The organism is Hyphomonadaceae bacterium BL14 (assembly GCA_027627705.1).
GTDB lineage: Bacteria > Pseudomonadota > Alphaproteobacteria > Caulobacterales > Maricaulaceae > Oceanicaulis.
On record CP091242.1, the window covers coordinates 1,926,437 to 2,148,796 of the forward strand.

Genomic DNA, 222,360 nt, shown 5'->3' on the forward strand with positions numbered 1-222,360 from the left:
ATGACCTCCTGGCCTGGCGCAGCCTCACCGGCGGGGCGGAGGCTTTGGGTGCGTACCAGTCGCTGGTGCGCGGCCAGGTGCCCGCCAGCGAGGCGCTGGTGGTCGAGGTGGAAGAGCGCTGACAGGACGGGGGGCGCTGGCGTAGAACAGGGCCCATGATCCGGCCCACCTCCCTTCCTGCCTCGCTTGACGGCCTGCGCCTGCGCGCAGAGCTTGCCGCGTGCACGCGCAATGGCTGGGATCAGCCGGCGGAGCGTCAGGCGGCTTTGGCCAAGCTGAAAGCCTATCTCACCCGCGGGCGCGCCCTTGCCGAGTCCCGGCTCCAGGGCGCCAGTGGCGGGCTGGAGGCAGCACGGACCCTGTCGGGCGTGATGAATGCCGTGCTGCGCGCGCTGTATGATTCCATCGCCAGCGATCTGACTGATCAGGGCGCGCGCACGCCGGGGCTGGCCCTGTGCGCCGTGGGTGGATATGGCGCGGGCGAACTGGCCCCGCACAGTGATATCGATCTGTTATTCCTGGTCGATGATCCCGCCCCCGAACACGCCACGCTGATCGTCGAGCGCACGCTCTATGCCCTGTGGGATAGCGGACTGCCGGTGGGTGGCGGTGCCATCCGCACGGTGAAGGAGGCGATTGCGCTGGCGCGCGACGATGTCTCTGAACGCACAGCGCTTCTGGATATCCGCAGCCTGACCGGCGATGTGCGGCTGGTGCGCAAGCTGCTGAGCGCGTTCGAGGAGGAATTGCTGGGCGAGCGCGCCGGTGCCTTCGCTGCCGCCAAGCTGACCGAGCGCGATGCCCGCGTCGACCGCCAGGGCGACAGCCGCTATGCGGTCGAACCTCATATCAAGGACGGCAAGGGTGCCCTGCGCGATCTGCAGACCGTGCGCTGGCTGGCCCAGGTGCTCTACGGCGCTGACGCCATGGAGCGCTGGGTGGCGGTCGGGCTTTTGTCCGTCACTGATGTGGAGCGCTATCTCAATGCCGCCGACTTCTTCTGGACTGTGCGCTTTCACCTGCATGCGCTGGTCGGGCGCAAGGACGACCGGCTGAGCTTTGACATGCAGCCCGGCGTGGCCGTGCGCATGGGCTATGACGACCGCGCCGATGCGCTGGGGGTGGAAGCCTTCATGCGCGACTATTTTCTCAAAGCCATCGATGTGGGCGCACTGACCCGCCTGGTCTGCGCCAAGCTGGAGGCCGATGAGCTGAAAGACGCGCCGGGCGCCGCCGGGCGCTTCCTGCCGTCCGACGGCATGGCGGACGCCGAAGGCCTGGCCGAGGAAGGCTTCACCCTGCGCGCAGGGCGGCTGTGCTTTGCCGACCCGGCGGCGATTGAATCCGATCCGGTGATGATGCTGCGCCTGTTCGAAGCAGCGGCGGCGCGCCATTACGATCTGCACCCCGACGCGGTGGCGCGCATCGGCCAGTCCCTGCGCCTGATCGACGACGCCTTGCGCAGCGATCCGCGCGCCGCGCGCAGCTTCTTTGCGGTGCTGCTGGACGCCGAGGATCCGCGCATGACCCTGCGCGCCATGACCGAGGCGGGTCTGCTGGGTGCCTATATCCCGGAGTTCGGCGATATTGTCGCGCGCACCCAGTTCAACATGTATCACCGCTTCACCGTGGACGAGCATACGCTCAACGCGCTGGGCCTGTTGCGTCTGATCGAGCAAGGCAAGCTGGCAGGCGATCACCCGCTGGCCACCAGCCTGGCGCAGAAAATCTCGTCGCGCCGGGCGCTGCATCTGGCCGTGTTGCTGCACGATACCGGCAAGGGCAAGGGCGACCAGTGCGTGGAGGGCGCCGCCAATGCGCGGGTTGCCGGCCCGCGCCTGGGGCTGGACGAGAACGAGGTGGAGCTCACCGCCTGGCTGATCGCCAACCACCTTGAAATGAGCGACGCGGCCCAGCGGCGCGATATTTCCGATCCACGCACCGTGCTGGATTTCGCGCGCCTGTGCGGCACGCTGGAGCGCTTGCGGCTACTGACCATATTGACCGTGGTGGACATCCGCGCCGTGGGTCCGGGTGTGTGGAATGGCTGGAAAGCCCAGCTTCTGCGCGATCTCTATCAGGCCACCGCCGCCGTACTGGCCGAGGGCGGGGAGCGCGGCGAGGACGCGGCCCGCGCGCGCCTGGCCGCCCGCGCGGATGCCGCCCGCGCAGCCTTCCGGTCTGTGGTGGGCCGGTTCGACGCGGACTTTGCGCAGCGCTGGATCGGCGAGATGGATGACCCCTACTGGCTGGCCTTCGCCGAGAGCGACCGGCTGCGTCACGCGGCGTTTGTCCGCGCCAGCGCCGCCATGGGCCGCGATATCGCCGCGGGCGTGCGCATCGACAAGCGCCGCTCGGCCTGTGAGGTGATGGTGCTGGCACCCGACCGCGACGGCCTGTTCGCCGACATCGCCGGCGCGCTGGCGCGCGAAGGCGCCAATGTGGTCGGCGCCCAGGTCGCCACCACCCATGGCGGGCAGGCGTTCGACGTGTTCTTCGTCCAGGAGGGCGGCGGACGCCCCTTCGGCTGGTCCGATCCCCGCGCACGCTCGCGCCTCAAGGACGCGGTGGAAACCGCCGCGCGCGACGGGCTGGCCGCCGACTGGCGCCTGCCCGTCCAGCCCCTGCGCCGGCGCGAGGCAGCGTTTGCGGTAAGCCCCTACGTGAAGCTGGACCTTGAAGCCGCTGACAATGCGCTGGTCATTGAAGCCTCGGGCCGCGACCGTCCGGGTCTTCTGCACGCGCTGGCGCACACGCTGACGGGGCTGGGCCTGTCACTGCAGGCCGCGCGCATTGACGGCTACGGCCAGCGCGCCGTGGACACATTCTACGTCACCTGCAAGGGCGCAAAGCCCGATGATCCGGCTCTGCTCGAAACCATCACCCAGGCACTGGAAGCGGTGCTCGCTGAAGCGGAAGCGGCGCTGGGGACCCCATCCGGCGCAGGCCCCGCGCCCATTCCGGCGAGCGCCGGGCGATGAGGCTGTTTCGCAATCTGGGCGTCGTGAGCGCCTTTACGTTGGCCAGCCGCATTCTGGGCCTCGCCCGCGAAAGCCTGATGGCCGGGCGTCTCGGTGCCGGGCCGGTGGCCGACGTGTTCTTCCAGGCGCTGGTCATCCCCAACACCTTCCGCCGGGTGCTGGCCGAGGGCGCGTTCAACGCCGCCTTCGTGCCGCTTTATGCGCGCGAGCTGGAGGGCAAGGGCAGGGAAGAAGCCGATGCCTTCGCCAGCGAAGCGCTGAGCGTTCTGGCCACCGTCACGCTTCTGGTGGTGGTCGCCATTCAGCTGCTGGCACCGTGGATCGGCTACGTCTTCTTCCCCGGCCAGATCAATGATCCCGGCCTGTTCGCGCTGGGCATCCTGCTGTTGCAGATCATGATGCCCTATCTGCTGTGCATGACGGTGACGGCGCTGATCGGTGGTGGCCTCAATTCCCATGGCCGCTTCGCCACCGCGGCGGGCGCGCCCATGCTGTTCAATCTCGCCCTCATCGTGGTCTTGATGTTCGAATTCGCCGACCGCGAAGCGCTGGCGCTGTGGCTGGCCATCGGTGTCACGGTGTCCGGCGTGATGCAGGTGGCGCTGCTGGCGCTGGCTGCGCGGCGGGCGCGGCTGAAACTCACCCTGCGCGCGCCGCGCGTGACGCCCCGGGTCAAGCGCCTGATCGTGCTGGGTGTGCCCGGCGCGGTGGCGGCGGGTGCCACCCAGATCAATGTGCTGGTCACCTCCTCCATCTCCATGCTGGAGGAGAGCGCGCGGTCCTATTTGTATTATTCCGAGCGGCTCTTCCAGCTGCCTCTGGGCGTGATCGGCATCGCCATGGGCCTGGCGCTGCTGCCCAATCTCGCCCGCCGTCTGCGTGCCGGGGACGAGGCGGGCGGCCAGTACACGCTGAACCGCTCCATCGAAATCTCGCTGGCCCTGACCCTGCCGGCCGTGGCCGCCATTCTGGTGATCCCGCAATTCCTGGTCGGCGGATTGTTTGAATGGGGCGAGTTCACATCCGAAGACACCGCCAATACCGCGCTGGCCCTGATCGCCTACGGGGCCGGCCTGCCCGCCTTCATCCTGATCAAGGTGCTCGCGCCCGGCTTCTTTGCCCGCGAGGACACGGCCACGCCCATGCGCTACGCGCTGGTGTCGGTGGCGGTCAATTTTCTGCTGGCCGTGACTCTGTTCTTCGGTGGCATGGGCTTTTTGGGTCTGGCCATCGCCACCAGCGTGGCGGGCTGGATCAATGTGGCGCTGCTGGCGCGCACCCTGCTGGCGCGCGGGCTGTGGCAATTGGATGCGCGCCTTGTTGCACGCCTGCCGCGCCAGCTGCTCGCCGCGGCTGTCATGGGCGCGGCGGTCTGGGCCATGGCGGGACCCGGCGCGGACTGGCTCACCGGCCTCGTCCCGGCGCTGAGCGCCTATCCTGCCAAGCTGATCGTGCTGGGCGCCGTGGTGGCGCTCGGCGCCGCCGTCTATGGCCTCGCCGCGCTGGCTGTCGGGGCGCTCCAACCCTCAGACCTGCGCGATCTGGTGCGGCGCAAGCCGGACCCGGCCTGACCCGGCAAGCCGTTCACGCTTGAGCCTTGCGAGGCGCAAGGCTATCACCGCGCCCTATTCCTTCGCGACTGACCAGACATCGGATCCCCCATGAGCGACGCCCTGCCCGTCTATTCCGGCCCTGAACGCATCCTGTCGGGCATGCAGCCCACAGGCGGGCTGCATATCGGCAATTATCTGGGCGCGCTGAAACACTGGGTACGCCTGCAGGAGGGTCAGGCCGACTGTTTCTATTGCGTGGTGGACATGCACGCGATCACCGTGGCCCATGACCCGGCCGATCTGCCGGGCCGCGTGCGCAGCGCGGCCGCCGCCTATATCGCCGCCGGGGTGGACCCGAACCGCAGCGCCGTGTTCGCCCAGTCGGCAGTCCCTGCCCATGCCGAGCTCGCCTGGATTTTCCAGTGCGTGGCGCGCCTGGGCTGGCTGGAGCGCATGACCCAGTTCAAGGACAAGGCGGGCAAGGACGCCGAGCGCGCCAGCGTCGGCCTGTTCACCTATCCGGTGCTGCAGGCCGCCGACATATTGATCTACAAGGCCACCCACGTGCCTGTGGGCGAGGATCAGAAACAGCATCTGGAGCTGTCGCGCGACATCGCCGCCCGCTTCAACCGCGACTTTGGCGCTGGCGAAGCCGTGCTGCCCCTGCCCGAGCCGGTGATCCCGCCGTCCGGCGCGGGCGCGCGCATCATGTCGCTCAAGGACGGCACGGCGAAAATGTCCAAATCCGATCCCAGCGACAATTCGCGCATCAATCTGCACGACGACGCCGACACCATCGCGCGCAAGATCAAGAAGGCCAAGACCGACGCCGAACCCCTGCCCGCCAGCACCACCGAACTGGATGCCCGGCCCGAGGCGCGCAACCTGGTCGGTCTCTACGCGGCGCTGACCGGGATCAGTGCGCAGGCCGTCCTCGACGAGCATGCTGGCCAGGGTTTCGGTGCGTTCAAGCCGAAGCTCGCCGAGATCGCGGTACAGTTCATCGCGCCTATCGCGGACGAATACGCCCGCCTGATCGCGGACCCGGCAGAGATTGACCGTATCCTGGCAAGCGGAGCCGAGCGCGCCCGCGCCGCCGCCGAACCGGTGATCGCTGAAGTGCGTGACCGGGTCGGCTACTGGAAAGCCTGATACACGCCGCGCGCTTGCATTACATGTTTGTCATCCCCACCTAACATCTCCGTCCGGCGCGGGTCTGTCTGCGCCGGTTGGCAAGACAAGGACCCCTCCCCATGCGTCACACAATCTGGCTCGCCGCCGCCTCTGCGCTCGCGCTCGCAGCCTGCAACGACCCCGCCGCCCCCGCCTCCTATGACGACGCCGACGCAACAAGCCCGTCCACTCAGGACGTCGCCTCTGATGCCAGTGTCCAGGAATCCATGGACCAGACCCCGGCCGCGCAGGAGCCCGCCGCGGCGTCCGAACCGACCGCCTACACGGTTGTCGGTGCCTGGATCCGCAATCCCCCGCCGGGCCGTGACGTGACCGCCGCCTTCATGACGGTGACCGCTGGCAATGCCGAAGGCCGTCTGGTTGATGCGCGCACCAATGCCGCCGGACGCGTGGAACTGCACACCATGGCGATGGAAGAGGACGTCATGCGCATGCGCCGCGTCGAGGGCCTCGACGTGCCGTCGGGTGGCTCGATTTCGCTGGCACCGGGCGGCGATCATCTGATGCTGTTCGAGATTGACCGCGACGTGCTCGCCACGGGCGAGGTGCTGATCGAACTGGTGTTTGAAAACGGCCAGACCGTGAATCAGGTGTTCGAAGTGCGTGACACCGCGCCGGACGCCGAAGCGAACTGACCGGTTTCCTGAACGCTTGACGCAAGACAGCGGGCCGGGCGCAACGCGTCCGGCCCGTTGGCTGTCTGGCCGGCATTGCGCAGGCCGTCAGGCAGACGCCTTTTTCGCCGCCTCCATATAGGCGCGCAGCACCGCATTCATGCGGGTCTGATACCCGCGCCCGCCCTGCTTGAAGAAGTGCAGAACGTCCCGGTCCAGCCGCACCGTCACCTGCTGCTTGCCATAGCCGGGATGCCAGACAGCTTGCGCGAAGTCTTCTTCGGTCCATTCAGGAATGTCGGAAGTGTCGATATCTTCGTCGGGGATCTCGGCGAGCCGGCGCAATTCCTCACGGTCCGCCTCGGTGAGCGGGGGAAGGTCTTCAAGTCTGACCCTTACGGTTTTGCCCATCGTAGAATTTCCTCTCCTTCCGCTTCGCCGGCCGCGCCGAGATAATCCGCGTGACTCCGTGGCGGTCCGTGTGGATCACGCTGACAATCAGGACCTCATCCAGCACGCCAATCGTGTTGTAGCGCACCTCGCCGTCAGGCCCCGGGCGCGCCAGAGCGGTGACGTAATCGCCCTCGAACACCCGCACCGCCCGGTCAAACCCGATCCCGTGCTTGGCCCGGTTGGCGCGGTCCTTGGCCTCGTCCCATTCAAACTGCATTGTAGCTACAAATGTCGTTACGGACAAGCGCGTGAGAAGCGTATTCGGCTAAACTGCGCCCGTTTTGGGGGGAGTTACAGCTCCACCGCCAGCGCGCCCGCCACACTGAACACGTCCTTGTCGCCGCGGCCGCACATATTCATCAGGATGACGGCGTCCTTGCCGAGCTCACGGGCGAGGTCGCGGGTGCGGGCGAGCGCATGGGCGGGTTCCAGGGCCGGGATGATGCCTTCAAGCTGGGCGCACATCTGGAACATTTCCAGCGCCTCGGCGTCAGTAGCGGAGCGGTATTCGGCCCGTCCCATATCGTGCAGGAAGGCGTGCTCCGGCCCGATGCCGGGATAGTCCAGACCCGCGGAAATGGAGTGACCTTCCGTGATCTGACCATCGGCGTCCTGCAGGAGATAAGTCCGGTTGCCGTGCAGAATGCCCGGCTTGCCGCCATTCAGGCTGGCGGCGTGGTCGGGCGTGTCGAGGCCTTTGCCCGCGGCCTCCACGCCGATCAGGCGCACGCTTTCATCTTCGAGGAAGGGATAGAACAGGCCCATGGCATTGGACCCGCCGCCAATGCACGCCACGGCGGCGTCGGGCAGGCGGCCGATGCGTTCGAGCATCTGCTCGCGCGCTTCGCGTCCGATCACGGACTGAAAATCACGCACCATCATCGGGTAGGGGTGGGGACCGGCCACCGTGCCGATCACGTAGAAGGTCTCGTCGGGATGGGTGACCCAGTCCCTCAAGGCTTCGTTCATGGCGTCTTTCAGCGTGCCGCGCCCGGAGGTCACGGCGTGGACCTTGGCGCCCAGCAGCTTCATCCGGAACACGTTGGGCTTCTGGCGCTCCACATCGGTGGCGCCCATGAACACCTCGCACGGAATGCCGAACCGCGCCGCCACCGTGGCCGTGGCCACGCCGTGCTGGCCCGCGCCGGTTTCGGCGATGATGCGCGTCTTGCCCATGCGCTTGGCCAGCAAAACCTGGCCCAGGCAGTTATTGATCTTGTGCGCGCCGGTATGATTGAGCTCGTCGCGCTTGAACCAGATCTGCGCGCCGCCAAAGGCCTCGGTCAGGCGCTCGGCGAAATAGAGCGGGCTCGGCCGGCCCACGAAATCGCGGCTGAACAGGTCGAACTCGGCGACGAAGTCCGGGTCGTCCTTGTACTGAGCATAGGCCGCCTCCAGCGCCAGAATATTGGGCATCAGCGTCTCGGCCACATAGCGCCCGCCATAGGCGCCAAAGCGCCCGGCCGCATCGGGATACTGGGAGAAGGCGTTGGGCTTGGTCATGGGACGGTCCTGACAATTGAGGCGGGGTGAGAGACAAGCCGCTCGGCGCTCACGGCGCAAGCGCGCCTTGCGCCCGGGCTGCAGCGATAAAGGCGTCGATCTTCGCAATATCCTTGACGCCGGGCGACGATTCCACGCCGGAGACCACGTCCACGCCGCGCGCGCCGCTTTGGCCAATGGCGTCTGCGACGCTGTCCACGGTCAGCCCCCCGGCCAGCAGCCAGGGCGCGCCGGCGTCAAACCCGTTCAGGAGCGCGTAATCCCAGCCGACCCCCAGCCCGCCGGGCCGGTCAGCGTCTGCGGGCGGTTTGGCGTCGAACACAAACCCGTCCACTGCCCCGCGCCAGCGCGCCGCCCGGTCCAGATCTTCGCGCGCCGACACGCCCAGCGCCTTCCATACGCCCTCGCCCACATAAGAGCGCACATCGAAGCAGCGCGCCGGGCTTTCATCGCCGTGCAGCTGGATGATGTCAGGCTTCATGCGCACCAGCACCTCGCCCAGCAGCGCATCATCGGGGTCCACCAGCACCGCTACCGATTTTGCCGCGCCCTTGCGCACCGCCAGCGCCCCGGCGGCGGCCGGCGTCAGCGCGCGGGGCGATCGCGGGAAGATGATGAAGCCCAGATACGCCGCGCCCGCCGCCACGGCGGCGTCCACGGCGGCGGCGTCATTGAGGCCGCAGATTTTGACGGTCATGCTCATGGGTGCGGATATAGGCCGGGTCTGGGGGATGAGGAAGCGGATGGCGCCTCACCCCGCCGCACACCCCGCCGTATTATACCCGGCGATCTTCGGGGTCTTGGGCAGATAGCCGCTCTCGATCCGGGTGATGGTGAACCCGGCGCGGGTGATCATCGCCGCCGGGTCCCGGGTCAGGTGACAGCCACCGGCGAGCGGCTTCCAGACCGGTTCGATGCGCCGCTGCCAGCGGGCGATGCCGGCGTCAGGGGCCAGGCCATGCTCGCTGAACAAGAGCTGGCCACCGGGTTTCAGCGCCCGGCGCAGCGCAGCCAGCGCGCGGTCCGGATCGGGAATGGTGCAGGCGGTATAGGTCAGCACGATGGTGTCGAAGCTCGCCGGTTCCAGCACGGCGGTCTCGGCACCCTCGGCCAGCCAGGTCACCGGGACCGGAAAGCCGGCAATGGCCGGCGCAGCCTTGCGGCGCATGCCGTCTGACGGCTCCAGCGCGACGAGTTCGGTGATGGCCGCCGGATCATAGAAGGCCAGATTGGTCCCGGTCCCGAACCCCACCTCCAGCACCCGGCCCTTGGCTTGCGGGATCAGGCGCGAGCGCTGTTTCATGATCTGCGGCGCGCCGCAGGCGCAACCGATCAGATGGGGCAGGACGTGGGATTCATAGAGCTGGCCAATCATGCTGACATCGCCTCCACAACGCGAATGAGCTCGGCCAGATCGTCAGCTTCAGCCAGCCGGTGATCGCCGCTGCGCGTCATCGTCAGGGTGACCGGCGCGTCTGGCAACTGCTCCATCAGGCGCACCGAATGGCTCCACGGCATGTCGCGGTCCTGCCAGCCCTGAAGGATATGCACCGGACAGGTCAGAGGGATCGGCGCGTCCAGCAACAGCCAGCGCCGCCCGTCCTCGATCAGGCGCGCGGTGATCACCTGCTGGCCGCCCGGTCCGCCGGGACGCGTCCATTGGCCCTCGCGCATGATGTCCTCGCGCGCATGCAAGGGCAGGCGCTCCCAGATCAGGGTTTCGGTGAAATCCACCGCCGGGGCGATCAGCACCAGCGCCTTGACCCGCTGAGGCCGCGCCAGCGCCGCCAGGATCGCCAGCCAGCCACCCATGGATGAACCGACCAGCACCTGCGGCCCCTCGGTGAACTGATCGAGCACCGCCAGCGCATCGCCACGCCAGCGCGTGATATCGGCCTCGTCCCAGTTCCCGTCCGAGGCACCGTGGGCGAAATAATCAAAGCGCAGAAGCGCACGCCCGTTCGCCTGCGCCCAGGCGTCCAGCGCCATCGCCTTGGTCCCGCCCATGTCGGAGTCAAACCCGCCCAGAAACATCACGCCCGGACCCTGCCCGCGCCGCCGCGCACAGGCCAGCCGGGCACCGTCCCGGTCGATATAGTCCAGCGGCGTGGCAGCAGGGTCAGTCATGGCGGGCCTTGATCTGTATCGTGCGGCGGGCGCGGCGCGCAGTTGGCGCGCGCATCCGATACGGTTACATGACGCGGGCCGCGCCATGCGGCAAGGCGGACGCATGTGATGGTGATACTCCAGCTCATCCCCGAACTCGACGCCGGCGGTGCCGAGCGCACCACGGTCGAGATCGCCGAGGCGGTGACGCGCGCCGGCGGGCGCTGCCTTGTGGCCAGCCGCGGCGGACGGCTGGAAGGCGCGCTGGCGCAGGCTGGCGGCGAGTTGGTGCGCCTCGACATGAAATCGAAAAATCCGGTCACGCTCTGGCGCAATGCCGGGCGGCTGGCCCGCCTGATCAAGGCCGAGCACGTCGGCATCGTTCATGCCCGGTCGCGCGCCCCGGCCTGGAGCGGGCGCTGGGCCGCGCGGCGCGCGGGGGCCCATTTCGTCACCACCTATCACGGGACCTATTCGTCCGGGTCCGCACTGAAGCGCGCCTACAACGCCGTGATGGCGTCGGGCGAGCGGGTCATCGCCAACTCGCACTTCATCGCCGGCCATGTCCGCGCCGAGCATGGTGTGGGCGAGGACCGGCTGCGCATCATCCCGCGCGGTGTGGATCTCGATGTCTTCGACCCCGGGACTGTCAGCGCCGAACGGATCGCACAGATGCGCGCGCGCTGGGGCGCACAGCCGGAGGAGGCGGTGATCCTGCTGCCCGGCCGGCTGACGCGCTGGAAGGGTCAGGCCTTCATGATCGGGGCGCTGGCGGGATGGGACAGGGCGGAGCGGGGCGTGCGCCTGGTCTGCGTCGGCGATGCGCAGGGGCGCGACGCCTATCAGGACGCGCTGGCCACCGCAGCGCAGGCCGCAGGGGTCACGCTGGCCCTGCCGGGTCATGAAAGCGATATGGCAACGGCCTATCTGGCCGCGGATGTGGTGGTGTGCCCGTCTTTGCAGCCTGAAGCCTTCGGGCGCACGGCCGCAGAGGCCCAGGCCATGGGCGCGCCGGTGATCGCCGCCGATCATGGCGGTGCCCGCGAGGTGGTGGCTGACGGGCAGACCGGCTGGCGCGCCGCGCCGGGCGATCTTGAGGCCTGGCGCGCTGCACTGCACACTGCGCTGTCGCTGAGCCTCGAGGCCCGTGCAGCCCTGGCCGGGCGGGCCCGGGCGCGGGCGGCTGAGCTGTTTTCGAAACAGGCGCTGCAAGAGACTACCTTGCAGGTCTACCGTGAACTTCTAGAGTAGCGCCATGAATCCGGGCGAGGCTGACAAACAACAGATTCTCGTGCTCCACGACGGTGACCTCACCAGCGTGGTGCGCATGCTGGCGGCTGCGCGCCTGATCCGCAGCCATCACCGCACGGCGCGCATCACTCTGCTGACCGGTCCCGACTTTGAAGGCCTTCTGAAATACTGCCCGTATTTCAACGCGGTAGAGACGACCCTGGCCGATGCCGCCAAGAAGAATTTCTTCGAGCGCATGAAGGCCGCGCGCAATTCGGGCTTCAATATCGTCTATGATCTGGGCTCCAATGATGCCTCGGCGAAAATCCGCCGGGCCATGCGCTTTGCGCGCGTGCGCTGGATTGAGGCGATCGCTGATTCCAAAAAAACCGGCCATCCGCTGGACCAGGTCGCCGACAGGCTGGGCGCTGCCGGATTGTGCCGCGTCGGGCACGCGCTGGGCGAAGCCGCCGGGCCGGAGCTTGACTGGGTGGACTTCGTGGCCAAGCGCTCGCGCACGCTGGACCCGGCCTATTTCGGCCTGCAGCCGCGCTACGCCCTGTTCTGCCCGGCCGGGGATGAAAGCCTGCCAGCCCAGCGCTGGCCCAAGGAACGCTGGGCCTCCCTGGCCCATGAGCTGCGCCAGAAAGGGGTCGAGCCGGTCATCGTGGGCGGCCCGTCGACGCGTGAGCTGGGGCGCTATATCGCCCATATCACGCCCGGCACCCGCGATCTGACGGGCCGCGCCAATCTGATCCAGCTGGCCGGGCTGGGCCGCCAGGCCCAGTGCGCCTTTGGCGAGGATGTGGCGCTTCTGCACCTCATCGTGGCCGCCGGCTCGCCCGCCGTCCTGTTTCATCCGGGCGAAACCGCCCCGATTTATTCGGCGCCGCGCGGCGCGTCGCCGACACTTTTGATGCACGCGCCCACACTTGCGCAGATCAACGCCGCCGAAGCGGTGCAGGCGATGCGGTGTGCCGGCGGCTTCGCCGATGCGGGCGTGGCGGCGTGAGCGCCTTGCATTTGCGGCCATCCTCGCGATATTCCCTACCCGAACAGCCTCAGAATCTGTATTCTGGTATTTCCGTAGTCAGCTTCCATGGAGAAGACGCATAGCTCGACGCCCGCATGCCGCGCCGCCGCCCAAAAAAGAGGGCCCGCGCATCAACCGGGAGATCCGCGTACCGCGGGTGCTCCTGATCGATGAACATGGCGAGAAACAAGGGATCGTGCCCTTCGATTCGGCTCTCGCAGCCGCCGAAGAGGCAGGTCTGGATCTTGTCGAGGTTTCGCCCAACGCTGATCCGCCCGTGTGCAAGATCATCGATTACGGCAAGCTGAAATTCCAGGAACAGAAAAAGAAGGCGGAAGCCCGAAAGAACCAGAAGACGCAGGACGTCAAGGAAATCAAGCTGCGTCCGGGCATCGATGTGCACGACTATCAGGTCAAGGCGCGCGCGATGGCCAGGTTCTTTGAAGAAGGCGACAAGGTGAAAGTCACCCTGCGCTTCCGGGGCCGCGAAATGGCGCACCAGGACCGGGGCATGGACGTGATGAACCGGGTCAAGGCCGATTTCGCCGAGACCGCCAAGGTGGAGTTCGAGCCCAAGCTCGAAGGCCGCCAGATGACCATGATCCTGTCGCCGCGCTGAACCGCAGCGCCAGACACACACGCAACGGCCCGGCGCATCACGCCGGGCCGTTTTGCGTCGGGGCGTGGGTGATTACCGGGACCCGCCCTGCCCCAGACCGCGCACGGCCGCCGCCTGCCCGGCGGAGACCGGGCCGCCATAGGTCGCGCCGCCATGGACTGGGCCGAACGGCGCGCCACCGGTCACATAGACCTGGCGCACCGCGTAGACCTGCACCGGCGGGCGCGCGACGCCGCCCGTCAGGGGTCCATGGAAGAAGTGCGGTGACAGCTGGACGGTGCGCGGGGCCCGGTACCGCCCGCCTTGCTCTGCTGACGGCGCAGGGCCTGCGTACGGCGCAGGGCGCGGATCGGCATGAGGCGCATCATGGAGCGGGCGCACGGGCGTGTAAGCGCCCGCCCCGCCATGAGGCGCGTCCGGGCCTCCGGCCAGGGCCGGGCCGGCGTTCAGGGCAGCAGCAAGGGCAGCGATGATCCAGCTCATGTGTGCCAGTTTAACACAAGCCTCAGAGCCTGCGAGCGTTAAGCTTGGTTAACGCTCAGAAATCATACGCGATGCCTTTTTTCTCCCAGTCGCCATAGCGCGTGGGTTCGGGGCCTTTGGGCCCGCCGAGCTCGGTTTGCCGCTCCGCCTCGGCCCTCGCCGCTGCGCGGCGCACCTCGGCCTCGGCCAGCGCACGCTGGGCCGCCGGGCTTACCGGTTTATCTTCCGTGTCGGACGGGACGGTCATCGCTTGCAGTTCCGCTGATGCTTGCCCAGATAGATAGAGCTCACGGCCCGGACGGCCAAGTCAGAATGGACACAGCGCACATGACTGCGAACGGTTTGAGGACCTTCATGCTGCTGGCGGCGATGACCGCCCTGTTCATGGGGGTCGGGTTCATGATCGGCGGCGCCGCGGGCGCGATTCTGGCGCTGGGCGTGGCCGCAGCGATGAACCTGTTTGCGTTCTGGAACGCCGACAAGATTGTGCTGCGCATGCATGGCGCACGCGAGATCTTGCCCGAGGAGCGCGACCCGCGCCTGTATCAGTACGCATCCGACACCGCGCGCCTGGCCGAGAGCGCCGGCATGCCCGTCCCGCGCATTTTCGTCATCGACAACCCCCAGCCCAACGCGTTTGCCACGGGCCGCAATCCCAACAACGCCGCCGTGGCCGCGACCACAGGCCTGCTCGCCCAGCTCAGCCGCGAAGAGGTGATGGGTGTGATGGCCCATGAGCTCGCTCACGTGAAAATGCGCGACACCCTGACCATGACGGTCACCGCCACCATTGCGGGTGCCATCGGTTTTCTGGCCAATTTCGCCCTGTTCTTCGGCGGCGGGCGCGAGCGCGGCGGGATTATCGCGGCGCTGGCGCTGGCGATCCTGGCACCGATTGCCGCCAGCCTGGTCCAGATGGCGATCTCGCGCGCGCGCGAATACGAGGCCGACCGCGTCGGGGCGGAGATTTGCGGCCAGCCGCAATGGCTCGCCAGCGCGCTGGAGAAGATCGAGCGCGGCGCGCGGCGCACCATCAATGAAAGCGCCGAGCGCAACCCGGCCACCGCGCACATGTTCATCATCAACCCGCTCAACGGTCAGGGCGCGGATAATCTCTTCTCTACCCACCCGGCCACCGCCAACCGGATCGCGCGCCTGCGCGAGCTTGGCGGGTCGGCACCCACCCCGCCCGCCGGACCCTGGGGCCATCGCGGTCCCTGGGGCGGCACGATCGAGGGCGATGACGCCCCGCGCGGAGGCTTCGGGGGGCCCTGGGGTTGATCCGGCCGCTCACACGCCAAACGCGCTGTTAACCCTGACCGCGCTAACCCTGTCGCCTGGTGTTCAATGCGACGGATGCGATGGCCGGTTCCAGTATTCCAGGTGTGTGTCTCGGGCTTTGCCTGACTCTGTGCGCGACCCTGCCGGTGGCCGGCGCAGTGCTGGGCGCGCCTGAAACCGGTCAGGCGGCTGTCTTGTTCCACCCGTCCTCAACGCCGTCTCAGATCGCGCTGGCTGCGGCGGGCGCCGGTGTCGACATCGTGCGGTTCGGCCGCGCACCCGGCACGGTGATCGTGAATATCGAAACACCCGCCGGACAGGCTGCCCTGCGCCAGGCCGGCGCCTGGCTTATCGCCGATCCTGTTATCCTGGGCGGCTGTACCGCCGCCCAGTCTCCAGAGGAGCTTCGCTCATGAGCCGTCTCGATACTGTCCGTGCCAATGCCATGAAGGTGTTGTTCTTCACGCTGTGTGGCCTGACCGTGCTCTATCTCGGCGCAGGGCTGATCATCGATATGGGCCGGGCGATCACCGGAACGGTCTTCATGGGCGCGGCCGTCCTGCTGACCGGCCTGTCATGGCGCACCGCACCGAATGTATGGACCACGCGGGCTGTGTTCGGGGCCTCGATGATGGCCTTCCCCGCCGCGCTGACCTATCTGATGAGTGGTCATCCGTGGCAGATCGACATGCACATGACCTTCTTCGCCGCACTGGCAGCCGTCACGGTGCTGGTCGACTGGCGCGCCCTGATCGCGGCCGCCGCCGCGGCCGCCTTGCACCATCTCAGTCTCAACTTCCTGCTGCCCGCTGCGATCTTCCCCGACGGGGCGGATTTTGGCCGGGTCATCTTTCACGCGGTCATCGTGATCGCCCAGACCGGTCTTCTGATCTGGCTGGCCCATGGCGTTGCCCGGGCGCTGAGCGAGGCGGACACGGCGCTGGGCCTGTCCGAAACGGCGCGCGGCGAAGCCGACCAGCTGATGGCCGCCGACCGGTCGCGCCAGGCCGAAATCGCCCGCTCGCGCGAGACCATCGCCGCGGTGTCGAGCGCCTTCGAGCAAAGCGTCACCACCGTTCTCACAGATCTCCAGGCCGCCTCCGGCGAGCTGGGTCAACTCGCGGGGCAGCTACGCACTGACGCCGGCGCAACACGCGCCAGCGCCGAGGGTGCCGCCGGTCAGGCGCGCGACACCAGCGCCCATGTCGAGGCGGTCGCATCCGCGGCCCAGGAATTGTCCGCCTCCATCATGGAGGTGACCCGCACGCTGGGTACAGCGGACGAGATTTCCATGCGCGCCGAGACCGAAGCGGGCCGCGCAGGCGGCTCCATGGAGGAGCTGCACAGCGCCGCGCGCGAGATCGAGGACATCGCTGAACTGGTCAGCGCCATTGCCGAGCAGACCAATCTTCTGGCGCTGAACGCCACCATCGAGGCAGCCCGCGCCGGCGAGGCGGGCAAGGGCTTTGCGGTGGTCGCCAGCGAGGTCAAGCAGCTGGCGGTCCAGACCGCCCGCGCCACCGGTGATATCCGCAGCAAGATCGAGGCGATGCGCACGGCCGCCGATTCAGCCAACAATGCGCTCACCGGCATCGCACGCACCATTTCGGAAATCCGCGATGCATCGTCCAGCGCGCGCAACGCCTTTGCCGAACAGTCCAGCGCAACGGACGAGATCGCACGCCTGGCCTCTGACGCTGCCGGCTCCACGGCCCGGGTCGGCGAAGAAGCCAGCGCCGTCACCGGTGCCGCCGCGCGCGCCGATAACGCCGCCATCCGCTTTGAGGAGGCCGCCCGCGGGCTGGCGTCCGCTGCGAACCGCCTGGGCGCGGAACTGGCGCACTTCCGCAATCAGCTCGAGGACGCCGCCTGAGCCCAGGCTCAGACGGCGGCCGCGTGAATCACCGCGCGCCTGAGGGCGTCGCGCGCGGCACTGTCGGGCGCGCCGGCGCGGGTGATCACGCCCGGATGCACCACCAGCCTGTCGAATGGCGCGCTGGCCAGGCATAGCGTCCCCTGCGCGACCAGCCGGGCGAGCACAGGCTCGGGGGCGACCAGAACATGGTCCGACACCGCGCACACCTGGGCCAGCAAGGCGTAATCATCACTGACCAGGTTGGCGTCTGTGGACGGCCAGGGCCAGGACGCCCGGCGCATGCGGGCGGGCGGCGTGGCGGAGGCGACGGGAAAATCCGCGAGCGGCGCGCCCGCCAGGGCAGGATGGCCCGGCCGGACCGCCGATGCGATGGCGACGCCCGGCAAACCCGTTATCTCCAGCGCGCGGTCGCCCTCGGCCGGCTCGCTGTCGCACACTGCCATATCCAGCAGGCCGCTGCGCACCGCATCAATGAGCTGGTCGGAAGCACCCGCCTGCACGCGCAGCCGGACCTGGCGTCCGGCGCCATAGTAAGCGGCCAGCGCCGCGGGCAGCAGATAGAAGGCCACTGCGGGACCCGCCCCCACGGTCAGCGCGCCATCCTCGCCCGAACGCCAGGCCCGCGCCTGGGCGATCAGATCGGCGCTTTGCTGCACTAGAGCCTGCGCCCGGGGCAGAATCGCCGCGCCCAGTGCGGTCAGGACGAGACGGCGCCCGGTGCGGTCAAACACGGCACCCCCGAGGCGCGCCTCGATCTGGGCCAGCGTCCGCGACGCCGCCGGCTGGGAGACATTCAGCGCTTGCGCCGCGGCGGTGATGGTCCCGGCACCGGCGCAGGCGGTCAGCAATCGCGCTTCGCGAACGTCCATATGCCATACCTTTCATGCATGACAGAATGTTTTTTTGATATTGGATGTTATGCGTGGGGCGGTCCAGTCTGGCGTGCGATACGCACCGGAGAGCGCCCATGTCGTCCTACCAGATCCTCATTCCGGCGATTTTCATCGGCTTCGCCCTGCTGGAAATCATTCTGGGCCGGTTCAATCCGAAGGACCGCGCAGGCGCGCGCGATGCCGTCATCGAGGCGGTTTCCACCCTCACCATCATCCTGTTGACCGTGCCGGCGATCTTCGCGGTGGCGCCGCTGCTGGTGGAGATGATCCGTCCGGGCTCGGCGGGCGCACTGGCCTTTCTCCCGGTCTGGGCGATGGTTCTGATCCTGCTCGTGGGCGACGACATGACCCAGTACTGGTGGCACCGGCTGAACCATCAGATCCCGTGGCTCTACAATCTGCACCGGGCCCATCATTCGGGCGCCTATATGAGCGTGCGGATCGTCTACCGGAATAATCTTTTCTATTACCTGCTCATGCCGGGCATCTGGATCTCGGCGGTGCTGGTCCATCTGGGATTCGGACCGGTCTATGTGGTCTATCTGATCATCAAGATGACGGTCATCTTCGCCGCCCATTCCAGCTGGCGCTGGGACGAGCCGCTCTACCGGATCAGGGCGCTGTCGCCGGTGATGTGGCTCATCGAGCGCACCATCTCCACCCCCGCCACCCACGCCGCCCATCACGGGCTGGACGCCACAGACGGCGTCACCCGTTACAAGGGCAATTACGGGAATCTCCTGTTCTTCTGGGACGTGCTGTTCGGCACCGCGCTGATCACGCGGCGCTATCCGAACACGTACGGCATCGAGAACATGACGCCGGTCAGCGCGCGCCGGGAGCTGCTCTGGCCCCTGGCACGCAAATAACCTGGAGCGCAATCTGAGAAGTGGGAACCGGTTTTCGGAAAAATTGCGCTCCAGATCAAAAGCTGGAGTGTGCGGCCTGACGCAGTCAGGTCGGATAACGCTCTAGCCCTTGAAGAAGGCCTCCACGTCGCGCACCAGCGAGTCCCGGGCCGCCGCGACGATCTGGGCACCCTTCTCCGGCGTCGCCTGGGAGGGGTCCGACCCGATGCGCCCGTCCGGGAAATTGCGCCGGTAGTCAGCGGCGTCCGTAAACGAGCCTTCCGGCGCGATGGTCGGCGTCATGACCACATCCTTCCGGGCGTCCGGATACGCGTAATACGTCACCGCCACTTCCGACGCCGTGGCGTGGCTGCCATCGCCCACCGGGAAGATCGACTTGCACACCGGCATGACGCCCGGCAGCTCCCACCAGTTCATCTGGCGCAGCTTGTAGGGGCAGGCATCGCCATCCATGGACCAGGCCGCATAGCTCTCGGCGAACGCCGCCGAGATGGTGGCGATATTGCCGCCATGACCGTTGAGGAAATAGATCCGGCGGAAGCCGTGGCGCACCAGTGAATCGATCCAGTCATTGATCGCGGCAATCATGGTGGAGGGGCGCAGCGTCATCGAGCCGGGAAAGCCCAGATGGTGCTGGGCCACGCCCACATTGAAGGTCGGCCCCACCAGGAACCCGCCCGCATCACCCGCCTCGCGCGCAATGACTTCAGGGCAGATGGCGTCGGTGCCGATCAGCCCGTTGGGCCCATGCTGCTCGAACGAGCCGATGGGTATGACGATGCCTTTGGAGGTCTTGAGATGGGCCTCGATCTCGGGCCAGGACGCCTGTTGTAGCTGCATGGCGCTCCCCTTCACGCTGGGACGGACAATGCGCGCGACAGGACAACACGTCGGCGCGAAGCGCAAGCGGAGTGTTCAGGAAGGGGGGCTTCACCCCACCTCGATCACATCACCCGCCTTCAGCACTTTCAGCAGCGCCACCAGATCATCGCGCGCAATCGCGATACAGCCTTCCGTGGGCCGGTAGTCCGGACTGGCGCAGTGCAGGAAGATCGCCGAGCCCAGACCGGGGACCGGCGGGTCGTCATTATGGCCGAGCACCACCACGATGTCGTAGAGCCCGTCCTCGCGGGTCATCACCTCATGGCGGCCCGGCCAGGGCAGTCTGACAGGCCGGTTATAGGCGGGGTCCGCCGGGTCATCGCACCAGCCATCGTGGGGCCCGATGGGGTCCAGGACCAGCGCGGTGTCCGGACGGTCCAGCCGGTCCTCGCGCCACAGCGCGCGGCGCACCGTCCAGGCGCCGGTCGGGGTGGCACCGTCGCCCTCTCGCTTCAGGTCCGCCGCGATTCTACCCGAACGGCCGATGACGGCCTGCACAGGACCAAAACCGCCGCCCGCCAGAAACCCGGACGTGACGGCTGCGCCGCCTTCCGGGCCGGGTGTGACAGATGGTGGGTGATCTTGACCCCTAAACGCCTCTTCATGACCCCGAAACGCGTCCTCATGACCCCGTGCCGGGCGGTTTTGGCACCATAAAAACCGGGCCTGGTCCATATCTGTCCCCCTAATGCGGCGCTGCTATCCCCGCCGCTATCACGCAAAGTTTGACACCGCTCACCCATGCGTCAATCGCCCCGCGCCGCGCCTTGCGGTAGTGAGCCGCCGACCGCCCGCGCTTGCGCCGGGCGGCGGAACAGGCAAGGCTGGCGGCTCCATCGTCCGGCCAGGGGAGCGCCCGCCATGACGACCCACACCATTCTTCTGGTTGATGATGACGATCTCCTGCGCGAGGCGCTGGCCGAGCAGTTCGGCTTCGAGGACGGGTTCGCCGTCCTGACCGCCGACGCGGCCAAACCCGGCATGGAGCTGGCCAAATCCGAGCCGGTGGACCTGATCATCCTCGATGTCGGCCTGCCGGATATGGACGGTCGGGAGGCCTGCCGCCATTTGCGCAAGGCCGGGATAAGCACGCCGATCATTTTGTTGACCGCCCAGTCTGGCGACGCCGATCACGTGCTGGGATTGCGGTCGGGTGCCGATGATTTTCTGGCCAAACCGATCTCCTTCGTGGTGCTGCTCGAACGGGTGAACACCCAGCTCAAGCGCCATCAGGCCAGCGAGGATGCGGTGCTGCCGCTGGGCCCCTACCGGTTCAAGCCGGCGATGAAGCTGCTGCTCACCACCGAGGACAAAAAGATCCGCCTGACCGAGAAAGAGACCAGCATTCTCAGATATTTGTACCGCGCCAGCGGCAAGCCGGTCGCGCGTGAGGAGCTGCTGGACCAGGTCTGGGGCTATCACCGCGAGGCCAATACCCACACGCTGGAAACCCATGTCTACCGGCTGCGCCAGAAGATCGAGCCCGACCCCCAGAACGCCCGCCTGCTGATCACCGAAACCGGCGGCTACCGCCTGCAAATCTAGGGACTTAGGGCGCTCAGTCCCTTTTCCCTTGCCGGATCAATATGGCCATCTGGCTGGCGCCGCCAATATCTGGATCGACGCCCCCCATGTCCTGAAAGCCGGCGCCATAACCGGCCCGGCGCGCCACGCGCCGCGCCCAGTCGCGAAACTGCGCCCGGCTCCATTCAAACCGGTGTTCGGGATGGCGGAAGCGGTGGTCCGGCACGCCCAGACGCGCATTGTATTCGGCGTTGGGGGTGGTCAGGATCAATGCGGGCGGGCGCGCCTCGTGCAGGATGCGCCGCTCCAGCCGGCCGAGCTCGGCGGGCGCCAGATGCTCGATGACCTCCACCATGACCACACAATCTGCCTCGCCGATCCAGCGCCCGGCTTCGATCAGCGTATCATGGCGCAAGGTGACGCGCGCCTGCGCGTCCGGTCCCGCCTGCGCCAGGCGCGCCGCCAGCGCGTCCAGCCGCGCACGGCTGATCTCCACACCGGTGATGTGCTCGATGGCCTCATCCTGCGCCAGACGGATCAGGAAATCGCCATCCCCGCAGCCCAGATCGGCGATGCGCCGCGCGCCCAACGCCCGCAGGGCATCGTGCACGGCGTCAAGGCGCTCTGTGTGCAGGGGTGTGGGCATGGGCGGCTTCCGTTCAGTGCGGCGGGGTCTATAACACGCGCCATGTCCACGCCCGCACCCCCGGAGGCAGCCCTCGGGGCAGCCGCGCCCGCCCGCTGCCCGGTCTGCCGCGCGCGGGCAACAATCCCCTTTGCCAGCGTGGACGGGACGGATTACGGGCGCTGCCATGCGTGTGCAGCGATTTTCATGAATGCGCGCCATCACCTCCCGCGCGAGGCCGAGCACGCCCAATACCGCCTGCACCGGAACCACCCTTATGATCCGGGCTATCGCCAATTTCTGTCGAAGCTGGCGGACCCGCTCATGGCGCGGCTCAAGCCGGGATCAAGCGGGCTCGACTATGGCTGCGGGCCGGGTCCGGCGCTGGCGGCCATGCTCAGCGAAGCCGGACACGCCATGGCGCTGTACGATCCGCTCTTCGCGCCGGACCGCACCGTGCTGAACGCGCACTATGACTTTGTCACCTGCAGCGAAACCGCCGAGCATTTCCACGATCCCTGGACCGAGTTCGAGTCACTCGCCGGCCTCCTGAAACCCGGTGGCTGGCTGGGCGTGATGACGGGCTTTCTGACCGATGACATCGCCTTCGCCCGCTGGCACTACCGCCTCGACCCCACCCATGTCGTATTCTATGGGGAAGCCACCCTGCGCCATGTGGCGGCGCGGCTGGGCCTGGAGATAGACGTTCCGGTCAAGGACGTGGCCTTGATGCGCAAGCGCGGGTAGTTTTGGGTCTCTGAGTGCGAGGGCAGATGAGCAGCGTCGAAGCAATACGGTTTCGCAAAGTCCTGGATCTGGATGACCTGGCCCGGCCTGTCTGGCCGGATGGCCTGCGTCCGGAGCCCTTCACTCCAACCCGCCACGCCATCAAGGCGTGCCGCCTGCTCAACGACGCCTACCGCACAGGAGGCGGTGCGGTGCGGCCCTATGATGAATGGTGGCCCCAGCTGCGCGATGACAGCGAGTATGACCCGGCACTCTGTTTTGTCGTCATGGACGCGGACGGCGATGAAATCGCCGGTTTCGCTCAGTGCTGGACGTCCGCCTTCGTCAAGGACATCGCCGTCGCTGAACGCTGGCGGCGAACAGGACTCGGGACCGCCATCATGCAGGCCGTGTTCTGCGCGTTCGCAGAACGTAAAGCGCCCTTCGTTGATCTGAAGGTCGAAAGCACCAACCCGCACGGCGCGGTGCAACTTTACCAGTCTCTCGGCATGGAACGCCTGGGCGACTAGGGTTCGACCGCCAGCCTACCACCCGGCATGCACCCCTACCCCATCGTCGGGATCACGAAGGCCTGATCCGTCACTTCGCCGGTGGGCCAGCGCTGGGTGACGGTCTTGATCTTGGTGAAGAAGCGCACGCCTTCCATGCCATGCTGGTTGGTATCGCCGAAGGCCGAGCGCTTCCAGCCGCCAAACGTGTGGTAGGCCACCGGCACCGGGATCGGCACGTTCACGCCGACCATGCCGACATTGACCTTGGAGGCGAACTCACGCGCCGCCAGGCCGTTGCGTGTGAAGATCGCCACGCCATTGCCATAGGGATGCTCGCTGGGCAGGCGCGCGGCTTCTTCAAGGTCGTTGGCACGCACGATCTGAAGAACGGGGCCGAAAATCTCTTCCTGATAGGAGCGCATGTCCGCGCGCACCTTGTCGAACAGGCTCGGCCCGATGAAGAAGCCGTTCTCATAGCCCTGCAGGGAGAAGCCACGCCCGTCCACGACCAGCTCGGCACCCTCATCCACGCCCATCTGGATATAGCTTTCCACCCGCGCCTTGTGAGCGGCGGAGACCACCGGGCCGTAGGCCGCATCGGGATCGGTGGAGGCACCCGGGACCAGTTTCTCGATCTCCGGCAGGAGTTTCCCGATCAGCGCGTCGGCGGTCTTGTCGCCCACCGGGACCGCCACGGGCAGGGCCATACAGCGCTCGCCGGCCGAGCCGAAGGCCGCGCCAATGAGATCGCGCACCACCTGGTCGAGATCGGCGTCGGGCAGGATGATGGCGTGGTTCTTGGCACCGCCCATGGCCTGCACGCGTTTGCCGTTCTGCGCGCCGGTGACATAGACGTACTGGGCGATATCCGACGAGCCGACAAAGCTGACCGCCTTGATGTCAGGGTGGTGCAGGATGGCGTCAACCGCTTCCTTGTCACCGTGGACGACGTTCAGAATGCCGTCGGGCAGGCCGGCCTCCTGCATCAGCTCGGCCAGACGCAGCGGCACGCTGGGGTCTTTTTCCGACGGCTTGAGGATGAAGGCGTTGCCGCACGCGATGGCCACACCGAACATCCACATCGGGATCATGGCGGGAAAGTTGAACGGGGTGATGCCTGCCGCCACGCCCAGCGGCTGGCGCATGGAATAGACATCGATGCCGGGACCGGCGCCTTCGGTGTACTCGCCCTTCATCAGGTGCGGTACGCCGCAGGCGAACTCGATCACTTCCAGTCCGCGCTGGATATCGCCCTTGGCGTCGGCGACCACCTTGCCGTGCTCGGTGGCCAGGAGCCAGGCCAGATCATCGATCTCGCGCTCCATCAGCTCCTTGAAACGGAACAGGACCCGCGCGCGCTTCTGGGGATTGGTGGCAGCCCAGGCCGGCTGGGCGGCTTTGGCGGCGGCCACGGCCTGGCCGAGCTCTGCAGCGCTGGCCAGCCCCACGCGCGCCTGCACCACGCCGGTATTGGGATCAAACACATCGCCATAGCGGCCCGACGTCCCGTCAACGCGCTGGCCATTGATGAAGTGGGGAATCTCGCGGGGGCCGGACATGGGGCTTCCTCCTTGCGCCGCCTCTGGCGGGCGGCGTCTTTGGGTCTGTGAGATGGTTATCCGGGCCGGTTTAGCCGCTGGCAGCGCGTCTTGTCGAGGCTGCGGGCAGGCCTGCGCTCAGCGGCGCGACAGCCGGGCCCTGACCCCGCCTGCAGTCTCACCAGTCCAGCCACGGCGATCGTCCGGGGCCGCTGTCAGCAGGACGCCGCCCATGCCATCAAACAGGGTCAGAACGCTGTCTGCTGTGTTGAGACGCCAGAACGCCGCCTCATCCAGCCCCGCCGGGCAATCGGGGAAGGCCAGCACCAGGCCGGCCGCGCCATCCAGGGCGACCAGCGATCCTTCCGGCGCGGCGCTCGGCGCATCCAGCACGACGCGGCACACCCGCCCCTCAAGGCTCAACTCATAGGATCCGGGCGCCTCGGCAGTGGACAGAAGGGCGGCAGAGGCGATGGCGGCGAGGATCATGGGCTGCTCCAAGGGCTGGCGCATGATGCTACGGCGCGACCGTGCCCGGTGTCGAGGCGCGTGGGACGCCACGCCTCACAAAGCCTGCTGATTGACCCGCGCCATCAAGGCCTCAGCGGTTTCCTTGCGCTCGGAATACCGGTCCACGAGATAATCAGCACACTCGCGCGTCAGCAGGGTGAACTTGACCAGCTCCTCCATCACATCAACGATCCGGTCATAATAGGGCGACGGCCGCATGCGGCCGTCCGGGCCGAATTCCTGCCAGGCCTTGGCGATGGAAGACTGGTTGGGGATAGTGATCAGGCGCATCCAGCGGCCCAGCACGCGCAGCTGATTGACCGCATTGAAGCTCTGTGAGCCCCCACAGACCTGCATCACCGCCAACGTCTTGCCCTGGGTGGGCCGCACGGCACCCAGCGAGAGCGGGATCCAGTCGATCTGGCTCTTCATGACACCTGTCATCGCACCATGGCGTTCGGGACTGGACCACACCATGCCCTCGCACCAGGTCACCAGCGCGCGCAGCTCGGCCACCTTGGGGTGGCTGGCCTCCGTGTCGTCGGGCAAGGGCAGGCCGGACGGATTGAAGAAGCGCGTCTCCGCGCCGAGCCGCTCCAGAATGCGCGCGCCCTCCTCGGCGGCCAAACGGCTATAGGATACGTCCCTCAGCGATCCGTAGAGCAGCAGGATGCGCGGCCGGTGGCTAGCGCGCACGGGCGGGGACAGACGGTCCATCTCCGGCGCGCGGAAGGCGTCTTCGTCCATTTGCGGTGTGTCGTTCAGATCAGCCGCCATGACCTCACCCCTCCGGGAAAAAACGCCGCGTGCGGTTGGCCAGCGCGACCAGCGAGAGCATCACCGGCACCTCCACCAGCACGCCCACCACGGTGGCGAGCGCGGCGCCGGAATTGACCCCGAACATGACGATGGCCACCGCCACGGCGAGCTCGAAGAAGTTCGATGTACCGATCAGCGCGCAGGGCGCGGCGATGCGGTGGGGCGTCTTCCACGCCCAGGCCGCCACATAGGCGATGGCGAAAATGCCATAGGCCTGGATGAGCAGCGGCACCGCAATCATGGCGATGACCAGCGGACGTTCCAGGATTACATCGCCCTGAAAGCCGAACAGCAAAACCACCGTGGCGATCAGCCCGATGACCGAGGCCGGTTTGACCCGTCCGGTGAAGGCGGCCACCCGCGCCTCGCCATCCGGCCTGGCCAGCCCGCGCGTCAGCCACAGCCGCGTCGCAATACCGGCGGCCAGCGGGATCACTACATACAGCACCGTCGACAGGATCAGCGTGTCCCAGGGCACGGCGATATCGGTGACCCCCAGCAGGATCGCCACCAGCGGCGCGAAGGCGAACACCATGATGACGTCATTGGCCGCCACCTGCACCAGCGTGTAATTCGGGTCGCCTTTGGTGAGCTGGGACCACACGAACACCATGGCGGTGCATGGCGCGGCGCCCAAAAGGATCAGTCCGGCAATGTATTGTGTGGCGTCTTCGGGCTCGATGAAGGGTGCAAAGACAAACTCGAAGAACACCACTGCCAGAGCCGCCATGGAAAAAGGCTTGATCAACCAGTTTACGACGAGGGTGATGACCAACCCTTTGGGCTTGTCACTCACCCGGGCGAGGCTGGTGAAGTCCACGCTGATCATCATCGGGTAGACCATGGCCCAGATTAGCACCGCCACAGGCAGGTTCACCGAGGCGTATTCCAGCCCCGCCAGCCCATTGAACGCGCCAGGAAACACATAGCCCAGCCCGACCCCGGCCAGGATCGCCAGCGCCACCCAGACCGAGAGCCATTTTTCAAACAGGCCGATCCCGGCGGCGGGCTTGTCCTGGGCGATATCGGTCATGAACAGGCCTCATGGGCGGCTTTGAGGGCGGCGCTCAGCGCCTTGGGATCGTGCGGGCCGGCACCCGAGGCCAGCACATGCCGGACGCGCGCGTCCAGCGCCGCATACGTCGCCTCAAAGGCCGCGCGGCAGGTGTCCGGATCATCGATATGGGCCGGATCTGGCAGGCCCCAGTGGGCGCGGGACGGCGCGCCGGGCCAGACCGGGCAGGGCTCGCTGGCCGCTGAATCGCATACCGTGATCACAGCATCCATGACCGGCGCGCCCGGCACCTCGAACTCATCCCAGCGCTTGGAGCGGAAGCCGGAGATGTCATGACCATGGCGCGCCAGCGTGGCGAGCGCCTCGGGGTGCGGCTGCCCCTTGGGATTGGACCCGGCGGAGAAGGCGGTGACGCGCCCCTCCCCCAGCGCGGCGAACAGCGCCTCGCCCAGGATCGATCGCGCCGAATTGCCCGTGCACAGGATCAGAACATTCATCGCACGCCCCGCCATCAAACCGGTTTTGCCGCTCATGAGAGACCGTGATACGATCCTCATTTCAATATTTCAAGAGATATTGAAATGGGCACTGAAACGAGAGAAGGCGCATGACCGCAGATACGCTCGCAACAGGCCCTGAGGCCCTCACCGGCCAGGCCTCCGCCCGCCTGGGCGCACTGGCGCACGAGACGCGGCTGACTGTATTTCGCGCCTTGATGCGCGCCGGTCCCGGAGGGCTGGCGGCGGGGGCGCTGGCCGATGCGGCGCAGGTCAGCGCGTCCAATCTGTCATCCCATCTGAACGTCCTGCTGGGTGCCGGGCTGGTCACGGTGCGCCGGGACGGGCGCCAGCGCATCTATGCGCCGGACCTTGACGCCGTGCGCGAGCTTCTGGGCTTTCTGGTCAATGAATGCTGCCAGGGCGCGCCGGAAGTGTGTGGCGGTCTGGTACGCTGCTGACCAGGCGGGACGGGGCCAGTCCGGGCGCCGGCCTGATTGACCCTGTCGCCGGGCTGTCATAGGGGCAGGGTAGACAGTCTGCCCCGCCGCGGATCCAGCCAGGATATCATCATGCTCCTTCACCTGCGCCCCCTCGCCCTGATCGCCACCCTCTGGCTGGCCGGCTGCGCCACGGCCCAGACCGGTGCGCCAGCCCCTGAAGCGCGCGCGAGCGGCGATGAAGAGACGCTCGTCGTCCTGTTCGCGGTGGACGGGCTGCGCTGGGATTCTCTGGAGCTCTATGACGTGCCCAACATGCGTGCACTGGCCGCGCGGGGTATGCAGGCCGAGCACCTGATCCCGGTCACGCCCACCTCCACCTTCGTGCAGTTCACCTCGCTGGCCACAGGCCTGTGGCCGGAAAGTCACGGCATCCTCAACAACAATACCTGGGACCGCGAACTGAACGAGCGTTTCACCAATCCCCAGAGCATGCGCGACCCGCGCTGGTGGCAGGGCGAACCGTTCTGGATCACCGCCGAGCGCCAGGGTGTGCGCACGGCGATTCAGTTCTGGCTCGGATCGGAGAACGCGTTCGACGGTGACCGCGCCACGCGCTGGTTCCCCTATCATCATGTCATGCCCTATGAGGACCGCCCGGCGGCGGCCATGACCTGGCTGGACGGGCCGGAAGCCCTGCGCCCGCGCCTGATCGCGCTGTATTTCGACCAGCCTGACGGCGCCGGGCACGGCTTCGGTCCGGACTCAGACGGCTATGGCGCCGAAATCGAGCGCGTAGACGGCATTCTCGGCCAGATGATCCGCGAACTTGAGGCCCGTGGCCTGCTGGAGCGCACCGACTTCATCTTCCTGTCCGACCATGGCATGGCGCAGATCAGCGCCGAGCGCGTCATCACCATTGATGATCATTTCGATATCGGCTCGGTGTTCATCCCCGAAGTGCACGGGCGCTGGGGCAATTCCTATCAGCCCTACATGAATCTCTACGCCGATGATCCGGACGCTGCCGAAGCGGCCTATCAGGCGATGGTGGACCTGCACCCGAACCTGCGCGTCTGGCGGCGCGGCGAGATGCCGGACCATATCCGCATCGACCATCCCACGCGCGGGCCGGACGTGTTCATCATGGCGGACGCCGGCTGGATGCTGACCTCGGGACAATTGCCTGCACCCGAGCGGCCGCTGACCATGCGCGGCACCCATGGCTATGACGCGAACGATGCGTCCATGCACACTGTGCTGATCGGTGCCGGCCCGTCCTTCCCACAAGGCCGGACCACCGGCCCGGTGCGCCATCTCGATCTCTACCTGCTGGTCACCTGCCTTCTGGGCGTGACGCCGGCGCAGACGGAAAGCGATCCGGACGCCGTGGCGCGCCTGACCGGCGGGCGCTGCCCGCCGAACTAGTTCGCCACGACAATCACGGCATGGAGCGGCGCGCGGGCGAAGCGGATCGTCTGTGCGCCGCGCAGCTCGCGCGCGCCGGGATCAAGCTGGATCACGTTTTCAAACACGCTGGTCAGCTCCACCTCACGGCCGTCGGGAAACACGGCGAAGGCGTCGGGCGCGGACCCGTCGAATGTGAAATCGATGCGGCGCGGGCGCGGCGCGATCAGCGCGCGCAGGCCCAGCGAGCGGCGCATGGCGGCGCGGGTCTGGGCCAAGGCCGCCTGCAGCTCAGCCAGATCGTAAGTCTCTGACGGCGCAGCCGAGAGCGTGAAGCTGACATGCGCCTGCACCGCTCCTTGAGGGGCATCGGTGGCCAGCTGAAGGCCCGCTGACAGGCGTGCCGGATCGGGCGGCGCGACAGCACCGTCAGGGGCGCGCTCCAGCACACGCCACTCTTCCCCGTCCAGCCGGGTCCAGAAGCTCCATTCCCGTCCGGCAGGGTCCGGGTCCGCCTCCAGTGTGTATCGCAAGGTAAAGGCGCTGCGCTCGTCTGCGGGAAGCGCATGGTAATCGCGCAAGAAAGCAAACACGCGCACGGCCGGCACGGTGCGGGCCTCGGGCACCGGAAGCGCCGGCCCCGCCAGCGCCACCGCAGCCAGAAGGGCGGCGAGCATCATTGCGCCGCCGGCTTGCGGAACAGCAGTGTCATACGGTCCGATTCCCCGATCTCTTCAAAAGGCGCACGGTCAAAGGACGGGTCATGCGGCTCGCCCAGCGGCGAGGTGCGGCTCACCGGCGGCAGGGTCCAGACCCCGAACGGATGGTCTGCTGTGTCCGCCGGATTGGCGTTGATCTCGCTGGCGCTGACGAGCTCAAACCCCGCCTCCACGGCGAGTGCGATGACGTAGTCTTCCTGCACATAGCCCGACGCCGCGCGCGGATCCTGGACCCGGTTGGCGGGCAGGCGGTGCTCCACCACGCCCAGAAGCCCGCCGGGCCTGAGCGCCTCGAACATGGCCTCATAGGCCGTCTCGACAAAGCCGCCGGCCATCCAGTTATGGGTGTTTCGGAAGGTCACGATGGCATCGGCAGTGCCGGGCTCAAGACCGGTGAAACCTTCAGGGCCGAAAGCAGACAGGTTCAGGCTCCCGAACGCGGGCTGCTCAAAGCGCGCCGCGAACCGCTCGCGCAGGGCCAGTGCGCCCGCATCGTCCGGCTCAACCGCCGTCCAGGCCGCCACATAGGTTCCGCCATGGGCTGCAATCCAGGGCGCGAGAATATCGCTGTACCAGCCCCCGCCCGGCCAGATCTCAACGATGGTGGATGCCGGATCGAGGGTAAAAAATTCCAGCGTGTCCAGAGGGTTGCGCGCTGCATCGCGCGCCCGCGCCGCCGCATCGCGCCAAGGCGCTGCTGTGACATCGCCCAGCCGGGTGAAGTCCAGCGCTTCGGCGGTCTCCGATCCGCCGCCATCCTCCGGCGCGGCGTCGCCGGCAGCCGGTACGGGCTCTTGCACTGCCGGCGCGTCGGGATCGGGTGCCTCACCGCCGCATGCGGCGAGCCAGAGGCTGAAACCGGCGCAAAGCGCCAGCGCGGAAACAGGGCGGGCAGACCGGATCATCAGGCAACTCCGTTTGGGTCAGGCCCATAAGTCATGGCCAACACCCGGGGATACGGCAAGTCGGCGGGGCGCCTCTTGCAGAGCGCAAAATCGATTCCCACATCGGTTTCGTCGGGCCGCCAGACGGGGCCTGACATTCGCACGGCCCTTTGTGTGCGGCGCTGCCGAGGCGGGCCGGACAGGGGGGCGAACAGCCACTGCAAAGGGCGTTCTCCCCTGCCGGGAGCACGCCGGATCGCTTCGAAGGAGGATCACGATGCGTACTGTAGACTTCACCCCGCTTTACCGGACCATTGTCGGCTTTGACCGGCTGGCTGACATGATCGACACCGCTGCCAAGCAGGAGACCGGTGTCGCTTACCCGCCCTACAATATCGAGCAGGTCAGCGAGCACGAATACCTGATCGAGCTGGCCGTGGCCGGATTTTCGGAAAACGATATTGATGTCGAGGTTCAGGAAAACGTCCTGTCCGTGGCCGGCAAGCGCGCCGTCAGCGACACACAGGAGGCGCGCAATTTCCTGCATCGCGGCATCGCGGAACGCTCGTTCGAGCGGCGCTTCCACTTGGCTGACCATATCCAGGTCCGAGATGCGCGCCTTGAGAACGGGCTTCTGACGATCCGCCTCGAGCGTGAAGTACCCGAGGCCATGAAGCCGCGCCGGATCGAGGTCAATGGCCGCACCGATGGCCGGACCGGCGCCAAGCTGCTCTCCGGTGCCAAAAAGGCGTCTGCCGCCTGATTGCACAGATGAGCGACGGACCGGCCGGGCGCGATCCCCTCCCCCCAAGCCCGTGCCCGGCCGGGTCCGATATCTGCACACTTGTTCCCCTGACTGACCCGGCGCGCCGCTTCCCACGGCGCGCCGGTTGCCGTGCAGGGCTGACGCGTCAGCTCTTGGGGTGGGTGTCTCGCCATTGCTCCATGGACTGGGAGATGGCGAAGGTCTCGCGGTATTTCGGGCTGCCTGCGGGGCGCGGTGCGCGGTCGCGGGTCAGCTCCATAATCTCCGCCAGCTTGTTGTGCGCCGCCCCCGACTGCCCCGCGCCGATATAGGCGTGCAGTTCGACCAGCGCGCTGGACAGGGCGTCATGGGCGCGGATGACGAAATAGGGCTCGTCCTCGGCCAGATCGGGATAGCAGTCATACTGGGACGGATTGGCTTTCGAGCCGAGAGGGGCGGCCATGGCGAGAATCTCCCTGATGTGCGTGCAACACGTCGCGGGACTACACTAGCGGGCTTCGCGCGCTCACGGGACCCGGTTTCGCACTGCGATTTGACTAGGACGCGCCTAGCGCTGCGTCGAGATCGGCCCACAAATCCTCCACATCCTCCAGCCCCACCGACAGGCGTACCAGACCATCGCCGACGCCGGCGTCGGCGCGTGCCTGCGGGCTCATCGCAGCATGGGTCATCAGGGCCGGGATGGAGACCAGCGATTCCACCCCGCCCAGCGACTGGGCGAGGGTGAACAGGGCAAGTCTCTGGGTGAGTGCGCGTGCCGCGTGCGCGCCCGCCGTCAGCTCAAAGCTCAAAAGCGGCCCGAACCCGTCCTGCTGGCGCGCCGCGATGGCGTGGCCGGGATGGCCGGCGAGCCCGGGATAGTCCACCCGCGCCACGGACCGATGGACTTCGAGGCGCGCCGCAATCAGATGAGCGCTTTGCGACTGCACCCGCGCACGCACCGGCAGGGTGCGCAGGCCCCGCAGGGCGAGAAACGCATCGAACGCGGCCCCGCCGGTCCCGGCGGCATTGGCCCACCAGGCCAGGCGTTCTGCAAGCGTGCCATCGCGCGTGCAGACCACACCGCCCACCATGTCGGAATGTCCGTTGATCAGTTTGGTGATCGAGGCCAGCGATACATCCGCGCCGTGTTCCAGTGGCCGCTGCAGCACCGGCGACAACACGGTATTGTCCACCACGCTCAGGGCACCGGCTTCACGCGCCAGCGCGCACGCTGCCGCCAGATCGGTCAGGCGCAGGCGTGGATTTGACGGGGTCTCGAAAAAGGCGAGCGCCGCGCCGGGTGCCAGGGCGCGGGCCAGCGCCTCCAGATCGGTGCAATCGGCATAGACCAGGTCAAACCCGCGCTGCGCCGCCCGCGCGTCGAACAGGCGGCGCGTGCCGCCATAGCAGTCATGGGCACAGACGATGCGCGCGCCGTTGGGCAGGTCATTGAGCACCAGATCAATGGCGGCCATGCCCGATGCGGTGACCACCGCGCCCGCTGCGCCCTCCAGATCGGCGATGGCGCGTCCCAGCATGTCCCGGCCCGGATGGGCGGTGCGGGCATAGTCGAACGCTCCGGGCACAGCCGGATCATTGCGGCGATAGGCAGCTGACAGGCTGACCGGCGCCACCACCGCGCCCTGCACCGGATCGGCATTGATGCCTGCGCGCGCCGCGCGGGTGTTGATGCGGCTCATGACCGCCCCGCCAGAAAGGCGTTGACCGCCTCGACCTCTTTGAGGAAGCCGTCGTGGCCATACAGGCTGTCAATGCAGGTGACGCTGGCGCGGGGCGCGCGGGCGGCACTGGCCTCCACATCCTGCGCCGGGACAAGCCGATCAGAATTGACCGCCAGAAAGCGCAGCGGCACGGCAATTGTCTCCATCGCAATATCCACCGCGTCCATGGACTGGGACAGGACCAGAAACCGTTCCGGGTCTGTCACCGCCGCATAGCGCGCACCGCAGGCGGCGAGATAGGATTGCGTGTCTGCGGGACTGGCGAACCGGCCGGCAAACTCTTCCGGTGTGCGGTAAGTTGTCATCGCCAGGCGCCGGGCCAGGTCCAGCGCCTGGGCGCCGCGGCCTGTCTCCAGACCCAGATGAACGATCTCGCGCTGGATGGAGCGCCAGGCCGCCGCCATGGGGTGGGGACGCGCTGCTGCGCACAGAATGTCCGCCCGCAGGACCCGGGCGGGATCCGCCGCACAAATGGCCAGCGCGATCATCCCGCCATAGCTCGCCCCGGCCAGCGCGAAGCGCTCGATCCCGGCAGCATCGGCGAGCGCCAGCACCGCATCGGCCTGATCCTCGACGCTGGGGAAGGGCCGCGCCTCGCTGCCGAGACAATCGAGGCTGAGGAACCGGCCCCGGCGCGGGTCCAGCGCCCCGCCCGGTCCTGCCACGCCGGGCCACCAGCCTTCACCGTCGGCGTCTGTCAAAAGCCTGCGCCCGGCGGAAATCCCGCCGAGCACCACAGTCACCGGCCCATCCGGCGCGCCCGCCAGGCGCCCGGTGACCTCATACCAGGCACCGCTGCGTGCTGCGAAGCCGCAGACGATATCCTCCACCGGCCAGGGCGCCGGTTCAGCCTGTCTTGCCAGCGCGGTCATGAGCACACCGCCGCAATCAGCCGGTGCACATCACCCAGCACGCTGGCCGTGGTGGGCGCGCGGCCGGCACCCTTGCCCGCGACGATCACCTGCGCGCCGCGCTCCGGGGTCAGCACCACGCAATTACCCTCATCGCGGGTGCGCGCCAGTGCATCGGTTTCGTCCAGCGCTTCAATCCGGACGCGGCCGCGCACGCGGCTCCCCACCCGCTCCAGCAGCGCCACCTGACGCAGGCGGCGCGACTGCCGGCGGGCGCTGAGTGCAGCACTGGCGGGGAGGCAGGAGATGGAGTCACGCGTCACCGATGCCGGATCAAGGCTGACGCCCCAGGCCTCGCGGGCGATCAGCACCAGCTTGTTGGCGGCGTCCAGCCCGTCAAGATCGGCGCCGGGATCGGCTTCAGCAAAGCCTGCTGCCTGAGCTGCCGCCACGGCGCTTTCAAGGCTTACACCGTCCTGCAGCCGGTCCAGCACGAAATTGGACGTGCCATTGAGCACGCCACGCACCCGCGCAATCCCGGCACCGGACGCGGCCAGCCGCTGCACGGTTTCGAGCACCGGTGCACCGCCACCGACCGCGGCGGAGTGGACGAACACCCGGCCCGCCGCCCGCGCGGCCCGGATCAGGTCGGGACGGCGCGCGGCCACATCCTTGTTGGCGCTGATCACATGGCAGCCCTCTGCCACGGCGCGGGCGACAAGCGCTTCCGCCTCACCGCCGCCCGGAAGCGCCTCGATGACCAGATCGGGCCGGGTCGCAAACACACTATCCGGGTCGGTTAAAACCGGGGCCGGAAAACCGCCCCCGGGGCGCGGGCGGCGCGCCAGAATGCCGGTAAGAACCAGCGGGTCCGGCAAATGCTCGATGACACCGCCGCCGACGACCCCGCACCCCAGAATCACAGTGCGCAGGGGCAGCATGGCCCGGCGCGCCGCCAGACGCGCTTCCAGTGTCACAGGGACGGCCATCGCGGAACGGTCAGCATTGGTCTGGACAGGTTTCGGGGCGGTCAGAAAGGCGGTCATATCAGTCTCCGGTCACAACTGGCGCTTGAGCGCACGGGCGGGAACAGGAGACAGCGTCCGGACGGCGCGTACGCCCCGGTCAGGGCGCATCAAACACTCGGTCGCTTCGCTTTAGCTGCACTTGTTCCGCGCCCGCAAGCTGAAGCTCAAATCGGCGCATGATCAGATATAAAGATATGCTTATGTCGTGTCCAGAGCTAAAATGACCGGCTTACAGAAACAGCGCGGCCCCGGCGAAAATGGTCCCCAGAAGGATCAGGGACGCCAGCGCGCACAGCACCAGCGGACGCCAACCGGCCTGCGTGATCCGGCGTGGATCAATGGCCAGCCCCAGCGCCGCCAGGGCCACACAGAACAATAGGGAGGCAAGCCATGCGCTGGCCGCGATAAACGCGGCCGGCAGGGGGGCCTGCCAGGCCAGCAGCGCCGCTGCGGCGAAGCCCGTGACGAACCAGGGCGGCAAGAGCCGGCCGAGCCCGGTTGAACCCGGAGCCCCGCCCGGTGCCAGCAGCATCAGCACCGGGGCCAGCATGGCCACCCGGATCAGCTTGGCGCTGACGCCGGCTGCTCCAGCCTCCTCGCCCATGGCCGAGGCCGCGCCGGTGGCGTGGGCCAGTTCGTGCAACGACGCCCCGGCCCAGACCCCGCCCGCCAATGCGCTGAGACCAGCAGCGTGAGCGATCACCGGAATGGCGACCATGGCGAGCCCGCCCATAAGGGTGATAGCGGCCAGCGTGGTGGTCACGGTTTCCTGCCGCGCCTTGAGCGCCGCGCCCGCGGCCAGCGCCGCCGACGCACCGCAAATGGAGACCCCTGCAGCCATGACCCGCGCCATGTCGCGGTCGACGCCCATCAGGCGCGCCAGACCCAGTGTTGCGGCAAAGCCGATAGCGACCGCAGCCACCGCCAGCGCGGCACCCGGCCAGCCAATGGCCGCGATGTCATGGCTGCCCAGGCGCAGGCCCAACAGCACGACGGCGGCTTTCAGCACCGGGCCATAGGCGGTGGCCAGCCCCGGCTCGATGATGGCGGGCGCACCGCCCAGTCCGGCGCGCAAGGCCATGCCCGCCAACAGCGCCAGCGCCGGCGCGCCAAGCCAGGCCGGGGTCACACCCGATGCCATCAGCGCAGCGCCCGCCAGCACCAGCGCGATCACCAGGCCGGGTAGCAGAGGGAGCGCGGCGCGCGGCCGCCAGAGAAAGATCACGATGGAACTCGATTCACGCAGGGCGGGACGGCCGCCGACGGATCTACGCTTCGCCTTCGCGCCGGACCGATCCGTGCACGCCGGCACCCGGAACCGCGTTGCGCAGGTCGCGATGGGTGACCATGCGCCGGTGAAGGTCCTCGATACAGCGCGATCCCGATTTCACGAACAGAAACGGCAGGAGGCCGTGGATCAGACAGGCGAACCCGGCGCCGATCATGGCAAAACCGAAGGACGAGGCCTGGACCAGATGCGTACCATAGCTCTCTCCGACAGACGCGGGATGGTCGGTGAAGGCGCGCTTGATCATGGCGGTCAGGTCCTTTCCAGAACGATGAGACTTGGAAGGATGGCGCAGTTCGCGTAGAAAACGCGTCCAAAATCATGCGCTCGTGACTAAATTTATAGGAGATAGTTCCAATGAAGGCGGTCAAACTGGATTCAATTGATCGCAAGATCCTCCACTGGCTGCAGCAGGATGCCGATTTGCCCATCGCCGAACTGGCCGAACGGGTCGGCCTGTCCCAGACGCCTTGCTGGCGCCGCGTCAAGCGGCTCACGGAAAGTGGCGTGATCCTGCGCAAGGTGGCGCTGGCCGATCCGCGGGCCCTGGGATTGAAGCTGATCGCGTTCATCGCGGTGAAGACCAATCAGCATAATGACCGCTGGCTGGAGCGCTTTGCGCGCGGTGTCTCAGGGCTCGACCATGTGCTGGAGTTTCACCGCATGAGCGGCGAGACCGACTACCTCATCAAGGTGGCGGCGCGCGACATGGAGCATTTCGACGCCATCTACAAAGAGCTCATCCAGATCGCCGACCTCAATGACGTCTCCAGCCATTTCTCCATGGAGACGATCAAGATGAGCACCGCCTATCCGGTGTTGGACGGCGCGTGAGCGTGTCTCGCGCTCAGTCCAGCGACTTGACGATGGATTCGGTCATTTTCTTCGCGTCGCCCAGCAGCATGAGCGTGTTGTCGCGGAAGAAGAGCGGGTTCTCGATGCCGGCATAGCCCGAGCCCATGGACCGCTTGACGAACATCACCGTGCGTGCCTTCCAAACCTGCAGTACCGGCATGCCATAGATCGGGCTTGTGGGATCGTCTTCCGCGGCCGGGTTGGTGACGTCATTGGCGCCGATCACGAAGGCGACGTCCGCCGTGGCGAACTCGGCATTGATGTCTTCCAGCTCAAACACCTCGTCATACGGCGCCTGCGCTTCGGCCAGCAGCACGTTCATATGGCCCGGCATGCGCCCGGCCACCGGGTGAATGGCATAGGCGATATCCACGCCTTCGGCTTTGAGCGTATCGGCCATTTCCTTCAGCGCATGCTGGGCCTGCGCCACCGCCATGCCATAGCCCGGCACGATGATGACCTTGCCGGCATTTTTCATGATGAAGGCCGCGTCTTCGGCAGACCCCATCTTCACGGCGCGATCCACCTGGCCGTGAGCGCCGGCCGAGGCCGCGTCAGCGCCGAACCCGCCCAGGATCACCGAGATGAAGGACCGGTTCATGCCCTTGCACATGATGTAGGACAGGATGGCACCTGACGAGCCCACCAGCGCGCCAGTGATCAGCAGCGCGGTGTTTTCCAGCGTGAAGCCGAGCGCAGCCGCGGCCCAGCCGGAATAGGAATTCAGCATGGACACGACCACCGGCATGTCGGCACCGCCGATGGGGATGATCAAAAGCACGCCCAGCACCAGCGCCAGGACCGTGATGATCCAGAACGCCGTCTTGGCCTGACCACCCGAGGCGGTGAGGAAGACGACAAACACCGCCGCGGCGATGCCCAGCCCCAGATTGAGCCAGTGCTGGCCCTTGAAGACGATGGGCGCGCCGCTCATCAGGCCTTGCAGCTTCATGAAGGCGATAATGGAACCGGAGAAGGTGATGGCCCCGATCGCCGCGCCGATCGCCAGCTCCACCAGCGACAACGCCTTGAGCCCGCCGCCCGGTGCCGAAATCCCGAACGCCTGCGGCTCATACAGCGCAGCCGCGGCGACCAGCACGGCGGTGAGGCCTACCAGCGAGTGAAAGCCTGCCACCAGCTGCGGCATGTCCGTCATGGCGATGCGCCGCGCGATCACCGCACCGATCCCGCCGCCGATGATGACAGCGCCCAGGATGAGCATGATGCCAAGCGCGGTCAGGTCCACCACGACCAGCGTTGTGCCCACCGCGACGGCCATGCCGGCCATGCCGAGATAATTGCCCTGGCGCGAGGTTTCCGGGCTCGACAGGCCTCGCAGGGCCATGATGAACAGGATCCCGGAAACGAGATACAGAAGGGCGGCGAAATCAGCGGACATGAACGTCTCCGAAGGAGCGGGCGGGAAGTCAGCCGGCGGTAAAGGCGCTAAATGCGACCACACGGCCACAAGGGGCTGCAGGCTCAGGCTGAACGGTCGCGCAGATCGGGTTCTCCGGATCCGGCACGTAAATCACTCGAATGCTCCCGCCTCGACCGGCGGCGTGGGTGAGCAGGTTCATGGCCGCCGCGATGCCGCCCGGCGCTGAACCGCCATCATAGGCCATATAGGTTTGGGCGCAGTCGATCAGCAGACCGTTATGGGCCGCCCAAACCCGGTTCACACTGCAGTTTCGCGTCTGGCGTTCAGTCACATCCTGAGTCTGCACCCCCAGCTGGACGGGCGGGGCGTCCGGGCGTTGACTTTGAACGCGCTGCTGGGCCTCGGCCACTGACGAGAGACCCAGGGCGATGAGGAAGGCTGAAACGCACAGGCGGACCATGGCTGGACTCCTTACTGCGGACGAAACAAGCCGCCGCCCTCAGGCAGCGTCCCCAGAGGCCGGCTTGGCCGGCCTTTCCTTCTTCTTGTACATCGCCAGCATGCGCTGGGTGACTAGGAAACCGCCAAAGATATTGATGCTGGCCAGCAACACGCCCAGAACGCCGAGCCCCTTGGCGAACTGCGCGCCTTCGCTGGCCGCGGCCGCGGCAGCCGCAATCAGGGCGCCGACGATGATCACAGAGGAGATGGCGTTGGTCACGCTCATGAGCGGGGTGTGCAGGGCCGGAGTCACCGACCAGACCACATAATAGCCCACGAATACGGCGAGCACGAAAATCGCCAGGCGGAAAACATTCGGATCGACTGCGTCCATGTCAGGCTCCGTGAGGCGGCGTGCGGGGCTTAGCCCGCGATGATGGCGGCGGCGGCAAAGGCACTCAGCGTGACGATGGCCGTAACGGCGATGGCGATCTGGATGATGCGGCGTTTCATGAGCCGTCTCCTTTGAGGGTGGGATGGACAATCTCGCCATCCCGGGTCAGGGCCATGCCCTTTATGATGTCATCATCCCAGTGAGGGCTGAGCGCGCCGTCTTCGGCGCGCAGAAGCGGGAAGAGATTGACCAGATTGCGCGCCAGCAATTGCGAGGAATCCGCGGCCAGGCGCGCGGGCAGATCGCCATAGCCGGCGATCTTCACGCCGTTATGGACCACCAGTTCACCCGATTTCGTCAGCTCACAATTGCCGCCATTGGCCGCGGCAATGTCGATGATCACCGAGCCCGGCTTCATCGTGTCAACCATGGCCCGGGTCAGCAGGCGCGGTGCCGGTCGTCCGGGGATCAGCGCGGTCGTGATGATCACGTCCTGCTTGAGAATGTGCGAAGCGACCAGCTCGGCCTGCTTGGCCTTGTAGTCGTCGCTCATTTCCTTGGCGTAGCCGCCGGCAGTCTCGGCAGCCTTGAACTCTTCATCCTCGACGGCGACGAATTTGGCACCTAGCGAGGCCACCTGCTCCTTGGCGGCGGGGCGCACGTCCGTGGCAGTCACGATGGCACCCAGGCGGCGCGCCGTGGCGATGGCCTGTAGGCCGGCAACGCCGACGCCCATCACAAACACGCGTGCCGCGGCAATGGTGCCGGCCGCCGTCATCATCATCGGGAAGGCGCGGCCATAGAGCGTGGCAGCTTCCACCACGGCGCGGTAGCCGGCCAGGTTGGACTGGGACGACAGCGCATCCATCGACTGGGCCCGCGTGATGCGCGGCGTGAATTCCATGGCCAGTGCGTTGACGCCCGCCTGGGCGCAGGACCCGGCAAAGTCGACCGCGCCATGGGGCTCGAACAGCCCGACCATCACGGCCCCTTTTTTGAGGCCTTTGATCACGCCGGCATCAGGCCGGCGCACGCAGAACAGGGCGTCCGCCGCCTTGACCACATCATCGCGCGTGCCCACGCCGGCACCGGCCGCCTCATAGGCGGCATCGGCAAAATCGGCACGGGCACCTGCACCGGATTCCACCAGAACTTCAGCGCCGGTCTTGACCAGCGCTTTCACGCTGTCAGGCGTGGCGGCAACCCGGGTCTCGCCCGGATGAGTTTCGGCAAGGATGGCGATTCGCATGCAAATCCCTTGAGCGGCGCGGCTTTAACCAATGCGCCCAGCATGCGCGACTCGGCTGGAAAGGCAATTGGTTTTTGGCCCTTGCGCAGACGCGTCAGGAATTGGCGAGCAACAGGGTGATCCCACCGGCCATGATGGCGATGACCGCAAGCACGCCAAGAGACGCCCAGTAACGCGGGCCCTGCTTGAGGACAAATCCTGCCACGCCGCCTGCGATCAGCGAGATGATCAGGGCACTGATCCAGTTCGTGCCCGCACCAAACACCAGGGTCAGGTACAGCACGATCAGGCCCAGCAGGACCGAGATGAACACCGACACCTTCATGACGGCGCCGTAGGTCGATTGGTGATGGGAAATGTCCATCTGACCGCGGGTGTAGTCTTCAGCCATCGTCACATTCCTTGTCCGGGAAGGCTCTGGAGCCGCAGCCCCTGCATGGCGCGCCTCTAGCATGACCCGCCGCCCCCGCCAAGGCAGCAAGCGCTGCACGGACGGGCGCGGCCATGCGCCTGATCACCCGGGCGGGGCCCAGCCCTCCACCAGCGCATCCAGCGCCGAAACCACAGCCATCGGATCATCCAGAATGAGGTGATGGCGCGCACGCGGCACGGTGACGAAGGGCGAGCGGGTGAAGACCGAGCGCATGTAGGCCCAGGTCTCCGTGTTCATGAGATCGGAGCGTTCGCCCCGGATGAAGGCCAGCGGGCAGCCCAGCGCCGCGGCCGCAGCTTCAGGATCGCGGCGCTGATAGGTGAGCTTGGCCCACAGATCGGGATCGAACCACCAGGTCCAGCCGCCCTCGGCTTCGCGCAGCGAACCGCGCGCCACATGATCCACCAGCCACACATTGTCGCAGGGCTGGGCGGGCAGCAGGCGGAAGCGCGCCAGCGCGGTCGCCAGATCAGGATAGATCTTGCCGCCGCGGCGTGGCGGCGATCCTTCGCGCTGCTTCTCCGGTTTGCGCATCGGGCTGTCGAGGATCACCGCAGCGCGCAGGTCTGCGCCGAACTCCGTGGCGGCCTGCAGCGTCACGAACCCGCCAAAGGAATGGCCGACAAAGACCGGCTTGCCGTTCACGAACGCGCCGGCGTCTTCAGCCGCCGCGCGCATGTCGGCGGCGTGATCGGTCATGGTATAGACCTCGCGCCAGCCGCTCTGCCCCATGCCGGCCAGATCCGGCGCAATCACCCGGCGCCCCGCCTGGACCAGGAACGGCCCCAGCGCATCCCACCAGCCCTTGTGCGCGGTACCGCCATGGATCAGCACCAGCGCCGGATCGCCGCGCCTGCCCCAGGCCTTCCAGACCAGGCGCACGCCGTCCCGCACGGTCTCGCCCGTCTCGAAAGGGGCCGCCAGCGCGTCGGCGAACCAGTCCGGCGCGGGCACAGGCGCGCCGGCGAATTGCGCCAGCGGCGGAGGCAGGGGGGCGGGGTCGGTCATGAAGGGCGCATCCAAAAGCAATGACTGGAAACAGATAAAAGGGTTAGCCCTCGTGCTGCGGCGCGTCAAACCGCGAGCGGACGGCTGCGGCGCCTCCTGCCTAACCCTTTCTTTACCCTAACCAATTCTGACCATGCCTTACACGTGATCTTTACCGGCCATGTCCCATAACGGTGCGCATGAAGACGGGAGGCGGCCGCGGGGCCGGGACGGGGAACACCCCGGCCGGCGCCGCTCAGAAGCCGCCCCCGGTGGATGGGACCGAAAGGGCGTGGGTGCAATGGCGAAGACCGTACTGGTCGTCGATGACGATCCGACCCAGCGCCGCCTGATGCAGGCGGTGCTGGAAAAGCAGGGGCATAGCTTCCAGGGTGCCGAGGACGGCGATTCCGGCCTGGCCGCGGTGAAGCGCGGCGGGATCGACGTGGTCATGCTCGACATGATCATGCCCGGCATGGACGGGGTGGAGACCCTGGAGGCGATCAAGGCGCGCGAGCCCGATCTGCCCGTGATCATGCTCACCGCCCATGGTGGCATCGAGACGGTTGTCCGGGCCATGCGCGCCGGCGCGGTGGATTTCTTTGTCAAGCCCGCCAGCCCCGAACGCATCGCCGTGTCGCTGCGCAATGCGCTCAAGGTGAAAGACCTCTCCAGTGAAGTCACGCGCCTGAAGAAGACCCGGTCGGGTCAGCTGGGCTTTGGCGACATGATCGCCGGGGCTCCGGCCATGCGCCAGGTGGTGCGGCTGGGCGAACGGGCGGCGAAATCCAACATCCCGATCCTGATCACCGGCGAAAGCGGCGTGGGCAAGGAACTGGTGGCGCGCTCCATTGCGGCGGCGTCGGACCGGGCGGGGCGTCCCTTTGTGGCGGTCAATTGCGGGGCGATCCCGGAAAACCTGGTGGAATCCACCCTGTTCGGTCACGAGAAGGGCTCGTTCACCGGCGCTGTGGCCAAGCATCTGGGCAAGTTCCAGGAGGCCGATGGCGGCACGCTCTTCCTTGATGAAATCGGCGAGTTGCCGCTGGACATGCAGGTCAAGCTCCTGCGCGCCCTGCAGGAAGGCGAGGTCGATCCGGTCGGCTCGCGCCGTCCGGTGAAGGTGGATGTGCGCATTGTCTCGGCGACCAATCGCGACCTGACCGAACAGGTCAAGACCGGCGCCTTCCGCGAAGATCTGTTCTACCGGCTCAACGTGTTCCCCATCGAGGTGCCGTCGCTGGCGAAACGCCGCGATGATATCCCGGCGCTGGTGCGCCACTTCATCGCCCGCTTCAACGCCCAGGAAGGCAAGGCTGTGCTCGACGCCACCGGCGAGACCATGGATTTGCTCGCCCGGCACGAATGGAAGGGCAATGTGCGCCAGCTGGAGAATGCGGTGTTCCGCGCCGTGGTGCTCAGCGACAGCGACTATCTGACCCCGGAAGACTTCCCGCAAATCTCCGGCCTGACGCCGACCTTGCGTGACGCCGAACCGGCACCGGCACCGGCACCGACTCCGGCCAGCGCCCCGGCGGTGCCGTCCAGCGCCGATGTGTTTGACGCCGCCGCGCTGGATGACGAGGACGACGCCCTGCGGGTGGATATTCTGGACGCAGGTGGTCATCTGCGCTCGCTGGAGGCCATCGAACGCGACCTGATCGCGTTTGCCATCGAGACCTATTCAGGCCGCATGGCCGAGGTCGCCCGCCGCCTCGGCGTGGGCCGCTCGACGCTTTATCGCAAAGTCCGCGAATACGATCTCGAAGTGGATAATTTCCGCGAAGCGGGGTGAAATCTGAGTCCGGCCGCCCCTAAACCGGGGCGGCCGGCTCGGCTTTTTCCGGCAGCGGGAACAGCATCGCGAAACGCCGGGCCAGCGCGCGGTCGCCCTGAACGTTCAGCCCGGCGTCCTCCCCCGCGTCCAATGTCATCCCGCCATAGACCAGTCCGGCGACCAGGTTGGGATCGCCCGATAGCGTGAAGGCCGGCGCCTGCGCCTCTCCAATGCCGATCTCCAGCTGCGCGTCCTTGATGCGCACCCGGTGCGGGACGCCGTCGAGCACCAGCGCGGCTTCCACATCGAGGCCGGCAGCGCGCTCTGTGTTAAACATCGTGCGGAACGAGAGCATCACGGACGCCGCGCTCATCGGCTTTCCCGGTGCCAGGGTCGGCGAGCGCGCCGCCCAGCGCCCGATATCCTTGATCAGCGGCTCAAGTTCGGCACCCCAGGGCGTGAGCGCGTAGACATGCGAGGCGGCTGGCGGCGGCAATTTGCGGCGCACCACGAGATGCCCGGCTTCCAGCTCGGCCAGCCGCGTGGTCAGGATATTCGTACTGATGCCGCACAGCGCGGCCTTGAGATCACTGAACCGCTTGGGTCCGGGGATCAGCTCGCGCACGATCAGCAACGCCCAGCGCTCACCGACCAGATCGAGCGCATGGGCAGTCGCACAACCATCATCATAGGGCTTCTTGCGGGCCATGGATGAGATTTAAGTTGATTCTGGCAATTATCCAGTTGCTTTTTTGAACCAAGTGTCGGACCTTCACTTTCGTTCAACACCGGAGGAGATGTGTCCATGGCCTATATCGACGGCGTTCTGCTGCCTGTACCGACCGACAAAAAGGAAGAGTACCGCGCCCACGCCGAGCGCGCGGCGCAGGTGTTCAAGCGTTACGGCCTTGTATCCAGCACCGAGTGTTGGGGTGACGATCTACCCGAAGGCAAGATCAATTCCATGCACACAGCCGTACTGCGTGAACCGCATGAGAGCGTGGTGCTCAACTGGATGGTCTGGCCCTCCAAAGCGGTGCGCGACGCCGGCTGGGCGAAGATCATGGACGATCCCGACATGGGTGGCATGGAGATGCCCTTTGACGGCAGGCGCATGATTTTCGGTGGCTTTGAGATTCTGCTTGAAGTCTGACCTCAACGGGTTTCGGCGCCCCGGCTCTTGAGCCGGGGGCCGGGCTCGGGTCTGATGACGGCGCACAGACCGGGCCTGCTTTCGGCCCGCACGCTTCGGAGACGCCGCCATGATCCGCATTGCCGCCCTCGCGCTTGCACTCGCCTTCGCGCCCGCTTCCGCCGTCCATGCACAGGGCAGTGAAGCAGACGCCTTCACCACCCTGATCGCCGACTACGAAGCCTTCCTGGAAGAGCGGGATATCATGACCCGCGGCCGGCGCGGCGATCTGGACGCGGCCTCGCGCTGGCCCGATGCCAGCTTTGAAGCGGTGGAAGCCTGGGATGAGGCCATGGCTGGCTTCCATGCCCGGCTGGAAGACATTGATCCTGCCACGCTGACCGGAACCGATGTGGCAAGCCATGCCGTGCTCGCCTACACGCTGCGCACGGCCACCGAGCTGCCGCGTGCCCAGAGCGCCATGACCCCCTTCACCAATGATAGCGGATTTCATACCTCCCCCGATTTCGCCGCCATGAGCGCGCGGGCCCGCACCGTGGAAGAGGCGGAAGCCTGGATCGCGCGCATCCGCGCCCTGCCCGGCTATTTCGCCCAGCACCGGGGCTGGCTGGAGCGGGGGCTGGAGACCGGCTTCACCCAGCCGCGCGCCATTCTGGACGGCGTGGCCGACCAGATCGAGGCGCAGATCGTGGCTGCCGCCGACAGCACGCTTCTGATGCCCATCGACGCCCTGCCCGAAAGCCTGCCCGAGGCCGAGCGCACGCGCCTGCGCGCCGAGGCGCTGGACGCCATCGAGACCGCTGCCCTGCCCGCCCTGCGCCGGCTGCACGAGTTTTTCGTGGCCACCTACATCCCCAACGCCCGCGAGACCCTGGGGGCGCGCGACCTGCCGGGCGGCGAAGACTTCTATCCGGCCCTGGTGCGCCAGCACACGACGCTGGATCTGACCCCGGAAGAGATTCACCAGACGGGCCTACAGGAAGTCGCGCGCATCCGCGCCGAGATGGAAGAGGTCATCGCGCAAACCGGGTTTGCGGGCTCCTTCGCCGAATTCCTCGATTTCCTGCGTACCGACCCGCAATTTTACGCTGACAGCGAGATGGCGCTGATGATGCGCGCGGCCTGGCTGTCCAAGCTGGCCGACGACCAGATGCCCGCCTTCTTCAATCGCCTGCCGCGCCTGTCCTATGGCGTGCGGCCCGTGCCCGCCGCCCTGGCACCCAACTACACCACGGGCCGGTACTGGGCGGGCGACGCGGAAACCGGACGCGCCGGCGGCTATATGGTCAACACCTACCGCCTCGATCAGAGGCCGCTTTACGAGCTGCCCTCCCTGACCCTGCACGAGGCCGTGCCCGGCCATCACCACCAGATCGCCCTGGCCCAGGAAATCGAAGGCCTGCCCGAGTTTCGCCGCCGCAGCTATATCACAGCGTTTGGCGAGGGCTGGGGTCTCTACGCCGAATATCTCGGCCTCGACATGGGCTTCTATCAGGACCCGTATGAGAATTTCGGGCGCCTGACGTTCGAGATGTGGCGCGCCTGCCGGCTGGTGGTCGACACCGGGATTCACTGGTTCGGCTGGACCCGCGAGCAGGCCGAGGCGTGCTTCCTCGACAACTCGGCGCTGGCGCCGCTGAACATCACCAATGAGGTGTCGCGCTATATCTCCTGGCCCGGTCAGGCGCTGGCCTACAAGACCGGCGAGATCCTGATCCGCCGGCTGCGGGCGCAGGGAGAAACCGAGCTGGGCGAGGATTTTGATCTCGCCGCCTTCCATGACGCCCTGCTGGAAGAGGGCGCGGTGCCGCTGGATTATCTGGAAGCGCGGATGGAGGCGTGGCTCGAAGAGCAGGCTCAGTAGCCCCCAAAGCGCTCTCCTACTCCGCCGCGCTCTCCTGCGCCGCTTCCCGGTCGCGGTTCCAGTAGGACACGCATTTGACCTTGGAGCGGTCGCACCGGCCGGCGTATTTGCGGGCGATATCCGTGACCTCCTCCAGGAGGCCATCGGCCAGCGTGATGGGATTGAGGCCCAGCGCCAGGAAGGCCGCGTTCTCCACATGGAGGTCGTTGGCGTCCGCCTCATTACGCGGATTGGGCAGGAAGGCGACGTCCGCGCCGGTGAGCTTGGCGATCAGGCCGGCCAGATCGCTGACCCGGTGGGTCTCGGTCATCTGGTTCATGATGCGCACGCGCTCGCCGGTCTGGGGCGGGTTCTCCACCGCCAGCTGGATGCAGCGCACCGTGTCCTGGATATGGATGAAGGCGCGCGTCTGCCCGCCCGTGCCGTGCACGGTGAGCGGAAAGCCGATGGCGGCCTGCATCAGGAAGCGGTTGAGCACCGTGCCGTAATCGCCGTCATAGTCGAACCGGTTGATCAGGCGCTCGTCCTTGCGGGTGTCTTCAGTCTGGGTGCCCCAGACAATGCCCTGGTGCAGATCGGTGATCTTGAGCTTGTCGTTCTTGTTATAGAACTGGAAGAACAGCGCATCCTGGGTCTTGGTCATGTGATAGATCGAACCCGGATTGGCCGGATACAGGATTTCTGTGTCCACCAGGCCCTGGGGCGTATCCACCTTCACCTTGAGATAGCCTTCGGGGATTTTCATCCCCGCCGTGCCATAGCCATAGACGCCCATCGTGCCCAGATGCACCAGATGGATGTCCAGCCCCGTTTCCACAATGGCGGCCAGTACGTCATTGGTGGCGTTGAGATTATTATCGACCGTGTAGCGCTTGTGACGCGCCGATTTCATGGAGTAGGGCGCAGCGCGCTGCTCGGCGAAATGCACGACCGCATCGGGGCGCTCGGCCAGCAGGAGATTGACCAGCTCCTGATAATCCTTGCCCACGGTGAAGTCGTGGAAACCGATGGTGCGGCCCGACACCTCTTTCCAGGCGGCCAGGCGCACGCTCATGGGCGCGATGGGGGTAAGGGAGTCCACCTCCAGCTCCACATCGATCTTGCGGCGCGACAGGTTGTCGACAATCACCACATCATGGCCGCGCGCCGACAGGTGCAGCGCTGAAGGCCAGCCACAAAACCCGTCTCCACCCAGAACCAGAACCTTCATCACGCCCCTCATTCACAAACGTAGCTGTTTACATGTCCTTAGTATTCGCAGGCGGCGCGCACAGAGGCAAGCCACTGCGTCCAGCGGTGCCCGGTGCGTATGGACGCACGCGCATGAAGCGTCTAAACCCCCGCGCGACAGTCACCGGCGTCGAAGGCCCGGACCGGGTCGACGCCGATCACCGCATCTCAGGAGCGAGCATCATGGCCCTTCGCGTGGCGATCACCGGGTTTGGACGCATTGGACGCCTGGCGCTGCGCGCCGTGCTGGAACAGCAGCGCCACAATGAGGTTCAGGTGGTGGCGATCAACGATTCCTCCACGCCGCAGACCAATGCCCACCTCCTCAAATATGACAGCGTCCACGGCCGCTATCCCGGCGAGATCACGGTGGGCGAGGACTGGATCGATGCCGGTTTCGGACGCATCGCCAAGGTGTCCAGCCGCGATCCGTCCAAACTGCCCTGGGCTGATCTGGGGATCGACATCGTTCTGGAATGCACCGGCGCGTTCAATTCCAAAGAGGGCTCGATGGCGCACATTCATTCCGGTGCCAAACGCGTGCTGTGCTCGGCCCCGGCCAAGAATGCCGACAAGACCATCGTCTATGGCGTCAATCACGACGCGCTGACCGCGGACGACATCATCGTGTCCAACGCTTCGTGCACCACCAATGGCCTGGCACCGGTGGCCAAGACGCTCAATGACGCCATCGGCATTGCGCGCGGCCACATGACGACGATCCATGCCTATACCGGCGACCAGCCGACGCTGGACCGGAACCACAAGGATCTGCACCGCGCCCGCGCGGCCGCCCTGTCCATGGTGCCCACCACCACCGGCGCCGCCAAAGCCGTCGGCGAGGTGCTGCCGGAGCTGAAAGGCAAGCTCGACGGTTCGGCGATCCGGGTGCCCACGCCGAACGTGTCGGTGATCGATCTGGTGTTCACCCCGGGACGCGCCACCTCCATCGACGAGGTCAACGCCGCGATCCGCGCCGCCGCTGACGGGCCGATGAAGGGCGTGTTGGGCTATGATGACCTGCCGCTGGTCTCCATCGACTACAACCATGACCCGCGCTCCTCGGTGGTGGCGCTGGACAAGACCAATGTCATCGACGGCCAGTTGGTGCGGGTGATGACCTGGTATGACAATGAATGGGGCTTTGCCTGCCGCATGATCGACACGACGGTGGCGATGGGGCGGCTGCTATAGGCTGCGTCCGGGCCGGGCCAAACAAGGAGCCGTCATGATCCGCCGCATTGAAGATGCCGATATCGCCGGAAAGCGCGTGCTTGTGCGCGTGGATTTCAATGTGCCCATGGAGGGCATGCGCGTCGCCGACGATACCCGCCTGCGCGCCGCCCTGGCGACCATCCATCATCTGCGTGATGGCGGGGCGAAGGTGATCCTGGCCGCCCATTTCGACCGTCCGCGCGGCCGGCGCGTACCCTCCATGTCGCTGGCACCGGTGGCCTCGGCGCTGGAAGATCTGCTCGGCACGCCGGTGAAATTCGTCTCTGATTGCATCGGCCCCGACGCCGAAGGCGCTGCGGGCCTGCTGAAACCCGGCGGCGTGCTGCTGCTGGAGAACACGCGCTTCCATGCGGGCGAAGAGGCGAACGATCCCGACTTCGCCGCAGATCTGGCCCGTCTGGCGGACATTTATGTCAACGACGCCTTCTCCGCCGCGCACCGCGCCCATGCCTCCACCGTGGGCGTGGCGCGCCTGTTGCCCAGCTATGCCGGCCTCGCCTTGCAGCGGGAAATCAACCATGTGACGGCGGCTCTGGACGCGCCCCAGCGTCCGCTGCTGGCGATCGTGGGCGGCGCGAAAGTCTCCACCAAAATTGATCTTCTCAAGAACCTCACAGCGAAGGTGGACCGGCTGTTCATCGGCGGGGCCATGGCCAATACGTTTCTGGCCGCACGCGGCCACTCGGTCGGGTCGAGCCTGTATGAGCGCGAGCTGCTTGAAACCGCGCGGGCCATCGAAGAGGCCGCAGGACAGGCGGGCTGCACGCTGATGCTGCCGGTCGACGTGGTGGTGGCGCGCGAGTTCAAAGCCCATGCCGACCGGCGTGTGGCGGGGCTGGAGGATGTCCAGGGCCCGGAAATGATCCTCGATTGCGGGCCGGAGACCATTGACCGTCTGGCCGACGCCATCGAGACGGCGCGCACCCTGGTGTGGAACGGCCCGCTGGGCGCGTTCGAAACGCCGCCCTTTGACACCGGCACGGTCGAGGCGGCGCAATTTGCTGCGCTGCGTTGCCGCGAGCACGGGCTGACGGCGGTGGCGGGCGGCGGCGATACAGTGTCAGCGCTCAACCGGGCCGGCGCGGCGGATGATTTCACCTTCGTCTCGACGGCGGGCGGGGCCTTCCTGGAATGGCTGGAGGGCAAGACCTTGCCCGGAATCGCGGTTCTTGAAGGCTGACATCTTGACCCTGCGCGCGGGCGGGGACACACAGGCGGCGGGCAGTGCTCACCACAATCGCAAAGGGACAGGCGCCATGGATCTCGACCAGCTCAACGAAACCGCCATCGCCTTGACGGCGCCGGGCAAGGGCATTCTGGCGGCGGACGAGTCCACCTCCACCATCAAGAAGCGCTTTGACACGATCGGGCTGACCTCGACAGCCGACAGCCGCCGCGACTGGCGCGAGATGCTGTTCCGTACGCGGCCCGCCATGACCGAGTATGTGTCGGGTGTGATCCTGTTTGACGAGACCCTGCGCCAGTTCGCCGCCGACGGCACACCGCTTGCCAAGCTCATCACCGATGCCGGCTCGATCCCGGGCATCAAGGTGGATGCCGGCGCCAAGCCGCTGGCCGGCTCGCCGGGTGAGACCGTGACTGAAGGCCTCGACGGTCTGCGCGGGCGGCTGGAGGAGTATTACCAGCTCGGCGCCCGCTTTGCGAAATGGCGCGCGGTGATCGATCTGGGCCGCGGCGGGGATGAGTCCATCCCCTCGCAATACTGCATCAACGTCAACATGCACGCGCTCGCGCGCTATGCCGCCCTGTGCCAGGAAGCCAATATCGTCCCCATCGTGGAGCCCGAGGTTCTGATGGACGGTGATCACACAATCGAGCGCTGCTACGAGGTGACCGAGTTCGCCCTGCGCCGGCTCTATTCGGAGCTTTTTGACCAGGGCGTGGTGCTGGAAGGCACCGTCCTCAAGCCAAACATGGTCATTGCCGGTGCCAAATGCCCAGATCAGGCGAGCCGCGAGGAAGTCGCGGAAATGACGGTGCAGTGCCTGATCAACACCGTCCCGGCCGCCGTTCCGGGCATCGCCTTCCTGTCGGGCGGCCAGTCGGACGAGGACGCCACTGCGCATCTGTCGATGATGAATGAAGGCTTCGACCTGCCCTGGCCGCTGACATTCTCGTATGGCCGCGCCCTGCAGGCCGCGCCGCTGAAAGCCTGGGGCGGCTCAAATGTCGAAGCCGGCCAGCGCGCCTTCAACCACCGCGCCCGCATGAACTCCCTGGCGGCGCTGGGCGAGTGGTCCGAAGACCTCGAGCGCGACGCGGCGTAAGGGGACGGGACGCGCTGACTCACCCGATGCTGCTTTCCCGGACGGCGTAGCCGATCCGGGACCCAGCCCGTGCACTGTCCGCCTGCCAGCCGCTCACAGGCTTTTGTGGATGGATCCCGGCTCTCCCTGCGGTCGGCCGGGAAAGCAGTTTCGGTTGGTTCGGACCACGCCCCAGCCTCCGCTCAACGGCAGGGACTCGCCGGGCCCAGGATTACCCGCCGTCATCCTCTTCCGGCGCGTCCAGACCCGCAGGCACTGTTGCCACGATCTGCGGCAGGATGGTCAGGCGGAAGGCGCGGGCCGGGTCCAGGCTTTCGCGCGCGAGCGTGACAATCTCCTCAACGCTGACGTCGCGATAGTCCGCCTCGGCGGTACGCAGATTGTCCAGCCTGCGGGGATCTGTCTGGGAGCGGGCCAACGCGTTGATCCAGAACGGATTGCGCTCGCGCTGTTCGCGCAGACGCTCAAGCACGGGCTGGCGGGCGCGCTGCAGCTCGTCCTCGCTGATCTCGCCGGACGTCATCACGCCCGCGATTTCGTCGACAATCTCGTACATGCGCTCGATATCGGCTACCGCCACATCCAGACCCACCCAGAGAAAGCCGAAATCGGGATAGACCGTGGAGGGCTGACCCTGAACGATGGGCGAATAGGTTGCGCCCTCGCGCTCGCGGAAGCGCTCGGTGGCCTTGAGCGAGAACACCTCTGCCATCAGATCCAGCGCCCGGCCCCTGCGGCGGTCGAACCCGTCGCCGATGGGGAAATAGACATTGGCCATGCCCTGATAGTCCTGGCCGTCGAAATACAGCACCTCGGGCTCCGGTGCCGGATCAGGGAAGCGCAGCTGCCGGTTAGCGTCATAATCCGGCCAGTCCGCCGAGCGCTCCGGCAGGGCACCGAAAGTCGCGGCGGCCACCTCGACGGCCCGGTCCACCGTGATGTCGCCCACAATGGTGATTTCTATGGGTGCCTCGGCCAGCGCCGGCGCCAGCAATTCACGGGCGTGATCCATGGTGAAGTTGGCGATCTCTTCAGCGGTGGGGAAACCCCAGCGCGCGTCACCGCTGCGCAGAAGCCGCCCGCCCCGATTAACCGCCACCTGAACCGCTTGCGCGTTCTGGCCGCGGCGCACTTCCTCGGCAATGGTGCGGAACTGACTGAGCCCGTCCTCACGCCAGCCCGGGGCCGTCATGAAGGCTGCCAGCACCTGCATTTGCAGCTCGAAATCGGACGGTGTGGTGGCGTTGGAGAAGAAAAAGCTCTCCGACCCCACGCCCAGCCCGTACCCCACTGAACGCCCGGCCAGCAGGCGCTGGAGATCGTCGCGGTCATGGGCTTCCAGACCGCCGCCGCCGAAAGCCGCGCCCAGGATGGAGCCGGCCGCCGGTACCGGCTGGTCGGTCATGTCCCCGGCGCCAAAGTCGGCGCGCACGCGGACCACGCGCGATTCAAAGTCGGTGGGCTTCACATTGAGGCGCACACCGTTGGCGAAGGTGATCCGGGTCACGCCGAACTCGTCGAGCGTTTCGCTTGATATCACCTCGCCGGCCGGCCCGAACTCGGTGTAGGCGAAGGCGTCCGAGCCGCTCTCGGCAGGCGGATCGACCCGCTCGGCTGTGGAGGCAAGCCAGGCCTCGCGCACGGCAGCCTCGCCCTCGGCCAGATCTTGATTGAGCGCCACCATCACATGAGGCGGGGCGGCCTGCCACGCCTCGCGGAACGCCGCCTCGACGCGTGCCAGCGTGATCTCGCTTTCGAGCGCGTCAAACCAGTCGCGGGCAAATTCGGGATGATTGAACACCGATCCGCGCAGCCAGCTGGACCAGATGGAATCGGCCAGGCTGGTGGTCTGGCGCGTCGTGGCCTGATCGGCTGCGTTGCGCACACCGGTGCGCATATTCGCCAGTTGCTCGTCCAGCTCGCTGCGGGTGAAGCCATGCTCCAGCGCCCGGCGCAGCTCCTGCTCGACCATGGCCACGCCTTCGCGCCAGCGGTCCGGCGAGGACACGGCGAACACGCCCGCGCGCGTCGCGATATCAAATTCGCTGACATAGGACAGGCTGGCCTGAACCAGCGGGGAATCGCCGCGGTTGATGCGCGCCTGGAGGCGGCGCTGCACAATGGACTGACCCAGCTGGCGCAGGACGGCCTGCTCGCGTCCCGCCCGGGTATCCAGTGGGCCCGGGCCGGGCTCGATCACGTCCGCGGTGATCAGGGTAAACACGCCGGGATCATGGAAGAACGCAAAGCGCGGCGCGCCAGCGCGCGTGACGGTTCCGGCCACCGGATCGGGGCCGGCTTCGCCCGGCTGGGTCCAGCTGGCGAAGCTCTCCACCCGCTCCACCTCCAGACCCGGCACACTGATGTCGAACCCGTCGCGGATCATGGCCGCCACGTCATCGGCATCGAAATCACCCGTAACCACGAGCAGCGCGCGCTCGGGCCGGTAATAGGACTCGTAATAGCGCACGAAAGCATCGCGTGTGGCGGTCTCGATAACTTCGGTGGTCCCGATAGGATCGCGCTGCGGGATCATCGAGCCGGGGTAGAGGAAGTCGTAATACTGGCTCAGAAAACGGCTGACGGGCGTGTTGCGGAAACGCTCCTCGCCCAGGATGACGCCGCGCTCGGACTCAATCTCGGCGTCAACCATGGTCAGTTCCGAGGCGGTTTCGCGCATCAGAAACAGGGCGATCTTGATCAGTTCCTCGCTCGCCTGCGGCAGGTTCAGCTGATAGCCGACCACTTCATGGCCGGTGAAGGCGTTGGTGTCCGGCCCGAAGGCGAGGCCATAGCGTTCAAGCAGGCGCACCATTTCGTTGCGCGGCACATGGGTCGAACCCTTGAAGGCCATATGTTCGATGAAATGGGCCAGTCCGCGCTGATCGTCCGCCTCGGCCAGCGAACCGACATTGAGCACCAGACGGACCGCCGCCGTGTTCGAGGGCGTGGCGTTGGGCATGATCGCGTAGCGCATCCCGTTTTCGAGCACGCCGTAGCGCACGCCGGGATCTGCCGGAATATCGCTGACTTCATGGGCGAAATCAGCCGCCTCGAACGCAGTGCGCAAGTCGGGTTCCGGATCGCCCGGCCGGTCGCAGCCTGCAAGAGCCAATACACCCAGCGCGGCAGCCAGTGCCAGCGCATTGCGCCATGTCATCATCATCTGCAGCCTCTCACAGCCCGCCCCGTCCCGGTACAAAGGATAGGCGTCCGCCCGCGGACAGCAAATGAAATTGCTGACACACGCCGGTCAGGCCGGTTCAATCTCGGCGAGTGTCTCGATGGGATCGTGCTCGGCGACCCAATGACCGGGTGCCACTTCGATCAGCCGGGGCCGGTATTGCTCGGCGTCCGGATCGTCGATCAGCTTTGATTTCAGGAAGCGCAGCTGGGCGCGGCTGTCGAGCGGGCTGGGCAGATCGCCGGACAGTTTCAGACGCTTGCGGGACTTTTCGATCGCCGGATCGGGGATGGGTGCGGCGCTGATCAGGGCGCGCGTATAGGGGTGGCGCGCATCGGAATAGATCGTATCGCGGTCGGCCAGTTCCACCACCCGGCCCAGATACAGCACCATGACCCGGTGGGAGACTTCGCGCACCACCGACAGGTCGTGTGAAATGAACAGCATGGACAGTCCGAAATCGGCCTGCAGACCGACCAGAAGCTCGATGATCTGGGCCTGGATCGAGACGTCCAGCGCGCTGACCGCCTCGTCACAGATCACCAGCTTGGGCTCCAGGATCATCGCCCGGGCAATGCCCACGCGCTGGTTCTGGCCGCCGGACAATTCATGGGGATAGCGGTTGATCATATCGGGATCGAGCCCGACCCGCTCCATCATGGCGCGCACTTCGGTTTCGCGCTCGCGCGCGCTCATGAAGCGGCGATAGGTCAGCATGGGCTCAGCGATGGAAGCGCCAATGGTCATGCGCGGGTTGAGCGAGGCCATCGGGTCCTGGAAGACGATCTGCAAATCCTCGCGCGCGGCGCGCATATCCTTGCGGTTCAGCGCCAGCAGATCCTTGCCGATCCAGCTCACCGCGCCGGCCTTTGACGGTACCAGGCGCAGCACGGCGCGGGCCAGCGTGGACTTGCCACACCCCGACTCGCCCACAATCCCGAGCGTCTCGCCGGGCAGCAGCGCAAAGCTCAGCCCGTCCACCGCCTTCAGCGGCTTGGTCTTGGGAAACAGGCCGCCGCCGACCTTGACCGGGAATTGAACTTTCAGATCCACCGCCTCGAGCATGGGCGTATCGGTGGCTTCGCCCTTGCGCGGGGCCGCCCCGGTCAGCTTGCCCGGCTGATCCAGGCGGGGCATCGCGTCCAGCAGCATGCGGGTATAGGCGTGGCGCGGCGCGCTGAAGATGTCGTGCACATCGCCGGTTTCGACATAGGCGCCATCCTTCATCACCTGGACCCGGTCGGCCATGCGCGCCACCACACCCATGTCGTGGGTGATCAGCGCAATGGCGGCGCCGGTCTCCGCCTTCAGGTCATCCATGATGTCGAGCACCTGGGCCTGGACGGTCACGTCCAGCGCCGTGGTCGGTTCGTCGGCGATCAGCAGGTCCGGCTCGCACAGCATGGCCATGGCGATCATGACACGCTGGCGCATGCCGCCTGACAGCTCGTGGGGAAACTGGCGCAGCCGCCGGCGCGCTTCGGGGATGCGCACGCGCTCCAGCCAGTCCACGCAGCGCTTTTCGGCCTCTTCGCCACGCAGTTTCAGATGGACGTCGAGAACCTCTTTCAGCTGGTCGCCGACGCGCATGTGCGGGGTCAGCGATGTCAGCGGGTCCTGGAAGATCATGGTCATCTTCCGTCCGCGTACCCGGTTCAGCTTGTGGGGCGCGAGATTGAGGATTTCCTCGCCGGCGTAGCGGATCGAGCCCGACGCCTTGCCATTCGACGCCAACAGCCCCATCGCCGCCAGAAAGGTCTGGCTCTTGCCCGACCCGGACTCGCCCACAACGGCGAGGCATTCGCCCCGGGCTATCTCCAGGCTCACGCCGCGCACGGCGTTCACGGCACCGTCGGGCGTATCAAAGGTCACATGAAGGTCGGACACCTGGAAGATGGGCGCAGTCGTCTGGGTCAAGGCAAAAAATCCTGGAAAGGCCAGCGGGACACTCTGTGCGCAGCATACCGTCTCGCAGGATCATGGCCAGCGCGCGCGGCACCGATGATCCAGGCAGGAGACAGCACCGCGCACACTGACAGTATACTCGCCGCCTGTCCGATTCGCTGACCCCGTTGATGCCCCATGCCCGATACAGCCGCTGACCCCCATTTTTCCGGCTTGACCTGGCGGGCAGTGCTTGACGCCCTGCCTGATCCGGCTGCCGTGCTCGATGTTGGCGGGTCGATTGCCGCCGTCAATCCCGCCTTCATCGCCGCCTATGGGCCCGGCCCGTGGCCGGGGCGGGGGCTTGGTGACGCGCCTTCAGCCTTCACCCTGTATGCAGGGCCGGATGGTCTGCAGATCGCCCTGGCCGCCTCGCGCGCCGTTGAGCAATACGCCGCCGCGCTGGAGCGCTCCAACCGCGAGCTGGACCGCTTCGCCACGGTTGCCTCCCACGATCTCCAGGAGCCTCTGCGCAAGATTTCCGCTTTCGCCAGCCTGCTGGCGCGGCGCTATGAGGACCAGCTCGACGCAGACGGCCGCCAGAGCCTGGCCTATCTGGTGGACGCCGCCCAGCGCATGCGCCGGCTGATTGATGATTTGCTGGCCTACTCGCGCACATCCAACCGGGACCTCGAATTCGAGCCCGTGGACCTGGGTGCCCTTCTGAAGGCCACGCTGGACGAGCTCAGCCTGATGGTCAGCGAAGCGCAGGCGGAGATCGAGTGCGGCCCGCTGCCCGACGTGCACGCCGATCTCACCCTGATGCGGCTCCTGTTTCAGAATCTCCTGACCAATGCGCTCAAATACCGCAAAGGGACTCACGTGCGCATTGTTGTGCGCGCCGAGCGCGAGGGCGAGGCGTGGCGCATCACCGTGGCCGATGACGGGATCGGCTTTGACCCGCGCTTTTCCGAGAAAGTGTTCGCGCCGTTTCAGCGCCTGCATAATCGCGAAGCCTTCGCCGGTACCGGTATCGGACTGGCCATCTGCCAGCAGGCGGTCGAGCGCCATGGCGGGCGCATATGGGTGGACACAGAGCCCGGCTTCGGCGCGCGCTTTCACTTCACCCTGCCCGACCGGGCGGCCGGCACCGTCTAGGGATCAATCCGCTCGCCGGCCCAATCAAACACCTGTCCGGTGTCTGCCGGGCCGATGGTGTCGATCACGCCCAGCAGTTTTCCGGCAGAGTATTCCGCTGTGAACAGCTTGCCGTCAGGCACATTGCGCTGAAACGGTTTGGACAGGCCGGTATCCACCGTGCCGGGATGCAAGCCGATGCAGGCGGCACCCGGCGCCTTGCGTGCCAGCTCCACTGACAGGGTGCGGATCATCTGGTTCAGTGCGGCCTTGGAGGCCCGGTAGCCGTGCCAGCCGCCCAGCCGATTATCGGTGATCGATCCCACCCGCGCCGAGAGCGCCGCCCAGACGGCCTTGTCCGGCGTGTCACGCGAGCCTCGCGCCAGGCGGTCCAGCGTGTGGCGCGCGACAAGCGAGGGGCCGATCACATTGATGCGCAGCACGTGCGCCAGCCGGTCCGCGTCCAGATCACGCCAGGATTTCTCCGGCTGCAGCTCAGCACCGTCGTGCAAAATGCCCGTGGCTGTAATCACCAGATGCAGCGGACCATCCGCGCTGGCCGCCTCCGCCGCCGCGGCGATGCTGGCCGGCTCATCGAAATCGGCCTGCAGTGCTGTCGCGCCCGTAAGCGCGAGCGGGCGGCGCGACACCGCGAACACGGCCGAACAACGCGGATCAACGGCCAGCGCCCGCACGAATGCTGCGCCCAGCCCGCCGCCAGCACCGAACACCAGTGCGCGGTAGTTCTCAGGAAAAGAAGTCAGGGAAACACTCATGAACCGGTAGCTAGGCTGGCGCGCGCCAAGGTCCAGGCGTCAGATCATCACCGCATCACGGTCGCGCGAGGCGGCTTCCAGCACACGGCTGAGCAATTCGACACTGCGTTTCGAGGCGCGTCCGTCGAAATAGAGGTTCTTGTCCAGCAGGGGGATGTCCGTACCGATCCTCTCGGCGTCAATGCCGACGGACCCGCTGAGCACCAGGATCGGTGCCTCGCCGGCATGCTTTTGCAACAGGCCCACGGTCTCGTTGGGGTCGGTGGAATCAGGCAGGCGAAGATCGGCGATGATCAGATCGTAACCGCGCCGGCGCAGCTTGAAGCTGGCGTCGTGCAATGTACGCACCACCTCGAATTTGAACGCATAGGCCCCGGCATCACGCAGCGCCTGCTGCAGCAACATGGCGTCCGCGAAGTCGTCCTCGACATGCAATACGTTCAGGTCCGGGGACAAGGGTCGCCTCCTTCAACGGTTGCATAGCGATATGCGCACAGGCTTAAGGTTTGGTTAAGGTGCCAGAACCCGGGCTGCCGGCCCGGGCAGGTCCAGGCCTGCGCGGCGGGCGGCAGCGGCTACCGTATTGATCAGCAGCATGGCGATGGTCATCGGCCCGACACCGCCGGGCACGGGCGTGATGAAGCCCGCAACATCCAACGCCGCCTCATAGTCCACATCGCCCGCCAGGCGGCTGGTCCCGTCCGGGCCGTCGACCCGGTTGATGCCGACATCAATCACCGCCGCGCCTGGCTGGATCCAGTCCGCCCCCACCATGCCCGCACGCCCCGCAGCCGCGACCAGAATATCGGCCTGGCGCGCCAGGCCTGGCAGGTCGCGCGTGCGCGAATGAGCCAGCGTCACCGTGCAGTCCGCCTGCAGGAACAACAGCGCGGCCGGTTTGCCCACCAGGATGGAGCGCCCGATCACCACCACATGGCGCCCGGACAGATCACCCAGCGCCCGGCGCGCCAGATAGACGCAGCCTGACGGCGTGCATGGGCGCAGACCCGGCGCTCCCAGCACCAGCGCGCCTGCACTGGCCGCGGTGAGCCCGTCCACATCCTTGGCCGGGTCAATGGCCTGCACCACAGCCGTGGCGTCGAGCCCGTCCGGCAATGGCAGCTGGACCAGAATGCCATCCACCCCTGCATCTGCATTGAGGCGTGCAACCAGCGCCAGCACTTCGTCCTGGCTCACCGACGCGGGGAGGCGATGCTCCAGAGAGGTCATCCCGGCAGCCTCGGTGCGCCTGATCTTGTTGCGCACATAAACCTGGCTGGCCGGGTCCTCGCCCACAAGCACCACAGCCAGGCACGGCTTGCGGCCCAGCCGCTCCGCCAGGGCCAGCGCGCCCTCCCGGGCGGCCGCGTCGACTTCGGCGGCGGTGGCCTTGCCATCGATCAGAACGGCGCGGCGGCCCGACGGGCGCAGGATCGGATCAGCTTCGGTCATGGCGCGCGCTCATGGACCCGCACCACGGCGCACGTCAAGCGCGCCGTCAGCCGAGCAGCGGCCACAACTGACCCATAACCAGCCAGTCGCGGACGAAGAAAATGATCAGCAACAGCACCAACGGAGCGAAATCCATCCCGCCCAGCGTCGGCAGGACACGCCGGATCGGACTAAGCAGCGGGGCAGTGATCGCCTCGGTGACCCGCCCGATTGTGTTGACCAGCGGGTTGCGCGGATTCACGACATTGAACCCGACCAGCCAGGTCAGGATCACGTTCACGAAAATCACAATCACCAGAAGCGTCAGCACCGGGTGGATGAAATAGTAGATCAGCGCCTGTCCGAACGTCATGAAACCTCCTTGCCGGGCGAAACGGCGGCATAATCTCTGCCTTACCCGGCGCGCGCGCGGCCTGCAAGGCGCGCACGGCGCTGGCGGGCGCGCTTGACAACACAGGGGCGTCTCCGTATCCGATCGCGCCTCTGGATACGGGGCCGTAGCTCAGTTGGTAGAGCGCGTCGTTCGCAATGACGAGGTCAGGGGTTCGATTCCCCTCGGCTCCACCAGACCTTCCGTGCAAGATGCGAAGCCATGGATAGCCGGTTGCGCCTGCGCAACGGGATGCGGCGGCCCGCAAGTCACGATCCCGCAATCGGCGCAAGGCGCGCAGCCCGGTCCGGGGTAATGCGTCACGCCCTTTCAGGCCAGCTGCACACGATGTCCGGATGCCGGAGCCGGCCCCGCGTCCCGGGCCCCAGACGCCTGGCGGCAAACCCGCATAAAAAAGCCGCACGCCCCCGCCCGCATACCAATCCTTTACGGGCGTGGCGCCATGATGGCCTCATGATTCCTATTGTCTCATCCCGGTCCGTCATGGCGGCGGCCCTGTGCGCGGCGGCAGCCCTCGCCACTGCGCCCGCTGGCGCGAGCGGGCTGGAAACGCCGTCAGGGCGTCACATCACCACAGCTGCAAGCTATACAGCTCAGGCTCCGGTGCATGTGCCGGTGCGCGACCGCGCACGCACGGTCGGCCAGCTGCAGGTGGCGTTCGGGCTAGACATTCAAGAGCCCGAGGACCGCTCGCTGGTGCAGGCGCGCCAACCCTGGCTGCGCGATGCCTATACCCGCGCCGTGCTCAATTATACAGCGCGCCAGTACGCCTGGCCCGACGTGCCGGACGCCGAGGCGATCGCGGCGTTGCTGCAAAGCGAGACCGACCGTCTCATCGGTCCTGGCCGCGCACGCGTCCTGCTCGACACGGTGATGATCCATTCGGGCTGACCGGCGGCATCCCTGAAGGCTGTCAGCGCGCCGCCGTCTCGATGTATTCGGCCAGTTCCCTGTCCAGCGCCGTGACGCCATCGGCATCGTGGGTCGAAAGGGTAATGTCCACCGTGTTGTAGACATTGAACCATTCAGGATGGTGGTTCATCTGTTCAGCCTTCAGGGCGACGCGCGCCATGAAGCCGAAGGCGGTCTTGAAATCGTCAAAGCGGAACACCTTGCGCACCGCGTCGCGCCCCTCCACCGCCTGCCAGCCGTCGAGCGCCTTTGCCAGCGCCGCCGCTCCGATCCGTTCCGCCATATTGCGCACTCCTCTTGATTGATGAATCGCGGGCAAACTGAACCGCCCGGCCTGCACGGGCAAGTCGCGCCATCTGCGTTTACAGAAAAATGACGCGCCTGTGCCATGGTCCTGCTTCAGATCCCGCAACCAAGGAGGCGGACATGACGCGTTACCTGGTCTCCGACGACAATCCGGCCGGCCTGAAGCTGGAAGACATTCTTCAAGCGCTGCGTGCCGAAGTGCTTGTCCGGTGTACGAAGATTTCTGCCGACACACGCCCCGAGGCACTGCATGTGCTGGCCAATAATGTGAAAGTGCTCGATCACCTCACCGCCGCCATCGAGCTGGCGAGCGATTCCACCGTCACGCTCAATCGCGCCTTCGGACCATCAGAAGCCGCCCATGGCGGCCCGCCACGCATCGGCGTCGCCTGAGCGCACGTCAGCCGAACGCCCGGTAATAATGGCTGATCGCCACGGTGATCTGGCCGATCATCGGATGAAGCTCGGCCAGTGGCTGGACGATCCGCGCCTGGATTTCCGGGTAGCCGCGCCGCGCCGGCTCGTCCGCGCCGGTTTGCTCCTCCACCGCGTCCAGCAATTCCAGACCGGGGCGCGCGGCGGGAAAAATTTCCTCCAGCGCAGTCACAGCCTCGGGAATGCGCAGGGCAAACACCAGATCAATCAGGTCTTCACGCGTCAGATCATGGCGGCGTGAAAACGCCGGCAGACGCGAAATGGTCAGGAAAGCCTGCATGATCAGCGCCTGACGGATGGCGTGCAGCGCCTCCACCGCACGCCGGTCAGGATCGTCACGCCAGGCATGGTCCGACCCGTCGGCGACGCGGTCAAACCGCATCAGATCCGCTGACAGATGATTGCCGAGCCGCGTCAGCGCCGTCTGGCGCGACTGGTCGGACAGGCGGCTGGCCAGCGCCAGGAAGGCGCGCTCGGCGGCTTCCGACCGCGCCGCCGCTGCCCGCCCGGTCCACTCGCTGGCGTCGAACAGGCGCGCATAACCGCGCAGCGCATTAAGACTGGTCAGGGTGCGCGCGCGCGAAATCATGCCGCGCAGTGCCGCCATGCGCGGCGAGCGCTCCAGAAACGCCGCCATGCGCTCAGGCTCCGACCCGATCGCCGCGCCCAGCCCGCCGGACACATTGACCGGTATGCCCAGCTGCTGCAGCGCGGCGTTATGGGGGATGGCGCGCAGCATGGAGAGATCGAGGCTCTGGCCCGGCGCGCCCGGCCGCTTGGCCCGGCGCGAGCCGCTGCGCACCAGCATGTTGGGCGCGAACGCCGTCACGGCCAGGCGGTAGTCAGCATTGTCGAACAGCGATTCCTGCCAGGCTTTCAGCGCCCGGTAGACGTCCCAGGTATAGTCAATCTCGGCATAGAACGGATCACCGCCCAACGCGTCCGGCGCGGCGAGCAGATGGCGGGCAGTCGACATCATCACCGAGCGTGCCAGTTCGGGCCGGGCAAAGTGCAAAAACCCGTCCCCGCCCTGATAGCTGGTCTCGTGAATCACCGGCGCGCCGGCGGCGGCGAACTTGCCGCGCGCCCAGGGCGTCAGCAAATGGTCCAGCCGCTCGTTGAAGCCGCCGGGATGGGCGCCGCGCCCCATGGATTCGCCATGGGTGTTGAACACCACCACCGCCACGCCCTTCACGCCATAGCGCGCCAGAGCGCGGGCGGTAAGGATATGCAGGCGTTCAATGGCCAGCTGGGCACCGCCCTGACCCATGAAACGCCCGGAATCGGAATAGCCCAGCTGAATGGCCAGCCGTCCCCGCCCGGCGATGTAATCGCGATAGACCGGCTCGGCCAGCAGCCGCTCGATCAGCCGTCCGCCGCGCTCCAGCGCGTCAGGCGTCTCGAACAGGGGCGAAATGTCGACATGGTCGGTCACGCCATAGAGGCGCGCCAGATAGAGTGCGCCCATCACCGTGGCCGCGGTCTCGCATTCGGCGATCAGAAAGCGGATCGGCGCATCACAATCCACATGCTTGAGAAGCTGGGCGCACAGCATGAACTGGCGCCGGGCCGTCATCTGTTCGAGAAACACGGACGCAAAACTGACCGTGCGCACCTGCGCTTCGGCCGCCCGCTCGGCAGAGCGGGTCAGGGCCAGACGCCCGAAATCGTCTGAATCATCCTCCAGCCCCAGATCGGCGCGCACGGCGCCACGCAGCTGGGCTGCGTTGATGCGCAGATGGATGTGCGCCGCGCCCAGGCCCGCCGCTTTCATCTCCGCACGCAGAAGGACCAGCCGGGCCGCCACATCATCGTCCGCGTCACCGATGGCACGATCGAGTTCGGCGACGGGCCCGGACAGGCTGGTCAGGCGCTCCGGATAGTTCCCCGTAAGCGCATTGGCGGCGCGCACCACAGCCGAGGGGTCATCCAGATCGGCTTCAAACAGCGCCGCGTGCCCCGCACTCGCCTCGGCGGCTGTGCGCAAGCGCGCGGCGAGCGGTTCAAGCGCCCGCGCCCCTGACGCCTCGATCAGCGCTGCATAGCGCATGAGCTGGCGGGATTTTTCCTGCAGGCGGAAGGCGATGGAGCGGCCCCAGTGAATATCGGTACGGCCATCGAGATCATATCCCACCCAGCTTGCCAGCGAGATGAGGTCGGGATCGAGCGAGCGCCAGCGATCCGGGAAAGCGGCGCGCGCCACGTCCAGCACCAGGGCGTTCAGCGCGGTCAGCGCCTCGCGGGCGGCCGCCACGGCGGCCATCGCCTCGTCATGCTCGTTGATGAGGGTGACGTCCTCATCCGGCCCGTGGACGTGGCCGGTGCCCACCAGCGCCCCGGTCTCGCCGTTGACGGCGGCACCGGCAAGTGCATCGCGCACCGCCCGCGACAGGGCAAACGTCGGGTGAGCCGTGAAGACAACGCCGCCGCGCTTGCGCGTCACCGCAGCGGCGAAGGCGTCAAACCCTTCCCCCGCCAGCGCCTCAAGCTGGCTGCGCACATCCGCTTCGGCAGCACCTGACAACCCGTCGCCATGTAGCACCGACAGGGCACGCGCCCGTGCCGCCAGGCCGTTATCGGCGAAATGCTGGATCAGGGCTTTGAGCCCCTCCACCGACACTGCGCCCCGGCGCAGGCCGGAGAAGAGCTGGGCGGCCAGATCGCCCACCGGATTGACCAGTGGCGCATCCCAGTCCTCGCCCCATCCGCCGGCCAGCGCCTCAAGACAGAAGGCCGCCAGCTGATCCGGTGTGCCGGGCAGGCGGGCGCTCATGGCGCTCTCGGGCTCATTGAGGGGCATGGGTGAACTCCGGCGGGGGCAGGTCCGGACAGTATGCGCGTCAGGCAGGCCCTGTCATCGCCCGCCGCTGCTGCGAGTGCGAAAAAGCCCGGCGCGCCGCCCTAACCCGGTGTCGTCTGGACGCTGTCTCCCGACCCCATGGCCAGCACCTCGCCCGCCAGATAAAGCGAGCCGCAGATGACGATGCGCGGCTGGTCATAGTCCTCCAGCGCGTCATGCACGGCTTCGACGAGGCCGGCGGCGGTCTGGGCGGGCAGGTCTGCCTTCCGGGCAGCCTGCGCGATCGACTGGGCGCTATGGGCCCCCTCGCGCCCGCCGGAGAAGCTCACGGCGATCACCCGGGCGGCCAGGGTGGAAAACCAGCTGAGGAAGCCTTGCGCATCCTTGTTGCGCGACATGGCGCAGATCAGCACCAGCGGGCGTTCGCGCGCCGCCTCCATCTCGCCCAGCGCCGCAGCCAGCGCCTGCGCCGCCGCCGGATTGTGCCCGCCATCAAGCCATAGTTCGGCATGTCCGCCCCGGGCGATGTCAGCCAGCGGTCCGGCCGTCAGGCGTTGCAGGCGGGCCGGCCAGCGGGCATTGGCCACACCCGCGCGCACAGCATCCAGCGCGTAACCGCATACCCGCGCCGCCGCGATGGCGAGCGCCGCATTGGCCATCTGGTGAGCGCCCTTGAGACCCGGCGCGGGCAAATCCCAGAGCAGGTTTTCTTCCTCATAGACCAGACCGCCATGCTCGGGCCGGATAGAGAAATCACGATCCCAGACCTGCAATGGCGCGCCCCGCCGCCGAGCGGCTGCCTCAATGACTTTCAGCGCCGCCTCGCCCTGCGGACCGCATATCACCGGCGCGCCCGGCTTGATGATGCCGGCTTTCTCGCCCGCGATCTGCACAATCGTGTCGCCCAGAAACGCCTGGTGATCGAGGCTCACCGGCGTGATCACCGTGCATTGGGGGTTGGGAACCGTATTGGTTGCATCCAGCCGCCCGCCCAGCCCCGTCTCCAGGATCAGCCGGTCGGCTGGTGTTTCAGAAAACAGCAGGAAGGCGGCGGCGGTGGTGATTTCAAAAAACGTGATGTCCGCCCCGTCATTGGCCGCCTCGCAGCGCGCGAAGGCGTCGCGCAAAGTGTCGTCGCTGACGATCTCTCCGGCCAGCACGATACGCTCATTGAAGCGCACCAGATGAGGCGAGGTGTAGACATGGACCCGCTCGCCCGCCGCTTCCGCGATGGCTTTGAGGAAAGCGGCGGTGGAGCCCTTGCCGTTGGTGCCGGCGATATGGATCACTGGCGGCAGGCGGTGCTGCGGATCGCCCAGCGCCGCCAGCAGGCGTTCTATGCGCCCCAGCGACAGATCGATGGATTTGGGGTGCAGGCGCGCCAGGCGCGCCAGCCCCGCCTCGATGGTTTCGGCGCCCTGGATCATGACGGCTTTCTGTTTACGCTCGCGGGCACCCGCGATGTCAGTCCGCGCTGGCCCTGCGCCAGGCGGGGCGCACCTTGATGCGGTCGAAATAGGCTTTCACCGGCTCGGGCGCATTGTCGAACTGCTTCACGATTTTCAGCAGATAGAACATATAGCCCATCGAGATGTCGGCGGCAGTGAAGCGCCCGGCGGCGAGCCATTCGCGCCCGTCGCCGAGGCCCCGCTCGGCCACCTGAACCAGCTGGCGGTTCACATTGGCCAGCGCCCATTGGGCCAGCGCCGGATTGCGCTGCTCTTCAGGCAGCAGCATCGTGTGGGCCAGGGTGAGATTCACCGACATGGACATGGTCCCTTCGGCGAAATGCAGCCATTCGAGATAGCGGCCATAGTCCGGCTCGTCCGGCGTCACCGCCAGCGGGCTGGGGCCATGCTTCGTGACCAGGTACTCCAGGATCGCGGTGGATTCCAGGATCACCTGATCGCCGTCTTTCAGCGCGGGCACCTTCTGCATGGGATTGACGGCGCGGTAGGCGTCCCCGCCCACATTGCCCCGGTCGAACGCCACGCGCTCCAGCGTGTAGGGCAATCCCATCTCTTCCAGTGCCCAGCGCGGGCGGATGGAGCGGGTCATGGGCGCGTGAAACAGCGTCAGGGCGGGCTGGGCGGTCATGCGGGAGGTCTCCTCGGCCAGAACAGGCGCGCACTTCACTGCAAACCGCCCCGCCCGGCAAGGCGGCAGGTCAGAACGGGCGCGCGCCCAACGCCAGGGTGACGATGATCCCGACGATCGCGAGGACAACGAGACCGAACACCAGCGTGGCGCGCACGCCGTCGCTGGACGCGACCGTCTTGCGAACCGCACGTTCACTGGCGGATTCATCGTCCAACGCCTGCGCGAGCAGGCGCAGCTGGGTGTGCGGGTGCGCCAGCGGGTCAAGACCTTCGGCTAGCGTTCGCAGCTTTCGCAGTTGCGGGTTAGTCTCCGCTTTCGGATTTCGCTGCGCGATCACCGCCATGATCGCCAGCGTGCGCGCGGCGAAGCGGGGCGGCGCGGTGTCTTTCAGGCTCCAGGCCTCCAGATGCGGCGTATATTGCACAAAAGACAGCAGCGATCCTGCCACCGCGATCAACCAGGCGATATCCTCGACCTGCCACGACACGATGAAGATGGCGATCCCGATCACGATAGCGGCCGCCACAGCCCACAATCCCGATACACCGCGCCGCAAAAACAGCCAGCGCATGGTCAGCGCCTCGCGCGCCACGGCGCTGGCAAGCGCAGGGGTGAAGCCCGCCGCTGTGAGCTGGGCGATCTCCTCGTCTGTCAGGCCGCGTTTGATCATGCCCCTCTCCGGCGCGCAGTTTGCAACCGGGGCGGCGCTTTGCCAAGTTGGCCGCGGCAGGCTAATCGGGTGGGCATGCGCCGCATTGAACGCCCCGCCCTGCTGATCCTCGCCGCCGCGCTGGCCGCTGCGCTGATGGGCGGTGCCATTGCCGTCTGGCTGGCCGCATGACACCGCTGGAGGCGCTGGACGCCGCCGTGGCGGACGGGCGGCTGCAGGCCGACCCTGAGCAGCGCGCCGCGGCGCAGCGCCTGACCGCTCTGGCGGGTGAAATAGCACACTGGAAGGGCGGCAGGACGGGCCTGTTCGGCCGCGCACGCCCGGCCCCGTGCGGGGTTTATTTATGGGGCGGGGTGGGCACCGGCAAATCCCTGATGATGGATCTGTTCTTCGACGCCGCGCCCATTGCGGCCAAACGACGTGTCCATTTCCACCAATTCCTGCAGGAGCTGCAGGCGCGCATCACGGCCGAGCGCACGCGTCAGGAATCCGATCCCTTGCCGCGCGTGGCGGCGGCGCTGGCGCGCGAGACGCGGCTGTTATGCTTTGACGAGCTGCAGGTCACCGATGTGGGCGACGCCATGGTGCTGGGCCGGCTGATCGACCATCTGTTCGCCGCCGGGGTGGTGCTGGTGGCCACGTCGAACCGGGCGCCGGACGATCTCTACAAGGACGGGATCAACCGCCAGCTCTTCCTGCCCTTCATCGCCGCCATCAAGGCGCGGCTCGATGTGGTGCGGCTCGATTCCGGGCGCGATTACCGGCTGGAGCGGCTGGAAGCGGCGCCGGTCTATTATGCGCCCCTGGGCGAGGCGGCCGACGCGGCCATGGATGCGGCGTTCGAGCGGCTGACACTGGGCGCCCAGGCGCGCCCCTGCGAGCTGACCGTGAAGGGGCGCACGCTGGCGGTGCCGCGCGCGGCAGCGGGCGTTGCACGCTTCAGCTTTGAGCAATTGTGTGACCGCGCGCTGGGCCCGGCCGATTATCTGATGCTGGCCGAGCGTTTTCACACCGTGATGATCGATCATGCGCCCCAGCTGGGCCCGCGCCGGCGCGATCAGGCCAAGCGCTTCGCCACTCTTGTGGACGCGCTCTACGAGGCGCGCACCAAGCTGGTGATGAGTGCGCAGGCGCAGGCCGATGCGCTGTATGTCGAGGGCGATTACGCCTTCGAGTTCCAGCGCACCGTGTCACGCCTGATGGAGATGCGCAGTCACGACTATCTCGCCGCAGAGCGGCGGGCGGGCGAGGCGCCCTTGTCCCAAACCTAGTCTTCGTCGTCGTCATCGTGGCGGGCATTGCGCTTGGGCTTGCCGAAAAGCTCGTCGAGCGTGGTCGGCGCGGTGCTCGGCGCGTCGTATTCCTCGGCGGGTTTCAGCACGTCTTCCTCGATCTTGACCGTGCCGTCCTTCTCCATCTGGGCGCGGCGCGCGGATGCCTTGGTCACCTGGGCGTCCAGATCGATCTGTGTGCACAGGCCCAGCGAAACCGGGTCCGTCGGCTTGATGTTGGAGGAGTTCCAGTGTTCGCGGCTGCGCACCGATTCGATCGTGGATTTGGTGGTGCCGATCAGCTTGGAGATCTGTCCGTCGGTCAGCTCGGGGTGATTGCGCACCAGCCACGCAATGGCGTCCGGCCGGTTCTGGCGGCGCGACAGCGGAGTGTAGCGCGGACCCTTGCGGCCGGTCTCCTGGTATTCGGAATATTTCGGCTTGCTGGACGCCATGCGGTAGGACGGGTCGGCTTCGGCTTTCGCCAGCTCGTCGCGCTCCAGCTGACCGGCGGCGACCGGATCGGCACCGCGCACGCCCGCGGCCACATCGCCATCGGCGATGCCCTTGATCTCCAGATGGTGCAGGCCGGTGAAATCGGCAATCTGCTCGAAGGTCAGCGCGGTGTTGTCCACCAGCCAGACCGCTGTCGCCTTCGGCATGAGAATGTCAGCCATGTCGTCCAACCTCGTTTGCAATAAAAAAACCCGGCGCGGACCGCCGGGCTTTCCGTCGACCGACCTTTCAGCACCGGCGCATACGCATCCAGATGATGAAAGGATTTATTCGCCGTGCTTATAGCCTGCGCGCGCGGCTATGAAAACATCAGTTTGCAACCGCCCGGTCACGGCGTCAGCAATATCTTGCCCGCGTGGGCCATGGCGTCCATGCGGGCATGGGCCTTGGCCACGTCCGGCAGCGCAAAGACCGAATCGATCACGGGCCGCACCTGGCCCGCTGCAATCCACGGCCAGACCTGAGCGTGAACGCCTTCGGCGATCGCCGCCTTGTCTGCAGCGGGACGGCTGCGCACGGTCGACCCGGTGAGCGTCAGGCGCTTGAGCATGACCCGCATCAGGTCCAGCTCCACCCGCGCCCCTTTCAGGAAGGCGATCATGACCAGCCGCCCGTCGAGGTTCAACACAGACAGGTTTCGCGCAGCATAGTCGCCGCCCACCATATCCAGAATCACGTCCGCCCCGCCAAAGTCCTTCACCGCCTGCACCCAGTCATCCGCGCGGTAGTTGAGCGCCAGATCGGCCCCCAACTGGCGGCACAGATCACACTTCTCCGGCGAGCCCGCCGTGGTGATGACCGTCGCGCCATGCGCCTTGGCCATCTGGATCGCCATTGTGCCGATTCCGCTGGCGCCACCATGGACCAGCAAGCACTCGCCCGGCTGCAGACGGGCGCGTTCGAACACATTGCTCCACACCGTGAAGACGGTTTCGGGCAGGCCCGCCGCATGGATCAGGTCCACGCCCCCGGGCGCAGGCAGTACACAGCCCGCGTCAGCGCGCGCGATGTCGGCATACCCCCCGCCCGCGGTGAGCGCCACCACCGGATCTCCGGGCCGCACATGCGTGACGCCCTCACCGGTCTCGCGCACATGGCCGGACACCTCCAGGCCCAGGCCCTCGGGTGCGCCCGGTGGCGGGGGATAGAGCCCCATGCGCTCGAACACATCGGGCCGGTTCACGCCCGCAGCGGCGACTTCGACCAGCACCTCGCCGGGGCCCGCCGGGGCCAGGTCGCGCGTTTCAATGCGCAAGGCGTCGGGCCCGCCGGGAGACGGCGCGGTGACAATGCGGATGGAATGGGACATGGAAAACGGGACTCCGCTGCGCTTAGGCGTTAGATTGCCAGACTTGGGACGTAAACGGAAAGCGGGTGCACCATGTTTCAGGATGAACCGCATACCCAGCCTGCGGGCACGATCCGGCCCGGCGAAGACCTGTCGTTGATGGCGGTGGCAGAGCTGGAGCTGCGCATCGAGACCTTGCGCAGCGAGATTGCCCGGGCAGAAGCCATGATTGACCACAAGCGCGACAAGATGAGTGCGGCCGAGGCGGTGTTCAGGCGCGGCTGACAGGCGCTGATGGCGGCTCTGGCCCCCGGCTTGCTTGGGTCGCGATGAGCGGATGACCGCATGAGGCATGAGAATGAGGAAAAGGCGCAATTGATGAGCCCGGTTGATACAGAGCGCGGGCCCGGTGTCGAAAGCCGGGTCTCGGAATTTGCAGCGTCCGAGCTGTTCCGTCGCCTGTTCCGGGACGGGATGGAGCTGGTGGAGGAAACCGCCAGCTATCTGGACGGTGCCGGGCGCGAGGACGCCAAGCGGCTCGGCCGGTCCGGCGCGCTCGCCTATGCGTCCGAATCCATGAGCCTGACCACCCAGCTGATGCAGTGCGCCTCCTGGCTGCTCACCCAGCGGGCCGTGGCCGAAGGCGACATGAACCCTGTGGAAGCCGCCGAGCAGCGCTACCGGCTGACGCCATCACGCCAGAAAGACGCGCTGTGGCCGGCCGGCGACGATCCCTGCCCGCCGCGTCTGGGCGACCTGGCACTGCGCGCTGCAACCCTGCACGAACGCCTGTCCCGGCTGGACCGGTCCTTGTTTGACGGAGACGCCGCGCCCGCAGCACCCAATCCGGTGGCAGGCCAGATGTCGCGCCTCAACGCGGCGTTCGGGCACAGCACGGGCTGAACCGGGCACCGGGCCGCCACGAAGGCAGCCCGGGCTCACGCCTTCAGTGTCTTTGCAGACCTAGATCAGCTCGATCGCCATGGCGGTGGCTTCGCCGCCGCCAATGCATAGCGAGGCCACGCCCTTTTTCAGACCGCGCGTCTCCAGCGCCGCGATCAGAGTCACCAGAATGCGCGCGCCCGACGCGCCGATCGGGTGCCCCAGCGCACAGGCACCGCCATGCACGTTCACCACGTCATGGCTCAGGCCCAGCTCTTTCATGGCGATCATCGGCACCACCGCGAATGCCTCGTTGATCTCCCACAGATCCACGTCCGCGTTGGTCCAGCCGGCGCGTTCGACCACTTTGCGCATGGCGGGCACGGGAGCGGTCGTGAAATAGGCCGGCTCCTGAGCGTGGGCGGCTGTTGCGACGATCTTGGCCAGCGGCTTCAGGCCCCGGCGGTCGGCCTCCGAGCGGCGCATCATGACCAGAGCCGCCGCGCCGTCGGAAATCGCCGACGCGTTGGCCGCGGTCACCGTGCCATCCTTGGAGAAGGCGGGCTTCAGCTGCGGAATCTTGTCGGGACGCGCGCGCTTGGGCAGCTCGTCCGTGTCCACCACCGTGTCCCCGCCGCGGCCTGAAATGGTCGCCGGAGTGATCTCGCGCTTGAAGGCCCCGGTCTCTGTGGCCTTCAGGGCCCGCGAGAGGGTTTCCAGCGCATAGGCGTCCTGGTCCTCGCGGGTGAACTGGTGCTCGCGCGCGATCATGTCGGCATAGATGCCCATGGCCTTGTGCTCATAGGCGTCTTCCAGCCCGTCCAGCGCCATATGGTCCTTGATCACGTCATGGCCGTATTTGAAGCCGGTGCGGTGGGTGGGCAGGAGGTGAGGCGCGTTGGTCATGGATTCCATGCCGCCGGCCACGATCACCGAGGCTTCGCCCGATGCGATCGCCGCGCGCGCCATGATGGCCGCCTGCATGCCCGAGCCGCACATCTTGTTCAGCGTGGTCGCCTCGACCGATTTGGGCAGGCCGCCCTTGATGGCCGCCTGGCGGGCCGGGGCCTGGCCCTGACCGGCACCGAGCACATTGCCCATATAGATCTGGTCCACATCATCCCCGGCGATGCCGGCCTCAGCCAGCGCGGCCTTCACCGCCAGCGCGCCCAGCTCATTGGCGGACAGCGCGGACAATTCACCCAGCAGGCCGCCCATTGCAGTGCGTGCCATGCCAACGATGACAATCGGATCTTCGGAACTCATCGGTCCGTCTCCTCAAAACAGGTCTGGCCGGTCACGTGCCCGTCGGGGCCCCGGCGAATGGCGCGCAGATGACCCCTTCCCACGGCGCCGCGTCAAGCCTCTTCGCAGATGCAGCAGGGTGGCGGCGGTCCGGGCGGGCTCAGGCGGATGGCAGCCCCGGGACGCGAATGGCGGCGAACTTCTACTTAAAGCTTTACTTCTTGCGCAATCCTGCAAAAATACAATTTCAAATAGTTTGGCAGGATCATGATCTCCCTTGAGTCCTTCGTCACGGCGGTGAAGTCGGCGGTCCATCAGGCCGCGCACATTGCACGTGAGCAGAACCTTCAGATGGTCTACCGCTTCTTCGAGGTGCGCGAACCGCGCCCGCCCGAACCGCCGCCTGCGCCGCCGCCCTCAGGACGTGACCGGCCGCAGGACGGTGTCCCGCTTGCGGCGCGCAAGGCCCGCCTTGCTGGCGATGATGGTGATCGCGGCGGCGGCGACCCGCCCGGAGCACCGCCCGGCGACCCGGAGGGTCCGCCGCTTCTGACTCCGCGCATGGTGGCGTTCGAATACCCGATCGACACCCCGGACGGTCCGGCCCTGCACACCGCCTATGCGCCGCTGGTCAGCCTCACCGGCATGCAGGCGATGGAGATCGCCGAGTTCCGCATGGTGCTGAAAATTCATGTCACCGAGGATGGCGAGACCCTGTCGATCGCCTTTCCCGGCGCGCCCAAGACCGGCGGCGCAGGGCGCGGACGCGGGCCCGGCAGGGGGTCTGAGGCGGACGCGCCGCCGGCTCCCGACACCGAGAGCGGGACCATCGAGATCGTTCTGAAAAGCGTCGATCCGCCCAGCGGGTTCTACGAAATCATCCGCGGCTATGACCGCGCCCTTCGCGCCAACATCCCGGGGTGAATTGAAGCCGGGGCCGGGATCCCAGCGATGCCAACCAACAGGAGATGACAATGGCGGATAATGACGAACTGGTTTCGATGGCCCAGGCCTTCACAGGCCTGCCCATGCGCGACCTCATCGGCGGCCCGCTCATGGCCGCCACCGAAGCCAACAACCAGATGGTCATGACGCAGACCAAATACATTCTGGATACCGGCTTCAACCGGGTGGCGCTCGACGACAAGGACCCCAAGAAGGGCTACCGGTACGAGCCGATCATGGTCAACATGGTGCTCAAACGCCCGGTGATCATCGAGCCGGGCCCGGACGCGCAAGGCAAGCCACAGCCGCCGGTCATCGAGACCGTCACCAGCGAAGTGGACGTGCCGATCATCTCCCTGATGCCGATCCCGACGCTGGGCGTGGACGAGGTCGACATCACCTTCGATATGGAGGTCAAATCCAGCTACGGCTCCACCCAGTCGAGCTCAAAGTCGGACACGCTCGCCGAGCAGGGCAGTTTCGAGGCGAAGTTCGGCTACGGACCCTTCTCTGTGTCGGTCAAAGGCTCGGTATCCCACAACCAGTCCAGCCAGTCCTCCAGCGAGACGACCCACACCGCCTCCAACTCCGCGCATTACCATGTGGAGGTTCACGCCTCGCAGCAACCGGTGCCCAAGGGCCTGTCGCTGATCCTGGAGGCCTATGCCAAGAATATCGGGCCGTTCACCCTGCCCACCGATTCAGGAGGCCAGAAGACCCAGCCCCAACTGGAACGCGCCTGATGACTTGCGGGCGGGCGCGCGCCAGGTGCGCGCCCGCGCCGTGTTCAAGCGGCCGATACCGGTGACGACAGTGCCATGCCACGCAGTTCCGGGATCGACCCGCGGTCCGTCCCTGCGATCCAGCCGCCGCCCAGCACGCGGTCATGATCGTCTGGGCTGTAGAATACGCAGGCCTGTCCCGGTGCCACGCCGTCCTCGCCCGCCTCCAGCAGCACATGCACGCCGCCGCCCGCATCCAGCTCCAGCACGGCGGGAACCGGCGGGCGGGTGGAGCGCACTTTCACGCCTACGCGCGCGCCGTCCACGCCCGCAAGATCGCCCCCGCCCAGCCAGTTGACGTCTTTCAGGGCGATGCGGCGCACGGTCAGCGCCTCGCGCGGGCCGACCAGAACGCGGGCCGCTTCCGCATCCAGCGCGATCACATACAGCGGCTCGCCCGCCGCGATGCCGAGGCCGCGGCGCTGGCCCACTGTGTAATGGATCACGCCGTCATGGCGGCCCAGAACCCGGCCGTCGAGATGCACGATCTCGCCCGGACGCGCCGCGCCGGGGCGCAGCTTTTCCACCACCCGCGCATAATCGCCATCGGGCACGAAGCAGATATCCTGGCTGTCGGGCTTGGCCGCCACGATCAGGCCGAAGGCCTCGGCCAGCGCGCGCGTCTGGTCCTTGCTCAAATGGCCCAGCGGGAAGCGCAGGAAATCCAGCTGCTGCGCCGTGGTGGCGAACAGAAAATAGGACTGGTCCTTGCCCGCATCTGCGGCGCGGCGCAGTTGGGGCACGCCGTCGCGCACCTCGCGGCGGATGTAGTGGCCGGTGACCAGCGCAGCGGCACCCAGCTGCTGCGCGGTGGCGAGCAGATCGGCGAACTTGACCGACTGATTGCAGCGCACGCAGGGGATCGGCGTGGCGCCGGCCAGATAGGTGTCGGCGAAATCCTCCATCACCGCTTCGCGAAAGCGGGTCTCGTAATCGAGCACGTAATGGGCGAACCCCATGGCCTCGGCGACGCGCCTGGCGTCGTGAATGTCCTGGCCGGCGCAGCACGCGCCCTTGCGCTGGATCGCCGCGCCATGATCGTAGAGCTGCAGCGTCATGCCCACGACCTGATAGCCCGCGCGATGCGCAACGGCCGCCACCACAGAGGAATCCACGCCACCGGACATGGCCGCGACGACACGGTGGCTGGCGGGGTCGCCGCCCAGATCAAGGAAATCGCCGGTCAGTCCGAACGCTGTCAGCAGCGCGTCCACGCGCGCCGCGTCCATCACCGGGGCACCGGGCGCACGGCGCGGCGCATCCGCACGCGGCGGATTGGAAATCAGGGTCGTCATCATCACCTCTCCCCCGCCGGGTCAAGGCCGGCGGCGAATAGCATCAAGGCCGGTGCATATAGGGGAAAGGAGAGGGATGCGCCAGACGGGGGGCGGCGAAGGGACCAGGTCTGTTCGCTTGAAGCTTGACAGACGCCACAATCGATTGGCTTATATTTTTACCTTAACTTGTACGATAGGCGCCTCTTGAGCGATAGGCAAATCAAATTACGGGCATTCAATGCACCCGTCAGAGACACAGATACTCAGGAATTTATCGACCAACTGGTCGTATTTAAAAACGGAATCAGCAATGCGTCGATTGCAGAGCTTGAAGCGGTGTTGGATGTCGTCCGGCGCCCAACAGTCAAGCGCTTCGTCAACGACTTGATTGCTCAGACGCACAATCAGCCGGAGCTGCAAGATCAGGTAAGGGACTTGCTGGCAAATCTGGCCAGCGACTGCCGTCTGCAGAGCCGTGGCCGCAGTCATGACCAGCAATGGGTGACCGGCAGCGCGGTCAGCCTGGCTGCCGGACTCGGGCTAGCCAGTATTGCAGCGGTAACGGGCGGCGTCGCGCTACTTGCCTTGCCCCCGCTGGCCGGGGGGCTCGGAATCGGCGCAATTGGATATTTCGGCTCTAATCGCCTTGAGCAGCAATCTGCGCTATACTCTGAGCTGGCTGGCCAGTTTGAAGCCCTTTTGGAGCCTGCATCTCATGCCTGACGGAAGCCCTGTTGCAATGGACCTGATATGGCTTGTCTTGGCCGTCAGCACCCTTGTGCCGTTGGCATTCGGATTGTGGGTATTCTTTATCCTGCGCTCACGCCGCGCAGTTGGTCTGCCTGCAACATCAAGACGCGAATGGCTCAAGCCAGATGCGCGCAGGTTGGATCGTCCAGCGTCTGAGTACACAGACAAAGCACGTTAATGGCGCCCTGCCCCTCACGCTGAACAGCTGGCACCGCCGAGCACGCAGAACTGGGCGCAGAATTTGTGCTGAAGTTTCACCGGCCTCAGGGACTGCGCCAGGGTGACCCCCATCTCGAACGCATCGTCGTAGGGCAGGAGCGTGCAGGCAATGACGCTGGCGCGCGCGGCACCCTTGCGCTTCACCACCATGCGGCTGGACGCGCACATGATGGTTTTGGGGTCGAGATCCAGAATGCCCCAGCAGGCCGTGGTGATCTCAGGCGGGGTGCCCGCCGGGTCCATTTCGGGAAACAGCACCAGACGGGCCGGATCGTGCGCAGGGATATCGGCGCCAATCCGCGCGAACAGGTCCGCAAAGCCGCCGCGCGCTTCATCCTCGCTTTCGGCCATGGCGATGCGCCCGGCGCAAGACAGGCGGAAGCCGTGGCGCGCCAGCCAGGCCAGGCCTTCCAACGTAGCGTCGAACGCCCCCGCACCGCGCTCGGCGTCGTGCACCGCCGCGCTGTGATGATCGAGGCTGATGCGCAGGGTCAGCCGGTCCCCGTGGCGCTCTTTCAGCGCCAGCAGGCCCGCCTGCACAGCCGGGCGCATCATCGGCCGCATGGCGTTGGTCAGCACCAGCGCCGAATGCCCACGCTCCAGCGCCATGCCGGTCAGCGCGTTCATATGCGGGTTGAGATAGGGCTCGCCGCCGGTAAAGCCGATCTCCACCGGGCCGGTGCCCAGTGCATCAATCTCGTCGAGAAAAGGGGCCGCGTCGTCCGGAGTCAGATAGACCAGCCGGTCATTGGACGGCGAGCTTTCGATATAGCAATTGACGCATTCGATATTGCACAGCGTGCCGGTGTTGAACCACAGCGTCCTGAGCGTGTCGAACGCCACATGAGCGCGCGGCTCGCCCTTGGCGGTAACGTCCGGATCGGTAAAGGGGGCAGGCCGGACGGGATGGGCGGTGTCGGGCATCGCAGCGCTTTCTTGCCATTTCGTGACATGCAACGCTAAGCCGGTCCCGGCGGGGCCTCAACCCGGTCTCACGCAAGCGTGCGCAGCGCGAACACGCGCGTGAAGCTGACACGGCGCTTTTGCCGCGCGACGGGATCGGCTAAACCTTGCGCGACGCGCCCCATTGCGGGCTCACTGCGCCTGCTGCGCGCCGCCGGACAAAAGGTCTCGTGATGAAGCATGCCCTGCGCCTGATTGCGCTCGCCGCCACCGCCCTTGTGCTCGCCTCCTGCGCCGGGAGCGACCGCAATCAGCTGGCCTATGTGGAGCGCCCGGTAGAGCAGCTTTACAATGAAGGCTTCCAGCAGATGGAGCGGCGCAATTTCGATCGCGCCGCCGCGTTCTTCGACGAGGTGGAGCGCCAGCACCCCTTCTCTGAATGGGCCCGCCGCTCGATCCTGATGGGGGCCTACGCCCACTATCGCGCCAACCGGTATGAACAGGCGATCGCCAGCGCCCAGCGCTTCATCGCCCTTCACCCGGGCAGCTCCAGCGCGCCCTATGCCTACTACCTCATTGCCGTGAGCCATTACGAGCGCATCATGGATGTGGGCCGCGACCAGTCCACGACCCAGACCGCACTGGATGCTCTGCAGCAGGTGGTGCGCCGCTATCCTGAAAGCCCCTATGCGCGCGATGCGCGGGTGAAGATCGACATGACGCGCGATCACCTGGCCGGCCGGGAGATGAGCGTGGGCCGCTGGTATCTGCGCAATGGGTTCTATCTGGCCGCCGCCAACCGCTTCCAGAATGTTGTCCGCGATTATCAGACCACCAACCACACGCCCGAAGCGCTGCACCGCCTGGTCGAGGTTTATGTGGCGCTGGGCGTGGACGACGAGGCGCGCATGGTGGCCGCCGTACTCGGTCACAACTTTCCCGGCTCGGCCTGGTACGGCGACAGCTACCGGCTGATGACCTCGCGCGGGATCGACATGGAAGGTCTTGACCGCGCCGACGAAGATCCCGGCCTGATGCGCCGCGCGCTCGGCCGCATCTTCGGTTAGGCGGGGAAGCGGATATCGGCGCACCCATGCTGGTTTCGCTTTCCATCCGGGACATCGTACTGATCGACCGGCTTGAGCTGGCCTTCGGGTCAGGCCTGTCGGCCCTGACCGGTGAGACCGGAGCGGGCAAATCCATTCTTCTGGGCGCGCTGGGTCTGGCCTGTGGCGACCGCGCCGAGCGCGGGCTGCTGCGCGCCGGGGCCGATCAGGCGAGCGCCAGCGCCGTATTCGAACCCGCGCACGATCACCCGGTCTGGGCCGTGCTCGACGAAGCGGGAATTGCCGCTGGTCCAGGCGAGCCGGTGATCCTGCGCCGGACGCTGGGTGCCGACGGCCGCTCGCGCGCCCATGTCAACGACCAGCCCGCGAGCGTCAGCCTCCTGTCCCGGCTCGGCGATCTTCTGGTGGAGATTCACGGCCAGCATGATGGCCGCGGACTGCTGGACCCCAAAACCCATCGCAGCCTTCTGGATGCCTATGCCGGTGCTGCCGATGCGCGCGCCGAGGTCTCCAGGGCCTGGGAAGCACTCAGCGCTGCGCGCACGCGGCTCGAGCGCCTGACTGCGGACCGCGCCCGCGCCACAGACGAGGAAACCTTCCTGCGCACCAGTCTGGAGGCGCTGGATGCGCTCGACCCGCGCGCAGGCGAGGACGCGGCCTTGAGCGATGAACGCAAATTCCTGCAGCAGGCCGAAACCGCCCTGAGCGAGCTCCAGACCGCCTCCGAAGCGCTGGCCGGTGGTCAGGGCCTGAGCGCGCGCCTCACGACGGCCCTGCGCGGTCTGGAGCGCGTGCGCGGCGCGCTCGGCACCGGCGGCGATGAGCCGGAACTGGGCGGCGGCGCAGCGTCAGCCCGCACCGCCGTCGACCGCGCGGCGGGCGCACTGGACCGTGCCCTCATTGAGTTCAACGAGGCTGAGGATGCCCTGAGCGACGCGGCGTCCGCCTTCGAGGTGGAGCCCGGACGGCTCAACGCGGTGGAGGAGCGCCTGTTCGCCCTGCGTGCGGCGGCGCGGCGCCACCATGTGGAGCCCGACGCCTTGCCCGCCCTGCGCGCCGACCTCGCCGCGCGGCTCGACCTCATCGATCATGCCGGCGACCGGGTTCAGGAGGCCGAGGCTGCGCTGACAGCCGCCCAGTCCGATTACGCGCGCGCCGCCAATACAGTGTCGGACCTGCGCCAGGAAGCCGCCACGCGCCTGTCCTCCGCGGTGGAGACCGAGCTGGCCCCTCTGAAAATGGACAAGGCACGCTTTCGCGCTTCGGTAATCCCCGATACGGACCGGCCCGGCCCCTCGGGGTGGGACCGGGTGGCGTTCGAAGTGTCCACCAATCCCGGCGCGCCCTTCGGCCCCCTCGACAAGATCGCCTCGGGGGGCGAGCTGTCGCGCTTTGCCCTGGCGCTGAAAGTCTGCCTGACGGGTGGGACGGACAAGGTGATGGTGTTTGACGAGGTGGATCAGGGTGTTGGCGGCGCCGTCGCGGACGCGGTCGGCCACCGGCTGGCCCGCCTGGCCGCCTCGGGTCAGGCGCTGGTGGTCACCCACGCGCCGCAGGTCGCCGCCCGGGCCCAGGCCCATTTCCGGATTGAGAAAACCGCCAGCGAAGACGGCGTGCGCACCGGCGTGCGCGCCTTGTCACCGGACGAGCGCCGTGAGGAAATCGCCCGCATGCTGTCGGGCGCGGAAATCACCGACGCCGCCCGCGCGGCGGCGGATGAGCTGATGGCGCGGTGAGGGGTTAGACTGACATGTCCCCAGCCCTGAAAGACGTCTCCGCGCTGACCGCCGACGAGGCCGCTTCCGAGCTGGCGCGGCTGGCGCGCGAGATCGCGCAGCATGACCGGCTTTACTACGAGAAGGACGCGCCGAAGATTTCCGACGCCGCCTATGACGCCCTGCGCGCACGCAATACCGCCATCGAGGCGCGCTTTCCCGATCTGGTCCGTCCCGACAGCCCGTCCGCGCGAGTCGGCGCGCGCCCCTCTGACCAGTTCGCCGAAGTCGTCCATGCCCTGCCCATGCTTTCGCTGGGCAATGCGTTCAGCGATGAGGATGTGGCGGACTTTGCGGCGCGGGTGGTCAAATTCCTGAACCTCAAGGAAGAGCCCGCCTTCACCGCCGAGCCCAAGATTGACGGCCTGGCCATCTCGCTGCGCTATGAGCACGGGGTGCTGGTGCAGGCCGCCACGCGCGGGGATGGCCGCGCGGGCGAGAATGTCACCGCCAACATCCGCACGCTCGATGACATCCCCGAACGCCTCACCGGCGCTGCGCCGGGCGTGCTGGAGGTGCGCGGCGAGGTGTATATGAGCCATGCCGATTTTGCCGCGCTCAATGAGCGCCAGGAGGCGGCGGGCAAGAAGACCTATATGAACCCGCGCAATGCCGCCGCCGGCTCGCTGCGCCAGATCGATCCGTCCGTGACCGCCCAGCGGCCCTTGCGCTTCTTCGCCTATGGCTGGGGCGAGCTGACCGAGCCGCTGGCCGACACTCAGTTTGAGGCCTTGAAGCGTCTGAAATCCCTGGGCTTTCCGGTGAACGCCGATCTGGTGCTGTGCGCGGACGTGGCGGCCATGCTGAGCCATTACCGGTCGCTGGAGGCAAGGCGCGCCGGGCTCGGCTATGATATTGACGGTGTGGTCTACAAGGTGGACCGGCTCGACTGGCAGGCGCGCCTGGGCTTTGTGGCGCGGGCCCCGCGCTGGGCCATCGCCCACAAATTCTCCGCCGAGCAGGCCATGACCGTGCTCAACGCCATCGAGATCCAGGTCGGACGCACCGGCGCCCTCACCCCCGTGGCCAAGCTGGAGCCGGTGACGGTGGGCGGGGTGGTGGTGTCCAACGCCACCCTGCACAATGAAGACGAGATCGCCCGCAAGGACATCCGCATCGGCGACACCGTGGTGATCCAGCGCGCCGGCGACGTGATCCCGCAAGTGGTCGAAGTGGTTCTGGAGCGGCGGCCTGACGGGAGCGAGCCGTTTGCGTTTCCCAAGGAATGCCCCTGCCCACTGGCCACCCCCGCGGAGCGAGAAGTCAATCCGCGCACGGGCGAGCGCACGGTGGTGCGCCGCTGCAGCGGCGAGTTCGCATGCCCCTATCAGCGCAAGGAACACCTCAAGCACTTCGTGTCGCGCAAGGCGTTCGATATCGAAGGGCTGGGCGAGAAGCAGATGATCGCCTTTCACGAGGCGGGCGAGGTGAAAGAGCCCGCCGATATCTTCACGCTGGAAGCGCGCAATGGCGCGGGTGCGCTGGTCCCGCCGCTGCAGGACCGTGAAGGCTGGGGCGAGAAATCGGCCGCCAATCTGTTCGCCGCGATTGAGGCGCGCCGCACCCTCGCCCTGTCGCGCTTCATCAACGCCATGGGCGTGCGCCATGTGGGCGAAGAGACGGCCCGCCTCCTGGCGCGCACCTATGGCGACTGGTCTGCTTTCCGCGCCGCCGCAACAGCCGCTGGCGTACCCGGCTCGGACGCGCGCGAGGCCATGCTGTCGGTGGACGGGCTGGGCGATACCGCCGTGGACGCGCTGGGGCGGTTTTTCAGTGAGGCCCACAACGCCGCGGCGCTGGATCGCCTGCTGGAGCAAGTCACAGTCGAACCTGAAAAAATCGAGACCGAGGAGTCTCCCGTCACCGGCAAGACCGTCGTCTTCACCGGCTCCCTCGAGCGCTTCACCCGCGACGAGGCGAAGGCGCGCGCCCAGAGCCTCGGCGCGAAAGTCGCCGGCGCCGTGTCAAAGAACACCGACTATCTGGTCGCCGGGCCCGGCGCGGGCTCCAAGCTGAAAAAAGCCGAAGAGCTGGGCGTTCAGGTGCTGACCGAGGATGACTGGCTGGCGCTGATCAAGGGGGCGTGAGCCTTTCCTCAAAACAGGAAGGCGATTCACTCGCGGCCTTGCCGTGCGCTTGCATCAGGGTCACTCTACCGGCCGCATCACTCAGGTTCGTATAGCGGCACGAGTTTTTGGTGCCCGCGCGCCCGCACGCCAATCCAAGGAGACCGATATGAAGCTTCTCACCACGGCAGGGCTCGCCGCCCTTATGGCCCTGAGCGCGCCAGCGCTGGCGCTGGCCCAGGTGCCTGAACGCGTCACGCGCGGCAATCTGGTGATGGAGAACATCCCGGAGATCCCGGGCAGCGTGCGTGAGCGCCTGCGTCAGTACCAGAATGTGCGCAGCGCCGGGTTTTCGGACTTTGCGCCCGATGGCGGCGTGTACATCGTCACGCGCTTTGGCGAGACCAACCAGATCCACCACGTGGCGTCGCCCATGGGCATGCGCCGCCAGGTGACCTTCTATGACGAGCGCACCAGCGGCGCGAGCGTCCGCCCCGACGGCTCGGGCCAGTTCGTGTTCTCACGCGATGTGGGCGGCGACGAGTTTTTCCAGGGCTTCCTGTTTGATCCCGAAACCGCACGCTCGGTCCAGTTCACCCGCGACGAGACCCGCAATCAGGGCTTCACCTGGGCACCGGACGGCACCTTCATGGCGTTCGCCTCGACCACCTGGGACAATCCCGACTACACGATCTTCACCGGCAACCCGGCGGACCCCGCCTCGGTGCGTGAAGTATATACGGGCGAAGGCGCGATCTCGCCGCGCGACATCTCGCCTGACGGCGCGCGCATGGTGATCGGGCGCTATATCTCCATCAACGAGACGCGGCTGCAGCTGCTGGACATCGCCAGCGGCGAGGTCACGCCCATCAATCCCGATGTGACCGCATCCTATGGCGCGATCAGCTTCTCGGCCGATGGCGGGAGCCTGTTCGTGGTCAGCGATGAGGGCTCTGAGTTCCGGCGCATCCTCGAAATCAATCTCGCCGACAATTCGCAGCGCGTGGTCGCCGAGCATGACTGGGACGTCCAGGCCATGGATCTGTCCCCGGACGGATCCCTGATCGCCTATACGATCAATGCCGGCGGGATTTCCGAGCTGCACATCATCGAGGCGGCCACGGGCAATGCGCGCCCGGCGCCCGACCTGCCTGTGGGCATTATCGGCGGCGTCAGCTTCAGCCCGGATGGATCGCGCATCGGCTTCAGCCACAGCTCGGCCGGGTCGCCGGGCGATGCCTGGACCTATGAACTGGCCAGCGGTGATCTGACCCGCTGGACCCAGTCGGAAGTCGGCGGGCTCGACACCTCGCGCTTTGAGGCGCCGGAACTGGTCCATTATGACAGCTTTGACGGGCTGGAGATTCCGGTCTTCGTCCACCGCCCCGCAGGCGACGGCCCGCACCCGGTGATCATCTCCATCCATGGCGGACCGGAAAGCCAGTCGCGCCCCGGCTTCAACGCCAACTTCCAGTACTGGATCCATGAGCTAGGCGCCGCTGTCCTGGTGCCCAACGTGCGCGGCTCGTCGGGCTATGGCAATGAGTTCGTCAATCTGGACAATGTGCTCAATCGCGAGGACTCGGTGCGCGATATCGGCGCGCTGATCGACTGGGCTGCAGCCCAGCCGGAATTCGACGCCGACCGGATCGTGGTCTATGGCGGCTCCTATGGCGGCTACATGGTGCTGGCCAGCCTGATGCATTATTCCGACCGGCTCGCGGGCGGCATCAATATCGTGGGCATCTCCAATTTCGTGACCTTCCTGGAGAACACGGCCGGATATCGTCAGGATCTGCGCCGCGCCGAATATGGCGATGAACGCGACCCCGAAGTGCGCGCCTTCCTGGAGAGCATCTCGCCGGCCAATCACGCCAGCCGCATCACCGCGCCGCTCTTCATCATCCAGGGTGCCAATGATCCGCGCGTGCCGCTGTCGGAGGCCGAACAGATCCTGGCCGCCGTGCGCGAGGCCGGGGGCGATCCCTGGTATCTGGTGGCGCTGGATGAAGGCCACGGTTTTGCCAAACAGTCCAATCGCGATTTCCAGCGCGAAGCCGAGACGATGTTCCTGACCGAAATTCTCGGTCTGGAGTAATCTTCGGACCCTGAAACGGACGATCAGGCCCCGGCGCACCTGCGCCGGGGCCTTTTCAGTCGCCCGATCTGCCAAACCGGGTGCCGGTGCGGCCCGAAACACACTAGATTGGCCTGATCGGCCACGGTTTTACGAGGATCTGACCCATGATGCGCGCCCTTGCCCCTGCTCTCGCCACCCTGTTCGTGCTTGCCGCCTGCGGTGAGCCGACTGCCTCCGGCCCCGCGTCCGACCCTGCTCCGGCAGAGCCCGCGCAGGGTGAACCGGGCGATCTCACCGGTGACGAGCAGGACGTGGCCGACATCCTGGCCGCCTTCGTGGATAATCAGGACGCCGCCGGGATCGACCCCGGGATCGCGGCCATTGTCGGCGAGGCGCGCGCGTGTGATCGCGCGGGGCGTGACGATGCGCTGTTCGCGGTACCGGAGCGGACGTCTGACCAGAACACCAGCCAGTACAACACGGCCGTGTCGACCGCCTTCCTCGAGGCCAATAGCGCCAACCCGTGCGTCTTCACCCTGCCCTCGGGCCTCCAGTTCCGCATTGATCAGGCTGTGGACCAGGCCCCGTCTCTCGCCCGTCCCGGCGAGCGGGTACAGGTGCACTATGAGGGCCAGCTGATTGACGGCACGGTGTTTGATTCGTCCTTTCAGCGCGGCGCCCCGGCGGTGTTTCCTTCCGACCGCCTGATTGCCGGCTGGGTCGAAGCCTTGCCCTTGATGAATCTGGGTGAACAATGGACGCTGTTCATCCCGGCGAACCTCGCCTATGGGGCAGACGGGACGCGCGGCGGGCCGATCGGCCCCAACCAGGCGCTGGTCTTCCGCCTCGCCTTGCTCGGCCTGCCCGATCAGGGCGTGTCGGCCGGAACGCCCTGATCGCAGCAGGACCGATGTGATGACGGCACCCAGAAGCGCGCGCGACTGGCTCACAGAGCTGGTGGCATTCGACACCACATCGCGCCATTCCAACCTGGCGCTGATTGACCATGTGGAGGCGTATCTGTCCGGGCTGGGCGCGCGCTGCGACCGCGTCCCAAGCGCTGACGGCAGCAAAGCCAATCTCCACGCCGTGATCGGGCCGGACCTGGATGGCGGTGTCGTGTTGTCAGGTCACACGGACGTGGTGCCGGTGGACGGGCAGGCCTGGTCCAGCGATCCCTGGGCCCTGATCGAGCGCGAAGGCCGGCTCTACGGGCGCGGGTCCTGTGACATGAAGGGCTTCATCGCCTGTGCCCTGGCCGCTGCGCCTGACTTTGCGCGCGCGAACCTGAAGCGGCCCATCCATTTTGCGCTGTCCCATGACGAAGAGGTGGGGTGCCTGGGTGCCCCGGCCATGATCGCGCGCATCGCCGCCAGCCATCCGCGCCCGTCCTGCGTGATCGTGGGCGAACCCACCGAGATGCAGGTGGTGAGCGGGCACAAGGGCCTCTACTCGGTGCGTGTGGAGCTGACCGGCAAGGAAGCCCATTCCAGCCTGGTGGAGAGCGGCGCCTGCGCGGTGACCCATGCTGCCGGGCTGATGCACTGGCTGACGCAGGAAGCCGCGCGCCTCAAGGCCGCGGCGCCCGCCGACAGCCCGTTTGATCCGCCCTATGGCACACTGACCATCGGACGCATGGGCGGCGGCTCTGCCGTGAATATCCTGGCGCGCGACGCCTGGTTTGAAGCGCTGATGCGTCCGGCCCCCTGGGATGACGGACCGGGCCTGGGCCGGCGGCTGATGGAGCAGGCGCGCATCGTGGAAGCCGAGATGCGCCGCACCGCGCCCGAAGCGCGCGTCACTGTCACCGTGATGTCAGACGTGCCGCCGCTGCGTCCTGAAGAGATGGGCGAGGCCGAAGCGCTGGCGCGCGCCATCACCGGCGATAACGCGCCGCGCGTGGTCGCCTATGGCACTGAGGGCGGGCAGTTTCAGGAGGCGGGCTTCTCCACCGTCATCTGCGGGCCTGGCTCCATCGCCCAGGCCCACCAGCCCGACGAGTTCATCTTGGCCAGCGAACTGGACGCGTGCATGGCGTTTCTGAAAAAGCTCGAGCAGCGCCTGTCGGCTTGAGGCGCGTCCGGTCTGCGCTCAGGCCGCCTTGGGCGGATTGACCACATCATTGCGCTCGTCCAGCAGCACCACAGTAGGCTGATAGACGCGCGCGGCCTCGGCATCCATGCCAGCATAGGCCACCACGATGATGCGGTCACCGGGCTGGGCGAGACGCGCAGCCGCGCCATTGATCCCGAAGGTCTTGGACCCGCGCGGCGCGGTGATGGCGTAGGTGGTGAAACGCAGGCCGTTATTGATGTTGAGCACATCCACCTGCTCGTGCGGCAGGATGCCGGCGGCCTCGAGCAGATCGGCGTCGATGGAGATCGAGCCTTCGTAATGCAGATCGGCCTGGGTCACCACGGCGCGGTGAAGCTTGGCTTTCATCATGGTGAGCTGCATGGCGTTTGCTCCTTGCACACGGCCCGCCCCGCTCGGCTGCCGCACTCATTTTGTGCAGCGCATATAGCGCGTCCGGCGCGCCAGTGCATCCCCCTGCATGTGGAAAGCGTCACATGAATCGCGCGCCACCGCTTGGCCTGCGCCCCCGGCGCTGGCTAGGCTGACAGCCCGTTTCGGCAGGAGCGCCGCCCATGACCCAGCCCGTCACCACCCACCAGGCCGAAGAGGATGCGCGCAATGAGCAGATCCTGATCTGGCTCAATGGCGCACTCAAACCAAAGGCCGAGGCGCTGGTCAGCGTCTATGACAGCGGCTTCATGCTCGGCGACGGAGTGTGGGAAGGCTTGCGCCTCTATAACGGGCGCTGGGCATTCCTGGACGAGCATCTGGACCGCCTGTTCGAGGCGGCGCGCGCCATCGATCTCGACATCGGCCGCACGAAGGCGGACCTCGCCGCGGCGCTGGAGCAGACCCGCGCAGCCAACGAAATGGTCCATGACGCACACGCACGCCTTATGGTGACACGCGGGGTCAAGACACGACCCTTCCAGCACCCGTCCTTGTCCCGTCAGGGGCCCACTCTTGTCATCATCATGGAACATTCGCGACCGGCCATTCCGCGCCCTGTGCGCCTCGCCACCGTCCCGCATATGCGCGGCCTGCCCATGACCCAGGACCCCAAGCTCAACTCCCACTCCAAGCTGAACTGCATTCTGGCCTGCATTGCTGCAGAAAAGGCGGGGGCAGACGAAGCGCTGATGCTGGATGTACACGGGTTCGTAAATACAACTAACGCCTGCAATTTCTTCATTGTGCGCATGGGTGAAGTCTGGACCTCCACCGGGGACTACTGCATGAACGGGATTACACGGCGCAAAGTAATCGAGTTGTGCCGCGCCAACGCCATTCCTGTATTTGAGCGCAATTTCTCTCTGGTGGACTGCTACGGTGCGGACGAAGCTTTCCTGACCGGCACGTTCGGCGCCCAGACCCCGGTGGGCGTGATTGACGGGCGGGTGATCGGAGCCGGCGATGCTGGCCCGGTCACAACCCGAATCCGCGAGCTGTACAAACAACTTGTCGGAGTTTGACCATGCGCCTCGCCATGTGGTCCGGACCGCGCAATCTCTCCACCGCGCTGATGTATGCATTCGCCTCGCGGGCCGATTGCGCGGTCGTCGACGAACCGTTCTACGCCGCCTATCTCGCCCGCACCGGGCTGGACCACCCGATGCAGGATGCTGTGATCGCGGCGGGCGAGACCGAGCCTGAGGCCGTCATCGCGCGCCTCACGGGCCCCGTCCCCGGCGGCAAACCGATTTATTATCAAAAGCATATGTGCCACCACATGCTGGACGGGTTTGACCGGGACTGGATAAGCGCCTGCGCCAATGTCTTCCTGATCCGCCACCCCGCACGCGTGGCCGCCAGCTTTGATGCGCGCCATGAAAATCCCACTCTCAATGATCTGGGCGTGCCCCAGCAGAACGCGCTCTTTGACGAGGTGACCGCGCGCGGTCTTCCCGCCCTTGTCATCGACAGCGCCGACATCAGGACAAATCCGAGGGCGGCCCTGTCGGCGCTGTGCGCAGCCCTGGGCCTTGAGTTCGACCCGGCCATGCTGAGCTGGCCCAAAGGCGGGCGCCCCGAGGACGGCGTCTGGGCGGCGCACTGGTATGCGGCGGTGCACGCCAGTACCGGGTTCGCAGGCCCGGAAGGCGAATTGCCTGTCCTGCCGTCGCGTCTGCAGGCTGTCGCGGACGCGGCGATGGACGCCTATCAGCGTCTGCACGCCCTGCGCCTTATGCCCGGTTGACGTGGATGTGCAGGAGGCAGTGACCCTGCCACCGCGCCCGCCACGACGCAAACCAGCCCGAAGGGACCGCTGCGACATCCTGCCGCAGGCAACCGCCAGCCAGGACTACTTCCACACCCGCCAGACAGAGCGCATCTGTAGTGAGGCCGGACCATTACCGGTCTTTCTTGAGGTGTTCTTTCAATGACTGAAATCCCTGTGCGCGCCCAAGGTCGCGCGAGCCTTGCCGACGCGATCGCCGCAGCGGCTGGTGCCCTGTTCGTCGGCATATGCCTCTTCTGCGCTGCCGGTGCTTTGGTCTGGGCCGTATGCTTCATGGCCGGCCTGCCCATGATCGTGATCGGCGCCGCCGAAGTGATCACCGCTGTCCTGTGTCTGGCCGTTGTGTGGCTGCTGTTCCGCGCCGGGCTCAGATACGCGGCCAGCGGGTTCGCAAGCGGCTGACGCCGCCCCGTTCCGAAGGGGCGCAAATTGGGCTAGTCAAAGCACTTCTCTGCCGCCCAGCCCCCGGACGCGATCATGAAAAAGGACCCTGTCGACGTCACGCCGCCCGATCCGGCCTGGGTCGACGAAGGGTATGAGTGGGCCGAACGGGTGGCCGGTGCCCTGCGCGCGCTGGCGCTGCGGGTCGATCATGTCGGCTCCACCGCCGTGCCGGGCCTGCCCGCCAAGAACGTGATCGATATCCAGGCGCTGGTGTTCCGGCTGGATGAGCCCGAAGCGATCGTCGCGGCGATGACCGGGGCGGGCTTCCGTCATGCGCCGGACAATACCGGCGACACGCCCCATGCCGACGCCGCACCGGTGCTGGGCGAGGATGACTGGCGCAAGCTCTATTTCCGCGAGCCCAAGGGATCGCGCCGGGTGCATGTGCATGTGCGCCGCAATGGCGCAGCTGCGGCGCGGCGCACCTTTCTGATGCGCGATTATCTGCGGGCAGACGCCGCCGCCCGGCGCGACTATGGCGCGTTCAAGCTGGCGCTGGCGGAGAAAACCAGGAAGGACAGGGCCGCCTATCAGGCGATCAAAAGCCCGTTTATCGAGACCGTCATGCGCGCGGCGGAAGGCTGGGCCGAGCTCAGCCGTTGGCAGACCAGCGCGCCCGACGCCTATTGGAGGAGCGAGTGATGGCGGAGCGCTATGTGCTGGGCGTGATCGGCGGGTCGGGGCTGTACGCGCTCGACGGCCTGACCGAAATGCGCACGACGCGGGTGGAAACGCCCTGGGGGGCGCCGTCCGGGGCTCTGGTACGTGCACGCCTGGAAGGCCTCGACATTGTTTTCATGCCCCGCCATGGCGAGGGTCACGCCGTGCCGCCCAGCGCCATCAATTACCGCGCCAATATCGATGCGCTCAAGCGTGCGGGCGTCACCGACCTCCTGTCCCTGTCCGCCTGCGGCTCGCTGCAGGAACACCTCGAGCCGGGGCATTTCGTGGTGGTGGACCAGTATGTCGACCGGACGTTTGCGCGCCAGAAGAGCTTTTTCGGCGCCGGCTGCGTGGCCCATGTCGCCATGGCCGACCCGGTGTGCGCGCGCCTGTCAGGCCTGGCCGCCGACGCGGCGCAAGCTGCTGGCGTAGCGCATGTGCAGCGCCGCGGAACCTATCTCGCCATGGAGGGTCCGCAGTTTTCCACCCGGGCCGAAAGCGCGCTTTACCGGTCCTGGGGCCTCGATGTGATCGGCATGACCAACATGCCCGAAGCCAAGCTCGCCCGCGAGGCCGAGCTGCCTTATGCCAGCGTGTGCATGGTCACCGATTATGATTGCTGGCGCGCGCCGGACGCCGATGTCGCGATTAGCGAAATCCTCAAAGTCATGGCCGCCAATACCCACCATGCCCACGCCATGCTGCGCGCGCTGGCGGCCAATCTGGCCGGTCAGACACGCACGCCGTCACCGCAAGGCATTGAGCGCACGCTGGACCACGCCATCATCACCCCGCCCTCGCACCGCGATCCCGTGCTGGTCGCCAAGCTCGACGCCGTCGCCGGCCGTGTGCTCAGGCCCTGACGGCCTATCCCCGGGCGCTGAGCGCAGGCGATCCTGATGCTGCCCGGCGGGCCGGCGGGAGGCTTGCAGCGAGGCCGGTCAGCGTGCCTGCTGCGAAAGTAAGCGCGATCACGCCCGGATTGAGATCGAAGGGGAAGCGCGCGAATGTGCGTGCCAGCGTGGCACCTGCCACCACCAGTGCGGCTCCCGCCGCCGAAGCGGCGAGGCCAATGATCAACCCCTCGATCAGCACCTGGGCGGTGATCAGGCGACCGGTCGCGCCGCTCATCATCTGCAACGCAATCTCGCGCCGGCGCATGTCGACCGCCGCATTGGCCGCCGCGGCATAGCCGGTCAGCGCGACAGCGACGGTCACGACGGCGATCGTGATCAATAGCCGCGCGATCAGATCGCGCTGACGTTCCAGCGCCCGGGTGGGGGCGGCCGGGTCAGCGAATTCGAACGGGGAGACATGGGCCTGGGGCACGCCATGGGTTCGCCTGAGCGTCTGGTCGGCGGTCATCAGCGCCGCCCTGCGGCGGGTCTCAGGGGTCAGGACGATGGTCAGCTGGCTGACTTCATTAGGCCCGGCCGCGCCAAAAGCATCGGCGGTTTCAAAATAGCGCGCGGCGGCCGTAAACGGTGCGAACACGCTCTGGCGATAGCGCTCGGCAAGCTGGTTCTCCGCCTCCGCGAACACGCCGACGACCTCACAAGATATGCCATTGATGCGGATCGCCTCGCCGACAGCCGCGTCGTTGCGGAACAGCTGGCGCGCGGCGCCGGCGCCCAGGACGCACAGCCGGTCAGCACCTTGCGTTTCAGCCAGGGTCAGGGCGCGCCCCGCCTCCAGAGGCATGTCGGCCTCGCGCCGGTAATCGCCCAGCACGCCGCGCACCGGAAGATTCGCCTGTTCACGCCCGTAGCGCACATCGCCCGTGGCGGATCGCCAGGCGGCCCAGGCCTCGATGGAGGCACCCAGCGCCTCCTGCAGGCGGGGAATGTCGGCCAGGCGCGGCGGGCCGAAGCGGTCGTCCAGAAAGGCATTCTCGGTGATCACCAGCGAGCGCGCATAGGCACCGAAAGTCATCCTCTCCATCTCCCGGGCATAGCCGGACATCACCCCTGCCGCCACGGCGACGCCCGCCGCCCCGCCACCCAGCGTGGCGATGAGCAGCGCCGCCCGCGAGGGCTTGCTGAACGCCGCCCACATGGCGAGGCGCAACACCGCCAGCAAACGGTTCACGAGACCGGCTCCGGGGCAACGACCCGGCCATGAGCGAGCGCCACCGTGCGGGTGGCGCGTTCGAGCACGATTGGGTCATGGCTGGCCGCAATAACACAGGCTCCGACCGCTGCCGCCCGTGCGAGCCGGTCGATAACGGCATTGGCGGTTTCAGCGTCGAGCGATGCGGTCGGTTCATCGGCGATGATCAGGCGCGGCTCCAGCGACAAAGCGCGGGCAAGTCCGACGCGCATGCGCTCGCCGCCTGACAGGGCGCCCACCCGGCGCTCGGCCTTGTCCGCAAGGCCGACATCGCCAAGCGCCCGCAGGGCGATCTCCCGCGCGCGCCGGGCGGACAAGCCCGCATAAAAGGCCGGGAGACAGACATTGCTGATCGCCGTCATGTTCTCGATCAGGCCGGCATCCTGCAGCACATAGCCAAGCGCACCGCGCCGGGTCAGCGCCAGCTTGCGGTCGGAATACCCGCTGGTGTCCTTGCCCAAAAACACGATACGTCCGCTCGTCGGGCGATCCAGCAGGCCCAGCAGGTTCAACAGCGTCGTCTTGCCCGAACCCGAGCGGCCGCGCAGGGCGCAGACCTCACCGCGATGAAAGGCAAGATCCGCGTCGAGCAGGGCGGGTACAGCCGCGTTCGCGCGCCCGTAGACGCGCCCGGCTCCGATCGCCTGCAAAACCGGCTCGCCTGAGCCGTGAGCGCGGATCATGTCCCGAGCTCATCGACGATCACTTCGTCGCCGGGCTGAAGCCCGCCCTCTTCCTCAATCACCTCGATATAGTCATCGTCCTGCGCGCCCACGCGGATCAACACGGCCTCGGGGCCGTCCGGTGCGGCGCGGAAAACCCGCCTTTTCCTCTCGCGCAGCAAATAGCCGAAATCCATTCCCATCAGGGAGGCGCGCCGAAGGCTTGGGTCCTCCGGCAGGGGGCCCAGGGCCGCCTCCCGTCTGTCAATTGCTTCTTGCGGCAGTTCAGGCATGAAATTCTCGGGCGTGTAATACAGGGCGGCCACCGGGAGGCGCATGACCGTACTGGCTTCGCCCCTGACAAATTCGACGCTGGCTGTCATGCCCGGCAGAAGGGTGATCGGTTCGCGATTGGCGCGCACAAGCACGGTGTAGCTGACGAAACGTCCCACGCGTACCGGCGCGCGCCGGATGTCCTCGATCACACCGCCCAGCGTCCAGGTGGGAAAGGCGTCGACCTTGAACCGGACCTCCATGTCGCGATCAATCCGTCCGATATCGGCTTCAGACACCTGGGCCTCGATCATGATGTCAGACAGATCGGTCGCCACGATAAACAGGGTCGGCGCGCTCTGGACCGCGTTGACGGCCTGTCCCACCTCTATTCGGCGGTCGAGCACAAAGCCTGTCACCGGCGAGCGGATTTCAGTGCGGGCCAGATCAATGCCGGCCTGTTCGACCCGCCGCTCGGCCAGGTCCACATTGGCGTTTGCGCGCTGAAAGGCCGCTTCCAGGCGCTCCACCACGAAAATCTGATCGCGCCGGGGCGCCTGCGCGCCAGTTCCGCGTTCGGCCAGTTGCGTTAAACGGTTGAGGTCTTCGCGCGCGGAGGCGAGGTCCGCCGCCGCCGCGCGCGCGTCCGCCCGGGCGATCTCCAGCTGGGCCCCCGCCTGCTGCAGGGCCGACTGGAAGGGCGACGGGTCAATGCGCGCGAGAAGATCGCCTTCGGCCACAGGATCGTTGAAGTCGGCGTGGATTTCGAGGATGCGTCCGCTGATTTCCGCCCCGACTTCGACTTCCGAGGCCGCGCGCAGTGTTCCGACAGCCGGCACGATGGCGCGAATATCGCCGATGTCGACGGTGGCGGTTTCGTATCGCGACATCGACACGGTCTGAGGCGGTCTATCCCCGCTCAGCTCCCCGCAGGCCGTGGTAATCGACCCCACCACGAACACCAGGAGAATCCGGCAGCACCTCATGATCCACCCAGCAGCATTCAGGTTGAAACGTCCGCCGCTCAGCACGCTACAGGAGACGAAATGCTGCCGCTAGTCCCGAACATTGACCAGAACCAATTCTCCTGCGCCGGGCCTGAATTCGCGGACCCACCAGCCATATTGGGGTGCGTAATCCTTGAACGTCTCGCTACGCCGAACCTGCGCCTCTCCAGATGTGCCAATATGCTCGGAGAACCGGTCAATGCGCACCCTGTGCACGAGGACGCTCTCCCCACGGATTTCCAGGCTTGTGCAGCCCTCATGGGAAATCGTGTAGGCGTCAGACAGCAAGGTTTCTTCTCCCTCGCGCCGAAGACGCAGGGTTACCGGCAGTTCGACGGTTTCACCGGCCTCCAGAACCATGACAGCGGCGAGCGCGGCGGTGCCGTATTCGTAGGAAATGTTGTAGCCAGCCGATGCTCGCGGAAGCTGTTCCGGAAGGATCGCATAGCGAAAATTCGTATGCCATGTCCCAGAGCCGGCCCCGGGACGCGTGCTTGAGAAGCGTTCTGAAACGCGCCAGCTTCCCGGACCCGCCTGCGCGACCTGATAGCGTGTCTGAGACCCCACAGGCTGACCGTCGGGCCGACGGTACTCATATACATACTCACGATGGGCGGGATTCAGCCGCGCAAGATCCAAACTTTCGCAGTTCAACCACAGATCAAGCATGGGCGCAATCTCTCTCCCTACCGCCTCATGGGAGTGAGCCTAGCAGTACCGGCACCTGAGGCTGCCAGGCCACCCCGGTCAAAGTGTACGCTCTGATTGCTGTCCCAGATCAGTCACGACGATCCGGATCAGCAATTATAGCGTGCCGAAAATCAGCCCTTCGTCCAGCAAAAATGCGTTATGCACGAATAAAATTTCATCAAAGCGATCAGGCTGAAGGCCATCAGGTTGCGCACACGGGATGGTCCGACCCTCAATCCTCATAATCTTCCGGTCGCGTCACGTAGTTGAGCGCCAGGCGGCCGCCGTCGGGGTAGAGGCACTGGCCGGTCATGTAGCTGGAATCGCGTGAGGCGAGAAACCAGGCGACGCCGGCGATCTCGTCGGGGTCGCCGATGCGGTTGAGGGGCGTGCGCGAGAGGATGCGCTTCATGGCGGTGCGGTCTTCCATCACCGATTTGAGGATGTCGGTGTTCACCGAGCCCGGCCCGATGGCGTTGACCCGCACGCCCCAGGGTGCCAGCGCCAGCGCCATGGATTTCGTCAGCTGGTTGAGCGCGCCCTTGGCGGTGCAATAGGCAAGCTGGGTGGGAATGGCCACCACGGCGTTGACCGAGGACATGTTGATGATGGCGTAGCGCCGGCGGCACTCGTCGGCGCGGGTCTGCTCCTCCTCGATCTGCTCGACCATCTGACGCGCGGCGGCGCGCGCCACCAGGAAGGCGCCGCGCAGATTGACGCCCATCACCCGGTCGAAATCCTCCAGCTCCAGATCCAGGATGTCGCCGGCGGATATGATCGCAGCGTTGTTGACCAGCACGTCCACCCGGCCGAAGGCCGAGCGCGTCTCGGCCATGAGGTTATTGACCGCCAGCGTGTCGGACACGTCGCACTGGACGAAGATCGCGCGCTCCTTGCCGGCGCCCAGCTCGTCGGCCAGCACCTCGCCGGCCAGATCATCCACATCGGCGATGACGACCCGCAGGCCCTCTTCGGCAAAGCGGCGGGCGCAAGCGGCGCCAATGCCATTGGCGGCTCCGGTGACGATGGCGACGCGGTCAGACGCGGGCATGGCGATACCTCATTGTGGGCGGATGGGGGACGGGCGGCGCTCAGGGCTCGCGGGTGCGCTCAAAGTCGGCGGTGATCTCGCGGCTCACCGGGTCCAGCTCATGGGCGCGGGCATAGAGATCACGCGCCTCGTCCAGGCGGCCCAGCTGCTCCAGCGCCGCGGCGCGCGAATGGGTGATGGCACCGCTGTCGGGGCGCGCCTCCAGCGCGGCGTCACAGGTGGGCAGTGCGTCGCCCGCGCGCCCGGCCTTGACCAGCGCCCAGCACAACGCGTTGAGCGCGCTGGCGTCCTGCGGGGCGATACTGACCGCGTCCAGTGCATCCGCGAGGGCCTCCTCGTGCCGGCCAAGCTCGGCGAACGCCGCCGAACGCCCCGCCAGCGCGCCGATATCCTCCGGCACCAGCGCCAGCGCTGCATCAAACGAGGCTGCCGCCGCCTCGGCCTGTCCGGTCTCCAGCTGCGCCGAACCGGCAAGCATGCGGGTCAGCGGGTCGCGTGGCCAGCCCGCCAGGGCAATCTCCAGATCGTCCAGCGCCGCCTCGGGCCGCCCCAGCTGCAGATAGGCCATCGCCCGGTTACGGCGCACGACCGGGTGGCTGGAATCACTTGTATGGGTCTCCAGCAGCGCCAGGATCTGGGCGTAGCTCACCAGCGCCGCCTCGGGCCGCTCCAGCGCCATCTGCGCGGCGGCCAGACCCATGCGCAGCTCGCCCTCGTATTCCCAGTCATGTGTGCGCGCCGCGAGGCAGGCCTCAAAGGCACGCTCGGCCTCGGCATAGCGGGCACCATCCAGATGGGCCGGGCCGGTGCCGCACGGGTCATCGCTAACGGCGGGAGCGCAGGCGGCGAGGCCGGTCAAGAGACTAAGGAGAAGGCTGATGCGCGGCATCGGGATCCTGGCGCTGAACGGGCGGTCGCAAGGTCGTGCAGCATGGGGCGCACGCCCGGGCGGGGCAATGGGCGAATGCGGCGCACTACATGAAAAACGGGGCGGACGCTGATGCGTCCGCCCCGTCATGCCCGGCTTGAAACCGGGTGCGTCATTGCGTCTCGCGCCGTCTCATTGGCGTCGCCGGAGTCGCGCTATCTCTTCTTTGAGCTTGAGTTTCTGTTTCTTGAGGGTGGCGAGTTGAAGCGTGTCGGCAGAAGGATGTTTGAGGGTTTCCTCGATCCGGGTGTCCAATTGGGTATGACGGGCATCCAGTTCCTTGATACGCGCTTCAGTGGCCATAGGTGCCTCCTTGGCTGGTTGGGAGTAGAGTGAACCATCAAAACGGGGGCGATGGCAATTCACGAATTGCTCCGCATCCCTGACAAACTGACGCAAGGTGAAGCATGAGTAACCAGCCGCGCCTGGTGGTGGGCATATCGGGCGCCTCGGGCGTCGTTTACGCGCTGCGGGCGCTTGAAGCCCTGCGTGAGCTGGGCGTGGAGAGTCATGTGGTGGCCAGCAAGGCCGCTGAAATGACCCTGTCCTACGAGACCGGGCTGGCCCCGTCAGTCCTGCGCGAGCGGGCCGACCATCTCTATAAAATGCCTGATGTGGGGGCGCCGATCGCATCGGGATCGTTCCGCACGCTGGGTATGCTGGTTGCGCCGTGCTCGGTGCGCACCATGAGCGAGATCGCCACCGGCGTGACGTCCAGCCTGCTGACCCGCGCTGCGGATGTGGCGCTCAAAGAGCGCCGCCGCCTGGTGCTGATGGTGCGCGAAACGCCGTTTCATCTGGGCCATCTGCGCACCATGGTGCAGCTGACCGAGATGGGCGCGATCATCATGCCGCCTCTCCCCGCCTTCTACGCCAAGCCCGAAACGCTCGATGACATGGTGGACCAGTCAGTGGGCCGCGCGCTGGATCTGTTCGGGCTGGACTGGACGCCGACACGGCGCTGGGGCGAGGACATCAAGGAAGGTGCCCGCCCCGCCGCGCGCACCCGCAAGCCATGAGCCCTGCCCCGGCAAGATTCTGGGATTTCTCACTCGCGGTCTATCCCGCCGCAGGGGTCAAGCCCGCCTGCCTTGCGCTTCAGGCGGCAGGGCTGGACGTGAATCTGGCGCTCTGGATCGCCTGGCACGGGGCTCATGACCGCGATGCGCGCCCGGCGCTGGACGCCGCCCTCGCCCTGTCAGCAGACTGGAGCACGCGGGTGGTCAAGCCGCTGCGCGCCGCGCGCGACGCCCTGAAAACCGCACCGGATTATGTGAGCCGCGATGCCGCCGGTGCCCTGCGCAATGCGATCCTCAGCGCGGAGCTCGAGGCCGAACGGCTTGAGCAGCTGGCGCTGGAAGCCGTCGGAGGCACGGTGCGCGGCGAAGGAAGCCGGCGTGCGCTCACTGTGGCAAGCCTGGAGCGATACACCGCCCGGCTTGGTGCGCAGACACCGGTCGAGCCCTTCGTCGAATCCGTTTTCGGCGCGCTCGAAAAGGTGTAATATCGGCTCACCTTGAATGGATCGTCCCTTGCGTGGGAGCTTGGCGAGCGGCCGGTCCTGACCATCTTGACCCACTTGATCTGGCGCGCCTGCAGCCTGTGGCGCGGCGCACAACCAACATTCTGGAGGCAGCGATCAGCGCCATGGACGGGGAAGTTGACGAGCTGGTTCTGAGCCAGCGCCTGGAAGCCCTGCGCAGCGAGCACCGCGCACTGGATGATGAAGTGCGCGCCCTGACCATGTGCGGGGTGGTCGATCAGCTGAAAATCATGCGCCTGAAACGGCGCAAGCTATCGCTCAAAGACGAGATTTTCCGGCTCGAGGACATCCTCAATCCGGACATCATCGCCTGAATCTGTAGCAGGGAACGCTGACAGCGGCCTCAGGTCACGCTCTAAATAAAGTCCAGACACTGCGGCGAAACGCACGCTGGCGCGAAAAGCCAATCACCAAGCAGGAGAGCAATCATGGGCCCCCTGAACATAGGACTCTTGGTTATCACTGTCTATTTCATTATCTTGTTCAGCACTGCTTTTTTCCAAACAAACAGCATCAGAGTCAACGCAGCGCAGGCGCTCGGCGATTGCGGGCAAGGCAAGGTGCAACGCGTTGATCAAGATGGCTATCGCTGCTTTGAAACGCCGGCCGGGGCGCGCCGTTGATCTCTCGGCACTGAGGCTCTGTGCATTGCGAGCGATATTATGCCGGGCAGCTCCTGCCTTTGCACGCCCTCGCCTTTAAAGGCTGATTTGAATTATAAACTATTTTAATTGAAATATAAGTTAAGTATTTCGATCAATTTTGCAGCACGCCAGAAATCCGCTATAAGCATTCACTCAATTTATGCCGAACAAGGAGCGCTCCCGATGGCTGCCACATCCCGAAATCCCATCCTAGACCGGATTTATAATCTTCAGGGCGGGCCGGACGAATGCCGCGATGCCTATAAAGACTGGGCTCAATCCTATGATGAGGACACGGTTGAGGGCATGGGTTATGTGGCACCCAGGGTGACGGCGGATAAGATCGCCAGCCTGTTGCAGCCCGATGCGGTGATTCTGGATGCGGGCTGCGGGACGGGTCTGGCCGGCGAGGCGCTGGCCGAACGCGGCTTCACGACCATTGACGGCATGGATATCTCGCCGGACATGCTGGCGGTGGCCCGCGGAAAGGGTGTCTACCGCACGCTTCAGACCGAAGACATGACCCGGCCCCTATCCTACGAAACAAACACTTATGACGCCGTCGTCTGCGTGGGCACGTTCACGCACGCCCATGTCGGGCCCAAGGGGTTTGACGAGCTGGTGCGGATAACCCGGCCCGGCGGACCCATCGTCGCGACGGTCCATGAGGAGGTCTGGGGCGATGGCTATGAAGCCCATTTCGCCAGGCTGGAGGCGGACGGCGCGGCCAGGCTGGCGGGGATAGAGGACGCGCCCTACCACCTCAACAAGTGCAAGCTGGTGACTCTGGGCGTGACGTAAACGCGTCCTCATGTGACGTTGACGGGCCTCTAGAGGTCGCCGGCGCGCCTCCATGTGTCATACGGCTAGCGATTGCGTCCGAGCTTTTCGTGGCTCTCCACCCAGTCGCCGGCCACCACAGCGCCGGCCAGCGAGACCTCCCCGGCCAGAACCGTGGCGGCGCAGATTTCGATGAAGCGCCCGACCTTGCCCTGGCCCCGGCAGCCGAGAATGTCGAGGCACTCGGACTGGGTCGGCAGGCCGGTGCCGCCGCCGAAAGTGGCGACGATCAGGGCCGGCAGGGTGATGGACCAGTAATAGGTCTGACCGTCATCTTCCAGGCGCACATAGGTCATGGCGGCGTGGCTCTCGGCCACATTGGCGGCGTCCTGGCCGGTAGCGATGAACAGGGCGGCCAGGGCATTGGCCGCATGCATGCCGTTATTGGCCGATCCTGCCATCACGGACCCGGCAAAGGAGTTGAGGCGGGCGCGGAACAGGTCCGCGGCACCGGTCCCGACCCGCTCGCGCAGCAGGGCATCGGGGATGCGCGCCTCGGCGACCACCCGGGCGCCGCGCGAGTGCAGCACATTGAGCTGGGAGTGCTTCTTGTCGGTATCCATGGCACCCGACAGGGTATAGCGCGCGCCGCCGGGATGGTGCGCCGCGATCCAGCGGCAGGCAGCATCGGCCGCCTTGCCGGACATGTTCTGGCCGGCTGCGTCGCCCGTTTCGAAATTGAAGCGCAGATGCAGCATGGGCCCCACGGCATAGCGTTCGATGTGGGACAGCGTCGCCACCGAGCTCGTGGCTTCCGCCGCGGCTCGGATCTCGTCCATATGGGCCTGGACCCAGGCGGCGAAATCGCGGGCGCTGCGGGCGTCGTCGAAATGGAACACCGGGGCGCGCTGCATGTAGCGCTCCACAAGGGTGGTTTTCACCCCGCCAGCCTCGGACAGAATGCGCATGCCGCGATTATAGCTTGCCACCAGAGTGCCCTCGGACGTGGCCAGAGGCACGTAGACATGTTCGTCGGCGACGTGTTCACCGCGTATCAGCAAGGGCCCGGCAAGGCCGATGGGAATTTGCGCGGTGCCGATGAAGTTCTCGATATTGCCGCGCGTCACCGCCGGATCGAAGCTGTAGGCGCCCACATGGGTGAGAGCTGCGCCGGTGCGCGCCTCGATGAAGGCGCGGCGCTCATCCGCCGCCTCGCGCGTATGGTCATCGTCCTTGCGCCGGGGCACCGGCATGCGCGTGTCATTGGGTATCATCAGCCTGCCTCCAGCCCGCCCAGCCAGGCGGGCACGACTTGTGTTGCCGGTCCATAGTGATGCTCGTCAAACATCGCGCTGACCTCACCCGGTTCCAGGGAGAGCTCCACAGTCCAGGCCCCGGCGGCCCTGGCCTCCTGCACGAAGCCGGCGGCGGGCCAGACCGTGCCGGACGTGCCGATGGCGACGAACAGGTCCACGGTCTCCAGCGCCGCGTAGATCCGGTCCATGGCCAGCGGCATTTCGCCGAACCAGACCACGTGCGGGCGCAGGGTCCCGGCCGCGCCGCAGGACGGGCAGGCGCGCGCCACCGTCAGCGGCGCGCGATCGGTAAACAGATGGCCGCACGCCGTGCACCGGGTTTTCAATAGCTCGCCATGCATATGCAGGAGGGTCGCCGAGCCGGCCTGTTCGTGCAGATCATCGATATTCTGGGTGACCAGCAGAAACGCGCCCCGTCCGTCCATCATCCAAGCCTGTTCCAGCCCGGCCAGAGCGAGATGGGCGCCGTTGGGCCTGGCCGCCAGCAAATTGGCGCGCCGGGCCGAGTAGAAGTCCAGCACCGCGTCCGGATCGGCGGCGTAACCTTCGGGCGTGGCGAGTTTCATGGGATCAAACTTCGCCCAGATGCCGCCGGTGTCGCGAAACGTGCCGAGCCCGCTTTCCGCGCTGATTCCGGCACCGGTGAGGATGACAATGTTGCGCGCAGGCCTGATCATGCGGTCAAGGGTGGCCGGGCCGGGCGCGCCCTGTCCAGCGCTTTTGCAGGGGCGGGTTCGGGCGGCCGGGTTTGGTGAACCCTTTCTTTACCGCACGCGCGCGACAGTGCGCCTCAAACGCCCTCGATACAGGGGAAGGCCTCATGCGTATCCGTCCAGGCGACCCGCCCGGGACAGCCGCAGTTCGGCGCGAGCCGTCGTCAGCGGCGCGCGGCCCGGGCACGCCGGCCGCGTCCGCCACTCCCGCCCGCGTGCCGGACAGCGCCTCCATCATGGGCGTGCCGGAAGCGGAACTGACCCCCAATGTCCAGCGCGCACTCCTGTCCCTGATGGGCGAGGTGGACCAGCTGCGCCGCGAGACCGAGGCTCTGCGCGTCAAGGTGCGCGATCTGGAGAATCTGGCCGACCGTGACGTCTTCCTGCCCGTGCTGAACCGGCGCGCCTTTCTGCGTGAGGTGTCCCGGGCGCTGGCCCTGGCCGAGCGTCACGATGCGCCGTCCTCTTTGATCTATCTGGATCTCAATGGCTTCAAGGCGATCAACGACACCCACGGCCACGCCGCCGGCGATGCGGCCCTGCGGGCCGTGGCCGACCTGATCGCGGCGCATGTGCGCGAGACCGATGCGGTGGGGCGCCTGGGCGGTGACGAGTTCGGCATCGTGCTCACCCTCACCCCGGCCGCTGCCGCGGAGCGCAAGGCCCGTGAGCTGGTCGAGACACTGGAAACCACGCCCATCGTGCATGACGGTCAGCAGTTTCAGGTCGGTGCCGCCTGGGGCGTGCGGGCGCTGGAGGCTGGCGTGGACGTCAATACCGCCATGGCCGAGGCCGACGCGGCCATGTATGCCCGCAAGATGGGGACAGCCTAGCAGGCGGCCTGTCTCAGCCCGCCATCCATGGCTTGCTCAACGGGCGAACGGCGCCTCAGCGAGCCGCATCAAGCAGCTCCTGGAGAATGACACGCGCTTGCGCGCCATACTCAGGGTCAGCCAGCGCCATCGCCGCGCTGGCGCGCAGATAGCCGGTCTTGGAGCCGGTATCAAACACCTCGCCAGTAAAGGGCAAAGCGTGGAACGGGCTGGTCACCATCAGGGTCTGCATGGCGTCGGTGAGCTGGATTTCCCCACCGGCACCCGGGGTCTGGCGCGACAAGAGGGCGAAAATCTCCGGCTGGAGGATATAGCGTCCGGAAATCATCAGATTGGAGGGGGCCGCGTCCACGGCGGGCTTCTCGACCATGCCGCGCATCTCGATCAATGTGCCCTTGCGGGCACCCGGATCAATGATCCCGTAGCTCGACACCTCGTCGCGCGGAACCTCCTGCACCGAAATGAGATTGCCGCCGACCTGGCCGTAGGCCTGCGTCATTTCCGCCAGGCACGCCGGCTCGGAGCGCATGATCATGTCGGGCAGAAGCACCGCAAACGGTTCGTCGCCGACCAGCTCGCGCGCGCACCACACCGCATGGCCCAGCCCCAGCGGCGCCTGCTGGCGCACGAAGCTGCACGCGCCGGCGGCTGGCAGATCGGCGCGCAGGGCCTGGAGCAGTCCGGTCTTGCCCTTGGCCTCCAGCGTGGCCTCAAGCTCGTAGGCGATGTCGAAATAGTCCTCGATGGCCCCTTTATTGCGCCCGGTGACAAAGATGAAATGTTCAATCCCCGCCGCGCGCGCCTCTTCGACCACATAGTGCAGCGCCGGGCGGTCAAACACCGGCAGCATTTCCTTCGGGATGACCTTTGTGGCCGGCAGAACGCGCGTGCCCAGACCCGCCACCGGCAGCACAGCCTTTCGTACAGGTTTGATCGTCATGAGCTGCCAGCCTTTCCCGATTGCGTCCCTCGCGCCGGTCTAGCCCGCGATCCGGGCGCACGCAACATCGATCCCGGCTGTGCTTTCCTTCATATCGCCCCTTTCAAGAATGGCCGGGCTCAAACTAGAACGCCGGTAGCATCAGACGGCGCAGACCGTGGGGTTGATCAAGCATGACGACGGTGCGTCCGTTCATTCTCTGCGGCGGGTCCGGGACACGGCTGTGGCCGGTGTCCACGCCGGAACGTCCCAAGCAGTTTCACGCCCTGTCCGGCGCGCGCAGCATGATCGCTGAAACTGCCGCCCGCATGCCTGCCCGCATCGGCACCATCGCCGTTGCCCCGGCGGCCGCTGTGGCCGGCGCCCGCTGGCGGGCCGAGCTGGGCACCCATTTGCCGGGCAGCGCCATGGTGCTGGAGCCCGTTGCGCGCAATTCCGGTCCGGCGGTGGCGGCGGCAGCCCTGTGCGCGGACGCTGACGACCTGGTGCTGATCCTGCCCGCTGATCATCACATCGCCGATGTGCCTGCGTTCCACGAAGCGCTGGAGCGCGGCGTCGAAGCCGCCGGTGACGGCGCGCTGGTGACGTTCGGCATTCGCCCCGATCATGCCGCGACCGGCTATGGATATATCGAGCTGGCCTCAGCCGAAGCGGCCAGGGCGCGCTTCACCCCGGCGCAGGCCTTTGTCGAGAAACCCGTCCGCGCCGTCGCGCAGGCCTATCTCGAGGGCGGGCGTCATGTCTGGAATGCCGGCATTTTCATGTTCCGCGCCAGCGCCATGATCGCCGCGCTGGAGGGCCACGCGCCCGGCATCCTGTCCGCCGTGCGCGCTGCCATGCCCGCCACCGGACCGCTGACGGCGATGGAAGCCCGGGCGCTGACCCATGACGCGTTTGCCGCTGCGCCCTCCATCTCCATCGACTACGCCATCATGGAGAAAGCCGAGCATATGCATGTGGTCCCTGTGTCCATGGGCTGGAGTGATCTGGGCGATTTCCGCGCGCTCAAGGCGCTGCACAGCACAGGCCCGGGCAGCGTCCTGATCGGCCCGGCCGCCGAAGACAACGGATCAGGCAATTTCATCTTGTCCACCGGCCCGCGCGTGGCCGTCCGGGGCCTGTCGGGCATTGCGGTGGCCGCGAGCCCGGACGGCGTGCTGGTGACGGCGCTCGATCAGGCCGCCGAGATGCACAGCGCGGTGGAAACGGCCAGCCGGAGCTATGCCCCCAATCTCAACCCGGCCCTGGCGGCGCGGGCGCGCCACTGGGTGTATGAGCACATGCTGCCCGGCTGGGCACAATCGGGCTGGGATCCGGTCCATGGCGGGTTTGTCGAGAGCCTGACGCGGGCGGGCGCACCCAATCTGGCCCAGCCGCGCCGGGGCCGGGTGGCACCGCGCCAGGTGTTCACCTTTGCCACAGCTTTGATGATGGGCTGGGACCGCGACGGGGCGGCCAGCCGCCGGGTCGATCAGGGGCTGGATTATCTTGATGGCCCGGCGCGGTCGCCGCACGGGGGCTGGGCGCATGGGCTGGACGGATCGGGTGGTGTGTGCGACCCGCGCCGCGATCTGTATGACCATGCTTTCGTGGCACTGGGGGCCGCACGCGCCTTCCAGGCGACGGGCGACGCCCGCGCCGAACGCATTGTGCGCGAGGCCTTCACGGTTATTGATACGGCGCTGCACGCAGGCGGACCCGGCTGGGCCAGTCCGGAAACCGCGCCGGGTGTGAAACAATCCAATCCCCACATGCATCTGCTGGAAGCCAGCCTGGTCTGGTTCGAGGCCAGCGGCGATCCCGATGCCCGCGCCCGTATCGACACGCTCGCCTGGCTGTTCGAAGCGTTCATGTTCGATCCCGCCACCGGTGCCGTGGGCGAGGACTATGACGCGGACTGGACACCGCTGGAGGATGCCGCCCGCGCGCGCATCGTGCCGGGTCATTGCTATGAGTGGGCCTGGCTGTTGGCAGAGGTGCAGCGCCTGACGGCCCGTGACACCGCCAGCTGGTCGCGGCGGCTGATCCGGTTTGCCGACACGCACGGGCGCGGCCCGGACGGGTTCTCGCTGGACGCCATCACGGCCGATGGCGCGCCCCTTCTGGCGACGTGCCGGACCTGGCCGCAGCTCGAGCGCATCCGTGCCCACCTGCGCTTTCCCGAGACAGCGGCACCGGGCGAGGCTGAACACGAGCTCGGCGTGTTCATGGACACCTATATCGATGAGACCAGTTTTGCCTGGTGCGACCGGCGCGAAGCGGACGGGCGCATGCCCATGGACTGCCTGCCCGCGTCCATGCCCTATCACTTCATGACCGGGCTGGCCCGATTCTAGGGCTCAGGGCCGCCCCACGCTGACATAGCGCAAGCCGCGCGCGGCGGTTTCGGCCGGATCGTAGATATTGCGCAGGTCCACGATCAGCGGTTCTTTCAGGGCGGATTTGAGCCGGCCGAAATCCAGCGCGCGGAACTCGTTCCATTCGGTGAGAATGACCAGCAGGTCCGCCCCGTCTGCGCATTGATAGGGCCCGGTGACGAAGTCCACGTTTTCAAGCAGCTTTTCGGCTTCCTCGATACCGGCCGGATCAAAGGCGCGCACGCGCGCGCCGGCCGCCTGCAGGGCCGGGATGATGTCCAGGCTGGGTGCCTCGCGCATGTCATCGGTGTTCGGCTTGAAGGTCAGGCCGAGCACGGCAATGGTCTTGCCCGCCACCGAGCCGCCCGCTGCGGCGATGATTTTGCCGGCCATGGCCTGTTTGCGGCGGTCATTGATCTCCACCACGGTCTCGATCAGGCGCACCGGCGCACCGGCTTCCTGGGCGGTACGCACCAGAGCCAGGGTGTCCTTGGGAAAGCACGAACCGCCATAGCCCGGTCCGGCATGGAGGAATTTCGAACCGATCCGGTTGTCCAGACCGATGCCGCGCGCAACCTCCTGAACATTGGCGCCGACCTGTTCGCACAGATCCGCCATCTCGTTGATGAAGGTGATCTTCATGGCCAGGAAGGCGTTGGCGGCGTATTTGATCAGCTCCGAGGTGCGCCGCGTGGTGAACACGATGGGCGTCTCGTTGAGAAAAAGCGGCCGGTACAGCTCGCGCATGCGGGCTGTGGCGCGCTCGTCTTCGGTGCCCACCACCACGCGGTCGGGCCGCTTGAAATCATCGATCGCCGCGCCTTCGCGCAGGAATTCGGGGTTCGACACCACAGCGAAATCGCCGTCGGGACGCGCCTTGCGGATCACCGCCTCCACTTCATCGCCGGTCCCCACCGGCACGGTGGATTTGTTCACCACCACCGTGAATCCGTCCATGACGCCCGCGACTTCCTCGGCGGCGGCATAGACATAGGAGAGATCGGCATGGCCGTCGCCGCGCCGCGAGGGCGTGCCCACGGCGATGAAGACCACATCGGCCTGGCGCACGGCCTCGGTCAGGTCGGTGGCGAAATCCAGCCGGCCTTCGCGCACATTGCGCTCCACCAGCATGTCGAGTCCCGGCTCATAGATCGGCACCCCGCCCTTGCGCAGAAGGGCGATCTTCTCCTCATTCTTGTCGATACAGGTCACATGGTGGCCGAAATCGGCGAAACAGGCCCCCGACACCAGGCCGACATACCCGGTTCCGATCATCGCGACACGCATGGGCGCTCCTCTCCCTGCACAGACAACTGGGGCCGGTTTGTAACCGGGCTGGCAGGCATACCAGCGGGCCGGAGCAAGTCCAAGCATACCGGCCAGCCGGGCGGGGCTGCACTCGTTGAAACTGTTACATCCCTTGCGTAAGGTTTTGGCCTGTCTGAACGGATGGGATCAACGGAGGGGGGATATGGCCAAGGTCGCAAACAAGGTGAGCGCGGACACGTGCGGACCGCTGGCGCAGGCTCTTCTGGCCGTGCGTGAGCGCGCCATGATCTCGGAACGCTGGATCGAGACGGCGCTGACCGCGGAGCTGGAAAGCCACAACTGGGCCGCTGAGCGGCCGGCGGGCCTGCCGAAAGTGGGCAAAACAGTGGCCAGGCTGGTCTATGGCAAGACCGACAAGGACGCCCTGGCCAAAGCGCTCGCCCGGGCGACACGGCAGACGCGCGTGCGTGATGCGGTCCTGAGGTTTTTCAGAGTCTACGGACTGGCCGAAACCGGCGTGCCCGTCGATCACGATGATATCGGGCGCGACCCGCTCCTGGCCGCCATGCTGGGGCGGTTCGTTTACGGTGCCGCGCCTGAATTTCATGAGGAGCTTGGCAGACAGGGCGTTTACACGCTCCTGCACAGCGCGGGGGCGTCCCACGTCAACCGGTCGCTGCTTCTGGTGGACTCGCTTCAATCCGCGTCTGTGATCTGGGCGGTGCACCTTTACCGCTCGGCCGGTGCGCAGGCGGAGCTGAAAGCGCGCATGGGCGTGTTCCTGCCAGGCCAGACGGACGCAGCCCTGTTATCGGCGGCGCGCTGGACCGAGCCGGCGCCGGTCATTGATCGCTGGCTGACTGAGGCCGATGCCCGCGCCGTGCGCACCACGGTCCAGTCCCAGAGAAAGCAATCCATTCAGGGCCACTCGCTGGCCGTCCTGAACTTCAAGCCCGGCAACCGCGCCGAGTTGTTGGACGAGCAGGGGCTGAAAGTGATCGGCGTGATCGCGCCGGAGGATCAGGCAGGGCCGGTGACGCTGGACGCGGTCGGGCTGGTCGCGCGTTCGGAGTTGAGCGATCTGGAATCCGCCCGGGCGCCACAGCCCAATGCCTCCCACGCCCAGGCCTATGCCGAGGCGCAGGATGCGCTGGCGCGGTTTGCTGCGATCGCAAGCGCGTCAGGCCCCGGCGAGCCGCTCGCCGCGCGCGCCGACACGGGCGCGGCGGACCTGGCCGCAGAGCCGGCAGACGCGCCGGCCACGCAGCCGTCTGAAATCACGGGCGATCCGCCTGCGGATCACACGCCTGCGGCTGAACCGCCCGGCGACGCCGGGGATCGTCCCGATCAGATCTCCTGATCGAACGCGCCGATCTCGGGATGGCGGGCCAGCTCGTCGCGGATGGCGGCAAAGATGGCGCGCATGTCGTCCTTGCTGGTCAGGCTCTCGACCACGATGACCAGGTTGGGCGTGTTGGAGCTGGCCCGCACCAGCCCCCAGGCACCGTCTTCGAGCGTGAAGCGCACACCATTGACCGTGTTGATATTGGCGATGGCGCGGCCGGCGACCTTGTCGCCCGCGGTCTGTTTGGCTTCAAACGCGGCGATGATGCGGTCGACCACCTCGTATTTCTGCTCGTCCGTGCAGGCCGGCGACAGGGTGGGCGAGCCATAGCTGACCGGCAGGGCGCGCTTGAGATCGGCCATGGTGCGGCCCGGATTGCGGTCGAGCATTTCCAGGATGCAGCGTGCGGACACCAGGGCGCAGTCATAGCCGCGCCCGATCGGCGGCTGCAGGAAATAGTGGCCGGATTTTTCGAACCCGGCGAGCGCGCCCAGCGCGTTCGAGCGGCGCTTGATGTAGGAATGGCCGGTCTTGTAGTAGTCCGTCGTGGCACCATTGGCCTTGAGCACCGGATCGGTGGCGAACAGGCCGGTGGATTTCACATCCACCACGAACACCGCGCCGGGGTGCGAGGCTGACAGATCACGCGCCAGCATCAGCCCGACCTTGTCGGCGAAAATCTCCTCGCCCTCATTATCCACCACGCCGCAGCGGTCCCCGTCACCGTCAAACGCCAGGCCCACATCGGCACCGGTCTCGCGCACGCGGCCGGCGAGCGCGTGCAGCATCTTCATGTCTTCCGGGTTCGGATTATAGTTGGGGAAGCTGTGATCGAGCGTGCAGTCCATCTCGATCACCTCGGCACCCAGCGCGCGCAACAGGTCCGGCGCGAACGCCCCGGCCGTGCCATTGCCGCAGGCCGCCACCACCTTGACCGGGCGGGTCAGGCGCACGCCCGCCGCCGCGTCGGCCTTGTAGGCTTCGGCCACCCCTTCACGGCGCACATAGCCGCCGCCGGGCCGGGCCTTGCCCTCGCCGCCCAGCACGATCGCCTTGAGCCGGCTCATCTCGTCAGGCCCAAAGGTCAGCGGGCGCTCCACGCCCATCTTCACACCGGTCCAGCCGTTGGCATTGTGGCTGGCGGTGACCATGGCGACGCTTTCGATATCCAGATGAAACTGGGCGAAATAGGCCATGGGCGACAGCGCCAGGCCAATATCGTGCACCTCTATCCCGGCCTGCATCAGCCCGACGGTGAGCGCTTGTTTCACACCGAGCGAATAGCCGCGAAAGTCATGGCCGGTGACGATTTTGGGCGGCTTGCCCAGCTCGTGGATGAGGGTGCCGAGCCCAAGGCCCAGCGCCTGCACGCCATAGAGATTGATGTCCGGGGTTTTGTCAGAACCGGGATGACCAAACCACCAGCGCGCATCATATTCGCGAAACCCGGTCGGCTTGACCAGCGGCAGGGTCTCGAATTCCCACGTGTTCGGCTTGATGTCGGCGTTCATGGCGTCCCCCTCCATTGCAACATGCCTGCGGCCTAGCGGCGCCGGCGGGCCGCGTCAATGATTACCCGGCGGCGTCCCCGGCGAGAATGCGCACCTCGATGCGGCGCACCAGAAGCGGGCGCCCGGCCCCCTCCTCGTCGGGCCAGATTCCCACCCAGTCCAGCCCGCCCAACGGGGTTCCGGCCGGGATGTGATGGCGCAGGGTCAGGGTGCGGAACACGGTATCCACCTCAACCTGGCGCCAGCCCGTATCGGCGTCGCCGACCACAAAATACCCGATATGGGCATGGGTCAGGTCCGGATCGGGTGCGCTCATCTCTATTCGCACCTCGATATCGCGGCCCACCACTGCGGCCTCGAACTCGGGCGGCACCACCGCGCCCACCCCCGCCGACAAATGGCCCGCCGCCTCGCGCGAGGCGGTGGCGGTGAGGCGCGCCACAGGGCCGCCCGGCGCAGCCGGGTCGAACAGGGTGCGCGTGCCCGGGCCCGGAATGAGCTGGTCGAGCGCGGCCCCTTCCATGAGGAATGTGTCAGCGGTCACCACCGCGTCCTGGCCAGAAGGGCGATACTGCATCGCACCCCAGATCAGGGCCGCAAACACCGCTGACGCCAGCGGCCAGAACGCGCGATCCGGAAGGGAAAAGCGCTCCAGCGAGTCCATCAGCTCACCCCGGCGCGCAACAGGTCATGGATATGAAGCAGCCCCTCCGGCCGGCCGTCCTCGGCGCAGACAAAGAGCTGGGTGATCTTGCGCGATCCCGCGGTCATGTGGCGCAACGCTTCGGATGCCAGCATGTGCGCGCTGACCGTCACCGGGGCGGGCGTCATCACAGCGTCGACTGTCTCCGACACCAGGTCCGGGCTCATTTTGCGCCTGAGATCGCCATCCGTGATGATGCCCAGAAGCCGGCCCTCATCATCGATGACGCCGACACAGCCCAGACCCTTTGCGCTCATCTCGATCAGCGCCTCGCCCATGCCCGAACCCGACGCGGCCAGCGGCAGGGCGTCGCCGGCATGCATCAGGGCGCCGACATGGGTCAGCGCCGAGCCCAGCGCACCGCCCGGGTGAAACAGGGCGAAATCGCGCGCGGTAAACCCCCGCGCCTCGATCAGGGCGACCGCCAGCGCGTCACCATACGCCATCATCATCGTGGTGGACGTGGTTGGCGCACGCGTCTCGCCGCATGCCTCTTCAGCGCCCGGCAGCAGAAGCAGAAGGTCACAGCCGCGCGCCAGGCTGGACGCCTCGCCGGCGGTCAGGGCGATCAACGGCACTGCAAAGCGGCGGCAATAGGCGATCATGTCGCCCAGCTCGCGCGTTTCGCCGGATTTGGACAGGGCGAGGAGCGCGTCGTCCGGCGTGATCATGCCCAGATCGCCGTGACTGGCTTCGGACGGGTGAACATATTGCGCCGGCGTACCGGTGGAGGCGAGCGTCGCAGCGATCTTGCGCGCAACATGGCCCGACTTGCCGACCCCGGCGCAAATCAGACGGCCTTTGAGGCCGGCGATCAGGCGCACAGCCTCCACGGCCTGCGGCCCCAAAGCGCCGGACAGGGCGGTCAGTCCGTCAACCTCCAGCGCCAGAGTGCGGCGCATGGCGGCGATCAGGGCGGTTTCATCAAGCCGTGAAGCGTCGGGGCGTGTCATGGCCACTGGTTCTAGACCAAGCCCGCGTGTGCTCCAATGACCGTTTCACGGTGGCGGGGGCCGCCTGGCAGAGCGCCCATGGTCCTGAGGCGGCGCGCTGTGCATATCCAGATGCCGGCCTGCGGCGGTCTGCGCCTCAACCGGCCGGGTCGCACCGCGAGGCCCGCAACTGGTTTGAGGCGGTCTGGTCAGGACCGGGACACTGCGGACGCTGCCTTGTCAGGTGCCGCCCGCCGTCCAGGGCAAGCCGATCAGCACAGGGTCAGATTGGCGTTCTGGCTCACGAACTCGACAAAGCGCCGCAGCGTGTCCGCTGTCTCGGTCTCGACGATGCGCTGGCTTTCGCCCGGAGCCGAGCCGCTGAGATAGAAAACGCATTCGCTGGACCGTTCAGACAAGTCCCGCGTGAATTGTTCCACCAGCCGGTCCAGCGCCTGCGCTTCGCTCTCTGTCGCGACCGATACCGTCACCCTCTCCATGCGAATCCCCCTGAGATATCGCCCCCCCGACCCGACGACTGATGCTTTGCCAGCCGTTCTGACCGGCGTTAATGGTGCGATAACGACCGTGAGAGTGCAAGTCCCATTCCAGATTTGACGCGTCCGGTTCGCCGCCTGCTCATCCTTGGCCAACCCGGCCGGCTGGTCCGCGCGCGGGCAAGGCCCGGTCTTGGTTCCCATCACGCCGTATGGCCCGCACGCCATCCTCAACGCCACGTCCGGCACGGCGATGGACGCAGCCAATGCGCCGTACGCCCGTATGCTGCCGGTCAGGACGCAAACGGGCCTGTGTCGATTTGGAGCGTGACGCGGGACGGCCCGGAGGGGCCGGACGGGCGCCCCGGCCTTGCCAAAGCCCTCGACGCGTGGCGGCCCAGCCGGTAAATCCCGCCTGTCCTCCTTCGCCCCGACCGGAAAGTGCGCCATGACCCGCCTCGTCCTCACCCGCCACGGCCAGAGCATCTGGAACAAGGAAAACCGGTTCACCGGCTGGGTCGATGTTGACCTGACCGAGGCAGGCGAAGCGGAAGCCCGGCGCGGCGGCGACTTGTTGAAGGCTGAAGGATTTGCGCCGTCACTGGCTTTCACCAGCGTGCTGAAACGCGCCATCCGGACGTTGAATTTCACGCTGGAGGGCCTCGACCGGCTCTGGATTCCGGTGGAGAAATCCTGGCGGCTCAATGAGCGCCATTACGGCGCGCTGACCGGCATGAACAAGGCCGAGGTGACCCAGGAGCATGGTGCAGACCAGGTGAAAATCTGGCGGCGTTCCTACGATACCCCGCCCCCGCCGCTGGCGCTGGACGATCCGCGCCATCCGCGCTTTGACCCGCGCTATGGCGCGCTGGACCCCGACGCCCTGCCCGCCGGTGAAAGCCTGAAGCTGACCCTTGATCGTGTGGCCCCCTATTTCAAGGATGCGATCGCGCCGCGCCTGGCGGCCGGAGACGATGTCATCATATCAGCCCACGGCAACTCTTTGCGCGCACTGGTCAAGCTGTTGTTCCAGGTGCCTGATGAGGCCATTGTCGGGATCGAAATTCCGACCGGCAATCCGCTGCTGATCGAGCTGGAGGGCTTGCGTCCCGTGGCGCGGCGCTATCTGGACGAGGCCCGCGCGCAAGACCTGCCGCCCTGCCCGTGAGCGCCACGCAGACCCTGACCGGCCGCGCCGTGACGCCAGATGATCTGCGCTTCATGGATGCGGCGCTGGCGCTGGCCTTTGCCCGGCTGGGCCAGACCGCTCCCAATCCGTCCGTGGGCTGTGTGATCGTGCGTGAGCGGCGCGTAATCGGGGCTGCAGCGACCGCAGCCGGCGGGCGGCCCCATGCCGAGACACAGGCGCTGGCTCAGGCCGGCGAGGCTGCACGCGGGGCCCGCGCCTATGTCAGCCTGGAGCCCTGCGCGCATCACGGGCGCACACCACCCTGCGCGCAGGCGCTGATTGATGCCGGCATTGGCGAGGTGATCATCGCCTGCCGGGACCCGGACCCGCGCGTGGCCGGGCGCGGCATCGGGATGCTGAGCAAAGCCGGGATCGCCGTGGTCGACCGCGTCCGCCAGGCCGAGGCCGAGGCGCTCAATGCCGGCTTTTTCAGCCGGATCGCCACCGGGCGCCCGCTGGTGCTGCAGGACGGGCGGCCGGGCCTGTTTGATGCCGATCTGGCAATCGGGCCGCATGAGAGCTTCGAGCAGGCGCTGGACCGGCTGGGCCGCGCGGGCATGACGCGGGTGCGTGTGCCTGCAGGGCGCGCAACGGCGCGTTAACGCTAAACAGGCTAGGTTTCCCGGTGGCCGCGCTGGAAGCGTGGTGCCCCGGAACCCGATAATGACCCGCTCGCCGATCCAGTACCGGACCATGTCGCAGGCCCAGGCAGACGAGGTCTGCCGCCGCCACGATTTCCTGATGACCGGCCGGATGGGGGGGGCGCGCGCGAGCTTCAATTACGCGATCCTGTCCGGTCTGGATCTGTCCGGGCGGCATCTGGCTGACGCGGACCTGACAGGTGCCATCCTTGAGGGGACGAACCTGGCGGGCACCAATCTCACCCGCGCTGTGCTGTACGCGGCCGATTTGCGGCGCGCCAATCTGGCCGGTGCGGTGCTGCACAGGGCCGATATGCGCGGGGCCATCCTGCGCGGGGCGGACCTGACCGGTGCGGACCTCAGCCAGGCCGACCTCAGAGAAGGTGCCATCGCCCAGGCCGACAAGGAAAAGGGCCTGGCGATGATTACCCATGACATGCGCCCCGGAGAGGCGAGCTCGGCCAATTTCGCGCGCGCCAACATGGCCCAGATCCGCATGAGCGGGGTGGTCGCCCAGTCCTCCGACTTCTCTGACGCCGTGCTGATCGGTGCCCGTCTGACCCGGGCGAACCTGCGCAATTGCCGCTTTCCCGGGGCCAATCTGGAAGGCGCGGACATGAGCGGGGCCGATCTCACCGATGCCGACCTGCGCGATACGGTGCTGATCGGCACAAAGATGGATCTGGCCCGCCTCAATGGCGCGGACATGACGGGCGCCTTGCGCGACGCACCGCCCGGTGCGGTCGCCGACCCGGGCGGAGAAACGGCAAAAGCCCTCGATCGTCATGCGCGCTGGTGTGAAACCGGCGGCCAGGAGGGGGCACCGTCGACCTTTGACGGCAAGGATTTGCGCGGGCTGAACACGCTGGCGCGGCGCAATCTGACCGCGCTCCAGGCACGCGGGGCGATCCTCTACGGGCTCGACATGGAAGGGGCAGAGCTGCAAGGTGCCAAGCTGGCCAATGCCGACTTGCGCATGACCTCGCTGCGCGGTGCCGACTTGCGGGGCGCAGACCTGGCGGGCGCCAAGCTCAGCAACGCCGATTTGCGTGAAGCGCGCATCGGCCCGCTGCTCCTGCCCAATGACCGCTTGCTGGCCGCGTCTCTGGCCGCAGCGGTACTGCGCTATGCCGACCTGTCTGGTGCCGATTTGCGCCATGTCGACGCCAGCGGTGCCGATTTCTCCTTTGCGCGCATGCACGGGGCCGATGTCCGCCGGAGCCGCTTTGCCGGCGCCTGCTTCACCGGTGCCCGCGCGCCGGCCGATATCGGCCAGGCGGCGGACCTGACCGGCGCGGTGGACCTGCCGGCGGCCTGAGTTGCTCCCGGGTGCCAATCCGGATAAATACTCACTTTGAGCAAAAGCGCGTGCGCACAGGCTGCACGGGCACGGAAGGGTGATCATGGCGGCGTTCGACAATCTCTACCGGCACCGCATGGTCCGGGTCGCTGCCTTCGCGCCGCGCGTGGCGCTGGCTGATCCGCAAGCCAATCGCGATGCCCTTCTGACCCTGGCGCGCGAGGCGCATGACCGGCAGGCGGCGCTGGCCCTGTTTCCCGAACTCGCCCTGACCGGATACTCGGTGGAGGATCTGCACCATCAAAGCGCCTTGCTGGATGCCAGCGAGGCGGCAGCGGGTGATGTGATTGCCGCCAGTGCCGGACTGTTCCCGGTGATCGTGTTCGGCTGCGCCCTGCGTCAGCACGGCCAGATCTTCAACTGTGCGCTGTTCGTCCATCGCGGAAAACTGCTGGGCGTCGTGCCCAAAAGCTATCTGCCCACCTATCGCGAATTCTATGAGAAGCGCTGGTTCTCCGACGCGACTGGCGTCTTGGCACCGACCATCGCCGTGGCGGGTCACGACGCGCCGTTCGGGACCGATCTGCTGTTCGAAGCTGCAGACCTGCCCGGCTTCGTGGCGGCGGCAGATATTTGCGAGGATTTCTGGGCACCGGTCCCGCCGAGCACCGACGCGGCCCTGGCCGGGGCCAGCGTGATGGTAAACCTGTCCGCCTCCAACGCCACCATCGGCAAGGCGCGCGAACGGGCCGTGCTGATCGACGCCCATTCGCGGCGCACGTGCGGCGCTTATGTGTTCTGCGCGGCGGGCGCAGGGGAATCCACCAATGATCTGGCCTGGGACGGCCAGCTTCTGATCTATGAGCAGGGCGTCTGCCTGGCCCAGGGCGAGCGCTTCCTGAACGACCACGCCCGCATCTATGCCGATATCGACCTGGAACGCATCGAGCAGGACCGGCTGCGCCTGTCGACCTTCCGCGATGCCGCTGCGCGCGCGGCCCCCCGCCTGAAGACGATGCGCCGCATACGCTTTGAGCTGCGAGCCGAGCTGGACAGGGCGGTTCGGCTGGAACGCACCGTCGACCGCTTTCCCTTTGTGCCCAATGATCCGTCAAGGCTGGACGAGGATTGCTATGAGGCCTGGAATATCCAGGTCCAGAGCCTGGCCCAGCGCCTGCGCGCCAGCGGCGTGCGCCGGGCGGTGATCGGTGTATCGGGGGGGCTGGATTCCACCCAGGCCCTGATTATCACGGCGCGCGCTTTTGACCGGCTGGAGCGTGACCGCGCCGATATTCTGGCGGTGACCCTGCCGGGCTTTGCCACATCGGATGAAAGCCATGCCCGCGCGCTGGCGCTGATTGAAGGCCTGGGCGTCACCCATCGCGAGATTGACATCCGCCCGGCGGCGGACCGCATGCTGGCCGATCTGGGCCATCCCCATGCGCGCGGCGAGCCGGTCTATGACATCACATTCGAGAATGTGCAGGCCGGCCTGCGCACCGATTATCTGTTCCGCCTGGCCAATCACGAGCAGGGCCTGGTCATCGGCACCGGCGATCTGTCGGAGCTGGCGCTGGGCTGGTGCACCTATGGCGTGGGCGACCAGATGAGCCATTACAATGTCAATGCAGGCGTGGCCAAAACCCTGATCCAGCATTTGATCGCCTGGGCGGCGCGGCGTGGGGAATTTGGCGGTGATGTCTCGTGCACACTGGACGGTATCCTGTCCGCCGAGATCACGCCGGAGCTGGTTCCCGCCGGCGCGGACGGTGCCGTGCAGTCCACCGAGGCCGCCATCGGCCCCTACGCCCTGCATGATTTTTTCCTGCACTACGCCCTGCGGTTCGGCTTCGGGCCTCAGAAGATCGCCTTCCTGGCCGAAGCGGCCTGGGGCGATGCGGCGCGCGGCCCCTGGCCGCCGCACGTGGACGGCACCAAGCGCCGCGCCTACGGGATGGCAGAGACGCTGCACTGGCTTGAGGTGTTCTCGAAGCGCTTCTACCAGACCGCCCAGTTCAAACGCACCGCCATGCCCAACGGACCCAAGCTGACATCAGCAGGCGCGCTAAGCCCGCGCGGTGACTGGCGCGCACCGTCGGATGCCTCGGCGCGGGTCTGGCTGGACGCGATCTCGGCTCTGCGCGCCGAGCTTGGCCTGGCAGACAAGACACACTGACCTGCACGCATCGCGGCCATGAAAAAGGCCCGGAGGGGAGCCTCCGGGCCTTGTGTCGTGTTCGTCTGACCGGAACGGATCAGTGCTTCACCTTGCTCCACACCTTGCGGTAGGAGGCGTACAGCAGCACAGCCAGGCCAAACAGGTAGATCATGACCATCAGGCCCATGCGCTTGCGCGCTTCCATGTGCGGGTCCGCGGTCCAGGCCAGGAAATAGGTAACGTCGGTAGCCATCTGCTCGACCGTCGCCTCGGTGCCGTCGGCATACTCGATCATGCCATCCATCAGCTGGGGCGGCATGGCGATGATCATGCCGGGCATGTACGGATTGTAGTAGCTGCCCGGACGGATATCGAGATCGGCAGGCGGCTCCTCGTCATAACCCATCAGCAGCGAGCGCACATAGTCGGCACCATAGTGGCGCGCGCGCACCATGATCGAGAGATCGGGCGGATAGGCACCGCCATTGGCCGCACGGCCCTGAGCCTCGTTGGCAAACGGATAGGGAAACATGTCGGCCGGACGGCCGGCACGTTCGATGGTGTCGCCGATATCATCGAGATCAGAGATGAAATACTCCGCCGCAATCGCCGCCACGACCGGGTTGTCGTTGGGATTGTCGAAGCGCTGCGGCTCGCCGTCGATCATCACTTCCTCGAACGGCCCGCCGGGCTGACCGAGGTGGCGGAAGGCAACATGCTTCAGGCCGTGACAGGCCGAGCAGACCTGCTGGTAGACCTGGAAGCCGCGCTGCACGGCCTGCCGATCATACTCGCCGAACGGACCGTCGAAGGACCATGCGTGCTGCTCGGGCGTGCGGTAATAGCCCGCGGCCAGAACAGGCGCGGCAATCATGACGGCCAGGGTGGCGGCGGCAAGGAGCCTGGTGGTGGTTTTCATTGTCGTGCTCCTATTCAGCCGGTTGCGCCACCGGGGCTGCACCGGCGGACCCGGCTTTCGCCGGCTTGTCGCCGTGCAGCACCGCATCCTCGATGGAGGCCGGCCGGGCGGTCGGCTTTTCAACAAAGCCCAGCACCGGCAGGATCACGAGGAAGTAGGCGAAGTAGTACAGGGTCAGCACCCGGCCCAGCAGCAGGAAGTCGACGCCGATCGCACCCAGCACCGGCACCTTGGTGTCGGGCAGCTCGGCACCGGCCCAGCCCAGACCCAGGCAGGCGACCACGAAGAAGCCGAAGAACCAGCGCGCCATCGGACGGTAGCGCATGGAGCGCACCTTCGAGGTGTCGAGCCAGGGCAGCACAAACAGCACGCCGATGGCCGCGAACATCAGGATGACCCCGCCCAGCTTGTCCGGCACGGCACGCAGGATGGCGTAGAAGGGCAGGAGATACCATTCGGGCACAATCATTGCCGGGGTCACCAGCGCGTTGGCCTCGATATAGTTGTCGGCATGGCCCAGCACGTCGGGGGCGTAGAACACGAAACCGGCGAAGATCAGCAGGAACACCACGATCGCGAAGCCGTCCTTCACCGTGTAGTACGGGTGGAACGGCAGGGTATCGGCGGAGGTCTTCACGCTGATGCCGGTGGGGTTGTTATTGCCCGGCACGTGCAGTGCCCAGACGTGCAGGCCCACGACACCCGCGATCAGGAACGGGATGAGATAGTGCAGCGAGAAGAAGCGGTTCAGCGTCTCGTTGCCGACGGTAAACCCGCCCCACAGCCACTGGGTCACCGGCTCGCCGACCAGCGGCAATGCACCGAACAGATTGGTGATCACCATCGCGCCCCAGAAGGACATCTGGCCCCAGGGCAGCACATAGCCGAGGAAGGCCGCAGCCATCATCAGCAGGTAGATCACCACGCCGAGAATCCACAGGATCTCGCGCGGTGCCTTGTATGATCCGTAATACAGGCCGCGGAAAATGTGCATGTACACGGCCAGGAAGAACATCGACGCGCCCACGGCGTGGATCGACCGGATCAGCCAGCCGAAATTCACGTCGCGGTCAATGCGCTGAACGCTGGCAAAGGCGTAGTCGATGTTGGGCACATAGTGCATGGCCAGCACGATGCCGGTGATGATCTGCACCATCAGGCAGACGGTGAGAATGCCGCCGAACGTGTACCAGTAGTTCAGGTTCCGCGGGGTGGGGAAATCGATGAAGGAGTCCGAGGCCAGGCGCACGATCGGAAGGCGCGTATCGAGCCAGCGCGTGAAGGCCGTTTTCGGTTCGTAAGTGCTGTTGCCGCTCATCGTCTACACTCCTAGCCTAGCCGAAGGGTGGTGGCCGAGATGAAGGTCATCGGCGGGACGGGCAGGTTTTCCGGGGCCGGGCCGCGGCGGATGCGGCCGGACGAGTCGTAGTGCGAGCCATGGCACGGGCAGAACCAGGCGTCGTAATCGCCTGCGCCCACGGTCGGCACGCAGCCCAGGTGCGTGCAGTTGGCACTGGTCACCAGCAAGGCCGCGCGCAGGCCGGCGTCGATGGACTCGCCTTCGGCAATCGCAGCGCTCATGGCCGACCGGTTCTCGTCGGTCGCCGGTGCGCTGTCTTCCAGATTGGCGTTGCGCGCCATGCGGTCAGGCAGGCTCGCCACATTCACGTCGCGCGCCGCGGCCACTTCGGTCTCCGTGCGCAACCGCACGAAATGCGGCCGGCTGCGGAACATCACGGTGATCTCGTCACCGGGGCTCAGCTGAGCGAGTTCCACGTCCGTGGTGCCGAGCGCCAGCGTGTCCGCAGCCGGGTTCATCTGGTCGATGAAGGGCCACAGCACCGCAGCGCCACCGACAGCGGCCATGCCAGCTGCGGCGATATGGATGAAATCCCGGCGGGTTTCGCCGCCCTCGTCGGGATTGGAATTATTGTCCGTCACGTGCCGACCTCATAATCCTTGCCGCCAGCCCGGCCATGCCCGATCTGGGCGTGGAGGCAGCGGCAGCCTGACAAGACTTAGCGCGGAATGTCCGAGCGCCCGTGCGTCCTGCTGACGCATACGGAATCGCTATGACACACCCCGTCAGCAGGCGGGAGTAATCCGCCCCCCTTCATTTTTCAACCGGATTATCCGCTTTGCGACGTGATAGCGCAGGCAGGACTGCGATTTATGCGTAGAGCGGGTAGTCCGCCTCGGCCTGATAGATGTTCGGCCGGCCATGCTTCGTCTGAAGGCTGGAATAAAGATGGAACCGGTCAACCAGCATGGGCTGGGACCGGTAGAGATTGAAGCGCTGCTCAAACCGGGCCAGGCGCAGCGGATCGGTCCAGGGCTTGAGATAGGCCAGCGTCAGGTGCGGCGTGTACACGCGGCGCTCGGTCTCCACGCCGATACGCCGCGCCGCCTGGACGCAGGCCCTGGCCAGGGCGGACAAGGCCGGATTGTCCTCGACCCCCAGCCAGAGAGAGGTGGGCTCGGCCTTGCCAAAATGATTGACGCCCTTGAACACCAGATCAAACGGCGCGCAGCGTATGCGGGCCAGCTCAGCGTCCAGCTCGGCGATGACCGCCTCGTCCAGCTCGCCGTAGAAGGCCAGGGTGACGTGAAAATTCTCCACCGGACGCCAGGCCGCGCCTGGCACGCCCTTCATCAAGGGTTCAATGCGCTCGGCGATGGCCGGGTCAACAGGCAGGGCGGCGAACACGCGCAGGGTCATGGGGCCAGCATGTCCGCATGCCGCCCCGCCCCGTCAAGAGGCTGCGCCCGGCACCTGAGCTGCGCATCCGCACCGGTTTTGCTTGAACGCGCCGCCCTGAATCCTCATATATGGTTGCGAAATCCGGCACGGTCATACCGTCCGGGCGAAGTGACCTGCCGGCTCGATACAGGGCCGCAGGGTTGCAGAACTCAGGAAGGAAGACATGAACCAGCTTAATCGCACCGCCTATGGCGCGCGCACGCTCGACACCTCGGTGGATGCGGGCCTGCGCAGCTTCATGCTTGGCGTCTACAACAAGATGGGCCTCGGCCTCGTGCTGTCGGCCGCGCTCGCCTACATCGTGGGCACGGTCGCCCCTGTCAGCGCCGTCGTGCTGACCGCGCCGGTCATCTATATCGTGCAGTTCGGACCGCTGGTCCTGCTGTTCGGCTCCATGTTCTTCATGCGCAACCCCTCGCCCATGGGCGCGGCGGTTCTGTACTGGTCCGTGGTCACGCTGATCGGCTCCGGCCTCGGCGTCTGGGTGTTCATCGCCGCCAACGCGGCGACCGTGAGCGCATTGACCGGCGATATCAGCCTGACCTTCGGCACGATCGCCCAGGCGTTTGCAATCACGGCGGCGGCCTTTTTCGGCCTGTCAATCTGGGGCTATACCACGAAGACCAATCTGCAGCCGATCGGCTCCTTCCTCGTCATGGCCGTCATCGGCGTCGTGGCGATCAGCCTGATCAACGTCTTCTTCGTGGAATCCTCGGGCCTGCAGTGGCTCATCCAGTTTGCCATTCTCGGCCTGATGGCCGGCATCGTGGCCTGGCAGACCCAGGGCCTGAAGCTGATGTACGCCGATATCGCGGGCGATGAGCGCTCGATGGCGGTGATGACCTATTACGGCGCGCTCAACCTCTACATCGCGTTCGTGAACATGTTCCAGGTCATCCTGATGATGCTGGGCAATCGCGAGTAATCACTCGCCTGATCGCCGGACCACAAACCCCCGGAGCCCTTGGCTCCGGGGGTTTTTTCTAGTCTGCGGTGCCGGCCGATGACCGGCGCAGGAAGCGGCGGAACAGGGCGTGCGCCTCGGCGGCCTGGCCTGCGTCGTAGCGCATGCGCGGGTCCCAGGGCTGGTCCTGTGCGTCGAAGGCGTGGGTCGCCTCGCTCAGCAGAACCGACGGGCGGATCACCGCGCCCGAGGCCCGCTGGCGCTCGAACAGGCGCTCGCAGGCGCGATGATCGGCGATGGCGTCGCGGCCTGCCAGAAGGCTCTCCACTGGAAAATGTGCGCCGACCGGATCGCGCCGGGCGCGGACGATGGCCCCGCAATAGGGATAGATCACAAACGCCCCGCGCACGCCCGCGAACGGGGCGCTGCCCTGCTCGCCCGCCTGCGCCGACGCCATGGCGTCCAGCACGGTCCAGCCGCCATGGCTCCACCCGGTGAGCGCCAGGCGGCCGGCGTCAATGCGCGGGTCGGCGCGCAAGAGTTCCAGCGCCGCGAACACATCGGCAGCGCGGTCCTGGCCACGCATGGACAGGCCGGTGCACACCAGCAGGCGCGCGCCCGCCGGACCGATCCCGCGTGCTGCATGGGAATCGACAATCAGCGCGGCCCAGCCTTCAGCATTGGCCTCACGCGCATACACGTCCTGAACCTCGCGCACGCCGCCGCAGCCGGACAGAAAGACGACCGCCGGGACGGGCCCGTCAGCGCCTTCGGGCAGGCGCAGCGTGCTGTGGGCGGCAATGCCGGTTTGAGCCTGCGCGCAGGCAGCCAGCGTTAGCGCGGCCAGCGCGGACAACAGCCCCGACACCCGCCCGGACAGCCGCGCCCGCATGGTCAGTGCCGGAAATGGCGCATGCCGGTGAACACCATGGCGAGCCCGGCCTCGTCGGCGGCGGCGATCACCTCTTCATCGCGCACAGACCCGCCGGGCTGGATGATGCAGCGCGCGCCGGCCTTGGCCGCTTCGCGCACGCCGTCAGGGAAGGGGAAGAAGGCATCCGACGCACAGGCCGAGCCCTCTGTGCGCGGTGCGTCCCAGCCGTTTTCCTTCGCGGCGTCAGCGGCCTTGCGCACGGCCAGGCGTACCGCTTCGACCCGGCTGGTCTGGCCCATGCCAATTCCGGCCGAGCGGCCGTCGCGGGCAAACACGATGGCATTGGACTTCACATGCTTGACCAGACGCCAGGCGAACAGGAGATCGGCCATCTCGGCCTCGTCGGGCGCGCGGGCGGTGACGACCTTGAGCTGGGATTCGGTAATCCGCCCGGTATCGCGCGCCTGCACCAGCAGCCCGCCTGCCACCGATTTGAGCGTCCAGCCCGGCGCGGACGGGTCCGCCAGCGCGCCGGTGAGGAGGACGCGCACGTTTTTCTTCGCCGACAAAATGTCCAGCGCGGCGTCTTCGGCGTCCGGCGCGATGACCACTTCGGTGAAATTGCGGCTGATGGCGTCGGCGGTGGCGGCATCCAGGGGGCGGTTGAACGCGGCGATCCCGCCGAATGCCGACAGGGGGTCGGCCGCGAAGGCCCGTTCATACGCCGCCGCCAGAGAGTCGCCTTGCGCCGCGCCGCACGGATTGGCGTGCTTGATGATCACGGCGGCAGCGCAGTCTTCGGGATCGAACTCGCTGACCAGCTCGAACGCGGCGTCCGCGTCAGCGATATTGTTGTAGGACAATTCCTTGCCCTGGACCTGCCGGGCCGAGGCAACGCCGGCGCGCGCTTCAGGCGTGGCGTAGAGCGCGGCGTCCTGATGCGGGTTCTCGCCATAGCGCAGCTTTTGCAGGCGCGGCCCGCCCAGCGTGAACCAGCTGCGCGCAGGCTTCTCGGTGTCTGCTTCCAGCCGTCCCGCAATGGCGCTGTCATAGGCCGCGGTGCGCGCGAACGCCTTGGCTGCCAGGTGGCGGCGCACCGACAGCGGCGTGGCACCGTCATGGCGCCCCATCGCCTCGAGCACCTTGTCGAGATCGCGCATATCCACACACACCGCCACAAAGCGATGGTTCTTGGCGGCGGCGCGGATCATGGCGGGGCCGCCCACATCGATTTTTTCAATACAGGCGTCGATCCCCGCCCCCGAGCGCGCGGTCTCCTCGAACGGGTAGAGATTGACCACCAGAAGATCGATGCCGGGAATGCCATGAGCCTCCATGGCCGCCAGATCATCCTCACGGTCACGCCGGGCGAGCAGCCCGCCATGGACACGCGGATGCAAGGTCTTGACCCGACCGTCCATCATTTCGGGATAGCCGGTGATGTCGGCCACGTCGCGTGCCTCCAGGCCCGCATCGCGCAGCGCCTGCAGCGTGCCGCCGGTGGACACCAGCTCCACGCCGGCACCGGTCAGCGCCCTGGCGCGCTCGGCGAGGCCCGCCTTATCGGACACCGAGATCAGCGCGCGCCGGATCGGCACAAGGTCTGTGTCGGCCATGAGGGGAAGCTCCTGCAGGAAAAATGGACCAAGGCGCCGCGCGCCGGGTTGAAACAGGTCTCGGTCAGCCGCTGGCGGCACCGACACGGCCCAGGCGCTGGAACGCCCAGCGCACGCGATTGGGCGGACGGTCACCGCCACCGAAGGGTTCCGCCTCGCCCGCCACGACCAGCTGGGTCGAGCGGCGCGGCGGCGCCCCGGCAGCCAGATACACCGACCGGTCCAATCTTACAGGTCCGCCATCGGTTCGGAAACGCCAACCATCGCCGCTGGGCAGCACGAGAAGCGCGCTCAGCGAATCGCGCGACAGCGAGGCACGCACGTCGGGATGCAGATGAAAGCGAATGGAGAAGCTCAGGCGCGCTTCAGGATTGGCCGGCGGGCCGTCCTCCACCGGGCGGAACAGGCCGTCTTCGCCGCGCAAATCCGCCCCGTCCATGGCCAGGAATATCCGGCGGCGCAGGCTGAGGCCAAACGGCTTGCGGTAGCCGTCATGGGTCGCTTCCAGCCAGACGCCGAGTTCTTCTTCATTGCGCCGCACGCGCACCGGATCCGGCCCGTGCGCCATGCGCGGCCCCACCAGATTGCGCCGCCAGCCCGGCTCGAGAAGCCGCGCCGAGGAGGTCTCCTCCAGCGTCAGCGCCGAATGGGCCGCCGTCGCCCGCACCGCTTCACGCCAGCGCGCGCCCTGATCGGACGACCAGCCGCAGCTGACAACGATGCGCGCGCCGGAGGCTGCAAACTCGAAGGCCAGCGCGCTGGCGTGGCTCTCGGCACCATGCAGGCCCGCCGGTGGCTCGGCGGCATCCATGATGATCACGCTGCCGCCCGCTTCGGCCCGGTGGTATCCGGTGTGGGGCGCGACATTGAATACCTTGCCTGTGGGTGCCTTGCCGCCCCCGGCATGGGCAAGGGCCGCATCCAGCGCCCGGCCATCGCCTTCGCCGCCACCATGAAATCCGGGCAAAGCGCCGCCGGGCAGGCGGGAGAAGCGGACAAAGCCGGTCAGCCGGTCCATGGCCCGGCGCACTTCGCCCGGCAGGACAGCGCCGCCCGCGGCCGCGGCCGCGTCCAGCTCGCACAGGGCGATGAGACAGTCCGCTGCGGCTTGCGGATTGCGGCTGACATGGCCGCCATCAGGCAGGATCTGGGATTTGAGGGCCGTCTCCAGCGCTGCGCCAGCGCGGGTCTTGAGTGAACCGGGCAGGTCCAGGCATACAGCCGCCAGCGCCAGGCTGATCGCGGCATCAAGCCGGGTGCGGTCGGCAGGCGTCACGCTCAGCGCGCGCGCCAGGCGCCGGGCCTGGCGTCCCAGTGAGGCGATGCGCGGCGGCGCATCATCACCTGTCAGCAGGGCCGGGCCTGCCAGCGTCCAGGCGCGCATGCGCGTAGCGAGCACGCCCGGTCCCCAACTGAAGAAATTCCACGCCCCGAAACGCGCGATCCAGTCATCTACCAGGGTGCAGGCGGCGGCGCGGGCATCGGGCTCATCAACGGCCAGGAGATCGGCCAGCCAGTCAAACCCGTGCAGCGCCTCGGCGAAGCGCCGCGACGGCGCGGTGAGGTCCCAGGGCGAATCGCCCAGTGGCACGGCGAGGGTTTCACCTGCCAGGGCAAAGCGGCCCGCCAGCATGGCCGCGCCGCGCGCCTTGTCCCCGCGGCGCAGCGGGCGCGGGGTCACCACGACACTCTGCGGCGGCTGTCCGCCAAGCGTCAGCGCCCGGTAGGGACCAAAGGCGTTGGCAAAGTCGGAGATTTCGCGCCGCGTGCGCCGCGCCAAGGCGGTGGCGATATCTGCCGGTGTCACATGCCGCGCCATGACGCCCCGCACATCGGCTACTGGCCCCGCAGAGCAGCGATATTGGCAGCGTAATGGTCGGGTCCGCCCTTGAACACGGCCGAGCCGGCGACCAGCGCATGCGCGCCCGCATTCACGCAGGCGCGCGCGGTGACCGGGTTCACCCCGCCATCCACCTCGATCAGCGTGGACAGACCGCGCGCATCGACCCTGGCGCGCAGCGCTTCGATCTTCTTCAGCTGGCTGTCGATGAAGCTCTGCCCGCCAAAGCCGGGATTGACGCTCATCACCAGGACCAGATCCAGCTCATCCAGGACATAGTCCAGCACCGTCTCCGGTGTGGACGGATTGAGCGCAGCGCCGGCCTTCTTGCCAAGAGCGCGGATCGCCTGAACGGTGCGGTGAAAATGCGGTCCGGCTTCGGGATGCGCCGTGATCATGTCCGCCCCCGCCTCGGCATAGGCGGCAAGGAAGGGATCAACGGGGCTGATCATCAGGTGCACATCGAACGGCTTGTCCGACCAGGACCGGATTGCGGCGATCACGCCGGGGCCAATGGTCAGGTTGGGCACAAAGTGCCCGTCCATGACATCCACATGGATCCAGTCTGCGCCGGCCGCGTCGACCGCACGGACCTCTTCACCCAGGCGGGCGAAATCTGCAGACAGAATCGATGGCGAAATGAGGGGGGCGCTGGCCATGGCTTCTGCGATACCAGCGCAGGCAAAACGGAGCAAGCGCGCCGGCTCAGGCCGTGCGCACCAGCCGGGCGATAAAGAACCCGTCCAGCCCGCCCTCTTCCGCCCACATGTCCGGCCGGGTGCGCACCCAGCCCTGCGGTGCCAGCGCCCCGGAGAGCCCCGGCAATTCCTCGGCCCGCACCGGATCCAGCGCCGCGGACGGGTTGCGCGCCAGGAAGGCAGGGATCTGGTCTTCGCCCTCTTCACGCTCCAGCGAGCAGGTGCAGAACACCAGCCGTCCGCCCGGCTTCAGCATGGCGAAGGCGGCGTCCAGCAGACGCGCCTGAATGCGCGCCAGCGCCGTGACATCCTCTTCGCGCTTGGCCCAGGCCGCGTCCGGACGCCGGCGCAGCGTGCCTGTGGCCGTGCAGGGCGCGTCCAGCAGCACGCCGTCCAGCAATGTCTCGGGCTGCCAGTCCGCAGCATCGGCCGCCACCAGGCGTGCGGTAAGCCGGGCGCGTGACAGATTGGCCTCAACGCGCTTGAGACGCCGGGCATTGAGCTCCACAGCGATGACGTCAGCGCCCGTGGCCGCCAGCTGCAGCGTCTTGCCGCCCGGCGCGGCGCACAGATCGGCCACGGCCTCGCCCCGGCGCGCGCCCAGCAGCCGGGCCGGCAAGGCAGCCGCCGCGTCCTGGACCCACCAGTCGCCGCTGTCATAGCCCTTGATGTCCTCCACAAGGCCGATCCCGGTGCGCCGGATCGTACCGGTGGGCAGCACAACCCCGCCAATTTCGGCCGCGATGCGGGCCGGATCGGCTTCATGACGGGCGGTCAGATCGAGCGGCGGCGGCCCCGACCGGGCCGCGGCCATGGCCCGCGCCGCAGGGGCACCCCAGGCATTCGACCAGCGCGCCGCCAGCCAGTCGGGCAGATCGCCCAGCGGATCGGCGCGGCCAAAAATGGACGCGCCCTTCTCGGACACGCGGCGCAATACGGCGTTGGACAGCTTGCGGAAGCCCGCGCTTTCCGGGCTCGCCCCCATCAGCTCCACCCAGGCGTCCACGGCGGCGTGGGGCGGTGTGGACAGGATGAGCAACTCTGCGGCCCCGCAGCGCAGCGCCAGGCGCGCGCGCAAGGCGGTATCGGGCAGCGGCCGGTCCAGCATGGCACCGACTGCAGCATCCAGTGCGCCGGGCTGGCGGATCACCGCGGCGGCCAGGGCCCGGGCAAAGGCCCGGTCACGCACATCCATGGCGGCCCATTCGGGCCGGCCGGCCAGACCTGCGTCCAGAGGCGTTCCGGTGTCGAAGACGCCGCGCACGGCGGCCAGCGCCGCCGCGCGGGCGTGCAGATGCGCCGGCAACGCGGCGGGACGGACTGGGCGGGCGGGGCGGCGGGACGGGGCATCGGTCATGCAGCGCCCCGTATCACACGCACACCGGTCCGGCGAGCGCGGACGCCAGCGCGGTGCGGCCTCAGCTGCGCAAGTGCCGGCGGATCGCCTCCACATCTTCAGCCAGAGCCGCGTCGGCCACGAGGGCCGCCGCAATCTTGCTGACCGCGTGGATCACCGTGGAATGGTCACGCCCGCCGAAGCGGCGCCCGATATCGGGCAGGGAGCGCGTGGTCATGGTCTTGGCCAGATACATGGCGATATGACGCGGACGCACGAGTGCCTTGGTGCGGCTCTTGGACACCAGATCGTCCGTGGTGATGGAAAAGTGCGCGGCAGCCGCCCTCTGGATATCGTCCACCGTGATCCGCTTGTCGGCCTTCACCGGCAACTCGCCGAGGGCCTCCTCCACCGTCTCCATAGTCACGGCACGGTTCATGTAGGCGGTGCGCACGATGATGTTGTTGAGCACGCCTTCCAGCTCACGCGCCGAGCTGGTCACCCGGGCGGCCAGGAAGTCGCGCACAGCTTCGGGGACGTCCAGCTCCGGGCAATGCCGGCGCGCCTGGGCGATCTTGCAATCGAGGATCTTGCGGCGCAGATCGAGATCGGGCCCTGCCATCGGGCAGGCAAAGCCGCCCGCCAGAATGTCGCGCAGGCGCGGATCGGTCACGCCCAGCTGCGAGGGCGGGCAGTGAGAGGCAAGCACCACCTGCTTGTCGGCAGCCATGAGGGCGGCCACGGTCTGCAGAAACTCCAGCTCGGTCGCCGTCTTGCCGGCGATGAAGTGGATGTCGTCGATCAGCAGCACGTCGCAATCGCGCACCTGGTCCTTGAAGGGCTGGACATCGCGGGCGCGCAGGGCGGACTGGAAACCGTTGAGGAATTCTTCCGCCGTCAGGTAAAGCGCCTTGCGTCCGGACTCGCCCAGACCGACCGCATGCGCAATGGCGGCCAGAAGATGGGTTTTGCCCACGCCGTAATCGCCATGGAAATAGACCGGGTTGAACGGCGGCGCATCGGCATTGGCCACGGCCCGGGCTGCCGTCGCGGCCATCATGTTGGCCGACCCCACCATGAAGGTGTCGAAGGTGAAGCGCGGCTCGCGGATTTCCGCCTGCACCACGCTGGAGGATGCCCCCAGCGCGGCGCGCGAGGCACCTGAACGCAGGACCGACGGGCTCATGGACGTTTTCGCGTCCGCCATGACCGGCTCGCCGCCCTGACGGGCCAGCGCCGCCTCTGTGGTGATGACGATGTCGCGCGGTGCCGTATCGACCGACGCCCAGATGGCGCGCAAGCGCTTGCCCAGATTGTCCTCCGCCCAGGCCCGCCCGAACGCATTGGGGCAAATTACAAACACGTGCCCTGCCGGGTCCTCTTCCACGCGCAAACGCGCAATCTCGGCAGCGTACAAAATATCACCGTACTCGACACGCAGGCGCGCCCGCACGGCGCGCCAGATATCCAGCACACAATCGGATCCGTTCATGTCCATCCCCGTGGCACGGACCGCCGCATTTGCTGTTGTCTGAAATCCCATCGCCCCGGTCCTTACTCGCCCGCCACGGTATGAGCCGTGGTCAAACCCTTGATTTTGAACGCAGTTCTCCTGCACGGAGCTTCCCCCACTTCAGGGTCCGTCAGCTCTGGATGGTCCGTATGGAGAGGACTGTCGTCGAGGTCCCCAGAGTACTCAGGGACCGGCACGAATCAACCGCATTAACCTTATTCTGGCGCCGATTTGAGGTCTTGACAGACCGATTCACTAACCAGCTTGGAGGCTTGCGAACTGAAAAAAAATTTTGCGCGTTTCGCATCTTGCCAGCCGCCTCAAAATCGGTATGGCCACTGGCCCGGACCGATCCGGCACTGTGAACGGGTTCACCTTGTTTACAAGGCTTTCACGTTGCCCGTCCCCGAACATAAAACGCACGAAAAACGCCTGCAGAATGCACTGCAGGCGTTCGCATTTTTTGTCCGTTCAGGGAGGTATTTCTACTTAGACGCCATCGCCTTGACGCGGGCGGTCATGCGCGAAACCTTGCGCGAGCCCGTGTTCTTGTGAATGACGCCCTTGGACACGGCTTTCATCACCTCGGACTCAGCCGTGTGAAGCGCTGTTTTCGCCGCCGCTTCGTCGCCCGCGGCAACCGCCAGCTCCAGCTTCTTCACGAATGTACGCATGCGCGACCGGCGCGCCTTGTTGAGAGCCGTGCGGCGCTCGAGCTTGCGCACCATCTTCTTCGCGGAGGCTGTATTCGCCATGGATCGTTCCAAACCTTGTCTTGAGCACGCCAGACGCCATGCGGCGGCTCGAAATTCCGTGAGGCGCGGCGTATAGCCCCGGCGCGCGCGGGCGTCAATCCTTGGCCGGGGCCAGAGTCAGCGCCCGGCGTGTCTAGCGGTGCTTGAAATGGGCTGCCCGCTTGTCAGCAAACGCGGCCATGCCCTCGCGCCGGTCTTCCGTTGCAAACTGGGACTGGAACACCCGGCGCTCGAAGCGCACCCCTTCACTCAGGCCCATTTCAAACGCCATGTTGATGGCTTCCTTGGTCATCATGGCGATGGGCAGCGATTTCGAGGCGATGGTCTGGGCGGCCTCCATGGCCACGTCCAGGAGGTCGTCAGCGGGCACCACGCGGGCCACCAGGCCAGCACGTTCTGCCTCTTCTGCGCCCATCATGCGCCCGGTTAGGCACAGATCCATGGCCTTGGCCTTGCCCACGGCGCGCGGCAGGCGCTGGGTGCCGCCCGCGCCCGGCATGACGCCGAGATTGATTTCCGGCTGGCCGAACTTGGCGGTATTGGAGGCAATGATGAAATCACACATCATGGCGATCTCGCACCCCCCGCCCAGCGCATAGCCCGACACCGCCGCGATGATCGGCTTGCGGAAGCGCGCCACGGATTCCCAGGTTTTCTCAAACGGGTCGTGGCGGAACAGGGAGACGAAGTCTTTCTCCTGCAGTTCCTTGATGTCGGCCCCGGCGGCGAACGCCTTGGCGGAGCCCGTGAGCACCACGCATCCGATGGCATCATCGGCCTCGAAACCGGCCAGCGCCTCGGTGAGCTCGGCCGTGAGCGCGTCGCACAGCGCATTGAGCGCGCCAGGCCGGTCCAGCGTGATGACGCCGACGCGGCCTTCGGTCTTGGTCTGGATGGTGGAGTAGGCCATGAGGGCCTCCGCAGAACTGGGTGGAGCGCGCCAGAGCTCGTCTCTGGCGGCGCAGACGTCAGGCGAACGGCGCGCTACATACAGGAAGCCCGCGCCGGGGTCGACACCCCGGCGCGGGCCAGAACACTCCCGCTATAGGCCTGCTCAGCGATTAATGCGCTCAACCGTGTGGCCGCGCGCCTGCAGGAGACCCACCACGCCCTGCGGTCCGGTGACATGACCGGCACCGACAGCGATGAAGGCCGACTCGCCGCTGTCCAGAACGTCCTCGATCAGCGGGATCCAGTTGCGGTTACGCTGCACGATCAGCACGTCATAGAGGTTGGCGGACGCATCGCGCATGGACTCGTTCATGATCGTGTCCAGCTGATCGGTGTCGCCCACCGCCCAGGCCTGCACCATCCGGTTCAGCAGGCCCGGATCGTCCAGCGCCTGCGCCAGACCGATTTCAAAATCGGTGATCTGGGTTTCCAGCGGCATGTCAGCGAAGAACCGCAATTGCTGTTCGACCGTTTCGAAATACCCGAAGGACACCCCTGCCTCTTGTCCGGCCGCTTGCAGCGCGTATTCCGCTCCTGAGGTCGGATCATAGCCCGCGGACTGGACTTGCAGGACCATGACCGTGAGCCCGGCGAGCCAGGGCTGCAGCGGATCGAGCGATACTTCCAGCGCACCCGCAGGCGCGCCAAGCCGCTCGGCCATACGCGCCAGATTGGCCTGCGCCTCTTCGCTGATAAGTGAGCTGAGGGTGACGCCCTGCGCATTCATACCCAGCTGCGGGATCAGAGCGGTCATTTCCGCCTGCGATTCCGGGCTCAGGACGTCGGCTTCGAAATAGATGCGGTCCGCCCGCGCCAGAGCCTCATTGATCGTGTCGGTGCGCCAGTCGAGCTGGGGCGGCAGAACGTGAACCGTACCGAACAGGTAGACATCGCCGCCGTCAGACGCGATGCGCCAGATCGCGGGGTTGGCCTCGAGAGCCGCGAAATCAGTATCGGCCAGTGCCGGGGCGGTCAGCGCACCGAGCCAGGCCAGACCGGCCGCAAAAGCGCCGGCGAGCCGTGAAATGCGTCGTTTCATCTGTGTCTCCATTCGTGTCAGTCGCCTCTGGCGCCATCTGGCACCTGTCCGGGGAGGACTTGCTGCAATCGGCGGGTCTGCCAGCGCAGTCCGTCCTCGTTATCGTATCATTTGTTGTGTGTACACAACATTTCACCCAACATGTACAAAATTTCATGCGCGTGCCGCTGGTCCCGATCTCATCTCTGGCACGCCGGGCAATAAAAACTCGACCGGTTCGACTGAAGGATGCGACGAATACGCGCCTTTGCGCAAGCGCAGGGCTCGCCTTCGCGGCCATAGACATCAAAGCTGTGTTGAAAATATCCCATCGCCCCGTCTGCGCCGGCATAGTCACGCAAGGTCGATCCGCCTGCTGCTATCGCCTCGGCGATCACCGCGCGCACGGCCACAGCCAGCCGCTCGGCGCGCACACCTGCAATACTGGCGCACAGGCGCTTCGGGCTGATGCGTGCCCGCCACAGCGCCTCGCAGACATAGATATTGCCCAGCCCCGCGACGACGCTCTGATCGAGCAGCCCCGACTTGACCGGCGATCGCCGCCCGGCGAAGGCCTCGCTGAGATAGGCACCGGAAAACCGGTTGGAGTCGGGCTCGGGGCCCAGTGACTTCAAGAAGGGCTGATCGTCTTCGCCCGCCGTAGCGAACAGCGTCATGAAGCCGAAGCGGCGCGGATCATTGTAGGTAACGGTGAGCCCGCCCTCGATCCCGAACACGACATGGTCATGGCGCGGGTCGGCCGCCGGCGCGTAGACGAAGGCACCCGGCCGGGCTGCCGCTTCAGGACCCGCGCTGATCGAAAACCGGCCCGACATGCCCAGATGCATGAGCAGCGTCTCATCGGTGTCGAGGCGCACCAGCAGATATTTCGCGCGCCGGTCGATCCGCGTCACCCGGGTGCCGCTCAGGCGTTCGGCGAAGCCATCGGGAAAGGGGAAGCGCAGGTCGGGACGGGCCAGGCGCACTGCCTCTATCCGCCGCCCCTCCATCGCCGGGACGAGCCCCCGGCGCACCGTCTCAACCTCGGGCAATTCGGGCATGGGCGCACTCCTGGCTTGCGGGATAACCAGAGTATCGCGGTGCCGCGTCAGGGCACGCCCCTTTTCAGCAGAGCCTGCGCGGTCCAGTGTGTCCCGGCGCTTCGAAATCGACCGTTCGCATTGAGGAGATGAAATTCATGCGCACCGCTCTCGCCATGGCCGGCCTCGCCAGTCTGACACTCGCCGCTTGTTCGGAGCGCGAAGGCACAGGCGAATTGCCGCCGGCCGCACCGGTCAATCCGTTCGCCGACGCCGAAATGGTGAACTTCCAGTGCGGTGATCTGGACGTCACCGCCCGTTTCATTGAGGGGCGTGCCCGGCTCACTGCGGACAGCCAGACCATCGATCTGGTGCAGGTTGAGGCCGATACCGGAACCCGATACGAGGCCGCCGGCGATCCGCGCACCGCGTTTACCCGTGATGGCGGCCGAGCCAGCTTCACCCTGTCGGGCGAGGACTACCCGTCCTGCCGGACGGCCAGCGGCGAATAGGCGCGGCACAGCGTGCTGGCGCGTGCCCGGGCTCCGGTCTAACTTGCAGGCCATGACTGACCGCCAGACAGATACTGCCTCTTTCGGCTTCCGTGAGGTGCCCCGTACGGCCAAGGTCGGCCTCGTGCGCGAGGTGTTTGACCGGTCCGCGCGCCGCTATGACCTGATGAATGATCTGATGAGCCTTGGCATTCATCGGGTCTGGAAGGACATCACCATCACGCGCGCGGCACCGCGCCCGGGAGCGCGGCTGATCGACGTGGCCGGCGGCACCGGTGATCTGGCGCGCGCATTTCTTGATCGCGCCGAGACGCTGCAATCGCGCCGCGGCGGTGCGCCGGCAGAGGCTGTGGTCGCCGATATCAACGCCGAAATGCTCGGCGCCGGTCTCAAGCGCGGCGCGCGCGCCCATCTTGACTGGGTATGCGCCAACGCCGAAAGCCTGCCGTTCAAGGACGCCCACGCTGACGCGGTAACCATCGGCTTCGGCATCCGCAATGTCACCGACCGCATGACGGCGCTCAGGGAAATGCGCCGTGTGCTGCGTCCGGGCGGGCGCTTTGTGTGTCTGGAGTTCTCCCGGCCCACCACGCGCGCGCTGGAGCGCGTCTATGACGCCTGGTCCTTCAACGTCATTCCGTGGCTGGGCGAACGGGTCGCGCGCGACCGAGACAGCTATCAGTATCTGGTGGAATCCATCCGCAAATTCCCCCATCAGAGCGCGTTCGCCGCAGAGATGGAGGCGGCCGGATTCTCCCGCGTCTCCGTCACCAATCTGTCCGGCGGGATTGCAGCGATCCATGTGGGCTGGAAGCTGTAGACGGGCGGCACGCCCCGAGGCTTCAGCGGCTGTCGGCATCCGCCCCTGCTGATTAATTCAATCCGCTTTGAAGTTGCGCCATTGCGCCGTAATCTCTCCGGGCAGCAGACCGGGAGATGACCTTGGCGGGAGATTTGTTTCGCAAGCAGGCGGTGGATCATGTCACGCGCGGCCGTCTGGATGGCTCGGTCGTGCTGGCGGTTCCGCTGTCGGTGCGCCTGCTCGGGCTTCTGGCAGCCCTGATCGTAGCCGGGGTCACCCTTTTCGCCGCCACGGCGAGCTATGCCCGCCGCGAAACAGCACCCGGCTGGCTGACCCCGGATCAGGGCGTCTTGCGCGCAGCCGCCGTCCAGGGCGGCCGGATCGAGGCTCTGCTGGTGCAGGAGGGTGATCTGGTTGCCGCCGGCCAGCCGCTGGCGCGCCTGGCGATTGACGCCGAGCTGGAGGACGGGGACGCGGGATCGCGCATTCTTGCGGCCCTGGAATCCCAGGCCGCCGCCGCCCGGCAGGCCGCAGAGGCGGAAATCGCCCGGATCGAACGCGAGGCCGAACGCCGGCGCACCTCGCTGGACGGTCTGCAGCGCGAGCGCCGCGGGGTGACGGAGCAGATCAGCCTTCAGCGCGAGGAGATCGCGCTGGCTCAGGGCCAGATCGATCGGGCCGAGACGCTGGCCGCCCGCGGCTTCCTGTCAGAGCGCGAGCTGGACGACCGCCGCCAGCGCCTTCTGGCGGCGCGTCAGTCCATGGCGCTGCTGGAGCGGACCCGCGCGGGTCTGGATCGGCAGATATCCGACGCTGAAGCCGCGATCCAGAGCGCGCCGCTGGAGATCCAGGAGGCGCGCGCGCGCGCCAGCGCAGCCGCCGCATCCCTGGATGAACGCCTGACCCAGCAAAGCCTGCGCACCGCCTATGTTGTGGCCGCCCCGGGGCCAGCGCGCGTCGCCGCGCTGCCGGGCCGGCCGGGCCAGACCCTGGCCCCCGGTGCGCCGGTGGCGGTGCTGGTGCCTGAGGGCGGACATCTGGTCGCCGAGCTGTATCTGCCGACGCGCGCGGTGGGGTTTATCGAACCCGGCCAGGAGGTGCGCCTGCGCGTGGAGGCGTTTCCGCATCAACGTTTTGGCACGGTCAGTGCACGGGTGACCGCCGTATCGCGCACTGTTCTGGCACCGTCCGAAGCCGCCATTCCCGGCCTGGCGATCCAGGAACCGGTCTTCCGCGTCGAGGCGGCGCTGGACCGTGAACTCATCGAAGCCTACGGCCAGGCCCTGCTGCTCCAGCCCGGACTGATGGTTTCTGCAGACATTGTCATCGACCGGCGCAATCTGATCGAATGGCTGTTCGATCCGCTGTTTGCGGCCGGGCGGCGGGGGTAGCGGCCGCAACCGGCACCCTGTGCCGGCACCCGTGCCCGCAAGACCGATTACTCAGTCCGGCCGGTGGGCCGCATGGCCGCCTTACTGGCCTTCATGCGCCGGTGGGTGGCGACGCCTGCCGCGCCGGCCCCGGCCCCGGCCAGCAGAGCGGCCACGGACAAGGGCCAGCCAAACGCGGCGACCACCACAGCGGCGAGCATGCCGCAAAACAAACCGGCGGTCACCATGACGAGGATGATCCTGACAGTGTCGCTCAATTTCACGCCCTTTCCTGACAAATGGTCCGGGCGAAGCTAGGGTGCATCTCCGGCCCGGCAATCAGGCGGGGCGCTCATACACAGCGGGCCGGGTCCGGCGGCGCGCGATCAAGGCCGTGCGACGGTGCGAGGCGGGCTTTGCCGGCAAGGCGCTGACCCGTGGCGCGCGGCGTGAGTGAGGCGGATTGCTGCGCTGACGCTCGGGCCGGGGCTGTCGCGCGTGACGGCGCTGTCAAATTCAGGCATCAAGCGGCGCGGGCAAGCACCCGCGCCGCCCGGATCAGAAGAGTGAAAACCCCTCAAGCCCGATTACTTGCAAGTCCAGGTCCGGTACACCTCAACGCCCTCCTCAATCATGGTCGTGATGACACAATCATCCGACGAGAGATGCGACACGGCGATACCGGCGCGCCAACCGACGACGCTCAACGTGATCACAGCGGCCATCACGATCAGTCCGCCGCCTGTTTGAAGCTGAACATTGCGGGGCATATCGGCGTCCTTCAGGTGCCAACCGTGGTTTCGGTCACGGCCGTCGTGTTGCCTTCAGTCGTTGTCGTGCGTGTGCCGTCGCCTCAACTGAGTTGCTGCACGCCTCTCTGCAAAGGCGAAAGCCCGGGTTTTAAATGATGCAATGCAATAAAACGGGCTCAAACCCAATAACTATACATCTTTCATGATCCGGAAATAGGCATCAGACAAGGCGAAATGCGTACGCATTCGTACAGCGATTTATTACATATATTCTTTATATATAATATAAGCGGTTTGTAGAATAGCCACTATTGCTAGCGCCAGACTCAGGGGTCTTATTGTACGCATGGATCGCTTCATCACGTAAGCGAACAACAACGCACCCGACGCCAATAAAAGAGACGACGTCAACACGATCTGGACGATTGTCATTCCATCTTCCCCGGTTTGCATTCTTCAAAAAGTCCGGCAAGGCCGCGCAGTCAAACTCCATGGTCATCGCAGACATGACTTCATCTCCTTAATTGTAACATGATCGGGATGCGTGGCCACGCGGGGAAAATGCTCTAAGATGCGAAAGAACAGTCAGCTCCTACACGAATGTGGCTTTCATGAAGGTTTTGTTGGCGCGCTCAATCAATAATCAAATACTGTGTCGCTCTTCACAGGCCGTGAACTCCACTTCAAGCCCCCGTCAGAGTCCACGCGAGATCACGAATAGTCATTCATCGCCCCCGCCATGGTCTTCTGCCCAACGCTGACGGAGCTGCGACACATAGTAGAACACGCTGATGAAAATGAACGGATAAACTACGATCACCCCCGGCAGTCCCGACAGACCCTCGCGCCCCGCCAGAAATCCCAAAATCGCTGCGCCCAGCACGGTGACCACAAGCGCTTCAAGGATCACGAGGCTCACGCTTGCCCTCGAACCCAGGACCAGATCCAGCAAGATCATTCTGTTCTCCTGCAGAAATACGGGCCTCAGCCCTCGCCGAGACCCGTAGAATGGCTCGTTGCTGGCGCTATCGATCGCAGCCGACGTTCCGGTCGTGATGGCACCACCGACGGCGGCAAGACGGCTTTCTGCGCACGCGGTCGCGCTAGGCGGTCACAGCAATGATCGCGAAAACGGCCATGAGCCACACAAACATTACGGCCAATTCCAGCACCTGGTTCAAGACCGTCGCCGTATCGCCAAACAGGCTCCAGAAGGCGCGATTGATGGCGATGAAGCCTGCAAACATAAGCGCCAGGATATTGATGACGAACATCCAATCGAGGGCTTGGGCCAGTGTTAGGAGCGGCGTTTCCAGTGAGGACAAGGCGATCAGGGCAATATTGATCAGGGCCAGAACCGGGACATAAACATGTGCTGGATAGTCTTTTGGCTTGTCCCGCGTCTTCAGCTTTAGAAGCAGAGCCTGCCGGGAGCTGGTCGCATCATTGTTTGACATTATTTGCTCCACAAAGAGGGGGCTTGCGCCATGCTTGTTGCTTGTACGCATGACGCAAGCCCGGAAAGGCTTTTAAGCTCTAGCTGCTGCAAACCGCGCCTTCTATTGCGACCGTGGCGGCGGTGCCTCCAATCGCTACGATGGCGGCGCCGATGATTGCTCCAGCAACCGCACCTTTCGGCCCAAGAACAGCGCCAGCTGCTGCGCCGGCCTTCGCGCCTTTCGCGATGCCCCCGGCGGTTGCCGCAGCGCCTGCAGCTCCTACAGCTCCCGAGCAGCCTATTTCGCCACCCGCCACCGCATCCACTTCTTCCATCGACAGCTCACGGACGCCGTCAAACGCCATGGTCATCGCAGACATGACTTCATCTCCTTGATTGTAACATGATCGGGATGCGTGGCCACGCCCGGAAAAAATTCCAAAAGGCGAGTTTCTAGTCAGCCCGTGAACGACCCTGAGATCATAAATTTTCGTTATGCGTGTGCAATGAAATATCCTAGATTGTGCCGCTGCGCCCAACCCGCTATCTCCGTTAAGGGTCTGATCGCGCGCCCAGGTAAGGGGCGATAGATAAAGAGCAATCTGGCGTAGGCTGGCCAGCCCAAGCTGCAAACAGCTTACTTTATCAGCCCCATCACCTTCACGAGCGGCATTAATCCGATCAGGCCTGTATCGCCTGAAGCTCGCTCCCAAGCAGATAACCCGACGCCAACCAGGCCGAAGACGATAAGACCCGTCCCGACCATAATGCGCGGGTCAACAGTATCGGGAAACAAACTAACCATCAAAACGCCCCAAACGAGCCCGATTATGCCGTACACGACAAACAATAAGAGCGTCCGCATCAGAACACCTCTGAGAAAAAGGGAGGAGTATGACACCCCTCCACCAAGTTGAAGCCACTAATAACTCGCTATGTCGAGGGCGCGTTACAACCAGCCTGATATCCCACGACAGCCGCAAAGCCCCCGGTCGCTGCGCCTACAGCAGCTCCACCAACAGCACCAGCAACAGCGCCCTTAGGTCCGCCTACTAAAAATCCGCCTACCATGCCGGCAAAGCCGATTGTGGCGGCACCTACCGCTGCTCCTGCTGCGGCTTTGGCGCCAGTCTCCATGAGACCGCAACCCCCACTCACCGCATCCACTTCCTCCATCGACAGCTCACGGACGCCATCAAACTCCATGGTCATCGCAGACATGACTTCATCTCCTGGATGGTCACAGGATCGGGATGCGTGGCCACGCGCGAAAAAGTTTCCAAAAGTCGAAATCGGAGTCAACTCCTGAATGAGCGCGCATTTATGAGTTTTTCGTCATGCGTGTGCGATCAGGCATCAAAGCTTGTGCCGGCCCGCCCAAGGCGTTAAGTCCGCCCGGTGTTTGATCGCGTACCGGGGGAAGGCCATGAAGCGTCAGGACGCGCTGGAGCTGTTCCGTGGCCGCCGCCTGCCGGTGGTGATCGGGGCCGAGGCCGCCGAGTGCGGGCTGGCGTGCATGACCATGATCGCGCGCTGGCACGGCCATGATGTGGATCTCAATGGGCTGCGCCAGCGCACCAGCCTGTCCCTGTCGGGGGCCAGCTTGCGCACGCTGATGCAGATGGCCGACCGGTTGGGCCTGGCCACCCGGGCCTTGAAAGTCGAGCTGGAGGCGCTCAACAAGGTGCGCACGCCGGCGATCCTTCACTGGGACCTCAATCATTTCGTGGTGCTGGCCCGCGCAGGCGCGAAATCCATCACCATTCATGACCCCGCCGCCGGCAAGCGCACGCTGAGCCTGGCCGAAGCCTCGCGCCATTTCACCGGCGTGGTGCTGGAGCTGAGCCCGGCCGACGAGTTCGAACCGGTCCAGGCGCGCCAGCGCGTGCGCCTGACCAGTCTGTGGTCGCGCATGGAGGGGTTCTGGACTTCGTTCGGCCAGATCATCGCCCTGTCGCTGGCGCTGCAGGTGGCGGTGTTCGCCGCGCCCTTCTTCAACCAGCTGGTGATTGACGAGGCCATTGGGCGCGGCGATCTCGACTTGCTGTACGTGCTGGCCCTCGGGTTTGGCGCGCTGGGCCTGATCCAGGTCGGCGTCACGGCGCTGCGCGCCTATGCGCTGCAGGTGCTGGGCCAGCTGATGAGCTTCCAGATGATCGGCAATCTGGTGCGCCATCTGTTGCGGCTGACCGTGGGGTATTTCGAAAAGCGCCATGTGGGGGACATTCTCTCGCGCATCCAGTCGACGCGGCCGATCCAGGACGCGCTGACACGGGGGGCGGCGACGGTCGTCATCGACGGGCTGATGGCGGTGATCGCGCTGGTGATCCTGTTTTTCTATTCCAGTGTTCTGACACTGGTAGTGCTGGCGTCGCTGGCGCTCAGCCTGATTGTCACCTTCGCCTTCTATCCGGTGATGCGCCGCCGGTCGGAAGAGGCGATTGTCGCCCAGGCGCGCGAGAACACTCACATGATCGAGAGCGTGCGCGCCTCGCGCACGCTGAGGCTGATGGGCCGGGAGACCGAGCGCGAGGCGGCCTGGCGCAATCTGTTCGCTGACGCGGTCAACGCCAATTTCTCGGTCGCGCGCTACGAGATCATCCGCGCCGCGCTACAGGGCGCCATTATGACGGTGCAGACCATTCTGGTGATCTTTCTGGCCGCGCGCATGATCCTGGAGGGGGCCGGGTTTTCGGTCGGCATGCTGTTCGCCTATCTCAGCTTCCGCCAGACCTTCACAGACCGCGTGCTGGCGCTGATCAACGAGGCGTTCAATTTCCGGCTCCTCACCCTGCACCTCGACCGGATCGGGGACATCGTCCAGGCCGACCGCGAGGCGGCCCCGGATGGAGCGGCCCCCGATGGCGGCGACTAGACGCCCGCAGGCGGGCTGGAGCTCAGCGATGTCCGGTTCCGCTATGGCGAAGGGGATCGCTGGGTGCTCGATGGCGCCAGCCTGCGCGTGGCGCCGGGCGAGTTCCTCGCCATCACCGGCGCCTCGGGCGGCGGCAAGTCGACCCTGCTCAAGCTCATGCTCGGCCTGTATCCGCCCGCCAGCGGAGAAATCCGGCTCGATGACCGGCCGGCGGGCGAGTTGGGCTGGCGCGCCTGGCGCCGGCATGTGGGCGTGGTGTCGCAGGACGATCAGCTTCTGTCAGGCACGCTGGCGGACAATATCGCCTTTTTCGATCCGGATTTCGACATGGCGCGCGTCCACGCGGCGGCGAAATCCGCCCGCATCCACGACGAGATCCTGGCCATGCCCATGCAGTATCTCTCCCTGATCGGGGATATGGGATCGGCCCTGTCGGGCGGGCAGCGCCAGCGCCTGTTGCTGGCGCGCGCGCTCTACCGCGATCCCAAAGTGCTGATTCTGGATGAAGGCACCGCCAATCTGGATCCGGCCACCGAGACACTGATCGCCGACACGATCGCCGCCATGACCATCACCCGCATCGTGGTCGCGCACCGCCCTGCGCTGGTGGAGCGGGCGGATCGGGTGGTGGAGGTGACGGGGGGACAGGTGCTGGCGGTCCGCTAACCCGCGCGCCCGGGCCTCATGCCGCAGCCCCTTGCTCTCGCCAAATGCGCGCGCGCGCCCTAAACACCATTCCCGTGTTTGCAACCATTTCCCATCTCGCCCGGCTGGCCCGGGTCGCCTGGACGCTGGCGCGTCATGACGCGATCTTTCCGGCGGAGTATCAGGCTGTGTTTCCCGCGCCCGCGCGCTGGATAGGCCGGTTTGCGCGCCTGATCGCCATCCGCGACCGCGCCGCCAATCCGGGCGTGCGTCTGGCCAATGCGCTCGAAGCCCTCGGCCCCGCCTATGTGAAATTCGGTCAGGTGCTGGCCACCCGCGCCGACGTGATCGGCGCCGATTTCGCGCGCGGCCTGGCGCGGCTTCAGGACCGCATGGCGCCCTTCCCCGATGCGCAGGCGCGCGCGATCATCGCGGCCGAGCTCGGCGCGCCTGTGGATCAGATTTTCGCCGAGTTCGGGCCGTCCGTGGCTGCGGCCTCCATCGCCCAGGTGCACAAGGCGACGACGCCCGACGGCCGAACTGTGGCGGTGAAAATCCTTCGCCCCGGCATTGGTCTGCGCATCGCCCGCGATATCGCCGCGTTGCGCCTGGGGGCGAGGCTCGCCGAGGGCCTGTTCCCGCAATCGCGGCGCATGGAGCCGCGCGCCTTTGTGGAGACGGTGTCGCGCTCGCTGGTGCTGGAACTGGATCTGCGCCTGGAGGCGGCGTCGGCCAGCGAGCTCGCCGAAGCCTCGCTGGCGGCGGAGAATTTCTCGGTTCCCGAAGTCGACTGGGCGCGCACCGCCAAGCAGGTCCTGACCCTGCAATGGGTGGACGCCATCCCGCTCACCGATTTCGACGCCATCGAGGCGGCCGGGATCGACCGGGACAAGCTGGCGCGCGATCTGACCGACGCCTTCCTGTCCACTGCGCTGGAGCGCGGCGTGTTCCACGCCGACATGCATGCGGGCAATCTGTTCGTCGGCCGCGACGGCCGGCTGTGGGCGGTGGATTTCGGGATCATGGGCCGGCTGGGCCGCGAGGAGCGGCGCTATCTCGCCCTCATCCTCAACGGCTTTCTCACACGCGATTATGACGGCGCGGCGGAGGCCCATTTCCAGGCCGGCTATGTGCCCGGGCGCCATTCGCGCGCCGACTTCGCCAGCGCGCTTCGCGCCGTGGCCGAGCCGATCTTCGGCAAGAACGCCAATGAAGTGGCCATGAGCCGGGTGCTGCTGCAGCTGTTCGAGATCACCGATCTGTTCGACATGCATCTCCAGCCCCAGCTGGTGCTGTTGCAAAAGACCATGGTTCAGGCCGAGGGCGTGTGCCGCATGCTCAGCCCGCAGCACAATATGTGGGAAGCCTCCGCCCCGGCGGTGACGCGCTTCATGCGCCACGAGCTGGGACCCGAGGGCAAGGTCCGCGATCTGGTGCGCGATCTGGAAGCCCTGCGCACATCGGTGATGGCCCTGCCCGCCACGCTGGAGCGCCTGACCGAAGCCGCTGAACGTCTGCGCGCCGACCCGCCCGAGATGGCGAAGCAGCGTGACTGGGTGCTGGTGCTGGCCATCGCGTCCACCACGCTGCTGGGCGCGGCCATCGGCGCCTTGGCGTATGCGAGCCTTGTCTCGTAAGCACGCCCGTGCTTATATCTCCGCCATGGAGATGATGACATGCGCGAAACTGGCAATCCTGCGTTCGAACACGAGCCCCGGGCTGGCGGCGCCGAGCCTTCGGTGACCGAGACCCGCAAGCTGCGCAAGACCGGCAATAGCTATGGCGTGACCCTGTCGCGCCGGGCACTGGACGCGGCCGGCTTCTCACCGGACGAACCCGTCTCGATCAGCGTGACAGCGGGCTGCGTGACGATTCGCGCCGTGGGCGGCGATTATGACGCGACGGTCGAGGCCGGGCGCGAGGCGCTGGCGCAATACCGCTTCGCACTGGAACGCCTGGGCCGATGAGCGGGCCGGTTCTGCCGGACTATGCGGGGTTTCTGGCCGTGCTGTCGGATATCCTGATGGAGACCGCCGGCACGCCGCTGCAGCTGCAGCTGCGCGATGAAGGCCTCTTACGCTCGGCTTTCGCCCGGCCCCGGCATCTGGCGGCCTATGGACCAGAGCCGCATCCGTGCGAGGCGGCAGCGGCGCTGGCGTTCGGGATCTCCCGCAACCATCCGCTGGTGGACGGGAACAAGCGCGCGGCCGCGGCGGCGTTCCTGATCACGCTGCTGCTGAACGGCCTGAGGCTCGATGTCACCCAGACAGCGCTGGCTGAGACGTTTGAATCCCTTGCCGATGGCGCGCTGGACGAAGCTGGCCTGGCGCAATGGGCGCGGGACAACACGGTGAGCGACCGCCGGTTCTCCAAACCATCCGGGGCGTGACGCCTGAACCGGTCCGTATTATGGAGTGACGCTAGGAGGCCCGCATGAAAACCCCGCGCATACTCTTGATCATTGGCGGCGGCATCGCGGCCTATAAATCGCTCGAGCTGATCCGGGCGCTGGCGCGCGCGGGGGTGGCCTCGCGCTGCATCCTGACGCGCGCGGGCCATCACTTCGTGACGCCCATGAGCGTGGCGGCGCTGTCGGGCGAGAAGGTCTATGACGATCTGTTCTCCCTGACCGACGAGGCGGAGATGGGCCATATCGAGCTGTCGCGCTCAGCCGATCTCATTGTGGTGTGCCCCGCCACCGCCGATCTGATGGCCAAGGCCGCCCACGGCCTGGCCGATGATCTCGCCACCACGACCTTGCTGGCCACCGACAAGCCGGTGCTGATGGCGCCGGCGATGAATGTGCGCATGTGGCAGCATCCGGCGACCCAGGCCAATCTGGCCACATTGCGGTCGCGCGGCGTGACGGTGCTGGACCCCGATGAGGGCGAGATGGCCTGCGGCGAGTTCGGCCCGGGCCGCCTGCCCGAGCCGGATCGCATCACGCAGGCCGTGCTTGAGGCGCTGAAGGCCTGATGCGCGCCGTCCTCACCGCCGGGCCGACGCTGGAGCCAATCGATCCGGTGCGCTTTCTGTCCAACCGCTCTTCGGGCCGGCAGGGCTATGCCCTGGCCGAGGCGCTGGCGGCGCTGGGGTTTGAGGTCACGCTGGTGTCCGGACCCACGGCGCTGAACGATCCACCCGGCATCGAGACCGTGCGCGTGGAGACAGCGCGCGACATGCTGGCGGCGGTGGAAAGCGCCCTGCCCGCCGATGTGTTCATTGCGGTGGCTGCCGTCGCCGACTGGCGCCCCGCCGAGCCGTCCGCCATCAAGCTGAAACTCGACAAATCCGGCCATGGCGCGCTGAAGCTCGCCGAGAACCCGGATATCCTCCAGACCGTTGCGGCCCTGAGCCCGGAAGCGCGTCCGCGCCTGGTGATCGGTTTTGCCGCCGAGACCCATGATGTGCTGGCCCATGCCCGCGCCAAGCGCGCGCGCAAGGGCTGTGACTGGATCATCGCCAATGATGTCTCGGGATCCGCCATGGGCGGCGCGGACAATGCCGTCACGCTGATCACGCCCAACGGCGAGGACAGTCTGGCTGAGGCACCCAAGGCCGAGATCGCGCGCCAGATCGCCCAGCGCATCGAGGCGGCTCTGACCGGCTGATTTGCACCGTGCACGTCCGGCTTGTTAGGCTGACAGGGCCTGAACTCAGCCATCGGAGCCTTGCGACCCATGAAAACGCTTTTGTCTTGCGCCGCCCTGTCCCTTGCCGCCGCCAGCGCCGCTTCCGCCCAGTGCTATAGCCTTAATGGTGCCGGCGAAACCGAGCTGCTGGAGGGCTATTCCGTCACCGACGCCGCCGCCGGCCCCGAACTTATGGCGCGTCCGCCCGTGGGCGAGGACGCGATCGCCGTGCTGTGCCAGCGGCCTGCGCCGGAGTTCCGTGAAAAGGATTTCGAGCTCCTTCATCACGGCCTGTCGCTGTATGTGCGCTCGGGCGAAGGCGATGGCACGACGATGATCTCGCTGAGCCTGCGGGAGGGAAACCAGTACGCCGTGCAGCTTCATGAGGGCGAGCTCAGCGAGGCCGACGTCACGGCGATCACCGCCGTGCTGGAGGGGTTTGACGCCGGCGAGGCGGCACTGGCCCGCCATTATCAGGACCAGCAGGACGGCTGACGGGCGGAATCAGCAAGAGTGCCTGAAATGCCTCGATTCGAAGGTTGTGATTTATTCCCCATAGCGGCAAATTTATATCCCGTGCCAAGCATGGGAGCACCGCTATAGAGGGCAGGAAACGAGAAGCAATGGTATCGTTGAACTCTCACTCGACGAGATCGAACTCGTTCATGGTGGCAGGATCGGCACGGTCGTACGCGCTATTGGCCGAGCCATTCGTGATCGTCTTATCTATCAGGGCGTGGCAACCGTAATGGGTTCTGAAGGTTCAGACTTCGACTGGAACGAAGACGTTAAGGATCTTCAAGAGTCAGGCGGGTACCCCCGTTGTGGCATTGGGTGCCCCTACTGAGAATCATTTGGAGGCATCGCAGCCAGATAGCGCCTTCGGAAGTTGGTTGATGAGCTCAATGATTTGGCTTCCGGTATCGCTGGTTTTTGCTTCAGGTGTGGGGCTGGCGATTATACTACCAAGCGCCAGCCCCACACGGCGTCCGTTAGTGCTGCGGTTTCTATTGGCGATCATTATCTTCCTGCACATTGCCCTGGGCGTTCATGCCATTGGTTTGCCCCCGATTGTCATGTCCGTCGCTTTCACGCCGCTGGCTGAAGAGCTTGTGCGCCTCTACGTGTTGCGCGGCCGCAAGCCGGGCCTTGCGCCAAACTGGCGCGCGGCTGTCTATACCGGGCTGTTGTTCGCCCTGTTCGAGATGAACCGGCTGGTGCGGATGATCAATACGGACACCCTGCCCGATCACTCCGATATTGGCCTTGGTCCTGAAACCTATGTGATCATCGCTGCGCCCGTGCACTTTTTAATACATTGGGCAGGCCACAGCGTGTTTGGACTGGTCATGATTGCACTGTGGCGGCGTCCTTTGTTGCGCTATCTCGCGCCGGTGCTGCTGCATGGCATGATCAACTGGACCTATTACCTCTGAGCGGAAACCCTTTTCGATCCGCGCCAAACCGGATTAACGGTTAGGCACGCATCACAATCAGGATTTCCGCCCATGCAGCTGCGCGTCCGGACACTGGATCATTTCAAAGGGCTGGACCTGCCCGCCTATCAGACGCCGGGTTCGGCGGGGCTGGACCTGCCCGCCGCCGTGGCCGAAGAGGCGCCGGTGACCATACCGCCGCGCGAATGGCGCCTGATCCCCACAGGTATCTGCATCGCCCTGCCCGACGGCTATGAGGCGCAGGTGCGGCCGCGTTCCGGGCTGGCGGCGAAATTTGCCGTCACCTGCCTCAACACGCCGGGCACGGTGGACGCGGACTATCGCGGCGAGATCCGGGTCAATCTGATCAATCACGGGCCTGAGCCCTTCATCGTGCGGCGCGGCGAGCGCATTGCGCAGATGATCATCGCGCCGGTCACACAAATCGTCTGGTCGCCGGTGGATGAACTGGACGAGACCCAGCGCGGCGCGGGCGGGTTCGGCTCCACAGGGGTTTAGCCAGCATCTTAACGCTTCCCTAAGCGCCGCGGGTTTCAGGTGTCGCGCACGGCGCGCCGGACAGGCCGCGCGATTCGCCTATCAGGAGCCTTTCATGCATCAGGCCGGGATCGACGATATGGATGCCGGGCCGGACGAGGCAGGCTTCCTCTTGCAGCTGCGCCCGCCGCAGGCCGCTGATCCGGCCGCTCTGGCAAACCAGATCGATCTGTTCACAGCCCGTTTTCTGGCGCAGCGCGGGCCTGAAGCAGGACGCTACGCCCGGCTGGGACCGCTGACCTGGGCGCTGGCGGCGCCAGAAGCCGAGTGCGACGCGGTGCATGACGCCGCCCAAGCGCTGGGCGTCACGCTGTTCGGGACCGATGATGACACGGTCTGGCTGATCGAGCGCGGTCCGCACGCGCAGCCGGCCGGAGTGTATGACGCCGATACAGGCGATGTCTGGGATGTGGACGCAGGCCCCGGCCTTGAGGCTGGCGCGCCGCTCATCAATCTGGACAGCCTTGTTGAGCTGCCTGCGCGCCCCAGCGGGCCGGACATCGCCGGCGAACTGACCGCCTTCCGCTCTGAAATGCGCGCGATTGCCCGGGCGATCCCCGATGCGGCTGACCGCGAACGGGCGGCGCTGGGCGCGTTCCGCGAAGAGCTGGAGCAGATCACCCGCGCGGCGGGCGACCGCTTCGAGACTGCGGCCGGGCGGATCGAGACGGCCACCGCATCGCTGCCCGACGCCGCCGCGCGCGTGGAGGCCAGCGCTGCCATCATGGAAACCAGCGTGCGCGAGGCGCTGGAGGCCCTGACGCGCGCCTGCGCCGCCATGAGCGCGAGCCGTGATGGTGCCAGCCGGACGGGCTGACCTGCCCCGATTTCGCCTTGTTTGTTACATCGCGTTAATGTTAGGATTCCCCGGTAACAGCCTGGGGAGGCGGTCATGAAACTGGTGCTTGGCATAGGCGCGGCGGGCCTGCTCGCGGCGGGCGCTTGGCAGATCGGGCCCGAATACGCCGTCACCATCGCTGTTGAGGCCCTAACCCCCGCCCCTGAAATCGTTCAGGAGGTGCGCCTGGCGATCGATGCGCTGATCGAGCAGTTCAAAGGGCCTGGCGACGTTTCACCCGACGCCTGACGCATCACACACGATCTGATCTGGTCTGCAGCGGCAGGCGGGTGCCTTGCTTTCGCGCGGCCGCCCCTGTACATCCCGCCCCCTTACGCGAAGAGGGTCCGCCCGGTTCAAGTCCGGCGGATCTGGCCGCAGAGAGGTTTTTTCTATGAAAGCGCAATCCCAACGCCAGCTGCGTGCGGGCGAGCTTGTGCGCCGCGCGGTTGCCGACATCCTGCTGGAAGGCCATGTGCGCGAGCCGGCCCTGACAGGCGTGCCCGTGACCATCAGCGAAGCGCGCGTCAGCCCCGATCTGCGGCACGCAACGGTCTATGTCTCCGGCCTGACCGTGGCCGACCCCGAGGCTGTGGCCGCGGCCCTGAACAAGGCGGCGGGCTTCCTGCAGAAGGAGCTGGGCCGGCGGGTAGAGATGCGGTTCACCCCCAAGCTTCGGTTCGAGGCCGACAGCCGCTTTGATGACGCGGTGGAGGTCAACGAGATGCTGTCGCGGCCCGGCGTCAAGCGCGACCTGTCCGGCCCGGAGAGTGATTGATGGGACGGCGCAAGAAGGGCGACGCGGTTCATGGCTGGGTGGTGCTCGACAAGCCGCTGGACATGACCTCCACCCAGGCCGTGTCCGTGGTGCGCCGCCTGTTCAATGCCCAGAAAGCCGGCCATGCCGGGACGCTGGACCCGCTGGCCTCGGGCGTGCTGCCGATTGCTCTGGGTGAGGCCACCAAGACCGTGCCGTTCGCCCAGGAGGCAGGCAAGACCTATCGCTTCACCCTGCGCTGGGGTCAGTCGACCACCACCCAGGACGCCGAGGGCGATGTCATGGCCGAGAGCGATGTGCGCCCGCCGCCCGAGGCCGTGCGTGCCGCCCTTGAGGCCTTTGTCGGCGATATCGAACAGGTGCCACCGCAGTTTTCAGCCGTGAAGGTGGATGGCGAACGCGCCTATGATCTGGCGCGGGCCGGCGAGACCGTTGAGCTCAAGGCCCGTCCGATCCGGATTGATGGCCTGACCCTGGTGGACGCACCATCCGAGGATCTGTGCGTGATCGAAATGCGCTGCGGCAAGGGCGCCTATGTGCGCGGCCTGGCGCGTGATCTGGCTGCAGCGCTGGGGGCCGAGGGCCATGTCGCCGCGCTGCGGCGTATGCAGGTCGGTGCATTCACGGCGGCGGAGGCCGTCACACTGGACGCGCTGAAGGATTTGGTGCATAGACACGCCGCGCTGGAAGCCCTCAAACCGGTCGAGACCGCGCTGGACGACATCCCGGCCCTGGCCGTGACCGAGGACGAGGCATTTCAGTTGAGGCAAGGACGGCCGATCGTGCTGCCTCCCCGGCGAGCTTCAGAGCTGCGCGACCTTCGACGCCCCCGCGATATCGGGGGAAAGGACTATTCGAAGGCCGTTGTGGCAATGGGGCGTGACCGGGCAGTTGCGATCGGCGAGGCGCGCGCGGGGAAGCTTTCCCCGGTGCGCGTGTTTCAATGGGAACAGGAGCCCAGATAGACGATGTCGATTACGATTGAACGCAAGGCCGAGCTGATCAAAGAGCATGGCCGGACTGAAAACGACACCGGGTCTGCCGAAGTCCAGATCGCCGTGCTCACCGAGCGGATCGCGAACCTGACCGGCCACTTCAAGACCCACAAGAAAGACAATCACTCACGCCGCGGCCTCCTGAAAATGGTGTCGCAGCGCCGCCGTCTTCTCGATTACCTCGCGAATACGGAGCGCGATCGCTACACGGCGATCGTCCAGAAGCTGGGCCTTCGCCGCTAGGCGGGCCAGACGAAACGCCGGCCGCCAGGAGGCGAGCCGGCGTTTCCATATCCAAGGCCTGCGCAATCCGGTGCAGGTCTCACGTACGTACGAATGGAAAATCATGTTCGATATACAGACTGAAACGATCGAATGGGCGGGCCGCACACTCACCCTGGAAACGGGCCGCATGGCACGTCAGGCCACGGGTGCCGTGCTCGCCACCTATGGCGAGACCACCGTTCTGGCCACAGCCGTGGCCATGAAAGAGGTGAAGCCGGGGATGGATTTCTTCCCGCTCACCGTGAATTACCAGGAAAAATACTTCGCCGCCGGCAAGATCCCGGGCGGCTTCTTCAAGCGCGAAGGCCGCCCCACCGATAAAGAGACGCTGACCTCGCGCCTCATCGACCGGCCGATCCGCCCGCTTTTCCCCAAAGGCTTCAAGAACGACACCCAGGTGATGATCACCGTGCTGTCGCACGATCTGGAAAATGATCCCGATGTGCTGGGCATGGTGGCCGCCTCGGCCGCGCTTTGCCTGTCCGGTCTGCCCTTCCTGGGCCCGATCGGCGCGGCACGCGTGGGCTATATCGACGGCGAATACGTCATCAACCCGAGCGTTGTGGAGCTGGAAGACAGCGCCCTCGATCTGGTGGTCGCCGGCACGGCCGACGCCGTGATGATGGTGGAATCCGAAGCCAAAGAGCTGTCCGAAGAGATCATGCTCGGCGCCGTGATGGCCGGCCATGAGAGCTTCCAGCCGGTGATCGAGGCGATCATCCGTCTGGCCGAGCGCGCCGCGAAAGACCCGTGGGACTTCACCCCGGAAGATCATTCCGGCATCGAGGCCCAGGTCCGCAAGCTGATCGCCAAGGATATCGAGAAAGCCTACACGATCACCAACAAGACCGAGCGCGTTGCGGCGCTTTCCGGTGCCAAGGCCAAAGTGCTCGACATGCTGGCCGCCAGCGACGAGCGTCCCGATGGCGTGCCGGGCAGCGTCCTCAAGGACGTGCTGAAAAGCGTGGAAGCCTCGGTAGTGCGCGGGTCGATCATCAAGACCGGCAAGCGTATCGATGGCCGCAAGCTCGATCAGGTCCGCCCGATTGTGTCGGAAGCCGGCATTCTGCCGCGCACCCACGGATCGGCCCTGTTCACCCGCGGCGAAACGCAAGCGCTGTGTGTGACCACGCTGGGAACGGGCGAGGATGAGCAGTTCATTGACGCGCTCACAGGTACCTACAAAGAGCGCTTCATGCTGCACTACAACTTCCCGCCCTATTCTGTGGGCGAGACCAGCTTCCGCCTGGCCCCGGGCCGGCGCGAGATCGGTCACGGCAAGCTGGCCTGGCGCGCGCTCCACGCCGTCATGCCGACCGCCGAGCAATTCCCCTACACCATCCGCCTGGTTTCGGAGATCACCGAGTCCAACGGCTCGTCCTCCATGGCGACGGTGTGCGGCGGATCGCTGGCGCTGATGGATGCGGGCGTGCCGATCAGCCGTCCGGTCTCCGGTATCGCCATGGGCCTGATCAAGGACCCTGAAGGCGTGGCCGTCCTGTCCGACATCCTGGGTGACGAAGATCACCTGGGCGACATGGACTTCAAGGTGGCCGGCACCGAGATGGGCATCACCTCGCTGCAGATGGACATCAAGATCGCCGGCATCACCCAGGACATCATGCACACCGCGCTGGAACAGGCCAAAGCGGGACGTGCGCATATCCTGGATGAAATGACCAAGGCGCTGGGCTCCAGCCGCTCGGGTCTGGCGGCGCACGCGCCCAAGATCGAGACCATGCAGATCCCGACCGACAAGATCCGTGACGTGATCGGCACGGGCGGCAAGGTGATCCGCCAGATCGTTGAAGAAACCGGCGCCAAGCTGGACGTCAACGATGATGGCCTGATCAAGATTTCCGCCGTGGACCAGGGTGCCATCGATGCAGCGCGCGACTGGGTGTACTCCCTGACGGCCGAGCCGGAAGTGGGCAAGGTCTACAAGGGCAAGGTGGTCAAGGTGGTCGATTTCGGCGCCTTCGTGAACTTCTTCGGGGCCAAGGACGGGCTGGTGCACGTCTCCCAGATGAAGTCCGAGCGCGTGAACCATCCGTCCGACGTGGTGTCGGAAGGCCAGCAGGTCTGGGTCAAGCTGATGGGCATGGATGATCGCGGCAAGTTCAAGCTGGCGATGAAAGTGCTCGATCAGGAGACCGGTGCCGAACTGGCTGCCGACGAAGACTAGGGCGCGCCCACCCGCGCCGACTGACCGGAAAGCCCCGGCTGCAACTGCAGCCGGGGCTTTTTGCATCCTGTCATGCGCAACAGGCCCCTTCTTGCTGTGGTTTTTTTTGGTTTAAGGTGGCTTCTCATATTCAGGCGATTCTGATCCGGTCGATTCGCCCTGCGCAATTGAGGCGAGACATGAAGCTGATCATCGAACGGGCTGCCCTGCTCAAATCGCTCGGACACGTCCAGGCGGTGGTGGAGCGCCGCAATACCATTCCGATCCTGTCCAATGTGCTGGTCAAGGCCGAGGAGGGGTTTGTGCGCTTCACCGCGACCGATCTCGACATGGAGATCGTGGAGGAGGCCGAGGCGCGCACCGAACGGCCCGGCGTGGTCACAGCGCCGGCCCATACGCTGTATGAGATCGCGCGCAAGCTGCCGGAAGGCTCGCAGGTGACGCTGGAACTGGGCGGGGAAGACCCGCGCATGACGCTCTCGGCCGGGCGCTCACGCTTCAACCTGCCGGTTCTGCCGCCGGGTGATTTCCCGGTGATGCCCAGCGAGGATCTTGCGGTGACGTTCGCCTGCCCGGCGCGCGAAATGGCGCGGCTGATCGACAAGACCCGCTTTGCCATCTCCACTGAAGAAACACGTTACTATCTCAACGGCATCCACATGCATGCCGCCGAGCGCAACGGTCGCAAGACCCTGCGCGCCGTGGCCACCGACGGTCACCGCCTCGCCCTGGCCGAAACCGATCTGCCCGACGGCGCGGCGGGCATGCCTGCCGTGATCGTCCCGCGCAAGCCGATCCAGGAATTGCGCCGCCTTCTGGAAGACCTGGACGGCGACGTCAATGTCTCGGTGTCCGACGGGAAGATCCGCTTCCAGCTGGGCGCAGCGGTGCTGACGTCCAAGCTCATTGACGGGTCCTTCCCCGATTATGAGCGGGTCATTCCGCGCGGCAATGACAAGATCCTGCGCGTCGACCGCGCCCCGTTCGCCCAGGCCGTGGACCGCGTGGCCACCATCAGCCAGGAGAAGTCCCGCTCGGTGAAGCTCGCCTTGTCTGACGGCCAGCTGGTGCTGACGGTCAATAACCCTGAAAGCGGCGCGGCCAGCGAGGAGTTGTCGGCGGACTACAGCGCCGAGGCTATCTCCATCGGCTTCAATGCGCGCTATCTGCTGGACGTGGCCGGGCAGATCGAGGGCGATGAAGCCGTATTCGAGTTTGCTGATTCCGGTTCGCCCACCCGGGTGACCGACTCCGGCGATCCCGACGCCGAATATGTTCTGATGCCGCTGCGGGTGTGATCGGCGCGCCCCGCCCTCATCCTGCAGACGGCAGCCCGGCGGTCACGCGGCTGAAACTGACCGGGTTTCGCAACTACGCCCAGCTCGATCTGACGCTGGATGCGCGCCCTGTTGCCCTGTTCGGCCCCAACGGCGCAGGCAAGACCAATCTGGTCGAGGCGGTGAGCTTTCTGGGTCCGGGGCGCGGCGTGCGCGCCGCCGGAGCCGATGCCGTGCGCATGAAGACGGGGGGCGTCCCGTCCCCCGTCTGGGCTGTGTATGCCGAGGCCATGACGCGTGATGGCGCGGTCAGCCTTGCGACCGGCTCCGACCCGGCCGAACCCTCAAGGCGGCGCACGCGGCTCGATGGCGCGGCGGCCACGCAGAGCGATCTGGCCCGGCTGTTTCCCATGGTGTGGCTGACCCCGCGCGAGGACCGGCTGTGGGCCGGACCACGGGCTGACCGGCTGAAATTCCTCGACCGGCTTGTGCTGGCCGGCGCGCCCGACCATGCGGCGGCGGCCACGGCCTATGACAAGGCCCAGCGCGAGCGCCAGCGCCTGCTGGACCGGCTGCAGCACGGTGGCCGCGTCGATCCGGCCTGGCTGGATGCGCTGGAAGCGGAGATGGCCCAGCACGGCGTCGCCCTGGCCGCTGCCCGGCTGGACGCACTGGCGCGTCTGCAGGCCGAAATTGACGCCCGCCCAGACAACGCGTTTCCCAAGGCCGATCTTGCGCTGGATGGCGTGCTGGAGGCGCGTCTGGCCGAGGGAATGAAAGCCGGTGAGGCCGAAGACTGGTTTGCCGTCACCCTGAAAGCCGCACGGCGCCGGGACGGCGCGGCGGGACGCGCGCTGACCGGCCCCCATCGCACGGAACTGGCGGCGCGCCACCGTGGCAAGAACCAGCCGGCCGCAGACTGCTCCACGGGTGAGCAAAAAGCGCTGGTTCTGGGACTGGCGCTGGCCCAGGCCGGCGCGGTCCGCAGGAGCCTGGGGGCAGCGCCCGTGCTGATTCTCGACGAAGCCTGCGCCCATCTCGACGCCGCCCGGCGCGAAGGTCTCGCCGAAGCGATCCTGACGCTGGAGGCCCAGGCCTGGCTGACGGGTGTGGAGGCGTCGCTGTTCGCTGCCTTTGGCGCGGGCGCACAGCATTTCCGCATCGAGGCGGGCACAGCGCAAGGAGCCGGATAGACCGGCCCGGACCTAGCTGGCGGCGCGGGTTTCGGTCGCGGAGGGCGCGACCAGCCGGGCGCAGGCGGATAGCAGCACGTCCTTGCTCACCGGCTTCGCGACATAGCCGTCCATGCCCATGGCGCGGTAGCGGGCTTCATCGCCCTGCATCGCATCGGCCGTCAGCGCGATCACCGGCACATCGCCGCCGGGCAGTTCGCGCAGGCGTTGCAAGGTCTCTTGGCCGCCCATCACCGGCATGTGGGCATCGAGGAGGACAAGATCGAAATGGCCCGCCGTGAACAGGTCCAGCGCGGCACCCCCGCTGTCCGCCTCGGTCACCAAGGCCCCTGCGGATTCCAGGAAAGCCCGCGCGACGAGGCGGTTGGTCGCATTGTCATCGACCAGCAGGACTGACGTCCCGTACAGCACGCGATGGTCGGACTGGGCTTGGCTGGCGGTCAGCAGGCCGCTGCCGGCGGCGGCAAGGAAGGAGAAGACGAAGCGCGATCCGGTGCCGGGCGTACTGTCGATGATCACGTCCCCGCCCATCCGCCGGGCCAGTTCACGTGCAATAACAAGGCCCAGGCCGGCACCGCCATGGCGGCGGGCGGAGGAGCCGTCGGCTTGGCTGAAGCGCTGGAACAGGCGCGCCTGCACCTCTGGAGAGATGCCCGGGCCGGTATCGGTGACAGCCATCTCGAGGCGCCAGCCCTCTGTGCCAGCCGGCACGGCGCGCGCGGCCACATGGACCGATCCGGCGCTGGTGAATTTCACGGCATTGGCGATGAGGTTCGACAGGCATTGGCGCACGCGCACCGGATCGAGCTGCACGCTGGCCGGCAGGGTTTCCAGATCACAGTCCAGCCGCAGCCCCTTGGCCAGCGCCCCGGCGCGGAACAGATCGCACGTGGCGCTGACCAGCGCGCCCGGATCGACGGGTTCAGGGATGATGTCCACGCGCCCGGCCTCGATCTTGGACAGATCCAGCACATCATTGAGCACGCCGAGCAATTGCTGGCCGGATTCGATGATCGTCCCGACCTTCTCCTGGTCAGCATAGCCCAGATGCGGCCCGGCGAGCGCCTGGGCCATGCCCAGCACGCCATTGAGCGGCGTGCGCAGCTCATGGGACATATTGGCCAGGAAGGCCGATTTGGCGGCACTGGCGCTGCGCGCCTCCACCAGCGCGGTTTTCAGCTCCTGGGCCAAGGTCTCGGCATTGTCAGCCAGTTCCGACACCGCGATGTATTGCGCCACCGAGGCTGCCAGCGAGACTTCCTCCGGGGTCCAGGCCCGGGTCTCGCCCACATGTTCGCAGCACAACACGCCGCGCACGCCGCGCCCGGTGCGGATCGGTGCATCCAGCAAGGCGCGCACACCCAGCGGGGTCAGATAGTCCTGGCCGAAGGCGGCGGTCACGGGGTCCGACCAGGCATCCTCCACACACACGGTGCGGCCGGTCTGGATCGCATCGAAATAGGCCGGGTTGAGGTCCCGCTCGACGCGCTGGCCGGCAGCCATGGCACCGGTGCGGGCATCGAACATGTGCAGGCAGGTCAGGCCCTGACCGTCTTCGTCCAGACGCCAGACGCCGACGCGGCACACATCCAGCAGCCGGCTCAGCCGCTCGGCCGCTTCGGCCATCAGACGCTCGGCAGACCAGCGCTCGACCATGTGGGCGCGGCCCAGCGATTCCAGCCCGGTATTGAACTGGCGCGAGCGCTCCAGCGCGCTCTGCAGCCCGGCTTCGGCAATGCTGCGGGCGGTCACTTCCTGGTCGAGCCGGTTGATGAGCGGGATCCAGCGCAGAAAACCGTAAATCAGCAACACGATGCTGAGCGTGTAGCCCGAATAGACCATTAGATCGAGCGCGCTGACGGTGAGGCCGATCCGGTCATAAACGGCACCGGCGAAATGCTTGCTGGCGTCCATCGAGGCCGACAGGGCCACGCCCAGCTGGCCGATCAGGAACAGGCGCGCCCGGTCCTGAAGCCGCTTGAGCCGCCAGGTCACCAGCCAGAACAGGCCGGCCATGGCGATAGCGGCCACCATCAGCGTGACGTCACCGATGACTTCCATGGGCGGGCGCTCCTCGATTGGCCGGAGTATGGCCCGGCGGCAGTAAAGACGGCGTTGACGGGCCGGGGCCCGGGCGCAGCCGGTTTGTGGCCCACGGCACGCACGGGTCGCGCGCCGAGTGGGCAAGGCTTTTAAACTCAGTCGCTTGCCGTGTCCTCAATAGCGTGCATGGCCGCATCGGACAGGCCGAAATGATGGCCGATCTCGTGCACCAGGACATGGGCGATCAGCTCGCGCAGGGTGACATCGCCGCGCTCGCACCACTCCATCAGGATGGGCAGGCGGTAGAGGAAGACATGGTCCGGCCCGCCCTGGGGGTCGGCAATGGATTTATGGGTCAGATCGACGCCGTGATAGAGGCCCGTCAGCTCGTACGGGCTCTCCATCTCAAAATGGCGAAGCGTCTCTTCGTCTGCAAAATCAGTGATTTGAATGACAACATTCCGGCACATGGCCCGGAACGCCTCCGGCAGGCCGGCAAACGCGTCTTCGGCGATGGCCAGGAAATCCTGGCCCGAGGGCGCGCAGGCCGGGGCGAAGGCGGCGGCCGGGCCGGCCAAGGCCGTCATGGGGGCAGGCGGGGCGTCATCAGCGTGCGTCATGGTATGGCAGGTAAGAGCGTGACGAGGCCGGTGTCGAGCCCGAAATTCGCCCTTGCGCTGCGAATAAAAGGTGAACATGATGGCGGCTATGGCCGTATCCGAAACCCATGGCAGCGCCCCGGACAGCGCCCCTGACAGTGCGGAGGCGCGCGCCCGCAAGGCTTTGGCGCGGGCCGGAAACCCGGCGATTGACGATGCCCGCGCCCTGGCCCGCGGGGCGGCGCGCCTGCTGGCCGATCTGGGCGTGTCGGCGATTCCTGAGTTTACCCTGCCCTGCGGGCGAAGGGCCGATCTGGCGGGGCTGGGCCGCAAGGGCGAGATTGTGATCGTGGAGATCAAATCGGGCCTGGCGGACTTTCGCGCCGACGCCAAATATCCCGATTATTTCGCCTGGTGCGACCGGTTCTATTTTGCTGTTTCGCAACGCTTTCCAGCCTCGATCCTGCCGCAGGCCTGCGGGCTTATCATCGCCGATCCGTTCGGCGGCGCGGTGGTGCGCGACAGCCCGGTCCAGCCGCTCGCCCCCGCCCGGCGCAAGGCGCTGACCCTGCGGTTTGCCCGCTGCGCCGCCGAGCGCGCCCTGCGCGCGCTCTAGGCAAAGGCCCGGCGGGCCTCGGGGACGCGTCTGACGGGCGGGGACAGAGGCGGGGATAGCGCGGGTCCGACAGCCCGTATTGCGTGACATGACCGCGCCGTGAGGGGACATGAGCGGCCGCCGTGGGGACATGACCGGCCGTGACCGGGACATGGCCGCGCCCCGGGCGGCCCGGGGCCGCGCAACGGGCGCTGCACCCGCTTCAGGCGGGACGCCGGCGCGCACGCCGGCCCGCCCCACCCGATCTATCCCCCATGCGAGCACAAGGCCCGGCGTGGATAGCGCGCACCCCCACCCCGGGGACACGGGACGCACGGGGCGCCAGGGGCGCGGGGGATTATCGCTGTTTTCAGGGGTCAAACGCCCCGGTTTCGGAGTCACAACAGACGCGCACGGAGGTCATGGCGGCCCGGCAAGGAGTCAAAAGCGCGCTTTTCAGGTCCGGCCGCGCCAGCGGCGCGCCGAAACGCCCCGCCGGGACTCATTTGAGGGACCGGTCAGGCCGCCCCCGGCAGCGGCAATTCAATCTCGCCCATGATGCGGTCTGTCTCGCTGAGCACCTTGATGATGCGCTGGTAATCCTGGATGTCGGCGAAGCTCAAAGCCCGGCCCTTGCGGTCCTTGAGCCATGTGAAGGCTAGCCGCAGTCGCGAGTTTGCGCCAACCGGGCCGCGCATGCGCCCCTGGTCCGGCACCGGGCGTGCCGGGGTCAGCGGGCCTGATGGAGGGCGGCGATCTCGGTCGAGATCCATTGGAAGAAGCCGCGGTCTTCGCGGAACACCGAGGCGATATTGGTATCGCCCGGTTCGAAATGGAAAACGTCGCGCAAGGTGCGCGAAAAGGGCAGCGCCGGAGCGATCTGGATGGAGCGGCCGCGGAAAATATCGCGCAGGCGCCGGGTGTCGTCATCGCCGAACACCTGGTTGGGCACGATCACGATGCGGGGCCGCACGCCGGTCAGCTCGGCCAGCTGGGACGCTGCGCTGTCCAGCTCGGGCAGATAGGCCTGGGTGGCCATGATGTCGGCATCCGACAGCGAGACCGGAACAAAGATCATGTCAGGCGCAATGGCCGGAACCATGGTGCCGGCGGGAAAACCGGCCGGCGTGTCGACGAACAGGGTGTCGGTGCCGGCCCGGCAGGTGTCGATCGCGGCGCGCACGGCATCGGGCGCAACCTTGTGCCCCTCGCCATACTCGTCTGCGAGATAGAAGGACTGGACACCCGATCCGGCGAATCGGCGCACGGCGTTGTAGGTGGTGCGCAGACGGTCGAAATCGACCACGCACACGCGCCGGTGATGGGTTGCGGCAAAGTGCAGGGCGCTGAGGAAGGCAATCGTGCTTTTCCCGGCACCACCCTTTGCGTTTGCAAACATCACGGTGGTGCAGGTCACGACGGGTTCCCGGGCTCGCCTGGTGTCAACAGATCGGTAAAACGGCCCCACCTAGCTGTTGGGCCCGTCGCTCTTGTCGGTCTTCGGGTCTTCGTGCTCGGCTTCCCGGTCGGATTCGGGTTCGGGTTGGGACGCCGCCTGGGCGATGGCGACCTGCAGATTGCTCAGCGAGGATACGCCTTCGGTGCGCTTGGCGCGGCCCTGGGTGTTGATCTGGCCGATCAGCTGGGCGCCCTCGTGGGCTTCCAGCGATCCGTAGGTGATCGTGCCTTCAATGCGGCCCGCCTCACGGATGATCAGCTTGCCCGACAGGATCAACGTATCTTCCACGCTGCCCATGATGTCGGCGGTCTCGCTGGAGATGTCGCCGGCGACACGCCCCTGCTCACCCACGATCAGGTGCAGCGCGCGCAGCTTGCCGCTGAACTGGCCGTCGATGCGCGCGGCACCGTCCACGTCAAGCGTGGCACCCTCTACAGAGCATTTCTCGCCCATGAAGAACGACAACTCCACATCGCTCTCGGGAATGCCGGACTTGCCAGGCTTGGAAGATGACGCATTGCTCATAAACGACCCCGCACTCTAATGACTTGGTGATTCACCCTACTCGTCTCCGGGCGATGACTTCAAGCCGGAACGGACGGCAAAACAGCATTCGCGCACGCCGGCACGGGCCGCGCGGGATGCAGGCCTGTCAGATGGTTTGGCCGGGCCCGTCCTTTGGCCGTGTCTGCAAGCCCAGCAAGACAGGGCGCAGCGGCGGCACATCCGGCCCGGTGCGCCCTGTGCGCAGCTGGCCGCCGCTGCCGGAGCCAGGCGTGTCCAGCGCCGCCGGATCAAATCCGCGCCGGCACACACCGTCCATGACAGCCCCGCCCTGGATGGTCAGCGTATCGTATGAAATCTCGCCCTGGACCGAGGCCGGCGGCACCAGCACGACGCTGCGCGCCTGCACCACGCCCTCGATACGGCCATGAACGGCCAGGGTGTCAGCGATGATATCGCCTTTCACCACAGCGTTCTGACCGATCATCAGGGACCCGGCCCTGACATCGCCTTCCACCCGGCCGTCGATCTGAACTTCGCCCGCAGACGCGATGGACCCGATGATCACAATGTCCTGGGCGAGAATGGAGGGGGCCTTGTTCGATTTCATCTCGGATCCAATCCGCTGCGCACGCAGCCGCCGCGCCGGCAGCCCTGTCTCCAGCCTGCTGTGACCGCTTTTTCGTACCCGATCAGACCGGGATAGCCCAGCCTCAAGTTCGAGCCGTGCAGATGATTCGTCCGGACCCGGCCGGCCCCAGGCGCGCGGGGCGGCGGCGCTAGCGCGGTGCCCGCTTGGCCAGGATGCGCTGCAGGGTGCGGCGATGCATGTTCAGGCGGCGGGCGGTTTCGGAGACATTGTGGTCGCACAGCTCGAACACGCGCTGAATATGCTCCCAGCGCACGCGGTCGGCGCTCATCGGGTTTTCCGGCGGTTCGGGCTTGGTGTCGGGCAGGGCCAGCAGCGCCTTGACCACATCGTCGGCGTCGGCGGGTTTGGACAGATAATCAATGGCGCCCGATTTCACCGCCGCCACAGCGGTGGCGATATTGCCGTAGCCGGTGAGCATCACCACGCGGCAATCGGGCCGCTCGGCGTAAAGCGTGCGCACCACGTCCAGCCCGTCGCCGTCGTCCAGGCGCAGGTCCACCACTGCGAAGGCGGGCGGGGCGCTGCGCGCGCGGGCCTTGGCCTCGGCCACGCTGCCCACGGCGGTGACGTCAAAGCCGCGCGCGGTCATGGCGCGGCTGAGCCGGTTGAGGAAGGGCGCGTCATCATCGACGAGGAGCAAGGTGGCGTCGTCCGGCAAAACCAGATCAGACATGGGGCGTGGGTCTCCAGCCAGAACAAAACAGTCTGGGGACTTAACTAGACGATATGCACCCGATTTCGAAGGCTTTGTGGTGAAAACGCCGCACAAGGCTTGCGCCTGCGCCTCAATCCTCGATTTCCAGGCCGCTGCGCGGCAGGGTGATCTCCACCCGCGCGCCGCCGCCCGGCGCGTTGGACAGGGTCACCTTGCCCTGGACCCGCTGGGCCAGGGTCATGGCGATGAACACGCCCAGACCCAGCCCCCCATGACCCGGTTCGGCCTGGCGGGTGGTGACATAGGGCTCGCCCAGCTTGGCCAGAATGTCGGGCGGGAAGCCCGGCCCGTCATCTTCCACGGTGAAGCTGACATGGCGCGCCGTCCAGGCGCCGGTGACGATGACGCGCGTATCGGCGAAGTCCACGGCGTTTTCGATGAAATTGCCCAGCGCATAGATCAGCTCCACCCGGCGGCGCAGCACCGGGGCGCGCGCCTCCCCCAGCGGGGCCGACAGGCGCACGGAAATGGGCGCGCCCACGCCCTGCAGCGGCGCGGCGGCCTCCTCCATGGCTTCGCTCAGGCCCAGCCGGTCATGCATGCGGTCGCCCGCATCGCGCATCTGGGACAGGCGCTGGAGGATTTCGCGGCAGCGCTGGGCCTGGGAGACCAGCAGTTCGGCATCCTCTTTCAGTTCGGGATCGGTGGCCGCGCGCAGCATTTCCTTGGCGGTGAGCTGGATGGTGGCCAGCGGTGTGCCCAGCTCGTGGGCGGCGGCGGCCGCCAGGGCACCCAGCGCCGACAGGCGCTGCTCGCGCGCCAGCACGCCTTGGGTCGCCGCCAGCGCCGCGCCCATGCGGCGCGCCTCGCCCGCCACGCGCCAAGCATAGATGGCGGTAAAGGCGATGGCGATGACCAGCGCCAGCCCCGTGGCGGCCAGGTAGAGCGGCGGCAAGGCGAAGACCTCGCCGGGCAACCAGGGCAGGGGCAGATGCCAGACCGCCAGCCCGCTGGTGCCCGCCAGCGCCAGCGCCCCCAGCGACAGCCACCAGCGGGCCGGCAGGGCGGCCACAGAGATCACCACCGGGCCGACAATCATCACGGCAAACGGATTGGCCAGACCCCCGGTGAGGGCCAGCAGCGCCATCAGCTGAATGAGGTCAAAGGCCAGCTGGGCGAAAGCCTCGCCGTCACGCGCCAGGCGCTGGGTGGAAACGAAGACCGGCAAGAACGCATTGAGCGCGGCGCTGGCACCGATCAGCACAAAGCAGCCGGCCAGCGGCAACTGGAACCCCAGACCGAAATGCACGCCCAGGACCGTCGCGGTCTGGCCCGCCACTGCCAGCCAGCGCAGGAAGATCAGCGTGCGCAGGCGGACCCGGCCAAATACCGGCGCCAGATCACCGCCATCCACCGGATCGTCGGGCGCGCCGATGGCGGCGCGGGCAGGGCTGAAGCTGTCAGTCATGGGCGGCGCGCTCCTGTTGGACGGCATGGGCAAGACCCGGGCAGCGGGATGAGGCCGGTGCCCCGCCGCCTCGACACCGCCACACGGGCGGGCCATGCAAGGCCTGAACAGCGCCCAGCAAGCGGGAGCGCAGGGCCTGCGTCAAGCGGACCCTTGGCCGCACGGGCCACCCGTGCGTTAGGATGGCAAACACCCGCCCGCCCTCGCGGCGTGCCGGCAGATGCACGCGTACCAGAGACGCACAACAAGACGAATGAGGACAAGATGAGTTTCAAGACACGCCCGGTCTGGTTCATTCCGGTGGTGGCCTTTGCGGCAGCCCTGCTGGCTGCCGCAGTGATGGTGGGGGCAGCGCTGCTGCGCGGTCCGGCACCCGCCGATCCCGACGCGCCGCCAGCGCCGGCGCCCGTGCGCTCCAGCGGCGAGGCGCAGGTGGGCGGGCCCTTCACCCTGGTCAATCATCGCGGCGAGACGGTCACCGACGCCGATTTCGCCGGCCGGCCCATGCTGATCTATTTCGGTTTCACCTATTGTCCCGACGTGTGCCCGGCCTCGCTGCAGGTGATGGGCGCGGCACTGGAGCAGCTGAGCGAGGACGAGCGGGCGCAGTTCCAGCCGATCCTGATCAGCGTGGATCCCGAGCGCGATACGCCCGAATTGCTGGCGCAATACATCACCGCGCCCGCCTTTCCGGAAAACCTCACGGGCTTGACGGGAACGCTGGATCAGGTACGCAATGCTGCACGTGCTTACAGGGTGTTTTTTGCCCGGGTGGAGGATGACGGCGTGTCGTCGGACTACACGGTGGATCACAGTTCGATCATCTATCTCATGGACCGTGAGGGGCGGTTCGTGGAGATTTTCCCCCACGGCTCGGCACCGTCCGTTGTTGCGGCGCGTCTGAAAGCCTTCCTTGAGACCTCTCCGGCATAATCGAGACCAGACTATTTAAGGCCGCGGCCCGCGGCGCAATGGAGCCCGTTCGCGTCCATGTTCTATTCCTTCCTTGAAATGTCGCGTGCGGCCATGCTGCCCTGGCGCGCCGCCGCCAACATGACGCGGCGGTCCTTGCGCAATCCGCTCAATCCGGCTGGCGAGACGCTGGCCGGACGCGCCATGGCGGCGTCGGCGGATCTGTTTGAAAGCCTGACGCGCCAGTACGGCAAGCCTGAATGGGCGCTGGAGCCGCTGGTGGTGGAGGGGCAGACGATCCCCGTCGAGATCGAGACGGTGTGGTCCAAACCGTTCTGCCGGCTTTTGCATTTCAAGCGCGACGCGGGCGCGCTGGCCAAGGCGCGCGGCGTGAAGCCCGGCGCGCTGAACGATCCCAAAGTCCTGCTGGTCGCGCCCATGTCGGGCCATTTCGCCACCTTGCTGCGCGGCACGGTGCAGGCCTTCCTGCCCGATGCCGAGGTCTACATCACCGACTGGTCGGACGCGCGCATGGTCGCGCTCAATGAGGGCCGGTTCGATCTGGAAGACTACACGCTCTATGTGCGCGAGATGATCAGCACCATCGGCGCGGGCGTGCATGTCGTGGCGGTGTGCCAGCCCGGCCCGCCGACGCTGGCCGCCATCGCCCTGATGGCCGAGGACCAGGACGCGATGCGTCCGGCGTCCATGACCTTCATGGGTTCGCCCATCGATGCGCGCAAATCGCCCACCGTGCCCAACAAGCTGGCCGAAGAGCGCCCGTATTCCTGGTTCCGGGACAATCTGATCCAGACCGTACCGGTGTTCTATCCCGGCGGGCTGCGCCGGGTGTATCCGGGCTTTCTGCAGCTCACCGGCTTCATCAACATGAACTATGAGCGGCACGTGGACGCGCACTACCGCTATTTCAACCAGATGATTGACGGCGATGGCGACAGCGCCGAGCGCCACCGCGCCTTCTATGACGAGTATCTCTCGGTGATGGATCTGACCGAGGAGTTCTACCTCCAGACCATCCATGACGTGTTCCAGGAGCACAAGCTGGCGCGCGGCCTGTTCACCGTGGGCGGGCGCCCCGTGCGCCCCGAAGCCATCACCGACATCGCCCTGATGACGGTGGAAGGCGAGAACGACGATATCTCCGGCATCGGCCAGACCCAGGCCGCCCACACGCTGTGCACCGGCATTCCCGACACGATGCGCCTCGACCATGTCCAGCCAGACGTTGGCCATTACGGCGTGTTCAATGGCCGCCGCTTCCGCGAAGAGATCGCGCCCAAGATGAAGGCGTTCATGGCGCAGCATGCGCGGGCGGGCGTGAAACCGGCGCGCAAGGGGCAGGCGGCCTAGGGGCCAGCCGCCCTGCGGCGGGGCGCGCGCATTAATTCTCGTGTCAGGCGCCTTTTGATGCTATGGTTGCACCGCGTGTGATGTGACGCGATACCATAGCGGGGGGTCAAGTCATGAAAACCCAAACCTGTTTTACCGGTGCGGTGCTGGGTGCCGGTCTGTTGCTGGCCGGCCTGCCGGGGCCGGCGGAGGCAGCCGGGGATGCACGCAGCCGCGCGGCGCTGGACCGTCTGGGTTGCGAGCGCCACGATGTGTCTTGCGTCGGTGCCAGCGTGTTCCGCAGCCGGCATGCCGGGCGCAATCGCGCCGTCACGGTCGCGCGCTATGAACAGGCCTGCGAGCAGGGCACGGCGGAGGCCTGCAACGAGCTTGGCTTCCTGTACGAGATCGGACGGTATGTCCGCCAGGATCCATCCCAGGCCGCCGCGCTCTACCGTCAGGCGTGCGAAGGCGGCAGCGCTACAGGCTGCAGCAATTACGGCGTGATGCACGCCAACGGGGACGGGGTCGCCCAGGACGATGTGCGCGCCCTGGCCTGGTTTAGCCTGGCGGCCTTCGCCGGCGACGAGACCGGCCAGGAATACGGCGACCTCATCGCCGGCCGGATGACCGAAAACCAGATCGCCAGCGCCCAGTCCCTGGCCCAGCGTTGTGAAACGAGCCGCTACGCCGATTGCGGCTGAGGCGGAGGCGGGCGGACGCCGGAGCGCCGCCCGCGCTTATCAGGACAGCCGGACACGCTCTCACGTGCAAGGCGCAACGCAAAACGCCCGCCCGGCGCGAAGCCGGACGGGCGCTGTATCAGTCTTGCGTCTCGCAGCAGGCGGGCCTAACCGCCCCCTCCCCTACTCCGCCGGGATGTGCCGGACGGTGAGGCCGAGCTCTCTGAGCACGCTCATGTCTTCGGCGACATTCATCAGCCGGTCCATGCCCACGGGGGCGGCGGGGTTGAGGTTGATTTCCACCGCGCCGCCCTGGTTGATGAAGGCGCTGAGCGCGGCGCCGAGCTCGATGGCCAGGCCCTCGGGCAGCATGCCGCCGCCCATGGCGATGCCCAGACCCATCATGGTGGCGGCCTGCATGCGCGCCTGTTCGGGGGTGACGCCCTGGGTTTGCGCGTTCAGCGTCATGACGCGTTCGAGCAGGTTCAGGTCGTCGATGCGCAGGGTCATGGAGTGAATCTGCAGCGCGCCATAGGCCTCCATCAGGCGCTCGTTCATGATCGTGTCAGGCGCGTCCGGATTGTCTTCCATGGCGGCCATCATCTCGGTCATGACCGCGGCCGTGGCGTCGGCATAGGCCTGCAGGCCGGTCACGTCCTGGGCCATGGAGAGGCGCAGCCCGTCCTTCAGCTCGAACCGGTAATCCTCCAGCGCGACGGTGGCGCGGTCGGTGGCCGGGTCGTAGCGCGAGCGGCTGTAGAGCGAGAACTCCAGCGCCTCATAGCCCATGGAGGCGAGCATCTGGGCGGCCTGGGCGGTCTCGGGCGTATCGGATGACAGCGCCACGGTCAGCTGCGGCATCTCGGCGATGATGTCGACGCTGTCATCGCGCCTTGTCTCGTAGCGCATGTCCAGCGTGGGCATGCCGATGCGGGCGCCGGCGGCGCGCACCTCCATGCCGCGCACGGCGATGCTTTCAAACGCGCCGGTAGGACGCATCATGCTGGCCATGGCATCGCCGAACGGGCCGTCAAACCCGGTACGGACCTGCCCGTCCCCGTCCAGATTCAGGAGCACGTCAACGAACAGGGCGTCCAGACCCGTGAGCGCGAACTCATCGAGACGCAGCACCAGCGCCCCGGCATCCGCGTCGTCTCCGGTGATGGACAGGCCCTCGATCACGGCGCGGCCCAGCCGCTCGCCATCGAACGCTTCGAGCGCCGCGCGCGCCAGGGTGCCGCCGACGGGGTCTTCATTCTCTTCATTGGCCGTGAAGGACAGGCCCGACAGGGACAGCTCGTCGAACGTGTAGTCGGCGCCATTGCGCGAGGGCAGCGTGTAGCCGTCCGCGTCTGTGCGGCCATTGATCAGGTCGGCGATGGCTTGCGACAGGGCCGCGCCCGGGCGGTCGGCGCGCAGGCGGGCCACACGGGCAATGCCGTCACCATCCTCGCCACCGGCCAGCAGGTCTTCGGCCTCCAGCCAGTCAAAGCGCGTGACGCCATCCTCGACCCGGGGCGCGCCGATGGAGACACGGCCGATGCGGCCGGCCGCCTCACCGTCAGCGCTGGTGAGACCGGTATAGACGGCGACCCCGTTCTCGATCCCGGCCTCGCTGGCGGCGAACAGGTCGGAGCGCGCAAAGCCCAGTGCGTCGAGACCTTCCTCGATCTGGGCTTCGGTCACCTCGGTGCGTGGCCCCTCGCCGGTCTCTTCTGCGCCACAGGCGGCGAGCGCCAGGGCCAGAGCCGCGGCGGAGGCAAAGGCTGACATGCGGGCAAGTTTGGTCACGTGCGGCGTCACGGTGGCGTCCCCTCTTGTTGGCAAGCGAGCCGCAAGTCTAACGGGCGCAGCGCGCGCGCGCACCCCCAAAAACCGCCACGCCTCACCCCCCGTCCATGCGTCCCAGCAGGGCGGCGATGGGGTCAGAGGCCGGATCAGCGTCGCGCACGGGCGCGGGCACCGGGGCGGGATCGGCGGGGGCCAGCAGCGCGGCAATGGGGTCATCGGGGCGGGCGGGCTGGACCAGCAAGGCGTCCAGCGGGGCGGGCCAGGCCGGGGCGGCATTGATGAAACGGGCGAAAATGCGCGCCGGCCCGGCGCCGCCCAGCGCGTCGTCGGTCGGGGTGAAATCGTCATTGCCCATCCACACCACGGCGGCCAGGCCTTCAGACCAGCCGGCGAACCAGGCATCGCGATGGCCATTGGTGGTGCCGGTCTTGCCGCGCACCGCCCGGCCCGGCACCCGCGCGCCGCGCCCGGTGCCGGTCTCCACGGCGGCCTCGAACACGCGGTCCATGTCGATGACCACGCGGCCGGCGAGCACCAGCGGGCCTGGCGTCTCCTCGCGCCTCCAGAGCACTGTGCCGTCCGGCGCCGTGATGGACCGGATGGCGTAGGGCGGCGCCGCGCGCCCGCCATTCATGAAGGGCAGATAGGCCCCAATGAGCTCCAGCGGCGTCACTTCATAGGCACCCAGGGCGGCCGATGGCGTATTGGCGATGGGGCTGGTCAGGCCCATGCGCGCCGCGGTGCGCAGCACCCAGCCCCGCCCGGTGGCTTCGGATACCTGCACAGCCACCGAGTTGGACGAGCGCGCAAACGCTGTCTCCAGCGTCAGGGCACCCTCATAGCGGCCGTTGAAATTCTCCGGCGACCAGCTGCCATAGCTCACCGGCTGGTCGAGGAACACATCGTCCGGGGTCAGCCCGCCTTCAAAGGCGGCGGCATACACGAAGGGCTTGAAGGCCGAGCCGGGCTGGCGGCGCGCGCTGACGGCGCGGTTGAAGGGCGAGCGCACATAGTCCGCGCCTCCGGCCATGGCCGCCACACCGCCGGTATGATCGAGCGCCACCAGCGCGCCCGCACCTGCGCCCAGCGCCAGCGCCGGATCGGTCAGACCCTCGCTGAGGGCGGTTTCAGCGGCGCGCTGGGCGGCGATGTCCAGCGTGGTGTGGACGATGAGGTCCCCGGTTTGGCCCGGCAGGCGCTCGCGCACCTGGGGCAGGACCCAGTCGGCGAACCAGCCCGCGCCGGGACTGGCATTGCCGCGCGACACGCGGATGGGTGCCTCGGCCGCCGCAATGCGCTCGGCCTGCGTGATGCGGCCGGTGGCCAGCATCAGATCCAGCACCACAGTGGCGCGCACGGACGCGCGCAGAGCGTCGGAGGTGGGGGCATAGCGCGACGGCGCTTTGAGCAGGCCGGCCAGCAGGGCCGCTTCACCCAGGCTCAGCTCGTGCGCGCTCTTGGAGAAATAGCGCCGGGCAGCGGCTTCGGCCCCCCAGGCACCGGCCCCGAAATAGACCCGGTTGAGATAGAGGGCGAGGATCTCGTCCTTGGTGAAGCGCTGCTCCAGCCACAAAGCCAGCATCATCTCCTGCGCCTTGCGGCGCAGGGTGCGGTCAGGCGTGAGGAACAAATTCTTGGCCAGCTGCTGGGTGATGGTGGAGCCGCCCTGCACCACCCGGCCGGCCCGGACATTGGCCAGTGCGGCCCGCGCGGTGCCGATCAGGTCAATGCCGAAATGGCTGTAGAAACGCCGGTCCTCCACCGCGAGGACTGCCAGGGTGAGGGTTTCGGGCAGGGCTGCGGCGCGGATCGCGCCATGGCTGACCTCGCCGCGCCGGGCGATGGTGCGCCCGCTGCGGTCCAGCAGCATGATCTCGCCGGTGCGCGGTGCGGGCTCGAGCGCCGAGAGATCGGGCAGGCTGCGGGCCAGTCCCGTCAGCCACGCCCCGCCCGCCAGCGTGACCAGCACCATGGCCGCGGCGAACAGCCGGAACACTCCCCGCCACGCCCCGCCCTTGCGCGGCGGACGCGCGCGCGAATACGGGCGCGGGCTCTGATGTTGAGGCATGGATGGACGCTCGTCCTGTCACCGTGATGCAGACCCTCCACAAAGCGCGGGCGTGGTTAAGGGCGCGTGAACCGGGGGCGGACAAATCCCGCCTTGCCCGCGCGGGCCGGGCGGGTGATCATGGCGATCAAGCAGATTGAGGGGTCTGATCAGATGGGTGGATACCGGAATGCGCGGCGCGCCGCGCGTGTCATCGCGGCGGCGGGGCTTGGCGCGATGGCGCTGGGGGCCTGTGCGCTGATGCCCGAGGGCGAGAGCGTGTGTCCCGATCGCGGGCCCAATACCGGCAGCTGGCCTTATTGCGGCTCGGCACAGCCGGGCGGGCCGGGCCCGGCCGATGAACCGATCAATCCGCGCGGCGGGCGCTGAACGGTTGAACCGGACCTGAACGGCGCCTTCAGCTTTCATTCGCCCGGCACCGGGCGTGATGAGCGCGTGGGGCCTGGAGGGCCCAGCAGTTTGGGGAGGGCGTGATGCTGGCAGCTTATCCTGCAGAGCTTGTAATGGTGGCTTTGGCCCTGACGGCCAGCCTGGCGATCGGCGTTCCGGTGCGCATTGTGGGCTGGCGTGCCACGCTGGCAGGGTTCAATTTGATGCGGCGCGGGATACGCGCCCACCGGTGGAAAATCCTTCTGGTGCTGGTGCTGGGTGCCATGGCGGGCCTGTGGAGCTTTGATACCATCCGCGATCTGGCCTTCTCGCTGTTCTAGCGGGGGGCCGGACGGCGGCCGTGCTGCGTCACGAAAACATCACGCGCAGACGGGCTCCGGTGCGTCTAATCTGCGCGGCAGATTCGTGTGACCGGAGGCATATCCCGTGATGATCCGTATACTGATGCTGGCCGCCTGTACCCTGTTGGCCGCCTGCACCGGGCCGGCACCTGCGCCCGGTACAACCGCCCCTGACGCCGCGCCCGATCCCGCGCCGCGCTGGGCGACATTGACCGGGGACGCGCCGCGGGTGATCGCCCATCGCGGGGCCTCGGGCTACCGGCCCGAACACAGCGAGAGCGCCTACCGTCTGGCGTTTGAACAGGGCGCGGACATTCTCGAGCCCGATCTGATGATGTCGGCGGATGGCCAGCTGATCGTGCGCCATGATCCCTATCTGTCCACCTCCACCGATATCGCGGACCGGCCGGAATTCGCCGACCGGCGCCGGTCCCTGATGGGCCGCGAGGACTGGTGGGTGATGGACTTTACCGCCGACGAGCTGCGCGCCTTGCGGGTGCGTCAGGTGTTCGAGGACCGCTCCACACAATACAATGATCAGGACCCGGTCCTGACGCTGGATGATTTCCTCGATCTGGTGGCAGAGCTGGAAGCCGAATGCGGCTGCACCATCCCCACCGAGCCGGAAGTGAAACTGCCCGCCGAACACGCCGCCATGGGGCTCGATCCCCTGCCCGTGCTGCTGGAGGTCCTGGAGCGGCGCGGGCTGAACCGCGCGGACGCGCCCATCATCATCCAGTGCTTTGATCCGGGCTTCCTTCAGCGCCTGCGCCCGCTGACGCCGGTGACGCTGGCCATGCTCTATGGCGGGCCGGATGAGGCAGGGTACAATGCCGGCGGCCTGTCGCTGGAGGAAATTGCCCAGTTCGCCAACGCGGTGGGGCCGCATAAATCGGTGCTTGTGAACCCGGACGGGTCAAGCACGGGGTATCTGGAGCGCGCCCACGAACTGGGTCTGGCGGTGCACACCTGGACAGTACGCGACGACCGGGCACCCCATACCGGTGCCAGCGTCACGGACGAGCTGATGGCGCTCTATGCACTCGGCGTGGATGGCGTGTTCACCGACCAGCCCGATACGGCGGTGGCGGTCCGCGCGGCGATGGCGGCGGGCGACTGATCCGTCACAACGCGATCAGCGGCACAGCTCATTGACCTGGCGCAGGGCAGCGGTGACGCCCGACAGTGAAAACTCATACACCGTCGCGGTGCCACGATCGCTGGTGGCTTCCACGCGCATGGATGATCCCTGACGCATGGCATTCACCAGCCGCGTGGAATCGCGCTCCAGCTCGACAAAGCCTTCATTGCGCGAGACATACAGGGTGAAGCGGTCAGAGCCAACGCGGGCGCGCGGCGGGCTGTCGGGACGCAGCGGATAACCGGCCATGAAGCTGGGTTGTTCGCGCGCAGCACCGGACGCCCAGCTGGCCACGAAGAAGAACACATCCCCGTGAGTGACATTGGCGGGCAGGGACTCGCTGGGCCGGCTCACCGCGTAGCAATAGCGGTCTGCGCCCTCGCCCCGGGTGAAGACGCGCCAGGCATTGTGGGCGGCGCGAAATACCGGCTCGGCGCCGGCAGACGCCTGTGCCGGCGCGGACACCGCCGCGAAAGCCGTGAGGCTGAACAGGCTGGCGCAAATTATGGCGGACAAACGCATGGGCGGGCTCTCTTTGTGGATCAGGCTGCGGTGCCGGTGACACTGGCGCGAGGTCTTGTCCGGCTTTAGACCGGGGCTTGAGGGCGGATTCAAGGCCATGCGGGTTGATAAATCCTCTCCGAACCTGTGTGATGACGGTCACACGGAACAATCAGGTGCTGCTTGCCCGATGCGCCCGCCACGACAGAGCCGGTTCTTGACCGGGATGCGCTTGACCGTCTGGTCGAAGCGGTGGCGGCGCGTGACCGCAGCGCGTTTGCGTCCCTGTTCAATTTCTACGCACCCCGGGTCAAAGCCTATCTGATCCGCCTGAACGCCAATGATTCCCTGGCTGAGGAGCTGACCCAGGAGGTGATGCTGACCGTCTGGCGCAAGGCCGGCCAGTTTGACAGCCGCCAGGCCTCGGCCTCCACCTGGATTTTCCGCATCGCGCGCAACCGGCGCATTGATGCGGCCCGGCGCGCGGCCAAGCCCGCGCTGGACGAGGCCGATCCCTCCTTGCATCCCACCAGCTTTGAAGCCCCGGACGAGGCGGCCCATGCCGGGGCGCGAGACGCCCGTGTGCGCGAGGCGCTGGCGGATCTGCCTGAAGACCAGGTGGCGCTGTTGCGGCTGGCCTTCTTTGACGGCCTGTCCCACCGCGACATCGCCCAGCGTATCGGCGCGCCGCTGGGAACGGTGAAATCGCGCCTGCGGCTGGCCTTCGACAAGTTGCGCCGGGTGCTCGATGCGGACGCGTTGTGACCCGTGATGGCAGAATTGGGACCAACTGGGGACCGCCCCTTGAAGCCGCGCGCGCGCGGTCAATATGCACAGCCTGATCCGCGGCATGCCGGCGCGGCAATTGAGTGATCATGCCCATGACCAATCATCCTCTCGGTGACGAGCTTTATGCGGCGTACGCATCCGGTGTCCTGTCGGGACCCATGAGCCTTTTGCTGGATGCGCAGGCGTGCGTGAATGATGACGTGGCGCGCCAGCGCGCGGCCGCCGAAGCGGTGTCCGGCGTGATGCTGGAGACGATTGCCCCCGCACCGGTGCGCGACACGGCCCTGACCCAGGTCTTGGCGGCCATCGATGCGGAAGAAGCCGGCCTGGGCGAAGCATCGCTGAAACCCGGCATGGGCGATCTGGCAGCGCAGCGCGCGGCCCAGGCGGCGGGCAAGGCCCTGAGCGAGCTTCTCGACCTGCCTGGCCCGGTTCGCGATCTGGCACTGGAGCGCGGGGCGGCCTGGCAGTTTGCCGGACCCGGCGTGCGCACCATGATGCTGATGGACGATGGCCGCGCCAAGGCCGAGCTGATCCGTCTGGAACCGGGCCGCGGCGTGCCGCGCCACGGCCATGACGGGCGCGAGTTCACCCTGGTGCTGACCGGTGCCTTCCATGACGGGATTGACCGCTATGGCACGGGGGAGCTGTGCGCGGCGGACCCCGACACCGAGCACAAGCCGGTGGCCGAAGCCGGAGCGGTGTGCATCGCGCTGGCGGTGAGCGATGGCCCGCTGGCCTTCACCGGCCCGCTGGGCTGGGTGCAACGCGCGCTGGGCGCCTAGACCACCCGCTTAGTCCCGGGAACCGGACGCGCCGGCCTGGACCCGCACGGCGCCAATCAGGCGCCCGCCAGGGCCGGTCTGCACCAGCACGGCGCTGGACTGGCCACTCTGCGGCGCAGGCGTGCTGAGCGTGGCGCTCCCGCCCGGCCAGTGACCGGCATGGGCGATGGCACGCACCATGTTGTAATGGGTCATCTCCAGCCCGGCATTGCCGCCGCTCCCGATCAGGCGGGTCTCGGCACCGGGCGTATAATGCATCACCCAGACATCCGCCGGTGCGTCGAGACGCGGCCCGTCAAGACGGATGGTGATGACATTGTTCTCAACCCGGGCCTCCGGCACCGCCAGAAAAGACGCCGCCGCCAGCGCCTCTTCGGCGCGTTCGGGCGAGAAGCGCATGCGCTCCGGCCCGCCATTGATCACCAGGTGCGGGGTGAACACCCGGCGCGCCTCGCCGGCGTCCACATAGGCTTTCTGCCGCTCGACGAACTCGGGGCGGGCATACTCGTCCGGCCAGTTATACATCGCGTCCCAATAGTCCACGCCATAGGCCAGCGCCAGCACGTGCTCGCGCTCTCCGGCGAGCGCCAGCCAGTCATTGGCAGCCGGGCAGAAGCGGCAGGCCTGGCTGGTAAACAGCTCGGCCACCACCAGCGCGCCAGCGGGCGCAGGGGTGGCTTCGGACTCAGCCGGACGCGGCTGGCCGCTGGACTGGACCAGCGCCAGGGCGATCAGAAAAGGGGCAAGCGCGTTGATCATGACCCCTGTGCTAGCTCAAAGCGCACACACATTGAAGTCACAGCGCCGTGACGGGGCGCAAGCGCGGGCTGCGGACAGCCCCTCACCCTGCGGACGCGGCACCCTTGGCCTCGGGTTCCTTGGCGTGTTTGAGCGTGATGGGCACGTTGAGCAGCACGAAGACAAAGAAAATCGGATAGGTGCCCCAGAAGCGGAAATTCACCCAGAAGCTTTCCGTGATCTCGAAGCCCGCAAACCAGCGTGCCGCCTCCATGAAGGCCGGGTCCGCCGCTGAATCGGTGATGTGGCGCCACAACACCTCGTTCAGCAAAGCCAGGCAGGCGAAGAACAGCGCCCAGCGGATGGCCAGGATCGTCCAGATGCGCTCGGGCATCGAATAGATCGAGCCGAACAGCGCCTGCCAGACATTGAAGCCGAACGCGATGGAGAACAGGATCGACAGCGAGAAGATCAGATTGATGATGGTCGGCTTGATGAAGACGAACACCGGATCCTGCAGATACAGCGTCATCGCCCCGAAGCCCGTGACGATCACGAAAGTGACCACCAGCATGGGCGGGAAGCGCTTCTGGAAAATCAGGGCCGCGACCAGCGCAATGGCCGTGGCAGCCATGAACAGGCCGGTGGCCCAGTAGATCGCCCCGTCCTCCACAATGCGCCCGGCGACATTGTAGCTGATCATGAATACGGCCGCCGGGCCGATATCCACCAGCAGTTTCGAGCCTTGACCCAGGGTCTGGCCGTTGGACCGGGCTGCAGGCTCGCCGGACGGGTCCGGGCTGGCCGGGGTATTGGTCATGATTGATTGCTCCGCTGTCTGGCCGCCCCGTCTTGCCTCAATACGCACGCCAAGGCCAGCCGGATTGGCGGGCAACCCACATCGCGCGCTGGCCCTGCCTGACGAAGCGGGGCAGGGTGGCGGCCCATCCCCCTAGAGCCGAGCGGCCATGACCCCTGCAGCGCCCCAGCCAGACTTGTCACCGGAACAGCAGGCGGCGTTTGCGCTGGCGGTGCGCGGCGGCGCGCACCTGTTCCTGACCGGCCGGGCGGGCACGGGCAAGACCACGGTGACGCGCGCGATCCTGCGCGCCATGGGCACGCGGGCTGCCGTGCTGGCGCCCACCGGCGTGGCGGCCATGGCCGCGGGCGGGCAGACGCTGCATTCCTTTTTCCAGCTGCCGCCGCGCCTGATCCTGCCCCATGATGTGCGCCGCGGGCGCAATGGTGCAGCCATGCGGGCGCTGACCACGCTGGTGATCGACGAGATCTCCATGGTGCGCGCCGATGTGATGCAGGCGGTGGATACCAGCCTGCGCCTCAACCGGGGAACCAACGCGCCCTTTGGCGGGGTGCGCATGGTGCTGGTGGGCGATCTGGCCCAGCTGCCGCCGGTCATCCAGGGCGAGGAGGCGGCTCATCTGGAAGACATGTATGGCGGGCCGTTCTTCTTTCACGCCCCGGCCTTCCGCGAGGCCGGGTTCTCCATTCTGGAGCTGAGCCAGGTGCACCGCCAGGCTGACAGCGATTTCATCGACATCCTGAACGCCGTGCGCGAAGGCGCGCTGGACAATGATCAGGCCGCCCAGCTCAATGAACGCGTCAGCGCGCGCTCAGGGCTTCAGGCCAGCGAGACCCATGTCGTGCTCACCGCCACCAATCAGGCCGCGTCCGCGATCAATCAGGCGCGCCTGGACGCGCTGGTGGGCGAACCGCGCGGGTTTTCCGGCAAGGTGGAGGGCGAGTTCGATCCGCGCCTGTTTCCCACCGAAGACCCGCTGATCCTGAAAACCGGCGCGCGCGTCATGCTGATCCGCAATGATCCGGGCGGGCGCTATGTCAACGGCTCGATCGGCGAGGTCACGGGCTTTGGCGACGGCGCGGTGATGGTGCGGGTCAATGGCGAGAGCGTGCGCGTGGAGCCGGTCAGCTGGGAGCGCACGCGCTATGCCGTGGCGCCGGGCGCCGAAGGCGGGCTGAAACGCGAGCGCGTGGGCTCCTACGCGCAATATCCGCTGCGGCTCGCCTGGGCGATGACCATTCACAAGGCGCAGGGCCTGACCCTGGAGCGCGTGTATCTCGATGTCTCGCGCCGCCTGTTTGCCCACGGCCAGGCCTATGTGGCGCTGTCGCGGGCGCGCTCGCTGGCGGGGCTGGAATTGTCGGCGCCGCTGCGCCCCAGCGACATCATCACCGATCCGCGCCTGTTCGACGTGCGCAGCTTCTGCGATCCGGTGACGTTTCAGCTGAGGGGCTGAGCCCTACATCGGGCGTCCGTGATTGCTGGCCATCACCTGACGGCGCAGCTTGCGCATGCCGGCCACCCAGCGGTCGCGGTCTGCGCCTTTGTGCGCGGCGTACTGCACCGTGTTGGCATGGGTGGTGATCAGGAAGCGCTTTTCGGCCATGGCAGCCAGTACGGCGTCAGCCACCTCATCCGCCTCGATATAGCCCGACAGGCCCTGGGCCCCGCCCTCCACGCCCGCCACCAGCGGCGTGCGCACGCCTTCGGGGCACAGGCAGTGGACGATCAGCCCGTCATCGCCATGGGTGATGGCGAGACTCTCTGCAAACGCCACCGCCGCCGCCTTGGTGGCCGAATAGGGCGCGTCGCCGATCTGGGACAACAGCCCGGCGGCCGAGGCGGTGATCAGGAAATGCCCGCCGCGCGTGGCCATGGACCGGGCCAGATGGCGCGCGGCATAGACGCTGGCCATGACATTCACGTCCCAGCAAGCCTGCCAGGAGGCGTTGGCCGCATCGCCCGCGCCCCAGCCGGGCCCGTCGGTGACGCCGATCCCGGCATTGGAGATATAGATGTCCACCGGCCCCAGCGTGCGCTCTGTTCTGTTGATGAAGCGCGTGAGCGCCGCCTCGTCGGTGACATCGACGCGCGCGCCGAACCCGCCCAGCGCCGCGCCCGTGGCGTCCGCGCCCGGCCCGTCGAGATCAATGGCCGCGATCTTCGCGCCCCTGGCATGCAGGGCGGTGGCAATCGCCTTGCCGATGCCGCTGGCCGCGCCGGTGACAATGGCGGTTTTGCCGGTGAGGTCCATGGAGCATCCTTCCCCGTGTGGGCGCGCCATGGGTGGCGGCGCGCAAGTGTGAACGGCCTGACCCTCCCCCCAAGCGCGCAGAAAGACAAGTCTTTGAACCCGCCCGGTTTCAGCGGCGGAAGGCGCGCCAGACCAGTACGCCTGCAATGATCGCGATGAGGGCGGCCACGCCCAGCTCCAGAAGGCTGGCACCCAGCCACACCGGCCGGGCCAGTGGCTCGAGGCCGGAGAGCGCACCCGCGGCAGCACTGGCCAGGCGCTCGCCCTGAAAGCCCGCCGCAACGGCCAGCGCAATCAGCACCATGGCCACCATGACGGCCAGGCGCATGGCCGCGCCGGCGTCAGGTCCGCTTTCGCGGAGCCGGCGCGCCTCGCGGATCGCCTGCCGGCGCTGGCGGTGTCGGGACATGGGGCTCCTTGAACGCAAGGGTTTGCAATCGCGCCGGTTTTTCACACGCTTGTGACGCGAACCGGTTTGAGGCATAGTTTGGATCGCACGAGCGGCCTGAACAAGGCCCGGTGAAGCCTAGCGAGACGACCGGACACCCTTGCGCCAGAGACTTGTTCCTTCCCCGACCCCCCAGGCCGCATGCCGCACGCGGGACGCCGCGGGCGTAGCCTTATTGCGCGGGACGCCGCGCAGCGACGGGAAAAGGGCTCCTCCTCATGACGACTGGTATTGTGAAGTTCTTCAACGCTGACAAGGGCTTCGGTTTCATCACCCCGGACGATGGCGGCAAGGACGTGTTCGTCCACATCACCGCGGTCAAGGATGCCGGCATGGCCGATCTGCGCGACGGCCAGCGCGTGTCCTTCGACACCGAGCCCGACAATCGGGGCAAGGGGCCCAAGGCGGTCAATCTCAAGGACGCAGGCTGACTCAGGCCCGCAGACCTGATCTAAAGGACGCCGCGCGGAGACGCAGTCCGCGCGGCGTCTGATTCTGATCCCGTCTGCAGGACATCCCCATGCGCCCCGCCCTCATTGCCGGTCTGATCTATGCTGCCTGCCTGCTGGCGCTGGGCATTGTGCTGGGCGGTTTTCGCACACTTCTGTTCGAGCCCTGGCTCGGGCCCTGGCCGGCGCTTCTGATCGAGCTGCCGGTGATCCTTTACGCCGCCTGGCACCTGACCGGCATGGCGATGGAGGGCCGCGAGCTGACCCGCGCCGGGGCCGGCGCCATGGGCGCGGTGGCGGTCGTCCTGTTGCTGATCGGCGAAATTGTCCTGTCCCAGATGCTGGCCGGGCGCACGGTGATGGCCCATCTGGCGCTCTACGCCGAGCCGCGCCACCAGCTGGGCCTGGCGGCTCAAATCCTCGCCGGCCTGTTCCCGCTGATCCGCCACTGGCGCAACCCGCCGAGACCGCCAGCGCGCGAGGGTGAGGTGCTGGGGGCGTGAGCCCGGCCCATAAATGTCAAATGAAACGCGTTTCGTTTGACACAAGCCGATTTGTGTCAAACCGGCAGATCACAAATCCCGAGACCAGCGCGCATGAAAAACCCCGGCGGATCGCTCCGCCGGGGTTTTGTCTGTCAGACAGCTAAAGCGCCTTACGCCGCGGCGCGCTGGCGCAGGACGTAGTGCAGGATGCCGCCATTGCGGAAGTAGTCGAGCTCGTTCTCGGTATCGATGGCGGCACGCAGGGCCAGCGTCTCCACCTTGCCATTGGCGCGGGTGATACTGGCCTGCACATCGCCGCGCGGGGCAAGCTCGGCCACGCCCTGCAGGGTGATGGTCTCGTCACCCGTCAGGCCCAGCGACGCCCAGCTCTGCCCGTCCTTGAACAGGAGCGGCAGCACGCCCATACCGATCAGGTTGGAGCGGTGGATGCGTTCAAAGCTCTCGGTGATGACCGCGCGCACGCCCAGAAGGCGCGTGCCCTTGGCCGCCCAGTCGCGCGAGGAGCCGGTGCCGTATTCCTTGCCGCCGAACACCACCAGCGGGCGGCTGTCCTCGGCGTATTTCATGGCGGCGTCATAGATCGACATCTGCTCGCCCGACGGGTGATGAAGGGTCACTCCGCCTTCGACGCCGGGGACCATCTGGTTCTTGATGCGGATATTGGCGAAGGTGCCGCGCATCATCACATCGTGATGGCCACGCCGCGCGCCATAGGAGTTGAACTCCAACGGCTCCACGCCATGGGTTTGCAGCCAGCGCCCGGCGGGGCTGGAAGCCTTGATCGCGCCGGCCGGCGAGATGTGGTCGGTGGTGATGGAATCACCGAACAGGCCCAGAATGCGGGCATCGGTCACATCGCCCGGCGCAGCGGCGTCGCGCGACATGCCCTCGAAGAAGGGCGGGTTGGCGACATAGGTGCTGTCCGGCCAGTTATAGGTGAGGTCCTTGGCGGTCTCGATGGACTGCCACATGGCGTCGCCCTTGAACACGTCGGCATAGCGGCTGGCAAACATCTCCGGCGTCACGGCCTGGCGGACCACCTCGGCGATTTCCGCCGAGCTCGGCCAGATATCCTTGAGATAGACCGGCTCGTTATTGTCGCCATAACCGATCGGGTCTTGCGTCAGATTGATGTTCATGGTGCCCGCAATGGCATAGGCGACCACCAGAGGCGGGCTTGCCAGATAGTTGGCGCGCACGTCCGGGCTGACCCGGCCTTCGAAATTGCGGTTGCCCGACAGCACCGACGCCGCGACCAGATCGCCGTCCTTGATGGCCGCCGAGACCGGTTCGGGCAGCGGGCCTGAATTGCCGATGCAGGTGGTGCAGCCATAGCCCACCAGATTGAAGCCCATGGCATCCAGATCGTCCTGCAGTCCGGCGCGGGCGAGATAGTCGGTGACCACCTGGGAGCCCGGTGCCAGCGAGGTCTTCACCCAGGGCCGCACCCTGAGACCGCGCTTGCGCGCATTGCGCGCCACCAGGCCGGCGCCCAGCATCACGGACGGGTTGGAGGTGTTGGTGCACGACGTGATCGCGGCGATCACCACATCACCATGGCCGATGGAATAGTCAGTACCCTCCACCTTGACGCGCCGGGCCCCGTCTTCGGCCTTGCCGAACTCGCCAGCCAGCGCGCTGGCAAAGGCGTCGGCGGCGTCGGTGAGCGCAACCCGGTCCTGGGGCCGCTTGGGACCGGCCAGGGAGGGAACCACCGAGCCCAGATCCAGCGCCAGCGTGTCGGTATAGACCGGGTCGTCCTGGCGATCGGGGCGGAACATGCCTTGCGCCTTGGAATAGGCTTCCACCAGCGCCACGCGGTCGCCATCGCGGCCGGTGGATGTGAGATAGGCCAGCGTTTCGTTGTCCACCGGGAAGAAGCCGCACGTCGCACCGTACTCCGGCGCCATGTTGGCAATGGTGGCGGCATCTTCCAGCGACAGGGTGTCGAGACCGGGGCCGAAGAACTCCACGAACTTGCCCACCACGCCGCGCTTGCGCAGCATCTGGGTGACGGTGAGGACGAGGTCGGTGGCGGTCGCGCCCTCGGGCAGCTTGCCGGTCATCTTGAAGCCGACCACCTCAGGGATCAGCATGGAGACCGGCTGGCCCAGCATGGCGGCTTCGGCTTCGATACCGCCCACGCCCCAGCCCAGAACGGCCAGGCCGTTTATCATGGTGGTGTGGCTGTCGGTGCCGACCAGCGTATCGGGGAAGGCATAGGTGACGCCGTCTTCATCTTTGGTCCAGACCGTCTGGGCGAGATATTCCAGATTGACCTGGTGGCAGATGCCCGTGCCCGGCGGCACGACACGAAAATTATCGAACGCGCCAGCACCCCATTTGAGGAATTTGTAGCGTTCGCCATTGCGCTCGTACTCGCGCGCCACATTGCGCTCGAAGCTGTCAGCATGGCCGAAATAATCGACCATCACCGAGTGGTCGATCACCAGATCCACCGGCACCAGCGGGTTGACGCTGGTCGGGTCACCGCCCAGCGCCGTGGTGGCGTCGCGCATGGCGGCCAGATCGACCACCGCGGGCACGCCGGTGAAGTCCTGCATAAGCACGCGCGCGGGGCGGTACTGGATCTCGTGGCTGGATTTGCCGGTCTGCACCCAGGCGGCCAGGGCCTCGATATCGGCCTTGGTGACCGTGCGCCCGTCTTCAAAGCGCAACAGGTTTTCCAGAAGAACTTTCAGCGTGTAGGGCAGTTTCGACACGCCCGCGAGGCCGTTGGCTTCGGCCTGTTTCAGGTCAAAATAGACGTAGGATTTGCCCGCAACGCTCATCTCGCGGCGGCATTTGAAACTGTCCAGTGAAGCCATGGTGTTCCTCGTGGTCTGGGCCGGGACCGGCCCGGCGAAAACAGGTGCGCTGTGGCTGGAGCGCGATGTGCCGCAGCGCAGCAAGACAGAAGGTTTGCGCGCCTTGTAAACCCGTCGCGCGCGCGCTGCAATGGAGCGCGCCGCCAAGGCGTTGGACAATCGCGGCTGGGGCGGAAACGGGCAGGGTCCCGAAAAAAGTTAACAATATTCTTGATGCACGCAAAAAGTGCATGCACACTCCCCCGCAGCTGCGGACGGCAGCATTCGCCGGGGGAGATGCTGACATGTTGAGACTCTGTCTGATCCTTATAGCCATTGTCTTGAGCGGCTGCGCGACACGCCCGGCATCTCACAACTTTCCGGACACATCACTGCCCAACCAGCTCCTCACAGAACGCCATTATGAAATCTGGGTGGACGCTGACGGGACGCTCTTTCCAGATGGCTGGGACGCCCTGTGCGGAAGTCACCGCTCAGGTGCCTATACGCTCCATAACCGCGCGCTGTCACCGAACTACCCCGAATGCACGCCTGAACTCCTGAGTCAGACCCGTGAGCAGACCTTGTCAGAGGTCGCGCAAGCCTTCCGCGGACTCGAGATGGTCACGATCCTGATCCACGGTTTCAATCATGGGGTCAGCGCATCTCAAAATCGCGTCACCTGCGCACCCGGAGCCGAGGATGTCCCGGCCACGAGCATCCGCTGCGACTACGGACAGCGCCGGCGGGCGATTGACAGCATCATGGACGGATCAGGCCAGAGTGATCCGTCTCACGGATATATCGACTTTTTCTGGAACGGCCTCCGGGCGCAAGGCCCAACGTTCAGCATCAGGGGCCTGATCGGCACCGGAACGGCATGGACCTATGCCAGCATCAACGGCGAGCGCGCAGGCCATCTGGCGCTGCAGCCCATCCTCGCCACACTTCAGGACGCCGGGGTGCAACGTGTTCACCTCCTGGCGCACAGCCGCGGCGCAGCTGTCGCGCTGGCGGCGCTGGCAGGCGGAAAATATGTCAATGATGACATCCGCGCCCGCAATGCTTCGCTCGGCGCTCCATCTCCGTCCAGACCGCTTGCTGATACAGGGATGGAAATTATTGTCACCTCGACCGCGCCGGCGATTGGCCAGTGGCATTTTGCAGGCGGACAGGATGCATGGGTCCGCGCCAGTGACCCTGTCCGCCAACTGCCCCAATCTATCAGCAGCTATTATTCGACTATTTATTCACGCGACTTCGCTCTGCGGAAAATGGTGGGCAGCATCTTCGTTCGCCGGTTCAACAGCACCGCTTTCGGGCAGAGTTTTGATACTGCGGCAAGAGTGGCGGCCCGCATGAATGCTGACCGGGTCAACGCAACCGGGGACCCCTATTTTATCGTCATGCCGGTGGACCCGGCCCGGGGTCAATCTACCAGCAGCGGCCCGGTGCGCCGCGGGACACATGATGCGACCGACTATCTCAACACCTGCGAGGTAACGGCCAGGCTGGCCCAGATTTATAGGGCCTCCCACCAAGTTTGCCCAAACTAACCCCACTTGGCCTGCCGCCGGGGGCGGGCTATGGCTGCGGGCCATGGACCCGACCGCCCGCCCCTCCGCCCTGCCCCCGGCCCGCCTGGACGCGCGCGTCCTGCGCCTGGAGCGCGGCGGCAAGGTGCTGGTGCGTGATCTGTCACTGTCGCTGACACCGGGGCAGGCGCTGGTGCTGACCGGGCCCAATGGCGCGGGCAAGACGACGCTGCTGCGGGCGCTGGCCGGCCTGCTTCGCCCGGCCGGGGGCGAGGTCGTGCTGACGCCCGGCCCGGCAGGCTGGCTGGGTCACAGCGAGGGGCTGAAGCCTGGTGAGATTGTCAGCGACATGCTGGGCTTCTGGGCGGCGCTGGCGGGCGCGGGACCAGACGAGATCGAGGCCGCGTCGCGGGCCATGGCGCTGGGTCATCTGGGACGGCGGCCCTGCGGGGCGCTGTCGGCGGGGCAGAAACGGCGGGCGGGTCTCGCCCGGCTGGCGCTGTCGGGCCGCGCTGTCTGGCTGATGGATGAACCGGCCGCGCCGCTGGACGCGGCGGGGCGCGAGCGGCTGGCGCGGCTGGTGGCGGCCCATCGCGCGCGCGGCGGCATTGTCGTGGCGGCAACCCACGCCGATCTGGGCTGGCCGGATGTGGAGCGTCTGGATCTGGGTCTGGAGGCGGCGGCATGAGCGCGCGCGCCCTGTTCGTGCGCGAATGGCGCCTGGCGTTTGCCGGCGGCGGCGGACCGGCGGGACCGGCGGCGTTCAATCTGGCCGCCCTGGCGCTGGCGCCGCTGGCCATTGGTCCCGACACCGCCACGCTGGCCGCCGCCGGGCCGGGCGTGATCACGTTTGCGGCGCTGCTGGCGAGCCTGCAGGGTGCCGAGCGCATGTTCGGCGATGACGCGGGCGACGGCACGCTGGAGCTCTACGCCCTGTCCGGCCTCAGCCTGTCCATGGCCGCCCTGATCAAGGCGCTGGCCTTCACGCTCGCCGTGTTCTGGCCGGCGCCCCTGCTGGCGGCGCTGGGCGGGCTCGCCTACGGGCTGACTTTAGAAGCGGCGCTGGTGCTGGCCGCTGGCATTGCGCTGGCTGCGCCGGGCCTTGTGTTCATCGCGGCGTTCGCCGGCGCGCTGGCCGCGGGGCTGCGGCGCGCGGGCCTCCTGATCGCGCTGATCGCTGCGCCCCTGCAGGCGCCGCTTCTGGTGTTCGCCGCGGGGGCCGCGCGCGCGGCCATGGACGGCACGGATCTGGCCGGCCCCAATCTCATGCTGGCGCTCGCCGCCAGCCTGATCGCAGGTGTTCTGGCGCCGCTGGGCGCCGGGGCGGCGCTCCGGGCGCGGCTGGACTAAAGGCCGATCAGGCGTCAGGCGCCGCGTCTTCCAGCGCCCGCTGGTGGCGGATGAAATCATCGCCGCAGGTGAGACGGCGCGCGATCGCAGAGCCTGGATCGATCACCCGCCAGAACGGCGTGATGGCAGCCGTCTCGGCCCCCTCGGCCAGATCGGTCAGTGCAGCTTCGGCCACCACGCGCAGATAGATGGCGGTGGTCACCGGACAGGTGGCCTGCGCCTTGTAGCGCCGCGCCAGCTCATTGCGCAGGCGCGGCACCGAGCGGGTCTCGCCCGGCGGGATGGCGGCGACATAACCGGCAATAATCTCCGGCGTGGCGATGAACATCACCGTACCCGCTTTCACCCCGCCAAAGTCGGCATGCAAAGTGACAGTCTTCGCAGGCTTGGCGCAGCGCAGGCGCTTGCGCCAGTCGGTGGGTTTGCGGGCTTTTGTGGTCATCGTGTGTTCCAGGGTGGCCGCGCAGCGCGCCGGGGTCAGGACGCAAGCCTCGCCGAGGCTTTGACCGGACGCAATAAGCCCCTATGAAAATCGCGTTGCGGCAGGGGTTTGCGGGAATCTCGCCGCGCGAAACCGGCTCGCCCATTCCAAGCAGTGCAAGAATTTGTTAACCATACGCTCACGCCGCGGCGCATGACGCGCCGCGCGGATACACAGTCAGGGGATACCGCCATGCTTTCCACCATGATCGCCGCTTTCATGCTCGCCACCGCCAATCCGGCGGCGGAGGCGCTCACCCAGAACGCCCTTCAGGTCGATACCGGCACGGTGACCTATATCGTCTTCTTCGAGGCTGACGGCAGCTACACCACCAGCGTCGGCTCGGGCGGCACGTGGGAAATCAATGAGGACGGCGAGTTCTGCGTCTCCAGCGCCGCGGGCAATGCCAACTGCCAGCCGCTGATGGAAGACGTCGCAGTCGGCGACACCTGGCAAGGCGAGAACGCTGCGGGCGAGCCGGTGACGTTCACGCTGATCGCGCGGGAGTAGGGTCGTCGCTAGCGCTGGGAACAAAGTCCGCCGGCCGATCCGTCGGGTTTGTTCACCCCCATGCGGGGTCAGACAGGCGAGGCGGCGTGAAACAATGACCCGCGCCCCCTCACCTCTATCCTCTCCCCCATGGTCATGGGGGAGAGGGGGCTTCAAGCGCCAAGCTTGCGCCTGTGCGCCAGGAGCCAGGCGTTTCCTGTTTTATTTCAACGTCAAAGCCTCCTCTCCCCCATTTATGGGGGAGAGGGTAGGGTGCGGTGCCGGGCCCTGGAGCCGCCACTCCGCCGCTTCACCAAGCCCGCCGTCCAGCACCGCCTGCGTCAACGCGGCCAGATCGGTGGCCATGTAGCGGTCCACATCCAGATGCGCGGCGCGGGCGCGGATGGCGGCGTGGAGGGATTCCAGCGGCGCGCTGGCGGTCAGGGGGCGGCGGAAGTCCAGCCCTTGCGCCGCGCACAGCAATTCCACCGCGATGATGGAGGCGGCGTTGCGCGCCACCTGGCCCGCCTTGCGCGCAGCGCCGGTGGCCATGGAGACATGGTCTTCCTGATTGGCGGAGGTGGGCACGGAGTCGACACTGGCGGGGAAGGCCAGCGAGCGGTTTTCCGCCACCAGGGCGGCGGCGGTCACCTGGGCGATCATGAAGCCGGAATTGAGCCCGCCATCGCGCACCAGAAAGGCCGGCAACCCGCTCATCTTGGGGTCCACGAGGACCGCCGTGCGCCGCTCGCTCAGCGAGCCGATCTCGCACAGGGCCATGGTGATCTGGTCGGCGGCGAAGGCCACCGGCTCGGCGTGGAAATTGCCGCCCGATATGGCTTCGTCCGTATCGGGAAAGATCACCGGATTATCGTTGACGGCGTTGGCCTCGATCTCAAGTGTGCGCGCGCTCTGGGTCAGCAGGTCCAGCGCCGCGCCCATGACCTGGGGCTGGCAGCGGAAGGAATACGGGTCCTGCACCCGGTCACAGGCGGCGTGGGCACCCTTGATGTTCCCGCCCGCCAGCGAGGCGCGCAGGCGGCTTGCGATGGCGATCTGCCCCGGCTGGCCGCGCACGGCGTGCAGGCGCACCTCGAACGGGGCGTGGGAGCCCATCAGCGCCTCCACTGACATCGCGCCTGCGCCAAGCGCCGCGCCCATGACCCGCTCGGCGACGAACAGCGCGTCCAGCGCCAGGGCGGTGCTGGCCTCGGTGCCATTGATGAGGGCCAGGCCCTCTTTCGGCCCCAGAATGAGTGCCTCCAGCCCGGCGCGCGCCAGCGCGTCTCCGCCTGGCAGGGTCTCGCCGTCACACGCCGCTTCCCCCTCGCCGATGAGCGCGCAGGCCAGATGCGCCAGCGGTGCCAGGTCGCCCGAAGCGCCGACCGAGCCCTGCGCCGGGATCACCGGCAGACAGTCCCTGGCCACAAGGGCCAGCAATTGATCGATCACGGCGCGGCGCACGCCGGAATGACCGCGCGCCAGGCTGACGGCTTTGAGCGCGATCATCAGACGCACGACAGGCGTTTCCAGCGCCGGACCGACGCCGCAGGCATGGGACAGGATGAGATTGCGCTGCAGGGTTTCCAGCTTGTCATCGCCGATACGGGTCTGGGCCAGAAGGCCGAAGCCTGTATTCACGCCATAGACCGTGCGCCCGCTCTGCACGATGCGGCGCACGCTCGCCGCGGCCGCCTCCACGCCCGGCCAGGCGGAGGCGTCGATATCAAACGCGGCGCCGGCATGGATGGCGCGCAGATCAGCCAGCGTGACCGCGCCGGGTGTGAGGATAACGGGTTCGGGTGAGGCGGGCGGCATCAGCGCGGCTCCATCATGGGCAGGTCCAGGCCTTGCTCGCGGGCGCAGGCCCTGGCGATCTCGTATCCGGCATCGGCGTGGCGCATGACGCCGGTGGCCGGATCATTCCACAACACCCGCTCCAGCCGGCGCGCAGCCTCAGGCGTGCCGTCGGCCACGATCACCATGCCGGCATGCTGGGAATAGCCCATGCCGACCCCGCCGCCATGGTGGAGGGAGACCCAGCTGGCCCCCGATGCGGTATTGACCAGCGCATTGAGGAGCGGCCAGTCGGACACGGCGTCCGATCCGTCCATCATCGCCTCGGTCTCCCGGTTGGGGCTGGCCACCGATCCCGAATCGAGATGGTCGCGGCCGATCACGACGGGGGCTTTCAGCGCGCCCGAGGCCACCATCTCGTTGAAGGCGAGGCCCAGACGGTGACGCTGCCCCAGACCCACCCAGCAGATGCGCGCGGGCAGGCCCTGAAACGCAATCCGCTTCGCGGCCATGTCGAGCCATTGATGCAGGCGCCGGTCGTCCGGAATCAGCTCCTTCACCTTCGCGTCGGTGGCGGCAATGTCGGCCGGGTCACCTGACAGTGCCGCCCAACGGAACGGGCCGACGCCGCGGCAGAAAAGCGGGCGGATATAGGCGGGCACAAAGCCGGGGAAGCAGAACGCATCGGCAAAGCCCGCGTCGTGGGCCATCTGGCGGATATTATTGCCGTAATCCACCGTCGGGATGCCGGACTTGGCAAACGCCGCCATGGCCTCGACCTGGGTGCGCATGGAGGCGCGGGCTGCGTCGGCCACGGATTCGGGATCACGCGCAGCGGTGTCACGCCACTGGGCCAGCGTCCACCCGGCGGGCAGATAGCCGTTGACCGGATCATGGGCCGAGGTCTGGTCGGTGACGAGGTCAGGACGCACGCCGCGCCTGACCAGTTCAGGGAAGATATCGGCGGCATTGCCCTCGACGGCGACAGACTTGGCTTCGCCCTTCGCGGTCCAGTCCGCAATGCGCGCCAGCGCGTCATCGAGATTGTCCGCTGCCTCGTCCACATATCGGGTGCGCAGGCGGAAGGCGATGCGGTCGGGGTCGCACTCCACAGCGAGGCATGACGCCCCCGCCATCACCGCGGCCAGCGGCTGGGCACCGCCCATGCCGCCAAGCCCTGCGGTCAATATCCAGCGGCCGGTCAGGTCGCCGCCATAATGCTGGCGCCCGGCCTCGGCGAAGGTTTCGTACGTCCCCTGAACAATCCCTTGTGAGCCGATATAGATCCACGAGCCCGCGGTCATCTGGCCGTACATCATCAGCCCCTTGCGGTCGAGCTCGCGGAAATGCTCCCAATTGGCCCAGCGCGGCACCAGGTTGGAGTTGGCGATCAGCACGCGCGGCGCATCTTCATGGGTGCGCACCACGCCCACCGGCTTGCCCGACTGGACCAGCAGCGTCTCGTCCGGCTCCAGCCGCTCCAGCGTGGCGACAATGGCGTCATAGGAGGCCCAGTCGCGTGCCGCCTTGCCGATACCGCCATAGACCACCAAATCCTCGGGGCGCTCGGCCACGTCGGGATGCAGATTATTCATCAGCATACGGATCGCAGCTTCGGCGGCCCAGGTCTTCGCCGTGCGTTCCGGCCCGGTGCGCGGGCGGATGTCGCGGATATTGGTGCGGGTCATGGCAGATCTCCCTCGGACGGGCGGGCGGGATGGCCGGTCAGCTCATAGCGTTCGCCGGCATAGGTCAGGCGGGCCGCCGACGCGACGCGCCCCGCCGACCAGGTGCGCCGGCGGATTTCCAGACAGGCTGCGCCCGGCGGCAAGGACAGCTGGCGCGCCAGGACCGGTCCGGCATTGATGGCGCGCACAGTGTGCTCAATGTCCTGCAGCGGCGCGGCGCGGGTCAGGAAGGCGTAGGTGGTGGTGCGCGCGAAATCGGCCTCGGCGGCACCTTTGGCCAGCGCCGGATCAATCAGCCGGTCCTCGATCAGCAACGGCTCCTCGCCCCGCAAATGCCGGATCACCACGCGCAAGAGTTTCAAGCCCGGATCGGCGGCGAACAGGGAGGCCGCGCGGGCGCTGGCGCTGATGGTGGCGTGGCTGAGCACCTGCATGCTGTGGGGCGCATTCCCGCCGGCCAGCTCCTCGGCAATGTCGCGCAGGGCCAGCAGGGCACCCGCGGCGCGCGGCGGGGCCACATAGCTGCCCGATCCGGCGCGCCGGGTGATGATCCCCTCGTCGCGCAGCTCGTTCAGCGCCCGGTTGGCCGTCATGCGCGCTACACCCAGCGCCCGCACCAGTTCGGGCTCGGACGGCGCGCGTTCACCCGGTTTGAGCGCGCCCGAGGCGATGAGGTCGAGCACGTGCCGCTTGACCTGCTGATAGAGCGGGGCGGAGGCTTTCATGGCTGCAGCGCCTCGCCCGCCAGGATCAGCCGCTCCGGACCGGGAAGACCGATCCAGTAGGCGATGGCGGCCGGCTGCGGCACGTCCCAGACGGCGATGTCGGCGGCGAGGCCTTCGCGCAGCATGCCGCACTCGTGATCCACGCCCATGGCGGCCGCACCGTGCCGTGTCATGCCCGCCAGCGCTTCGGCCGGCGTCAGGCCGAACAGGGTGCAGCCCATATTCATGGCCAGCGGCGCCGATACCAGCGGCGAAGAGCCGGGATTGAGATCGGTGGCGAGGGCGATGGGGATGTTCAGCTCGCGCAGGAGGTCCATGGGCGGCAGGCGCGTTTCCTTCAGCGCATAAAAGGCGCCAGGCAGCAGCACGGCCACGGTCCCGGCATCGGCCATGGCGCGGGCGCTGTCTTCAGACAGGTATTCCAGATGGTCCGCTGACAGCGCGCGATGATGCGCGGCCAGCGCCGCGCCGCCCTGATCGGACAATTGCTCCGCATGGAGACGGACCGGCAGACCCAGCGCAATCGCGGCCTCCAGCATGGTGTTGGTCTCTTGCAGCGTGAAGCCGATCGTGTCGCAGAACGCATCCACGGCATCGACCAGGCCTTCGGCGTGGAGGGCGGGCAGCACCTCGTCCGCCATGAGGCGCACATAATCGGCGCGGCGGTCCTCATACTCCGGGGGGATGGCGTGGAGGCCCAGAAACGTCCGCCGCAGCCGGACCCCGGCGCGCCGGGCGGCCTCACCCGCCGCCAGCAGCATGGCGCGTTCGGTGTTGAGGTCCAGGCCATAGCCCGACTTGATCTCCACACTGCCCACGCCGCTGCGCATGAGCAGGCGGATGCGCGCTTCAGCCGTCTGCACCAGCATCTTCAGGCTGGCGGCGCGCGTCGCGGCGACGGTTGAACGTATGCCGCCGCCGGCGCGGGCGATCTCTTCATAGCTCGCCCCGGACAGGCGCTGCTCAAACTCGCCCGAGCGGTCGCCGGCAAACACCAGATGGGTGTGGCAATCGACCAGGGCCGGCGTGATCCAGCGTCCATCGAGATCCACGCGGGCGGCGCCTTCGGCCCGCTCCGCAGGCAAGTCCGCTTCGGGCCCGATCCAGGCGATGCGGCCGTTTTCAGCCAGTACGCAGGCATCCTCGATCGCGCCCCAGACGCCCGGCAGGGCCGGGTCCAGGGTGGCGGCGTGGCAGGCGTGAAACAGGGTGCGGGACATGGGGACCAACTTGTCTATACAGCTTCATCCTGCTACAAACGGATACGAGAATCCACCCCGTCACGCCCACCCGTTCGGAGGCTGTCATGAGCGCGCCAAACCCGGTTTCGGAGTGCCGCTCCTGGCGGTCGGCGGCGGACCTGCTGGGCGATCATCCAGGCGCGCGCGCCGCCCTTCTGGGCGCGCCCCTGGCCGAGGGCTCGCTGACGCCGGGGCGCTGCGATCTGGCGCCGGGCATCATTCGCGAGACGCTCAAACGCTTTTCCACCTACGATCTGGAGACCGGCCTCGGGCTTGACGGGCTGAGCGTACACGATGCGGGCGATGTCGCGCTCAAATGCGTCAGGCCTGCGGATGCGTTTGTGCCGGTGCGCGACGCGGCCGCCGCGCTGACGGCGCGCCATGAACTGGTGATCCTCCTGGGCGGCAATAACGCGGTCACCCGTCCCGGCGTGCACGCGCTGGGCGATCTGTCGCGCACCGGCCTCATCACGCTGGATGCGCATTTCGATCTGCGAGACACCGATTGCGGGCTGCTCAACGGCAATCCGGTGCGCGCTTTGCTCGAAGACGGGCTGGCAGGGGCGAACATCACCCAGATCGGGCTCGCCCCCTTCGCCAATACGCGGCGCATGCATGATGTAGCGCGCGAGGCCGGGATCCGCGTTCACACCCTGGCCGATGTGCGCGCACGCGGCATTGAGGCGGTGGTGAGTGAGGCGCTGGAGCGGCTGTCGGCGCGCTGCGATGTCATCGCAGCCGATTTCGACATCGACGTGATTGACCGCGCCCAGTGCCCCGGCGCGCCCGGTGCACGGCCCGGCGGCCTGCCGGTACAGGATTTCTTCACCGCCGCCCGCCGGATCGCCGTCCACCCCAAGGTGAAGCTCGTCGACCTCACCGAGTTCGACCCGTCGCTGGACGTGTCCTCGATCACCGCACTGACCGCCGGACGCTGGGTGTGCGAGATTCTGGCGGGCCTGTCCGTGCGCCCTGGCGCCTAGAGCTTGTCGGGCGTCAGTCCCAGGCGGCCTGAGATCATCTTGTCGGTCATGCGGCCGGGCAAAACGCCGAGCAGCCACTGGGTGAAGGGGTCGGGCGTCAGCACGGTGTTGAGCTTGGGTTTGGCGTCAGTCAGGGCGCGGAAAATCGCCTCGGCCACCACGTCCGGCTCCAGCCCGTCGCGGCCACGCTTGAGCATATAGAACAGGATGCGCGCCACAGCCGGGGCATAGTCGGTATGCTCGTATTGCGCCGGGTCCATCTGTTCGGCCTTGTCCCAGATCGGGGTCCGAATCGGGCCGGGATTGATGGCGACCACGTCCACGCCATAGAGCATGAGCTCGCGGCGCAGGCTCTGGGTGAAGGCCTCCATGGCGTGCTTGGAGCAGGCATAGGGTGCCATCAGGGGCGCGGCATTGAACCCCGCCACGGATGAGATATTGACAATGCGGCCCCTGGGGCCGGCATGACCGCGCACTGCGCCCAGCATCGGCGCGAACACCTGCGTGACGCGCAGCTGGCCGGTGACATTGATGTCGAGCTGGGTGGTCATCTCCTCCACCGGCAGGTGCAGGAGCGGACCGGCCACCGCCACCCCGGCATTATTCACCAGCCCCGACAGAGGCGCGCCTGCAAGCGCCGCGCGCACCGTCTCTCCGGCCGCGCGGCAACTCTCCATATCGGTGACGTCGATCATCACCGGCGTCACCGCCTCGCCCAGCGTCTCGCTCAGGCGCCGGGCATCGGTCTCTTTGCGCACCCCGGCAAAGACCCGCCAGCCTTTGCCCGCCAGATACTCCGCCGCCGCATACCCGATCCCGGTGGACGCCCCGGTTATGGCAACGCTGTTCGGTCCGCTCATGAGCGATTCCCCCTGATGTGTGCGCCAGACAGTGGCGCGGTGTGGGGCGGGTGGTCAATCGGGGGGTGGCGGAGGGTGGGGCGAGCATTTGGCGTTCTTATGCAGCGCCGATGCGTTGACCTGAAGGCCGCGCGGAGTAATGTCACGCGCGAGTTCCGACCCCGTGTGCGCTGCGCCGTCCGGCGCATCGCTGCACCAAGCTGATCGAGGGCCCGCATGGCCAAACCTTCCGCCGCCAACCGGCCTCTCTCCCCTCATGTTTCGATCTGGCGCTGGCATGCCACCATGGCGTCTTCGATCGCGCACCGCATGAGCGGGGTGGTCAATTATCTTGGCGCGGTGCTGGTCACGGTGTGGCTTGCCGCCCTGGCCGGCGGGCCGGAGGCGTACAGCGTTGTCGAGGCGCTGATGGCCGGACCGCTGGGCATGCTGGTGATCCTGGCCCTGATCGGCTTCACCCTGTCGCTCACCTACCACATGCTCAACGGCATCCGGCATCTGGCCTGGGACATGGGCCGTGGCTTTGACCCCAAGGGCTCCAATCGGCGCTCCATCCTGATTTTTGCCGGCGCGGCGGTGATCACGGCCGCGATCTGGGTTCTGGCCGGAGGGCTTGTCTGATGGGTGATCTGCGCACGCCGCTCTCGCGCGCCAAGGGTCTGGGCGCTGCCAAGTCCGGGTCTGGTCATTTCATCGCCCAGCGCGTGTCCGCCGTGGCGCTGATCGTGCTGATCCCGGTCTTTGTATGGATGATCGCGCGCCTGCCTGACCTGAACTACGACGCTGCGCGCACCCTTTTCGCCAGCCCGCTGGGCGCGCTTGTGGTGCTGCTGACGCTGACAGCGGCATTTTATCACATGCGCCTGGGTCTCCAGGTGGTGATCGAGGACTATATCGAAGCCCCTGTCACCCGCGCCGGCCTGTTGATCCTCAACACGCTTTTCACCGCAGGCCTGTGGCTGACAGCGCTTTATTCGATCCTTGTGATCGCGGCATAGGAGTCGCCTGTCCATGACTGGCTATAAGTGGATTGACCATACGTATGACGTTGTTGTCGTGGGCGCGGGCGGGTCGGGCCTGCGCGCGGCGCTGGGCGCGGCCCAGGCCGGGCTGAAAACGGCGTGCATCTCCAAGGTCTTCCCTACGCGCTCGCACACCGTGGCCGCCCAGGGCGGTATTTCGGCGAGCCTTGGCAATATGGGCCAGGACGACTGGCGCTGGCACATGTACGACACCGTGAAGGGGTCGGACTGGCTGGGCGACCAGGATGCCATTGAATATCTCTGCCGCGAGGCACCCGCCGCCGTGTACGAGCTGGAGCACTGGGGCGTGCCCTTCTCGCGCACGGAGGACGGCAAGATCTATCAGCGCGCCTTTGGCGGCATGACGCGCAATTATGGCGAAGGCCCGGTGCAGCGCACCTGCGCGGCCGCCGACCGGACCGGTCACGCCATTCTGCACACGCTCTACGGCCAGTCCCTGCGCCACTCGACCGAGTTCTTCATCGAGTATTTCGCGCTGGACCTGATCATGGATGATGACGGTGCCTGCCGCGGCGTCACAGCCTGGAAGCTGGATGACGGCACGCTGCACCGCTTCCGCGCCCAGAAGACGATCCTGGCCACGGGCGGCTATGGCCGCGCCTATTTCTCCGCCACCTCGGCGCATACCTGCACCGGGGACGGCAACGCCATGGTGCTGCGCGCCGGCCTGCCGCTGCAGGACATGGAGTTTGTCCAGTTCCACCCCACCGGCATTTACGGCGCGGGCTGCCTGATCACTGAAGGTGCGCGAGGCGAAGGCGGGTATCTCACGAACTCCGAAGGCGAGCGCTTCATGGAGCGCTACGCCCCCAACGCCAAGGATCTGGCCAGCCGCGATGTGGTCAGCCGGTCCATGACCATGGAAATTCGCGACGGGCGCGGGGTCGGTCCGAACAAGGACCATATCTTCCTGCACCTCGATCACCTGGACCCGAAAATCCTGCACGAGCGCCTGCCGGGCATTTCGGAAAGCGCCAAGGTGTTCGCGGGCGTGGACGTGACCCGCGCGCCGATCCCGGTTCTGCCCACCGTGCACTACAATATGGGCGGCATCCCGACCAATTATCACGGCGAGGTTCTGACCAAGGCCCATGGCGATCCCGATACAGTGGTGCCGGGCCTGATGGCGGTGGGCGAGGCAGCTTGCGTCTCGGTGCACGGGGCCAATCGTCTGGGCTCCAACTCGCTCATTGATCTGGTGGTGTTCGGCCGCGCGGCGGGCCTGCGCTGCGGTGCAACGGTCGAGGCCGGTGCCCGCCAGCCCGACCTGCTGGCGAAGGCGGGTGAGGACACGCTGGCGCGCTTTGACCGCCTGCGCCACGCCCATGGCGATACGCCGACCGCGTCCCTGCGCCTCGACATGCAGCGGGCCATGCAGGAAAACTGCGCCGTGTTCCGCACCCAGGAAGTTCTGGACGAGGGCGTCGCGCGCATCGCGCAGGTGCATCAGGGCGCAGCCGATATCCGTATCTCCGACCGCTCGATGATCTGGAATACAGATCTGGTCGAGGCGCTGGAGTTCGACAATCTGGTCGCCCAGGCCGCCGTGACGGTGGGATCGGCCGCTGCGCGCACCGAAAGCCGCGGTGCACACGCGCGCGAGGACTATCCCGACCGCGACGATGCGAAGTGGATGAAGCACACGCTCGCCTGGTTTGACGATGCCACCGGCAAGGTGTCACTGGGCGACCGCCCGGTGCACGAATACACCTTGTCCAACGACATCGCCTATATCGAGCCGAAAGCTCGGGTCTACTAGACCGCTCGCAAACAGGACACGACACTGATGGTCCAGCTCACCCTGCCGCAGAACTCGAAAGTCAAAAAGGGCAAGACCTGGCCCAAGCCGGAAGGCTCGGACGCCAAGGCGCTGCGCGAGTTCAAGGTCTACCGCTATGACCCGGACCTGGGCGAGAATCCGCGCTGGGACACGTATTACGTGGATACGTCCAAATGCGGCCCGATGATTCTGGACGCGCTGTTCTTCATCAAGAACGAGATCGATTCCTCCCTCGCCTTCCGGCGCTCCTGCCGGGAGGGGATTTGCGGCTCGTGCTCGATGAATATCGCCGGGCGCAATACCATTGCCTGTACCAAGGGCATTGACGAGCATGACGGCGTGATCTCCATCGCGCCGCTGCCACACCAGCCTGTGATCAAGGATCTGGTGCCCGACCTCACCCATTTCTTCGCCCAGCTGACCAGCATCCAGCCCTGGCTGAAAACCGAAACGCCCACACCCCAGGGCGAATGGCGCCAGAGCCCTGAAGACCGCGAGAAGCTGGACGGGCTTTATGAGTGCATTTTGTGCGCCTGCTGCAGCACCGCCTGCCCGTCCTACTGGTGGAATTCGGAAAAATATCTGGGGCCGGCCGCGCTGCTGCAGGCCTATCGCTGGATCGCCGACAGCCGCGACGAAGCCACGGGCGAGCGCTTGGACGAACTGGAAGACCCGTTCAAGCTCTATCGCTGCCACACCATCATGAACTGCGCCCAGGTCTGCCCCAAGAGTCTGAACCCGGCCAAGGCCATCGGCCACATCAAGGAATTGATGGTCGAACGCCAGACCTGACCGGAGCTGCCTTCATTTTTCCCCATTCGGTGCGCCAGATGCGCATCTCACCGGACAGGGGATGATGACAGATGACTGCAACCGCCACGCTGGGCCGTTCGCTGGGGCTAAAACTCTTGCTGGTCGGCGCCCTCGTGCTGGCGCTGGGCATTCCGTTGGGGATGGTCAATATCCTGGCATGGGAGCGCGAGAACCGGGCCCAGAGCGTCGCCGTTGAAGTGGGTGCCTCGGTGGGCGGGGAGCAGACCGTACGCGGTCCCTTCCTCGCCGTTCCCGTCGACACGCCCCGGGTGACCGAGACCGGCAGCGGCGAGACGCTGGTGCGGCGCGAAACCATCGACCGGCAGCTGATCATCATCTCGCCCGACCGGCTGGACGTCTCCGCCAGCCTGGAAACCACCACGCTTCGCCGCGCGATCTATACCGTTCCGGTCTATCGCGCAGTGATCTCGCTTGATGGCGAGTTTGACCTTACAGGCGTGGCCGCGCTGGCGCCCACGGGCGGGACCATCGCGTGGAACGAAGCACGCCTGCTGGCCACGGTGGGCGATCTGCGCGGGATCAGCGAGGATTTCCAGGCTGAGGTCAACACGCAGGACGGCCGGCTGAGCTTCGAGCCGGGCCTTCCCTTGCGCAGCACGAATGTGAATACGGCATTTTCCGGCGAGGGCATCGGCTCCAACGCGGTGAGCGCGGCGCTGACCGGGCTGGGCGAAGGCACGCGCATGACGCTGGAGGGCCGGCTGGTCATGACCGGGGCGCGATCCTTTGGCGTGCAGCCGTCAGGGCGCGAGACACGGGCGCGCCTGACCGGCGACTGGCCGCATCCCGGCTTCACCGGTGCCTATCTGCCGTCCGAGCGGGTGATCAGCGACAGTGGTTTTGAAGCCGACTGGCTGGTGCCCTATCTGGCGCGCGGCTTTCCCGCCCGCTGGATTGAAGGCCAGGGCCACAGCCTCAATCTGGCGCGCGACGCAGTGATGACGGTCAATCTGGTCAACCCGGGCGACGGCTATGCACGCGTCGGGCGCTCGCTGAAATACGCCTTTTTCTTTGTCGGCTTCACACTTTTGATGTTCTTCCTCATCGAATCCAGCAGCGCCCAGCGCCTGCACGCGGCCCAATACATCCTGATCGGGCTGGCCCAGGTGGTGTTCTATCTCCTCTTGCTGGCGCTGAGTGAGCATGCAGAGATCGGCGTGGCGTTCGCCAGCGCGTCAGCGGCGACTGTCGCCCTGACCGCGCTCTATGCGTGGACGGCGTTCAGGAACAATGCGCGCGGCATGCTCACCTTCGCGGCCCTGACGGTCAGTTATATTGTCCAGTTCCTGCTGGTGCTGGTGGAGGATTATGCCCTGCTCATCGGATCGGGCCTGGCGTTCATTGCGGTGGCCGCGACCATGTATGTGACCCGCAAGGTGGACTGGTATGGCGGAGTGGACAGCAAAGCCTGAACCGCATCCGGTTAGCCTTGCGTTTACCTTGCGGGAAGACTCCCCTGCGATCATGCAGCGATGACCGCACCGGGCCGCTTTCCATCGCCTGAAACCACGCCCGCCACGCCCCCTCCGGGCTGGTGGGCGCAGGCGCGTGCGCGGGTGCTGGGCGGCGCGCTGACCGTGCTGGGCGCGGGCGCGCTGATGGCAGTACTGAGCCATGATCCGCTGGATCCCAGCGTCAATGCCGCGACCGGGCGGGCCGTGGCCAATTGGCTGGGCACGCCGGGGGCGTCGGCGGCGGACCTGTTATTGCAGGCATTGGGGTGGGCGGGCGCGGCAGCGGCACTGGGACTGCTGGCCTGGGGCCTGATCCTGATAGTGCGCGGCGCGCGCGGACGCCCGGCCATGCTGGGCTGGCTGCGCCTGATGGCCGGGCTTGCCGGCGTCACGGGATTTGCGCTGGCGGCGGCGGCTTTGCCCATGCCGGCCAACTGGCCGTTTGCGGCCGGTCTGGGCGGCCTCCTGGGCGACCATGCCCTGTCAGGACTGGCCGGGTTGATCGCTCTGACCGGCGTGCCGGGCGCAGCGTTCGGCGCAGCGGGCCTGGGCCTGGCACTGGCCGTGGCGGGTCTGTTTTTCTGTTTCGGGCTGACCATGCGCGACATCGCAGCGGCGAGCGACCGGGCGGTCCTGGCGTGGGCGACGGTGCGGGTCTGGGCCGACCAGCTGATCGGGGCGGCACCGCGTCCCTGGCGGCGGGACCGCGATGCGGGCAGCCACCCCGCGCCCGATGGCCGGGCCGAGACCGCGCCCGGCTTCCTGCAGCCGGGCCGCACGGCCCCTGCGGGCCTGCGCGCCAATCCCAAAGCCGAGCCGCAGGCCGATACCGGGCCCATCGTGAAGATCGCGCCCCGGCGGCGCACCAAGGCGTCCGACCGGGAGGTGCGCGAAGCCCAGGGCGCGCTGGCGTTTGCCGAGACCGGCGGGTTTGACCTGCCGCGCCTCGATCTTCTGTCGCCGTCCCAGGCGCGAGCCAATATCGCCGATCCGGCAGCGCTGGCACAGAACGCTGAATTGCTGTCGGGCGTGCTGACCGATTTCTCCGTGAAGGGCGAGATCACCGCCGTGCGCCCTGGCCCGGTGGTGACGCTGTACGAGCTGGAGCCTGCGCCCGGTGTGAAGACCAGCCGGGTGATCAATGTGGCCGACGATATCGCGCGGTCCATGGCGGCCCAGGCCTGCCGCATCGCCGTGGTGCCGGGGCGCAACGCCATCGGCATCGAACTGCCCAATCAGCACCGCGAGACAGTGTATCTGCGCGCGCTTCTGGCCTCCAAAGGCTTTGAAGATGCCAAGGCCGAGCTGCCGCTGGCGCTGGGCGAAACCATTGGCGGGGAGCCCTATACGGCTGATCTGGCGCGCATGCCGCATCTCTTGATCGCGGGCACCACCGGTTCTGGCAAATCGGTGGGCATCAACGCCATGATCCTGTCGCTGCTCTACCGGCTGACGCCGGACCAGTGCCGGATGATCATGATTGATCCCAAAATGCTGGAACTGTCCGTCTATGACGGCATTCCCCACCTGCTCAGCCCCGTGGTCACCGACCCCAAGAAGGCGCTGGCCGCGCTGAAATGGACCGTGCGCGAAATGGAGTCGCGCTATCTGAAAATGTCCAAGGTCGGCGTGCGCAATATGAAGGGCTTCAACGACCGCGCCGCCGAGGCGCGCGCCGCCGGAGAGATGCTGTCGCGCACCGTGCAGACCGGATTTGACCGGGAGACCGGCGAGCCGGTCTACGAGACCGAGACCATCCCGGCCGATGCCATGCCCTATATCGTGGTGGTCATCGACGAGATGGCCGATCTGATGATGGTGGCGGGCAAGGAGATCGAGGGCGCGGTGCAGCGCCTGGCCCAGATGGCGCGCGCGGCGGGCATCCACCTGATCATGGCGACCCAGCGCCCGTCGGTGGATGTGATCACCGGCACGATCAAGGCCAACTTCCCGACCCGCATTTCCTATCAGGTCACCTCGCGCATCGATTCGCGCACTATCCTCAATGAACAGGGCGCCGAGCAGCTGCTGGGCCAGGGCGATCTTCTGTTCATGGCCGGCGGCGGCCGCATCCGCCGCCTGCACGGGCCGTTCGTGTCCGATCAGGAAGTCGAGCAGGTGGCGGCCTGGCTCAAGGCCCAGGGCGCGCCGGACTATCTTGATGCGGTCACCGAAGAGATCGACGAGGAGGGCGGCGCGGGCGATCTGTTCGGCGGCGGCGAAGGCTCCGGCGATGATCTGTTCGATCAGGCCGTGGCCGTGGTGGCGCGCGACCGCAAGGCCTCGACCAGCTATATCCAGCGCCGCCTGCAGATCGGCTATAACCGGGCCGCGTCTCTGGTGGAGCGCATGGAGGACGAGGGCATGATCGGTCCGGCCGACCATGCCGGCAAGCGCGAGATCTTCCTGCCCGAACGCGAAGGCGTGTGAGGCGGCTGAACCGCCGGGGTCTCCCGCGCGTATACTTGCCAGGCAGACAAGAGTGGAGCTTTCCCCATGACCCTGGTGCGTATCCTGAGCCTTCTTGGCGGGCTGATCCTGCTGGGTGCCATTGTCTGGGCGGTGATGACCGCCGGACAGTCGCTCACCGAGGCGATCGCATGGCTGATTTCCGGGCCGTGGGGCGTAGTGAGCCTCATTGATCTCTATCTGGGCTTTTTCTTCATCGGCGTGCTGATCTGGCTTCTGGAGCCCAGCAAAAAGATCGCGCTCCTGTTCATCCTGCCCCTGCCGTTTCTGGGCAATGTGTGGGCGGCGGTGTGGATGGCCTGGCGTCTCGCCCATGTGATCCGCGCGCGGGGAACGCAGCCCGCGCAATAACGCTGCGCGTGGCGGCCATCCGCACAGCCCCGGCGCACATTCCGGAATGACAGGGCGGGCGCACAGGTTTAACCGGGCGCCATGCGCACGCCCCGCCCTCCTTCGCAGCAGCCTGCAGCGCCTGACCCGTCCGGTCGGCTGGACCCGGCGCGGGCGGGTATGGCGGCCCTGGCCAGCTATGCGGTCTGGGGCCTGTCGCCGATTTTCTACAAGATGCTGGCCTTCGCCAGCGCGGCCGAGATCGTGCTGCACCGCGCGATATGGTCCGTCCCGGCCTTGCTGGCCCTGTTATGGATGGCACGCCGCATGGGTCCGGCGCTGGCGGTGCTCAAGGACCGGCGCGCGCTTCTCCTCCTGACCTTCACCGCCCTGGTCATCGGGTCCAACTGGTGGCTGTTCATTTTCGCCGTCAATTCCGGGCGCGTGCTGGAAGTCTCGCTGGGCTATTTCATCAATCCTTTGATGAATGTGGCCGTGGGCGTGTTCATCGCCCATGAGCGCTTCGGGCGGTGGCGGGCGGTGGCGGTGGGGCTGGCCGCGCTGGGCGTCGCCAACCAGATCATCACCGTGGGCGAGCTGCCCCTCATCGGGCTGGCGCTGGCCGGGACGTTCACCGTCTATGGCTATGTGCGCAAGACCATCGCCATAGACGGGCGTATCGGCCTGTTCTGGGAGACCGCGATCCTGGCCGTGCCGTCCTTTGTGGCGCTGATCTTCGTGGAGATCGGCTCGGGCGGGAGTTTCTTCACCGGACCGCAGGCGGCGCTCCTGCTGATCCTCACCGGACCCATGACCGTGGCGCCGCTCCTGCTGTTCGTGCTGGGCGCGCGCGGGGTGAGCTTCGCCACGCTGGGGCTTCTCCAGTTTCTGGCGCCGACGCTGCAATTCATTGTCGGCCTGGCCTATGGCGAGGTTTTCACCATGGGCCATCTCATCACCTTCGTGCTGATCTGGTCGGGGCTGGCCGTATTTGCCATCGATCTCCTACACTCCCACCGCAAAGCCGCGAACGGAACGCCATGACCACCGCCCTTCCTGCCATGCCCCCCGCCCGCCGCGTGCGCGCGGGCGATATCACCCTCAGCGTCCATGAGGCAGGGCCGCAGGATGGACTGCCAGTGCTCCTGCTGCATGGCTGGCCGGATCTGGCCCTGGGCTGGGCGCCCCAGATCGCAGCCCTGAGCGGGGCAGGTTACCGGGTGATCGCGCCGGATTTACGAGGATTTGGCGCATCCGACGCACCGCACGAGATTGAAGCCTACGGCATCGACGTCATGTGCGCCGATATCGAGAATCTGCTCGATGCCCTGGGGATCGAGCGGGCTGTGATCGCCGGGCATGACTGGGGCGGGATCATCCTGTGGCAGGCCGCCTGCCTCATCCCGCACCGGTTTCTCGGCGCCATTGGCGTCAACACGCCCCATCTGCCGCGCAGCTCCACCCCGCCGCTGGACGTGTTCCGCGAGCAGGGGGGTGAGGAGCACTATATCGTGCGCTTCCAGGACGAGGCGGCGGATACGCTGTTCACGGGCCGCGAGGAGGATTTCTTTGCTTTCAGCTTTGGCGCGCCGCCGCCCAGTGGCGATCTCACCAGGCTACCCGCCTCCATCACCCATCTGCCCCGGCGCTTTGACGCCTTCGTGGCGCGCGGCGGGCTGAAATCGGAAGATGATTGCGTGGTGGGCCCAGAGATGCGCGCGCAGTACGCGGAGGCCTATCGCCGGTCGGGGTTTCGCGGCGGGCTCAATCTCTACCGTAATTTCAACGCCAACTGGGAACGCATGGGCGGGGTGGATCACCGCCTGTCCATGCCCTGCCTGATGATCTCGGCCGAGTGCGACTTCATGCTGCCGCCCAGGCTCACCGCCTGGATGCCGGCGCTGTGCCGTGATCTCGAACGCCATGTCATCGAGGATATCGGCCACTGGACCATGGCCGAGGCGCCGGACGCCCTCAACGCGCTGATGCTGGACTGGCTCACGCGCCGGTTCTGACAGCTCGCCCGCAAGCGGTCTTGCCGGGCTGGACCCCCTGCGCGCCCCGTGCAAGGTTGGGTGCCTCCCCTTTATCCCAGCCACAGCAGGACGAGCGGCCGAATTGACAGATCAGCCCAATCCCCAGAGCGAACCTGACCGCAAGCGCGGCCTCTTCACCCGCTTCCTCGATTCGGTGGAGTGGCTGGGCAATCTCCTGCCCCATCCGGTGACGCTGTTTGCGATTCTCGCCGGTTTGATGATCCTGGCCTCGGGCCTGTTCGGCGGCCTGCTGGAGGTGGCGGTGGAGGATCCGCGCCCCGAGGGCGCGCGCGGCCGGGCCGATGACGGCATGATCCGCGCGGTCAGCCTGATGAATGAGGACGGGTTCCGGCGCATCTTTACGAGCCTGACCACCAATTTCACCAGCTTTGCGCCGCTGGGCGTCGTGCTGGTGGCGATGCTGGGCGTGGGCGTAGCGGAGAAATCGGGCCTGTTGTCGGCCGCCGTGCGCTCCATCGTACTGGGTGCCAACAAGCATACCGTCACAGTGGCCGTGGTGTTCGCCGGCGTCCTCTCCAACACGGCGTCGGAGATGGGCTATGTGGTGCTGGTGCCGCTGGCGGGCGCGGTGTTTTACGCGCTGGGCCGCCACCCGCTGGCGGGCATGGCGGCGGCGTTCGCAGGCGTCTCAGGCGGCTATAGCGCGAACCTCCTGATCGGCACCATCGACCCGCTGCTGGCGGGGATCACCACCGAAGCCGCCCAGCTGATCGACCCGGACTATGTCGTGTCGGCGCCGGCCAACTGGTATTTCATGGTGGTCTCCACCTTCCTGATCACGATCATCGGCTCGCTGGTCACCATCTTCATCGTCGAGCCCAAGCTGGGCCCCTATGATACCAGCCACGCCGACCCGGCCGTGCTCGACGGCAAGATGATGCAACCTGTCTCCGGCCAGGAGACGAAGGGCCTCATGTGGGCAGGTCTGGCGTCGCTGGGCGTGTTTGCGGCCATGGCCTGGACGCTGATGGGAGATGAGCTGGCGCTGACCTTGCCGTTTATCGGCACGCTGTTCTCGGTGACCGTTCCCGACTGGCTGCCGGGCTGGGGCAGCTTGCGCAATCCCGAAACGGGCTCCATCTTCGAGCAGGCGCCGTTCTTTACCGGGTTCGTGACCTGGATTTTCCTGTTCTTCCTCATCGTCGGCTTCACCTATGGACGCGCCGCCGGGACGATGAAGAACGACCGCGATGTGATTGACGGCATGGCCTCGGCCATCTCCACGCTCGGCCTCTATATCGTGCTGGTCTTCTTCGCGGCGCAGTTCGTAGCGTTCTTCAACTGGTCCAATTTGGGCGCCATCACCGCAGTCACCGGGGCACAGTTCCTCATCGATACCGGCCTGACAGGACCGGCCATCTTCGTCGGCTTCATCATATTGTGCGGGTTTGTGAACCTGATGCTGGGCTCTGCCAGCGCGCAATGGGCGGTGACCGCGCCGATTTTCGTGCCCATGCTGATGCTGGTGGGCTATTCGCCCGAAGTGATCCAGGCCGCCTACCGGATCGGGGATTCATCGACCAATATCATCACGCCGATGATGAGCTATTTCGGGCTGATCCTGGCGTGGATGACGCGCTATGACAAAAAACTCGGCATCGGCACCGTGATCGCGATGATGCTGCCCTACTCGATGATCTTCCTGGTCACCTGGACGGCGCTGTTCTTCTTGTGGACCTTCGCTCTGGGCCTGCCCGTGGGGCCGGGCGCGCCGACCTATTATCCGGCGGGCTGAACATGACAGCGCCGCCCGGCCATGCCGGGCGGCGCTGGACGCTTGAAACGGACGCGCCGGACAGGGCGCGCTAGTCAGATCATCAGGCCAGGGATTTAAGCTGTTCGGCCAGGTCGGTTCTCTCCCAGGAGAAGCCGCCATCAGCGTCCGGCGTGCGGCCGAAATGGCCATAAGCGGACGTGCGGGCATAGATCGCCCGGTTCAGGCCCAGATGGGTGCGGATGCCGCGCGGCGACAGATTGACCATCTCCGGCAGGCGCTTTTCCAGCACCGCTTCATCGATCTCGCCCGTGCCGTGCAGGTCGACATAGACCGAGAGCGGCTTGGCCACGCCGATGGCGTAGGAGAGCTGGATGGTGCATTTCCTGGCCAGGCCCGAGGCCACGACATTCTTGGCCAGATAGCGCGAGACATAGGCCGCCGAGCGGTCCACCTTCGTGGGGTCTTTACCCGAAAATGCGCCGCCGCCATGGGGGGCCGCGCCGCCATAGGTGTCCACGATGATCTTGCGGCCGGTCAGGCCGGCATCACCATCGGGTCCGCCAATGACAAACTTCCCGGTCGGATTGACGTAGAACTCGTCCTCTTCGGGGAACCAGCCCTCGGGAAGTACCTGCTGGACGATCGGGCGCACCAGCGCGCGCACGGTATCGAGCGACACGCCCTCTTTGTGCTGGGTGGACACCACCACGCTGGTCACCGCCACCGGGCGGCCGTTCTCATAGCGCAGCGTGACCTGGGACTTGGCGTCGGGCTCGAACTCCGGGCGCTCGCCCGACTTGCGCAGCCGCGCCATCTCTTTCAGGATTTTGTGTGAATAGCTGATCGGGGCCGGCATCAGCTCCGGGGTCTCGTCGCAGGCAAAGCCGAACATGATTCCCTGGTCGCCGGCACCTTCTTCCTTGTAGGCGCCCGCGCCCTCGTCAACGCCCTGGGCGATGTCGGCAGACTGTTCGTGCAGATAATTGGCGAACTGGGCGGTCTCCCAGTGGAAGCCATCCTGCTCATAGCCGATGTCGCGCACAGCAGCCCGCACGGCGGCCTCAATCTCCTCGCTGGAGATATCCGACGCGCAGCGGGTTTCGCCGGCCAGCACGATGCGGTTGGTGGTGGTCAGCGTTTCACATGCCACCCGCGCAACAGGGTCACGCGACAGGAACAGGTCGACGACCGTATCGGAGATACGGTCGCACACCTTGTCCGGGTGACCTTCGGAAACGCTTTCGCTGGTGAAGAGATAGGAAGTTCGGGCCACGCAGGATGCTCCATATAAAGATCGCTTTATATGGAGCGCTTAAAGCCTATCCCTGACGCAATTGCAAGCCGGTCAGAAGCGCCAGGCCGTCACCGGCGCGGCCGGGGCTCACGCCTCGTCGGCCTGGGCAGCGGCGGCTTCGGCTTCTTCGGCGGCCAGCGTGCGCACCAGTTCCAGAATCCGGCGGCGCACCTTGCCGTCCTTGATGCGCGCAAACGCCTGGGCCAGGGCCACACCATCGGCCGACTGGATGAAATCATCCACGATCGGGGTCTGGTCACCTTCCGAGAAGCCCGGCTGGGCAGCCGCTTCGGACACACCGTCATAGAAAAAGGACACCGGCACATCGAGCACCCGCGCCATCAGCCAGAGGCGCCCGGCACCGACGCGGTTGGTCCCGCGCTCATACTTCTGGATCTGCTGGAAAGTCACGCCCAGCTCATCGCCCAGTTTTTCCTGGCTCATGTTCAGAAGCTGGCGGCGCAGGCGCACGCGCGAGCCAACGTGACGGTCAACGGAATTCGGGCCACGGGGATTGACGCTCATGGTGGGCTTTTCCTGTCTTCGGCGGCGGACCGTGTGATCCAGCGGCCCTCAATCATACGCTGCAATGCGACTTTCGTGTGTCGAACCTTCGGCGAAACATTAACCAAGCAACGCCGCTATTCAGCACAAGGAGAATCAAAAAGGCGACGCCCCACAGGCCCCCTCCGTAGAGGGCGTAAGGGGTCTCGTCCAGTCTCTCAAGCAACACTACGTCAATAAAAGCTTCCGCATCAACTGCCAGAGCGTGCTCGATACGACCATAGGGGTCAATCTGTCCCGACACGCCGTTTGAAGCCGCCCGCACGAGCGGCAAGCCTTCTTCCAATGCCCGGTACTGCGCCTGGTTGAGATGCTGGCGCGGCCCGGCGGACGAACCATACCACGAATCATTGGAGATATTCACCAGCCAATGGGGCCGGTCATCCCCGCGCGGTGCGAAGCGCGGGAAGATCACCTCATAACAGATCAGCGGCGCGACAGGGCCCAGCCCGGCCAGCTGCAAGGTGCGGGCCGCCTCGCCGGGCGAATAGAAGGGGGCCATGGTGGACAGGGTTTCGAAGCCGACAAGCCGGGTCAGCGATGCCAGCGGATTACCTTCGCCGAATGGCACCAGGCGCACCTTGTCATAGGTCGCCTCGACCCGCATCCAGCCGGACTCCATGCGCAGGGCGGCCAGGGCGTTGTAGTACCGGTCCGGGGCACCATCCTCGCCGCGCCGGGCGCGTGCCGTGCCCGCCATAAGCAGCGCGCCGTCGGGCAGGGCCCGGCGTATATCGCCCATCAGATCGGGTTCATTGAGCAGGAAGGCCGGGACCGCGCCTTCAGGCCAGACGATGGCCGACACATCCTCCAAACCCGGGGCTGCCGACAGGACCAGATAGCGCTGCAATATCTCCCGGCGAACGGCATGGGTCTTGTCGCGCTGGTCGAGATCGATCTGCACCACCCGCACCGTCTGTCCGGTCGCGAGCATGTGCGCGTCAGACAGGCGCATCGCACCCCATCCCCAGGCACCCGCCAGCAGGGCGAAGCCCAGCGTCAGCGGCAGGGCGCGCGCCAGAACCGGTCCGCGCCCGGCGAGGGCTGCGGGCGCGGCAAACGCGAACAAGACCAGCGCCGACAGGCCCGCCGCGCCGATCACGCTGGCGATCTGGCTGACCGCCCCGCCGGCGGCGAACACATGGCCGGGCAGATTCCACGGAAAGCCGGTGAGCACCGTCGAACGTGCCAGTTCCACGACCATGAAAGCACCGGCAAACACGGTGATGCGGTGTGCACCGCGCGGCGCGATACGGGCATAGACTGCGCCGGCTGCGCCCCAGAACAGGGCCAGGCCGGCGGGCAACAGGATCAGCGGTGCCCAGATCAGCCAGAGATAGTCTTCCGCCTGTACCAGAAAGGCATTGGCCACCCACCAGGTGCCGGCCAGAAACTGGCCTGCACCAAATGACCAGGCGCGCGCAAAGCCGGCCTTGACCGGCGTACGCGTGCGCCGCGCCCCGTCCAGCGCCCAGACCAGAGCGCAATAGGCCGCGATCAAAGCGGGCTGGATATGGAAGGGCGCATGGGCCAGCACGCCAAAAGCGCCCGCAATGAACAGTGCGGCGTAAAGCTGAAGTCCGCGCAGGGCGCGCAAGCGCGCGCGCAACCGCCTCAGGGGCGCGCGCGGCAGCGCACCCGGGGCTGTCACGAGCCGGAGCGCCGGTTGCCGTCCTCGGCGCCGTCAGCCGCCGATGGCGGGGCCGCGGCCGGCGCGGCGGGCCGGATGCGCATGCGCTTGATGCGCCTGGGATCGGAATCGAGAATCTCGAACTCAAGCCCTGACGGGTGCGACAACACCTCGCCGCGCTCGGGCACACGCCCCGCCAGGCGGAAAATCAACCCGCCCAGCGTATCCACATCCGCCTCTTCGGCTTCGGTGGCGATCTCCCGGCCCAGCTCCTGCTCCAGCTCTTCAATGGTTGCGCGGGCATCGGCCTCCCACACATCGGCACCTTTGGCGCGGATGGAGGGCGCATCGGTCTCGTCGTGCTCGTCCTCGATATCGCCCACGATAGGCTCGATGAGGTCCTCCAGCGTCACCAGACCGTCCGTGCCGCCGAACTCGTCGACCACCAGCGCCATGTGCATGCGCCGCGACTGCATGCGCAAAAGCAGGTCCAGCGCGCGCATCGAGGCGGGCACATACAATAGCGGGCGGCGCACGGCAGGAAGGATGCGCGCATTGGCCCAGTCGCCTTCGGCGGCGTCGGCATAGCGCACCAGATAGCCGATAATATCGCGGATATGCACCACGCCGATCGGATCATCCAGGGTCTCGCGATAGACCGGGAAGCGCGAATGACCCGCATCGGTGACCAGGCGGGCCAGTTCCTTGAGGGGCGTGTCGATCTCCACCGCGATAATGTCCGCGCGCGGCACCATTACGTCCTCGACGCGCTTGGAATGGAACTCGCGCAGATTGAGGAACAGGTCGCCGCCCGCCAGTGGCGTTTCGGCCGGGCCGGATATGGTCTCGGTCATCACCGCTCCATAGTCCCCGTTGCTGTGAGGCGCGCGCCGGAAAACAGCGGTGAAGCGCGAAATCAGGCCATGGCCTGTATCAGTGTCCGTCATGGTCCTTCCACCGCGGCGTAGGGATCGGCAATGCCGAACCCGGCGAGCACGGCTGTCTCCAGCCGCTCCATCTCGCGCGCCGCTATCTCCTCTTCATGATCCAGCCCGTTGAGATGCAGAACGCCGTGCAGGGCCAGATGCGCGGCGTGATGAATGAGCGGCTTGCCTGCCGCCTGCGCCTCGCGCGCGCAGACGCCGAAGGCCAGCGCCACATCGCCGGGATAGCCTTCGCGTTCGGGCGCGGGAAAGGACAGCACATTGGTCGGGCTGTCCTTGCCGCGGAAGCGGGCATTGAGCGCCTGAACGCTCTCGTCGCCGGTGAGCAGGATTACCGCATCGCCCGGGCGGGGCGCGGCCAATCGCGACAGGCCGGCACCGACCACGTCCGTGATCAAGGCCTCAAGCCCGGCTGCCGCCTCCCAGGCGGAATCCTCGATGACGATCTCCAGGCTCATGACGTGCGGTCCGTCTCCCGGCGCGCGTCATCGCGCTCATAGGCGTCGACAATGCGGGCAACTAGGCCGTGGCGCACGACGTCAGACCGGGTGAAGCGGTGGATTGCGATGCGCGGTTCTTCGGTGAGAATGCCCAGCGCATGGGACAGGCCGGACGGCTCGCCGCGTCTGAGATCGGTCTGGGTGGGATCGCCCGTGACCGCCATGCGCGAGCCTTCACCCAGCCGCGTCAGCACCATGCGCATCTGGGGCACGGTCGCGTTCTGCGCCTCGTCCACAATGACAAAGGCCCTGTTCAGCGTGCGCCCGCGCATAAAGGCCAGCGGCGCGACTTCGACACGGCCCTCTTCGCGGTACTTGTCTGACAGGCGCTGGCCCAGCGCATCGCGCAGCGCGTCCCAGATCGGCAGCAGGTAGGGGTCGATCTTTTCGGTCAGATCACCGGGCAGGAAGCCCAGCCGTTCGCCCGCCTCCACCGCAGGGCGGGTGATGACCAGACGCTCGACCGTCCCCTCCGCCAGCTGACCGGCACCATAGGCCACTGCCAGCAGGGTCTTGCCGGTGCCCGCCGGGCCGACACCGAACACCATGTCATAGCCAAGCGCATTCTTCAGCGCGCGCACATAGCCGGCCTGACCGTCGGTGCGGGCGGCAAAGCTGGCCCCGCGCGGCACACGGATGATGGCGTCGATGGCTTCCGCCGCGGGGTCGTCCGCCATGCGGCAGGCGGCGCGCACGGCCGCCGGATCGATTGCCAGACCTTCGCTGAGGCGGCCATAGAGGGCATGCAGCACACGCGATGCATCGACGCGGGCGCGGGCTTCCTCGCCCATGATCTGGATCTGGCCGCCACCGGGCGCCTCGACCCGCACACCAAGCTCGGCTTCCAGCACCGCAAAATTCTCATGGCCCGGCCCGGCCAGAGCGCGCACCAGGGCGGCGTCATCGAAATGCACGGTTTCTGCAGGCAGCCGGCGGCCCTCCCTCACGGGCGGGCGGCTGGCCGGCGGGCGTGATCTGGGACTTCGGCTCACGCGGCGCGCGTCTCCCCCGGGACCAGTCGGGCGGACAGGGCGTTCTGGCTGGCACCCGTGATCTCCACCTCGGCGATGTGTCCGATCAGGCTGACCGGACCGTCGCAATGCACAGCCTGCAAGTACGGGCTGCGCCCGCCAATCTGGCCGTGATTTCGGCCCGCGCGGTCGAACAGAACGGGCAGGCGCCGGCCGGTCATGGACAGATTGAACGCGGTCTGCTGCTCGCTGAGCAAGGCCTGCAGCCGCGACAGCCGCTCCGATTTCACGGCCTCATCCACCTGTCCGGCCATGGCCGCGCCCGGCGTGCCGGGACGGCGCGAATACTTGAAGGAGTAGCAGGCGGCGTACTCCACCGCGCGCGCCAGCTCCATCGTCGCCTCGAAATCGGCCTCGGTCTCACCGGGGAAACCCACGATCATGTCGCCGGAGATGGCGATGTCCGGCCGGGCCGCGCGCAGGCGGGCGATGATGTCGAGATATTCCGCCGCCGTGTGCTTGCGGTTCATGGCCTTGAGGATCCGGTCTGAGCCCGACTGCACCGGCAGATGGAAATAGGGCATCACTGCAGGCGTATCGGCGAACGCGGCAATCAGGTCCTCATCCATGTCGCGCGGATGGGAGGTGGTGAAGCGGATGCGCGCCAGCCCGTCAATGCGCGCCAGATGGCGCACCAGCGCGCCCAGCCCCCACACCCCGTCCGCCTCGCGGCCCGCGGGCGGCGCGCCGTGATAGGCGTTGACGTTCTGACCCAGCAGCGTCACCTCGCGCACGCCCTGAGCGACCAGGGCGCGCACTTCGGCCGTCACCTGATCGACCGGGCGGGACCATTCGGCACCGCGCGTATAGGGCACCACACAGAAGGTGCAGAACTTGTCGCAGCCCTCCTGCACGGTGACGAAGGCCGTGTAGCCATCCACCTGGCGGGCCGGGCCGGCCAGCGCGTCGAACTTGTCCTCGACCTCGAACTCGGTTTCCAGGGCGTCGCCGCGCCCGCGATGCACCTGCGCGATGAACTCGGGCAGTTTGTGATAGGCCTGCGGGCCGACCACCAGATCGACCATGGGCGCGCGGCGGCGGATTTCCGCGCCTTCGGCCTGGGCCACGCAGCCGGCTACGGCGATGGTCATGGCACCGCCGGATGCGGTTTTCTCGTCTTTGAGACTCTTCAGCCGGCCAAGCTCGGAATACACTTTTTCTGCCGCTTTCTCGCGGATATGGCAGGTATTGAGAATGACCAGGTCGGCACCTTCGGGCACCTCTGCCGGCTCATAGCCCAGCGGCGTCAGGAGATCACGCATACGCTCGGAGTCGTACACGTTCATCTGACAGCCATAGGTCTTGATGAACAGGCGTTTGCGCGGCTTTTCACCGGCGGCGTTCGCAGTCTCGGTCATGGGCGCGGCCGGCCTCCTCGCCGGCGTGACATGTCACCTATACCCTCGCGCGCTCCGGGCCATCAGCCCTGCGCCAGCTTTGGGTTATGGGCATTGTGAGCGCGCGATGCAAGTGCGCGAAGGGGCGCAGCCCCTACCCACCATCCTTCAGCTTCACCCCGTACAGTTCCAGGCGGTGATCGACCAGCTTGTAGCCGAGCCTGCGGGCAATGGCCTCCTGGAGCTTTTCGATCTCCTCGTCATAGAACTCCACCACCTCGCCGGAATTCATGTCGATGAGATGGTCGTGGTGATCTTCAGGCGATTCCTCATAGCGCGAGCGGCCATCGCGGAAATCATGGCGCTCGATAATGCCGGCGTCCTCGAACAGGCGCACGGTGCGGTAGACCGTGGCCAGCGAGATGCCGCGATCCACCTCGTTGGCGCGCCGGTGCAGTTCCTCGGCATCGGGGTGATCGTCGGCGCGCGACAGAACGCGCGCAATGATGCGGCGCTGCTCAGTCATGCGCAGGCCCTTGTCCACGCAGAGCTGTTCGATCCGGTCAGTCATGGCCATCCTCGTTGCGGCGTGGCGCGCGGGGGCGCCGGGCGTAACCCTTGATACGCTTCGCCCTTGCGGGCTGTCCATACGCAAAGGGACTGGGGTTATTACAACTCCCGCGCCAGCACGCGCGCATCGCTGCCGTCCCGGTAATAGCGCGTACGCTGGCCCACCTGGCGGTACCCGGCGCGCGCATACAGCCCGGCGGCGGGCGCGTTCACATGGGACACTTCCAGAAACAGGCGCGCAGCGCCGCCCTGGCGGGCCGCGGCTTCGGCAGCGCCGAGCAGCGTCAGTCCATGGCCCCGCGCGCGCCGGTCGGGCAGCACGCCCAGGGTCAGCAATTCCGCCTCGTCCAGCACTACCCGGATGAGGGCGAGGCCCGCCGGTTCGCCATCCTGTTCAAGCACCAGGGCACTGACGCCGGGACTGGCCAGGAGGCCGGTCATCTCCGCCTCGTTCCAGCAGTCGTCAAAGCAGCGTGCGTGCAAGGCAGCCAGCAAGGCCTCGGCGCCGGGTCCGCAGGTGCTGATCTGCACGCTCATGCCAGGTCAATGCCGCCGGCGAGCTTGGCGTCCGGCGCGCGGGCATAGACCGGCGCGGGCGCGGGGGCGTCATCCGGCGCGGCGCGGGTGAGTTGGAGGAGGGCAGCGATAGGGGGCTCCGGGTCGAACGCGGGCCCGCCCAGGAGCGCTGCGCCGGAACCGGCAAGGCGACCGCCGGGCACCGCCTCCAGCGCGGCCCGTGCAGCGTCCAGATCACCGCGCTCGACATCGCCGGAGGGTCTGCCTTTGCGGAACAGCCGCCAGATCAACTCGCCGCGCCGCGCGTCATGGACGCTGAACACGTCGCCTGCGCGCTCCGGATCGGCATGCAAAGCCCAGGCGTCCAGCGCGCCGATACCGACAGCCTGTGCCCCGCAGGCCAGCGAGAGACCGCGCGCGAACGCCACGCCCACACGCACGCCGGCAAAACCGCCCGGTCCCACATTGACGCCGATGCGTTGCAGATCACGCGGGGTGCAGCCCGCCTCCTCCAGCAGGGCCGAGACCCAGGGGGCCAACACCTCGGCATGGCCGCGGCCAATGGCCTGCGAACGCAGCTGCACGGCCCCGCCGGACGCCAGCGCGCAGGCGCACCACGGGCCTGCCGTATCGATGACCAGAACCGGCGCGGTCATCACGGCCTCCTCACGCGGGAGACAGCCTGCGCCCTAGAGCGAACGCTTGAACTCCTCGACCTGGAAGCATTCGATGAGGTCGCCCACCTGGATGTCCTCGTATTTCTCGAACGCCATGCCGCATTCCACACCGGCGCGCACTTCAGGCACTTCATCCTTGAAGCGCTTGAGCGTGGACAGCTTGCCCTCGTGGAGCACGGTGTCGTCGCGCAGCAGGCGCACGCCGCAGCCGCGCTTGACCACGCCTTCGGTGACACGGCAACCGGCGACCTTGCCGACCTTGGTGATCGAGAAGACTTCCCTGATCTCGGCATAGCCGATGAAGGTCTCGCGCTGTCCGGGTGTCAGCAGGCCCTCGAGCGCCGCCTTCACATCGTCGAGCAGGTTGTAGATCACCGAGTAATAGCGGATCTCCACCCCTTCACGTTCGGCCAGTTCGCGCGCCTGCTTGTTGGCGCGGACATTGAAGGCCAGGATCGGCGCGTTCGAGGCGGCGGCCAGCAGCACATCGCTTTCCGACACCCCGCCGGGGGCAGAGTGGATGACGCGTGCGCGCACTTCCTCATTGCCCAGCTTCTCCATGGCACCGCTGACCGCTTCGGCTGACCCTTGCACATCGGCTTTAACCAGAAGCGCCAGCTCGGCGACTTCGGACTGCTGGAGGCGCGCCATCATCTGCTCGAGCGAGGCACCCTTGCTGGTGCGCGAGGCCGCCGAGCGGTCACGCATCATGCGCTGGCGATAGTCGACCAGTTCACGCGCCCGCGCTTCGTTTTCGACCACAGCGAACACTTCACCCGGTTCCGGCGCGCCATCGAGGCCGAGAATCTCGGCCGGCAGGGACGGGCCGGCTTCAGCCATTTGCTGGCCGCGCTCATTGTTCAGCGCGCGCACCTTGCCCCACTGGGCACCGGCCACGACGATATCACCGCGCTTGAGGGTGCCGCGCTTGACCAGCACCGTGGCGACCGGGCCGCGGCCCTTGTCGATCTGGGATTCGATCACCACGCCTTCGGCCTTGCGGTCCGGATTGGCTTTCAGCTCGAGCAGTTCGGCCTGCAGGTTGATCGCCTCTGTCAGCTCGTCCAGGCCCATTTTCTTCAGCGCCGAAACGCTCACGGCCTGCACGTCGCCGCCCATGGATTCCACGAAGACTTCGTGCTGCAGCAATTCCTGCAGGACTTTGTCCGCACTGGCGTCCGGCTTGTCGATCTTGTTGACCGCCACGATGATCGGCACGTCCGCGGCCTTGGCGTGTTTGATGGCCTCAATGGTCTGGGGCATGACGCCGTCATCGGCAGCCACCACCAGGATGACAATATCGGTGGCCTGCGCACCGCGCGCGCGCATCGACGAGAATGCCGCATGACCGGGCGTATCCAGGAAGGTGATGCGCTCGCCGCCTTTGAGCTGCACCTGATAGGCCCCGATATGCTGGGTGATGCCCCCGGCCTCTCCGGCCGCGACATCGGTCTGGCGCAGCGCGTCCAGCAGCGAGGTCTTGCCATGGTCGACATGGCCCATGACCGTGACCACGGGCGGGCGCGGCTTCTTCACGCCGTCATCGTCCTCTTTGGAGATGAAGCCCACTTCCACATCGGATTCCGACACGCGCTTCACCGTGTGGCCGAACTCCTCGACGATCAGTTCGGCGGTATCGGCATCGATCACGTCATTGGCCCGGAGCATCTGGCCCTGGGTCATCAGATACTTCACCACGTCGGCGGCACGCTCGGCCATGCGCTGGGCAAGGTCCTGGATCGTGATTGCCTCGGGCACCACCACTTCGCGTGCAACCTTGTCACGGCCCTGGCCCAGCTGGGACCGGCGCATCTTCTCGCGCTCGCGGGCCCGGCGCATGGAGGCGAGCGAGCGCTGGCGGCCCTCATCGTCCTCGACCAGGTTCTGGATCGTCAGCTTTCCGGTATGGCGGCGTGCGTCGCGCCCGGCGCGCCCGCCCGCCGTCTTGTCGGTGGGCTCGACCTTCTTTTCTTTGACCCGGCCACCCAGCTTGCGCAGCATGTCGCCGTCGTCTTCGGGCTCGGCGCGCTCACGCGCCTTGTCGGTCTTGTCGGCCTTGCGCTGCGGCTTGCCCGAGGGCTCGGCCGGCATGTCCGCCGGATCGACGGCTGCGCCGGACACGTCTTCGGCAGGCGCGTCTTCCGGCGCGGCGTCGCGGCGCTTGGCCGCGTCTTCACGCGCCACGCGCTCGGCTTCCTCACGCTCGCGCTGCTCTTCCAGGGCGCGCATCTCGTTGTCCTGGCGCTGGGTGCGTTCGGCTTCCTCGGTGCGCTTCTGGGCGTCCCGCTGTTCCGCCTCGGCCCGGGCGCGCTGGATGGCGGCCTGGCGCTTGAGCAATTCCTCTTCGGACAGACCCATCTGCCGGGCCTTGGCCGCGATCAGGGCGCGTGTGCGATCCTTGTCGGACAGGCCCGGCTTGCCGCCGCCCGCCGGCGCGGGTGCCGGGGCATCCTTGGCGCCAGCCGCGCCGGGCGCGCCAGGCGTGCCTGTGCGCTTGCGCTTCTTCTCGACCACCACGGCCTTCTGGCGCCCGCGCGGAAAGCTCTGTCGCACCGTGCCTGACGGTGTTGAGCCTCCACCGAGGGAGAGGGGTTTACGGCCCGAGGTGTTGCGTTCGTCAGCGTCGCTCATAAGCGTCCTTGCCGCGGCAGTCCGTGTGGGGCGGCGCCAGCCGCCGCGTGCTGTCCGCCGTCATATGCAAAATGGGCCGCCCGTAGGAGCGCGCCCTGCGCCCCGCCCGAAGGCCCGCTAAACTAGCCGCCTCGCCCGGCGGATCAACCGTCCTGTGCGCCTCTAGGCGCGCGCGGCCGGATCGAGGTCGCGAAAGCCGGCCAGCTTGCTGACCAGGCCCTTGAAACTCTGCGCTTCGGGCCCCTGGGCCAGAAGCAGATGCACCACGCCGGACCGTCCCAGCGCCGCGCCCAGCGCATCCGCGCTGAAACACGACACCGTAGCCAGGTCCGGCCTCGCGGCGCGCGCCAGCGCATCCAGCTTGCCGCGCCCGTCCGCCGCGCCGTCGCTCGCCTCGATGCGCAGCGCCGGATCGGGGCCCTTCTGCAGGCCCAGACGGACCGCATCATACCCCATTGCGAGCCGCCCCGCACGCCGCGCGAGACCGAGCGCTGACAGGGCGCGCGCTTCGAGCTGCGCCTCGAACTGGCCCGCCAGGTCCGCTGGCACGTCCACCGGCTCGCCAAAGGCGCGGTGAAAGGCCTTGCGCCGGGCCGCCTGCTCCAGCGTGGCGCGGTCGGCCTTCACCCAGGCACCCCGTCCGGGCAGGCGGGCGGAGACATCCGGCACGACCTGCCCGTCGGGGGACAAGGCGACGCGCAAGAGGCTGGCCTCGCCGAGCACCTCGCCGGTGACGGCGCAGCGGCGCTCGCGCATCGTCTTGACCCGGCTTGTGCGCGCTCCGCGGCTCACGATCTGGCGTCGTCCTCCTCGCCGTCGGCTTCACTGCTGCCGTCTGCGGCGGCGTCATCACCGAGCAGTTCGTTCAGATCGACACCCAGACGCGCGGCCTCGGCTTCGAGATCGGACAGATCCAGATCGTCGAGCTCCGCATCGGACACCTCGGCATCCTCGCTGGCACCCTCTTCAACCTCTTCGGCTTCCGGCTCGAGCGCCTCGGCCTCGATCCAGCCCGCCGCGACCCGGGCGCGCATGATCAGCGCCTCGGCCTCGGCGGCGTCGACCTCCATACCATCCAGGAAGCCAGGCTCGCGCACGCGCTCACCATCGCGGGTCTCATACCAGCCGCGCAGATCGTCCGGCGTCAGACCGGCCAGGTCCTCGACATTTTTCACGTCATTCTCGCCCAGGCGCACCGCCAGCGGCAGGGTGATGCCTTCGATCTCCAGCAGCTCGTCTTCCACACCCAGCTCGGTGCGGCGGGCGTCCTGCTCGGCGGCCTGGCGGTCGAGCCATTCGCGCGCGCGGGTCTGAATTTCAGACGCGGTGGCGTCGTCGAAGCCCTCGATCACAGCGATCTCGTCGAGATCGACGTAGGCGATGTCTTCCATGTCGCCGAATCCTTCGGTGGCCAAGAGCTGGGCGATCACCTCGTCCACATCCAGCCCCTCGATGAACAGGGCGGTGCGGGTGGCAAACTCCTTCTGGCGGCGTTCCGATTCCTCGACCTCGGTGAGGATGTCGATGGACCAGCCGGTCAGCTGGCTGGCCAGACGCACGTTCTGGCCGCGCCGGCCGATGGCCAGCGACAGCTGGTCGTCGGGCACCACCACTTCAATGCGCTGGTTTTCCTCGTCGAGCACCACCTTGGAGACCTCGGCGGGCTGCAGCGCGTTGACAATGAAGGTCGCCGGATCGGGGTTGAACGGGATGATGTCGATCTTTTCGCCGGCCAGCTCGTTGACCACTGCCTGAACCCGGCTGCCGCGCATGCCGACGCAGGCCCCCACCGGATCGATGGAGCTGTCATTGGAGATAACGGCAATCTTGGCCCGGCTGCCCGGATCCCGCGCCACCCGCGGGATCTCGATGACGCCTTCATAGACTTCCGGCACTTCCTGGGCGAACAGGGCAGCCATGAAATCATTATGGGCGCGCGACAGGAAGATCTGGGGCCCGCGCACTTCGGGGCGCACGTCATAGATATAGGCACGCACGCGGTCATTATTCTGCAGCGCTTCGCGCGGAATGCCGTCGGCGCGCCGGATAATGCCCTCGGCCTTGCCCAGATCGACGATGACATTACCGTACTCGACGCGCTTGACGATGCCGTTGATGACTTCGCCAACGCGGTCCTTGTACTCTTCGTACTGGCGCTCGCGCTCGGCTTCGCGGACCTTCTGGGTGATCACCTGCTTGGCGGTCTGGGAGGCGACGCGGCCGAACTCGATCGGCGGCAGCTCCTCTTCGAACACCGTGCCGATCTCGGCCTGGGGATCGCGCTTGCGGGCGGCGTCCAGCGTGATCTCGTGGGATTCATTCTCGACTTCCTCCACGACCGTGGTGCGGCTGGTCAGCCGCATCTCGCCGGTCTTGGAGTTGATCTTGCAATGGATATCCAGCTCGGCACCGTAGCGCGAGCGCGCCGCCTTCTGGATCGCCTCTTCAATGGCACCCAGGACGATCTTCTCGTCGATCATCTTTTCCTGAGCGACCGCGCGGGCGATCTGCAGAATTTCCAGCTTGTTGGCGCTGACCCCGATGGCCATGTGTGTCTTCCTTCTGTCGGTTAATCGTCCGAGGCCGGCCGGGCACCGTCCTGCTCGCCCATATTGTCGTCGCCGGCGCCTTCGCCGTCTGTATCGTCCAGGGGTGCCGTGGCGCGCCCTTTGAGGCTTTCAGCCAGCAGCGCGTCAGTGAGCACCAGCTTGGCGTCCTGGATCCAGTCAAACGGGATGACGGCCGTGTCTTCTTCGCCGGCCAGATTGATCAGCACGGCCTCGTCCTCGATCCCGGCAAGCAGGCCGCGATAGCGCTTGCGGCCTTCGACCAGACGGTCGAGCTCGAGCTTGGCTTCAAAGCCCTCCCAGCGCGCAAAATGCGCCAGCGTCGTCAGCGGCCGGTCAATGCCGGGCGAGGACACTTCCAGATCATACTCGTCGGCGATCGGGTCGACCTCCTCGAACACCGCCGACAGGGCCCGGGACAGGCGCGCGCAATCGGCAACATTCACGTCGCCATCATGGCGCTCGGTCATGATCTGGCAGGTCGTCTTCTTGCCGCCCATCACGCGCACGCGCACGATCTCCAGCCCCAGCGCCTCGGCGACGGGCTCGGCAAGCTCTAGAATGCGCACATCCTGGGGCGAGCGGGTTTTCAAGCGCGGCTCCTCAAAGCCAGTCGGGCTAACGAAAAGGGCGGCCCGGTTACCCGAGCCGCCCGAACACGCCATCCGGCGTATCGAACTTGTTAAGGGCCTTATACGCGTTCATGACGGCGCGCGCAACGGGGCGGCGCTTGCGGCGTCCACGCGAACCGGCGATAATGGTGAATACATTCAGAGGTCGCCATGCTCACAGCCTTGCTCGCCACGGCCAGCCTCACCGCAAGCCAGCCCGCCACGGCGCAAGCGCCGCTTGCAGAGGCCGCCTGCATGTTTACGCGCACAAGGGTCGAAGCCTTTGTCGCCAACACGAGCGCAGACGACACGCGCGCCGCAGTCAGCGCATCTTGGCTCAGCCTGCCCATGGACCGGGCGACCCTAGCGGCAACGCTGACCCAAGAGGGCAGGGAGCGCGGGTCTGACGCCCCCTTCGCCATAGGCTATACGCCAGATTTCGCGCGGGCGATCGCAGGCTTGACGGAAGCCCAGCTCGACCTGTTTCACGATAGTCTGACGACCGAGGGAACTATCCAATGCCCTGGCATTGAGACGCAAGCGGACCCGTTCAACGACGATATCAGAAGCTTCCAGCGCTGGGCCGAGGAGCAGATGACGAACCCTGATCCCGGCGCGCCGCCCGGAGCGGCGACGCTGGCGATCTCCCGCCCGGTCGATTTCGACGGCGGGGCGCGCGTGCTGGTGGCCGAGGCCTACACCTTTACTCCGATCCCGCTCTCGCGCCCGCCATCCGCGTCTCTGGTGTTTGCAGTCTATCAGCGCGACGGCGCGCAATGGCGCCGCGAAGCCTCGATCATCGCCGCCCGAGCCGGTTAGGCTCTGAGGAAATCCATAAACACCGGGTCGATATCGCCCAGGTGCTTGCGTGCAATGCGCGTTTGAGGTGTAGTTAATGCACGTGAAGCGCCACAGGAGGACGCCATGCTGCGCCTGATCACCGCCGCCTTGCTGACGCTGCAGCCCGGCGCCGCAGAAGCTGAACCCCTCAGCGCGCCGCCGGGCGCGGCGCTGTTCGCCGCCATGGGCAGCGCGAAGGCCGAAACCGTGCGCGGCTGCGGCGTGGATGAGGACGAACTCAGCCGCCTGATCGGCCTGGCACCGCAAGCCTTTGACCAGGACATGCAGGGCGGATGGCGGTTGGTGGCGCGCCAGCCGGGCTGCGAGCCCGCCGCAGCGGCCCTGATCGAGGCCTATCTGCATTTTGCACCGCGTCTGGAGGAGAATGCCTTCTCGATCCTGCGCTGGCATGCCGGTCAGATGCATGTCTCCGGCGGCGATGCAGAGACCGCCATCGCCTGGTTCCACGCCGCCAAGAAGCCGGGTGACGGCCCGTGGAATGCCTATGCGAACGCCACCATCGCCTTCCTGCAGGGCGACCGCGACGCTGCCGAAGCCGCCCGGGCGCAGCTCGCGACCTTCGTGCCCAGTGAGGAAGAGCAGGAGGCCCGCCGCCGGGCCATGGCGGCGCACCCGGGCATCCGGTTTCGCGAGGGCTTCGTCACACAACCGATGAATCTCGACGTCGTGGACGGTCTGCTCGCCTGCTGGGGGCAGCCCTATGCGCAGGCGTATGGGGGGTGCGATGCGGAGGCTGGCGACTAACCCCGCTCAAACTCCATGAACACCGGGTCGATATCGCCCAGGTGCTTGGACTGGTAGCGGGTGATGATGTGATCTGCCGGGTTATCGCGCCAGCTGTCCGGGCCGTCGCCGAGCCAGACAAGACCCGGCGTGTCCAGAAGGATGGGCAGCGCGTGGTCGGCATAAACGCGCACATCGGTGGCCACGCGCAAAATCCCGCCGGGTTTGAGCAGGCGGGCGAGCTGGCCGGCGGTATCAGGCTGGACGAAGCGCCGGCGCGCGTGGCGCGATTTGGGCCAGGGATCGGGAAACAAGAGATAGATGCGGTCGAACGCGCCATCGGGCATGCGCTCGATCTCAGTGCGGGCATCGGCGCGTTTCACGCGCACATTGGTCAGGGCGTGATCCTCGATCCCGGTCAGCGCCTTGGCCACGCCATTGAGAAAGGGCTCGATTCCGAGAAAGCCGGTCCCCGGATTGCGCTGCGCCTGGCCGATCAGATGCTCGGCGGCACCAAAACCGATCTCCAGCACATGGGCGTCAAAACCCGGCAGCAGCGCCGCCGGATCAAGCCGGCCCTCATCTGGCCAGGTCAGCGTCTCGCCCAGCCCGTCCACCAGCGCCTGCTGACGCGCGGACAGGGGATGTCCCTTGGCGCGGCCATAGAGGCGGCGCGGCGCGGTAGCGGACGAAGGAGAGGGCGGCTGGCTCATGGCGCGCGGGTTTAGCGCGGCGCGCGCGCAGAGGCCAGCGCGTCACGCGCCTCTTCCCGCGCCGCCCCGGCGCAGCTACCAGATAGGCCCATGGACATGTCATCCGATCCGGCCCGCGCGGTGGTGGACGCGCTGATCGCAGAGCGCGCGCCACGCC

General features: G+C 66.8%; 231 protein-coding genes, 1 tRNA gene and 1 pseudogene (2 of these 233 only partly in view). 110 read left to right on the forward strand and 123 right to left on the reverse strand.

The genetic code is table 11. The annotated features are described in order from the left end of the window. The 5 genes from L2D00_09305 to L2D00_09325 all read left to right on the forward strand — a co-directional run. Window positions 1-122 carry the 3' portion of a DUF2855 family protein gene (locus L2D00_09305; GenBank protein ID WBQ12040.1) on the forward strand. Its footprint begins 964 nt before the window's first position, so 122 of the gene's 1,086 nt are visible here — the last part of the coding sequence; its start codon lies off the left edge, out of view; its stop codon occupies window positions 120-122. A gap of 33 nt (window positions 123-155) precedes the next feature. Then, a complete protein-coding gene (locus tag L2D00_09310) occupies window positions 156-2,981 on the forward strand; it encodes a [protein-PII] uridylyltransferase (protein ID WBQ12041.1) in 2,826 nt (941 codons plus the stop codon). Then, window positions 2,978-4,552 (forward strand): murein biosynthesis integral membrane protein MurJ, encoded by a 1,575-nt coding sequence (murJ, locus tag L2D00_09315; GenBank protein ID WBQ12042.1) that lies wholly within the window; start codon window positions 2,978-2,980, stop codon window positions 4,550-4,552. Before L2D00_09310 ends, murJ begins: the two co-directional genes overlap by 4 nt. A 90-nt stretch (window positions 4,553-4,642) precedes the next feature. Continuing rightward, entirely contained in the window at window positions 4,643-5,686 is a 1,044-nt protein-coding gene (gene trpS / locus L2D00_09320) for a tryptophan--tRNA ligase (protein WBQ12043.1), read from the forward strand. Between the two features lie 101 nt (window positions 5,687-5,787). Continuing rightward, window positions 5,788-6,363: a copper chaperone PCu(A)C gene (locus L2D00_09325; protein WBQ12044.1), complete on the forward strand. Its 576-nt coding sequence runs from the start codon at window positions 5,788-5,790 to the stop codon at window positions 6,361-6,363. An 87-nt stretch (window positions 6,364-6,450) separates the two neighbouring features. Here L2D00_09325 and L2D00_09330 read toward each other — a convergent pair whose 3' ends face one another. From L2D00_09330 to L2D00_09355, 6 genes are all read right to left on the reverse strand, one after another. Then, entirely contained in the window at window positions 6,451-6,753 is a 303-nt protein-coding gene (locus L2D00_09330; protein WBQ12045.1) for a BrnA antitoxin family protein, read from the reverse strand. Then, entirely contained in the window at window positions 6,725-7,012 is a 288-nt protein-coding gene (locus tag L2D00_09335; GenBank protein ID WBQ12046.1) for a BrnT family toxin, read from the reverse strand. The genes L2D00_09330 and L2D00_09335 overlap by 29 nt, the downstream gene beginning before the upstream one ends. A 74-nt stretch (window positions 7,013-7,086) precedes the next feature. Then, window positions 7,087-8,298 carry a tryptophan synthase subunit beta gene (gene trpB / locus L2D00_09340; protein ID WBQ12047.1) on the reverse strand — a complete coding sequence of 404 codons (1,212 nt, stop codon included), beginning with the start codon at window positions 8,296-8,298 and terminating at the stop codon, window positions 7,087-7,089. A gap of 49 nt (window positions 8,299-8,347) precedes the next feature. Beyond that, window positions 8,348-8,995 (reverse strand): phosphoribosylanthranilate isomerase, encoded by a 648-nt coding sequence (locus L2D00_09345; GenBank protein WBQ12048.1) that lies wholly within the window; start codon window positions 8,993-8,995, stop codon window positions 8,348-8,350. A 54-nt stretch (window positions 8,996-9,049) separates the two neighbouring features. After that, the gene (locus L2D00_09350; GenBank protein ID WBQ12049.1) at window positions 9,050-9,673 is read right to left on the reverse strand and encodes a class I SAM-dependent methyltransferase; all 624 of its coding nucleotides are present in this window, start codon (window positions 9,671-9,673) and stop codon (window positions 9,050-9,052) included. After that, window positions 9,670-10,425: an alpha/beta hydrolase gene (locus tag L2D00_09355; protein WBQ12050.1), complete on the reverse strand. Its 756-nt coding sequence runs from the start codon at window positions 10,423-10,425 to the stop codon at window positions 9,670-9,672. Before L2D00_09355 ends, L2D00_09350 begins: the two co-directional genes overlap by 4 nt. 108 nt (window positions 10,426-10,533) lie before the next feature. On the opposite strand from L2D00_09355, the gene L2D00_09360 reads away from it, so the two are divergent. The 3 genes from L2D00_09360 to infC all read left to right on the forward strand — a co-directional run bounded on the left by L2D00_09360 (window position 10,534) and on the right by infC (window position 13,286). Beyond that, the gene (locus L2D00_09360) at window positions 10,534-11,655 is read left to right on the forward strand and encodes a glycosyltransferase family 4 protein (protein WBQ12051.1); all 1,122 of its coding nucleotides are present in this window, start codon (window positions 10,534-10,536) and stop codon (window positions 11,653-11,655) included. A gap of 40 nt (window positions 11,656-11,695) precedes the next feature. Then, window positions 11,696-12,646 carry a glycosyltransferase family 9 protein gene (locus L2D00_09365; GenBank protein ID WBQ12052.1) on the forward strand — a complete coding sequence of 317 codons (951 nt, stop codon included), beginning with the start codon at window positions 11,696-11,698 and terminating at the stop codon, window positions 12,644-12,646. Between the two features lie 178 nt (window positions 12,647-12,824). Further along, window positions 12,825-13,286, forward strand: a complete 462-nt coding sequence (gene infC / locus L2D00_09370) for a translation initiation factor IF-3 (protein WBQ12053.1) — start codon at window positions 12,825-12,827, stop codon at window positions 13,284-13,286. A gap of 72 nt (window positions 13,287-13,358) precedes the next feature. On the opposite strand, the gene L2D00_09375 is transcribed toward infC, so the two are convergent. Next, window positions 13,359-13,769 (reverse strand): hypothetical protein, encoded by a 411-nt coding sequence (locus L2D00_09375; protein WBQ12054.1) that lies wholly within the window; start codon window positions 13,767-13,769, stop codon window positions 13,359-13,361. 55 nt (window positions 13,770-13,824) lie between these two features. Then, window positions 13,825-14,016, reverse strand: coding sequence for a DUF1674 domain-containing protein (locus tag L2D00_09380; protein ID WBQ12055.1), 192 nt, complete (start codon window positions 14,014-14,016; stop codon window positions 13,825-13,827). Window positions 14,017-14,096: 80 nt separating this feature from the next. Between L2D00_09380 and htpX the strand changes: the two genes are divergently transcribed. From htpX to L2D00_09395, 3 genes are all read left to right on the forward strand, one after another. Continuing rightward, window positions 14,097-15,050, forward strand: a complete 954-nt coding sequence (gene htpX / locus L2D00_09385; protein WBQ12056.1) for a zinc metalloprotease HtpX — start codon at window positions 14,097-14,099, stop codon at window positions 15,048-15,050. 80 nt (window positions 15,051-15,130) lie between these two features. Beyond that, window positions 15,131-15,466 (forward strand): hypothetical protein, encoded by a 336-nt coding sequence (locus L2D00_09390; protein ID WBQ12057.1) that lies wholly within the window; start codon window positions 15,131-15,133, stop codon window positions 15,464-15,466. Continuing rightward, window positions 15,463-16,923, forward strand: coding sequence for a methyl-accepting chemotaxis protein (locus L2D00_09395; protein WBQ12058.1), 1,461 nt, complete (start codon window positions 15,463-15,465; stop codon window positions 16,921-16,923). Before L2D00_09390 ends, L2D00_09395 begins: the two co-directional genes overlap by 4 nt. 8 nt (window positions 16,924-16,931) lie before the next feature. Here L2D00_09395 and L2D00_09400 read toward each other — a convergent pair whose 3' ends face one another. Continuing rightward, window positions 16,932-17,795 (reverse strand): LysR family transcriptional regulator, encoded by an 864-nt coding sequence (locus L2D00_09400; GenBank protein WBQ12059.1) that lies wholly within the window; start codon window positions 17,793-17,795, stop codon window positions 16,932-16,934. A gap of 98 nt (window positions 17,796-17,893) precedes the next feature. On the opposite strand from L2D00_09400, the gene L2D00_09405 reads away from it, so the two are divergent. Next, window positions 17,894-18,688 carry a sterol desaturase family protein gene (locus tag L2D00_09405; protein WBQ12060.1) on the forward strand — a complete coding sequence of 265 codons (795 nt, stop codon included), beginning with the start codon at window positions 17,894-17,896 and terminating at the stop codon, window positions 18,686-18,688. A 102-nt stretch (window positions 18,689-18,790) separates the two neighbouring features. Here the strand turns inward: L2D00_09405 and L2D00_09410 are convergent, their stop codons facing one another. Next, on the reverse strand, window positions 18,791-19,528 hold the full coding sequence (locus L2D00_09410; GenBank protein WBQ12061.1) for a creatininase family protein: 738 nt from the start codon (window positions 19,526-19,528) through the stop codon (window positions 18,791-18,793). A 90-nt stretch (window positions 19,529-19,618) separates the two neighbouring features. After that, window positions 19,619-20,068, reverse strand: a complete 450-nt coding sequence (locus L2D00_09415) for a L,D-transpeptidase family protein (protein ID WBQ12062.1) — start codon at window positions 20,066-20,068, stop codon at window positions 19,619-19,621. A gap of 363 nt (window positions 20,069-20,431) precedes the next feature. Between L2D00_09415 and L2D00_09420 the strand changes: the two genes are divergently transcribed. Beyond that, window positions 20,432-21,115, forward strand: a complete 684-nt coding sequence (locus L2D00_09420) for a response regulator transcription factor (GenBank protein WBQ12063.1) — start codon at window positions 20,432-20,434, stop codon at window positions 21,113-21,115. 13 nt (window positions 21,116-21,128) lie between these two features. On the opposite strand, the gene L2D00_09425 is transcribed toward L2D00_09420, so the two are convergent. After that, the gene (locus L2D00_09425) at window positions 21,129-21,740 is read right to left on the reverse strand and encodes a class I SAM-dependent methyltransferase (protein ID WBQ12064.1); all 612 of its coding nucleotides are present in this window, start codon (window positions 21,738-21,740) and stop codon (window positions 21,129-21,131) included. Window positions 21,741-21,782: 42 nt separating this feature from the next. Between L2D00_09425 and L2D00_09430 the strand changes: the two genes are divergently transcribed. Both L2D00_09430 and L2D00_09435 read left to right on the forward strand, forming a co-directional pair. Next, on the forward strand, window positions 21,783-22,466 hold the full coding sequence (locus L2D00_09430) for a class I SAM-dependent methyltransferase (protein WBQ12065.1): 684 nt from the start codon (window positions 21,783-21,785) through the stop codon (window positions 22,464-22,466). A 26-nt stretch (window positions 22,467-22,492) separates the two neighbouring features. Further along, window positions 22,493-22,975: a GNAT family N-acetyltransferase gene (locus tag L2D00_09435; protein WBQ12066.1), complete on the forward strand. Its 483-nt coding sequence runs from the start codon at window positions 22,493-22,495 to the stop codon at window positions 22,973-22,975. Between the two features lie 35 nt (window positions 22,976-23,010). Here the strand turns inward: L2D00_09435 and L2D00_09440 are convergent, their stop codons facing one another. The 5 genes from L2D00_09440 to L2D00_09460 all read right to left on the reverse strand — a co-directional run bounded on the left by L2D00_09440 (window position 23,011) and on the right by L2D00_09460 (window position 27,372). Then, entirely contained in the window at window positions 23,011-24,516 is a 1,506-nt protein-coding gene (locus L2D00_09440; protein WBQ12067.1) for a CoA-acylating methylmalonate-semialdehyde dehydrogenase, read from the reverse strand. Window positions 24,517-24,633: 117 nt separating this feature from the next. Then, on the reverse strand, window positions 24,634-24,984 hold the full coding sequence (locus L2D00_09445) for a hypothetical protein (protein WBQ12068.1): 351 nt from the start codon (window positions 24,982-24,984) through the stop codon (window positions 24,634-24,636). Window positions 24,985-25,059: 75 nt separating this feature from the next. Further along, entirely contained in the window at window positions 25,060-25,722 is a 663-nt protein-coding gene (gene arsH, locus L2D00_09450; protein WBQ14502.1) for an arsenical resistance protein ArsH, read from the reverse strand. 64 nt (window positions 25,723-25,786) lie between these two features. After that, complete coding sequence (arsB, locus tag L2D00_09455; protein ID WBQ12069.1) at window positions 25,787-26,857, reverse strand: ACR3 family arsenite efflux transporter; 1,071 nt, start codon at window positions 26,855-26,857, stop codon at window positions 25,787-25,789. Beyond that, window positions 26,854-27,372 carry an arsenate reductase ArsC gene (locus L2D00_09460; GenBank protein WBQ12070.1) on the reverse strand — a complete coding sequence of 173 codons (519 nt, stop codon included), beginning with the start codon at window positions 27,370-27,372 and terminating at the stop codon, window positions 26,854-26,856. Before L2D00_09460 ends, arsB begins: the two co-directional genes overlap by 4 nt. Window positions 27,373-27,446: 74 nt before the next feature. On the opposite strand from L2D00_09460, the gene L2D00_09465 reads away from it, so the two are divergent. Further along, window positions 27,447-27,797 (forward strand): ArsR family transcriptional regulator, encoded by a 351-nt coding sequence (locus tag L2D00_09465; GenBank protein WBQ12071.1) that lies wholly within the window; start codon window positions 27,447-27,449, stop codon window positions 27,795-27,797. Window positions 27,798-27,908: 111 nt separating this feature from the next. Further along, window positions 27,909-29,204 (forward strand): ectonucleotide pyrophosphatase/phosphodiesterase, encoded by a 1,296-nt coding sequence (locus L2D00_09470; GenBank protein ID WBQ12072.1) that lies wholly within the window; start codon window positions 27,909-27,911, stop codon window positions 29,202-29,204. Here the strand turns inward: L2D00_09470 and L2D00_09475 are convergent. Both L2D00_09475 and L2D00_09480 read right to left on the reverse strand, forming a co-directional pair. Further along, a complete protein-coding gene (locus L2D00_09475) occupies window positions 29,201-29,863 on the reverse strand; it encodes a hypothetical protein (GenBank protein WBQ12073.1) in 663 nt (220 codons plus the stop codon). The genes L2D00_09470 and L2D00_09475 overlap by 4 nt on opposite strands. After that, window positions 29,860-30,807, reverse strand: coding sequence for a hypothetical protein (locus L2D00_09480; GenBank protein ID WBQ12074.1), 948 nt, complete (start codon window positions 30,805-30,807; stop codon window positions 29,860-29,862). Before L2D00_09480 ends, L2D00_09475 begins: the two co-directional genes overlap by 4 nt. 256 nt (window positions 30,808-31,063) lie before the next feature. Here L2D00_09480 and L2D00_09485 point away from each other — a divergent pair, with 256 nt between their 5' ends. Then, a complete protein-coding gene (locus L2D00_09485) occupies window positions 31,064-31,549 on the forward strand; it encodes an Hsp20 family protein (GenBank protein WBQ12075.1) in 486 nt (161 codons plus the stop codon). A gap of 148 nt (window positions 31,550-31,697) precedes the next feature. On the opposite strand, the gene L2D00_09490 is transcribed toward L2D00_09485, so the two are convergent. The 6 genes from L2D00_09490 to L2D00_09515 form a co-directional block, all read right to left on the reverse strand. Further along, window positions 31,698-31,994: an aspartate decarboxylase gene (locus tag L2D00_09490; protein ID WBQ12076.1), complete on the reverse strand. Its 297-nt coding sequence runs from the start codon at window positions 31,992-31,994 to the stop codon at window positions 31,698-31,700. Window positions 31,995-32,088: 94 nt separating this feature from the next. Next, window positions 32,089-33,234, reverse strand: a complete 1,146-nt coding sequence (locus L2D00_09495) for a PLP-dependent aspartate aminotransferase family protein (protein ID WBQ12077.1) — start codon at window positions 33,232-33,234, stop codon at window positions 32,089-32,091. Next, window positions 33,231-34,148 (reverse strand): alpha/beta fold hydrolase, encoded by a 918-nt coding sequence (locus tag L2D00_09500; protein WBQ12078.1) that lies wholly within the window; start codon window positions 34,146-34,148, stop codon window positions 33,231-33,233. Before L2D00_09500 ends, L2D00_09495 begins: the two co-directional genes overlap by 4 nt. Further along, window positions 34,145-35,173, reverse strand: coding sequence for a hypothetical protein (locus L2D00_09505; protein WBQ12079.1), 1,029 nt, complete (start codon window positions 35,171-35,173; stop codon window positions 34,145-34,147). The genes L2D00_09500 and L2D00_09505 overlap by 4 nt, the downstream gene beginning before the upstream one ends. A 211-nt stretch (window positions 35,174-35,384) precedes the next feature. Continuing rightward, window positions 35,385-36,380, reverse strand: coding sequence for a putative sulfate exporter family transporter (locus tag L2D00_09510; protein WBQ12080.1), 996 nt, complete (start codon window positions 36,378-36,380; stop codon window positions 35,385-35,387). 43 nt (window positions 36,381-36,423) lie between these two features. Next, window positions 36,424-36,690: a DUF6356 family protein gene (locus tag L2D00_09515; GenBank protein ID WBQ12081.1), complete on the reverse strand. Its 267-nt coding sequence runs from the start codon at window positions 36,688-36,690 to the stop codon at window positions 36,424-36,426. 110 nt (window positions 36,691-36,800) lie between these two features. On the opposite strand from L2D00_09515, the gene L2D00_09520 reads away from it, so the two are divergent. Continuing rightward, window positions 36,801-37,277: an Lrp/AsnC family transcriptional regulator gene (locus tag L2D00_09520; protein WBQ12082.1), complete on the forward strand. Its 477-nt coding sequence runs from the start codon at window positions 36,801-36,803 to the stop codon at window positions 37,275-37,277. A 13-nt stretch (window positions 37,278-37,290) separates the two neighbouring features. On the opposite strand, the gene L2D00_09525 is transcribed toward L2D00_09520, so the two are convergent. The 6 genes from L2D00_09525 to L2D00_09550 all read right to left on the reverse strand — a co-directional run bounded on the left by L2D00_09525 (window position 37,291) and on the right by L2D00_09550 (window position 42,204). Next, window positions 37,291-38,697: an NAD(P)(+) transhydrogenase (Re/Si-specific) subunit beta gene (locus L2D00_09525; GenBank protein WBQ12083.1), complete on the reverse strand. Its 1,407-nt coding sequence runs from the start codon at window positions 38,695-38,697 to the stop codon at window positions 37,291-37,293. Window positions 38,698-38,725: 28 nt separating this feature from the next. Further along, on the reverse strand, window positions 38,726-39,139 hold the full coding sequence (locus L2D00_09530; protein WBQ12084.1) for a hypothetical protein: 414 nt from the start codon (window positions 39,137-39,139) through the stop codon (window positions 38,726-38,728). Window positions 39,140-39,178: 39 nt separating this feature from the next. Next, window positions 39,179-39,514 carry an NAD(P) transhydrogenase subunit alpha gene (locus tag L2D00_09535; GenBank protein WBQ12085.1) on the reverse strand — a complete coding sequence of 112 codons (336 nt, stop codon included), beginning with the start codon at window positions 39,512-39,514 and terminating at the stop codon, window positions 39,179-39,181. 115 nt (window positions 39,515-39,629) lie between these two features. Continuing rightward, entirely contained in the window at window positions 39,630-40,763 is a 1,134-nt protein-coding gene (locus L2D00_09540; protein WBQ12086.1) for a Re/Si-specific NAD(P)(+) transhydrogenase subunit alpha, read from the reverse strand. A gap of 94 nt (window positions 40,764-40,857) precedes the next feature. Then, the gene (locus L2D00_09545; GenBank protein WBQ12087.1) at window positions 40,858-41,154 is read right to left on the reverse strand and encodes an aa3-type cytochrome c oxidase subunit IV; all 297 of its coding nucleotides are present in this window, start codon (window positions 41,152-41,154) and stop codon (window positions 40,858-40,860) included. Window positions 41,155-41,277: 123 nt separating this feature from the next. Continuing rightward, window positions 41,278-42,204, reverse strand: coding sequence for an alpha/beta hydrolase (locus L2D00_09550; GenBank protein WBQ12088.1), 927 nt, complete (start codon window positions 42,202-42,204; stop codon window positions 41,278-41,280). 280 nt (window positions 42,205-42,484) lie between these two features. Here L2D00_09550 and L2D00_09555 point away from each other — a divergent pair, with 280 nt between their 5' ends. Continuing rightward, on the forward strand, window positions 42,485-43,978 hold the full coding sequence (locus L2D00_09555) for a sigma-54 dependent transcriptional regulator (protein WBQ12089.1): 1,494 nt from the start codon (window positions 42,485-42,487) through the stop codon (window positions 43,976-43,978). Window positions 43,979-43,997: 19 nt separating this feature from the next. Here the strand turns inward: L2D00_09555 and L2D00_09560 are convergent, their stop codons facing one another. Then, window positions 43,998-44,669, reverse strand: a complete 672-nt coding sequence (locus tag L2D00_09560; GenBank protein WBQ12090.1) for a helix-turn-helix transcriptional regulator — start codon at window positions 44,667-44,669, stop codon at window positions 43,998-44,000. A gap of 96 nt (window positions 44,670-44,765) precedes the next feature. On the opposite strand from L2D00_09560, the gene L2D00_09565 reads away from it, so the two are divergent. Next, entirely contained in the window at window positions 44,766-45,113 is a 348-nt protein-coding gene (locus tag L2D00_09565; protein ID WBQ12091.1) for a DUF1428 domain-containing protein, read from the forward strand. Between the two features lie 109 nt (window positions 45,114-45,222). After that, window positions 45,223-46,977: a DUF885 domain-containing protein gene (locus L2D00_09570; GenBank protein ID WBQ12092.1), complete on the forward strand. Its 1,755-nt coding sequence runs from the start codon at window positions 45,223-45,225 to the stop codon at window positions 46,975-46,977. A 16-nt stretch (window positions 46,978-46,993) separates the two neighbouring features. Here L2D00_09570 and L2D00_09575 read toward each other — a convergent pair whose 3' ends face one another. Continuing rightward, complete coding sequence (locus L2D00_09575) at window positions 46,994-48,187, reverse strand: NAD-dependent epimerase/dehydratase family protein (GenBank protein ID WBQ12093.1); 1,194 nt, start codon at window positions 48,185-48,187, stop codon at window positions 46,994-46,996. Window positions 48,188-48,390: 203 nt separating this feature from the next. Between L2D00_09575 and gap the strand changes: the two genes are divergently transcribed. From gap to L2D00_09590, 3 genes are all read left to right on the forward strand, one after another. Then, window positions 48,391-49,401: a type I glyceraldehyde-3-phosphate dehydrogenase gene (gene gap, locus L2D00_09580; GenBank protein WBQ12094.1), complete on the forward strand. Its 1,011-nt coding sequence runs from the start codon at window positions 48,391-48,393 to the stop codon at window positions 49,399-49,401. 34 nt (window positions 49,402-49,435) lie between these two features. Then, window positions 49,436-50,623, forward strand: a complete 1,188-nt coding sequence (locus L2D00_09585) for a phosphoglycerate kinase (GenBank protein ID WBQ12095.1) — start codon at window positions 49,436-49,438, stop codon at window positions 50,621-50,623. Between the two features lie 76 nt (window positions 50,624-50,699). Further along, window positions 50,700-51,731 carry a fructose-bisphosphate aldolase class I gene (locus L2D00_09590; GenBank protein WBQ12096.1) on the forward strand — a complete coding sequence of 344 codons (1,032 nt, stop codon included), beginning with the start codon at window positions 50,700-50,702 and terminating at the stop codon, window positions 51,729-51,731. Window positions 51,732-51,942: 211 nt separating this feature from the next. Here L2D00_09590 and L2D00_09595 read toward each other — a convergent pair whose 3' ends face one another. From L2D00_09595 to L2D00_09605, 3 genes and pseudogenes are all read right to left on the reverse strand, one after another. Continuing rightward, complete coding sequence (locus L2D00_09595; GenBank protein WBQ12097.1) at window positions 51,943-54,897, reverse strand: insulinase family protein; 2,955 nt, start codon at window positions 54,895-54,897, stop codon at window positions 51,943-51,945. A gap of 87 nt (window positions 54,898-54,984) precedes the next feature. Beyond that, window positions 54,985-55,980, reverse strand: coding sequence for an ATP-binding cassette domain-containing protein (locus L2D00_09600; GenBank protein ID WBQ14503.1), 996 nt, complete (start codon window positions 55,978-55,980; stop codon window positions 54,985-54,987). 72 nt (window positions 55,981-56,052) lie between these two features. Then, window positions 56,053-56,787 (reverse strand): annotated as a pseudogene (locus tag L2D00_09605) (ABC transporter ATP-binding protein). 210 nt (window positions 56,788-56,997) lie between these two features. On the opposite strand from L2D00_09605, the gene L2D00_09610 reads away from it, so the two are divergent. Further along, window positions 56,998-57,957, forward strand: a complete 960-nt coding sequence (locus tag L2D00_09610; protein WBQ12098.1) for an ATP-binding protein — start codon at window positions 56,998-57,000, stop codon at window positions 57,955-57,957. Here L2D00_09610 and L2D00_09615 read toward each other — a convergent pair. From L2D00_09615 to L2D00_09630, 4 genes are read right to left on the reverse strand one after another with little or no spacing between them, the layout of a single operon-like run. Beyond that, the gene (locus L2D00_09615) at window positions 57,954-58,712 is read right to left on the reverse strand and encodes an SDR family NAD(P)-dependent oxidoreductase (GenBank protein WBQ12099.1); all 759 of its coding nucleotides are present in this window, start codon (window positions 58,710-58,712) and stop codon (window positions 57,954-57,956) included. The genes L2D00_09610 and L2D00_09615 overlap by 4 nt on opposite strands. 39 nt (window positions 58,713-58,751) lie before the next feature. Then, window positions 58,752-59,168, reverse strand: a complete 417-nt coding sequence (locus L2D00_09620; GenBank protein ID WBQ12100.1) for a response regulator — start codon at window positions 59,166-59,168, stop codon at window positions 58,752-58,754. 54 nt (window positions 59,169-59,222) lie between these two features. After that, window positions 59,223-60,164, reverse strand: a complete 942-nt coding sequence (gene folD / locus L2D00_09625) for a bifunctional methylenetetrahydrofolate dehydrogenase/methenyltetrahydrofolate cyclohydrolase FolD (protein WBQ12101.1) — start codon at window positions 60,162-60,164, stop codon at window positions 59,223-59,225. Window positions 60,165-60,210: 46 nt separating this feature from the next. Next, window positions 60,211-60,516, reverse strand: a complete 306-nt coding sequence (locus L2D00_09630) for a YggT family protein (protein WBQ12102.1) — start codon at window positions 60,514-60,516, stop codon at window positions 60,211-60,213. A 139-nt stretch (window positions 60,517-60,655) separates the two neighbouring features. On the opposite strand from L2D00_09630, the gene L2D00_09635 reads away from it, so the two are divergent. Continuing rightward, window positions 60,656-60,731 (forward strand) — tRNA-Ala (locus L2D00_09635). Window positions 60,732-61,008: 277 nt separating this feature from the next. After that, window positions 61,009-61,446, forward strand: a complete 438-nt coding sequence (locus L2D00_09640) for a hypothetical protein (protein ID WBQ12103.1) — start codon at window positions 61,009-61,011, stop codon at window positions 61,444-61,446. 22 nt (window positions 61,447-61,468) lie between these two features. Here L2D00_09640 and L2D00_09645 read toward each other — a convergent pair whose 3' ends face one another. Further along, on the reverse strand, window positions 61,469-61,750 hold the full coding sequence (locus tag L2D00_09645; protein ID WBQ12104.1) for a 4a-hydroxytetrahydrobiopterin dehydratase: 282 nt from the start codon (window positions 61,748-61,750) through the stop codon (window positions 61,469-61,471). A 143-nt stretch (window positions 61,751-61,893) separates the two neighbouring features. Here L2D00_09645 and L2D00_09650 point away from each other — a divergent pair, with 143 nt between their 5' ends. Continuing rightward, window positions 61,894-62,166, forward strand: coding sequence for a hypothetical protein (locus L2D00_09650; protein ID WBQ12105.1), 273 nt, complete (start codon window positions 61,894-61,896; stop codon window positions 62,164-62,166). Between the two features lie 7 nt (window positions 62,167-62,173). Here L2D00_09650 and L2D00_09655 read toward each other — a convergent pair whose 3' ends face one another. From L2D00_09655 to L2D00_09670, 4 genes are all read right to left on the reverse strand, one after another. Beyond that, on the reverse strand, window positions 62,174-65,008 hold the full coding sequence (locus tag L2D00_09655; GenBank protein ID WBQ12106.1) for a phosphoenolpyruvate carboxylase: 2,835 nt from the start codon (window positions 65,006-65,008) through the stop codon (window positions 62,174-62,176). A gap of 101 nt (window positions 65,009-65,109) precedes the next feature. Further along, window positions 65,110-66,435, reverse strand: a complete 1,326-nt coding sequence (locus tag L2D00_09660; GenBank protein WBQ12107.1) for a bifunctional folylpolyglutamate synthase/dihydrofolate synthase — start codon at window positions 66,433-66,435, stop codon at window positions 65,110-65,112. A 37-nt stretch (window positions 66,436-66,472) separates the two neighbouring features. Next, complete coding sequence (locus L2D00_09665) at window positions 66,473-67,105, reverse strand: glutathione S-transferase family protein (GenBank protein ID WBQ12108.1); 633 nt, start codon at window positions 67,103-67,105, stop codon at window positions 66,473-66,475. Between the two features lie 70 nt (window positions 67,106-67,175). Continuing rightward, window positions 67,176-67,778 carry a hypothetical protein gene (locus L2D00_09670; GenBank protein ID WBQ12109.1) on the reverse strand — a complete coding sequence of 201 codons (603 nt, stop codon included), beginning with the start codon at window positions 67,776-67,778 and terminating at the stop codon, window positions 67,176-67,178. Window positions 67,779-67,945: 167 nt separating this feature from the next. On the opposite strand from L2D00_09670, the gene L2D00_09675 reads away from it, so the two are divergent. Beyond that, window positions 67,946-69,049, forward strand: a complete 1,104-nt coding sequence (locus L2D00_09675; GenBank protein ID WBQ12110.1) for an AFG1 family ATPase — start codon at window positions 67,946-67,948, stop codon at window positions 69,047-69,049. Here the strand turns inward: L2D00_09675 and L2D00_09680 are convergent. Continuing rightward, on the reverse strand, window positions 69,046-69,726 hold the full coding sequence (locus L2D00_09680; protein WBQ12111.1) for a DUF1013 domain-containing protein: 681 nt from the start codon (window positions 69,724-69,726) through the stop codon (window positions 69,046-69,048). The two genes, L2D00_09675 and L2D00_09680, sit on opposite strands and share 4 nt — an antisense overlap. A gap of 167 nt (window positions 69,727-69,893) precedes the next feature. Then, entirely contained in the window at window positions 69,894-70,874 is a 981-nt protein-coding gene (locus L2D00_09685; GenBank protein ID WBQ12112.1) for an NAD(P)H-quinone oxidoreductase, read from the reverse strand. A gap of 72 nt (window positions 70,875-70,946) precedes the next feature. Here L2D00_09685 and L2D00_09690 point away from each other — a divergent pair, with 72 nt between their 5' ends. Both L2D00_09690 and L2D00_09695 read left to right on the forward strand, forming a co-directional pair. Next, the gene (locus L2D00_09690; GenBank protein WBQ12113.1) at window positions 70,947-71,138 is read left to right on the forward strand and encodes a DUF1192 domain-containing protein; all 192 of its coding nucleotides are present in this window, start codon (window positions 70,947-70,949) and stop codon (window positions 71,136-71,138) included. Window positions 71,139-71,198: 60 nt separating this feature from the next. Next, on the forward strand, window positions 71,199-71,756 hold the full coding sequence (locus L2D00_09695) for a DUF1465 family protein (protein ID WBQ12114.1): 558 nt from the start codon (window positions 71,199-71,201) through the stop codon (window positions 71,754-71,756). 60 nt (window positions 71,757-71,816) lie between these two features. On the opposite strand, the gene L2D00_09700 is transcribed toward L2D00_09695, so the two are convergent. Then, a complete protein-coding gene (locus L2D00_09700; GenBank protein WBQ12115.1) occupies window positions 71,817-73,001 on the reverse strand; it encodes an acetyl-CoA C-acyltransferase in 1,185 nt (394 codons plus the stop codon). 246 nt (window positions 73,002-73,247) lie between these two features. Here L2D00_09700 and L2D00_09705 point away from each other — a divergent pair, with 246 nt between their 5' ends. Both L2D00_09705 and L2D00_09710 read left to right on the forward strand, forming a co-directional pair. Continuing rightward, window positions 73,248-73,904 (forward strand): hypothetical protein, encoded by a 657-nt coding sequence (locus L2D00_09705; GenBank protein WBQ12116.1) that lies wholly within the window; start codon window positions 73,248-73,250, stop codon window positions 73,902-73,904. A 50-nt stretch (window positions 73,905-73,954) separates the two neighbouring features. Further along, window positions 73,955-74,668 (forward strand): DUF2589 domain-containing protein, encoded by a 714-nt coding sequence (locus L2D00_09710; protein WBQ12117.1) that lies wholly within the window; start codon window positions 73,955-73,957, stop codon window positions 74,666-74,668. A gap of 44 nt (window positions 74,669-74,712) precedes the next feature. On the opposite strand, the gene mnmA is transcribed toward L2D00_09710, so the two are convergent. Beyond that, complete coding sequence (gene mnmA, locus L2D00_09715; GenBank protein WBQ12118.1) at window positions 74,713-76,002, reverse strand: tRNA 2-thiouridine(34) synthase MnmA; 1,290 nt, start codon at window positions 76,000-76,002, stop codon at window positions 74,713-74,715. A gap of 186 nt (window positions 76,003-76,188) precedes the next feature. Here mnmA and L2D00_09720 point away from each other — a divergent pair, with 186 nt between their 5' ends. Continuing rightward, window positions 76,189-76,707 (forward strand): hypothetical protein, encoded by a 519-nt coding sequence (locus L2D00_09720; GenBank protein ID WBQ12119.1) that lies wholly within the window; start codon window positions 76,189-76,191, stop codon window positions 76,705-76,707. A gap of 219 nt (window positions 76,708-76,926) precedes the next feature. Here the strand turns inward: L2D00_09720 and L2D00_09725 are convergent, their stop codons facing one another. Next, window positions 76,927-77,877, reverse strand: coding sequence for a radical SAM protein (locus tag L2D00_09725; GenBank protein WBQ12120.1), 951 nt, complete (start codon window positions 77,875-77,877; stop codon window positions 76,927-76,929). A 68-nt stretch (window positions 77,878-77,945) separates the two neighbouring features. Then, a complete protein-coding gene (locus tag L2D00_09730) occupies window positions 77,946-78,098 on the reverse strand; it encodes a hypothetical protein (GenBank protein ID WBQ12121.1) in 153 nt (50 codons plus the stop codon). Between L2D00_09730 and L2D00_09735 the strand changes: the two genes are divergently transcribed. The 6 genes from L2D00_09735 to argE all read left to right on the forward strand — a co-directional run bounded on the left by L2D00_09735 (window position 78,090) and on the right by argE (window position 86,917). Then, window positions 78,090-78,923, forward strand: a complete 834-nt coding sequence (locus L2D00_09735) for an outer membrane protein assembly factor BamD (GenBank protein WBQ12122.1) — start codon at window positions 78,090-78,092, stop codon at window positions 78,921-78,923. The two genes, L2D00_09730 and L2D00_09735, sit on opposite strands and share 9 nt — an antisense overlap. 26 nt (window positions 78,924-78,949) lie before the next feature. Continuing rightward, window positions 78,950-80,659, forward strand: a complete 1,710-nt coding sequence (recN, locus tag L2D00_09740) for a DNA repair protein RecN (GenBank protein WBQ12123.1) — start codon at window positions 78,950-78,952, stop codon at window positions 80,657-80,659. 14 nt (window positions 80,660-80,673) lie between these two features. Continuing rightward, window positions 80,674-82,785 carry an NAD-dependent DNA ligase LigA gene (gene ligA / locus L2D00_09745; GenBank protein WBQ12124.1) on the forward strand — a complete coding sequence of 704 codons (2,112 nt, stop codon included), beginning with the start codon at window positions 80,674-80,676 and terminating at the stop codon, window positions 82,783-82,785. A gap of 148 nt (window positions 82,786-82,933) precedes the next feature. Continuing rightward, window positions 82,934-84,862, forward strand: coding sequence for a prolyl oligopeptidase family serine peptidase (locus L2D00_09750; protein WBQ12125.1), 1,929 nt, complete (start codon window positions 82,934-82,936; stop codon window positions 84,860-84,862). Window positions 84,863-85,011: 149 nt separating this feature from the next. Next, the gene (locus L2D00_09755; protein WBQ14504.1) at window positions 85,012-85,740 is read left to right on the forward strand and encodes an FKBP-type peptidyl-prolyl cis-trans isomerase; all 729 of its coding nucleotides are present in this window, start codon (window positions 85,012-85,014) and stop codon (window positions 85,738-85,740) included. Between the two features lie 19 nt (window positions 85,741-85,759). Continuing rightward, on the forward strand, window positions 85,760-86,917 hold the full coding sequence (gene argE / locus L2D00_09760) for an acetylornithine deacetylase (protein WBQ12126.1): 1,158 nt from the start codon (window positions 85,760-85,762) through the stop codon (window positions 86,915-86,917). An 18-nt stretch (window positions 86,918-86,935) separates the two neighbouring features. Here argE and L2D00_09765 read toward each other — a convergent pair whose 3' ends face one another. After that, window positions 86,936-87,301, reverse strand: a complete 366-nt coding sequence (locus tag L2D00_09765; protein WBQ12127.1) for an aspartate 1-decarboxylase — start codon at window positions 87,299-87,301, stop codon at window positions 86,936-86,938. A 191-nt stretch (window positions 87,302-87,492) separates the two neighbouring features. On the opposite strand from L2D00_09765, the gene L2D00_09770 reads away from it, so the two are divergent. The 5 genes from L2D00_09770 (at window position 87,493) to L2D00_09790 (ending at window position 91,129) form a co-directional block, all read left to right on the forward strand. Beyond that, window positions 87,493-88,392: a D-amino acid aminotransferase gene (locus L2D00_09770; GenBank protein WBQ12128.1), complete on the forward strand. Its 900-nt coding sequence runs from the start codon at window positions 87,493-87,495 to the stop codon at window positions 88,390-88,392. A gap of 2 nt (window positions 88,393-88,394) precedes the next feature. Next, complete coding sequence (locus L2D00_09775; GenBank protein WBQ12129.1) at window positions 88,395-89,117, forward strand: HAD family hydrolase; 723 nt, start codon at window positions 88,395-88,397, stop codon at window positions 89,115-89,117. Between the two features lie 183 nt (window positions 89,118-89,300). Further along, window positions 89,301-89,561 carry a hypothetical protein gene (locus L2D00_09780; protein WBQ12130.1) on the forward strand — a complete coding sequence of 87 codons (261 nt, stop codon included), beginning with the start codon at window positions 89,301-89,303 and terminating at the stop codon, window positions 89,559-89,561. A 75-nt stretch (window positions 89,562-89,636) separates the two neighbouring features. Further along, window positions 89,637-90,245, forward strand: a complete 609-nt coding sequence (locus L2D00_09785; protein ID WBQ12131.1) for a GrpB family protein — start codon at window positions 89,637-89,639, stop codon at window positions 90,243-90,245. After that, a complete protein-coding gene (locus L2D00_09790; protein WBQ12132.1) occupies window positions 90,245-91,129 on the forward strand; it encodes an S-methyl-5'-thioadenosine phosphorylase in 885 nt (294 codons plus the stop codon). The genes L2D00_09785 and L2D00_09790 overlap by 1 nt, the downstream gene beginning before the upstream one ends. Before the next feature lie 4 nt (window positions 91,130-91,133). Here L2D00_09790 and L2D00_09795 read toward each other — a convergent pair whose 3' ends face one another. The 7 genes from L2D00_09795 to L2D00_09825 form a co-directional block, all read right to left on the reverse strand. Next, on the reverse strand, window positions 91,134-92,354 hold the full coding sequence (locus L2D00_09795; GenBank protein WBQ12133.1) for an ABC transporter permease: 1,221 nt from the start codon (window positions 92,352-92,354) through the stop codon (window positions 91,134-91,136). Next, window positions 92,351-93,058: an ATP-binding cassette domain-containing protein gene (locus L2D00_09800; protein WBQ12134.1), complete on the reverse strand. Its 708-nt coding sequence runs from the start codon at window positions 93,056-93,058 to the stop codon at window positions 92,351-92,353. The genes L2D00_09795 and L2D00_09800 overlap by 4 nt, the downstream gene beginning before the upstream one ends. Beyond that, window positions 93,055-94,200 carry an efflux RND transporter periplasmic adaptor subunit gene (locus L2D00_09805; GenBank protein WBQ12135.1) on the reverse strand — a complete coding sequence of 382 codons (1,146 nt, stop codon included), beginning with the start codon at window positions 94,198-94,200 and terminating at the stop codon, window positions 93,055-93,057. Before L2D00_09805 ends, L2D00_09800 begins: the two co-directional genes overlap by 4 nt. 165 nt (window positions 94,201-94,365) lie before the next feature. Continuing rightward, window positions 94,366-94,986, reverse strand: coding sequence for a hypothetical protein (locus L2D00_09810; protein ID WBQ12136.1), 621 nt, complete (start codon window positions 94,984-94,986; stop codon window positions 94,366-94,368). Window positions 94,987-95,239: 253 nt separating this feature from the next. Then, window positions 95,240-96,058 (reverse strand): SDR family oxidoreductase, encoded by an 819-nt coding sequence (locus L2D00_09815; GenBank protein WBQ12137.1) that lies wholly within the window; start codon window positions 96,056-96,058, stop codon window positions 95,240-95,242. Window positions 96,059-96,098: 40 nt separating this feature from the next. Further along, complete coding sequence (locus tag L2D00_09820; protein WBQ12138.1) at window positions 96,099-96,947, reverse strand: tetratricopeptide repeat protein; 849 nt, start codon at window positions 96,945-96,947, stop codon at window positions 96,099-96,101. A gap of 171 nt (window positions 96,948-97,118) precedes the next feature. Next, the gene (locus L2D00_09825; protein WBQ12139.1) at window positions 97,119-97,289 is read right to left on the reverse strand and encodes a DUF465 domain-containing protein; all 171 of its coding nucleotides are present in this window, start codon (window positions 97,287-97,289) and stop codon (window positions 97,119-97,121) included. A 104-nt stretch (window positions 97,290-97,393) separates the two neighbouring features. On the opposite strand from L2D00_09825, the gene L2D00_09830 reads away from it, so the two are divergent. From L2D00_09830 to L2D00_09850, 5 genes are all read left to right on the forward strand, one after another. Next, window positions 97,394-98,005, forward strand: a complete 612-nt coding sequence (locus L2D00_09830) for a UbiX family flavin prenyltransferase (protein ID WBQ12140.1) — start codon at window positions 97,394-97,396, stop codon at window positions 98,003-98,005. Continuing rightward, on the forward strand, window positions 98,002-98,490 hold the full coding sequence (locus tag L2D00_09835; protein WBQ12141.1) for a TIGR02444 family protein: 489 nt from the start codon (window positions 98,002-98,004) through the stop codon (window positions 98,488-98,490). The genes L2D00_09830 and L2D00_09835 overlap by 4 nt, the downstream gene beginning before the upstream one ends. A 32-nt stretch (window positions 98,491-98,522) precedes the next feature. Beyond that, entirely contained in the window at window positions 98,523-98,843 is a 321-nt protein-coding gene (locus tag L2D00_09840) for a YdcH family protein (GenBank protein WBQ12142.1), read from the forward strand. A gap of 114 nt (window positions 98,844-98,957) precedes the next feature. Next, a complete protein-coding gene (locus tag L2D00_09845; protein ID WBQ12143.1) occupies window positions 98,958-99,152 on the forward strand; it encodes a hypothetical protein in 195 nt (64 codons plus the stop codon). Window positions 99,153-99,356: 204 nt separating this feature from the next. Next, the gene (locus L2D00_09850) at window positions 99,357-99,974 is read left to right on the forward strand and encodes a class I SAM-dependent methyltransferase (GenBank protein ID WBQ12144.1); all 618 of its coding nucleotides are present in this window, start codon (window positions 99,357-99,359) and stop codon (window positions 99,972-99,974) included. A gap of 65 nt (window positions 99,975-100,039) precedes the next feature. On the opposite strand, the gene L2D00_09855 is transcribed toward L2D00_09850, so the two are convergent. Both L2D00_09855 and L2D00_09860 read right to left on the reverse strand, forming a co-directional pair. Next, on the reverse strand, window positions 100,040-101,227 hold the full coding sequence (locus L2D00_09855; GenBank protein ID WBQ12145.1) for a hydroxymethylglutaryl-CoA reductase: 1,188 nt from the start codon (window positions 101,225-101,227) through the stop codon (window positions 100,040-100,042). Beyond that, window positions 101,227-101,946 (reverse strand): NAD-dependent deacylase, encoded by a 720-nt coding sequence (locus L2D00_09860; protein ID WBQ12146.1) that lies wholly within the window; start codon window positions 101,944-101,946, stop codon window positions 101,227-101,229. The genes L2D00_09855 and L2D00_09860 overlap by 1 nt, the downstream gene beginning before the upstream one ends. A 143-nt stretch (window positions 101,947-102,089) precedes the next feature. On the opposite strand from L2D00_09860, the gene L2D00_09865 reads away from it, so the two are divergent. Next, window positions 102,090-102,815 carry a GGDEF domain-containing protein gene (locus L2D00_09865; GenBank protein ID WBQ12147.1) on the forward strand — a complete coding sequence of 242 codons (726 nt, stop codon included), beginning with the start codon at window positions 102,090-102,092 and terminating at the stop codon, window positions 102,813-102,815. A 55-nt stretch (window positions 102,816-102,870) separates the two neighbouring features. Here L2D00_09865 and galU read toward each other — a convergent pair whose 3' ends face one another. Next, a complete protein-coding gene (gene galU / locus L2D00_09870) occupies window positions 102,871-103,755 on the reverse strand; it encodes a UTP--glucose-1-phosphate uridylyltransferase GalU (protein WBQ12148.1) in 885 nt (294 codons plus the stop codon). 173 nt (window positions 103,756-103,928) lie between these two features. Here galU and L2D00_09875 point away from each other — a divergent pair, with 173 nt between their 5' ends. Further along, on the forward strand, window positions 103,929-106,091 hold the full coding sequence (locus L2D00_09875) for an AGE family epimerase/isomerase (protein ID WBQ12149.1): 2,163 nt from the start codon (window positions 103,929-103,931) through the stop codon (window positions 106,089-106,091). Between the two features lie 3 nt (window positions 106,092-106,094). Here the strand turns inward: L2D00_09875 and L2D00_09880 are convergent, their stop codons facing one another. Further along, window positions 106,095-107,399: a UDP-glucose/GDP-mannose dehydrogenase family protein gene (locus L2D00_09880; GenBank protein WBQ12150.1), complete on the reverse strand. Its 1,305-nt coding sequence runs from the start codon at window positions 107,397-107,399 to the stop codon at window positions 106,095-106,097. Between the two features lie 184 nt (window positions 107,400-107,583). On the opposite strand from L2D00_09880, the gene L2D00_09885 reads away from it, so the two are divergent. Beyond that, a complete protein-coding gene (locus L2D00_09885; protein WBQ12151.1) occupies window positions 107,584-108,741 on the forward strand; it encodes a hypothetical protein in 1,158 nt (385 codons plus the stop codon). On the opposite strand, the gene L2D00_09890 is transcribed toward L2D00_09885, so the two are convergent. The 4 genes from L2D00_09890 to L2D00_09905 form a co-directional block, all read right to left on the reverse strand. Beyond that, a complete protein-coding gene (locus tag L2D00_09890; GenBank protein ID WBQ12152.1) occupies window positions 108,729-110,237 on the reverse strand; it encodes a phosphomannomutase/phosphoglucomutase in 1,509 nt (502 codons plus the stop codon). The two genes, L2D00_09885 and L2D00_09890, sit on opposite strands and share 13 nt — an antisense overlap. A 61-nt stretch (window positions 110,238-110,298) precedes the next feature. Next, window positions 110,299-110,901, reverse strand: coding sequence for a hypothetical protein (locus tag L2D00_09895; protein WBQ12153.1), 603 nt, complete (start codon window positions 110,899-110,901; stop codon window positions 110,299-110,301). Further along, entirely contained in the window at window positions 110,901-111,893 is a 993-nt protein-coding gene (locus L2D00_09900) for a KpsF/GutQ family sugar-phosphate isomerase (protein WBQ12154.1), read from the reverse strand. The genes L2D00_09895 and L2D00_09900 overlap by 1 nt, the downstream gene beginning before the upstream one ends. 251 nt (window positions 111,894-112,144) lie before the next feature. Then, window positions 112,145-112,372 carry a hypothetical protein gene (locus L2D00_09905; GenBank protein WBQ12155.1) on the reverse strand — a complete coding sequence of 76 codons (228 nt, stop codon included), beginning with the start codon at window positions 112,370-112,372 and terminating at the stop codon, window positions 112,145-112,147. A gap of 445 nt (window positions 112,373-112,817) precedes the next feature. Here L2D00_09905 and gpmA point away from each other — a divergent pair, with 445 nt between their 5' ends. From gpmA to L2D00_09925, 4 genes are all read left to right on the forward strand, one after another. Next, window positions 112,818-113,537, forward strand: coding sequence for a 2,3-diphosphoglycerate-dependent phosphoglycerate mutase (gene gpmA, locus L2D00_09910; protein ID WBQ12156.1), 720 nt, complete (start codon window positions 112,818-112,820; stop codon window positions 113,535-113,537). Beyond that, a complete protein-coding gene (gene ribD / locus L2D00_09915) occupies window positions 113,534-114,160 on the forward strand; it encodes a bifunctional diaminohydroxyphosphoribosylaminopyrimidine deaminase/5-amino-6-(5-phosphoribosylamino)uracil reductase RibD (protein ID WBQ12157.1) in 627 nt (208 codons plus the stop codon). The genes gpmA and ribD overlap by 4 nt, the downstream gene beginning before the upstream one ends. A gap of 61 nt (window positions 114,161-114,221) precedes the next feature. Continuing rightward, window positions 114,222-115,517 carry a pentapeptide repeat-containing protein gene (locus tag L2D00_09920; GenBank protein WBQ12158.1) on the forward strand — a complete coding sequence of 432 codons (1,296 nt, stop codon included), beginning with the start codon at window positions 114,222-114,224 and terminating at the stop codon, window positions 115,515-115,517. A gap of 85 nt (window positions 115,518-115,602) precedes the next feature. Then, window positions 115,603-117,675: an NAD(+) synthase gene (locus L2D00_09925; GenBank protein ID WBQ12159.1), complete on the forward strand. Its 2,073-nt coding sequence runs from the start codon at window positions 115,603-115,605 to the stop codon at window positions 117,673-117,675. 79 nt (window positions 117,676-117,754) lie between these two features. On the opposite strand, the gene L2D00_09930 is transcribed toward L2D00_09925, so the two are convergent. The 4 genes from L2D00_09930 to thpR form a co-directional block, all read right to left on the reverse strand. Further along, complete coding sequence (locus L2D00_09930) at window positions 117,755-118,576, reverse strand: cytochrome c1 (protein ID WBQ12160.1); 822 nt, start codon at window positions 118,574-118,576, stop codon at window positions 117,755-117,757. 10 nt (window positions 118,577-118,586) lie between these two features. Beyond that, on the reverse strand, window positions 118,587-119,894 hold the full coding sequence (locus tag L2D00_09935) for a cytochrome b/b6 (protein WBQ12161.1): 1,308 nt from the start codon (window positions 119,892-119,894) through the stop codon (window positions 118,587-118,589). A gap of 11 nt (window positions 119,895-119,905) precedes the next feature. Continuing rightward, window positions 119,906-120,517, reverse strand: coding sequence for a ubiquinol-cytochrome c reductase iron-sulfur subunit (gene petA, locus L2D00_09940; GenBank protein WBQ12162.1), 612 nt, complete (start codon window positions 120,515-120,517; stop codon window positions 119,906-119,908). A gap of 229 nt (window positions 120,518-120,746) precedes the next feature. Next, entirely contained in the window at window positions 120,747-121,295 is a 549-nt protein-coding gene (gene thpR, locus L2D00_09945; protein ID WBQ12163.1) for an RNA 2',3'-cyclic phosphodiesterase, read from the reverse strand. A gap of 205 nt (window positions 121,296-121,500) precedes the next feature. Here thpR and L2D00_09950 point away from each other — a divergent pair, with 205 nt between their 5' ends. Continuing rightward, on the forward strand, window positions 121,501-122,262 hold the full coding sequence (locus L2D00_09950) for a Bax inhibitor-1/YccA family protein (GenBank protein WBQ12164.1): 762 nt from the start codon (window positions 121,501-121,503) through the stop codon (window positions 122,260-122,262). A gap of 58 nt (window positions 122,263-122,320) precedes the next feature. Here the strand turns inward: L2D00_09950 and L2D00_09955 are convergent, their stop codons facing one another. The 10 genes from L2D00_09955 to mutM all read right to left on the reverse strand — a co-directional run bounded on the left by L2D00_09955 (window position 122,321) and on the right by mutM (window position 133,903). Then, window positions 122,321-123,133 (reverse strand): dienelactone hydrolase family protein, encoded by an 813-nt coding sequence (locus L2D00_09955; protein ID WBQ12165.1) that lies wholly within the window; start codon window positions 123,131-123,133, stop codon window positions 122,321-122,323. A gap of 2 nt (window positions 123,134-123,135) precedes the next feature. Then, window positions 123,136-124,713, reverse strand: a complete 1,578-nt coding sequence (gene purH, locus L2D00_09960; protein ID WBQ14505.1) for a bifunctional phosphoribosylaminoimidazolecarboxamide formyltransferase/IMP cyclohydrolase — start codon at window positions 124,711-124,713, stop codon at window positions 123,136-123,138. Between the two features lie 82 nt (window positions 124,714-124,795). After that, the gene (locus L2D00_09965; GenBank protein WBQ12166.1) at window positions 124,796-126,550 is read right to left on the reverse strand and encodes a heparinase II/III family protein; all 1,755 of its coding nucleotides are present in this window, start codon (window positions 126,548-126,550) and stop codon (window positions 124,796-124,798) included. A 17-nt stretch (window positions 126,551-126,567) separates the two neighbouring features. After that, window positions 126,568-127,230: a ribulose-phosphate 3-epimerase gene (rpe, locus tag L2D00_09970; GenBank protein WBQ12167.1), complete on the reverse strand. Its 663-nt coding sequence runs from the start codon at window positions 127,228-127,230 to the stop codon at window positions 126,568-126,570. Window positions 127,231-127,276: 46 nt separating this feature from the next. After that, complete coding sequence (locus L2D00_09975) at window positions 127,277-128,626, reverse strand: RsmB/NOP family class I SAM-dependent RNA methyltransferase (GenBank protein WBQ12168.1); 1,350 nt, start codon at window positions 128,624-128,626, stop codon at window positions 127,277-127,279. Window positions 128,627-128,687: 61 nt separating this feature from the next. Next, window positions 128,688-130,097, reverse strand: coding sequence for a chromosomal replication initiator protein DnaA (gene dnaA / locus L2D00_09980; protein ID WBQ12169.1), 1,410 nt, complete (start codon window positions 130,095-130,097; stop codon window positions 128,688-128,690). Window positions 130,098-130,603: 506 nt separating this feature from the next. Then, a complete protein-coding gene (rpsT, locus tag L2D00_09985) occupies window positions 130,604-130,873 on the reverse strand; it encodes a 30S ribosomal protein S20 (protein ID WBQ12170.1) in 270 nt (89 codons plus the stop codon). Window positions 130,874-131,006: 133 nt separating this feature from the next. Next, on the reverse strand, window positions 131,007-131,783 hold the full coding sequence (locus L2D00_09990) for an enoyl-CoA hydratase (GenBank protein WBQ12171.1): 777 nt from the start codon (window positions 131,781-131,783) through the stop codon (window positions 131,007-131,009). A gap of 144 nt (window positions 131,784-131,927) precedes the next feature. After that, window positions 131,928-132,863 (reverse strand): TraB/GumN family protein, encoded by a 936-nt coding sequence (locus tag L2D00_09995; protein WBQ12172.1) that lies wholly within the window; start codon window positions 132,861-132,863, stop codon window positions 131,928-131,930. A gap of 179 nt (window positions 132,864-133,042) precedes the next feature. Then, entirely contained in the window at window positions 133,043-133,903 is an 861-nt protein-coding gene (gene mutM / locus L2D00_10000; protein WBQ12173.1) for a bifunctional DNA-formamidopyrimidine glycosylase/DNA-(apurinic or apyrimidinic site) lyase, read from the reverse strand. Window positions 133,904-134,040: 137 nt separating this feature from the next. On the opposite strand from mutM, the gene L2D00_10005 reads away from it, so the two are divergent. The 3 genes from L2D00_10005 to L2D00_10015 all read left to right on the forward strand — a co-directional run bounded on the left by L2D00_10005 (window position 134,041) and on the right by L2D00_10015 (window position 136,587). After that, window positions 134,041-134,394 (forward strand): MliC family protein, encoded by a 354-nt coding sequence (locus L2D00_10005; GenBank protein ID WBQ12174.1) that lies wholly within the window; start codon window positions 134,041-134,043, stop codon window positions 134,392-134,394. A 52-nt stretch (window positions 134,395-134,446) separates the two neighbouring features. Then, complete coding sequence (locus L2D00_10010) at window positions 134,447-135,214, forward strand: class I SAM-dependent methyltransferase (GenBank protein ID WBQ12175.1); 768 nt, start codon at window positions 134,447-134,449, stop codon at window positions 135,212-135,214. 116 nt (window positions 135,215-135,330) lie between these two features. After that, window positions 135,331-136,587 (forward strand): HlyD family efflux transporter periplasmic adaptor subunit, encoded by a 1,257-nt coding sequence (locus L2D00_10015; GenBank protein ID WBQ12176.1) that lies wholly within the window; start codon window positions 135,331-135,333, stop codon window positions 136,585-136,587. 47 nt (window positions 136,588-136,634) lie between these two features. On the opposite strand, the gene L2D00_10020 is transcribed toward L2D00_10015, so the two are convergent. From L2D00_10020 to L2D00_10040, 5 genes are all read right to left on the reverse strand, one after another. After that, a complete protein-coding gene (locus tag L2D00_10020) occupies window positions 136,635-136,844 on the reverse strand; it encodes a hypothetical protein (GenBank protein ID WBQ12177.1) in 210 nt (69 codons plus the stop codon). Between the two features lie 309 nt (window positions 136,845-137,153). Next, complete coding sequence (locus tag L2D00_10025; protein ID WBQ12178.1) at window positions 137,154-137,336, reverse strand: hypothetical protein; 183 nt, start codon at window positions 137,334-137,336, stop codon at window positions 137,154-137,156. Between the two features lie 703 nt (window positions 137,337-138,039). Next, a complete protein-coding gene (locus L2D00_10030) occupies window positions 138,040-138,276 on the reverse strand; it encodes a hypothetical protein (GenBank protein WBQ12179.1) in 237 nt (78 codons plus the stop codon). Window positions 138,277-138,421: 145 nt separating this feature from the next. After that, entirely contained in the window at window positions 138,422-138,775 is a 354-nt protein-coding gene (locus L2D00_10035; protein ID WBQ12180.1) for a hypothetical protein, read from the reverse strand. A gap of 79 nt (window positions 138,776-138,854) precedes the next feature. Next, window positions 138,855-139,136 carry a hypothetical protein gene (locus L2D00_10040; protein WBQ12181.1) on the reverse strand — a complete coding sequence of 94 codons (282 nt, stop codon included), beginning with the start codon at window positions 139,134-139,136 and terminating at the stop codon, window positions 138,855-138,857. A gap of 1,046 nt (window positions 139,137-140,182) precedes the next feature. Between L2D00_10040 and L2D00_10045 the strand changes: the two genes are divergently transcribed. The 18 genes from L2D00_10045 (at window position 140,183) to recF (ending at window position 155,453) form a co-directional block, all read left to right on the forward strand. Then, window positions 140,183-141,631 carry a peptidase domain-containing ABC transporter gene (locus L2D00_10045; protein ID WBQ12182.1) on the forward strand — a complete coding sequence of 483 codons (1,449 nt, stop codon included), beginning with the start codon at window positions 140,183-140,185 and terminating at the stop codon, window positions 141,629-141,631. A gap of 63 nt (window positions 141,632-141,694) precedes the next feature. Continuing rightward, on the forward strand, window positions 141,695-142,297 hold the full coding sequence (locus L2D00_10050) for an ATP-binding cassette domain-containing protein (GenBank protein WBQ12183.1): 603 nt from the start codon (window positions 141,695-141,697) through the stop codon (window positions 142,295-142,297). A gap of 44 nt (window positions 142,298-142,341) precedes the next feature. Continuing rightward, the gene (ubiB, locus tag L2D00_10055; protein ID WBQ12184.1) at window positions 142,342-143,913 is read left to right on the forward strand and encodes a 2-polyprenylphenol 6-hydroxylase; all 1,572 of its coding nucleotides are present in this window, start codon (window positions 142,342-142,344) and stop codon (window positions 143,911-143,913) included. 39 nt (window positions 143,914-143,952) lie between these two features. After that, a complete protein-coding gene (locus L2D00_10060) occupies window positions 143,953-144,243 on the forward strand; it encodes a hypothetical protein (GenBank protein ID WBQ12185.1) in 291 nt (96 codons plus the stop codon). Then, entirely contained in the window at window positions 144,240-144,665 is a 426-nt protein-coding gene (locus L2D00_10065) for a Fic family protein (GenBank protein ID WBQ12186.1), read from the forward strand. Before L2D00_10060 ends, L2D00_10065 begins: the two co-directional genes overlap by 4 nt. A gap of 44 nt (window positions 144,666-144,709) precedes the next feature. Next, the gene (locus L2D00_10070; protein ID WBQ12187.1) at window positions 144,710-145,252 is read left to right on the forward strand and encodes a phosphopantothenoylcysteine decarboxylase; all 543 of its coding nucleotides are present in this window, start codon (window positions 144,710-144,712) and stop codon (window positions 145,250-145,252) included. Then, a complete protein-coding gene (locus tag L2D00_10075; protein WBQ12188.1) occupies window positions 145,252-145,887 on the forward strand; it encodes a hypothetical protein in 636 nt (211 codons plus the stop codon). Before L2D00_10070 ends, L2D00_10075 begins: the two co-directional genes overlap by 1 nt. Window positions 145,888-145,956: 69 nt before the next feature. Further along, window positions 145,957-146,403, forward strand: a complete 447-nt coding sequence (locus tag L2D00_10080) for a hypothetical protein (GenBank protein WBQ12189.1) — start codon at window positions 145,957-145,959, stop codon at window positions 146,401-146,403. A 401-nt stretch (window positions 146,404-146,804) separates the two neighbouring features. After that, window positions 146,805-147,344, forward strand: a complete 540-nt coding sequence (locus tag L2D00_10085) for a hypothetical protein (protein ID WBQ12190.1) — start codon at window positions 146,805-146,807, stop codon at window positions 147,342-147,344. 72 nt (window positions 147,345-147,416) lie between these two features. After that, window positions 147,417-147,863, forward strand: a complete 447-nt coding sequence (dut, locus tag L2D00_10090; protein WBQ12191.1) for a dUTP diphosphatase — start codon at window positions 147,417-147,419, stop codon at window positions 147,861-147,863. Between the two features lie 94 nt (window positions 147,864-147,957). Beyond that, complete coding sequence (locus tag L2D00_10095) at window positions 147,958-148,719, forward strand: hypothetical protein (protein ID WBQ12192.1); 762 nt, start codon at window positions 147,958-147,960, stop codon at window positions 148,717-148,719. 75 nt (window positions 148,720-148,794) lie between these two features. Further along, complete coding sequence (locus L2D00_10100; protein ID WBQ12193.1) at window positions 148,795-148,989, forward strand: hypothetical protein; 195 nt, start codon at window positions 148,795-148,797, stop codon at window positions 148,987-148,989. A 145-nt stretch (window positions 148,990-149,134) separates the two neighbouring features. Then, entirely contained in the window at window positions 149,135-149,518 is a 384-nt protein-coding gene (gene rbfA, locus L2D00_10105) for a 30S ribosome-binding factor RbfA (GenBank protein ID WBQ12194.1), read from the forward strand. Further along, window positions 149,518-150,483, forward strand: coding sequence for a tRNA pseudouridine(55) synthase TruB (gene truB, locus L2D00_10110; GenBank protein WBQ12195.1), 966 nt, complete (start codon window positions 149,518-149,520; stop codon window positions 150,481-150,483). Before rbfA ends, truB begins: the two co-directional genes overlap by 1 nt. A gap of 3 nt (window positions 150,484-150,486) precedes the next feature. Next, the gene (gene rpsO / locus L2D00_10115; protein ID WBQ12196.1) at window positions 150,487-150,756 is read left to right on the forward strand and encodes a 30S ribosomal protein S15; all 270 of its coding nucleotides are present in this window, start codon (window positions 150,487-150,489) and stop codon (window positions 150,754-150,756) included. Between the two features lie 103 nt (window positions 150,757-150,859). Continuing rightward, window positions 150,860-152,983, forward strand: a complete 2,124-nt coding sequence (gene pnp, locus L2D00_10120) for a polyribonucleotide nucleotidyltransferase (protein ID WBQ12197.1) — start codon at window positions 150,860-150,862, stop codon at window positions 152,981-152,983. 179 nt (window positions 152,984-153,162) lie between these two features. Then, entirely contained in the window at window positions 153,163-154,281 is a 1,119-nt protein-coding gene (gene dnaN, locus L2D00_10125) for a DNA polymerase III subunit beta (GenBank protein WBQ12198.1), read from the forward strand. Beyond that, window positions 154,278-155,453: a DNA replication/repair protein RecF gene (gene recF / locus L2D00_10130; GenBank protein ID WBQ12199.1), complete on the forward strand. Its 1,176-nt coding sequence runs from the start codon at window positions 154,278-154,280 to the stop codon at window positions 155,451-155,453. The genes dnaN and recF overlap by 4 nt, the downstream gene beginning before the upstream one ends. A gap of 12 nt (window positions 155,454-155,465) precedes the next feature. Here recF and L2D00_10135 read toward each other — a convergent pair whose 3' ends face one another. Together L2D00_10135 and L2D00_10140 are read right to left on the reverse strand one after the other, a co-directional pair. Next, window positions 155,466-157,514 (reverse strand): ATP-binding protein, encoded by a 2,049-nt coding sequence (locus tag L2D00_10135; GenBank protein WBQ12200.1) that lies wholly within the window; start codon window positions 157,512-157,514, stop codon window positions 155,466-155,468. Between the two features lie 137 nt (window positions 157,515-157,651). Beyond that, window positions 157,652-158,116 carry a metallopeptidase family protein gene (locus L2D00_10140; protein WBQ12201.1) on the reverse strand — a complete coding sequence of 155 codons (465 nt, stop codon included), beginning with the start codon at window positions 158,114-158,116 and terminating at the stop codon, window positions 157,652-157,654. Window positions 158,117-158,204: 88 nt separating this feature from the next. On the opposite strand from L2D00_10140, the gene L2D00_10145 reads away from it, so the two are divergent. Beyond that, entirely contained in the window at window positions 158,205-158,711 is a 507-nt protein-coding gene (locus L2D00_10145) for an MmcB family DNA repair protein (protein WBQ12202.1), read from the forward strand. Between the two features lie 497 nt (window positions 158,712-159,208). Here L2D00_10145 and L2D00_10150 read toward each other — a convergent pair whose 3' ends face one another. The 6 genes from L2D00_10150 to L2D00_10175 all read right to left on the reverse strand — a co-directional run bounded on the left by L2D00_10150 (window position 159,209) and on the right by L2D00_10175 (window position 163,428). Continuing rightward, on the reverse strand, window positions 159,209-159,388 hold the full coding sequence (locus L2D00_10150) for a hypothetical protein (protein WBQ12203.1): 180 nt from the start codon (window positions 159,386-159,388) through the stop codon (window positions 159,209-159,211). A 32-nt stretch (window positions 159,389-159,420) separates the two neighbouring features. Beyond that, window positions 159,421-160,107 (reverse strand): ParA family protein, encoded by a 687-nt coding sequence (locus L2D00_10155; GenBank protein WBQ12204.1) that lies wholly within the window; start codon window positions 160,105-160,107, stop codon window positions 159,421-159,423. 51 nt (window positions 160,108-160,158) lie between these two features. Continuing rightward, on the reverse strand, window positions 160,159-160,674 hold the full coding sequence (locus L2D00_10160) for a polymer-forming cytoskeletal protein (protein ID WBQ12205.1): 516 nt from the start codon (window positions 160,672-160,674) through the stop codon (window positions 160,159-160,161). Between the two features lie 127 nt (window positions 160,675-160,801). Next, window positions 160,802-161,263, reverse strand: coding sequence for a polymer-forming cytoskeletal protein (locus L2D00_10165; GenBank protein ID WBQ12206.1), 462 nt, complete (start codon window positions 161,261-161,263; stop codon window positions 160,802-160,804). 169 nt (window positions 161,264-161,432) lie between these two features. Next, complete coding sequence (locus L2D00_10170) at window positions 161,433-161,978, reverse strand: ActR/PrrA/RegA family redox response regulator transcription factor (GenBank protein ID WBQ12207.1); 546 nt, start codon at window positions 161,976-161,978, stop codon at window positions 161,433-161,435. Window positions 161,979-162,090: 112 nt separating this feature from the next. Further along, window positions 162,091-163,428, reverse strand: a complete 1,338-nt coding sequence (locus tag L2D00_10175; GenBank protein ID WBQ12208.1) for an ActS/PrrB/RegB family redox-sensitive histidine kinase — start codon at window positions 163,426-163,428, stop codon at window positions 162,091-162,093. Between the two features lie 264 nt (window positions 163,429-163,692). Between L2D00_10175 and L2D00_10180 the strand changes: the two genes are divergently transcribed. The 3 genes from L2D00_10180 to L2D00_10190 all read left to right on the forward strand — a co-directional run bounded on the left by L2D00_10180 (window position 163,693) and on the right by L2D00_10190 (window position 166,394). Further along, window positions 163,693-164,361 (forward strand): SCO family protein, encoded by a 669-nt coding sequence (locus L2D00_10180; GenBank protein ID WBQ12209.1) that lies wholly within the window; start codon window positions 163,693-163,695, stop codon window positions 164,359-164,361. A 57-nt stretch (window positions 164,362-164,418) separates the two neighbouring features. Continuing rightward, window positions 164,419-165,711, forward strand: coding sequence for a polyhydroxyalkanoate depolymerase (phaZ, locus tag L2D00_10185; GenBank protein ID WBQ12210.1), 1,293 nt, complete (start codon window positions 164,419-164,421; stop codon window positions 165,709-165,711). Window positions 165,712-165,824: 113 nt separating this feature from the next. Next, complete coding sequence (locus L2D00_10190) at window positions 165,825-166,394, forward strand: sel1 repeat family protein (GenBank protein ID WBQ12211.1); 570 nt, start codon at window positions 165,825-165,827, stop codon at window positions 166,392-166,394. 162 nt (window positions 166,395-166,556) lie between these two features. Here L2D00_10190 and L2D00_10195 read toward each other — a convergent pair whose 3' ends face one another. Continuing rightward, entirely contained in the window at window positions 166,557-168,164 is a 1,608-nt protein-coding gene (locus tag L2D00_10195; protein WBQ12212.1) for a hypothetical protein, read from the reverse strand. Window positions 168,165-168,258: 94 nt separating this feature from the next. After that, window positions 168,259-170,232, reverse strand: a complete 1,974-nt coding sequence (locus tag L2D00_10200) for a PBP1A family penicillin-binding protein (protein ID WBQ12213.1) — start codon at window positions 170,230-170,232, stop codon at window positions 168,259-168,261. A gap of 120 nt (window positions 170,233-170,352) precedes the next feature. Between L2D00_10200 and L2D00_10205 the strand changes: the two genes are divergently transcribed. The 3 genes from L2D00_10205 to L2D00_10215 all read left to right on the forward strand — a co-directional run bounded on the left by L2D00_10205 (window position 170,353) and on the right by L2D00_10215 (window position 172,083). Further along, complete coding sequence (locus L2D00_10205; GenBank protein WBQ12214.1) at window positions 170,353-170,601, forward strand: hypothetical protein; 249 nt, start codon at window positions 170,353-170,355, stop codon at window positions 170,599-170,601. Between the two features lie 104 nt (window positions 170,602-170,705). Further along, entirely contained in the window at window positions 170,706-170,942 is a 237-nt protein-coding gene (locus L2D00_10210) for a hypothetical protein (GenBank protein ID WBQ12215.1), read from the forward strand. 109 nt (window positions 170,943-171,051) lie between these two features. Next, window positions 171,052-172,083, forward strand: coding sequence for a hypothetical protein (locus L2D00_10215; protein WBQ12216.1), 1,032 nt, complete (start codon window positions 171,052-171,054; stop codon window positions 172,081-172,083). Between the two features lie 15 nt (window positions 172,084-172,098). Here the strand turns inward: L2D00_10215 and L2D00_10220 are convergent, their stop codons facing one another. Then, on the reverse strand, window positions 172,099-172,626 hold the full coding sequence (locus L2D00_10220) for a hypothetical protein (GenBank protein WBQ12217.1): 528 nt from the start codon (window positions 172,624-172,626) through the stop codon (window positions 172,099-172,101). A gap of 162 nt (window positions 172,627-172,788) precedes the next feature. Here L2D00_10220 and L2D00_10225 point away from each other — a divergent pair, with 162 nt between their 5' ends. Then, window positions 172,789-173,370: a sigma-70 family RNA polymerase sigma factor gene (locus tag L2D00_10225; GenBank protein WBQ12218.1), complete on the forward strand. Its 582-nt coding sequence runs from the start codon at window positions 172,789-172,791 to the stop codon at window positions 173,368-173,370. A gap of 116 nt (window positions 173,371-173,486) precedes the next feature. Next, entirely contained in the window at window positions 173,487-174,179 is a 693-nt protein-coding gene (locus L2D00_10230) for a ChrR family anti-sigma-E factor (protein ID WBQ12219.1), read from the forward strand. 9 nt (window positions 174,180-174,188) lie between these two features. On the opposite strand, the gene L2D00_10235 is transcribed toward L2D00_10230, so the two are convergent. Together L2D00_10235 and L2D00_10240 are read right to left on the reverse strand one after the other, a co-directional pair. Beyond that, window positions 174,189-174,938: a DUF1223 domain-containing protein gene (locus L2D00_10235; protein ID WBQ12220.1), complete on the reverse strand. Its 750-nt coding sequence runs from the start codon at window positions 174,936-174,938 to the stop codon at window positions 174,189-174,191. An 82-nt stretch (window positions 174,939-175,020) separates the two neighbouring features. Next, the gene (locus tag L2D00_10240; protein ID WBQ12221.1) at window positions 175,021-175,737 is read right to left on the reverse strand and encodes a septation protein IspZ; all 717 of its coding nucleotides are present in this window, start codon (window positions 175,735-175,737) and stop codon (window positions 175,021-175,023) included. Window positions 175,738-175,885: 148 nt separating this feature from the next. On the opposite strand from L2D00_10240, the gene L2D00_10245 reads away from it, so the two are divergent. After that, complete coding sequence (locus L2D00_10245) at window positions 175,886-177,193, forward strand: DEAD/DEAH box helicase (GenBank protein ID WBQ12222.1); 1,308 nt, start codon at window positions 175,886-175,888, stop codon at window positions 177,191-177,193. A gap of 3 nt (window positions 177,194-177,196) precedes the next feature. On the opposite strand, the gene L2D00_10250 is transcribed toward L2D00_10245, so the two are convergent. Together L2D00_10250 and L2D00_10255 are read right to left on the reverse strand one after the other, a co-directional pair. After that, window positions 177,197-177,991, reverse strand: coding sequence for an SDR family NAD(P)-dependent oxidoreductase (locus L2D00_10250; protein ID WBQ12223.1), 795 nt, complete (start codon window positions 177,989-177,991; stop codon window positions 177,197-177,199). A 109-nt stretch (window positions 177,992-178,100) separates the two neighbouring features. Beyond that, a complete protein-coding gene (locus tag L2D00_10255) occupies window positions 178,101-178,400 on the reverse strand; it encodes a hypothetical protein (GenBank protein ID WBQ12224.1) in 300 nt (99 codons plus the stop codon). 257 nt (window positions 178,401-178,657) lie between these two features. On the opposite strand from L2D00_10255, the gene L2D00_10260 reads away from it, so the two are divergent. Continuing rightward, window positions 178,658-178,870 carry a cold-shock protein gene (locus L2D00_10260; GenBank protein WBQ12225.1) on the forward strand — a complete coding sequence of 71 codons (213 nt, stop codon included), beginning with the start codon at window positions 178,658-178,660 and terminating at the stop codon, window positions 178,868-178,870. An 89-nt stretch (window positions 178,871-178,959) separates the two neighbouring features. Then, window positions 178,960-179,391 carry a hypothetical protein gene (locus tag L2D00_10265; GenBank protein WBQ12226.1) on the forward strand — a complete coding sequence of 144 codons (432 nt, stop codon included), beginning with the start codon at window positions 178,960-178,962 and terminating at the stop codon, window positions 179,389-179,391. Window positions 179,392-179,543: 152 nt separating this feature from the next. On the opposite strand, the gene acnA is transcribed toward L2D00_10265, so the two are convergent. Beyond that, a complete protein-coding gene (acnA, locus tag L2D00_10270; protein ID WBQ12227.1) occupies window positions 179,544-182,222 on the reverse strand; it encodes an aconitate hydratase AcnA in 2,679 nt (892 codons plus the stop codon). A 284-nt stretch (window positions 182,223-182,506) separates the two neighbouring features. On the opposite strand from acnA, the gene L2D00_10275 reads away from it, so the two are divergent. Genes L2D00_10275 through L2D00_10285 form a run of 3 tightly spaced genes read left to right on the forward strand, consistent with a single transcriptional unit; the run spans window position 182,507 to window position 185,086 of the window. Then, window positions 182,507-183,757: a hypothetical protein gene (locus L2D00_10275; GenBank protein ID WBQ12228.1), complete on the forward strand. Its 1,251-nt coding sequence runs from the start codon at window positions 182,507-182,509 to the stop codon at window positions 183,755-183,757. A gap of 43 nt (window positions 183,758-183,800) precedes the next feature. Beyond that, on the forward strand, window positions 183,801-184,424 hold the full coding sequence (gene ccmA, locus L2D00_10280) for a heme ABC exporter ATP-binding protein CcmA (GenBank protein WBQ12229.1): 624 nt from the start codon (window positions 183,801-183,803) through the stop codon (window positions 184,422-184,424). Beyond that, window positions 184,421-185,086 carry a heme exporter protein CcmB gene (locus tag L2D00_10285; protein WBQ12230.1) on the forward strand — a complete coding sequence of 222 codons (666 nt, stop codon included), beginning with the start codon at window positions 184,421-184,423 and terminating at the stop codon, window positions 185,084-185,086. The genes ccmA and L2D00_10285 overlap by 4 nt, the downstream gene beginning before the upstream one ends. A 7-nt stretch (window positions 185,087-185,093) precedes the next feature. Here the strand turns inward: L2D00_10285 and L2D00_10290 are convergent, their stop codons facing one another. Further along, window positions 185,094-185,528 (reverse strand): hypothetical protein, encoded by a 435-nt coding sequence (locus L2D00_10290; GenBank protein ID WBQ12231.1) that lies wholly within the window; start codon window positions 185,526-185,528, stop codon window positions 185,094-185,096. Window positions 185,529-185,759: 231 nt separating this feature from the next. Here L2D00_10290 and L2D00_10295 point away from each other — a divergent pair, with 231 nt between their 5' ends. Continuing rightward, on the forward strand, window positions 185,760-186,077 hold the full coding sequence (locus L2D00_10295; GenBank protein WBQ12232.1) for a hypothetical protein: 318 nt from the start codon (window positions 185,760-185,762) through the stop codon (window positions 186,075-186,077). A gap of 201 nt (window positions 186,078-186,278) precedes the next feature. Here L2D00_10295 and hutH read toward each other — a convergent pair whose 3' ends face one another. From hutH to hutI, 4 genes are read right to left on the reverse strand one after another with little or no spacing between them, the layout of a single operon-like run. After that, on the reverse strand, window positions 186,279-187,874 hold the full coding sequence (hutH, locus tag L2D00_10300) for a histidine ammonia-lyase (protein WBQ12233.1): 1,596 nt from the start codon (window positions 187,872-187,874) through the stop codon (window positions 186,279-186,281). Next, window positions 187,874-189,541: a urocanate hydratase gene (locus tag L2D00_10305; GenBank protein ID WBQ12234.1), complete on the reverse strand. Its 1,668-nt coding sequence runs from the start codon at window positions 189,539-189,541 to the stop codon at window positions 187,874-187,876. Before L2D00_10305 ends, hutH begins: the two co-directional genes overlap by 1 nt. Continuing rightward, the gene (locus L2D00_10310; protein ID WBQ12235.1) at window positions 189,538-190,266 is read right to left on the reverse strand and encodes a GntR family transcriptional regulator; all 729 of its coding nucleotides are present in this window, start codon (window positions 190,264-190,266) and stop codon (window positions 189,538-189,540) included. The genes L2D00_10305 and L2D00_10310 overlap by 4 nt, the downstream gene beginning before the upstream one ends. Continuing rightward, window positions 190,263-191,486, reverse strand: coding sequence for an imidazolonepropionase (gene hutI / locus L2D00_10315; protein ID WBQ12236.1), 1,224 nt, complete (start codon window positions 191,484-191,486; stop codon window positions 190,263-190,265). Before hutI ends, L2D00_10310 begins: the two co-directional genes overlap by 4 nt. 86 nt (window positions 191,487-191,572) lie before the next feature. Here hutI and L2D00_10320 point away from each other — a divergent pair, with 86 nt between their 5' ends. Beyond that, a complete protein-coding gene (locus tag L2D00_10320; GenBank protein ID WBQ12237.1) occupies window positions 191,573-192,490 on the forward strand; it encodes an agmatinase family protein in 918 nt (305 codons plus the stop codon). On the opposite strand, the gene L2D00_10325 is transcribed toward L2D00_10320, so the two are convergent. Further along, the gene (locus tag L2D00_10325) at window positions 192,487-193,350 is read right to left on the reverse strand and encodes an SDR family oxidoreductase (GenBank protein ID WBQ12238.1); all 864 of its coding nucleotides are present in this window, start codon (window positions 193,348-193,350) and stop codon (window positions 192,487-192,489) included. The two genes, L2D00_10320 and L2D00_10325, sit on opposite strands and share 4 nt — an antisense overlap. A 216-nt stretch (window positions 193,351-193,566) precedes the next feature. Between L2D00_10325 and sdhC the strand changes: the two genes are divergently transcribed. From sdhC to L2D00_10375, 10 genes are all read left to right on the forward strand, one after another. After that, on the forward strand, window positions 193,567-193,971 hold the full coding sequence (gene sdhC / locus L2D00_10330; GenBank protein ID WBQ12239.1) for a succinate dehydrogenase, cytochrome b556 subunit: 405 nt from the start codon (window positions 193,567-193,569) through the stop codon (window positions 193,969-193,971). Next, window positions 193,971-194,348, forward strand: a complete 378-nt coding sequence (gene sdhD, locus L2D00_10335) for a succinate dehydrogenase, hydrophobic membrane anchor protein (protein ID WBQ12240.1) — start codon at window positions 193,971-193,973, stop codon at window positions 194,346-194,348. Before sdhC ends, sdhD begins: the two co-directional genes overlap by 1 nt. Before the next feature lie 13 nt (window positions 194,349-194,361). Beyond that, window positions 194,362-196,152: a succinate dehydrogenase flavoprotein subunit gene (gene sdhA / locus L2D00_10340; GenBank protein WBQ12241.1), complete on the forward strand. Its 1,791-nt coding sequence runs from the start codon at window positions 194,362-194,364 to the stop codon at window positions 196,150-196,152. A gap of 27 nt (window positions 196,153-196,179) precedes the next feature. Further along, on the forward strand, window positions 196,180-196,965 hold the full coding sequence (locus tag L2D00_10345) for a succinate dehydrogenase iron-sulfur subunit (protein ID WBQ12242.1): 786 nt from the start codon (window positions 196,180-196,182) through the stop codon (window positions 196,963-196,965). A 71-nt stretch (window positions 196,966-197,036) separates the two neighbouring features. Beyond that, window positions 197,037-198,419, forward strand: coding sequence for a cell envelope integrity protein CreD (locus L2D00_10350; protein ID WBQ12243.1), 1,383 nt, complete (start codon window positions 197,037-197,039; stop codon window positions 198,417-198,419). A 60-nt stretch (window positions 198,420-198,479) separates the two neighbouring features. After that, a complete protein-coding gene (locus tag L2D00_10355) occupies window positions 198,480-200,891 on the forward strand; it encodes a DNA translocase FtsK (protein ID WBQ12244.1) in 2,412 nt (803 codons plus the stop codon). 66 nt (window positions 200,892-200,957) lie between these two features. Next, entirely contained in the window at window positions 200,958-201,281 is a 324-nt protein-coding gene (locus tag L2D00_10360; protein ID WBQ12245.1) for a hypothetical protein, read from the forward strand. An 81-nt stretch (window positions 201,282-201,362) separates the two neighbouring features. After that, entirely contained in the window at window positions 201,363-202,304 is a 942-nt protein-coding gene (gene rarD / locus L2D00_10365) for an EamA family transporter RarD (GenBank protein ID WBQ12246.1), read from the forward strand. After that, complete coding sequence (locus L2D00_10370) at window positions 202,301-203,275, forward strand: alpha/beta hydrolase (GenBank protein ID WBQ12247.1); 975 nt, start codon at window positions 202,301-202,303, stop codon at window positions 203,273-203,275. The genes rarD and L2D00_10370 overlap by 4 nt, the downstream gene beginning before the upstream one ends. Before the next feature lie 103 nt (window positions 203,276-203,378). After that, a complete protein-coding gene (locus L2D00_10375) occupies window positions 203,379-205,052 on the forward strand; it encodes an AbgT family transporter (protein ID WBQ12248.1) in 1,674 nt (557 codons plus the stop codon). A gap of 82 nt (window positions 205,053-205,134) precedes the next feature. On the opposite strand, the gene metK is transcribed toward L2D00_10375, so the two are convergent. The 14 genes from metK to rimP form a co-directional block, all read right to left on the reverse strand. Further along, complete coding sequence (metK, locus tag L2D00_10380) at window positions 205,135-206,307, reverse strand: methionine adenosyltransferase (GenBank protein ID WBQ12249.1); 1,173 nt, start codon at window positions 206,305-206,307, stop codon at window positions 205,135-205,137. Window positions 206,308-206,415: 108 nt separating this feature from the next. Next, window positions 206,416-206,853: a helix-turn-helix domain-containing protein gene (locus tag L2D00_10385; GenBank protein ID WBQ12250.1), complete on the reverse strand. Its 438-nt coding sequence runs from the start codon at window positions 206,851-206,853 to the stop codon at window positions 206,416-206,418. A 52-nt stretch (window positions 206,854-206,905) separates the two neighbouring features. Further along, window positions 206,906-208,489 (reverse strand): apolipoprotein N-acyltransferase, encoded by a 1,584-nt coding sequence (gene lnt / locus L2D00_10390; GenBank protein WBQ12251.1) that lies wholly within the window; start codon window positions 208,487-208,489, stop codon window positions 206,906-206,908. A gap of 50 nt (window positions 208,490-208,539) precedes the next feature. Continuing rightward, on the reverse strand, window positions 208,540-209,469 hold the full coding sequence (locus L2D00_10395; protein ID WBQ12252.1) for a hemolysin family protein: 930 nt from the start codon (window positions 209,467-209,469) through the stop codon (window positions 208,540-208,542). Beyond that, window positions 209,466-209,924, reverse strand: coding sequence for an rRNA maturation RNase YbeY (gene ybeY, locus L2D00_10400; protein WBQ12253.1), 459 nt, complete (start codon window positions 209,922-209,924; stop codon window positions 209,466-209,468). Before ybeY ends, L2D00_10395 begins: the two co-directional genes overlap by 4 nt. Then, window positions 209,921-210,880, reverse strand: coding sequence for a PhoH family protein (locus L2D00_10405; GenBank protein WBQ12254.1), 960 nt, complete (start codon window positions 210,878-210,880; stop codon window positions 209,921-209,923). The genes ybeY and L2D00_10405 overlap by 4 nt, the downstream gene beginning before the upstream one ends. 74 nt (window positions 210,881-210,954) lie before the next feature. Beyond that, a complete protein-coding gene (gene miaB, locus L2D00_10410; GenBank protein WBQ12255.1) occupies window positions 210,955-212,355 on the reverse strand; it encodes a tRNA (N6-isopentenyl adenosine(37)-C2)-methylthiotransferase MiaB in 1,401 nt (466 codons plus the stop codon). A gap of 133 nt (window positions 212,356-212,488) precedes the next feature. Further along, the gene (locus tag L2D00_10415) at window positions 212,489-212,905 is read right to left on the reverse strand and encodes a transcriptional repressor (protein WBQ12256.1); all 417 of its coding nucleotides are present in this window, start codon (window positions 212,903-212,905) and stop codon (window positions 212,489-212,491) included. A gap of 98 nt (window positions 212,906-213,003) precedes the next feature. Next, on the reverse strand, window positions 213,004-213,441 hold the full coding sequence (locus tag L2D00_10420; protein ID WBQ12257.1) for a GNAT family N-acetyltransferase: 438 nt from the start codon (window positions 213,439-213,441) through the stop codon (window positions 213,004-213,006). Beyond that, on the reverse strand, window positions 213,438-214,076 hold the full coding sequence (gene tsaB / locus L2D00_10425) for a tRNA (adenosine(37)-N6)-threonylcarbamoyltransferase complex dimerization subunit type 1 TsaB (GenBank protein ID WBQ12258.1): 639 nt from the start codon (window positions 214,074-214,076) through the stop codon (window positions 213,438-213,440). Before tsaB ends, L2D00_10420 begins: the two co-directional genes overlap by 4 nt. A 33-nt stretch (window positions 214,077-214,109) precedes the next feature. Next, window positions 214,110-216,728 carry a translation initiation factor IF-2 gene (infB, locus tag L2D00_10430; GenBank protein WBQ12259.1) on the reverse strand — a complete coding sequence of 873 codons (2,619 nt, stop codon included), beginning with the start codon at window positions 216,726-216,728 and terminating at the stop codon, window positions 214,110-214,112. 162 nt (window positions 216,729-216,890) lie between these two features. Continuing rightward, window positions 216,891-217,520 carry an RNA-binding protein gene (locus L2D00_10435; protein ID WBQ12260.1) on the reverse strand — a complete coding sequence of 210 codons (630 nt, stop codon included), beginning with the start codon at window positions 217,518-217,520 and terminating at the stop codon, window positions 216,891-216,893. Then, window positions 217,517-219,277: a transcription termination factor NusA gene (gene nusA / locus L2D00_10440; GenBank protein ID WBQ12261.1), complete on the reverse strand. Its 1,761-nt coding sequence runs from the start codon at window positions 219,275-219,277 to the stop codon at window positions 217,517-217,519. The genes L2D00_10435 and nusA overlap by 4 nt, the downstream gene beginning before the upstream one ends. Window positions 219,278-219,297: 20 nt before the next feature. After that, window positions 219,298-219,888, reverse strand: coding sequence for a ribosome maturation factor RimP (gene rimP, locus L2D00_10445; GenBank protein ID WBQ12262.1), 591 nt, complete (start codon window positions 219,886-219,888; stop codon window positions 219,298-219,300). A gap of 189 nt (window positions 219,889-220,077) precedes the next feature. Between rimP and L2D00_10450 the strand changes: the two genes are divergently transcribed. Together L2D00_10450 and L2D00_10455 are read left to right on the forward strand one after the other, a co-directional pair. Further along, window positions 220,078-220,725 carry a hypothetical protein gene (locus L2D00_10450; protein ID WBQ12263.1) on the forward strand — a complete coding sequence of 216 codons (648 nt, stop codon included), beginning with the start codon at window positions 220,078-220,080 and terminating at the stop codon, window positions 220,723-220,725. Between the two features lie 105 nt (window positions 220,726-220,830). Next, on the forward strand, window positions 220,831-221,511 hold the full coding sequence (locus tag L2D00_10455; GenBank protein ID WBQ12264.1) for a hypothetical protein: 681 nt from the start codon (window positions 220,831-220,833) through the stop codon (window positions 221,509-221,511). Here L2D00_10455 and trmB read toward each other — a convergent pair. Beyond that, a complete protein-coding gene (gene trmB, locus L2D00_10460; GenBank protein WBQ12265.1) occupies window positions 221,508-222,203 on the reverse strand; it encodes a tRNA (guanosine(46)-N7)-methyltransferase TrmB in 696 nt (231 codons plus the stop codon). The genes L2D00_10455 and trmB overlap by 4 nt on opposite strands. A gap of 90 nt (window positions 222,204-222,293) precedes the next feature. Here trmB and L2D00_10465 point away from each other — a divergent pair, with 90 nt between their 5' ends. Then, window positions 222,294-222,360 carry the 5' portion of a 1-acyl-sn-glycerol-3-phosphate acyltransferase gene (locus L2D00_10465; protein WBQ12266.1) on the forward strand. It continues 803 nt past the right edge of the window, so 67 of the gene's 870 nt are visible here — the first part of the coding sequence; the start codon lies at window positions 222,294-222,296; its stop codon lies beyond the right edge, outside the window.

Excerpts from the sequence above, each read along its gene's own strand:
- L2D00_10345 (WBQ12242.1), top strand. The coding sequence starts at position 196,180 with ATGGTCCAGCTCACCCTGCCGCAGAACTCGAAAGTCAAAAAGGGCAAG.
- L2D00_09785 (WBQ12131.1), top strand. The coding sequence starts at position 89,637 with ATGAAAAAGGACCCTGTCGACGTCACGCCGCCCGATCCGGCCTGGGTC.
- L2D00_09600 (WBQ14503.1), bottom strand. The coding sequence starts at position 55,980 with ATGCTCGAGGCGGTGGATCTGAAAGTTCAATTCCCGGTCAAGGTCGGC.
- L2D00_09770 (WBQ12128.1), top strand. The coding sequence starts at position 87,493 with ATGACCCAGCCCGTCACCACCCACCAGGCCGAAGAGGATGCGCGCAAT.
- murJ (WBQ12042.1), top strand. The coding sequence starts at position 2,978 with ATGAGGCTGTTTCGCAATCTGGGCGTCGTGAGCGCCTTTACGTTGGCC.
- L2D00_09630 (WBQ12102.1), bottom strand. The coding sequence starts at position 60,516 with ATGACGTTCGGACAGGCGCTGATCTACTATTTCATCCACCCGGTGCTG.
- L2D00_09485 (WBQ12075.1), top strand. The coding sequence starts at position 31,064 with ATGCGTACTGTAGACTTCACCCCGCTTTACCGGACCATTGTCGGCTTT.
- L2D00_09920 (WBQ12158.1), top strand. The coding sequence starts at position 114,222 with ATGACCCGCTCGCCGATCCAGTACCGGACCATGTCGCAGGCCCAGGCA.
- L2D00_09790 (WBQ12132.1), top strand. The coding sequence starts at position 90,245 with ATGGCGGAGCGCTATGTGCTGGGCGTGATCGGCGGGTCGGGGCTGTAC.
- L2D00_09595 (WBQ12097.1), bottom strand. The coding sequence starts at position 54,897 with ATGATGATGACATGGCGCAATGCGCTGGCACTGGCTGCCGCGCTGGGT.
- L2D00_09560 (WBQ12090.1), bottom strand. The coding sequence starts at position 44,669 with ATGGCCCGCAAGAAGCCCTATGATGATGGTTGTGCGACTGCCCATGCG.
- folD (WBQ12101.1), bottom strand. The coding sequence starts at position 60,164 with ATGACCGAAGCTGATCCGATCCTGCGCCCGTCGGGCCGCCGCGCCGTT.
- L2D00_09765 (WBQ12127.1), bottom strand. The coding sequence starts at position 87,301 with ATGCAGCTCACCATGATGAAAGCCAAGCTTCACCGCGCCGTGGTGACC.
- recN (WBQ12123.1), top strand. The coding sequence starts at position 78,950 with ATGCTGGTTTCGCTTTCCATCCGGGACATCGTACTGATCGACCGGCTT.
- htpX (WBQ12056.1), top strand. The coding sequence starts at position 14,097 with ATGACTGCGAACGGTTTGAGGACCTTCATGCTGCTGGCGGCGATGACC.
- L2D00_10350 (WBQ12243.1), top strand. The coding sequence starts at position 197,037 with ATGACTGCAACCGCCACGCTGGGCCGTTCGCTGGGGCTAAAACTCTTG.
- L2D00_09865 (WBQ12147.1), top strand. The coding sequence starts at position 102,090 with ATGCGTATCCGTCCAGGCGACCCGCCCGGGACAGCCGCAGTTCGGCGC.
- L2D00_09670 (WBQ12109.1), bottom strand. The coding sequence starts at position 67,778 with ATGATCAAACGCGGCCTGACAGACGAGGAGATCGCCCAGCTCACAGCG.
- L2D00_09955 (WBQ12165.1), bottom strand. The coding sequence starts at position 123,133 with ATGCGGGCGCGGCTGTCCGGGCGGGTGTCGGGGCTGTTGTCCGCGCTG.
- hutH (WBQ12233.1), bottom strand. The coding sequence starts at position 187,874 with ATGCCGCCCGCCTCACCCGAACCCGTTATCCTCACACCCGGCGCGGTC.
- L2D00_10040 (WBQ12181.1), bottom strand. The coding sequence starts at position 139,136 with ATGTCTGCGATGACCATGGCGTTTGACGGCGTCCGTGAGCTGTCGATG.
- L2D00_10220 (WBQ12217.1), bottom strand. The coding sequence starts at position 172,626 with ATGCGTTTGTCCGCCATAATTTGCGCCAGCCTGTTCAGCCTCACGGCT.
- L2D00_10175 (WBQ12208.1), bottom strand. The coding sequence starts at position 163,428 with ATGACTGACAGCTTCAGCCCTGCCCGCGCCGCCATCGGCGCGCCCGAC.
- nusA (WBQ12261.1), bottom strand. The coding sequence starts at position 219,277 with ATGGCCATCGGGGTCAGCGCCAACAAGCTGGAAATTCTGCAGATCGCC.
- L2D00_10150 (WBQ12203.1), bottom strand. The coding sequence starts at position 159,388 with ATGCGCGGCCCGGTTGGCGCAAACTCGCGACTGCGGCTAGCCTTCACA.
- rbfA (WBQ12194.1), top strand. The coding sequence starts at position 149,135 with ATGAAAGCGCAATCCCAACGCCAGCTGCGTGCGGGCGAGCTTGTGCGC.
- miaB (WBQ12255.1), bottom strand. The coding sequence starts at position 212,355 with ATGACCGAGACTGCGAACGCCGCCGGTGAAAAGCCGCGCAAACGCCTG.
- L2D00_09905 (WBQ12155.1), bottom strand. The coding sequence starts at position 112,372 with ATGGAGAGGGTGACGGTATCGGTCGCGACAGAGAGCGAAGCGCAGGCG.
- L2D00_09855 (WBQ12145.1), bottom strand. The coding sequence starts at position 101,227 with ATGATACCCAATGACACGCGCATGCCGGTGCCCCGGCGCAAGGACGAT.
- L2D00_09530 (WBQ12084.1), bottom strand. The coding sequence starts at position 39,139 with ATGGTCCGCCTGTGCGTTTCAGCCTTCCTCATCGCCCTGGGTCTCTCG.
- L2D00_09420 (WBQ12063.1), top strand. The coding sequence starts at position 20,432 with ATGACGACCCACACCATTCTTCTGGTTGATGATGACGATCTCCTGCGC.
- rarD (WBQ12246.1), top strand. The coding sequence starts at position 201,363 with ATGCGCACGCCCCGCCCTCCTTCGCAGCAGCCTGCAGCGCCTGACCCG.
- L2D00_10210 (WBQ12215.1), top strand. The coding sequence starts at position 170,706 with ATGCTGGCAGCTTATCCTGCAGAGCTTGTAATGGTGGCTTTGGCCCTG.
- L2D00_09800 (WBQ12134.1), bottom strand. The coding sequence starts at position 93,058 with ATGATCCGCGCTCACGGCTCAGGCGAGCCGGTTTTGCAGGCGATCGGA.
- L2D00_09850 (WBQ12144.1), top strand. The coding sequence starts at position 99,357 with ATGGCTGCCACATCCCGAAATCCCATCCTAGACCGGATTTATAATCTT.
- acnA (WBQ12227.1), bottom strand. The coding sequence starts at position 182,222 with ATGGCTTCACTGGACAGTTTCAAATGCCGCCGCGAGATGAGCGTTGCG.
- L2D00_09805 (WBQ12135.1), bottom strand. The coding sequence starts at position 94,200 with ATGTCGCGATACGAAACCGCCACCGTCGACATCGGCGATATTCGCGCC.
- L2D00_10140 (WBQ12201.1), bottom strand. The coding sequence starts at position 158,116 with ATGACGCACGCTGATGACGCCCCGCCTGCCCCCATGACGGCCTTGGCC.
- L2D00_09500 (WBQ12078.1), bottom strand. The coding sequence starts at position 34,148 with ATGACCGCGCTGGCAAGACAGGCTGAACCGGCGCCCTGGCCGGTGGAG.
- L2D00_09835 (WBQ12141.1), top strand. The coding sequence starts at position 98,002 with ATGAGCCCTGCCCCGGCAAGATTCTGGGATTTCTCACTCGCGGTCTAT.
- L2D00_09885 (WBQ12151.1), top strand. The coding sequence starts at position 107,584 with ATGGCCAAGGTCGCAAACAAGGTGAGCGCGGACACGTGCGGACCGCTG.
- L2D00_09775 (WBQ12129.1), top strand. The coding sequence starts at position 88,395 with ATGCGCCTCGCCATGTGGTCCGGACCGCGCAATCTCTCCACCGCGCTG.
- L2D00_09965 (WBQ12166.1), bottom strand. The coding sequence starts at position 126,550 with ATGGCGCGGCATGTGACACCGGCAGATATCGCCACCGCCTTGGCGCGG.
- L2D00_10325 (WBQ12238.1), bottom strand. The coding sequence starts at position 193,350 with ATGAGCGGACCGAACAGCGTTGCCATAACCGGGGCGTCCACCGGGATC.
- L2D00_10320 (WBQ12237.1), top strand. The coding sequence starts at position 191,573 with ATGAGCGCGCCAAACCCGGTTTCGGAGTGCCGCTCCTGGCGGTCGGCG.
- L2D00_10025 (WBQ12178.1), bottom strand. The coding sequence starts at position 137,336 with ATGCCCCGCAATGTTCAGCTTCAAACAGGCGGCGGACTGATCGTGATG.
- L2D00_09390 (WBQ12057.1), top strand. The coding sequence starts at position 15,131 with ATGGCCGGTTCCAGTATTCCAGGTGTGTGTCTCGGGCTTTGCCTGACT.
- L2D00_09360 (WBQ12051.1), top strand. The coding sequence starts at position 10,534 with ATGGTGATACTCCAGCTCATCCCCGAACTCGACGCCGGCGGTGCCGAG.
- L2D00_09860 (WBQ12146.1), bottom strand. The coding sequence starts at position 101,946 with ATGATCAGGCCTGCGCGCAACATTGTCATCCTCACCGGTGCCGGAATC.
- L2D00_09755 (WBQ14504.1), top strand. The coding sequence starts at position 85,012 with ATGCGCGCCCTTGCCCCTGCTCTCGCCACCCTGTTCGTGCTTGCCGCC.
- L2D00_09750 (WBQ12125.1), top strand. The coding sequence starts at position 82,934 with ATGAAGCTTCTCACCACGGCAGGGCTCGCCGCCCTTATGGCCCTGAGC.
- L2D00_10075 (WBQ12188.1), top strand. The coding sequence starts at position 145,252 with ATGCGCGCCGTCCTCACCGCCGGGCCGACGCTGGAGCCAATCGATCCG.
- L2D00_09690 (WBQ12113.1), top strand. The coding sequence starts at position 70,947 with ATGTTTCAGGATGAACCGCATACCCAGCCTGCGGGCACGATCCGGCCC.
- trpB (WBQ12047.1), bottom strand. The coding sequence starts at position 8,298 with ATGACCAAGCCCAACGCCTTCTCCCAGTATCCCGATGCGGCCGGGCGC.
- L2D00_09990 (WBQ12171.1), bottom strand. The coding sequence starts at position 131,783 with ATGGCCTACTCCACCATCCAGACCAAGACCGAAGGCCGCGTCGGCGTC.
- L2D00_09655 (WBQ12106.1), bottom strand. The coding sequence starts at position 65,008 with ATGCCCCTCAATGAGCCCGAGAGCGCCATGAGCGCCCGCCTGCCCGGC.
- L2D00_09685 (WBQ12112.1), bottom strand. The coding sequence starts at position 70,874 with ATGTCCCATTCCATCCGCATTGTCACCGCGCCGTCTCCCGGCGGGCCC.
- L2D00_09540 (WBQ12086.1), bottom strand. The coding sequence starts at position 40,763 with ATGCGAATCGCCATCCTTGCCGAAACTCATCCGGGCGAGACCCGGGTT.
- phaZ (WBQ12210.1), top strand. The coding sequence starts at position 164,419 with ATGTTCTATTCCTTCCTTGAAATGTCGCGTGCGGCCATGCTGCCCTGG.
- L2D00_09495 (WBQ12077.1), bottom strand. The coding sequence starts at position 33,234 with ATGAGCCGCATCAACACCCGCGCGGCGCGCGCAGGCATCAATGCCGAT.
- pnp (WBQ12197.1), top strand. The coding sequence starts at position 150,860 with ATGTTCGATATACAGACTGAAACGATCGAATGGGCGGGCCGCACACTC.
- L2D00_09405 (WBQ12060.1), top strand. The coding sequence starts at position 17,894 with ATGTCGTCCTACCAGATCCTCATTCCGGCGATTTTCATCGGCTTCGCC.
- L2D00_09490 (WBQ12076.1), bottom strand. The coding sequence starts at position 31,994 with ATGGCCGCCCCTCTCGGCTCGAAAGCCAATCCGTCCCAGTATGACTGC.
- L2D00_10035 (WBQ12180.1), bottom strand. The coding sequence starts at position 138,775 with ATGTCAAACAATGATGCGACCAGCTCCCGGCAGGCTCTGCTTCTAAAG.
- L2D00_09610 (WBQ12098.1), top strand. The coding sequence starts at position 56,998 with ATGCCCGATACAGCCGCTGACCCCCATTTTTCCGGCTTGACCTGGCGG.
- L2D00_09335 (WBQ12046.1), bottom strand. The coding sequence starts at position 7,012 with ATGCAGTTTGAATGGGACGAGGCCAAGGACCGCGCCAACCGGGCCAAG.
- truB (WBQ12195.1), top strand. The coding sequence starts at position 149,518 with ATGGGACGGCGCAAGAAGGGCGACGCGGTTCATGGCTGGGTGGTGCTC.
- L2D00_09310 (WBQ12041.1), top strand. The coding sequence starts at position 156 with ATGATCCGGCCCACCTCCCTTCCTGCCTCGCTTGACGGCCTGCGCCTG.
- L2D00_09925 (WBQ12159.1), top strand. The coding sequence starts at position 115,603 with ATGGCGGCGTTCGACAATCTCTACCGGCACCGCATGGTCCGGGTCGCT.
- gap (WBQ12094.1), top strand. The coding sequence starts at position 48,391 with ATGGCCCTTCGCGTGGCGATCACCGGGTTTGGACGCATTGGACGCCTG.
- L2D00_09825 (WBQ12139.1), bottom strand. The coding sequence starts at position 97,289 with ATGGCCACTGAAGCGCGTATCAAGGAACTGGATGCCCGTCATACCCAA.
- L2D00_10385 (WBQ12250.1), bottom strand. The coding sequence starts at position 206,853 with ATGAGCGTCAATCCCCGTGGCCCGAATTCCGTTGACCGTCACGTTGGC.
- hutI (WBQ12236.1), bottom strand. The coding sequence starts at position 191,486 with ATGTCCCGCACCCTGTTTCACGCCTGCCACGCCGCCACCCTGGACCCG.
- trmB (WBQ12265.1), bottom strand. The coding sequence starts at position 222,203 with ATGAGCCAGCCGCCCTCTCCTTCGTCCGCTACCGCGCCGCGCCGCCTC.
- L2D00_10015 (WBQ12176.1), top strand. The coding sequence starts at position 135,331 with ATGACCTTGGCGGGAGATTTGTTTCGCAAGCAGGCGGTGGATCATGTC.
- L2D00_09520 (WBQ12082.1), top strand. The coding sequence starts at position 36,801 with ATGAAGGCGGTCAAACTGGATTCAATTGATCGCAAGATCCTCCACTGG.
- L2D00_10285 (WBQ12230.1), top strand. The coding sequence starts at position 184,421 with ATGAGCGCGCGCGCCCTGTTCGTGCGCGAATGGCGCCTGGCGTTTGCC.
- mutM (WBQ12173.1), bottom strand. The coding sequence starts at position 133,903 with ATGCCCGAATTGCCCGAGGTTGAGACGGTGCGCCGGGGGCTCGTCCCG.
- L2D00_09735 (WBQ12122.1), top strand. The coding sequence starts at position 78,090 with ATGAAGCATGCCCTGCGCCTGATTGCGCTCGCCGCCACCGCCCTTGTG.
- L2D00_10100 (WBQ12193.1), top strand. The coding sequence starts at position 148,795 with ATGAAACTGGTGCTTGGCATAGGCGCGGCGGGCCTGCTCGCGGCGGGC.
- L2D00_10235 (WBQ12220.1), bottom strand. The coding sequence starts at position 174,938 with ATGATCAACGCGCTTGCCCCTTTTCTGATCGCCCTGGCGCTGGTCCAG.
- L2D00_09400 (WBQ12059.1), bottom strand. The coding sequence starts at position 17,795 with ATGGACGTTCGCGAAGCGCGATTGCTGACCGCCTGCGCCGGTGCCGGG.
- L2D00_10360 (WBQ12245.1), top strand. The coding sequence starts at position 200,958 with ATGACCCTGGTGCGTATCCTGAGCCTTCTTGGCGGGCTGATCCTGCTG.
- L2D00_09975 (WBQ12168.1), bottom strand. The coding sequence starts at position 128,626 with ATGACCGATGCCCCGTCCCGCCGCCCCGCCCGCCCAGTCCGTCCCGCC.
- L2D00_10190 (WBQ12211.1), top strand. The coding sequence starts at position 165,825 with ATGAAAACCCAAACCTGTTTTACCGGTGCGGTGCTGGGTGCCGGTCTG.
- L2D00_09545 (WBQ12087.1), bottom strand. The coding sequence starts at position 41,154 with ATGGCTGAAGACTACACCCGCGGTCAGATGGACATTTCCCATCACCAA.
- L2D00_09480 (WBQ12074.1), bottom strand. The coding sequence starts at position 30,807 with ATGATCCGGTCTGCCCGCCCTGTTTCCGCGCTGGCGCTTTGCGCCGGT.
- L2D00_10160 (WBQ12205.1), bottom strand. The coding sequence starts at position 160,674 with ATGAGCAATGCGTCATCTTCCAAGCCTGGCAAGTCCGGCATTCCCGAG.
- L2D00_10305 (WBQ12234.1), bottom strand. The coding sequence starts at position 189,541 with ATGACCCGCACCAATATCCGCGACATCCGCCCGCGCACCGGGCCGGAA.
- L2D00_09650 (WBQ12105.1), top strand. The coding sequence starts at position 61,894 with ATGACGCGTTACCTGGTCTCCGACGACAATCCGGCCGGCCTGAAGCTG.
- dnaA (WBQ12169.1), bottom strand. The coding sequence starts at position 130,097 with ATGAACGGATCCGATTGTGTGCTGGATATCTGGCGCGCCGTGCGGGCG.
- trpS (WBQ12043.1), top strand. The coding sequence starts at position 4,643 with ATGAGCGACGCCCTGCCCGTCTATTCCGGCCCTGAACGCATCCTGTCG.
- L2D00_10255 (WBQ12224.1), bottom strand. The coding sequence starts at position 178,400 with ATGTCCCGACACCGCCAGCGCCGGCAGGCGATCCGCGAGGCGCGCCGG.
- L2D00_10095 (WBQ12192.1), top strand. The coding sequence starts at position 147,958 with ATGCATCAGGCCGGGATCGACGATATGGATGCCGGGCCGGACGAGGCA.
- L2D00_09460 (WBQ12070.1), bottom strand. The coding sequence starts at position 27,372 with ATGAGCGGCAAAACCGGTTTGATGGCGGGGCGTGCGATGAATGTTCTG.
- L2D00_09665 (WBQ12108.1), bottom strand. The coding sequence starts at position 67,105 with ATGACCGCCCAGCCCGCCCTGACGCTGTTTCACGCGCCCATGACCCGC.
- L2D00_10290 (WBQ12231.1), bottom strand. The coding sequence starts at position 185,528 with ATGACCACAAAAGCCCGCAAACCCACCGACTGGCGCAAGCGCCTGCGC.
- L2D00_10215 (WBQ12216.1), top strand. The coding sequence starts at position 171,052 with ATGATCCGTATACTGATGCTGGCCGCCTGTACCCTGTTGGCCGCCTGC.
- L2D00_10200 (WBQ12213.1), bottom strand. The coding sequence starts at position 170,232 with ATGCCTCAACATCAGAGCCCGCGCCCGTATTCGCGCGCGCGTCCGCCG.
- L2D00_10295 (WBQ12232.1), top strand. The coding sequence starts at position 185,760 with ATGCTTTCCACCATGATCGCCGCTTTCATGCTCGCCACCGCCAATCCG.
- L2D00_09565 (WBQ12091.1), top strand. The coding sequence starts at position 44,766 with ATGGCCTATATCGACGGCGTTCTGCTGCCTGTACCGACCGACAAAAAG.
- gpmA (WBQ12156.1), top strand. The coding sequence starts at position 112,818 with ATGACCCGCCTCGTCCTCACCCGCCACGGCCAGAGCATCTGGAACAAG.
- L2D00_09410 (WBQ12061.1), bottom strand. The coding sequence starts at position 19,528 with ATGCAGCTACAACAGGCGTCCTGGCCCGAGATCGAGGCCCATCTCAAG.
- L2D00_10240 (WBQ12221.1), bottom strand. The coding sequence starts at position 175,737 with ATGACCAATACCCCGGCCAGCCCGGACCCGTCCGGCGAGCCTGCAGCC.
- L2D00_09730 (WBQ12121.1), bottom strand. The coding sequence starts at position 78,098 with ATGCTTCATCACGAGACCTTTTGTCCGGCGGCGCGCAGCAGGCGCAGT.
- L2D00_09995 (WBQ12172.1), bottom strand. The coding sequence starts at position 132,863 with ATGAAACGACGCATTTCACGGCTCGCCGGCGCTTTTGCGGCCGGTCTG.
- L2D00_10065 (WBQ12186.1), top strand. The coding sequence starts at position 144,240 with ATGAGCGGGCCGGTTCTGCCGGACTATGCGGGGTTTCTGGCCGTGCTG.
- L2D00_09475 (WBQ12073.1), bottom strand. The coding sequence starts at position 29,863 with ATGATGCTCGCCGCCCTTCTGGCTGCGGTGGCGCTGGCGGGGCCGGCG.
- L2D00_10275 (WBQ12228.1), top strand. The coding sequence starts at position 182,507 with ATGTTGAGACTCTGTCTGATCCTTATAGCCATTGTCTTGAGCGGCTGC.
- L2D00_09645 (WBQ12104.1), bottom strand. The coding sequence starts at position 61,750 with ATGGCGGAACGGATCGGAGCGGCGGCGCTGGCAAAGGCGCTCGACGGC.
- L2D00_10310 (WBQ12235.1), bottom strand. The coding sequence starts at position 190,266 with ATGAAAGCCTCCGCCCCGCTCTATCAGCAGGTCAAGCGGCACGTGCTC.
- L2D00_09935 (WBQ12161.1), bottom strand. The coding sequence starts at position 119,894 with ATGAGCGGCAACAGCACTTACGAACCGAAAACGGCCTTCACGCGCTGG.
- L2D00_10170 (WBQ12207.1), bottom strand. The coding sequence starts at position 161,978 with ATGTCTGATCTGGTTTTGCCGGACGACGCCACCTTGCTCCTCGTCGAT.
- L2D00_10265 (WBQ12226.1), top strand. The coding sequence starts at position 178,960 with ATGCGCCCCGCCCTCATTGCCGGTCTGATCTATGCTGCCTGCCTGCTG.
- L2D00_09505 (WBQ12079.1), bottom strand. The coding sequence starts at position 35,173 with ATGACCGCCTTTCTGACCGCCCCGAAACCTGTCCAGACCAATGCTGAC.
- dnaN (WBQ12198.1), top strand. The coding sequence starts at position 153,163 with ATGAAGCTGATCATCGAACGGGCTGCCCTGCTCAAATCGCTCGGACAC.
- L2D00_09845 (WBQ12143.1), top strand. The coding sequence starts at position 98,958 with ATGGGCCCCCTGAACATAGGACTCTTGGTTATCACTGTCTATTTCATT.
- L2D00_09515 (WBQ12081.1), bottom strand. The coding sequence starts at position 36,690 with ATGATCAAGCGCGCCTTCACCGACCATCCCGCGTCTGTCGGAGAGAGC.
- ligA (WBQ12124.1), top strand. The coding sequence starts at position 80,674 with ATGTCCCCAGCCCTGAAAGACGTCTCCGCGCTGACCGCCGACGAGGCC.
- L2D00_09535 (WBQ12085.1), bottom strand. The coding sequence starts at position 39,514 with ATGGACGCAGTCGATCCGAATGTTTTCCGCCTGGCGATTTTCGTGCTC.
- L2D00_10450 (WBQ12263.1), top strand. The coding sequence starts at position 220,078 with ATGCTCACAGCCTTGCTCGCCACGGCCAGCCTCACCGCAAGCCAGCCC.
- L2D00_09640 (WBQ12103.1), top strand. The coding sequence starts at position 61,009 with ATGATTCCTATTGTCTCATCCCGGTCCGTCATGGCGGCGGCCCTGTGC.
- L2D00_09570 (WBQ12092.1), top strand. The coding sequence starts at position 45,223 with ATGATCCGCATTGCCGCCCTCGCGCTTGCACTCGCCTTCGCGCCCGCT.
- L2D00_10370 (WBQ12247.1), top strand. The coding sequence starts at position 202,301 with ATGACCACCGCCCTTCCTGCCATGCCCCCCGCCCGCCGCGTGCGCGCG.
- L2D00_10145 (WBQ12202.1), top strand. The coding sequence starts at position 158,205 with ATGGCCGTATCCGAAACCCATGGCAGCGCCCCGGACAGCGCCCCTGAC.
- L2D00_10010 (WBQ12175.1), top strand. The coding sequence starts at position 134,447 with ATGACTGACCGCCAGACAGATACTGCCTCTTTCGGCTTCCGTGAGGTG.
- sdhA (WBQ12241.1), top strand. The coding sequence starts at position 194,362 with ATGACTGGCTATAAGTGGATTGACCATACGTATGACGTTGTTGTCGTG.
- L2D00_09810 (WBQ12136.1), bottom strand. The coding sequence starts at position 94,986 with ATGCTTGATCTGTGGTTGAACTGCGAAAGTTTGGATCTTGCGCGGCTG.
- L2D00_09890 (WBQ12152.1), bottom strand. The coding sequence starts at position 110,237 with ATGAACGCCGACATCAAGCCGAACACGTGGGAATTCGAGACCCTGCCG.
- L2D00_10455 (WBQ12264.1), top strand. The coding sequence starts at position 220,831 with ATGCTGCGCCTGATCACCGCCGCCTTGCTGACGCTGCAGCCCGGCGCC.
- L2D00_09710 (WBQ12117.1), top strand. The coding sequence starts at position 73,955 with ATGGCGGATAATGACGAACTGGTTTCGATGGCCCAGGCCTTCACAGGC.
- dut (WBQ12191.1), top strand. The coding sequence starts at position 147,417 with ATGCAGCTGCGCGTCCGGACACTGGATCATTTCAAAGGGCTGGACCTG.
- L2D00_09330 (WBQ12045.1), bottom strand. The coding sequence starts at position 6,753 with ATGGGCAAAACCGTAAGGGTCAGACTTGAAGACCTTCCCCCGCTCACC.
- L2D00_09465 (WBQ12071.1), top strand. The coding sequence starts at position 27,447 with ATGACCGCAGATACGCTCGCAACAGGCCCTGAGGCCCTCACCGGCCAG.
- L2D00_10045 (WBQ12182.1), top strand. The coding sequence starts at position 140,183 with ATGAAGCGTCAGGACGCGCTGGAGCTGTTCCGTGGCCGCCGCCTGCCG.
- L2D00_09445 (WBQ12068.1), bottom strand. The coding sequence starts at position 24,984 with ATGATCCTCGCCGCCATCGCCTCTGCCGCCCTTCTGTCCACTGCCGAG.
- tsaB (WBQ12258.1), bottom strand. The coding sequence starts at position 214,076 with ATGACCGCGCCGGTTCTGGTCATCGATACGGCAGGCCCGTGGTGCGCC.
- L2D00_10395 (WBQ12252.1), bottom strand. The coding sequence starts at position 209,469 with ATGACGGACACTGATACAGGCCATGGCCTGATTTCGCGCTTCACCGCT.
- L2D00_09440 (WBQ12067.1), bottom strand. The coding sequence starts at position 24,516 with ATGTCCGGCCCCCGCGAGATTCCCCACTTCATCAATGGCCAGCGCGTT.
- ubiB (WBQ12184.1), top strand. The coding sequence starts at position 142,342 with ATGCGCGCGCGCGCCCTAAACACCATTCCCGTGTTTGCAACCATTTCC.
- L2D00_09590 (WBQ12096.1), top strand. The coding sequence starts at position 50,700 with ATGGATCTCGACCAGCTCAACGAAACCGCCATCGCCTTGACGGCGCCG.
- sdhC (WBQ12239.1), top strand. The coding sequence starts at position 193,567 with ATGGCCAAACCTTCCGCCGCCAACCGGCCTCTCTCCCCTCATGTTTCG.
- L2D00_09435 (WBQ12066.1), top strand. The coding sequence starts at position 22,493 with ATGAGCAGCGTCGAAGCAATACGGTTTCGCAAAGTCCTGGATCTGGAT.
- L2D00_10030 (WBQ12179.1), bottom strand. The coding sequence starts at position 138,276 with ATGATCTTGCTGGATCTGGTCCTGGGTTCGAGGGCAAGCGTGAGCCTC.
- L2D00_09660 (WBQ12107.1), bottom strand. The coding sequence starts at position 66,435 with ATGATCCAGGGCGCCGAAACCATCGAGGCGGGGCTGGCGCGCCTGGCG.
- L2D00_09880 (WBQ12150.1), bottom strand. The coding sequence starts at position 107,399 with ATGCGTGTCGCGATGATCGGAACCGGGTATGTCGGCCTGGTGTCGGGG.
- L2D00_09930 (WBQ12160.1), bottom strand. The coding sequence starts at position 118,576 with ATGAAAACCACCACCAGGCTCCTTGCCGCCGCCACCCTGGCCGTCATG.
- L2D00_09375 (WBQ12054.1), bottom strand. The coding sequence starts at position 13,769 with ATGAGCTGGATCATCGCTGCCCTTGCTGCTGCCCTGAACGCCGGCCCG.
- L2D00_09425 (WBQ12064.1), bottom strand. The coding sequence starts at position 21,740 with ATGCCCACACCCCTGCACACAGAGCGCCTTGACGCCGTGCACGATGCC.
- arsB (WBQ12069.1), bottom strand. The coding sequence starts at position 26,857 with ATGACCGATATCGCCCAGGACAAGCCCGCCGCCGGGATCGGCCTGTTT.
- galU (WBQ12148.1), bottom strand. The coding sequence starts at position 103,755 with ATGACGATCAAACCTGTACGAAAGGCTGTGCTGCCGGTGGCGGGTCTG.
- L2D00_09830 (WBQ12140.1), top strand. The coding sequence starts at position 97,394 with ATGAGTAACCAGCCGCGCCTGGTGGTGGGCATATCGGGCGCCTCGGGC.
- mnmA (WBQ12118.1), bottom strand. The coding sequence starts at position 76,002 with ATGACGACCCTGATTTCCAATCCGCCGCGTGCGGATGCGCCGCGCCGT.
- thpR (WBQ12163.1), bottom strand. The coding sequence starts at position 121,295 with ATGACCCTGCGCGTGTTCGCCGCCCTGCCTGTTGACCCGGCCATCGCC.
- ybeY (WBQ12253.1), bottom strand. The coding sequence starts at position 209,924 with ATGAGCCTGGAGATCGTCATCGAGGATTCCGCCTGGGAGGCGGCAGCC.
- arsH (WBQ14502.1), bottom strand. The coding sequence starts at position 25,722 with ATGGACCGTCTGTCCCCGCCCGTGCGCGCTAGCCACCGGCCGCGCATC.
- L2D00_09525 (WBQ12083.1), bottom strand. The coding sequence starts at position 38,697 with ATGTCCGCTGATTTCGCCGCCCTTCTGTATCTCGTTTCCGGGATCCTG.
- L2D00_09725 (WBQ12120.1), bottom strand. The coding sequence starts at position 77,877 with ATGCCCGACACCGCCCATCCCGTCCGGCCTGCCCCCTTTACCGATCCG.
- L2D00_10420 (WBQ12257.1), bottom strand. The coding sequence starts at position 213,441 with ATGAGCGTGCAGATCAGCACCTGCGGACCCGGCGCCGAGGCCTTGCTG.
- L2D00_10230 (WBQ12219.1), top strand. The coding sequence starts at position 173,487 with ATGACCAATCATCCTCTCGGTGACGAGCTTTATGCGGCGTACGCATCC.
- L2D00_09470 (WBQ12072.1), top strand. The coding sequence starts at position 27,909 with ATGCTCCTTCACCTGCGCCCCCTCGCCCTGATCGCCACCCTCTGGCTG.
- L2D00_09705 (WBQ12116.1), top strand. The coding sequence starts at position 73,248 with ATGATCTCCCTTGAGTCCTTCGTCACGGCGGTGAAGTCGGCGGTCCAT.
- L2D00_10355 (WBQ12244.1), top strand. The coding sequence starts at position 198,480 with ATGACCGCACCGGGCCGCTTTCCATCGCCTGAAACCACGCCCGCCACG.
- L2D00_09395 (WBQ12058.1), top strand. The coding sequence starts at position 15,463 with ATGAGCCGTCTCGATACTGTCCGTGCCAATGCCATGAAGGTGTTGTTC.
- rpsO (WBQ12196.1), top strand. The coding sequence starts at position 150,487 with ATGTCGATTACGATTGAACGCAAGGCCGAGCTGATCAAAGAGCATGGC.
- L2D00_10260 (WBQ12225.1), top strand. The coding sequence starts at position 178,658 with ATGACGACTGGTATTGTGAAGTTCTTCAACGCTGACAAGGGCTTCGGT.
- L2D00_09700 (WBQ12115.1), bottom strand. The coding sequence starts at position 73,001 with ATGAGTTCCGAAGATCCGATTGTCATCGTTGGCATGGCACGCACTGCA.
- L2D00_10070 (WBQ12187.1), top strand. The coding sequence starts at position 144,710 with ATGAAAACCCCGCGCATACTCTTGATCATTGGCGGCGGCATCGCGGCC.
- L2D00_09900 (WBQ12154.1), bottom strand. The coding sequence starts at position 111,893 with ATGACACGCCCCGACGCTTCACGGCTTGATGAAACCGCCCTGATCGCC.
- argE (WBQ12126.1), top strand. The coding sequence starts at position 85,760 with ATGACGGCACCCAGAAGCGCGCGCGACTGGCTCACAGAGCTGGTGGCA.
- L2D00_09555 (WBQ12089.1), top strand. The coding sequence starts at position 42,485 with ATGGCGAAGACCGTACTGGTCGTCGATGACGATCCGACCCAGCGCCGC.
- ccmA (WBQ12229.1), top strand. The coding sequence starts at position 183,801 with ATGGACCCGACCGCCCGCCCCTCCGCCCTGCCCCCGGCCCGCCTGGAC.
- L2D00_09895 (WBQ12153.1), bottom strand. The coding sequence starts at position 110,901 with ATGGACTCGCTGGAGCGCTTTTCCCTTCCGGATCGCGCGTTCTGGCCG.
- L2D00_10250 (WBQ12223.1), bottom strand. The coding sequence starts at position 177,991 with ATGGACCTCACCGGCAAAACCGCCATTGTCACCGGCGCGGCCAGCGGC.
- L2D00_09550 (WBQ12088.1), bottom strand. The coding sequence starts at position 42,204 with ATGACCGACCCCGCCCCCCTGCCTCCGCCGCTGGCGCAATTCGCCGGC.
- L2D00_09875 (WBQ12149.1), top strand. The coding sequence starts at position 103,929 with ATGACGACGGTGCGTCCGTTCATTCTCTGCGGCGGGTCCGGGACACGG.
- L2D00_09325 (WBQ12044.1), top strand. The coding sequence starts at position 5,788 with ATGCGTCACACAATCTGGCTCGCCGCCGCCTCTGCGCTCGCGCTCGCA.
- L2D00_09675 (WBQ12110.1), top strand. The coding sequence starts at position 67,946 with ATGACACCGCTGGAGGCGCTGGACGCCGCCGTGGCGGACGGGCGGCTG.
- L2D00_09695 (WBQ12114.1), top strand. The coding sequence starts at position 71,199 with ATGAGGCATGAGAATGAGGAAAAGGCGCAATTGATGAGCCCGGTTGAT.
- L2D00_09575 (WBQ12093.1), bottom strand. The coding sequence starts at position 48,187 with ATGAAGGTTCTGGTTCTGGGTGGAGACGGGTTTTGTGGCTGGCCTTCA.
- L2D00_10165 (WBQ12206.1), bottom strand. The coding sequence starts at position 161,263 with ATGAAATCGAACAAGGCCCCCTCCATTCTCGCCCAGGACATTGTGATC.
- L2D00_09680 (WBQ12111.1), bottom strand. The coding sequence starts at position 69,726 with ATGGCTGACATTCTCATGCCGAAGGCGACAGCGGTCTGGCTGGTGGAC.
- L2D00_09950 (WBQ12164.1), top strand. The coding sequence starts at position 121,501 with ATGAACCAGCTTAATCGCACCGCCTATGGCGCGCGCACGCTCGACACC.
- L2D00_10415 (WBQ12256.1), bottom strand. The coding sequence starts at position 212,905 with ATGACTGACCGGATCGAACAGCTCTGCGTGGACAAGGGCCTGCGCATG.
- rpe (WBQ12167.1), bottom strand. The coding sequence starts at position 127,230 with ATGGCCAGCGCCCCCCTCATTTCGCCATCGATTCTGTCTGCAGATTTC.
- sdhD (WBQ12240.1), top strand. The coding sequence starts at position 193,971 with ATGGGTGATCTGCGCACGCCGCTCTCGCGCGCCAAGGGTCTGGGCGCT.
- L2D00_09585 (WBQ12095.1), top strand. The coding sequence starts at position 49,436 with ATGATCCGCCGCATTGAAGATGCCGATATCGCCGGAAAGCGCGTGCTT.
- L2D00_09380 (WBQ12055.1), bottom strand. The coding sequence starts at position 14,016 with ATGACCGTCCCGTCCGACACGGAAGATAAACCGGTAAGCCCGGCGGCC.
- L2D00_10080 (WBQ12189.1), top strand. The coding sequence starts at position 145,957 with ATGAAAACGCTTTTGTCTTGCGCCGCCCTGTCCCTTGCCGCCGCCAGC.
- L2D00_10135 (WBQ12200.1), bottom strand. The coding sequence starts at position 157,514 with ATGGAAGTCATCGGTGACGTCACGCTGATGGTGGCCGCTATCGCCATG.
- L2D00_10245 (WBQ12222.1), top strand. The coding sequence starts at position 175,886 with ATGACCCCTGCAGCGCCCCAGCCAGACTTGTCACCGGAACAGCAGGCG.
- L2D00_10005 (WBQ12174.1), top strand. The coding sequence starts at position 134,041 with ATGCGCACCGCTCTCGCCATGGCCGGCCTCGCCAGTCTGACACTCGCC.
- L2D00_09430 (WBQ12065.1), top strand. The coding sequence starts at position 21,783 with ATGTCCACGCCCGCACCCCCGGAGGCAGCCCTCGGGGCAGCCGCGCCC.
- L2D00_09355 (WBQ12050.1), bottom strand. The coding sequence starts at position 10,425 with ATGACTGACCCTGCTGCCACGCCGCTGGACTATATCGACCGGGACGGT.
- L2D00_10205 (WBQ12214.1), top strand. The coding sequence starts at position 170,353 with ATGGCGATCAAGCAGATTGAGGGGTCTGATCAGATGGGTGGATACCGG.
- L2D00_09350 (WBQ12049.1), bottom strand. The coding sequence starts at position 9,673 with ATGATTGGCCAGCTCTATGAATCCCACGTCCTGCCCCATCTGATCGGT.
- L2D00_09815 (WBQ12137.1), bottom strand. The coding sequence starts at position 96,058 with ATGCCCGCGTCTGACCGCGTCGCCATCGTCACCGGAGCCGCCAATGGC.
- L2D00_10085 (WBQ12190.1), top strand. The coding sequence starts at position 146,805 with ATGAGCTCAATGATTTGGCTTCCGGTATCGCTGGTTTTTGCTTCAGGT.
- L2D00_10180 (WBQ12209.1), top strand. The coding sequence starts at position 163,693 with ATGAGTTTCAAGACACGCCCGGTCTGGTTCATTCCGGTGGTGGCCTTT.
- L2D00_10060 (WBQ12185.1), top strand. The coding sequence starts at position 143,953 with ATGCGCGAAACTGGCAATCCTGCGTTCGAACACGAGCCCCGGGCTGGC.
- L2D00_09780 (WBQ12130.1), top strand. The coding sequence starts at position 89,301 with ATGACTGAAATCCCTGTGCGCGCCCAAGGTCGCGCGAGCCTTGCCGAC.
- rpsT (WBQ12170.1), bottom strand. The coding sequence starts at position 130,873 with ATGGCGAATACAGCCTCCGCGAAGAAGATGGTGCGCAAGCTCGAGCGC.
- L2D00_09820 (WBQ12138.1), bottom strand. The coding sequence starts at position 96,947 with ATGCCGCGCATCAGCCTTCTCCTTAGTCTCTTGACCGGCCTCGCCGCC.
- infB (WBQ12259.1), bottom strand. The coding sequence starts at position 216,728 with ATGAGCGACGCTGACGAACGCAACACCTCGGGCCGTAAACCCCTCTCC.
- L2D00_09615 (WBQ12099.1), bottom strand. The coding sequence starts at position 58,712 with ATGAGTGTTTCCCTGACTTCTTTTCCTGAGAACTACCGCGCACTGGTG.
- L2D00_09345 (WBQ12048.1), bottom strand. The coding sequence starts at position 8,995 with ATGACCGTCAAAATCTGCGGCCTCAATGACGCCGCCGCCGTGGACGCC.